The organism is Bombilactobacillus sp. ESL1187 (assembly GCF_058107155.1).
This window is the reverse complement of record NZ_JBYLTZ010000001.1, coordinates 1,268,770-1,499,455: the sequence shown is the minus strand read 5'-3', so window position 1 is coordinate 1,499,455 and position 230,686 is coordinate 1,268,770. Positions and strand designations below refer to the sequence as shown.

General features: G+C 37.3%; 213 protein-coding genes, 12 tRNA genes, 3 rRNA genes, 2 CRISPR repeat arrays, 1 riboswitch and 1 other annotated feature (2 of these 232 running past the window's edge). Of the genes, 35 read left to right on the top strand and 193 right to left on the bottom strand.

The window, feature by feature from the left end:
• The 8 genes from AC3B5B_RS07025 to AC3B5B_RS06990 all read right to left on the bottom strand — a co-directional run.
• A protein-coding gene (locus AC3B5B_RS07025; protein ID WP_489757853.1) for a YlbG family protein crosses the window boundary here: on the bottom strand, window positions 1-62 show its 5' end (the start). 247 nt of this gene lie to the left of the window's left edge; 62 of the gene's 309 nt are visible here — the first part of the coding sequence; it begins with the start codon at window positions 60-62; its stop codon lies beyond the left edge, outside the window.
• A gap of 7 nt (window positions 63-69) precedes the next feature.
• On the bottom strand, window positions 70-1,242 hold the full coding sequence (locus AC3B5B_RS07020; protein WP_489769713.1) for an FtsW/RodA/SpoVE family cell cycle protein: 1,173 nt from the start codon (window positions 1,240-1,242) through the stop codon (window positions 70-72).
• A 186-nt stretch (window positions 1,243-1,428) separates the two neighbouring features.
• Window positions 1,429-3,270: a translational GTPase TypA gene (gene typA, locus AC3B5B_RS07015; RefSeq protein ID WP_489757851.1), complete on the bottom strand. Its 1,842-nt coding sequence runs from the start codon at window positions 3,268-3,270 to the stop codon at window positions 1,429-1,431.
• 69 nt (window positions 3,271-3,339) lie between these two features.
• Window positions 3,340-4,101, bottom strand: a complete 762-nt coding sequence (locus AC3B5B_RS07010) for an inositol monophosphatase family protein (protein ID WP_489769712.1) — start codon at window positions 4,099-4,101, stop codon at window positions 3,340-3,342.
• Between the two features lie 117 nt (window positions 4,102-4,218).
• Window positions 4,219-5,640, bottom strand: coding sequence for a dihydrolipoyl dehydrogenase (lpdA, locus tag AC3B5B_RS07005; protein ID WP_489757849.1), 1,422 nt, complete (start codon window positions 5,638-5,640; stop codon window positions 4,219-4,221).
• Between the two features lie 7 nt (window positions 5,641-5,647).
• Window positions 5,648-6,919: a 2-oxo acid dehydrogenase subunit E2 gene (locus AC3B5B_RS07000; protein WP_489757848.1), complete on the bottom strand. Its 1,272-nt coding sequence runs from the start codon at window positions 6,917-6,919 to the stop codon at window positions 5,648-5,650.
• 26 nt (window positions 6,920-6,945) lie between these two features.
• The gene (locus AC3B5B_RS06995) at window positions 6,946-7,923 is read right to left on the bottom strand and encodes an alpha-ketoacid dehydrogenase subunit beta (protein WP_489757847.1); all 978 of its coding nucleotides are present in this window, start codon (window positions 7,921-7,923) and stop codon (window positions 6,946-6,948) included.
• Between the two features lies 1 nt (window position 7,924).
• On the bottom strand, window positions 7,925-9,025 hold the full coding sequence (locus AC3B5B_RS06990) for a thiamine pyrophosphate-dependent enzyme (RefSeq protein ID WP_489757846.1): 1,101 nt from the start codon (window positions 9,023-9,025) through the stop codon (window positions 7,925-7,927).
• A gap of 197 nt (window positions 9,026-9,222) precedes the next feature.
• Here AC3B5B_RS06990 and def point away from each other — a divergent pair, with 197 nt between their 5' ends.
• The 4 genes from def (at window position 9,223) to AC3B5B_RS06970 (ending at window position 12,885) form a co-directional block, all read left to right on the top strand.
• On the top strand, window positions 9,223-9,789 hold the full coding sequence (gene def, locus AC3B5B_RS06985) for a peptide deformylase (protein WP_489769711.1): 567 nt from the start codon (window positions 9,223-9,225) through the stop codon (window positions 9,787-9,789).
• A gap of 141 nt (window positions 9,790-9,930) precedes the next feature.
• Window positions 9,931-10,152, top strand: a complete 222-nt coding sequence (locus AC3B5B_RS06980; RefSeq protein WP_489757844.1) for a DNA-directed RNA polymerase subunit epsilon — start codon at window positions 9,931-9,933, stop codon at window positions 10,150-10,152.
• 3 nt (window positions 10,153-10,155) lie between these two features.
• Window positions 10,156-11,844 (top strand): ribonuclease J1, encoded by a 1,689-nt coding sequence (gene rnjA / locus AC3B5B_RS06975; protein WP_489769710.1) that lies wholly within the window; start codon window positions 10,156-10,158, stop codon window positions 11,842-11,844.
• 102 nt (window positions 11,845-11,946) lie between these two features.
• A complete protein-coding gene (locus tag AC3B5B_RS06970) occupies window positions 11,947-12,885 on the top strand; it encodes a diacylglycerol/lipid kinase family protein (protein WP_489769709.1) in 939 nt (312 codons plus the stop codon).
• A gap of 14 nt (window positions 12,886-12,899) precedes the next feature.
• On the opposite strand, the gene recD2 is transcribed toward AC3B5B_RS06970, so the two are convergent.
• The 9 genes from recD2 to AC3B5B_RS06925 all read right to left on the bottom strand — a co-directional run bounded on the left by recD2 (window position 12,900) and on the right by AC3B5B_RS06925 (window position 21,005).
• Complete coding sequence (gene recD2 / locus AC3B5B_RS06965; protein ID WP_489769708.1) at window positions 12,900-15,281, bottom strand: SF1B family DNA helicase RecD2; 2,382 nt, start codon at window positions 15,279-15,281, stop codon at window positions 12,900-12,902.
• Complete coding sequence (locus AC3B5B_RS06960; RefSeq protein WP_489769707.1) at window positions 15,278-15,949, bottom strand: tetratricopeptide repeat protein; 672 nt, start codon at window positions 15,947-15,949, stop codon at window positions 15,278-15,280. Before AC3B5B_RS06960 ends, recD2 begins: the two co-directional genes overlap by 4 nt.
• A 16-nt stretch (window positions 15,950-15,965) precedes the next feature.
• Window positions 15,966-16,628 carry a histidine phosphatase family protein gene (locus AC3B5B_RS06955; RefSeq protein ID WP_489757839.1) on the bottom strand — a complete coding sequence of 221 codons (663 nt, stop codon included), beginning with the start codon at window positions 16,626-16,628 and terminating at the stop codon, window positions 15,966-15,968.
• A gap of 303 nt (window positions 16,629-16,931) precedes the next feature.
• Window positions 16,932-18,041, bottom strand: a complete 1,110-nt coding sequence (gene mnmA, locus AC3B5B_RS06950; protein ID WP_489757838.1) for a tRNA 2-thiouridine(34) synthase MnmA — start codon at window positions 18,039-18,041, stop codon at window positions 16,932-16,934.
• A 14-nt stretch (window positions 18,042-18,055) separates the two neighbouring features.
• A complete protein-coding gene (locus AC3B5B_RS06945; RefSeq protein ID WP_489757837.1) occupies window positions 18,056-18,400 on the bottom strand; it encodes a cysteine desulfurase in 345 nt (114 codons plus the stop codon).
• A gap of 11 nt (window positions 18,401-18,411) precedes the next feature.
• Entirely contained in the window at window positions 18,412-19,557 is a 1,146-nt protein-coding gene (locus AC3B5B_RS06940) for a cysteine desulfurase family protein (protein WP_489769706.1), read from the bottom strand.
• A 16-nt stretch (window positions 19,558-19,573) separates the two neighbouring features.
• Window positions 19,574-20,263: a 5'-methylthioadenosine/adenosylhomocysteine nucleosidase gene (locus AC3B5B_RS06935; protein ID WP_489757835.1), complete on the bottom strand. Its 690-nt coding sequence runs from the start codon at window positions 20,261-20,263 to the stop codon at window positions 19,574-19,576.
• Window positions 20,264-20,283: 20 nt separating this feature from the next.
• Window positions 20,284-20,457 carry a hypothetical protein gene (locus AC3B5B_RS06930; RefSeq protein WP_489757834.1) on the bottom strand — a complete coding sequence of 58 codons (174 nt, stop codon included), beginning with the start codon at window positions 20,455-20,457 and terminating at the stop codon, window positions 20,284-20,286.
• A 5-nt stretch (window positions 20,458-20,462) separates the two neighbouring features.
• Window positions 20,463-21,005: an NUDIX hydrolase gene (locus AC3B5B_RS06925; RefSeq protein WP_489769705.1), complete on the bottom strand. Its 543-nt coding sequence runs from the start codon at window positions 21,003-21,005 to the stop codon at window positions 20,463-20,465.
• A gap of 87 nt (window positions 21,006-21,092) precedes the next feature.
• Between AC3B5B_RS06925 and AC3B5B_RS06920 the strand changes: the two genes are divergently transcribed.
• Both AC3B5B_RS06920 and AC3B5B_RS06915 read left to right on the top strand, forming a co-directional pair.
• Window positions 21,093-21,542 carry a DUF3290 family protein gene (locus AC3B5B_RS06920; RefSeq protein WP_489757832.1) on the top strand — a complete coding sequence of 150 codons (450 nt, stop codon included), beginning with the start codon at window positions 21,093-21,095 and terminating at the stop codon, window positions 21,540-21,542.
• Window positions 21,543-21,552: 10 nt separating this feature from the next.
• A complete protein-coding gene (locus AC3B5B_RS06915) occupies window positions 21,553-22,191 on the top strand; it encodes a DUF421 domain-containing protein (RefSeq protein WP_489757831.1) in 639 nt (212 codons plus the stop codon).
• Window positions 22,192-22,368: 177 nt separating this feature from the next.
• Here AC3B5B_RS06915 and AC3B5B_RS06910 read toward each other — a convergent pair whose 3' ends face one another.
• The 15 genes from AC3B5B_RS06910 to rsmH all read right to left on the bottom strand — a co-directional run bounded on the left by AC3B5B_RS06910 (window position 22,369) and on the right by rsmH (window position 38,092).
• Window positions 22,369-22,587 carry a cold-shock protein gene (locus AC3B5B_RS06910; protein WP_489757830.1) on the bottom strand — a complete coding sequence of 73 codons (219 nt, stop codon included), beginning with the start codon at window positions 22,585-22,587 and terminating at the stop codon, window positions 22,369-22,371.
• Complete coding sequence (gene ileS, locus AC3B5B_RS06905; RefSeq protein ID WP_489757829.1) at window positions 22,584-25,364, bottom strand: isoleucine--tRNA ligase; 2,781 nt, start codon at window positions 25,362-25,364, stop codon at window positions 22,584-22,586. Before ileS ends, AC3B5B_RS06910 begins: the two co-directional genes overlap by 4 nt.
• 201 nt (window positions 25,365-25,565) lie before the next feature.
• Window positions 25,566-26,231, bottom strand: a complete 666-nt coding sequence (locus tag AC3B5B_RS06900) for a DivIVA domain-containing protein (RefSeq protein ID WP_489757828.1) — start codon at window positions 26,229-26,231, stop codon at window positions 25,566-25,568.
• A gap of 29 nt (window positions 26,232-26,260) precedes the next feature.
• A complete protein-coding gene (locus AC3B5B_RS06895; RefSeq protein WP_489769704.1) occupies window positions 26,261-27,022 on the bottom strand; it encodes a YlmH family RNA-binding protein in 762 nt (253 codons plus the stop codon).
• On the bottom strand, window positions 27,022-27,285 hold the full coding sequence (locus AC3B5B_RS06890; RefSeq protein WP_489757826.1) for a YggT family protein: 264 nt from the start codon (window positions 27,283-27,285) through the stop codon (window positions 27,022-27,024). Before AC3B5B_RS06890 ends, AC3B5B_RS06895 begins: the two co-directional genes overlap by 1 nt.
• Before the next feature lie 17 nt (window positions 27,286-27,302).
• Complete coding sequence (locus AC3B5B_RS06885) at window positions 27,303-27,689, bottom strand: cell division protein SepF (protein ID WP_489769703.1); 387 nt, start codon at window positions 27,687-27,689, stop codon at window positions 27,303-27,305.
• A 14-nt stretch (window positions 27,690-27,703) separates the two neighbouring features.
• Complete coding sequence (gene ftsZ, locus AC3B5B_RS06880; RefSeq protein WP_489769702.1) at window positions 27,704-28,903, bottom strand: cell division protein FtsZ; 1,200 nt, start codon at window positions 28,901-28,903, stop codon at window positions 27,704-27,706.
• 35 nt (window positions 28,904-28,938) lie between these two features.
• Window positions 28,939-30,246: a cell division protein FtsA gene (gene ftsA / locus AC3B5B_RS06875; protein WP_489757823.1), complete on the bottom strand. Its 1,308-nt coding sequence runs from the start codon at window positions 30,244-30,246 to the stop codon at window positions 28,939-28,941.
• Between the two features lie 77 nt (window positions 30,247-30,323).
• Window positions 30,324-31,127 carry a cell division protein FtsQ/DivIB gene (locus AC3B5B_RS06870; protein ID WP_489769701.1) on the bottom strand — a complete coding sequence of 268 codons (804 nt, stop codon included), beginning with the start codon at window positions 31,125-31,127 and terminating at the stop codon, window positions 30,324-30,326.
• A 4-nt stretch (window positions 31,128-31,131) separates the two neighbouring features.
• The gene (gene murG, locus AC3B5B_RS06865; RefSeq protein ID WP_489769700.1) at window positions 31,132-32,232 is read right to left on the bottom strand and encodes an undecaprenyldiphospho-muramoylpentapeptide beta-N-acetylglucosaminyltransferase; all 1,101 of its coding nucleotides are present in this window, start codon (window positions 32,230-32,232) and stop codon (window positions 31,132-31,134) included.
• A gap of 11 nt (window positions 32,233-32,243) precedes the next feature.
• A complete protein-coding gene (gene murD / locus AC3B5B_RS06860; RefSeq protein ID WP_489769699.1) occupies window positions 32,244-33,593 on the bottom strand; it encodes a UDP-N-acetylmuramoyl-L-alanine--D-glutamate ligase in 1,350 nt (449 codons plus the stop codon).
• 10 nt (window positions 33,594-33,603) lie between these two features.
• Window positions 33,604-34,569, bottom strand: a complete 966-nt coding sequence (mraY, locus tag AC3B5B_RS06855) for a phospho-N-acetylmuramoyl-pentapeptide-transferase (protein WP_489757819.1) — start codon at window positions 34,567-34,569, stop codon at window positions 33,604-33,606.
• A gap of 15 nt (window positions 34,570-34,584) precedes the next feature.
• Window positions 34,585-36,753 (bottom strand): penicillin-binding transpeptidase domain-containing protein, encoded by a 2,169-nt coding sequence (locus AC3B5B_RS06850; RefSeq protein WP_489769698.1) that lies wholly within the window; start codon window positions 36,751-36,753, stop codon window positions 34,585-34,587.
• Window positions 36,750-37,118, bottom strand: a complete 369-nt coding sequence (ftsL, locus tag AC3B5B_RS06845; RefSeq protein WP_489757817.1) for a cell division protein FtsL — start codon at window positions 37,116-37,118, stop codon at window positions 36,750-36,752. The genes AC3B5B_RS06850 and ftsL overlap by 4 nt, the downstream gene beginning before the upstream one ends.
• 26 nt (window positions 37,119-37,144) lie before the next feature.
• Complete coding sequence (gene rsmH, locus AC3B5B_RS06840) at window positions 37,145-38,092, bottom strand: 16S rRNA (cytosine(1402)-N(4))-methyltransferase RsmH (protein ID WP_489758053.1); 948 nt, start codon at window positions 38,090-38,092, stop codon at window positions 37,145-37,147.
• Between the two features lie 336 nt (window positions 38,093-38,428).
• Between rsmH and AC3B5B_RS06835 the strand changes: the two genes are divergently transcribed.
• Window positions 38,429-38,542 (top strand): DUF4044 domain-containing protein, encoded by a 114-nt coding sequence (locus tag AC3B5B_RS06835; RefSeq protein ID WP_489757816.1) that lies wholly within the window; start codon window positions 38,429-38,431, stop codon window positions 38,540-38,542.
• 61 nt (window positions 38,543-38,603) lie between these two features.
• Here AC3B5B_RS06835 and AC3B5B_RS06830 read toward each other — a convergent pair whose 3' ends face one another.
• The 14 genes from AC3B5B_RS06830 to AC3B5B_RS06765 all read right to left on the bottom strand — a co-directional run bounded on the left by AC3B5B_RS06830 (window position 38,604) and on the right by AC3B5B_RS06765 (window position 54,144).
• The gene (locus AC3B5B_RS06830; RefSeq protein WP_489757815.1) at window positions 38,604-39,398 is read right to left on the bottom strand and encodes an amino acid ABC transporter substrate-binding protein; all 795 of its coding nucleotides are present in this window, start codon (window positions 39,396-39,398) and stop codon (window positions 38,604-38,606) included.
• Window positions 39,395-40,039: an amino acid ABC transporter ATP-binding protein gene (locus tag AC3B5B_RS06825; RefSeq protein ID WP_489757814.1), complete on the bottom strand. Its 645-nt coding sequence runs from the start codon at window positions 40,037-40,039 to the stop codon at window positions 39,395-39,397. Before AC3B5B_RS06825 ends, AC3B5B_RS06830 begins: the two co-directional genes overlap by 4 nt.
• Window positions 40,032-40,673 (bottom strand): amino acid ABC transporter permease, encoded by a 642-nt coding sequence (locus AC3B5B_RS06820; protein ID WP_489757813.1) that lies wholly within the window; start codon window positions 40,671-40,673, stop codon window positions 40,032-40,034. Before AC3B5B_RS06820 ends, AC3B5B_RS06825 begins: the two co-directional genes overlap by 8 nt.
• A 271-nt stretch (window positions 40,674-40,944) precedes the next feature.
• Window positions 40,945-41,769, bottom strand: coding sequence for a septum site-determining protein MinD (gene minD / locus AC3B5B_RS06815; RefSeq protein WP_489757812.1), 825 nt, complete (start codon window positions 41,767-41,769; stop codon window positions 40,945-40,947).
• A gap of 10 nt (window positions 41,770-41,779) precedes the next feature.
• Entirely contained in the window at window positions 41,780-42,442 is a 663-nt protein-coding gene (locus tag AC3B5B_RS06810) for a septum site-determining protein MinC (RefSeq protein WP_489757811.1), read from the bottom strand.
• A 19-nt stretch (window positions 42,443-42,461) separates the two neighbouring features.
• Window positions 42,462-42,998: a rod shape-determining protein MreD gene (gene mreD, locus AC3B5B_RS06805; RefSeq protein WP_489769697.1), complete on the bottom strand. Its 537-nt coding sequence runs from the start codon at window positions 42,996-42,998 to the stop codon at window positions 42,462-42,464.
• A complete protein-coding gene (gene mreC, locus AC3B5B_RS06800; protein ID WP_489757809.1) occupies window positions 42,991-43,842 on the bottom strand; it encodes a rod shape-determining protein MreC in 852 nt (283 codons plus the stop codon). The genes mreD and mreC overlap by 8 nt, the downstream gene beginning before the upstream one ends.
• Before the next feature lie 42 nt (window positions 43,843-43,884).
• Window positions 43,885-44,877 (bottom strand): rod shape-determining protein, encoded by a 993-nt coding sequence (locus tag AC3B5B_RS06795; RefSeq protein WP_489758052.1) that lies wholly within the window; start codon window positions 44,875-44,877, stop codon window positions 43,885-43,887.
• Window positions 44,878-44,975: 98 nt separating this feature from the next.
• On the bottom strand, window positions 44,976-45,623 hold the full coding sequence (locus tag AC3B5B_RS06790) for a JAB domain-containing protein (protein ID WP_489757808.1): 648 nt from the start codon (window positions 45,621-45,623) through the stop codon (window positions 44,976-44,978).
• A gap of 30 nt (window positions 45,624-45,653) precedes the next feature.
• Complete coding sequence (locus AC3B5B_RS06785) at window positions 45,654-46,937, bottom strand: bifunctional folylpolyglutamate synthase/dihydrofolate synthase (RefSeq protein ID WP_489757807.1); 1,284 nt, start codon at window positions 46,935-46,937, stop codon at window positions 45,654-45,656.
• Between the two features lie 168 nt (window positions 46,938-47,105).
• The gene (locus AC3B5B_RS06780; protein ID WP_489757806.1) at window positions 47,106-49,751 is read right to left on the bottom strand and encodes a valine--tRNA ligase; all 2,646 of its coding nucleotides are present in this window, start codon (window positions 49,749-49,751) and stop codon (window positions 47,106-47,108) included.
• 274 nt (window positions 49,752-50,025) lie between these two features.
• Entirely contained in the window at window positions 50,026-51,243 is a 1,218-nt protein-coding gene (gene thiI, locus AC3B5B_RS06775) for a tRNA uracil 4-sulfurtransferase ThiI (RefSeq protein ID WP_489769696.1), read from the bottom strand.
• 15 nt (window positions 51,244-51,258) lie between these two features.
• Complete coding sequence (locus tag AC3B5B_RS06770) at window positions 51,259-52,404, bottom strand: cysteine desulfurase family protein (RefSeq protein WP_489769695.1); 1,146 nt, start codon at window positions 52,402-52,404, stop codon at window positions 51,259-51,261.
• Between the two features lie 48 nt (window positions 52,405-52,452).
• Entirely contained in the window at window positions 52,453-54,144 is a 1,692-nt protein-coding gene (locus AC3B5B_RS06765) for a septation ring formation regulator EzrA (protein WP_489769694.1), read from the bottom strand.
• Between the two features lie 339 nt (window positions 54,145-54,483).
• Here AC3B5B_RS06765 and rpsD point away from each other — a divergent pair, with 339 nt between their 5' ends.
• From rpsD to AC3B5B_RS06745, 4 genes are all read left to right on the top strand, one after another.
• The gene (rpsD, locus tag AC3B5B_RS06760) at window positions 54,484-55,092 is read left to right on the top strand and encodes a 30S ribosomal protein S4 (RefSeq protein WP_489757802.1); all 609 of its coding nucleotides are present in this window, start codon (window positions 54,484-54,486) and stop codon (window positions 55,090-55,092) included.
• A gap of 66 nt (window positions 55,093-55,158) precedes the next feature.
• Window positions 55,159-56,454, top strand: a complete 1,296-nt coding sequence (locus AC3B5B_RS06755; protein WP_489769693.1) for a replication-associated recombination protein A — start codon at window positions 55,159-55,161, stop codon at window positions 56,452-56,454.
• Window positions 56,451-56,729 carry a hypothetical protein gene (locus AC3B5B_RS06750; RefSeq protein ID WP_489769692.1) on the top strand — a complete coding sequence of 93 codons (279 nt, stop codon included), beginning with the start codon at window positions 56,451-56,453 and terminating at the stop codon, window positions 56,727-56,729. The genes AC3B5B_RS06755 and AC3B5B_RS06750 overlap by 4 nt, the downstream gene beginning before the upstream one ends.
• Window positions 56,730-56,803: 74 nt before the next feature.
• Window positions 56,804-57,289 (top strand): universal stress protein, encoded by a 486-nt coding sequence (locus AC3B5B_RS06745; protein WP_489757799.1) that lies wholly within the window; start codon window positions 56,804-56,806, stop codon window positions 57,287-57,289.
• A 119-nt stretch (window positions 57,290-57,408) separates the two neighbouring features.
• Here the strand turns inward: AC3B5B_RS06745 and AC3B5B_RS06740 are convergent, their stop codons facing one another.
• The 19 genes from AC3B5B_RS06740 to AC3B5B_RS06650 all read right to left on the bottom strand — a co-directional run bounded on the left by AC3B5B_RS06740 (window position 57,409) and on the right by AC3B5B_RS06650 (window position 71,517).
• The gene (locus tag AC3B5B_RS06740) at window positions 57,409-58,617 is read right to left on the bottom strand and encodes an FtsW/RodA/SpoVE family cell cycle protein (RefSeq protein WP_489769691.1); all 1,209 of its coding nucleotides are present in this window, start codon (window positions 58,615-58,617) and stop codon (window positions 57,409-57,411) included.
• A gap of 10 nt (window positions 58,618-58,627) precedes the next feature.
• Window positions 58,628-58,864 (bottom strand): DUF2969 family protein, encoded by a 237-nt coding sequence (locus AC3B5B_RS06735; protein ID WP_489757797.1) that lies wholly within the window; start codon window positions 58,862-58,864, stop codon window positions 58,628-58,630.
• 11 nt (window positions 58,865-58,875) lie between these two features.
• Window positions 58,876-59,157 carry a membrane protein insertion efficiency factor YidD gene (yidD, locus tag AC3B5B_RS06730; RefSeq protein ID WP_489757796.1) on the bottom strand — a complete coding sequence of 94 codons (282 nt, stop codon included), beginning with the start codon at window positions 59,155-59,157 and terminating at the stop codon, window positions 58,876-58,878.
• Between the two features lie 5 nt (window positions 59,158-59,162).
• The gene (locus AC3B5B_RS06725; RefSeq protein WP_489769690.1) at window positions 59,163-59,333 is read right to left on the bottom strand and encodes a DNA-directed RNA polymerase subunit beta; all 171 of its coding nucleotides are present in this window, start codon (window positions 59,331-59,333) and stop codon (window positions 59,163-59,165) included.
• Between the two features lie 8 nt (window positions 59,334-59,341).
• Window positions 59,342-60,331, bottom strand: coding sequence for a rod shape-determining protein (locus tag AC3B5B_RS06720; RefSeq protein ID WP_489757794.1), 990 nt, complete (start codon window positions 60,329-60,331; stop codon window positions 59,342-59,344).
• A gap of 88 nt (window positions 60,332-60,419) precedes the next feature.
• Window positions 60,420-60,650 (bottom strand): DUF1146 family protein, encoded by a 231-nt coding sequence (locus tag AC3B5B_RS06715; protein WP_489769689.1) that lies wholly within the window; start codon window positions 60,648-60,650, stop codon window positions 60,420-60,422.
• Between the two features lie 128 nt (window positions 60,651-60,778).
• Entirely contained in the window at window positions 60,779-61,207 is a 429-nt protein-coding gene (locus tag AC3B5B_RS06710; protein ID WP_489757792.1) for a F0F1 ATP synthase subunit epsilon, read from the bottom strand.
• 18 nt (window positions 61,208-61,225) lie between these two features.
• The gene (gene atpD, locus AC3B5B_RS06705) at window positions 61,226-62,680 is read right to left on the bottom strand and encodes a F0F1 ATP synthase subunit beta (RefSeq protein WP_489757791.1); all 1,455 of its coding nucleotides are present in this window, start codon (window positions 62,678-62,680) and stop codon (window positions 61,226-61,228) included.
• A 17-nt stretch (window positions 62,681-62,697) separates the two neighbouring features.
• Window positions 62,698-63,621 (bottom strand): F0F1 ATP synthase subunit gamma, encoded by a 924-nt coding sequence (locus AC3B5B_RS06700; protein WP_489757790.1) that lies wholly within the window; start codon window positions 63,619-63,621, stop codon window positions 62,698-62,700.
• Window positions 63,622-63,639: 18 nt separating this feature from the next.
• On the bottom strand, window positions 63,640-65,166 hold the full coding sequence (gene atpA, locus AC3B5B_RS06695; protein ID WP_489757789.1) for a F0F1 ATP synthase subunit alpha: 1,527 nt from the start codon (window positions 65,164-65,166) through the stop codon (window positions 63,640-63,642).
• A 22-nt stretch (window positions 65,167-65,188) separates the two neighbouring features.
• Window positions 65,189-65,734: an ATP synthase F1 subunit delta gene (gene atpH, locus AC3B5B_RS06690; protein ID WP_489757788.1), complete on the bottom strand. Its 546-nt coding sequence runs from the start codon at window positions 65,732-65,734 to the stop codon at window positions 65,189-65,191.
• Window positions 65,721-66,251, bottom strand: a complete 531-nt coding sequence (gene atpF / locus AC3B5B_RS06685; protein ID WP_489757787.1) for a F0F1 ATP synthase subunit B — start codon at window positions 66,249-66,251, stop codon at window positions 65,721-65,723. Before atpF ends, atpH begins: the two co-directional genes overlap by 14 nt.
• A gap of 27 nt (window positions 66,252-66,278) precedes the next feature.
• The gene (atpE, locus tag AC3B5B_RS06680; protein ID WP_489757786.1) at window positions 66,279-66,488 is read right to left on the bottom strand and encodes a F0F1 ATP synthase subunit C; all 210 of its coding nucleotides are present in this window, start codon (window positions 66,486-66,488) and stop codon (window positions 66,279-66,281) included.
• A gap of 14 nt (window positions 66,489-66,502) precedes the next feature.
• Entirely contained in the window at window positions 66,503-67,219 is a 717-nt protein-coding gene (atpB, locus tag AC3B5B_RS06675; protein ID WP_489757785.1) for a F0F1 ATP synthase subunit A, read from the bottom strand.
• Between the two features lie 118 nt (window positions 67,220-67,337).
• Window positions 67,338-67,967, bottom strand: coding sequence for a uracil phosphoribosyltransferase (gene upp / locus AC3B5B_RS06670; protein ID WP_489757784.1), 630 nt, complete (start codon window positions 67,965-67,967; stop codon window positions 67,338-67,340).
• A 12-nt stretch (window positions 67,968-67,979) separates the two neighbouring features.
• Window positions 67,980-68,999: an L-threonylcarbamoyladenylate synthase gene (locus AC3B5B_RS06665; RefSeq protein ID WP_489769688.1), complete on the bottom strand. Its 1,020-nt coding sequence runs from the start codon at window positions 68,997-68,999 to the stop codon at window positions 67,980-67,982.
• A 3-nt stretch (window positions 69,000-69,002) separates the two neighbouring features.
• The gene (prmC, locus tag AC3B5B_RS06660; protein ID WP_489769687.1) at window positions 69,003-69,848 is read right to left on the bottom strand and encodes a peptide chain release factor N(5)-glutamine methyltransferase; all 846 of its coding nucleotides are present in this window, start codon (window positions 69,846-69,848) and stop codon (window positions 69,003-69,005) included.
• Complete coding sequence (prfA, locus tag AC3B5B_RS06655) at window positions 69,826-70,923, bottom strand: peptide chain release factor 1 (protein WP_489769686.1); 1,098 nt, start codon at window positions 70,921-70,923, stop codon at window positions 69,826-69,828. The genes prmC and prfA overlap by 23 nt, the downstream gene beginning before the upstream one ends.
• Window positions 70,924-71,517, bottom strand: coding sequence for a thymidine kinase (locus AC3B5B_RS06650; protein WP_489757780.1), 594 nt, complete (start codon window positions 71,515-71,517; stop codon window positions 70,924-70,926).
• Between the two features lie 141 nt (window positions 71,518-71,658).
• On the opposite strand from AC3B5B_RS06650, the gene AC3B5B_RS06645 reads away from it, so the two are divergent.
• Window positions 71,659-73,014, top strand: coding sequence for a MurT ligase domain-containing protein (locus AC3B5B_RS06645; RefSeq protein ID WP_489757779.1), 1,356 nt, complete (start codon window positions 71,659-71,661; stop codon window positions 73,012-73,014).
• 83 nt (window positions 73,015-73,097) lie between these two features.
• Here the strand turns inward: AC3B5B_RS06645 and AC3B5B_RS06640 are convergent, their stop codons facing one another.
• From AC3B5B_RS06640 to AC3B5B_RS06625, 4 genes are all read right to left on the bottom strand, one after another.
• Window positions 73,098-74,240 (bottom strand): ABC transporter permease, encoded by a 1,143-nt coding sequence (locus tag AC3B5B_RS06640; protein WP_489769685.1) that lies wholly within the window; start codon window positions 74,238-74,240, stop codon window positions 73,098-73,100.
• A complete protein-coding gene (locus AC3B5B_RS06635) occupies window positions 74,227-75,354 on the bottom strand; it encodes an ABC transporter permease (RefSeq protein WP_489769684.1) in 1,128 nt (375 codons plus the stop codon). Before AC3B5B_RS06635 ends, AC3B5B_RS06640 begins: the two co-directional genes overlap by 14 nt.
• Before the next feature lie 10 nt (window positions 75,355-75,364).
• A complete protein-coding gene (locus AC3B5B_RS06630) occupies window positions 75,365-76,297 on the bottom strand; it encodes an ABC transporter ATP-binding protein (protein ID WP_489757776.1) in 933 nt (310 codons plus the stop codon).
• A 215-nt stretch (window positions 76,298-76,512) separates the two neighbouring features.
• The gene (locus AC3B5B_RS06625; protein WP_489757775.1) at window positions 76,513-76,704 is read right to left on the bottom strand and encodes a hypothetical protein; all 192 of its coding nucleotides are present in this window, start codon (window positions 76,702-76,704) and stop codon (window positions 76,513-76,515) included.
• A 46-nt stretch (window positions 76,705-76,750) separates the two neighbouring features.
• Here AC3B5B_RS06625 and AC3B5B_RS06620 point away from each other — a divergent pair, with 46 nt between their 5' ends.
• On the top strand, window positions 76,751-77,509 hold the full coding sequence (locus AC3B5B_RS06620; protein ID WP_489769683.1) for a sensor histidine kinase: 759 nt from the start codon (window positions 76,751-76,753) through the stop codon (window positions 77,507-77,509).
• A complete protein-coding gene (locus tag AC3B5B_RS06615; RefSeq protein WP_489769682.1) occupies window positions 77,487-78,113 on the top strand; it encodes a response regulator in 627 nt (208 codons plus the stop codon). Before AC3B5B_RS06620 ends, AC3B5B_RS06615 begins: the two co-directional genes overlap by 23 nt.
• Before the next feature lie 58 nt (window positions 78,114-78,171).
• Here the strand turns inward: AC3B5B_RS06615 and AC3B5B_RS06610 are convergent, their stop codons facing one another.
• The 3 genes from AC3B5B_RS06610 to AC3B5B_RS06600 are packed head-to-tail and all read right to left on the bottom strand — an operon-like array spanning window position 78,172 to window position 82,734.
• Window positions 78,172-79,170, bottom strand: a complete 999-nt coding sequence (locus tag AC3B5B_RS06610; protein WP_489769681.1) for a serine hydrolase domain-containing protein — start codon at window positions 79,168-79,170, stop codon at window positions 78,172-78,174.
• Window positions 79,170-81,011: an ABC transporter ATP-binding protein gene (locus AC3B5B_RS06605; RefSeq protein WP_489757771.1), complete on the bottom strand. Its 1,842-nt coding sequence runs from the start codon at window positions 81,009-81,011 to the stop codon at window positions 79,170-79,172. The genes AC3B5B_RS06610 and AC3B5B_RS06605 overlap by 1 nt, the downstream gene beginning before the upstream one ends.
• On the bottom strand, window positions 81,004-82,734 hold the full coding sequence (locus AC3B5B_RS06600) for an ABC transporter ATP-binding protein (RefSeq protein ID WP_489757770.1): 1,731 nt from the start codon (window positions 82,732-82,734) through the stop codon (window positions 81,004-81,006). Before AC3B5B_RS06600 ends, AC3B5B_RS06605 begins: the two co-directional genes overlap by 8 nt.
• Before the next feature lie 39 nt (window positions 82,735-82,773).
• Here AC3B5B_RS06600 and AC3B5B_RS06595 point away from each other — a divergent pair, with 39 nt between their 5' ends.
• Complete coding sequence (locus tag AC3B5B_RS06595) at window positions 82,774-83,424, top strand: CPBP family intramembrane glutamic endopeptidase (RefSeq protein ID WP_489757769.1); 651 nt, start codon at window positions 82,774-82,776, stop codon at window positions 83,422-83,424.
• 51 nt (window positions 83,425-83,475) lie between these two features.
• A tRNA-Glu gene (locus AC3B5B_RS06590) sits at window positions 83,476-83,547 on the top strand.
• Window positions 83,548-83,620: 73 nt separating this feature from the next.
• On the opposite strand, the gene AC3B5B_RS06585 is transcribed toward AC3B5B_RS06590, so the two are convergent.
• From AC3B5B_RS06585 to AC3B5B_RS06530, 12 genes are all read right to left on the bottom strand, one after another.
• Window positions 83,621-84,586, bottom strand: a complete 966-nt coding sequence (locus AC3B5B_RS06585) for an alpha/beta hydrolase (protein ID WP_489769680.1) — start codon at window positions 84,584-84,586, stop codon at window positions 83,621-83,623.
• A 323-nt stretch (window positions 84,587-84,909) separates the two neighbouring features.
• Window positions 84,910-88,494 (bottom strand): BspA family leucine-rich repeat surface protein, encoded by a 3,585-nt coding sequence (locus tag AC3B5B_RS06580; RefSeq protein WP_489769679.1) that lies wholly within the window; start codon window positions 88,492-88,494, stop codon window positions 84,910-84,912.
• A 552-nt stretch (window positions 88,495-89,046) separates the two neighbouring features.
• Window positions 89,047-90,993: a threonine--tRNA ligase gene (gene thrS / locus AC3B5B_RS06575; RefSeq protein WP_489757766.1), complete on the bottom strand. Its 1,947-nt coding sequence runs from the start codon at window positions 90,991-90,993 to the stop codon at window positions 89,047-89,049.
• Window positions 90,994-91,256: 263 nt separating this feature from the next.
• Window positions 91,257-92,168 carry a primosomal protein DnaI gene (gene dnaI / locus AC3B5B_RS06570; protein ID WP_489769678.1) on the bottom strand — a complete coding sequence of 304 codons (912 nt, stop codon included), beginning with the start codon at window positions 92,166-92,168 and terminating at the stop codon, window positions 91,257-91,259.
• Between the two features lie 9 nt (window positions 92,169-92,177).
• Window positions 92,178-93,473, bottom strand: coding sequence for a DnaD domain protein (locus AC3B5B_RS06565; RefSeq protein ID WP_489757764.1), 1,296 nt, complete (start codon window positions 93,471-93,473; stop codon window positions 92,178-92,180).
• Window positions 93,454-93,957 carry a transcriptional regulator NrdR gene (gene nrdR / locus AC3B5B_RS06560; protein ID WP_489757763.1) on the bottom strand — a complete coding sequence of 168 codons (504 nt, stop codon included), beginning with the start codon at window positions 93,955-93,957 and terminating at the stop codon, window positions 93,454-93,456. Before nrdR ends, AC3B5B_RS06565 begins: the two co-directional genes overlap by 20 nt.
• Before the next feature lie 3 nt (window positions 93,958-93,960).
• Window positions 93,961-94,584: a dephospho-CoA kinase gene (gene coaE, locus AC3B5B_RS06555; RefSeq protein ID WP_489769677.1), complete on the bottom strand. Its 624-nt coding sequence runs from the start codon at window positions 94,582-94,584 to the stop codon at window positions 93,961-93,963.
• Window positions 94,557-95,384, bottom strand: coding sequence for a DNA-formamidopyrimidine glycosylase (gene mutM, locus AC3B5B_RS06550; protein ID WP_489769676.1), 828 nt, complete (start codon window positions 95,382-95,384; stop codon window positions 94,557-94,559). The genes coaE and mutM overlap by 28 nt, the downstream gene beginning before the upstream one ends.
• Before the next feature lie 4 nt (window positions 95,385-95,388).
• Window positions 95,389-98,049 (bottom strand): DNA polymerase I, encoded by a 2,661-nt coding sequence (gene polA / locus AC3B5B_RS06545; RefSeq protein WP_489769675.1) that lies wholly within the window; start codon window positions 98,047-98,049, stop codon window positions 95,389-95,391.
• Window positions 98,050-98,233: 184 nt separating this feature from the next.
• Window positions 98,234-99,553, bottom strand: coding sequence for a UDP-N-acetylmuramate--L-alanine ligase (gene murC / locus AC3B5B_RS06540; RefSeq protein ID WP_489757759.1), 1,320 nt, complete (start codon window positions 99,551-99,553; stop codon window positions 98,234-98,236).
• A gap of 26 nt (window positions 99,554-99,579) precedes the next feature.
• Entirely contained in the window at window positions 99,580-100,230 is a 651-nt protein-coding gene (ytpR, locus tag AC3B5B_RS06535; RefSeq protein ID WP_489757758.1) for a YtpR family tRNA-binding protein, read from the bottom strand.
• An 18-nt stretch (window positions 100,231-100,248) separates the two neighbouring features.
• Complete coding sequence (locus AC3B5B_RS06530) at window positions 100,249-100,572, bottom strand: thioredoxin family protein (protein ID WP_489769674.1); 324 nt, start codon at window positions 100,570-100,572, stop codon at window positions 100,249-100,251.
• Window positions 100,573-100,691: 119 nt separating this feature from the next.
• Between AC3B5B_RS06530 and AC3B5B_RS06525 the strand changes: the two genes are divergently transcribed.
• Window positions 100,692-101,006 carry a hypothetical protein gene (locus AC3B5B_RS06525; RefSeq protein WP_489757756.1) on the top strand — a complete coding sequence of 105 codons (315 nt, stop codon included), beginning with the start codon at window positions 100,692-100,694 and terminating at the stop codon, window positions 101,004-101,006.
• A gap of 141 nt (window positions 101,007-101,147) precedes the next feature.
• Here AC3B5B_RS06525 and trmB read toward each other — a convergent pair whose 3' ends face one another.
• The 3 genes from trmB to AC3B5B_RS06510 are packed head-to-tail and all read right to left on the bottom strand — an operon-like array spanning window position 101,148 to window position 103,755.
• A complete protein-coding gene (gene trmB, locus AC3B5B_RS06520) occupies window positions 101,148-101,798 on the bottom strand; it encodes a tRNA (guanosine(46)-N7)-methyltransferase TrmB (RefSeq protein WP_489769673.1) in 651 nt (216 codons plus the stop codon).
• 13 nt (window positions 101,799-101,811) lie between these two features.
• Window positions 101,812-103,020 carry an ABC transporter permease gene (locus tag AC3B5B_RS06515; RefSeq protein WP_489769672.1) on the bottom strand — a complete coding sequence of 403 codons (1,209 nt, stop codon included), beginning with the start codon at window positions 103,018-103,020 and terminating at the stop codon, window positions 101,812-101,814.
• A 6-nt stretch (window positions 103,021-103,026) separates the two neighbouring features.
• A complete protein-coding gene (locus tag AC3B5B_RS06510; RefSeq protein ID WP_489757753.1) occupies window positions 103,027-103,755 on the bottom strand; it encodes an ABC transporter ATP-binding protein in 729 nt (242 codons plus the stop codon).
• Window positions 103,756-103,846: 91 nt separating this feature from the next.
• On the opposite strand from AC3B5B_RS06510, the gene AC3B5B_RS06505 reads away from it, so the two are divergent.
• The 3 genes from AC3B5B_RS06505 to AC3B5B_RS06495 all read left to right on the top strand — a co-directional run bounded on the left by AC3B5B_RS06505 (window position 103,847) and on the right by AC3B5B_RS06495 (window position 105,596).
• Entirely contained in the window at window positions 103,847-104,293 is a 447-nt protein-coding gene (locus tag AC3B5B_RS06505; RefSeq protein WP_489769671.1) for an HIT family protein, read from the top strand.
• On the top strand, window positions 104,290-104,562 hold the full coding sequence (locus AC3B5B_RS06500; RefSeq protein ID WP_489757751.1) for a hypothetical protein: 273 nt from the start codon (window positions 104,290-104,292) through the stop codon (window positions 104,560-104,562). The genes AC3B5B_RS06505 and AC3B5B_RS06500 overlap by 4 nt, the downstream gene beginning before the upstream one ends.
• A 110-nt stretch (window positions 104,563-104,672) precedes the next feature.
• Window positions 104,673-105,596: a peptidylprolyl isomerase gene (locus tag AC3B5B_RS06495; RefSeq protein WP_489757750.1), complete on the top strand. Its 924-nt coding sequence runs from the start codon at window positions 104,673-104,675 to the stop codon at window positions 105,594-105,596.
• 141 nt (window positions 105,597-105,737) lie between these two features.
• Here AC3B5B_RS06495 and AC3B5B_RS06490 read toward each other — a convergent pair whose 3' ends face one another.
• The 3 genes from AC3B5B_RS06490 to AC3B5B_RS06480 form a co-directional block, all read right to left on the bottom strand.
• Window positions 105,738-106,694, bottom strand: coding sequence for a 3'-5' exoribonuclease YhaM family protein (locus tag AC3B5B_RS06490; protein ID WP_489769670.1), 957 nt, complete (start codon window positions 106,692-106,694; stop codon window positions 105,738-105,740).
• A gap of 169 nt (window positions 106,695-106,863) precedes the next feature.
• Window positions 106,864-107,205 (bottom strand): YlbF family regulator, encoded by a 342-nt coding sequence (locus AC3B5B_RS06485; protein ID WP_489757748.1) that lies wholly within the window; start codon window positions 107,203-107,205, stop codon window positions 106,864-106,866.
• Window positions 107,206-107,220: 15 nt separating this feature from the next.
• On the bottom strand, window positions 107,221-109,329 hold the full coding sequence (locus AC3B5B_RS06480) for a transglycosylase domain-containing protein (RefSeq protein ID WP_489757747.1): 2,109 nt from the start codon (window positions 109,327-109,329) through the stop codon (window positions 107,221-107,223).
• Window positions 109,330-109,372: 43 nt separating this feature from the next.
• Here AC3B5B_RS06480 and AC3B5B_RS06475 point away from each other — a divergent pair, with 43 nt between their 5' ends.
• A complete protein-coding gene (locus AC3B5B_RS06475) occupies window positions 109,373-110,239 on the top strand; it encodes an RluA family pseudouridine synthase (protein WP_489757746.1) in 867 nt (288 codons plus the stop codon).
• Between the two features lie 216 nt (window positions 110,240-110,455).
• Here the strand turns inward: AC3B5B_RS06475 and argS are convergent, their stop codons facing one another.
• From argS to AC3B5B_RS06430, 9 genes are all read right to left on the bottom strand, one after another.
• Complete coding sequence (gene argS / locus AC3B5B_RS06470) at window positions 110,456-112,159, bottom strand: arginine--tRNA ligase (RefSeq protein WP_489769669.1); 1,704 nt, start codon at window positions 112,157-112,159, stop codon at window positions 110,456-110,458.
• A gap of 284 nt (window positions 112,160-112,443) precedes the next feature.
• Entirely contained in the window at window positions 112,444-112,566 is a 123-nt protein-coding gene (locus tag AC3B5B_RS06465; protein WP_489757744.1) for a hypothetical protein, read from the bottom strand.
• 79 nt (window positions 112,567-112,645) lie between these two features.
• Window positions 112,646-113,944 (bottom strand): hypothetical protein, encoded by a 1,299-nt coding sequence (locus AC3B5B_RS06460; RefSeq protein ID WP_489769668.1) that lies wholly within the window; start codon window positions 113,942-113,944, stop codon window positions 112,646-112,648.
• A gap of 70 nt (window positions 113,945-114,014) precedes the next feature.
• Window positions 114,015-114,275 carry a SemiSWEET family transporter gene (locus AC3B5B_RS06455; RefSeq protein WP_489769667.1) on the bottom strand — a complete coding sequence of 87 codons (261 nt, stop codon included), beginning with the start codon at window positions 114,273-114,275 and terminating at the stop codon, window positions 114,015-114,017.
• A gap of 169 nt (window positions 114,276-114,444) precedes the next feature.
• Window positions 114,445-115,668: a CRISPR direct-repeat array (repeat unit 36 nt; unit sequence GTTTTTCTATTGCTAAATCTTTAAGGGTACAAAAAC).
• Window positions 115,669-115,684: 16 nt separating this feature from the next.
• Window positions 115,685-116,710, bottom strand: coding sequence for a P-loop NTPase family protein (locus AC3B5B_RS06450; RefSeq protein WP_489769666.1), 1,026 nt, complete (start codon window positions 116,708-116,710; stop codon window positions 115,685-115,687).
• Window positions 116,707-117,015 (bottom strand): CRISPR-associated endonuclease Cas2, encoded by a 309-nt coding sequence (cas2, locus tag AC3B5B_RS06445; protein ID WP_489769858.1) that lies wholly within the window; start codon window positions 117,013-117,015, stop codon window positions 116,707-116,709. Before cas2 ends, AC3B5B_RS06450 begins: the two co-directional genes overlap by 4 nt.
• Window positions 117,016-117,074: 59 nt before the next feature.
• Window positions 117,075-117,989: a type II CRISPR-associated endonuclease Cas1 gene (gene cas1 / locus AC3B5B_RS06440; protein ID WP_489769665.1), complete on the bottom strand. Its 915-nt coding sequence runs from the start codon at window positions 117,987-117,989 to the stop codon at window positions 117,075-117,077.
• 268 nt (window positions 117,990-118,257) lie between these two features.
• On the bottom strand, window positions 118,258-121,641 hold the full coding sequence (gene cas9 / locus AC3B5B_RS06435) for a type II CRISPR RNA-guided endonuclease Cas9 (protein ID WP_489769664.1): 3,384 nt from the start codon (window positions 121,639-121,641) through the stop codon (window positions 118,258-118,260).
• A gap of 277 nt (window positions 121,642-121,918) precedes the next feature.
• Window positions 121,919-122,764: a YitT family protein gene (locus AC3B5B_RS06430; protein ID WP_489769663.1), complete on the bottom strand. Its 846-nt coding sequence runs from the start codon at window positions 122,762-122,764 to the stop codon at window positions 121,919-121,921.
• Between the two features lie 83 nt (window positions 122,765-122,847).
• Between AC3B5B_RS06430 and AC3B5B_RS06425 the strand changes: the two genes are divergently transcribed.
• Window positions 122,848-122,918 (top strand) — tRNA-Gly (locus tag AC3B5B_RS06425).
• A 95-nt stretch (window positions 122,919-123,013) separates the two neighbouring features.
• Here the strand turns inward: AC3B5B_RS06425 and AC3B5B_RS06420 are convergent.
• Window positions 123,014-123,856: an NAD(P)H-hydrate dehydratase gene (locus AC3B5B_RS06420; RefSeq protein ID WP_489769662.1), complete on the bottom strand. Its 843-nt coding sequence runs from the start codon at window positions 123,854-123,856 to the stop codon at window positions 123,014-123,016.
• A gap of 58 nt (window positions 123,857-123,914) precedes the next feature.
• Between AC3B5B_RS06420 and AC3B5B_RS06415 the strand changes: the two genes are divergently transcribed.
• Window positions 123,915-123,998, top strand: a tRNA-Leu gene (locus AC3B5B_RS06415).
• 151 nt (window positions 123,999-124,149) lie between these two features.
• On the opposite strand, the gene AC3B5B_RS06410 is transcribed toward AC3B5B_RS06415, so the two are convergent.
• The 10 genes from AC3B5B_RS06410 to AC3B5B_RS06365 form a co-directional block, all read right to left on the bottom strand.
• Complete coding sequence (locus tag AC3B5B_RS06410; protein ID WP_489769661.1) at window positions 124,150-125,151, bottom strand: SIS domain-containing protein; 1,002 nt, start codon at window positions 125,149-125,151, stop codon at window positions 124,150-124,152.
• 21 nt (window positions 125,152-125,172) lie between these two features.
• Window positions 125,173-126,000 carry a PTS system mannose/fructose/sorbose family transporter subunit IID gene (locus tag AC3B5B_RS06405; RefSeq protein WP_489769660.1) on the bottom strand — a complete coding sequence of 276 codons (828 nt, stop codon included), beginning with the start codon at window positions 125,998-126,000 and terminating at the stop codon, window positions 125,173-125,175.
• The gene (locus AC3B5B_RS06400) at window positions 125,990-126,775 is read right to left on the bottom strand and encodes a PTS mannose/fructose/sorbose/N-acetylgalactosamine transporter subunit IIC (RefSeq protein WP_489757733.1); all 786 of its coding nucleotides are present in this window, start codon (window positions 126,773-126,775) and stop codon (window positions 125,990-125,992) included. The genes AC3B5B_RS06405 and AC3B5B_RS06400 overlap by 11 nt, the downstream gene beginning before the upstream one ends.
• Window positions 126,776-126,786: 11 nt before the next feature.
• Complete coding sequence (locus AC3B5B_RS06395; protein WP_489769659.1) at window positions 126,787-127,260, bottom strand: PTS sugar transporter subunit IIB; 474 nt, start codon at window positions 127,258-127,260, stop codon at window positions 126,787-126,789.
• A gap of 14 nt (window positions 127,261-127,274) precedes the next feature.
• Window positions 127,275-127,703: a PTS sugar transporter subunit IIA gene (locus AC3B5B_RS06390; RefSeq protein WP_489769658.1), complete on the bottom strand. Its 429-nt coding sequence runs from the start codon at window positions 127,701-127,703 to the stop codon at window positions 127,275-127,277.
• A gap of 124 nt (window positions 127,704-127,827) precedes the next feature.
• Window positions 127,828-128,550, bottom strand: a complete 723-nt coding sequence (locus AC3B5B_RS06385) for a GntR family transcriptional regulator (protein WP_489769657.1) — start codon at window positions 128,548-128,550, stop codon at window positions 127,828-127,830.
• A complete protein-coding gene (locus tag AC3B5B_RS06380) occupies window positions 128,547-129,041 on the bottom strand; it encodes a hypothetical protein (protein ID WP_489769656.1) in 495 nt (164 codons plus the stop codon). The genes AC3B5B_RS06385 and AC3B5B_RS06380 overlap by 4 nt, the downstream gene beginning before the upstream one ends.
• A gap of 219 nt (window positions 129,042-129,260) precedes the next feature.
• Window positions 129,261-130,925 (bottom strand): putative polysaccharide biosynthesis protein, encoded by a 1,665-nt coding sequence (locus AC3B5B_RS06375; RefSeq protein ID WP_489769655.1) that lies wholly within the window; start codon window positions 130,923-130,925, stop codon window positions 129,261-129,263.
• A 31-nt stretch (window positions 130,926-130,956) separates the two neighbouring features.
• Window positions 130,957-133,377 (bottom strand): leucine--tRNA ligase, encoded by a 2,421-nt coding sequence (leuS, locus tag AC3B5B_RS06370; protein ID WP_489769654.1) that lies wholly within the window; start codon window positions 133,375-133,377, stop codon window positions 130,957-130,959.
• Window positions 133,378-133,413: 36 nt separating this feature from the next.
• Window positions 133,414-133,621, bottom strand: a binding site (T-box leader).
• A 42-nt stretch (window positions 133,622-133,663) separates the two neighbouring features.
• Window positions 133,664-134,770, bottom strand: coding sequence for a glucosaminidase domain-containing protein (locus AC3B5B_RS06365; protein WP_489769653.1), 1,107 nt, complete (start codon window positions 134,768-134,770; stop codon window positions 133,664-133,666).
• 177 nt (window positions 134,771-134,947) lie between these two features.
• On the opposite strand from AC3B5B_RS06365, the gene AC3B5B_RS06360 reads away from it, so the two are divergent.
• Window positions 134,948-135,574 (top strand): phosphatase PAP2 family protein, encoded by a 627-nt coding sequence (locus AC3B5B_RS06360; RefSeq protein ID WP_489769652.1) that lies wholly within the window; start codon window positions 134,948-134,950, stop codon window positions 135,572-135,574.
• Here AC3B5B_RS06360 and AC3B5B_RS06355 read toward each other — a convergent pair.
• The 26 genes from AC3B5B_RS06355 to murB all read right to left on the bottom strand — a co-directional run bounded on the left by AC3B5B_RS06355 (window position 135,504) and on the right by murB (window position 158,084).
• On the bottom strand, window positions 135,504-137,012 hold the full coding sequence (locus tag AC3B5B_RS06355; protein WP_489769651.1) for an MDR family MFS transporter: 1,509 nt from the start codon (window positions 137,010-137,012) through the stop codon (window positions 135,504-135,506). The two genes, AC3B5B_RS06360 and AC3B5B_RS06355, sit on opposite strands and share 71 nt — an antisense overlap.
• A gap of 7 nt (window positions 137,013-137,019) precedes the next feature.
• Window positions 137,020-138,219 (bottom strand): methionine adenosyltransferase, encoded by a 1,200-nt coding sequence (gene metK / locus AC3B5B_RS06350; protein ID WP_489769650.1) that lies wholly within the window; start codon window positions 138,217-138,219, stop codon window positions 137,020-137,022.
• 107 nt (window positions 138,220-138,326) lie between these two features.
• Window positions 138,327-139,502, bottom strand: coding sequence for a class I SAM-dependent methyltransferase (locus tag AC3B5B_RS06345; protein ID WP_489757722.1), 1,176 nt, complete (start codon window positions 139,500-139,502; stop codon window positions 138,327-138,329).
• A 991-nt stretch (window positions 139,503-140,493) separates the two neighbouring features.
• The gene (locus tag AC3B5B_RS06340) at window positions 140,494-140,685 is read right to left on the bottom strand and encodes a helix-turn-helix transcriptional regulator (RefSeq protein ID WP_489769649.1); all 192 of its coding nucleotides are present in this window, start codon (window positions 140,683-140,685) and stop codon (window positions 140,494-140,496) included.
• 93 nt (window positions 140,686-140,778) lie between these two features.
• Window positions 140,779-140,851 (bottom strand) — tRNA-Val (locus tag AC3B5B_RS06335).
• A gap of 5 nt (window positions 140,852-140,856) precedes the next feature.
• Window positions 140,857-140,928: transfer RNA gene (locus AC3B5B_RS06330), tRNA-Glu, on the bottom strand.
• 28 nt (window positions 140,929-140,956) lie between these two features.
• Window positions 140,957-141,029, bottom strand: a tRNA-Val gene (locus tag AC3B5B_RS06325).
• 5 nt (window positions 141,030-141,034) lie between these two features.
• A tRNA-Glu gene (locus AC3B5B_RS06320) sits at window positions 141,035-141,106 on the bottom strand.
• Window positions 141,107-141,119: 13 nt separating this feature from the next.
• Window positions 141,120-141,210, bottom strand: a tRNA-Ser gene (locus AC3B5B_RS06315).
• A gap of 9 nt (window positions 141,211-141,219) precedes the next feature.
• Window positions 141,220-141,292, bottom strand: a tRNA-Asn gene (locus AC3B5B_RS06310).
• Between the two features lie 9 nt (window positions 141,293-141,301).
• Window positions 141,302-141,418, bottom strand: a 5S ribosomal RNA gene (gene rrf / locus AC3B5B_RS06305).
• A 73-nt stretch (window positions 141,419-141,491) separates the two neighbouring features.
• Window positions 141,492-144,408, bottom strand: a 23S ribosomal RNA gene (locus tag AC3B5B_RS06300).
• Between the two features lie 108 nt (window positions 144,409-144,516).
• Window positions 144,517-144,589, bottom strand: a tRNA-Ala gene (locus AC3B5B_RS06295).
• An 11-nt stretch (window positions 144,590-144,600) separates the two neighbouring features.
• Window positions 144,601-144,674 (bottom strand) — tRNA-Ile (locus AC3B5B_RS06290).
• Between the two features lie 96 nt (window positions 144,675-144,770).
• Window positions 144,771-146,337: ribosomal RNA gene (locus AC3B5B_RS06285) — 16S ribosomal RNA — on the bottom strand.
• Together the 16S, 23S and 5S rRNA genes with 8 tRNA genes alongside form the textbook arrangement of a ribosomal RNA operon.
• 273 nt (window positions 146,338-146,610) lie before the next feature.
• Window positions 146,611-147,066, bottom strand: a complete 456-nt coding sequence (locus AC3B5B_RS06280; RefSeq protein WP_489758315.1) for a Fur family transcriptional regulator — start codon at window positions 147,064-147,066, stop codon at window positions 146,611-146,613.
• Window positions 147,067-147,083: 17 nt separating this feature from the next.
• On the bottom strand, window positions 147,084-149,150 hold the full coding sequence (locus AC3B5B_RS06275) for an LTA synthase family protein (RefSeq protein ID WP_489758314.1): 2,067 nt from the start codon (window positions 149,148-149,150) through the stop codon (window positions 147,084-147,086).
• Window positions 149,147-150,196, bottom strand: a complete 1,050-nt coding sequence (locus AC3B5B_RS06270; protein WP_489769648.1) for a lysylphosphatidylglycerol synthase transmembrane domain-containing protein — start codon at window positions 150,194-150,196, stop codon at window positions 149,147-149,149. Before AC3B5B_RS06270 ends, AC3B5B_RS06275 begins: the two co-directional genes overlap by 4 nt.
• Entirely contained in the window at window positions 150,196-151,230 is a 1,035-nt protein-coding gene (locus AC3B5B_RS06265; RefSeq protein ID WP_489769647.1) for a glycosyltransferase family 4 protein, read from the bottom strand. The genes AC3B5B_RS06270 and AC3B5B_RS06265 overlap by 1 nt, the downstream gene beginning before the upstream one ends.
• On the bottom strand, window positions 151,223-152,422 hold the full coding sequence (locus AC3B5B_RS06260) for a glycosyltransferase family 4 protein (protein WP_489769646.1): 1,200 nt from the start codon (window positions 152,420-152,422) through the stop codon (window positions 151,223-151,225). The genes AC3B5B_RS06265 and AC3B5B_RS06260 overlap by 8 nt, the downstream gene beginning before the upstream one ends.
• Window positions 152,423-152,521: 99 nt before the next feature.
• Window positions 152,522-153,013, bottom strand: a complete 492-nt coding sequence (locus tag AC3B5B_RS06255; protein ID WP_489758310.1) for a QueT transporter family protein — start codon at window positions 153,011-153,013, stop codon at window positions 152,522-152,524.
• A gap of 69 nt (window positions 153,014-153,082) precedes the next feature.
• On the bottom strand, window positions 153,083-153,724 hold the full coding sequence (locus tag AC3B5B_RS06250) for a deoxynucleoside kinase (RefSeq protein WP_489758320.1): 642 nt from the start codon (window positions 153,722-153,724) through the stop codon (window positions 153,083-153,085).
• A 198-nt stretch (window positions 153,725-153,922) separates the two neighbouring features.
• Window positions 153,923-155,284, bottom strand: coding sequence for a phosphoglucosamine mutase (gene glmM, locus AC3B5B_RS06245; RefSeq protein ID WP_489769645.1), 1,362 nt, complete (start codon window positions 155,282-155,284; stop codon window positions 153,923-153,925).
• 15 nt (window positions 155,285-155,299) lie between these two features.
• Complete coding sequence (locus AC3B5B_RS06240) at window positions 155,300-156,301, bottom strand: CdaR family protein (protein WP_489758308.1); 1,002 nt, start codon at window positions 156,299-156,301, stop codon at window positions 155,300-155,302.
• Window positions 156,301-157,137 (bottom strand): diadenylate cyclase CdaA, encoded by an 837-nt coding sequence (cdaA, locus tag AC3B5B_RS06235; RefSeq protein WP_489758307.1) that lies wholly within the window; start codon window positions 157,135-157,137, stop codon window positions 156,301-156,303. The genes AC3B5B_RS06240 and cdaA overlap by 1 nt, the downstream gene beginning before the upstream one ends.
• Before the next feature lie 8 nt (window positions 157,138-157,145).
• Window positions 157,146-158,084 carry a UDP-N-acetylmuramate dehydrogenase gene (gene murB / locus AC3B5B_RS06230; protein ID WP_489769644.1) on the bottom strand — a complete coding sequence of 313 codons (939 nt, stop codon included), beginning with the start codon at window positions 158,082-158,084 and terminating at the stop codon, window positions 157,146-157,148.
• A gap of 91 nt (window positions 158,085-158,175) precedes the next feature.
• Between murB and AC3B5B_RS06225 the strand changes: the two genes are divergently transcribed.
• Complete coding sequence (locus tag AC3B5B_RS06225; protein WP_489758305.1) at window positions 158,176-158,712, top strand: 3'-5' exonuclease; 537 nt, start codon at window positions 158,176-158,178, stop codon at window positions 158,710-158,712.
• 45 nt (window positions 158,713-158,757) lie between these two features.
• Here AC3B5B_RS06225 and tsaE read toward each other — a convergent pair whose 3' ends face one another.
• The 3 genes from tsaE to AC3B5B_RS06210 are packed head-to-tail and all read right to left on the bottom strand — an operon-like array spanning window position 158,758 to window position 160,891.
• Entirely contained in the window at window positions 158,758-159,216 is a 459-nt protein-coding gene (gene tsaE, locus AC3B5B_RS06220) for a tRNA (adenosine(37)-N6)-threonylcarbamoyltransferase complex ATPase subunit type 1 TsaE (RefSeq protein ID WP_489769643.1), read from the bottom strand.
• Between the two features lie 7 nt (window positions 159,217-159,223).
• Window positions 159,224-160,192: a phosphate acetyltransferase gene (pta, locus tag AC3B5B_RS06215; RefSeq protein ID WP_489769642.1), complete on the bottom strand. Its 969-nt coding sequence runs from the start codon at window positions 160,190-160,192 to the stop codon at window positions 159,224-159,226.
• Between the two features lie 12 nt (window positions 160,193-160,204).
• Window positions 160,205-160,891 carry a uracil-DNA glycosylase gene (locus tag AC3B5B_RS06210; RefSeq protein ID WP_489758302.1) on the bottom strand — a complete coding sequence of 229 codons (687 nt, stop codon included), beginning with the start codon at window positions 160,889-160,891 and terminating at the stop codon, window positions 160,205-160,207.
• Between the two features lie 51 nt (window positions 160,892-160,942).
• On the opposite strand from AC3B5B_RS06210, the gene AC3B5B_RS06205 reads away from it, so the two are divergent.
• Both AC3B5B_RS06205 and AC3B5B_RS06200 read left to right on the top strand, forming a co-directional pair.
• Window positions 160,943-161,836 carry a Cof-type HAD-IIB family hydrolase gene (locus tag AC3B5B_RS06205; RefSeq protein WP_489769641.1) on the top strand — a complete coding sequence of 298 codons (894 nt, stop codon included), beginning with the start codon at window positions 160,943-160,945 and terminating at the stop codon, window positions 161,834-161,836.
• The gene (locus tag AC3B5B_RS06200) at window positions 161,833-162,390 is read left to right on the top strand and encodes a hypothetical protein (RefSeq protein WP_489758300.1); all 558 of its coding nucleotides are present in this window, start codon (window positions 161,833-161,835) and stop codon (window positions 162,388-162,390) included. The genes AC3B5B_RS06205 and AC3B5B_RS06200 overlap by 4 nt, the downstream gene beginning before the upstream one ends.
• Here AC3B5B_RS06200 and pepT read toward each other — a convergent pair.
• The 16 genes from pepT to AC3B5B_RS06120 form a co-directional block, all read right to left on the bottom strand.
• A complete protein-coding gene (pepT, locus tag AC3B5B_RS06195) occupies window positions 162,350-163,612 on the bottom strand; it encodes a peptidase T (protein ID WP_489769640.1) in 1,263 nt (420 codons plus the stop codon). The genes AC3B5B_RS06200 and pepT overlap by 41 nt on opposite strands.
• A gap of 3 nt (window positions 163,613-163,615) precedes the next feature.
• Window positions 163,616-165,247, bottom strand: coding sequence for a peptide ABC transporter substrate-binding protein (locus AC3B5B_RS06190; protein ID WP_489769639.1), 1,632 nt, complete (start codon window positions 165,245-165,247; stop codon window positions 163,616-163,618).
• A gap of 677 nt (window positions 165,248-165,924) precedes the next feature.
• Window positions 165,925-166,473: a TetR/AcrR family transcriptional regulator gene (locus AC3B5B_RS06185; protein WP_489758297.1), complete on the bottom strand. Its 549-nt coding sequence runs from the start codon at window positions 166,471-166,473 to the stop codon at window positions 165,925-165,927.
• 38 nt (window positions 166,474-166,511) lie between these two features.
• The gene (gene smpB / locus AC3B5B_RS06180; RefSeq protein WP_489758296.1) at window positions 166,512-166,985 is read right to left on the bottom strand and encodes an SsrA-binding protein SmpB; all 474 of its coding nucleotides are present in this window, start codon (window positions 166,983-166,985) and stop codon (window positions 166,512-166,514) included.
• A gap of 14 nt (window positions 166,986-166,999) precedes the next feature.
• Window positions 167,000-169,324 carry a ribonuclease R gene (gene rnr / locus AC3B5B_RS06175; RefSeq protein ID WP_489769638.1) on the bottom strand — a complete coding sequence of 775 codons (2,325 nt, stop codon included), beginning with the start codon at window positions 169,322-169,324 and terminating at the stop codon, window positions 167,000-167,002.
• 13 nt (window positions 169,325-169,337) lie between these two features.
• On the bottom strand, window positions 169,338-170,081 hold the full coding sequence (locus AC3B5B_RS06170; RefSeq protein WP_489758294.1) for an alpha/beta hydrolase: 744 nt from the start codon (window positions 170,079-170,081) through the stop codon (window positions 169,338-169,340).
• A gap of 58 nt (window positions 170,082-170,139) precedes the next feature.
• Window positions 170,140-170,376, bottom strand: a complete 237-nt coding sequence (gene secG, locus AC3B5B_RS06165) for a preprotein translocase subunit SecG (RefSeq protein WP_489758293.1) — start codon at window positions 170,374-170,376, stop codon at window positions 170,140-170,142.
• 290 nt (window positions 170,377-170,666) lie between these two features.
• Window positions 170,667-171,311: a thiamine phosphate synthase gene (gene thiE / locus AC3B5B_RS06160; RefSeq protein WP_489769637.1), complete on the bottom strand. Its 645-nt coding sequence runs from the start codon at window positions 171,309-171,311 to the stop codon at window positions 170,667-170,669.
• Window positions 171,304-172,128: a bifunctional hydroxymethylpyrimidine kinase/phosphomethylpyrimidine kinase gene (thiD, locus tag AC3B5B_RS06155; protein WP_489758291.1), complete on the bottom strand. Its 825-nt coding sequence runs from the start codon at window positions 172,126-172,128 to the stop codon at window positions 171,304-171,306. Before thiD ends, thiE begins: the two co-directional genes overlap by 8 nt.
• Window position 172,129: 1 nt before the next feature.
• Window positions 172,130-172,924 carry a hydroxyethylthiazole kinase gene (gene thiM, locus AC3B5B_RS06150; protein ID WP_489769636.1) on the bottom strand — a complete coding sequence of 265 codons (795 nt, stop codon included), beginning with the start codon at window positions 172,922-172,924 and terminating at the stop codon, window positions 172,130-172,132.
• Between the two features lie 103 nt (window positions 172,925-173,027).
• Window positions 173,028-173,128: riboswitch (TPP riboswitch) on the bottom strand.
• Window positions 173,129-173,251: 123 nt separating this feature from the next.
• Window positions 173,252-173,881: a CRISPR direct-repeat array (repeat unit 36 nt; unit sequence GTTTTTGTACCCTTAAAGATTTAGCAATAGAAAAAC).
• A gap of 111 nt (window positions 173,882-173,992) precedes the next feature.
• The gene (eno, locus tag AC3B5B_RS06145) at window positions 173,993-175,288 is read right to left on the bottom strand and encodes a phosphopyruvate hydratase (protein ID WP_489769635.1); all 1,296 of its coding nucleotides are present in this window, start codon (window positions 175,286-175,288) and stop codon (window positions 173,993-173,995) included.
• Between the two features lie 70 nt (window positions 175,289-175,358).
• Entirely contained in the window at window positions 175,359-176,114 is a 756-nt protein-coding gene (tpiA, locus tag AC3B5B_RS06140) for a triose-phosphate isomerase (protein WP_489758288.1), read from the bottom strand.
• A 25-nt stretch (window positions 176,115-176,139) separates the two neighbouring features.
• Complete coding sequence (locus tag AC3B5B_RS06135) at window positions 176,140-177,354, bottom strand: phosphoglycerate kinase (protein ID WP_489769634.1); 1,215 nt, start codon at window positions 177,352-177,354, stop codon at window positions 176,140-176,142.
• Between the two features lie 172 nt (window positions 177,355-177,526).
• The gene (gene gap, locus AC3B5B_RS06130) at window positions 177,527-178,546 is read right to left on the bottom strand and encodes a type I glyceraldehyde-3-phosphate dehydrogenase (RefSeq protein WP_489758286.1); all 1,020 of its coding nucleotides are present in this window, start codon (window positions 178,544-178,546) and stop codon (window positions 177,527-177,529) included.
• A 39-nt stretch (window positions 178,547-178,585) separates the two neighbouring features.
• Entirely contained in the window at window positions 178,586-179,668 is a 1,083-nt protein-coding gene (locus tag AC3B5B_RS06125) for a sugar-binding transcriptional regulator (RefSeq protein ID WP_489769633.1), read from the bottom strand.
• Window positions 179,669-179,819: 151 nt separating this feature from the next.
• Window positions 179,820-179,891, bottom strand: a tRNA-Arg gene (locus tag AC3B5B_RS06120).
• A 332-nt stretch (window positions 179,892-180,223) separates the two neighbouring features.
• Here AC3B5B_RS06120 and AC3B5B_RS06115 point away from each other — a divergent pair.
• Window positions 180,224-180,778 (top strand): NADPH-dependent FMN reductase, encoded by a 555-nt coding sequence (locus AC3B5B_RS06115; protein WP_489769632.1) that lies wholly within the window; start codon window positions 180,224-180,226, stop codon window positions 180,776-180,778.
• Between the two features lie 183 nt (window positions 180,779-180,961).
• Window positions 180,962-181,549 (top strand): ATP-dependent Clp endopeptidase proteolytic subunit ClpP, encoded by a 588-nt coding sequence (gene clpP / locus AC3B5B_RS06110; protein WP_489758283.1) that lies wholly within the window; start codon window positions 180,962-180,964, stop codon window positions 181,547-181,549.
• Window positions 181,550-181,598: 49 nt separating this feature from the next.
• On the opposite strand, the gene AC3B5B_RS06105 is transcribed toward clpP, so the two are convergent.
• The 27 genes from AC3B5B_RS06105 to AC3B5B_RS05975 form a co-directional block, all read right to left on the bottom strand.
• Window positions 181,599-182,180 carry a 5-formyltetrahydrofolate cyclo-ligase gene (locus tag AC3B5B_RS06105; RefSeq protein ID WP_489769631.1) on the bottom strand — a complete coding sequence of 194 codons (582 nt, stop codon included), beginning with the start codon at window positions 182,178-182,180 and terminating at the stop codon, window positions 181,599-181,601.
• A 2-nt stretch (window positions 182,181-182,182) separates the two neighbouring features.
• Window positions 182,183-182,485 carry a DUF4176 domain-containing protein gene (locus AC3B5B_RS06100; protein ID WP_489769630.1) on the bottom strand — a complete coding sequence of 101 codons (303 nt, stop codon included), beginning with the start codon at window positions 182,483-182,485 and terminating at the stop codon, window positions 182,183-182,185.
• A 10-nt stretch (window positions 182,486-182,495) separates the two neighbouring features.
• On the bottom strand, window positions 182,496-183,152 hold the full coding sequence (locus AC3B5B_RS06095; protein WP_489769629.1) for a CPBP family intramembrane glutamic endopeptidase: 657 nt from the start codon (window positions 183,150-183,152) through the stop codon (window positions 182,496-182,498).
• A 19-nt stretch (window positions 183,153-183,171) separates the two neighbouring features.
• Window positions 183,172-183,525, bottom strand: coding sequence for a YisL family protein (locus tag AC3B5B_RS06090; RefSeq protein ID WP_489758279.1), 354 nt, complete (start codon window positions 183,523-183,525; stop codon window positions 183,172-183,174).
• 133 nt (window positions 183,526-183,658) lie between these two features.
• Window positions 183,659-184,402 carry a response regulator transcription factor gene (locus tag AC3B5B_RS06085; RefSeq protein WP_489769628.1) on the bottom strand — a complete coding sequence of 248 codons (744 nt, stop codon included), beginning with the start codon at window positions 184,400-184,402 and terminating at the stop codon, window positions 183,659-183,661.
• 2 nt (window positions 184,403-184,404) lie between these two features.
• On the bottom strand, window positions 184,405-185,247 hold the full coding sequence (locus AC3B5B_RS06080) for a sensor histidine kinase (RefSeq protein WP_489769627.1): 843 nt from the start codon (window positions 185,245-185,247) through the stop codon (window positions 184,405-184,407).
• Between the two features lie 474 nt (window positions 185,248-185,721).
• Window positions 185,722-185,856, bottom strand: a complete 135-nt coding sequence (locus tag AC3B5B_RS06075) for a bacteriocin (RefSeq protein ID WP_489769626.1) — start codon at window positions 185,854-185,856, stop codon at window positions 185,722-185,724.
• A 160-nt stretch (window positions 185,857-186,016) separates the two neighbouring features.
• Window positions 186,017-187,033, bottom strand: a complete 1,017-nt coding sequence (locus AC3B5B_RS06070) for a hypothetical protein (RefSeq protein WP_489769625.1) — start codon at window positions 187,031-187,033, stop codon at window positions 186,017-186,019.
• Window positions 187,034-187,312: 279 nt separating this feature from the next.
• Window positions 187,313-187,993: an SDR family oxidoreductase gene (locus tag AC3B5B_RS06065; RefSeq protein ID WP_489769624.1), complete on the bottom strand. Its 681-nt coding sequence runs from the start codon at window positions 187,991-187,993 to the stop codon at window positions 187,313-187,315.
• Window positions 187,994-188,005: 12 nt separating this feature from the next.
• Window positions 188,006-188,956 carry a DNA-binding protein WhiA gene (gene whiA, locus AC3B5B_RS06060; protein WP_489758273.1) on the bottom strand — a complete coding sequence of 317 codons (951 nt, stop codon included), beginning with the start codon at window positions 188,954-188,956 and terminating at the stop codon, window positions 188,006-188,008.
• Between the two features lie 36 nt (window positions 188,957-188,992).
• Entirely contained in the window at window positions 188,993-190,021 is a 1,029-nt protein-coding gene (locus tag AC3B5B_RS06055; RefSeq protein ID WP_489769623.1) for a gluconeogenesis factor YvcK family protein, read from the bottom strand.
• Complete coding sequence (rapZ, locus tag AC3B5B_RS06050) at window positions 190,018-190,914, bottom strand: RNase adapter RapZ (protein ID WP_489769622.1); 897 nt, start codon at window positions 190,912-190,914, stop codon at window positions 190,018-190,020. Before rapZ ends, AC3B5B_RS06055 begins: the two co-directional genes overlap by 4 nt.
• A 197-nt stretch (window positions 190,915-191,111) precedes the next feature.
• The gene (uvrA, locus tag AC3B5B_RS06045) at window positions 191,112-193,958 is read right to left on the bottom strand and encodes an excinuclease ABC subunit UvrA (RefSeq protein WP_489769621.1); all 2,847 of its coding nucleotides are present in this window, start codon (window positions 193,956-193,958) and stop codon (window positions 191,112-191,114) included.
• A complete protein-coding gene (uvrB, locus tag AC3B5B_RS06040) occupies window positions 193,958-195,970 on the bottom strand; it encodes an excinuclease ABC subunit UvrB (RefSeq protein WP_489758269.1) in 2,013 nt (670 codons plus the stop codon). Before uvrB ends, uvrA begins: the two co-directional genes overlap by 1 nt.
• 223 nt (window positions 195,971-196,193) lie before the next feature.
• The gene (locus tag AC3B5B_RS06035; protein ID WP_489769620.1) at window positions 196,194-197,915 is read right to left on the bottom strand and encodes a phospho-sugar mutase; all 1,722 of its coding nucleotides are present in this window, start codon (window positions 197,913-197,915) and stop codon (window positions 196,194-196,196) included.
• Between the two features lie 226 nt (window positions 197,916-198,141).
• Window positions 198,142-199,311 (bottom strand): alpha/beta fold hydrolase, encoded by a 1,170-nt coding sequence (locus AC3B5B_RS06030; RefSeq protein ID WP_489769619.1) that lies wholly within the window; start codon window positions 199,309-199,311, stop codon window positions 198,142-198,144.
• A 172-nt stretch (window positions 199,312-199,483) separates the two neighbouring features.
• The gene (gene trxB, locus AC3B5B_RS06025; RefSeq protein WP_489758266.1) at window positions 199,484-200,422 is read right to left on the bottom strand and encodes a thioredoxin-disulfide reductase; all 939 of its coding nucleotides are present in this window, start codon (window positions 200,420-200,422) and stop codon (window positions 199,484-199,486) included.
• Window positions 200,423-200,491: 69 nt separating this feature from the next.
• Window positions 200,492-201,325 carry a prolipoprotein diacylglyceryl transferase gene (lgt, locus tag AC3B5B_RS06020; protein WP_489758265.1) on the bottom strand — a complete coding sequence of 278 codons (834 nt, stop codon included), beginning with the start codon at window positions 201,323-201,325 and terminating at the stop codon, window positions 200,492-200,494.
• Window positions 201,322-202,257, bottom strand: a complete 936-nt coding sequence (hprK, locus tag AC3B5B_RS06015; RefSeq protein ID WP_489769618.1) for an HPr(Ser) kinase/phosphatase — start codon at window positions 202,255-202,257, stop codon at window positions 201,322-201,324. Before hprK ends, lgt begins: the two co-directional genes overlap by 4 nt.
• A 21-nt stretch (window positions 202,258-202,278) precedes the next feature.
• Complete coding sequence (locus AC3B5B_RS06010) at window positions 202,279-202,623, bottom strand: phage holin family protein (RefSeq protein ID WP_489758263.1); 345 nt, start codon at window positions 202,621-202,623, stop codon at window positions 202,279-202,281.
• Window positions 202,624-202,848: 225 nt separating this feature from the next.
• Window positions 202,849-203,913: a 2,3-butanediol dehydrogenase gene (locus AC3B5B_RS06005; protein ID WP_489758262.1), complete on the bottom strand. Its 1,065-nt coding sequence runs from the start codon at window positions 203,911-203,913 to the stop codon at window positions 202,849-202,851.
• Between the two features lie 275 nt (window positions 203,914-204,188).
• Window positions 204,189-204,842, bottom strand: a complete 654-nt coding sequence (gene phoU, locus AC3B5B_RS06000) for a phosphate signaling complex protein PhoU (protein ID WP_489758261.1) — start codon at window positions 204,840-204,842, stop codon at window positions 204,189-204,191.
• A gap of 12 nt (window positions 204,843-204,854) precedes the next feature.
• On the bottom strand, window positions 204,855-205,613 hold the full coding sequence (gene pstB / locus AC3B5B_RS05995; RefSeq protein ID WP_489769617.1) for a phosphate ABC transporter ATP-binding protein PstB: 759 nt from the start codon (window positions 205,611-205,613) through the stop codon (window positions 204,855-204,857).
• An 11-nt stretch (window positions 205,614-205,624) separates the two neighbouring features.
• Window positions 205,625-206,422 carry a phosphate ABC transporter ATP-binding protein PstB gene (pstB, locus tag AC3B5B_RS05990; protein ID WP_489769616.1) on the bottom strand — a complete coding sequence of 266 codons (798 nt, stop codon included), beginning with the start codon at window positions 206,420-206,422 and terminating at the stop codon, window positions 205,625-205,627.
• A 4-nt stretch (window positions 206,423-206,426) separates the two neighbouring features.
• Entirely contained in the window at window positions 206,427-207,311 is an 885-nt protein-coding gene (gene pstA / locus AC3B5B_RS05985; protein ID WP_489758258.1) for a phosphate ABC transporter permease PstA, read from the bottom strand.
• Window positions 207,308-208,231, bottom strand: coding sequence for a phosphate ABC transporter permease subunit PstC (pstC, locus tag AC3B5B_RS05980; RefSeq protein ID WP_489769615.1), 924 nt, complete (start codon window positions 208,229-208,231; stop codon window positions 207,308-207,310). Before pstC ends, pstA begins: the two co-directional genes overlap by 4 nt.
• A 1-nt stretch (window position 208,232) precedes the next feature.
• Window positions 208,233-209,096, bottom strand: coding sequence for a phosphate ABC transporter substrate-binding protein PstS family protein (locus AC3B5B_RS05975; RefSeq protein WP_489758256.1), 864 nt, complete (start codon window positions 209,094-209,096; stop codon window positions 208,233-208,235).
• A gap of 195 nt (window positions 209,097-209,291) precedes the next feature.
• Between AC3B5B_RS05975 and AC3B5B_RS05970 the strand changes: the two genes are divergently transcribed.
• Both AC3B5B_RS05970 and AC3B5B_RS05965 read left to right on the top strand, forming a co-directional pair.
• A complete protein-coding gene (locus AC3B5B_RS05970; RefSeq protein WP_489769614.1) occupies window positions 209,292-210,182 on the top strand; it encodes a LysR family transcriptional regulator in 891 nt (296 codons plus the stop codon).
• Between the two features lie 155 nt (window positions 210,183-210,337).
• The gene (locus AC3B5B_RS05965; RefSeq protein WP_489769613.1) at window positions 210,338-211,279 is read left to right on the top strand and encodes an NAD(P)H-binding protein; all 942 of its coding nucleotides are present in this window, start codon (window positions 210,338-210,340) and stop codon (window positions 211,277-211,279) included.
• 227 nt (window positions 211,280-211,506) lie between these two features.
• Here the strand turns inward: AC3B5B_RS05965 and AC3B5B_RS05960 are convergent, their stop codons facing one another.
• The 7 genes from AC3B5B_RS05960 to AC3B5B_RS05930 form a co-directional block, all read right to left on the bottom strand.
• The gene (locus AC3B5B_RS05960) at window positions 211,507-213,606 is read right to left on the bottom strand and encodes a BglG family transcription antiterminator (RefSeq protein ID WP_489769612.1); all 2,100 of its coding nucleotides are present in this window, start codon (window positions 213,604-213,606) and stop codon (window positions 211,507-211,509) included.
• A gap of 33 nt (window positions 213,607-213,639) precedes the next feature.
• A complete protein-coding gene (locus AC3B5B_RS05955; RefSeq protein WP_489758252.1) occupies window positions 213,640-213,936 on the bottom strand; it encodes a PTS sugar transporter subunit IIB in 297 nt (98 codons plus the stop codon).
• 24 nt (window positions 213,937-213,960) lie between these two features.
• Entirely contained in the window at window positions 213,961-215,361 is a 1,401-nt protein-coding gene (locus tag AC3B5B_RS05950; RefSeq protein ID WP_489769611.1) for a PTS galactitol transporter subunit IIC, read from the bottom strand.
• Window positions 215,362-215,382: 21 nt separating this feature from the next.
• Window positions 215,383-215,835, bottom strand: a complete 453-nt coding sequence (locus tag AC3B5B_RS05945) for a PTS sugar transporter subunit IIA (protein WP_489769610.1) — start codon at window positions 215,833-215,835, stop codon at window positions 215,383-215,385.
• Window positions 215,836-216,032: 197 nt separating this feature from the next.
• The gene (locus tag AC3B5B_RS05940; protein WP_489769609.1) at window positions 216,033-216,500 is read right to left on the bottom strand and encodes a YhcH/YjgK/YiaL family protein; all 468 of its coding nucleotides are present in this window, start codon (window positions 216,498-216,500) and stop codon (window positions 216,033-216,035) included.
• A 14-nt stretch (window positions 216,501-216,514) separates the two neighbouring features.
• Entirely contained in the window at window positions 216,515-217,747 is a 1,233-nt protein-coding gene (locus AC3B5B_RS05935) for an MFS transporter (RefSeq protein ID WP_489769608.1), read from the bottom strand.
• Window positions 217,748-217,749: 2 nt separating this feature from the next.
• Window positions 217,750-218,208, bottom strand: a complete 459-nt coding sequence (locus tag AC3B5B_RS05930) for a NanQ anomerase/TabA/YiaL family protein (RefSeq protein ID WP_489769607.1) — start codon at window positions 218,206-218,208, stop codon at window positions 217,750-217,752.
• Between the two features lie 353 nt (window positions 218,209-218,561).
• Between AC3B5B_RS05930 and AC3B5B_RS05925 the strand changes: the two genes are divergently transcribed.
• On the top strand, window positions 218,562-219,398 hold the full coding sequence (locus AC3B5B_RS05925) for a hypothetical protein (RefSeq protein WP_489769606.1): 837 nt from the start codon (window positions 218,562-218,564) through the stop codon (window positions 219,396-219,398).
• 30 nt (window positions 219,399-219,428) lie between these two features.
• On the opposite strand, the gene AC3B5B_RS05920 is transcribed toward AC3B5B_RS05925, so the two are convergent.
• From AC3B5B_RS05920 to AC3B5B_RS05905, 4 genes are all read right to left on the bottom strand, one after another.
• On the bottom strand, window positions 219,429-221,195 hold the full coding sequence (locus AC3B5B_RS05920; protein WP_489769605.1) for an ATP-dependent nuclease: 1,767 nt from the start codon (window positions 221,193-221,195) through the stop codon (window positions 219,429-219,431).
• Window positions 221,196-221,275: 80 nt separating this feature from the next.
• Entirely contained in the window at window positions 221,276-222,121 is an 846-nt protein-coding gene (locus AC3B5B_RS05915) for a GIY-YIG nuclease family protein (protein WP_489769604.1), read from the bottom strand.
• A gap of 14 nt (window positions 222,122-222,135) precedes the next feature.
• Entirely contained in the window at window positions 222,136-222,834 is a 699-nt protein-coding gene (locus AC3B5B_RS05910) for a DNA methyltransferase family protein (RefSeq protein WP_489769603.1), read from the bottom strand.
• Between the two features lie 14 nt (window positions 222,835-222,848).
• Window positions 222,849-227,234 (bottom strand): Eco57I restriction-modification methylase domain-containing protein, encoded by a 4,386-nt coding sequence (locus AC3B5B_RS05905; protein WP_489769602.1) that lies wholly within the window; start codon window positions 227,232-227,234, stop codon window positions 222,849-222,851.
• Between the two features lie 1,179 nt (window positions 227,235-228,413).
• On the opposite strand from AC3B5B_RS05905, the gene AC3B5B_RS05900 reads away from it, so the two are divergent.
• The 3 genes in view from AC3B5B_RS05900 to AC3B5B_RS05890 are tightly spaced (each overlapping or abutting the next) and all read left to right on the top strand, a layout consistent with a single transcriptional unit that may run on beyond the window.
• Window positions 228,414-229,256: a MurR/RpiR family transcriptional regulator gene (locus AC3B5B_RS05900; RefSeq protein WP_489769601.1), complete on the top strand. Its 843-nt coding sequence runs from the start codon at window positions 228,414-228,416 to the stop codon at window positions 229,254-229,256.
• The gene (locus AC3B5B_RS05895) at window positions 229,256-230,665 is read left to right on the top strand and encodes a 6-phospho-beta-glucosidase (protein WP_489769857.1); all 1,410 of its coding nucleotides are present in this window, start codon (window positions 229,256-229,258) and stop codon (window positions 230,663-230,665) included. The genes AC3B5B_RS05900 and AC3B5B_RS05895 overlap by 1 nt, the downstream gene beginning before the upstream one ends.
• Window positions 230,662-230,686, top strand: partial view of a PTS sugar transporter subunit IIC gene (locus tag AC3B5B_RS05890; protein ID WP_489769600.1) — the 5' portion only. 1,265 nt of this gene lie beyond the right edge of the window; the window shows 25 of its 1,290 coding nt (coding positions 1-25); the start codon lies at window positions 230,662-230,664; its stop codon lies off the right edge, out of view. The genes AC3B5B_RS05895 and AC3B5B_RS05890 overlap by 4 nt, the downstream gene beginning before the upstream one ends.

Below are 230,686 nucleotides of genomic sequence, written 5' to 3'. Positions count from 1 at the left end.
CTCTTACTAGGATGACTATTAGACATCCAGACAATAATTTCCTGTCGTGGTGTTAATTTCATTAATTCATCAACCTACTTTCTCTAGCTTAGCGGTTCTTTTAAGATTTAAAGAAACATTTAAACAAATTCCAATACAAATTGACAACACTAATTGGCTAGAACCACCATAACTAATGAACGGTAGCGTCACACCTGTAATGGGCAATAAACCTACAACGCCACCAACATTAAACGAAGTTTGTACAAACAACAAGGTAGCAATGCCATAACATAACAATGTCCAATAAGCATTGGTGGAATGCAATCCTAAATAAACAATACGGGCAATTAAAATAAAGAGTAATCCTAAAACTAAAATCACACCAACCACACCCAGTTCCTCACTAATAATTGCAAGAATAAAATCGGTATATGGTTCAGGTAGATAACCCAACTTTTGAATACTATTACCCAGGCCGCGACCAAACAGGCCACCATTATTAATCGCATAATAAGAATTAACCAATTGAATCCCGCCTGTTTTTTCTAACTCAAATGGATGGAAAAAAGCCATTAACCGTTTCAACTTATAAGACGAGTTAGCGCCAACGACTAATTGATGCTTAAACCAAAAATAAGCAATCACAAATAACGCCACTAATATCAAGATTACGGACACAACATATTTCATATCAACGCCTGAACTAAATGTCAGTAAAAAAACAATGGATGCTAAAATAGCCGCGCCCCCAAGATCTGGTTGTAAGAGCGTCAGTAAAATAATCAAGCCCGATAACAAAATGGGAGGAAATAATTCTTGCAACATTGGAACTAAATTTTGTTGGCGAATTCTTAAAGTGCGAGCACTCAAAACTTTAGCCAAGTACAAAATCAAAGCTAATTTAGCCAATTCCAACGGTTGCAAATTAATCGGTCCGATTTTAATCCAAGCTGACGCACCATTAATCATCGAAGTTGGTCGAAAATGTTTTCGTAGTAATAAATAAATTAACAGTACTGTGACACCAATTAAAAAAATTTGTACAAAAAACCGACTTTTTAACAAATCAATTTTAAATAAATAAAATAATAAACATAAACAGAATCCGATTATTACATAAATTAATTGCCGCTTTAAATAAACTAAGTTGGTCATTCCTTGCAAAACCGCTGCATTAGAACTAGCTGAATAGACCATGATTACCCCTAAAGCCGAAAGAACAATAAAAGGAATTACAATCCAATAATCCAAATTTTTCAATTTAACCTTCAATAATCTACTGTCACTCTTTTCTTAGTTTTTTTTATTATATCATTTTTAAAACGATTTATTCTGATATATAAAAAGCAATCTTTCAATCAAATTGGATCGAAAGATTGCCTGAATTACAAATAAAAAATAATCAATTAATTACTTGTTGATGTTCAGCTCATAGCAGTTAAAGTTTTAGTCTTTAACAACTTTCCGCTTTTTATCAGCTTTTTTACGTTCATTAGTATTTAAAATCTTTTTCCGCAAGCGAATACTTTGTGGAGTAACTTCACAATATTCATCTTCATTCAAAAATTCGATGGACTGTTCCAAAGACATCTTCTTTGGTGTTTTAATAGCAGCAGCATGATCCTTACCAGATGCCCGCGTATTCGTCAAATTTTTACCCTTAGTAACATTAACCGCAATATCTTGATCCCGACTACTTTGACCAACAATCATTCCTTCGTAGACATCAACACCAGCACCAATAAATAACTGGCCCCGATCTTCCACAGATTGTAAACTATAAGTCGTTGATGGACCTTGATTAATGGAAACTAAAGCGCCACTGCGCCGGCCTGGTTCCCAGTTTTTAATAACTGGAAGATATGAATCAAAAGCGTGGTTCATAATACCGTAGCCACCCGTTTGAGATAAAAATTCAGAAGAGTAACCAATTAAACCACGTGAAGGTGTTAAGAAAGTTAACCGTGTTTGACCATTACCGGTACTTTCCATATTTTTCATTTCACCTTTACGTTGAGCCATTGAATCAATAATTGTTCCAACATATTCATCTGGAGTATCAATTTGCACTAATTCAAACGGTTCACAAACTTTGCCATCAACTTCTTCATAAATAACTTCCGGTCGAGATAACTGCAGTTCAAAGCCTTCACGCCGCATTTCTTCAACTAAAATGGACAAATGTAGTTCTCCACGGCCCGAAACAATCCAAGCACCTGCAGTACCAGCATCTTCAACCTTTAAAGAAACGTCGGTTTGCAATTGTTGTTCCAAACGGTCTTGAATTTTCCGAGCAGTTACCAAATCACCTTCACGGCCAGCAAATGGTGAATCATTCGCCAAGAAGGTCATTCTCAAGGTTGGTGGATCAATCCGTAAAATTGGTAAAGCATCAGGATGATCTACTGGCGTAACCGTTTCACCAACAAAGATATCTTCCATACCCGATAGGCCAATTAAATCACCGGCTTGCGCTTCTTGGATTTCAACGCGTTTTAACCCAAAGAAACCAAAAATTTTCGTTACCCGAAAGTTTTGTTTTGAACCATCAAGCTTCAAAACAGAAACTTGATCACCAATTTTAATCTTACCACGAAAGACACGACCAATGCCGACACGACCAACATAATCATTATAGTCTAACATTGCAACTTGAAATTGTAAGGGTTCATCACTGTTATCAACAGGAGCGGGAATTGTCTTTAAAATAGTATCAAAAACTGGCTTCATTGTATGCTCTTGTGCTTCAGGATCAGAGTCATAACTAGAAGTTCCATTAACAGCTGAAGCATAGACTACTGGAAATTCCAATTGATCTTCATCAGCACCCAAATCAATAAACAATGATAAAACTTCGTCCACTACTTCTTCCGGACGGGCACCAGGACGGTCAATCTTATTGATCACAACAATGGGTGTTAAATGTTGATCTAAAGCTTTTTTCAACACAAAGCGAGTTTGTGGCATGGTACCTTCATAAGCATCAACAACCAACAAAACACCATCAACCATTTTCATAATCCGTTCGACTTCGCCACCAAAATCGGCGTGTCCCGGAGTATCCAAAATATTAATTTGCGTTCCTTGATATTTAACAGCAGTATTCTTAGATAAAATTGTAATTCCACGTTCTTTTTCAATGGCATTGGAATCCATTGCTCGATCGCCTAATTCCATATGTTCAGGCAATGTATCTGATTGTTTTAAAAGTTCATTAACTAATGTTGTTTTTCCATGATCGACGTGAGCAATAATAGCAATATTGCGAATATCTTCTCTTGTTTTCAAAACTTAGCTTCCTTCCATTGGATCTCAGTGTATAAAAAAGCTGTGATACATACGATCACAGCTCATCAACTAAGATAATAGTTTCTTAGCTTCTTTTGTTGCGCGTTCTGTTCCGATAATTACAGTTTGTGATTGTAACATATTTATTGGGGTGTCGTCAATGGTTTGCACTTGGAGCCCAAGCGAGCAACCAATGGCCCACCCAGCCGCTAAGTCCCAAGGTTGCAGTTGTGAGATATACAGAATTTCTTGTTGATTAATCAAATGTAAAAAACTAATGCCAGCACTGCCATAAATACGTAAACCACAACTTGTTTGTCTTATTTTTTGATAATTAGTCTGATCTAAAAAGCGATTACTAATCATAACTAAGCCTTCTTTTAGATGGCTATTAGCTAATGTTGTTAGGGTTTGACCATTCATAAAACTCCCAATTTTAGGACCACCGTAATATAATTTGTCTGCCATCACATTCGCTATAGCTCCAAATACTGGGTTACCGTTAAAATAAACGCCAATCATTGACACAAATTGATCATGTAACTTAACGAAATTCATCGTTCCATCAATTGGATCTACATAAAAAATCAGTCCACGCACATCATGAATTTGATCTCCAAATCCTTCTTCACTCACAAAACGTGCTTGTGGAAATTGCTGTTTCAAGTTTTGAATGATCAACTGTTCAATATTAATATCTCTTTCAGTTACTAGATCTGTTCGGCCCGATTTTTCTTGTACTTGCTTAAAAGTACGATTACTTCTCAATTGTTTTTGAACCTGTGTCAATATATATAAAACTTGCTTTTGTATCCTCAATAAGTCAATCATATATAGAAAATCCTTTGTCATATGTCATAAAATAATAACCATTTCAACCCAATTTTATGGCAAAACAACAAAAAAATCGACGCATAACGCCGATTTTTTCAGAATTAATCAATAAAATTAAATATTGGTTGGGTAACCCATTAACACATCTGCTGCTTCTTGAATTGGTTCACCTAAAGTTGGATGTGGATGAATAGTTAGAGCAACATCTTCCTCATTCAATTGACAATTTACCAAAACACTTAATTCGGAAACTAAAGTACTTGCACTTGGTCCAACTACTTGTCCACCAAGAATCGTACCGGTCTTCTTATCAGCAACTAATTTAACAAAGCCATCAGCACTATCTAATGATACAGCGCGCGCATTACCAGCAAATGGGAACTTAGCAGTCTTAACTTCTTTGCCTTGTTCTTTAGCGTCAGCTTCAGTTAAACCAACACTAGCCATTTCAGGATCAGTAAAGCAAACTGCTGGAACACTTAAGAAATCATTGGCTGTCTTTTCACCAGAGATAGCACCTGCAGCCGTCTTACCTTCAAAGAAGGCTTTGTGTGCTAACGCAGGACCAGCTACAATATCACCAATAGCATAAATATTTGGTACATTAGTACGACCCTGTTCATCAACTTTGACCAAACCACGATCAGTTAATTCAACACTTGTCATTTCCAAACCAAAATTATCAGTATTTGGTTTACGTCCAACAGAAACCATTACATAATCAGCTTTAATTGTTGAAGCTTTACCGTCAACTTCATAAGTGACAGCAACATCATTTTTAGAAGATTTAGCCTCTTTAGCCATGGCACTTGTAACGATATCAATACCCTTAGCTTTCAAATTCTTTTCAACAATTTTAACCATGTCGCGTTCAAAATTAGGAATAATCTTATCCGTACCTTCAAGAATAGTAACGTGTGACCCTAAATCAGCAAAGGCACCAGCTAATTCAGTTCCAATATAGCCACCGCCAACAATGACTAATTCCTTTGGAACTTCTTTAACATTTAATAAACCAGTTGAATCAAGCACACGATCGCCAAACTTAAAGCCTTTAATTTCAATTGGACGACTACCAGTGGCAATAATCAAATTCTTAAATTGAATAGTTTGACCGCCACCATTATCCATAAATTGTTTAGGTCCAGTAGACATAACCCGTAATTGATGATCATTGTCTAAGAAAGCTTCGCCTTCGACCATTTCAACTTTATGCTTTTTCAACAACATTTTAACGCCATTAGTCATACGTTTAACAACTTTATCATCTTTCCAAGCTTGAGTCTTGGAAAAATCAAGTTTTACATTACTAGTGGCAATCCCATAAGTTGAGCCATCTTGAGCTTCATGTAAACGATGACCTGCTTGAATCAAAGATTTAGAAGGAACACAACCAACATTTAAACAAACGCCACCATAATATTCTTTTTCAATAATAGTAACTTTTTGTCCTAATTCAGCTGCTCGAATAGCTGCAACATAGCCGCCAGGTCCAGCACCGATAATGACAGTATCTTTTTGTTCTACATCAGACATACTTTGATTAACCCTCCATCAATAACATTTCTGGATCGTGTAACAAACTCTTCATCATGTTCAAAGCTTGTTGTGCCAAAGCACCATCAATCAAACGATGATCATAACTCAAGGAGAGTTTCAACATATTACCAACTTTAATAGAACCATCTTCAGCAACGTAAGGCTCTTTAGCAATCTTACCCATACCTAAAATAGCAACTTCAGGTTGGTTAATAACTGGTGTAAACCAACCACCACCAATAGAACCTACATTACTAATAGTAATTGAACCACCACTCATGGCTTTAGCACTTAACTTATTATCATAAGCTGCTTGGGTATTTTCAGTAATTTCTTTAGCAATTTCGAACATACCCTTAGAATCAGCATTCTTAATGTTTGGTACATATAAACCATGATCTGTATTAGTAGCGATTCCAATGTTGTAATAATGCTTATAGACAATTTCATTAGTTGAACTGTCAATGGAAGCATTAAATTCAGGGAATTCCTTCAAAACAGCAACTACTGCTTTAACTAAATAAGGCAAGAATGTTAACTTAATACCTTTATCAGCAGCAATTTGTTTATATTTCTTACGATTAGCCATTAAAGCTGAAACTTCAACATCGTCAAAGCTTGTAACATGTGGCGTAATCTTTTTACTTTCAGACATTGCTTTAGCAATTGTCTTCCGTGTCATACTCATCTTTTCACGAGTTTCAAGTTCAGGTTCATCAGATTGATATGGCTTAATTGGTGTAGCTTCAACTTCGGCAGTTGCAGCTGCTGGAGCAGGTTGAGCAGAACCGTTAAAGTTATCTACATCAGCTTTTGTAATTTGACCATGTTTTCCTGAAGGAGTAACTTGTGCCAAATCAACACCCTTATCACGAGCATATTGCCGAACAGATGGCATTGCTAAATAATCTTGATTTGCTTGTCCTGTTGGTGCAGCTGCTGGAGCTGGTTGCGCTGCACTTTTATCATCAGCAGCAGGTTTCTCAGCAGCATCAGCTGTATCATCTTTAGAAACATCATCATCAGGTGTGTCAGGTGAACCGTCATCAATAATAACTAACGGATCACCAATTTCAACTGTGTCACCTTCTTGGGCAACAATTTGTTTAACTTTACCTGCAACAGGTGAAGGTAATTCAGAAACTGATTTATCATTTTGGATTTCGACTAAAGAATCGTCTTCTTTAACGTCGTCGCCTTCTTTAACTAACCAGTTAGCGACTTCACCTTCAGCCATTCCCTCGCCTAATTCCGGAAGTGTAAATTTAAATGCCATGAATTAATCCTACCTTTCAATTCCGATTAGTAATTTAGAATTTCTTTTGCTTTAGCAACAATTGCATCTTTACGAGGAATCCAGACTTCTTCACCCAAAGCAAATGGGTAAACTGAATTAGGTGCAGCAACCCGACCAATTGGTGCATCCAAAGACATAATAGCATCTTCAGCAATCGCAGAGGCAACTTGTGCACCAACACCAGCCATTTTTTGAGCTTCCTGGATTACAACTACATGATGAGTCTTTTCAACTGATTTGAAAATGGTTGCTGTATCAATTGGAGAAACAGTCCGTAAGTCAATAACTTCTGCAGAAACGTTATCCTTAGCTAATTCTTCAGCAGCTTTTTGAGCTTCTTGAACTTGAGCACCATAAGCAACTAATGTAATGTCATTACCTTCTTGAACAACATTAGCTTGATCTAGCGGTACAGAGTACTTTTCATCAGGAATATCATCTTTCATTGAACGATATAATTTCAAGTTTTCCAAATAAAGTACGGGGTCATTATTTTCAATAGAAGAAATTAATAAGCCTTTAGCATCATATGGATTACTTGGCATTACAACTCTCAATCCAGGTACGCCGACAAAGAAGTTTTCAAAGTTATCTGAATGCATTTCAGCTGTATGTGTACCACCACCATATGGTGAACGAATAGTAATTGGGCTTGTCTTCTTACCATTAAAGTGATAACGCATCCGGGCCATTTGACCAGCAATAGAGTCAACACCTTCTAAGGTAAAGCCAGAAAATTGGATTTCTGGTAATGGCCGCCAGCCAGTTAAACCTAAACCAATTGACAGACCCAAAATACCAGATTCAGCTAATGGGGTATCAAATACTCGGTCCTCACCATATTTTTCTTGAAGACCTTGAGTAGTTCTAAATACACCACCATTTTTACCAACATCTTCGCCGAAAATCAAAGTCTTAGGATCATCTTTTAATTCAATATCTAAGGCATCTGTAATAGCTTGAATATATGATTTTTTAGTCATGTTATTTGGACTCCTTTTCTTCAAATTCAGCAATTTCAGCTTGCATTTCTGGAGTAGGAACTTCGAAAGTCCGCTTCAACATATCAGAAACTTTGTCTGGTTCGACTGCATCAGCTTCTTTTAATGCATCTTTAAATGAATCTTTATATTGTTTAGTTAATTCTTCTTCATGTTCATCAGTCCATAATCCCTTATCAGTCAAAATCTTGCGCATTCTGATTAATGGATCGCGGTCTAACCATGGCTGTTGTGCTTCTTTAGAACGATAACGACTTGGATCATCACCAGCAGAAGAGTGAGCACCATAACGGTCTGTCAAAGTTTCAATCATAACAGGACCATTACCAGCTAAAATATACTCACGAGCAGCTTTAGCAACACTATAGCAAGCCAAGATATCCATTCCGTCAACTTGAACAGCAGGAATACCAGCAGCAGCAGCCTTTAAGGTTAAAGCCTTGGCAGCAGTTTGTTTTTCTCTTGGAACAGAAATAGCATAGTTGTTGTTTTGAACGATAAACAAAGCAGGAGCTTGGAACGCACCAGCAAAGTTCATACCTTCATAGGAGTCACCCTGAGAAGTACCACCATCACCAGTATAACTAAAGGCAATTGCATCTTCGCCATTTTTCTTTAAACCTAAAGCTACACCAGCTGTTTCTAGATAAGCCGCACCAATGATGATTTGTGGCATCAAAGCACGAGCTTCAAATTCGTTACCCTTAACATGACCACGTGACCATAAGAATCCTTCGGTTACTGTAGCACCATGTTGAATTAATTGAGGAATATCACGGTAAGCAGGCAGAAGGAAATCTTGCTTCTTCATTGCCATAACTGTTCCCATTTCAGTGGCTTCTTCACCAGCTGTCGGAGCATAAAAACCCATCCGACCTTGGCGAGAGAAATTCATCGTCTGTTCATGTAGTGCACGTTCCCAGACCATTTTTTCCATAAATTCCACTAATTGTTCATCACTAAAACTGTCAAATACAGTCTTATTAACAACCTTTGCCTTTTCATCGACAACTTGAATTGGATCAGGAAATTCTGAAAGATCTTGCTTAATTTTGGAAAAATCAACAATAGACTTATTTGCCATATTTTACCATTCCTTTCGCAACCTTCAATTTTATTTGTAAGGGTTTCCAGAAAGTATTTTAACATTTTTTAGAATTAAATCCAAGGGATAATTCCAACTAATTTTGGTAAATTTTTTTTAGTATTGGCACTCTATAAATTGAGTATGCTATTATTATTCATAATAATATTATGCTAACAAAAGAGGTTTAATTTTTTATGTATATGATGAAAGATATTACCCGTGATGGTAATCCTGTTTTAAGACAATTAGCCCAACCTGTCCAATTTCCTTTAAGTCAAAAAGATCAACAACTCGCACATGATATGATGGAATACTTAATCAACAGTCAAAATCCTGAATTTGCACAAAAGCATCATTTACGTGCTGGTGTGGGTCTAGCTGCTCCACAAGTAGGTGTTTCAGAGCAAATGGCTGCCGTTTTAGTTCCTAATGAAGATAATGACTCAGACAAAGATTATGCACTAAAGATCACTTTAATTAATCCAGTGATTATTTCCAATTCTGTCCAAAAAACCCAATTAGCTGAAGGCGAAGGCTGCCTATCAGTTGACAAAGATATTCCGGGCTACGTGCCACGAAGTGCACGGATTACCATTCGTTACCAAGACTTTGATGGTCAAACCCAAACTATGCGTGTTAAAAATTATCCAGCAATTGTTTGCCAGCACGAGATTGATCATTTAAATGGACATTTATTTTACGACCATATTAATATGTCCGCCCCATTTGCTGCTGAAGAAAATACGATTATCATTTCTTAATTAGTCTTTTCAATGCTCTGATTTTGAAGGTAGTTGTTTATATACAAGCAACTCTAGATGTGATACCATTTATTTAACTGTTGATTTAATCAACCACTGACAACGTTTAATTATTTAATTAAGAATTAAAGGAGAATTCCATTGATCTACAAAGTTTTATATCAAGCTAATAATGTTCAAAATCCGCGTCGAGAAACTACCGAGACTCTTTACACAGAGGCTGAATCTGCCATTGATGTTCGCTCTGCAATTGAAGAACAAACTGATTACAATATCGAGTCAATTGAAGAATTAACTGGTAATTATTTGGAGTACGAACAAAAAAGTCCTAATTTTCAATTGACTAAACTCTCGGAGCTTTAGTATATGAATTTGAATATTAAGCAAAATGAAGTTGCAGTTTTTGCCATTGGTGGTCTCGGCGAAATTGGCAAAAATATGTACGTTATTCAGTATCAAGATGAGATTGTTGTCGTAGATGCTGGTATTAAATTTCCTGAAGATGAACTTTTAGGAATTGATTATGTTATCTCTGATTATCAATATTTAATTGACAATCGTGCAAAAATCAAGGGTTTATTTATTACTCATGGTCATGAAGATCATATTGGTGGTATTCCTTACTTTTTACAAAAAGTTCCAAATGTTCCTATTTATGCGGGTCCGCTCGCTACGGCTTTAATTAAAGGGAAGCTAGAAGAACATGGCTTACTAAATTCTACTGAAATGCATGTTCTTCAAGAAGATGATGTTGTTTCCTTTGATCAATTGAGTGTCGAATTTTTTAGAACCACGCACTCAATTCCAGACACGTTAGGTATTGCTGTTCATACACCGCAAGGAACTATTGTCCAAACGGGAGATTACAAATTTGATTTGACACCCGTAGGTAACCAACCAGCTCCTAATTTACAAAAAATGGCTACGTTAGGATCTGAAGGTGTTTTACTACTACTATCTGATAGTACTAATGCGGAAATTCCTACTTTTTCTAAATCTGAACGCTTTGTAGGTAATACGATTCACCAAATTGTTGAACGCATTGATGGTCGAATTATTTTCGCCACTTTTGCTTCCAACCTGTATCGAGTTTCTCAAGCAGTCGATGCTGCCATGCAAAATGGACGGAAAGTCGCAGTTTTTGGACGTAGTATGGAACAAGCCATTGTTAATGGACGAGAGTTAGGCTATTTAGATATCCCGGATAGTGAATTATTAGACTCCGCAGAAATTAGTAAATTACCAGCTAATAAAGTCATGTTATTATGCACAGGCTCTCAAGGTGAACCCATGGCTGCTTTGAGTCGAATTGCAAATGGCACTCATCGCCAAATTTCGATTCAGCCCAATGACACAGTGATCTTTTCGTCCAATCCCATTCCGGGTAATACAATTAGTGTAAACCATCTAATCAACGAATTAGAAGAAGCTGGCGCCAATGTTATTCATGGCAAAGTTAATAACATTCACGCTTCTGGTCACGGTGGTCAAGAAGAACAAAAATTAATGTTGCGCTTAATCAAGCCGAAATATTTTATGCCCATTCATGGTGAATACCGCATGCTCAAGATTCACACTGAATTAGCACAATTATGTGACGTCCCCAAAGAAAATACTTTTATTTTTGAAAATGGTGATGTCTTGGCGTTAACCAAAGACTCAGCACGTAAAGCTGATCATGTTCCTGCTGGCGACGTTTATATTGATGGAAATGGAATTGGTAATATTAGTAATAAAATTATCCAAGACCGACAAATATTGTCCGAGGAAGGCTTGGTAATTGTGGTAGCTACTATTGATTATCAAAAAGGGCTCGTTTTATCAGGACCCGACATTCTCTCGCGCGGATTTGTTTATATGCGCGAATCTGGTACTTTAATCAATCAAGCACAAAAGCATGTTTTCCACACAATTAAAACTCACTTAGATAACAAGCAAAATCTTTCCGAAGCAACTTTAAAGCAGGATATTATTGATAATTTACAAGAATTTTTGTATCGTCGAACCGAAAGACATCCAGTCATTTTACCGATGATTGTTTCCGTCGAAGTTTAAAAAAATTCAAAAATCATAAAAAAAGCTGAGAAGTTTTTTCTTCTCAGCTTTTTGTCTGCTAAAATAAGACTATCACTTATTAAACTAGAAAGGGAGTTGCTTATGGACAACAGCCGTGTAAACTTTTTTATAGTGGTTAATCTACACGCTGCTAGCAATCACGCTAAATATTGTCTAAAAAGATCGACCAAATACTTAAACCAATTGCGTCAAAGCTATCAAATTTTCACCACACCTCCACAAGGAGCACAGACATTAGTTAAAAATTTAATCAATCGGCGCTTACAATCACACCAAAAAATTATTATTATTGGCGGTGATGGAACTTTAAATCAAGCTATTAATGGTGTCAAGCAGTCTAATAAGCCCAACACACCGCTCGCCTATTTACCTGCTGGTTCAGGTAATGATTTTGCGCGCGCGTTGAATTACAAACCGCATCATGAAAAACAAATTTTACAAAATCTTTGCCACCAGCCCACCAGCAAAGCATTAAATTTAGGTCAGGTTACTTATCACCAGCAAAAACTATTCTTTATTAATAACTTTGGCATTGGTTTTGATGCCAATATTATTCAACTGACCTTAACTTCACCTTGGAAAAAACGATTTAATCAGCTCCACTTAAGTAAATTAATCTATGTTTCCCAAATTTTCAAGGCTTTCAAACGTCCTACTTTTTCGGTTAAATTAACATTTAACAATCAATCTATCACTTTAAACAATATTTTTTTGTGCGTGTTAGCTAATCAACCTTATTTTGGCGGCGGTGTTCCCCTAATCCCCCCTGCAAATCTGCAAGAAAAAAAATTAAGTTTAGCCACGGCACAGGCGCATTCCTGGAAAGCGCTCTTTAAACTAGTTAAACAAGTTTTTCTAACAGGGGATCACTTACAAAACCCAGCTGTGCACCACTTTATTCTTCAAAAAGCACACCTGCAAATAAATTCTCAGCAATTCATCCAAGTGGATGGTGAATTAGTCAAAGAGCATATCTTAGACTTAGACATCAATTGTGCTGAACAAAACTTTTGGTTATAATCATTTCGTGTTACTTAATTTTTTAAAAAATCTGTCGGTTTTAATCCATTTAGCCCAATTAATGGGTCAATTTGTTGTTCTAAAATCATTTTTAAAGTTAACGTTTGTGTTTTTGGATCAGTAACTTCTGACGTAGTAGTTACTGGTTTTTTTAATGCAAAAACTTCCTGCAAACGCGCTGCTAAACAAGTTTGCCGTTGACTGGACTGATCAGCAATGGCTTGCCGATAAGCACTTTGATTGCCCAGCAAAATTAACTTGGACTTAGCCCGTGTAACTGCTGTGTATAATAAGTTTCTTTTCAACATGCGCGATTGCTGTTGTACTAAAACCACAATCACCAAATCAAATTCACTACCTTGAGCTTTATGAATTGAGGTACAATACGCCAAAGTAATATTATTAAGATCAGCCCGTGCATAAGAAATTTCACGACCATCAAAATTTAAATGAATTAAATCGCCCTGTTTTTTATTAGGATTATCTTTGGCCAAAGTAATTCCCGTTACCAATCCTGTTTCGCCATTAAAAACATTTTTTTCAACATTATTAACTAATTGAACTACCTTATCGCCAATCCGGTATTCAATTTTGCCAAAGTGAATAACTTTACTGTCTGGCGTTAACGGATTCAATGTTTCTTGCATCACCTGATTTAAATGATCGATTCCCGCTGCTCCGCGATACATAGGTGCTAAAATCTGAATATTACTCAAGTCAAAGCCTTTTTGCTGACTCCTTAAAACGATTTGCTGTAAAACATGCGCCACCTGATACGCGTCACAATTAATAAAACTACGATCAGCAAAATTTTGAAATAATTGTTCAGTAACTTGTCCTTGATTAATTTGATGTGCTAATTCAATAATCGTTGAATCTTGATTTTGGCGATAAATTTTGGTTAAACAAACTGTTGCAAAAGCTTGACTAGCAATTAAATCCGAAAACACTTGTCCTGGTCCAACCGACGGTAATTGATCACGATCACCAACTAAGACCACTTGCATTCCCGCGGGCACCGCTTGAATTAGTAAGTCAAATAACTCCGTATCTACCATCGAAACTTCATCAATAATTAGCAATTGACCTTGAATTTCATTAACTGTAATTTCTGTCGGATCTTCTTGACCAGTCAAACCTAGTAAACGATGGATCGTTCCAGCTGGCAAACCCGTATTTTGCATCAGATGTTTGGCTGCGCGACCAGTCGGCGCCGCTAACACAATGGGAAAAGGCTTGTCTTGATAATCATCGGGATCTAACGAACAATGATGAACTTGAGCAAAAGCATTGACTAAGCCATTAATAATCGTAGTTTTTCCAGTACCGGGGCCCCCCGTTAATAGGACAACAGCATTCGTTAGTCCTTGATATATTGCTTGTTTTTGATTGTCATCATAACTAATATGCAACTGTTGTTCAATTTGCTGTAACACTGCCGCTAATTTTTTAGCAGACAAATTCTCCGGGACAAACTGTGACTGTAATAACTTTAATTGCTGAGCAATCGACCATTCTTGTTCGTATAAAGATTTTAAAAAGTACCGCTCTGGCGCTTCAACACAAATACGCCCTTGCTGAATTAAAGCTTTCAAAGCCGTTATGATGGACGATTGTGTAACTGGAGTCAAATTAGCAATATTAATTAATTGTAACGTCCCATTAATTAACTCTGTTTGTAAACAATAAGTATTGCCCGTCGTATTAACATTTGTTTGCAGCGTTTGAATGACCGCCGCTTGAATACGTTTCGGATCATCAGCTGCCAGACCAAAAGTCCGTGCTAACTGATCAGCGCGACGAAAACCAACGCCTTTAATATCATCAATTAACCGGTACGGATTTTGATGCAAAATATCCAAGGTTTCCTCTTGATAACGATGATAAATTTTAAATGATAATTTATTACCAAACCCCAGCTGATTTAATTGTAAAATAATTTCTTCCGTTTGATAAGATTCCTGCAAAACATCAAGCAAGAGCTTTTTTTTAGCCGCACTTAACGGCAACTGTTGTACTACTTCTGGATTATTAATAATGACTTGAATAGCTTGATCACCTAGTAAATCAACAATTTTTTCAGCTGTTTTTTTACCAATCCCTGGAAATTGTTCACCAGAAAAATATTCAATTAATGCTTTCGAACCATTAGGTGTTTCCTTTTGATAGCGTTCACACTTTAACTGTTGCCCATATTTAGGATGGGTTACTAATTGTCCAAAGAAGCGATAATTTTGCTCCGCTGTCAATTCTGCAAAGGTACCTGTTACAACAATTTCACTGTCGGACCAAGCAAAAGAAGTTTCTTGAACTTTGATGAGCATAATTTTAAAAAAGTCTTCAGGTTTTTCAAAAAAAACCGCTTGAACAGCGCCAACTACATAGTCTTCACTCATTTATCTTGATCATCTTTCTGCTGTGCTTGTACGTAACGTTCAATCTCCGCTAATTGCTGCTGATGCTGCTTTACATAGGCAGGATCTAATTGTTGTGCTTGTTGAAAATGTTGTGAAAAATGACGATCACCATTGACCATTTCACACAACGCCAATTTAAAATAACTCTCCGCTTGTGGCTTCAATTGTAATGCTTGTTGATAATAAGTTTGCGCCTGTTGAAATTGTTGTAATTGTATTAATAAGTCCCCCACCAACAAAAAATTAGCAACCACCTGCTTATTGTGATCTAACGCTGTTAAAGCATAGACTAAAGCCTGCTGTAATTGATTATTCTTTTGTGCTGTTTGAGCTAATAAATAATACGCATCACTTAACAAATCAGGTTGCTTAATTGTCATTAATAAAGCTTTGGCGCGGTCTAATTTGCCCGCTTGGTAATAAATCACAGCCAAATTATAATCAATTTCTTGGGCATTGGGAAATAATTGTTTAGCTTTTAATAACAGCTCTTCCGCTTCAGCTAAATCACAACCCGCTACTAAATAACTTGCTAACTGTAAGAACCAAGTTAAATGTGTCCAGTCAGTTTGCAATGCTTTAGCTAACAATTCAACTGCTGCCTGCTTGTGACCTGCTTGAAATAATTTAGCTGCTCGTTGGTTCATTTCGTCAACTCCATTTTTAAATAGTATCTGTCTGATCTAAGTTACGATGTAAATAACTCGTATCATTCCACTTAATTAAATCAAAGGTTTGTCCATAATCTTGCGTTGCTAAGGTGGTTAAACCGGTATTAGACATGCCGCCTTCTTTGCGCATATCTTTTAATGATACACCTAACAAAGCTTTAATCATTGCTACTAAGGCTGCTCCATGACTGACTAACAAATAAGTTTGATCACCTTGAACATCTTGTTGGGCTAAATCTTTAATAAATTGATCGGCTCGGGCAATAACTTGCGTAAAAGTCTCACCGTTGATTAGGCGCGGATCATATTGACTGGGATCGTTGCGAAAAGCCCAAATTAATTGCGGATATTTTTGTTCTGCTGAACTAAATTTTTGTCCTTCTAACAGACCCAAATCAAACTCTTTCAAAGCCGCCGTCGTTGTCACCGGAATACTCCCACCCAAATCTTGAGCCAAAGTAGTGGCTGTTATGTATGCTCTTTTAATCGGACTTGAATAAATATGATCAATCTTTTGGTCGGATAAGTGTTGTGCTAATAAACTGATATCGCGATAACTTGATTCTAGTAAAGGTGAATCACCCTTTGCTCCTTGATAACGCCCCTCAGAATTCCATTGTGTCTTACCATGTCTCACAAAATAAAATTTAGTCATAATCTCAAACTCCCTAATCCCAAATTACCTTACTAATGCTTAATATTATCGTTGATTCAACTAAATTATTCAAGTTCAAATGATTTTCATGGTAAATAAAAAGAGATTGGAACCATCAGATTTACGATCGTTGTTCATCAGCGCAACGAACATTAGTCTGACAAAAGTCCTTCATTAACATTTCACGGCATTAAATTTTCAAAGTCTCAGTCCAGACTTTCAAATTTAAACCGCTTTGCTAACGGCCAGACACTTTGGTTCCAATCTCAATTAAATTCTAAATTTTAGCAAGTAAATCTGAACTTAAACATACTGCAATTGTTGTTGCTTACTATAAGCCCGATTAATCGTCGCACCACCTAAGCATTCTGCTCCGTCATAAAAAACTACTTCTTGACCAGGAGTAATGGCCCGCACAGGTTGTGCAAAATCAACTGTTAGACCCGTCGCTGTTTTGGTGACCACGACATCAGTATCAGCCTGACGATAACGGAACTTAGCACTACAATGCAATGGTTGTGTCAGATCTACTGGTCGAATAAAAGATGCATCAGTTGCTTCTAAACTATCCGCATACAATAAAGGATTATCATAACCTTGATCTACATACAAAATATTCTGCTGTAAATCTTTGCCCACAACAAACCACGGCTCATTAGACTGACCATTACCGCCCAAACCTAAACCTGAGCGCTGACCAATTGTATAATACATCAGGCCAGAATGTGTCCCAACTTCTTGACCATCAGGAGTCAACATACGGCCACTTTGAGCTGGTAAAAACTCACTTAAAAATTGCTTAAAATTACGCTCACCAATAAAGCAAACACCAGTAGAATCTTTCTTTTTAGCAGTTGCTAAGCCAGCTTCTTCGGCAATTTGCCGAACTTGCGATTTTTGTAAATGACCAATCGGGAATAAGGCATTTTGTAATTGATCCTGAGCCACTGTACTTAAAAAATAAGTCTGATCTTTATTAGGATCAGCTCCCCGCAACATATGAATTAATCCGGATTCATCACGTTGTAATTGAGCATAGTGCCCCATTGCAATGTAATCAGCATCCAACTGCAGCGCATAATCCAAAAATGCTTTAAATTTAATTTCTTTATTACACATTACATCAGGATTTGGTGTCCGACCGAGTTTATATTCAGCCAAAAAATATTCAAAAACCCGATCCCAATATTCTTTTTCAAAGTTCACAGAATAATACGGAATCCCAATTTGATTAGCTACCTTAGCCACGTCTTCATAATCTTCGGTCGCTGTACAAACTCCGGAATCATCACTTTCATCCCAGTTTTTCATAAACACTCCGACGACATCATAACCTTGTTGCTTTAACAATAAAGCTGAGACGGAAGAATCAACTCCACCACTCATACCTACAACTACACGCTTTTTTGCCAATCAATTCACCTTTTCTAACTATTATTTACTTTTTGTATAATCTGTCGTTGAAGCAAATTATCTAACGCATAATGATACTGCTCCAGCAATTCTTCATTATCTTTCAATTTAAAAATATTAATTTTTTGCAAACCACTACTATCCGTCACTGCCAGATTCAAAGTTTTTAAATCCCGTTTAATTTTAACTTTTAACACATAAGCAGCCTGGTATGGCGACAGCGCACTCAGTGGTTGTTCCCATGAAAAATTTCCTTGGCTTGATTTAGTAAAGCCAATATCTTGCAGAGCATACACTTTAATCTGAGGATGAACTTGATACTGATCTGAATCACCAGTTACTTGAGCTAACATTGGCATTTAACCACCTCCTAAATTTTTTCACGAACAATTTGAATTAAATTATCAGTAAGTTTGAGTATATCACTTTTAGTTGTAAAAGTGTCAAAACTAATCCTAATCGATTCATTAACACGGTCACTAGTTGGGCCAAACATTGCAGTTAACACATGCGACGGTTCCAAACTCCCCGCCGTACAAGCAGAGCCACCCGAAATAACGACCCCTGCTAGGTCCAATTTAATTTGTAAAACCGAAGTTGCCCAGCCTTTCAACCATAAATTCAAAATATTGGGCGCACTCGCCGTTATTTTGGGGCCATTTACTGCAAAATCAACGTTGTGCGCTGTTAATTGATCAATGATTAACTGTTTATAGCACGTAAAACGCTCTCGATCCTGCTGAATTTGTTGACTATCGTGAAATTGCACAGCAGTTTGTAAACCAGCAATTGCAGGGATATTTTCCGTACCAGCCCGCTTTTTGTTTTCTTGATCACCACCATGAATCAAAGATGGTATATTGACACCAGTTCGTTCATACAGAAAGCCCAACATTTTAGGTCCATTCAATTTATGGGCCGAAGTAGTTAATAAATCGACATTTAATTGTTGTACATCCAAAGTTTGATGACCGTAAGCTTGTACCGCATCTGTATGAAACAAGGCTTGGTGTGATTTGAGAATTTGACCAATTTCTGCAATTGGGTTTTGTGTCCCCACTTCATTATTAACGGTCATAATAGACACCAAAATCGTGTCAGGGCGTAAGGCTTGCCGAAAATCAGTTAAACTAATCCGGCCAAATTCGTCGACTGGTAAATAAGTAACTTCAAAACCTTTTTGCTCTAAATAAGCCATAGATTTTAAAACGGCTTCATGCTCAATTGCTGTCGTAATAATATGCTTACCCAACTGTTGCTGGCTCAACGCAGCCATAATAATCGCAGTATTGTCACCTTCGGAACCACCACTATTAAACGTAATTTCACTCGGTTGCGCATTAATACTTTGAGCAATTACCGTTCGGGTATCATCCAAAACTGCTCGTGCTTGGCGGCCGTAAAAATTAGGTGTAGAGGCATTACCAAAATTATTAGCTAATTGTTGTTCCATAGTAGTCACAACTGCCGGCGCCAACCGCGTCGTCGCGGCGTTATCTAAATAAACATGCTCCATGATTATTATTACCTTCTTAATTATGATCCATAAAGTTTAATAACATCTGTACTGAACGTTGACCCGCATCTTGGACAAATTCATCAAAGGAAACATTGGCTTGATCATCACCAACATCACTCATTGCTCGAATGATGACAAATGGAATTTTAAATTGTGTAGCCACTTGTCCGACGGCTGCACCTTCCATTTCTACAGTTAAAGCATCCGGAAAATCTTGTAAAATTTGATCCTTTTGCTGCTGACTACCAATAAATTGATCACCTGAAACAATCAAGCCCACACGGCTAGTTTGCCCAACCATTTGTCCGGCGTCCACTACTTGCTGAACCAATTTAGAATCAGCTTGGAAATAAAGCGGTTGTTGTGGCAGCTGTCCCTTCGGATAATCAGAGGCCGTTACATCCACATCATGATAAGCAACCTGCTTAGAAACCACAACATCACCCACACTTAAGCCTGAACCAATTCCGCCAGCTGAACCAGTATTAATTAGCACATCTGGTTGGTAATTATTACATAAGATGGTCGTAACCATCCCCGCTTGTACTTTGCCAATACCACTTTGTGCCACCACTACTTGGTGTTTTTGGTAACAGCCAACTATTAACTCGATTCCGGCAATTTTTTCCACCGTTTTATTAGACAAAGAATTAGTTAAAACACCCATTTCTTCAGCCATTGCTACAATAACACCAATTTTCATACTTCATTCCTCCTATTAAGTTAAACAAAAAATAAAATTAAATAAACTAACACAATTAACAAGCCAACTATTATAATGCACCGATTCAACCATTGTTTTAACCGACTAGACTTAGCTTGCGGATCAAAGCGGCTCCAAGTTGGAACGGTCTCAGATGTTGTATCTTGTTGATCTAAATCTGTAGTTTCTTTCATCTCAATTAAGCTCCCATTAATTGTTGCCAAAACATGATGGCTAATATCGTTTTAGCATCACAAATTAACCCTTGTTGAATTTGATTTTGGGCTTGAGTTAACGTCAATAATTCAATTGATAAAAATTCATCCGGATCTAGCGGTCGCTTGTGCGCTACTGGTTGGACCGCTGGCGCATAATATAAAGTTATATATTCGTCACTAAAGCCCGGCGTAGAATAAAAACCCGTCAAAAATTGTAACTTTGAACAAGTATAGCCAGTTTCCTCGTTCAATTCTCGTAAAGCTTCACTTTTGAGATCAACACAATCAGGTTCCACTTTACCGGCTGGAATTTCTAAAGTCAATTGTCGGAGTGGTTCCCGCCATTGCTTCACCAATAAAATTTGTTGATCAATCACCGTTAAAATCCCAACAGCTCCGTGATGATGAACAATTTCTCGCGTCGCTTGTTTCTGATTAGGTAACAGCACGGTCTCTACAGCGACATCAATCACCCGTCCTGAAAAAATTTGCTTAGTACTTAATTTCTTTTCCGTGAAGTCCAATTTAGCCCTCCGTTTAAAATAATGCGTTAATCCCTATTAATTCGAATTTTCTTGCTATAATCAGCGTTAGAGAATGGGGGGTCTAGTTTGTCTAACTTTTATACTTATCATTACCTAACGCAACAACCTAGCCACGTCAACAATATTATCTTATTGATTAATGTTATTTTACTGACTATTGTCATCATATCATTATTACTTTTTTTGAGCCATCGCGATGATGGCAAGTACCGTGAATTGACTATTATCACGATTTTAGCTCTGCTACTAACATTAACTATCCAATATGATAATTGGCAACAAAACCGCAACTCTGCCAATGGTAATAGTCAAGTTGCCAGCTTGATCAAACAAGTTAGTCTCAATCAACATATTCCAGTCAAGCACATTTATTCTAATTCAACAATTCTAACTAACGGTATGTTAATCAAAATTAATTCTAAAATTATGAAAGTCAATTTAAATAATGACAATTCCAGTTTTGAATTAGTTCGCGTCCACTTAACTAATCCGAAAATTCACATTATTAACCACTAGGAGGTAACAAATGACTTTTTATTGGCAAACTTTTATTAAACTCATTATGGGATTTTTTGCCATGATTATTCAAATTAATCTATTAGGTAAATCCAATTTAGCTCCTAGTAACGTGATTGATCAAATGCAAAATTTTGTCTTAGGCGGAATTATTGGTGGCGTTTTATATAACTCTGAAATTACGTTATTACAATTTTTCATTGTTTTGCTAATCTGGACCTTGGTGGTCTTTACGATGAAATTTTTAACCAATCATAATCACTTAATTAAACATTTTGTAGACGGCGAACCCACAATTATTATTTCGAATGGCAAAATTTTATCTGAAAGAACTGCCAAAGCGGGGCTATCCGCGCATGACTTAGCTTTCAAGTTACGTCAAGCTGGTATCAATGATTTGAACGATATTGATAAAGCCGTTTGGGAACAAAATGGTCAAATTAGTTTTACCGTTAAAAAAGATCTCAAGTATCAATTTCCGGTCATTATGGATGGACAACTTGATCAACTCGGTTTGGAATACACTAATCACACTGAACAATGGGTCACCGACCAGTTAAACCAACAAGGCTATCAAATTTCCGACATTTATATCGCCATGGTGGACCACGAAGGACTGCGCATCTTTCCTTACGGTATTCAACATTAAGTTCTGCTAAACATAACTTTTGATTAATTGTTTATTTTTTTGAAAATTAGTCAAATAACATTACCATTATACTGTAAGATTTTCTTTTTAGTTAGTAATTAACTCACCATGCTGACTGATCATCTCTAAAAATGCTCTATAGCAGCTAAAACTGCCATAGAGCATTTTTATTTGTATTTAATCTGTGACTGACGGTTGCACGTGGACATTAACCGCTTGTGGACCTTTAAATCCTTGCGCCATTTCAAAATAAACTTTTTGGCCTGCGGTTAAGGTTTTAAACCCCGTACCACTGATAGCTGTAAAATATACAAATACCCTTTGCTGCGTTTTCGCAGTAATAATCTCGCCAATCCCCTTTTTATCATCAAACCAATCTACTGTTCCGGTAATCATTTTTCCAATCCTTCTACTACAGCTTCTGGATAATCTTGACGGACAATTTGTGCACAACGGGCACATAACATTGCTAACTGTTTGTCTTGACCAACATCTTCCTTAGTCATGCGACACCGTTCACAAACTTGACCACTAGCAGGAGTAACTTTAACCTGCACATCATCATATTCATCAGCTTGAGTTAACGGTTGGTCAGAAATATTAAATTGCGAAACAATCAATAATTGTCCAACATTAACCTTTAATTTGGTCAAAAGTTGTCTTAAATGATCATTAGGATAGATAGTTACTGCGGCTTCCATCGATTTACCAATCAATTTTTGATCACGTAAATTTTCTAATGACTTCAAAACATCGGTGCGAAAGTCCATAAATTCTTGCCAATCAGTCAAAATCTGTTCAGCATTGTCATAGTTTTCAACCGTGGGCATCTGTGTTAATTGGGCATAATCTTCAGGTTCTTTTAATTGTAGCCAAACTTGTTCCATTGTGTGTGGCAAAATAGGTGTCAATAATTTAGTTAACTTAACTGTCGCTTCGTAAATAACCGTCTGCATCTGTCGCCGGGCTAACGAATTCTTGGATTCAATATAAACCACATCTTTAGCAAAATCTAAATAAAATGCAGACATATCATTAATCAAAAATTCATTAACTTGTTTAATAATATCGACAAAATCATAATGATCATAGTTGGCCAAAACCTTAGCAACTAAGCGATCTAATTTAACAAGAATATATTGATCAACTGAACTTAATTTAGCATATTCCACTGTATCTACTTGAGGGTCAAAATCACTGGTATTGGCCAACATAAAACGTAGTGTATTGCGAATCTTCCGGTACGCATCTGACGTTTGTTTAAAGGCATCCATAGAAACAGGAACATCTGAACTGGTATCAACTGAAGCTACCCACAAGCGAATGATTTCCGCACCGAACTGCCGTTCAACATCACTAGGAACAATGACATTGCCCAATGACTTACTCATCTTACGTCCCTTAGCATCTAAGGTGAAACCTTGCGATAAAATCTTTTTATATGGTGCTTGACCCGTAACTGCCACCGAAGTAATTAAACTAGAATTAAACCAACCCCGATATTGATCAGAACCTTCCAAATACAAGTCTGATGGAAAATGTAGGTCCGGGCGTGTTTTCAAAACTGCTTGATTACTGGACCCAGAATCAAACCAAACATCCATAATATCTGTTTCTTTAGTAAATTGGCCATTCGGACTCCCCGGGTAACTAAAACCTTCTGGTAACAATTCTTTGGCAGATCTTTCAAACCAAACATTGGAACCATATTGTTCAAACAATTGCGCTACATGTTCAATTGTTTCGGGAGTCATGATTGCATCACCATTTTCAGCATAGAAAATTGGTAAAGGTACGCCCCAGATCCGCTGTCTAGAAATGACCCAATCACCACGATCTTTAATCATATTATAAAGTCTAGTTTTACCCCAACTTGGCTGAAAATCTAGTTGATCAATTTGATCTAAAATCTCATCCCGCATCTTGTCAATGGAAGCAAACCATTGCGGCGTAGACCGGAAAATCACTGGCTTTTTGGTTCGCCAATCATGCGGATAACTATGCGTAAAGAAGTCTAATTTAACTAATGTCTGCTTTTCTTGCAACAGTTTTGTGACCATCTTATTAGCATCGTCATAAAAGACACCTTCAAAACCTGGTGCTTCATCAGTTAAGCGTCCTTGACCATCCACTGGTGATAATACGTCTAAATGGTATTTCATTCCGACGTTAAAGTCATCGCCACCAAGACCAGGAGCCGTATGCACTAAACCAGTTCCTTCATCTAAGGTAACATGATCACCCAAAATTAAGACTGAATCACGATCATAAAAAGGATGACTGGCCACTAAATATTCAAACTCGGAACCTTTATATTCACGAATTACTTGCCATTGATCCCACTCTAAAGTTTGTGCCAAGTATTCAATTCGGTCACTAGCTACCACATATTTTTTGCCTGTTGGTAATTTAATTAATGAGTATTCAAACCGTGGGTTAACGGCAATCGCCTCATTAGCTGGTAACGTCCAAGGTGTTGTGGTCCAAACTAAAAATTCCGCATCATCATCTACTACACCCTTACCATCTTTGACCGGAAAAGCCACATACAAAGACGGGGATTTAATATCATGATATTCCACTTCAGCTTCCGCTAAAGTTGACTCAGAAGATGGAGACCAGTAAACCGGCTTTTTACCACGATAAATCAGTCCGCGCTCCACCATTTTACCAAAAACCCGTACTTCTTCAGCTTCATACTTAGGTTGCAATGTAATATATGGATTATCCCAATCACCACTGACGCCTAAACGCTTAAAATCCGTACGTTGTTTTTCTATTTCTTTCATTGCAAAATCATAGCATAATTGGCGATATTGGGCCGAGGTCATTTCTTTACGATTTACACCTTGCTTTGTCAACTGTTGTTCAATTGGTAAGCCGTGTGTATCCCATCCAGGAACATAAGGTGCCCGAAAACCAGCCATTGATTTGTAACGCACAATAAAATCCTTAGTAATTTTATTCATGGCGTGGCCCATATGAATATTACCGTTGGCAAACGGTGGTCCATCATGTAACACAAAAGTTGGACAATCGGCATTTAACTTTTGCCGACGTTGGTAAATTTGATTTTCTTCCCAATCTGCTTGCCACTGGGGCTCCATTTTGGGTAAATTACCACGCATTGGAAAATCGGTTTTACCTAAATTTAGGGTTTCTTTAATTTTCATCGTTTAAAAACCTCCTTAAATAAAAAAATTCGTCCCTCAATTAGGACGAATCACTCGCTATACCACCCAAAAAGTAAGTATATAAATTACAGATGTGTAAAACAAAAGCTGATAAAGTAAACTTCGAGCGCTTGATTTGGCTTACACTATCCCAAATTCGCTGACAAGATCAGAAGTTACTTGAATCTTTTGTAATATTTATTATTGATTATCAACATTATTATTTGCTTTGTCAACTACTTTTGTCGAATCTTTCTTTGGAACCAAATCATCATAGTCGTCATTTTTAATCTCTGCCGCTACTTGATCCAATTTGTTTAAGTAATTCTGTACAGTTGTATGAATATTATCAACTAACGTTTGATTATCATCCGCAGTTAACAATCCTTGCCAAGACTGCGAACTTAATAAATGCTGTTGCTCATCTACAACTTGTTGTAAAGCTTGGTAACTTTCAGCCATTTGCTTTTGCAAAGTCTGCGTTTGTGTGACTAAATTTTGCGCCTGAGTCTGGGCGTCTTGAATAATTTGGCGGCTTTGTTGAATTGCTTGATCAACCATATTTTCAGTGTTAGTTCGCGCTTGGGCAATTACTGTTTGAGCTTGTTCATCAGCTTGTTTTTTAACCTGATCAGCAGCATTTTGGGCAATAATAATGGACTCATTAACTGTATTTTGTAAATCATTAAAATAAGCAATTTGAGCCTTGGAATCCTTGAGATCATACTCTAAACGATGATTGGTCTTAAGTTCCTCACTATAATCTTGGATAATCTGTTCCAGAAAATGATCAACCTCATTTTTATCATAACCACGCAACTGTGTTTTAAATTCCTGAGTTTGAATATCATGGGGAGTTAAAGTCATACTAAAGAGCCTCCTTGGTTTTAATTAACTTAATGCTGATAAAGCTGAACGTACAATTGCCAATAATCCTTATTTTGTCCCAGTAAATCAACAATACTCAATTGTCCCTTACCACGCACACTAATTGTATCACCAATTGTCAAAAGATAGTCACTGCGTTTTTCATGCTGCCAATTAATGGATACTAAACCACGCTGCACTAATTCTTTTGCCTTCTGACGACTCAGTTTAAAACCCGTACTGAGAATTTGATCTAAGCGCATGGAATGGACATTCAGAGTTAACATTGTATAGTCATTTTTAATTAATAATAGCTGTTGCCAAGATATTGGCTGCAACCTAACCGTATTTTTACCGATTTGGTGTACCTCATTGACTAATAAGTCAGTAAGATTTGTCTCAGAAACAAATTGCCAATTAGTCCCATCAGTAATGATATCGCCAAAATTGTTCCGGTCTAACCCCAGATTAAGCAGCTTACCTAAAATTTGGTGGTGCTGTAAATCAATAAATTTATGATTAAAATTAATTTGAAATAATTGTAACTGTAAATCCGTGGACTGAAAAGGAATATAAGGCGGTACTACCAGTAATCTTCTCCGTTGGGCTCTTTGAAAACCACCGGACCAATATGGAGTTAATTCTGTAAATTGCGTCAATAATTGATTTGCCAAGCGCTGCTCATAAGGATTCAAAAACGGACTCAATTGTGATTGATAGGTTGTCATGGCCGTTTGCATGAGCGATTGTAATTTAAATAAAATTGCCTTATTCTGCGAATTAAAATCCATTAAAACAACCGTACTATTAATTGCTTAACTAAACCAATGACTAAAAAAGCCCAAATTGGTGAAAAACTAAGGCCAAAGATCGGTGGAATAATCCGATCAAAAATACCTAAAAAAGGCTCCACTAATTTTCTCAGCCATAAGCCTAATTTTGATTGGGCAGCTCCGGGCAACCAAGTTAACAAAGCCCAAATCACAATCAACCATTCATAAAGATCTAACAAATTTACTAAAACAACTGGCAGACCAGACATTAAATTGGCCACGTTAACTTAACCTCAACTTAATCATTAAAATCCATCGTTATATTATCAATCTGAAAATTCAAAGGTGTATATAAAAATACCCGCTCATCAATCTGACGAATATCACCCTTTAAGGCATAAACCGCACCCGTTAAAAAATCAGCAATTCGCCGCATTTGCTCATCATTGACTTGTTGAAAATTAACAATAACGGCATTTTGATTTAACAATTCTTGCGTGATTTTTTTAGCATCCGGATAAGAAAGTGGCCGTGCAATTTGAATTTCACTTTGTTTGGCTACTTTGTGGGCATTTAACGCCACAATATTATTATTTTTAGACGATTGTTCTGCTGGTTCTTTTTGAGTTGGAATCTCAGCATCATCATCTAAACCAAAAAAACTAGCTAATTTTTCAAAGGCCATTTTAATATCTCTCCTTAGTTCTTAGGATTGTGTCTTAAAAAAGGAGGCATGGAATCATCGTCTTCATTATCCGTATCATTTAATACATTGGATTGTCGGAAAATATCAAAGTCATTCGTTCCAGACTTTGAACCGTGATTTTGATTAGAATTATCACTACCAACTCCCCAAGCATCCAATTGTTGATCTGCATTGTCTTCTGTTGCAGTCGTTGGCGTCGGCTTTTTAGTTACAGCTGCGTTTTTAGAACTTTGGTGTTCGTCATCAATTCCCGTTGCGATCACCGTAACCTTGACTTCATCGCCCAAACTGTCATTAATAGAAGTTCCAAAAATAATATTAACGTCTTCTGTAGCTGCTTCAGAAACAATACTTGCTGCTTCTTGCGCCTCAAATAATGATAAATCAGGACCACCAGTAATATTTAATAAAACTTGCTGTGCGCCATCAATCGATACTTCCAATAATGGTGAAGAAATAGCTTTTTTAGTAGCATCCACAATCCGGTTTTCACCATTGCCTGTACCGATACCCATTAAGGCTGAGCCTTGATTAGACATAACTGTTTTGACATCCGCAAAATCCAAGTTCACAAAACCGGGCGAAGTAATCAAATCTGAAATACCTTGAACACCTTGTCTTAAAACATCATCCGCAACATGTAATGCTTCATTCATCGGCGTCTTTTTATCAACTATCTCTAATAAACGATTATTAGCAATAATCACCAAGGTATCAACATGTTGCTTTAATTCCTCAATACCTTGATCAGCAAACTTCGCACGTTTGGGTCCTTCAAACATAAATGGTCTAGTAACAACACCAACCGTCAAAGCTCCAGAATCTTTGGCCACCCGGGCAATCACTGGGGCTGCCCCCGTACCAGTGCCGCCCCCCATACCAGCAGTAATAAAGATCATATCTGATTCTTTTAATAAATCAGAAATCACATCTTCACTTTCTTCTGCAGCTTTTTGACCAATATCTGGATCAGAACCTGCTCCTAATCCTCGTGTTAACTTAGGTCCTAATTGCAACCTAGTATTAGCTTGTGAAAGATCTAAAGCTTGCATGTCAGTATTAGCTGCAATAAAATCAACGCCCTTGATATTTTCTTCAACCATTCGATTAACAGCATTACCACCGGCACCACCAACACCAATGACTTTAATTACTGCCGAATTTTTTTCTTTCCTGTCCATTGAACTGTCCATTCTAACAAATTCCTCCTGATCTGCCTCACGCTTTTTTAATCAAAAAAACGACTCCAAAAGTTTTTAATTTTTTCACTAGTTGTTCTTGATTTATGCGATTTTTCTTTGACTGGCGTTGTTTTAATATTGTCTAAAGAATCAGGACGATTTGTATCTGCTTTAACTGCTGTCATACCTTTAGAAGTATGAACAACATTATAAGCAATCAAATCCAAATCATTTAACCCTTGTGCATATAATACCAAACCTAGCCCTTCAGTAAAAGCCGGATGCCGTAATCCCATTTGTTCCGGAATAAATGTTTTAGTTTTCATTTTTAAAATTTGCTGTGCTAAAGTATTGACTCCCGCCATTTCAGCCAAACCACCCGTCAAAATGACTCCACCTGGTAAATCTTGGGCGTGAATACTAGTTAATCCTTGCTGCAACCGTTGAAAAATTTGTTGCATCCGTGCAGCAATAATCGAAGCTAAGTACTGACTGGAGATGTTTTGCGGTTGATCTTGACCAACGACTTCCACGGGGATGGTTTCCTCCGCCATTTCTGCTCCCACATCAGCATTACCATAATAATGTTGTAACTTTTCAGCATTGTCCAACGTTGTATTTAAAACCACAGAAATATCGTGAGCTACCAAATTACCGCCTTCTGGATCAATCGCTGTAAATTTCAATTTATTATCATGAATAATGGAGGCCGAAGTTTGACCACCACCTAAATCAATAATTACTGCACCGAAGTTACGCTCACCTTTATCTAAAGCTACCTTACTCAAAGCCAAAGGCGCTAAAACTTCATAAATAATATTTAAACCTGCTTTTTGAATTGCACGCTGCATATTATGAATGATAGATTTCGGTAACGCATATAAAATGCCATTAAACTCTAAGCGACTACCAATCATGCCGCGCGGATCCTTAATATTTTTAAAACCATCTACACAAAAATTATCTGGTAACAGCGCCACAAATTCTAATTCAGGGGTCAAAGTTTGGACCATGGAAGCTGTAATTACTTTTTGCACATCAGCAGCAGTAATCTCTTTAGAGGGTTCATTTAAAGCAATCATGCTATGTGCTTTAAATATTTGTAAACCATTAGCAGGAAGACCAACCACTACATCGCTGATTTCAGTATTAGATTGCGAGGCAGCTTTTTTTACGGCTTCACCAATCGCTATTGCTGCTTGATCAATGTCCACTATCGTTCCGCGATTCATTCCTTGCGAATGGGCACTTCCCACGCCAATAATATTAGCTTGTGAGTTTGTAACATTGGCCACCACTACTTTCATTGACGTGGTTCCAATGTCTAAACTAACAATGATTCGTGAATCATCCATTCTATGATCCTCCTACAACATTTTCAGATTTACTAATGGATAAACCTATTAAATTAATGATACCAAAGTTTTTAGAACTATTCCACCTTCAGACCTGCTGTACCAAAAGGTTTTGAATAAGCCCCCACTTCCAAATTAATAACACCATTTTTAGACATAGTTTTCGAAATAGCAGGATAATATTTGAGTTTAGCAGCTAAAGTGCGAATATCCCCTACGACCAAATTACCATCATTCATATATAAGTTGACCCGATAGGGATGTTCCTTCGTATTTTTACTACCGTGAATTTCTGAAATATCACTCCGTAAACTGGGCGAGCAAGACAGGTATAATTTAACCACTTGCTTTAACGTAACTTTAGTATTCAAGTTTTGGTAAACAGGAAAATTACCAATGGGTTGCTTCAACTTTTGATTAACTAATTGCTGGTTCTCCAAAACACGATAATAGCCTTGCTTTTTTGTAATAAAACCGACGGTTTGATATTCCTGAACTGTAAAAGTTAATTGATTAAATTGTTGATAATGATAACTGATTTTTTTAATTAAAGGCACTTTGGTTCTAATCTGCTTTTCAATTTTGGAACGTTCAACTAATGTCTGCAGCACTAACGTATTTTTATCAATTCTGGAGGCATCAATTACTTGTTGCGCACCTAAATAGTTAACTCCCACAACTGAAATTTTTTGGACATGACCCAACGGCGAAAATAAATAGCCAATCATTAAGATTAAGCTAACTAAGCCTAGCATAATTAAACTGCCGGGTAATATTTTGCGCAACCGCTGCTGATAAGTCTGCGACTTGGTGGCTTCTGATTGTGAGCGATGATATTGATTTTTAAATTGTAATAATTCATTGGACTTATTTTTTTTCATCAATCTACTTCTCAGTAGTAATCAAGTCTAATAAGACTTGAATTAACCGATCACTAGCATCAGCTACCCCCAATTGGCGGGCATGCATGGACATTTGGTGTAATAGTTGGGAATCATTTACTGTTTTAGTCAACAATTGTTCCAAACTAGCAGCGGTCAATTCTGATTCAGGTAACAACAAAGCAGCATGCTCTTTGACCAATGATTGGGCATTCTTAGTTTGGTGATCGTTAGTGACATAAGGACTAGGAATAAAAATCGCTGGAATTCCTAAAGCTGTTAATTCAGCAATGGAGGTCGCACCACTGCGCCCAACGATCAACGCTAAATCAGGTAAAATAGCTGGCATATCATCAATATAAGCAACTACTTGCACATTGGCGGCCAGTTGCTGTGGCAACTGCGAACGTACCTTATCATAATGTACTTGACCAGTTACAAATAAAACTTGAAATGCTGCTTGACTGAAATAATCCCAGCTAGCAACTACTGCTTCATTGATTGGACGAGCCCCACGACTACCACCAAAAATCATAACAGTAGGTTGTTTTGGATCCAAACCAAATTCTTGTAAGCGTTGATTAGGTTGCAACTTAGCTACTTCTTGTGCCCGAGGATTACCCGTAAATACTAATTTAGATTTTTCCTTAAATTGTCCTACCACATCCTTAAAAGCATACGCAATCCGATCCACAAAATGCCCCAAAAATTTATTAGTTAGACCAGCCACTGAATTTTGTTCATGGATGACCGTCGGAATTTTTTTTAAGTGGGCGGCTAACACAATTGCACTAGAAACGTAGCCCCCAGTCCCTACTACAATATCTGGTTGAAAATCAGTAACAATTTTTTTAGCTTGCTGAATACTTTTAGCAAATAGCCATAAAGTTTGAACATTCTGCCAGGACAATTTACGCTTGAAACCTTGCAGACGCAAAGTTTGAAACGGAATGTTTTCTTGCGTAATAATTTTTTGCTCTAAGCCTGCCTCAGTGCCGACGTACAAAACTTCGCTCACTAAATGTCGTTCTTTCAATCGCTTAATTAAAGCTAAAGCTGGATAAATATGTCCACCAGTTCCGCCACCAGATACAATTATTCTCATAATTAACCATCCTAATTCAGTTTTTCAACATCACTGATAAATTGATCGCCACGTTGTTCAAAAGTTGCAAATTGATCCCAACTAGCAGCTGCCGGTGATAATAACAAAACATCCCCTGGTGCCGTTAATTGATAAGCTAAAGGTACCGCTTCATCTAAATTATCAACTAGTTTAATAGTTGCGACTCCCGCCTTTTGTGCGGCCTTTTGCATTAAATATTTCGTCTGACCGTATAACACAATGGCTTTGACATGACGTAATTGTTCAACTAAGTCATCAAATTCAAAACCGCGATCTAATCCACCGGCAATTAAAACTAATGGTTGCTTAAAAGCTTGCAATGCCACAATGGTTGCTTCAATATTAGTTGCTTTAGAATCATTATAAATTTTACGACCATGTAATTGTTTAACAAACTGAATCCGATGCTTAACCCCTTGAAAAGTAGTTAAAACTTGTTTAATAGCTTGATTCGATTTACCCATTAACTTAGCCACAGCAATCGCTGCTAAACAATTTTCAATGTTATGTTGTCCGGGTAGAACAATTTGATCAACATCAATGATTGCTTCTTGTCGGAAATAGAGTGTCTGCCCTTTTTGATAAGCTCCTTGTTCACTAACGTCCAACCGTGAAAAAGGCACTACCTGTGCTTGGGTTTGCTGGCTTAAAGTTCGCCATTCTTCTTGATCAAAATTCACCACAAAGTAATCGTCTGCAGTTTGATTTTGTGTAATTTTCATTTTGGCCCGCACATAATTCTCTCGCGTTTTATGGTAATCCAAATGTGCTTCATAAATATTGTTCAGTACCGCAATCTTCGGACGTAACTTGGTAGTGCCTAATAATTGAAAACTGGACAATTCAACTACAATATCGTCAACAGGAGTTGCTTGTTGCACAACCTGCGAAACAGGGATGCCAATATTACCTGCTTTATAAGCGTGTCCCGCTGCCCGTTCTTGGTCTAAAATTAACTGAATTAAAGTCGTCGTTGTGGTTTTACCATTAGTTCCAGTTACTCCCACAAAAGGTGCTGACGAGACTTCGTAAGCCAGTTCCGGTTCTGTAATAATAGGAATATTGCGTTCCATTGCCGCCTTGACTAAAGGTAATTCATACGAAATACCCGGATTTTTAACAATCAAATCAAAATCCTGCTCAAGTAATGAAACTGGATTACTACCCGTAAGCACTTTCAGTCCTCGATCCCGTAATTGTTGGGCTTCCGAACTGTCTTGTTGATCATTAATAGTTAAAGTTGCACCTAATTTGTTTAGTAATAATGCTGCATTAAAACCACTTTTGGCCAAACCCAAAATTAGCACTTTTTGACCTTGATAATCATTAATCTCTTTCATTAAGTCCTCCTTAACTCACAAATATGATTATATAACTTAATGCTGCCAATAGACCAACTGCCCAAAAAACTAACACAACTTTCCATTCTGACCAGCCTAACATTTCAAAATGATGATGAATTGGCGACATCTTAAACACTCGATGCCCTGTTGTTTTAAACACAGCTACTTGGATCATCACACTCGCCGTTTCCACAACAAATACAATTCCAATCCACAATAACGACCACGGTATTCCTAACACCAAAGAAACAGCTGCTAAGCCAGCACCTAAAGCTAAGGAACCAACATCGCCCATAAAAATTTTAGCCGGTTTATGGTTAAAAATCATAAAGCCAATCATTGCGCCAACAACACTTAAACAAGCTACAACAACATCAAAGTTAGTTTGTTTGTATGCAATATAAGCATAAGTCAAATAAGCAATGATCGTTAATCCAGTTACTAAGCCATCCAAACCGTCCGTTAAATTAACTGCATTAGAAAAGCCAACCAACCAAACTAGCATAAAAATTACATAAATAATCAGAGAATGAAAAATATAACCAAAAAATTGTAAATCTGTTGGTAATTGATAGTAAAGATAGAGTCCGCAAAAAACTATTGCAAATAACAGCTGTAATAAGGATTTTTGCCAAGCCAATAAACCTAAATTACGATGATTTTTTAATTTAATAAAATCATCTAAAAAACCAATTAAGCCAAACAGTAGGAGCATTAAACTAATCAGCATCAAGGAATTAGTAAATAATTCCAACCATGTTCCAACCCAAATATTAGTCAGCACCATCGCCAATAAAAAGATCACGCCTCCCATTGTCGGGGTACCGGCTTTATATTCTTGCCAACTAGGACCTTCTTCACGGATTTGTTGACCTTCACGATTAGACAACATCACCTTGATAAATAGTGGCATAAAAATTACTACCAAAATTAAACTGCTAATTAATGGGATTATCATTTTACCCAAATTCATTTCTCAATCCTCGCTTTATTTTTGTTTCAGATGAATAACTACTTCCTTCACACTATTCAACACTGCCTGCGGTGGCACACTTTGCCGCACCGCATAACCTTGACCTTTAATCACGATCTTTTTACCAGTAATATCGGCTAATTTTAATAAATCGTTTTTCGACCAACCATGAACATCAGGCATAGTCATTGCGCCATTGGTTAACAAAATGACACGTTGATCAGGTGTCACAGCTGCTTTAGCACTCGGCAACTGTTGTACTACCTTGGAACCGGTGCCGACAATACCAACCTTTAACTGTTGCTTTTGTAGCGCTTGTTGCACCGTAGTTAAATTTTGATTGGATAATTCAGGCATCGTAATTGCAGTATTATCCGATTGTACATTTTCTATTTTACCGGTTCCTAACAATCGTTGCATCATCGGATTAAAGACTTCAGACAACATTTGTTCAGGAGCCTTAGTCATCACACTCGGTTTCTCCATCGTAATATAAACTAAATACTTAGGTGATTTGGCCGGTGCTAAGCCAGCCACCGAATATAGATAATCATTACTGCCAGTTAAATAGCCGTTAGTCCCCGAAATTTGTGCTGTCCCCGTTTTAACTGCAACATCTTGACCAGGAATTTTATAAACTGTGCCCGTGCCGTAACTATCTTGGACCACTTCGCGCATTGCAGCTAGAACCTGTTTAGTCGTTTGGTCCGTCACTGGCTGTCCAACTTGTTTGGGTTTAATCGTTTGAACAGAACCGTTATTGGGATTTTCAATGCGACTAACTAGTTGGGGCTGCATCATTTTGCCATGATTACCAATTGCGCCCAAAGCTTGCACCATTTGCATGCCGGTCACCGAAACACTTTGACCAAAAGCAGTAATGGCTTGATCAGAAGCATGCTGAAAATTAATTTGACCAGCTACTTCACCAGGCAAATTAACATGCGTTAACTGGCCAATTTTAAATTTATGCATATATTTTAGCCAAGTTTTCGCACCCATTTGTTGCTCCAAAGCAACCATTCCGACATTACTCGAACGTGGAAAAGCTTGATTAAAAGGGATCTCGCCCCACCCACTGGTATTCCAATCATGGATAGTTCGTCCGCCAATAGTGATTGCCCCGGAACGATAATATTGATTAGGATTGTAATGATGTGAGTTAATAGAAGCTGCCAAAGTCAAAACTTTAAAAACTGATCCTGGCTCATAGCTATCTTGTAAATTAATATTTCGCCAAGAATGCATCAGATTATTCTGAGTTTGGGGATCAAAAGTCGGTCGCTGTGAAATAGCTAAAATATGTCCTGTTTTAGGATCGGTCACAATAGCCTGCATGGATTGAGGCCGATATTCTTGATAAACCTTGGTCAGTAACTGTTCTAAATAGTGTTGATAATTAACATCAATCGTCGTATAGACGTTATCCCCTTGCACTGGCAGCACTGTTTTCTTATGCGTTTGTGGCAGTGTATAACCTTCAGGATCAGTATAACGAACCTCATAGCCATTTTTACCTTGTAAAATCTTATCATAAAAACTTTCTAATCCCATTAGGCCTTGATCTTTGGCGCGCTGAGCGTGACGACCAACTTGTGCTAAACCAATCGTATTAGACGCAAAAGTGCCGTTAGGATATGATCTATCCGGTACTGCATCAAAATAAACCCCCGGGAGATGGTGTTTCTCAATTGCTTTTTTAACACTCAAACTAATCTTTTGACCCGCTAAACCAAATTCCACTTGAAACACATGCCGGTTTTGGGGGTGCAAGATTTGTAAGATTTTTTTCTGACTCAGTGGAATATACTGACTCAAAACCTGAGCCGTATGTTTTTTGTTTTGAACATATAGAGGTTTACCACCAGCTCCTTTATATGTATGATCCAAAACAACAAATAATTCGTACGATTGATCACTATAAGCAATCTTAGAACCATCATCCGCATAAATATTGCCCCGCTTAGATGATAGAACTCTTTTATGGCGGTATTTTTGCTCTGTGCGCCGTGTTAAGTCAACACTACCGACATGCCCACTCAGTGCGATGTAACTAAACCGCACCAAGCAAACTATAAAAAATAAGGCAATGACAAGAAGGAAGAATCGGCCGATAATTCTTCGATCACGTCTTGCCTTGCTGATATTGATTTTGTCATTATTAGAATTAAACTTTTGACTCATTTAGAAATATTCCTAATATTATCAGAATGTAACTGTAAATTGTGTTTTTGAGCAATCTTTAACAGTCGACCTGAATTACTTAACTCAATAATTTCTTGATGTAAATCTGTGTTCGAATTTAATACTTTTTGGGTTTGTTCAGCCAGGTCCTGGGCATGATGCTGCTGAACAATTGTCTGTGTTCGTAAATGAACCAAACCATACATCATGATAATTACGATTAAGCCAATTAAACAAACCAAACTTTTTTCAAACCCGGAAAAAGGCACACTTTTAGTGTTTAATTCTACAGCTGTTTGTACTTTATTAGTTTGAGTTTTAGTTTCAGTTAAAGAGTCTAATTGACGTACAGTATTGGGTTCCATTCAACTATCTCGATTCCTAATCTTGTTTATTTAATCTTTTGAGCTACTCGTAAATGCGCACTATGAGCACGGTGGTTTTGTTCAATTTCAGTTGAACTAGGTAAAATCGGCTTTCTGGTAATAACTTTCAATTCTGGTTGCATTTCTGGAGGAATAACCGGTAAATCGCGTGGAACATTAACTTCACTGTGACGCCGAAAAACCTGTTTCACAATTTTGTCCTCTAATGATTGAAAAGTAATGACACTCAGAAAACCGTTTAATTTTAACAAATCAATCGCCGCTTCTAAAGATTGATCTAACGATGCTAACTCATCATTAACCGCAATTCGTAAAGCCTGAAAAACTTTTTTAGCAGGATGCTTCTTCATTTTTCGACGTGCTGGCGCTGGCAAACAAGCTTCGATTAAATCAACTAATTCAAAGGTCGTTGTGATTGGTTGGTTTAAACGCTGCCGAGTAATTGCCTGGGCAATGCGCTTAGCAAAACGTTCATCACCGTAACGTTGAAAAATGTTTGCTAGCTGAGCAGCTGAATAAGTATTAACAATTTGATAAGCATCTAATTCTTGGCTTTGATCCATCCGCATATCTAATCGCGCATCGTAGCGATAACTAAAGCCACGTTGAGGATCGTCAAACTGTGGTGAAGAGACCCCCAAATCATATAAGATCCCATCGACCGTCGTAATACCTAACGCTGCTAGCTGCTCTTTTAAATCCGCAAAATTAGCCATCACTAATTCTAAATGATTATCAGTTTCTTCATTGGTTGTTTGACGTAAAGCTTGACCTGCTAAAATGGCTTCTTGATCACGATCAAAAGCAATCACTGTTAAATGATGACCCTGACTTAATAAATAACGTGTGTGACCGCCACGACCAAAAGTGGCATCAATATAAACACCACCATCATGAACTTGTAAAGCATCGACAGTCGGATTTAAGAGCACTGTTTTATGTTGGAACATAATACCACCTAAAAATAATTATTAATATAAAAGTAAGATTCTACATTAAAGATAAACCGAACAATCATTTAATTAAAAATAATTTTGTCACAAATTATCTGTAAAAAAAAATAACTCACTACTATTAAAAGTAGGTATATTGGTCCCACTTCTCTGTATGAATGTTACCACAATCTCACTTTTAGCACCACTAATCAGTAAAAAATATTCTAATTTAGTCTTTTTTGTCAAAAAACTATCGCTAATAGTCCGAACATATGTTCATGATTAGTGATAGTTGCTTTTTTCTGAAGATTCAAGTAAGATAATTCCAATATGAAAGATTTCAGGTGAAGTTTTTTGAAGAAAAAAAAGAAAAGTGTTTTTACTATAATTACGCAGATTTTTGTTTGGGCCATGATTATTGTAACCATCGCTGGTGTAGTAATTCCTGCTGTCATGGGTGGTTTCTAAACTGACCAGAAGAAAAGGATGAGGTCGTATAAACTTCATCCTTTTTTATATTACTACAAGTTTACTCAGAAATATCTTGTTGAAACCATTTCTCGCTCAATTTTTTCAATTGACCATTGGTTTTTAATTTCCGCAAAGTTGAATTAATCAAATGCTGCGTCTGCGTATCTTGTTTGCGCATCCCAACTGCAAAACTTTCAGTGGGAAACGGCGTATCCAAAATTTGAAATTGCTGTGCATTTTTAGTATGGGCTAAATAGTATTCAGCAAACACCCGATCAAATAAAAAGCCCTGAATTCGTCCTGCTTTTAAATCCAAAAAACCATTTTCGATATTATCATACAAAACCGGCGTTTGATTTTTAATTTTATTCTTCAATAAACGCGGTTGCTGCATTAAATCGGAATAACCCACTGAGCCAGATTGGGTTCCTAAAGTTTTTCCCGTTAATTGCTTAATTTGGTGAACCCCTGAAGCCTTTTTGACAACGATAACTTGTTCATCTTTTAAATACGGCCGTGAAAAGGCAACTTTCTTAGCACGTTGCGGCGTTTTAGTATAACCATTCCAGATTAAATCAATCGTTCCGTTGCGTAATTCCGTTTCTTTCATGGACCAGTCAATCGGTTGAAAAATAATTTTTCGATGAATGGTTTTGCCAACTAATTTGGCCAGATCAACGTCAAAGCCAGTTAATTGGCCCGACTTTTTCACAAATCCCATAGGTACATAAGAATCATCCAAGCCCACAATTAATGTATTATTACTACTACCAATCCGGTGCGTGTTTTGCTGACACCCGCCAACAAATACTAACAAGCTTAATAAAATTAAATATTTACAAATTTTTTTCATTTGCTTGTCCTCAACTCAAATGTTTGATCAGAAACTTGCTGAGCAAAATCTAAATCGTGCGTCACAACTAGTTGCGTCATTTGGTCGGCCTGAAATTTGCGTAATAAGTTAGTGACTTGTTGCCGATTCTGTGCGTCCAGTGCGCTCGTCGGTTCATCGTAACATAAAATTTTGGGTTCTAAAATTAAAGCCCGGGCAATTGCTACTCGTTGTTTCTGACCTCCGGACAATTGAAACGGATAAAGCTTAGCTTGCGGTGCAATTTGTAATAAATCCAACAGCTCTTGAGCTTTTTGCAGAGCTTGTTGTTTCGAGCGTTTTTGAACTTGAATGGGGGCCAGTAGTAAATTATCTAAAACACTTAAATTAGGAAATAGTCGATAATCTTGAAAGACAACCCCCACGTTATTTTGACTATGATCTTGCGGTGTAAACGGCTGTCCGTCCAAGAAGAACTCGCCGTGATCTACACTTTCCAATCCCAGAATAGTTCTTAATAACGTGGTTTTACCAACCCCACTGGGACCGACAATTGATAGTATTTGTCCGGGCAATACTTGTAAGTTAATATTGTCTAAAACTAATTTATCGCCAAAAGTTTTAGTAATTTGTTTAAGTTGTAATTTCGGTTGTTTATTCATAGTATGAAAATCTCCGTTCAATCCAATTTTGTATTAATGTCAAAACCCCTGTCATAATTAGATAAATAATACCAACTAAAATTAAGGGGACCAACGTGACGTCACGCGCTGTGGCCACATTACCTGCCCGTAATAAATCACCAATTCCTAATACATAAACTAATGACGAATCTTTGATCAAGTTAATAACTTCATTACCCATGGATGGTAAGACGATTTTGACTACTTGTGGCAAGATCACAAAGCGAAAACTTTGCCATGACGATAATCCTAATAAGGCTGTTGCTTCACGCTGATCTTGACTAACCGCCTGCAACCCCCCACGAAAAATTTCAGCAAAATAAGCTGTATAATTTAAAATAAAAGCTACGAAAGCGGCTGTCATCCGTTCAAAAACAATGCCAATCGTTGGTAATCCATAAAAAATAAAGATTAATTGGAGCAATAATGGCGTGCCCCGCATCAGCCAAACGTAAGCATCTAAAATCCAACGTAATAAATGCCAACGACTTCGTAACCCTAAAGCGACAATAATTCCGAGAATAATCGAACAGATTAAAGTCCCAATGAATAACTCCACGGTTACTTTGGTGCCACTCAATAATGATGGTAAAATTTCTCCAATATATTTCATAATTTCTCCTTCAACTAAAAAATCCCCTTGAGTTAAAAAACTCAAGAGGACGAAATTTTCCGCGGTGCCACCCCATTTTTTGCCAAACTCACATTTGACAACTTAGGCAGTTATAAACTGCACAAAATAACGGATGCTAAACCGAACGGGCTTTAAACCTTTTGACTCACAAGTGTGTTCTATGCTGTCACTAATAACTGTTTGCACCAACCACAGCTTCTCTAAATTAGCGCACATATCTATCTTGTTCATTGTCGCATAATTAAATATTTTATTTTTCATTATGATGAAATACTCGTCGCCAAAAACCGTCTTTTTTAGCAGTTGCTTGTTCTTGATTAAGACTAATCTCATTTAATGGAATTTGATCACCGAGAATCCGGTGAGCCAAATTCTGATAACCAACGGCCGCTGGATTATCAAGCTTCTCCTGCAATATTGATTGACCTTGATTAGAAGTAGCGATTACTTCATCATCGTCGATGATAACACCAATTAAAGGAATTGACAAGCGGTTTACGATACTTTGAATATCCATAGACTTACCATTTTTAATCATCTGTAAGCGAATTCGATTAATAACTAAATGCAGTCCGTAAGTTAAATTAGATTGCTCCAATAAACCGACCACCCGATCAGCATCACTAACCGCTGCCACCTCCGGGGTCGTGACCAAAATTGCACTATCAGCTACCGCCACCGCAGCTTTAAAACCCGTTTCAATTCCTGCAGGACAATCCAAGATAACAAAATCAAAATTTTGTTTTAATTCAGTAATAATAGTTTTAATTTTGGAGATATTTAAACTAGACTGTCCAACATTTTGTGAAGCAGCCAGTAACGAAAAATCTTGAGGATGATCGGGATGTTGAACCAACGCCTGCATCAAGTTAACGCGATCATTCAACACGTCATCCAAATCATAAATAATCCGATTACTTAATCCTAAAATAGCATCAAGATTACGCAAACCAACATCCAAATCTACCGCGCAAACTCGCTTACCGGCTTGTACTAAAGCTAAACTTAAGTTAGCACTAGTTGTAGTTTTACCGACACCGCCCTTACCGGAAGTGACAACAATTGACGTTCCCATCAAACTCCCCCTAATTTAAAATAATTTCCATTTGTGGTCTAATCTTCAATAATTGATCAAGTGAAGCTGTTGTTAACGAATGCAAATCGTTGACATAGAAAAAAGACTTCGCATCAAACTTCGCATCATCAATATCCGACACAATTTGAATCAAATCACAAATTCGAACTTGACTAGCATGCGTCATATCACCCACGACCACAGCTGTATCATTATTTGGATAACCCGCACACACAATTCCTTCAATAGAACCGATTGCAAAAACACTACCAGCAGCGCGAATTTGTGCGCCTGCATGGACGTCACCTAATAACAACACATTTCCCGGGTAATTCATAATTTGTCCAGAACGGATAATCCGCGTTTCTAATTTCAATTGTCCTTGAAGCAAATGTTGTTGTACAACACTTTTAGGAATCACCTGACTGATAATTTGCTGTAACTTAAATACTGGAAACTGCGCAATCACCGCTTTTAAATCTTTTTTTTGTTGTAAATTTAACCACCGAGTTTGAGTATCGACCGTTAGATCTAGCGATTGTTGCGTGGGAGTCTGCGTTTGAATTTGCTTTAATAACTCCTGTACCTGGATTAAAGCTTCTGAAAAATCACTACCGTCAATAATTTCTAAGAAATAAGTTTGACCTTTTCCCTTCAAAACTGCACTCTTCATACTAATCTCCCCACTTATTTTACATCAACCAGTCTAAAACTTTGGTCAAAGGATAATACAAAATGACAAAGAAGATGGAATTAACTAACAATGTTGGACCTAACCAATCAGTGACAAAATGCGCAATATCTACTGTAATTAAACTTAAAAAATTACCAATCAAAAATAAATAAATTAAAGAAACCGTCAAACTGATAAAATAAATACACCATTCAAAAACAAGCGTTTTCGGCACAAATTTCCGAATCTTATTAGTCAACCAGCCCACTAGTGGTAACACAATAGTGTACAAACCAAAAATATGTGAATAATAAGAATCATAAACAATCCCTAAAATTAGGGTATACCAAAACAAGTGGCTATCCACTTGTTGATCGCGTAAAATCATCATAACAATAATGATGAGTAAGATCTGCACTGAAACTTGAAAAGACGGTAAATTAAAGACTGCAAAAAATTGCTTTAACAAGCCGTCCAAAAAAAAGCCGACTAATAATAACAGTACTTGCAAAATGTATTTAGTAGTCTTATTTCTCAAATCAATCTGTTTAAACATCTCGACTAATAACCGTCACAATCGTAAAGTTATTTAAATCTGTTGCTGGTTTCACATAAACTGAAGAGACTAATCCATAATCATCCTTTTTCATGGCAACTACCTTACCAACAAACAAACCACGAGGGGTCAAACCACCCAAACCGGAAGTAACCACTTGTTGACCGGTTTTAATGCCTTTAGTAGAAGTGACATTGGTCATAACTAGCAAATTATTGTCCTTATCGTAACGCCCAATAATTCCGCTCGCATCATTACCATGTGGTTTGACAATTTCGACCGCAAATTTATTACTTAATGATTTGTCAGTGGAAATTAAACTAACCTTGGAGTTAGTCCGATTAACTTCAATAATTCGCCCAACCAAGCCAGATCCGGACATCACCGGCATATTTTTTTTCAAACCAGCAATCGAACCTTTATTAATAATTAAATAGTTTTGCCATTCATTAGGTGATCTTGCTGTCACAGCAGCCGATATCTGATGGTAATCAGTTAACGTCTTATTCAATTTAACTTGCTTTTTTAAATCTTGATTTTCTTTTTTTAAAACACTATTTTGTGCTTTCGTTTGTGCTAAATCATCAATTTGTTTTTTCAAATGCCGATTTTCTTGATACGTCTTTGTTAAATCACTGATTTCGCTTCCCCAACTCCGTACCGTATTAGCAGGATAAGCTATCACGTTACCAACAACACCAATTGTATCATTTCCTAACTGATGGATGACTGATGGTTGTGACTTACGATCACTAAAAGTCACTGAAGCAGCAATCATGCCGAAGGTGGCAATGACTACTAACATGATGATAATCAACTTTTTATTAGAAAAAAAGTTTCGCATTGCAAACCTCCAGATAATTAAAAAAGTGGGCTACCCCACCTATTATTTATTACGCTTCATTACTTCCAGATTTTTCAGTGATTCACCAGTTCCAATGGCCACACAATCCAAAGGATCCTGTGCCACAAAAACGGGAACTTTCGTCGAATCCGAAATAACATCCGCCAAATTCTTTAATAAAGCGCCGCCACCGGTTAAAACAATGCCATGGTCAATAATATCTGCGGCAATTTCTGGAGAAGTAGCTTCCAAAGTTTCTTTAATAGCTGTCACAATTTCTTCAATGTCTTCATGAATCGCGGTCGCCACATCAATTGCTGACAAGTCAACGGTCTTCGGCAAACCACTGACTAAATCACGTCCCCGAATGCTCGTGTCTCCCAATTGTTCTGCACTTTGTAATGAAGCTGAACCAATTTCAATCTTGAGTTGTTCAGCAGTCCGTTCGCCAATTAACAAACTGAATTGTTTACGAACATATGCAATGATGGACTCATCAAATTTATCACCAGCCATTCGAATAGAACGACTCGACACAATGCCACCTAAAGAAATAGTTGCCACATCAGTGGTTCCACCACCAATATCGACCACCATGCTACCGGTTGGATCCATAACTGGTAAACCAGCACCAATGGCTGCAGCAAACGGTTCTTCAATTAGATAAGCTTCCTGAGCACCAGCATTTTGTGTAGCTTCAATAACTGCTCGTTTTTCTACTTCAGTGACGCCGCTAGGGACACAAACCATCACATCAGGTTTGGTATTGCCTACTGCTTTATCCAAAAAGTACTTCATCATGGCTGCAGTTGTATCATAATCTGCAATAACCCCATCTTTCATCGGCCGAATGGCTTTAATACTTCCGGGAGTTCTGCCAATCATTGCTCTAGCTTCAGCACCTACAGCAACGATTTCACCAGTTGCCGTCTTCTTGGCAACTACTGAGGGCTCACGCAAAACAATTCCTTGCCCATCAACATAAACAATTGTATTCGCAGTTCCTAAATCTATACCTACTTTTCGTGACCGCATTCCAAACAAAACACTATCTCCTTAAATAACAGTACTTAGTCTATCTATTAAAGTATATCATACAAAAATTTAATTCAAAAATATTTATTGCATTATCTTTACAATAATTCTAGTCGTTGAAAACTGCTAAATTGATCGTCGCCAATAATCAAATGATCCAGCAATTTAATTCCCAGCAAGTTACTACAATTTTGTAATCTTTGTGTAAAAATAATGTCCGCGGTAGATGGCTGGAGATTACCACTCGGATGTTTATGCGCAATTAACAATTGACTGCAAGGTAGTTGTAAAGCAAATCGTAAAATTTCGCGCGGTTGCGCAGCTGCTTGTTGTAATGAACCTCTAAAAATAATTTTTTCTAATAACAACTGACTTTGATTATTAAAAAAATAGCCGATTAACTCTTCATGTTGTAATTGACGCCATTTCGTTAATAAATGCTGCGCTAATTGTGCGATCGTTATTTTTTCTCCCACAACTAACTGCTGCTGGGCTACCAAACGTTGGGCTGTTTCCCAAAGAATTTGAAATTGAATAATTAAATTCGAATCAAATTGGCGCCATTTAAAATCAGTAAAATTATCTAATACTGCGAGATTTTTAAAATCATTACTTTCAAAAGCCACCATTTGCACAAAATGTTGCACTGTTTGTTGGTTAGTGTCACCAGCTAACAGCCTGACCAATAATTGTGATAAGGTTAAGTTTTGACCACCGCATTGCGCGAGTCGTTGCTCTAAGTTCATTTTCTTCACCTCAAAATAAACTATGCAAAATCAAAACTTTTCTTTGTAATAACGCAACACCTCTCCGGCAAAATGTAGTGAGCCACAAATTAATAAGATCTCAGAATTTTGTAAATCATGAAGTGCTTGTACTAACGATGTTTGCCATGATTCAATAAAAGTTGCGCTGGCCGGTAAACAATAATCTTGAGCAGTCGCTGCCCGGGCTTCTGGCATACTAGTCACCACAATTTTTGTAGCTACCGTGGCCAATTGCTGTAAAATTTTTTGATGCTGTTTATCATTCATCGCAGCATACAAAATTTTTAACGAACGGTTTTTCCTAATAGGCTGTAAATCATTGATTAACTGTTGAATGGCTGCTAAATTATGTGCACCATCAACAATTACTAAAGGCTTACTTTGTAAAACTTGCATCCGTGCTAACAAACCGGGCACTTTTAAACTAGCCCGAATGACTGCCGGCTGCGGATTAGAAATTAACAAATGATACGCTTGTAATGCTAAAGCAACGTCAATAATTTGTGATTGCGCACAAGTTTTTAATTGCAAATCTTTATAAACAAACTGTTTATTGGACCAAGTAAAATTAGTCTTTTGCACAGCTTGAACGTGAATATCAGTTGCTTGAAAATCCTTTCGCCAACTATAAACTGGGGCCTTTAATTGGTGCGCCCGCTGTAGAAAAACTTGTTGCACAGCAGGAGTTAAAGCCCCCAAAATCACTGGCGTCTGGGGTTTAATAATTCCGGCTTTTTCTTGAGCAATATCCAATAGTGTCGGACCAATCAAAGCAGAATGATCCATGGCTACATTTGTCACAATCGATAGCTCAGGTGTAATCACGTTGGTTTTATCATGTTGTGCCCCAATTCCGACTTCAATAACACCATAATCTACTCTTTCTTGGACACATAATAAGAACATCATCACTACTAAAAATTCAAATTCAACTAAATAAAACTGCTCATCTAATTTCTGTAAATCACTCACTGCTTGTTTGACTTGATTAGTCAAGGCAATAATTTTTTGAGGAGTGATCGGCTGACCATTAATTAAGAAGCGCTCGGTAAAGTCTACTACATATGGTGAAGCAAAAGTGGCGACTTTTTGATGACTCTTCACTAATAATTGTGTTAAATAATAACAAGTAGTCCCTTTACCGTTAGTTCCTGTGACATGGACAGTTTTGATTTGATTCTGGGGATTATCAAAGTAGGCTAAAGCCCGCTTAACAAACATTAACGTATTTTGTTGATGCAGGTGGGGCAAGCTGTGAATGTAATCTAATGCCGCTTGATAATTAGTAATCAATGTCATTACTCCTTTTTTACTACACAAAAAAGAGGCGAGACCAGCGTGCCTTTCCACCGCTATGCTTATAATCACAATCGTTCGCCAGAAGCCTTTTGTGCACTTTGACTACAATTAGTGACTAAGACCTTGGTCTCAACCTCTTATCGTTATCTTTTCCAATAAAAACTAATTATTTTTCAATTCTTGAATGCGCGCTTGAATTTTAGCATAGCGTTCTTGATTATCTTGCAACTTATTTCGTTGTTGTTCAACCACTGCTTGGGGTGCGTGATCAACGAATCCTTGATTACTTAACTTTTTATTTAAGAAATCAATATCGACTTGAATCTTAGCCAATTGCTTTTCTTGGCGCGCAATTTCATCTTGCACGTTGACTAATTCCGTTAATGGTACATAAACCTCTGCTCCATCAACAACGGCACTGAACGCTAATTTGGGAGCCGTTAAATCAACGGCAATTTGTAAATCTTTAGGATGGCCTAAGCGTTCAATATAGTCTTGGCTAGCTTGAATCAAAGCTAACTTCGTTGTATCTTGCGGCTTAATTAAGATGTCAATCGGGTTCGCTAAGGGAGCATTGGCCTCAGAACGGATCTGGCGAATGGCTTTAATAATCGCAATCACAATTTGCATTTGTTCCACTGCTTGGGGCCGTGCCAATTCTTGATGAACTTGTGGATATTTTGCAACGACCAAAGATTGACCCTCATGTGGCATCGTTAACCAAATTTTCTCAGTGACAAATGGCATAATAGGATGCAATAAACGCAAAATTTGATCTAAAACATAAGCTAACACATAGCGTTTATTTTGTTTCTTAGTCTCATCAGTTCCGTTGAGCGTGGCCTTACTAAATTCGATGAACCAATCACAAAATTCATTCCAAACAAAGTTATACAGTGCGCGACCGACTTCACCAAATTCGTACTTATCAGACAATCGGAGAACATTTTCTACGGTGGAATTTAATTCTGACAAAATCCATTGGTCAGCTAAATCTAGTTGTTGTGCTTGAGGCATAGTATTTGGTGCCGGAGTATCGGCTAAATTCATAATTACAAACCGACTAGCGTTCCAAATTTTATTAATAAAGTTCCAAGCAGCGCCCACTTTTTCGTAACTAAATCGCGTATCCTGCCCAGGCGCAGAACCAGTAATTAAGAACCACCGGAGTGCATCAACACCATACTGATCAATGACATCCATTGGGTCAATCCCATTACCTAAAGACTTACTCATCTTACGGCCTTTTTCATCACGCATTAAGCCGTGAATCAAAACATCTTTAAAGGGCCGTTCGCCAGTAAACTCTAACCCTTGAAAGACCATCCGTGCTACCCAGAAGAAAATAATATCATATCCAGTAACTAAGGCATTGGTTGGGAAATACCGCTGAAAATCAGCACTTTGTTCATCTGGCCAACCTAAAGTGGAAAACGGCCACAATGCACTAGAGAACCACGTATCCAACACATCTGGATCTTGTTCCCAATTTTCGGCATCTTTGGGTTCAGTTTCGCCTACGTACATTTCACCAGTAGTTTTATTATACCAAGCGGGAATGCGATGTCCCCACCATAATTGCCGAGAAATTACCCAATCATGGACATTTTCCATCCATTGCTCAAAGGTATGTTCAAAACGCTCAGGCACAAAGTGGACTTTGCCGTCAGTTTGTTGATTTTTTAACACCATCTCAGCTAAGGGTTTCATCTTCACAAACCATTGAGTGGATAAACGGGGTTCAACTTGCACTCCAGAACGTTCTGAATGCCCAACACTATGAGTAATTGGTTCTTCGCTAAGAAGATAGCCCTGATCCTTTAAATCTTGAACCATTGCCTTACGCGCCTCAAAACGATCCATTCCCGCATATTTACCGGCTTGCTCATTCATTGTTCCATCAGCGTTCATGACATTAATCCGCTCTAGATTATGACGATTACCGACTTTAAAGTCATTAGGATCATGTGCGGGCGTAATTTTAACCATCCCAGTTCCAAATTCAGGATCAACATAATGATCTTCAATAATTGGTAACTTGCGACCAAATAATGGTAGAATCACTTCCTTACCCACGATATCTTGGTAGCGTTCATCTCCCGGATACACTGCAATTGCCACATCTCCCGGCATCGTTTCGGGACGCGTTGTCGCAATTTCAATAAAACCGGAACCATCAGCAAACGGATACTTAACATGATAAAAAGCTCCAGCATCGTCTTGATGCTCAACTTCAATATCTGACAAAGCTGTTTGTAATTGGGGATCCCAATTAATAATATACTCACCACGGTAAATCAAACCTTTGTTATAAAGGTCAACAAACACCTTGCGCACCGCTTTTGATAATCCTTCATCTAAGGTAAACCGTTCGCGGGAATAGTCTAAGGACAAGCCCATCTTAGCCCATTGTGAACGGATAATTTGAGCATATTCTTCTTTCCACTTCCACACTTCATCAACAAAGGCCTCACGCCCTAAGTCAAACCGAGTCTTACCTTCTGCACGCAGTTTAGCCTCGACTTTGGCCTGGGTCGCAATTCCGGCATGATCCATTCCCGGTAAATATAATGTATCAAAACCTTGCATTCGTTTTTGACGAATCAAAATATCCTGTAAGGTTGTATCCCAAGCATGTCCCAAGTGTAACTTACCAGTGACATTTGGTGGTGGAATAACAATCGAATAAGGCTTGGCTTTTTTATCACCGCTGGGCTTAAACAAACCGTCATCCACCCATTGTTGATAACGTCCCGCTTCAACTTCATTATGATCATATTTAGCGGACATTGTAAATTCTTCAGACATATTTTCAACTCCTAAAATAAAAAAATCGTCCTAATTACTTAGGACGAATGTGGGCATACGCGGTACCACCTAATTTAAAGTCAATGACTTTATCTTAATTTGATAACGGATTCCCGGTCATTCAGACAAGCTCACAAGTTACTACTTTGATTAGTTCACCGACTAACTCTCACTATGATAGTCTCGCTGTAAATCAACTGCTCAAAGCCTCTTGCTCATTGCTTTTTAATATTTATTTAATAATAAGAAAAAAAAGTTAACACGTCAAGTTTTATTACAGCAAAGATTCGATTTCTTCATCCTTTTGTTGTAAAAAACTATCAAATGGTGTGATGTTAGTTACTTCAATTCCAGCCAAGGCCCGTTTAATTAGCCCATCAACATCTAACAACGCTTCATATTGCCGGGCTTTTTGTAAATTAGGCTTAGTTTTTGGACGTGGTGGTGCAAAAATAGTACAGCAATCTTCAAATGGTTGAATTGACAAGTCAAAAGTATCAATCTCTTCAGCAATTTTAATGATTTCAGTTTTATCCATCGTAGCAACCGGACGGACAATTGGTGTCGTTGTCACATCATTGATCGCTGCCATACTCTCTAACGTTTGAGAAGCTACCTGCCCCACCGACTCACCATTAAAAATGGCCAAGCCTTGACGTTGTTGGCGAATCAAGTCTGTCAAACGTAACATAAAACGCCGTTGAACAGTCATCAAGTATCCCTCAGGAACTTGCTGCTTAATCGTTTCCTGAATTTCCGTAAAAGGTACTTGAATAAACTGAATATGACCAGCATATTTGGCTAACTTCACAGTTAGATCTTTTGCCTTTTGTAAAGCATGTTCACTCGTATAAGGCGGACTATAAAAATGCACCATCTCAATATCAACACCGCGTTTTAGCGCCAAATAACCAGCAACTGGTGAATCAATTCCCCCTGATAACATTAGCTGCGCTTTACCGGCGGTTCCTACTGGTAAGCCGCCCGCGCCTTGATAGGTCTGACTGGATAAATAAGCTCCGTCTACCCGAATCTCAATCCGAATTTTAATATCGGGCTGGCGCATCTCTGCTTGAATATCTGGTAAATTTTCACTGACAAAATCGCCTACAGCCAAATTAATCTGATTCGTATCATACTCAAACGTATGATCGGCCCGTTTAGTAGTAATTTTAAAAGTTTGCGTTCCGCTATATTGCTCTTGAACCATCGCTAAAGCTAGTTGTTTAATGGCCGTTAAGTCCTTAGCAATCCGGACACTGGGTGAAAAATTTTGAATGCCAAATACCGATTTTAACTGCTGCATAACGCCTTGAGCATCAGCACCATTTAGGGCAATATGCATGCGATCTCGTTTGGGATGAATTCGTACTTGCGGATACGGATGTAAAACTTTTTCGACATTGCCATGTAAACGGTCAATAAAACTCCGGCGGTTTTTGCCTTTAGTCGATAATTCTCCGTAGCGTACCATAATTTCTGTATATTCCATAAATTTGTGGCTCTCCTAATTTAAAACTTGAAAATGTTGATAAATTTTATCTAGTGCTTCAATAAACTGCTGCATTTCTGCAACTGTATTCATTTCATCCAAACTCACTCGTACCGCACTAGTCGCAATCTGATCTGGAACGTGCATTGCTTTTAAAGTAATCGATTCTTCACCGTTTCGTGACGAACATGCACTAGTTGTGGATAAATAAATATCATACTCTTCAAAAGCATGCACAATCGTTTCACCACGCACACCCTTGAGCGCAAAACACAAAATATGCGGTGCAAAACTATCATCCATTTGTGAAAAAATAACAGCATTTGGTAATGTCTGTAAATGATCAAATAACATCTGTCGCAACTGTTGTTGTTTTTTAGCTTTAGCTGCTTGATCAGTTGTGGCTAAACGCCAAGCTCTGGCCATAGCGGCAATCGCGGGTGTATTTTCTGTTCCACCACGCCAATTCTGTTCTTGACCGCCACCATTAATTAGCGGCGCAATTTTCCGTTGCTTTTTGGCATAAATAAAACCAATGCCGCGCGGAGCATGAAACTTATGACCTGAAAAAGTAGCAAAATCAATCCGAGAATGCATTAATTGTGAACGTAAATTTTTACCAACTGTTTGTACAGCATCCACATGAAAATGAACATTAGGATAAGCTTTCAGTAAATCACCAATCGCCTTAATCGGTTGAATTGCGCCCACTTCATTATTCACGGCCATAATCGTTACCAAGATCGTGTCTTTACGCAATGCTTGTTGAACATCAGCGACCTGAACATGACCGCTTTTATCGACTGGCAAGTAAGTGACCTCAAAGCCTAACTTTTCTAATTGATGCAAAGTATTAGTCACCGCGGGATGTTCAATTTGTGAGGAAATAATATGTTTTCCAAAAACCTGCTTTTCTAAAGCAGTCCCCTTAATAATCCAATTGTCACCCTCAGAACCACCGCTAGTAAAATATATTTCATCACTATCACAACCCAAACTAGTGGCAATTTGGTGACGCGCTGCCTCTAAAATTTGGGTCGACTTATCTCCTAGATGATGCAAACTCGAAGGATTGCCCCAAAAATCATGACTCACCTGTTGATATGTTTTTAAAACTGATGGTTCAACTAAGGTGGTGGCACTATTATCAAAATAAATCATAAAGCTTCAACACTCCCAATTCCAAGAAAAAAATCCTAACTACGAAGCTTAGGACTTTTGAGGATAATCTGAATAATACAAATCTTCAATTCGTTGCACTGCTCCTGGCTCAACTTTCTCTAAAGCTGTAGCAATCGTTTGTACGGCCTGATGATAATCAAATTCTTGATCATACTGCATCTGGGCCTTTTGAGCAGCAGTTTTTACTTCGGGCACCGTTGCAACATATCTATTAGCATATTGTAACAGGCGCCCAGTAATTTGTACATCAGCAAGTAATTGCTGGGTTAACTGTTCAAAATTATTTAAATCTTCTTGTGTCACAAATAATTGCTTGGTCAATTCTTCAACATCTATCGGCAATTGTTTTAACATTTTCCCGACTTTATTGACTTCCTTTGTAACCATGGCAGAATATTTTTGATAGTCTTTCGATGTTCCAGGCAAGTGCAAAACAGCTACTTGGCGTTGTAAATGATCTAACTTAATCGTAAATTCTTGATAAGAATTAGTTGCCACAGATCTGCCATCTACTAAACCATCTAAATTTTGCTCAATCTTAATTTGTTGTTGCTCGATATCTTGTAATTGTTGATTTAATTGTTGTAACTGTTGCCAAACCTGGGAAAAAATAGCCTGTTCATCCCGAATCAATTTCAATTGCTTTTGATATTCAGTCTTAATCTGGGCAATTTTTTGTGAATAGGAATTGGCTAGCTGCCGCTCACCTTCATTCACAACGTACTCGTCTAATAACTGATTAATTTTTTGTTTGAGTAACCGATTTTGACGTTCAGCATGCCGGATAAAATCGCCAACTACTGGTTGATTACGCTGAACTTTGCGTTTATCTCGCCATTCCTGTGTAATTCGATGATATAAATAGTCAATTTTATCCTGGACTTGCTGATTAAGCTGATCAAATTCGTCAAAATTTAATTTCACCAGTAACAAATGCATTTGTTGCAGTAATTGCTTAATGTCTTTTAATTCCGTACTAATCTGCGGATCAGTCATTTTGATACTGGTAAATTGCATCTTCTTCTCCGCTGCTTGTAACTCTTTTAATTGTTCGGAATAATCAATCTTTAAACGCTGTTGCACTTGCTGTAATTGTTGCTGATAATTGGCTAAAGCAGCTTTAATTTGTTGTAGATCTTGTTGGGCCGCCAAAGCGTCACCTTGATTAATTTTATCTTCAATGAGTGCAAATTGCGTCATGATTTGTATTAACTGTTCACTTAAAGGGACGACCAAATCAGCTAATTCTTCACGATCATTTAACAACTGTTGTTGTTGTTGAACTTTGGTCTGCAAATCTTTTAATGTCGTTTGGTTTTGTTGAATACTTTGAAATAATTGTTTTAAACCCTTATTAGCAGTTAGTAATTTTTGCTTCTGCTCCGTGAGGATTTGTGTCAAGTGCTTCAATTGATGCCAAGCCGTAAACACCCGAAAACTCGCATTCTTTTCTGAAATACTAATCAACTGTGTTTGTAAATCTATAATTTGGCCTTTGCTAGCTTGATAAGCTGAACGATCTTTTTGAAAATGATCTAAACTAGCGCCAGTTAATTTTAAATCGGCTATTTGATCCAAAATAGTATCTAGGTTGTCTTCTTTGAGCTGATCAAATTGTGCCGTTAACTGATTAATAGTTTTTAAATTTTTCTGATAAAAGTAAATGATACCAATGATCATCACAACGATTAAAATAATGACTAAAATAAAAAATATCAAATTTAAGCCTCTCATATGAACATTAATTAGCAATTTATTTTTATTATAACAAATAAAGCTATCATTAATCCTTAAAAAAGTCTTAAAATCTATTCTACTATTATTGTAGCCATTAATCGTGTTGCTTAAAAGCTTGACTTTTTCTATTAAAGTAACTAAAATCAACTGCGTGTAAAATAATTGCAGCACTGAGTGACAAGCTCGTCAACAGTTAATAGCTCGAATGTTCAATTGTGTAACCTCCAGCTGCAAAAGGTGAAGATTGTAATATTAACTGCACGAATGTTGAACTCAAACGTTCATTATTTTACTCCAATCAAAATTTTGGAGGAATTTTTTATGCGTTATACAGGCCCTACTTGGAAAAAGTCACGTCGGTTAGGAATTTCTTTATCTGGCTCTGGTAAAGAATTAGCTCGTCGTCCTTATGCTCCGGGACAACATGGTCCCAAGAATCGGAACAAGTTATCAGAATATGGTACTCAATTACAAGAAAAACAAAAATTACGTTTAATGTATGGTTTAAATGAACGTCAATTTAGAAATGTCTTCTTACGTGCCGGTAAAATTCGCCAAGGTAAACATGGTGAAAACTTTATGATTTTATTGGAAACTCGTTTAGACAGCATTGTTTATCGTTTAGGTTTAGCAACTACACGGGCACAAGCACGTCAGTTGGTTAACCATGGTCATATTACTGTTGACGGCAAACGCGTTGACATTCCTTCTTATGAAGTTCAACCAGGACAAGAAATTTCTTTACGTGATCGTTCCAAAAACTTACAAGTTGTCAAGGATGCCTTGGAAGCTAACGTAGCACGTTTACCATTTGTAGAATTTGACGAAGATAAAATGACTGGTAAGTTAATTCGTTTACCACAACGTGATGAATTAGCTCCAGAAATTGATGAATCCTTAGTCGTTGAATTTTACAACCAAATTTTGTAATTTACTTTTGTTCCACAAAAAAAAGCAATCTTCGGGTTGCTTTTTTTTGTGAGAAAGGATCATAATTTGAGTCAACCTCTTGCTTATCGTATGCGTCCTAAAACCTTATCTGAAGTAGTGGGACAACAACATTTAGTCGGCCCTGGTAAAATCATCTGGCGTATGGTGCAAGCTAAACTTTTATCATCCATGATCTTATATGGTCCACCCGGGACCGGCAAAACCAGCATTGCTAGTGCCATTGCTGGCAGCAGTCAATATGCTTTTCGCCAACTTAATGCGGCCACGGACTCTAAAAAACAATTACAAATTGTAGCCGAGGAAGCCAAGATGAGTGGCACGGTTGTTTTGCTACTGGATGAAATTCACCGTTTAGATAAAACCAAACAAGACTTTTTATTACCTTTGTTAGAAAGTGGGCAAATTATTTTAATTGGGGCCACCACCGAAAATCCTTATATTGCTATCAATCCCGCAATTCGCAGTCGAACCCAAATTTTTGAAGTTAAACCGCTCAGCGCTTCTGATATTAAACAAGCTATTCAGCGTGCTTTAAGCGATCAAGCTCAAGGACTAGGTCAATATCCTGTGCAAATCACCGATTCTGCTATGGAAATTTTAACTACTGCTACCGGAGGCGATTTACGGATCTCATTAAATGGATTAGAATTGGCAGTCAAATCGACTCCGAAAAATGAGCAAGAACAAATTGTTATTACCGCCGAAATCATTAGTGAATCCCTGCAGCGTAAAACATTAACTGCTGATAAAAACGGTGATGGTCACTATGACGTCATTTCAGCTTTTCAAAAATCGATTCGTGGTAGCGATACAGATGCGGCATTACATTATTTGGCTCGTTTACTGGCAGCTGGTGAATTAAAAACAGTCATTCGTCGTTTAATGATCTGTGCGTATGAAGACATCGGACTAGCTAATCCTCCAGTTTGCCAACGAACAGTAGTTGCTTGTCAAGCAGCCGAGCAAGTTGGACTGCCAGAAGCTCGAATTCCCTTGGCTGATAGTGTCATCGAACTCTGTTTAAGTCCCAAATCAAATTCGGGCATTAATGCAATTGATGCGGCATTAGCCGACGTTCAAGCCGGTAAAATTGGCACTATTCCTGATGATCTCAAAGATACTCATTATCAAGGTGCTCAGCTCTTGCAGCATGGTTTAGGTTATCAATACCCACATGATTTTAAAAATGATTGGGTGGCTCAACAATATTTACCCACTAAATTAAAAGGAACGCAATATTATCACGCCAAAAATAATAGTCAATATGAAACTAATTTACAAAAGACTTACCAGCATTTAAAAATATTACAAAATAAATCCAACAAGGCGGACCAGTCATGATTAAACTCTTAATTGCTATTTTTATTATTATTATGCTAATTTTGGCAGTATTATTAATTACTACTAAAGATCACCCTTTCATTGCTGTTAAACAAGAAAATTTACCACAATTAAAAAAAGTGGCTCTCATTACGGCCACTTTCCTATTTCTAGTCAGTTTACTAGGAATCATTCTATTAATTTGGGCACCACTTGATTGGAATTTAGCGACTTTAGTCATTGGTAGTTTAATTGTCGGTGGTTTTTCTTTAATAGTTGTCCAACTAGATAAGTAACTCACATGTGCATTTTTGTTATAAATCAATTAAAATAGCTATTGTATCGCAGATAAGTTATTAGGGGGGATTTGATGTTACAAAATTACCAATCCATTTTAGTACCAGTTGATGGTTCTTTTGAAGCAGAAATGGCATTTAACAAAGCAGTCGAGGTTGCTAAGCGCAACCAGGCCGCATTAACAATTTTACATGTTGTGGATACAAGAGCTTTTCAGGATGTTTCTAGTTTTGATTCCTCAATGGTGGAACAAGTTTCTCAAACCGCTCAACAAACCATTGATGAATATGAACAATTAGCTTTAAAAAAAGGCGTTACTTCCGTCAAAACTTCAATTCAGTATGGTGCACCCAAAACCAAAATTGCCCGCACTATTCCGAAAGATTTAAATATTGACCTAATCGTCATTGGCGCTACTGGTCTAAATGCTGTCGAACGTTTATTAATTGGTTCCGTCACAGAATTTGTCACTCGCAATGCTCCTTGCGATGTCATGGTCGTGAGAACCGACTTACAAAATCAGACTATTAAAGAACAGCCCGGCACTGAATCAAAGTAAAAATTTAACAACTAAAAAACACTTTAGTTAATATCTGCATCAATCATCTTAGATATTACCCTAAAGTGTTTTTTTAATTGTTACATCATTATAAAATAAATTCATTTCAATTCGTCTGCTTACTTAAAATCGTTATTACTAAACATGTAGCTCTTATAATGATAACGCATCGACATAATGATTCCAATTCCAATCATATTACCTAATAGTGCAGAACCACCCTGTGAAATAAATGGTAATGGAATACCCGTCATTGGTAATAAACCAATACTCATACCAATATTTTCAAAGACATGAAATAAAATCATCATAATGATCCCCGTGGAGACATACGCATAAAATTCATTTTTAGTATCGAAGGTCACTTTTACCATTTGTGAAATTAACATAAAATAGATCAAAATTAAGCAACAGGAGCCAATAAAACCAAAATTTTCACCCATAACTGAAAAAATCATGTCCGACTCTCTAACAGGGACATAGACATTAGAATGGTTAAAACCCTTACCCCATAATTTACCAGAACCAATTGCTTTTAAGTTTTGCCACAATTGATAACTAGAATTCGAAGTATCTCCCGACGGGTTTAACCAAGAATCAATTCTTTCAAACTGATAAGCATGAAAACCTAAATGACTCAAAAACTGCCGTCCATCACCAGTCGACACTAAATAAATGGCGCCACCACCTAAAACTCCTACAATGGCCACCAACGTTAGCAAAATGCGCCAATCAATACCGGAGACTAACATGACACCTGCAATAATGGCTAAGAAAACTAACATCGTCCCAAAATCTTTTTGTAAGAGCATCAATAAAATAACTGGTAAGGACCATAACAGAATTCGTCCAATTAAAATTAAATCACTGTGTAAATCATGTTTAGGATAAGCGTGATTATGAATCGTCACCACGCGCCCTAACATGATAATAAAAGCTGGTTTCATTAACTCCGATGGTTGAAAGGAAAATGGACCCAAAGCAAACCAACTTTTAGCGCCAGTCTTCACCGCATATTCACGACTATAAAAAAACAATACTGCAATTAATAAACCGATACCAATCCAGTAAGCATACGGAGCAATACTCCATAATTGTTCTGCATCAAGGTGCATGATAATAAATACACCGATAGCCCCAATCAAATACCAAACCAATTGCGAAAGAACCATATGCCACGGGCCACCACTTCTTAAATCGTGCGAAGCAGCTACATAAATTGAAACCAAACCAATCAAAGCCAAGAGCATTACCGAAAAAATAACCCCGTAATCAATGCGAGAATTATCTTCATCAAGATTACTTTTAGATTTACTTCCTAATCCCATAACGAATCCTCTAGTGTAAATGTAGATTAAATTGCATTAAGGCAATATTTAACGCTTCATTTAAATCCGACGCAACTAATTTAGTCGAATTGCTATCATCAATCAGTGTCACTTCAAAATGCTTGGAATCACTTTGATTGATTCGAGCAATGGTTTGGTCTTGACGTCCTTTAGCTAAAGTCACTTTCCAACTGTTGGTACCCGCTTCAACTAAGTTAACATTAAATTTACGTTCTTTTGTTCTCATAAATTCCTCTTTCATTTTTTAGGATGAAACCGCTGCGCGATAATTTCATCTTCATACTGTTCAGGATGGCGATTTTTCAATAACGTAAAATGATCTGGAACTGGATCAAATCCACCTTTAACAAAAGGGTGACATCTTAAAATCCGCGCACATCCCATAATAAATCCAAGCAAGCTACCTTCTTTTTTGATAGCTTCAATCATATAGGCCGAACAAGTCGGATAATATCGACAACTAGGTGGCAGTAAAGGAGAGAGATACTTTTGATATAACTTAATTAACCTAATTAACATGGTAATTAATTAGAAAACTTAAAGATATGAATCCAAGTGCTTGGCAACAACGGCGTTAAAGGATTACCGCCGCCAATAACAGCTCCAATCATCATGCCTAATATGAATAAAATAATAAAAGCTAAAATAATTTTTAAAATAACTCTAACTAAATGATTTCCAAATGATCCGTTCATAATTCAACCTAACGCTTTTTATTATTAGCTAATCGTTCTAATAAGATGCCAGTACCCTTAGCTACTGTATCTAATGGATCTTCAGCTACAATCACTGGAACTTGTAATTCCTGTGCAAACAATTTATCAATGCCTTTTACTAAGGAACCACCACCAGTGAGCATAATTCCCCGATCAATAATATCAGCTGCTAATTCCGGAGCTGCCTGTTCTAAAACTGTCTTAACCCCTGCAATAATCGAATTTAAAATATCCGCTAAAGCTGCCTGAGTTTCTACTTCAGAAATAGTTACTCCCACTGGTAAGCCAGTAGCAACATCCCGACCGCGAATCGTAATTTGCTTATTAGGATCGGGTTCAAACGCTGAACCAATCTGTTTTTTGATATCTTCGGCTGTGCGTTCACCGATAATAATATTATTGTGTAATTTGACATAGTTTTGGATGGCAGTATTCATCTCATCACCAGCCAACCGCATTGATTTGCTGACTGCAATATCGCCCATGGATAAAATAGCAATATCGCTGGTTCCACCACCAATATCAATGACCATGTTACCTTGTGGTTTAAAGATATCCATACCAGCGCCCACAGCTGCTACCTTTGGTTCCAATTCTAAGTAAACATCTTTACTACCTGTTTGTTCAGCCGCTTCAATAATTGATCGCTGTTCAATAGAAGTAATATTTGTTGGACAGCAAATCATAATCGTGGGATGAGAGAAACGGGAATTAACATTTATTTCATCAATAAAGTATTGTAACATTTTTTCCGTAATATCAAAATCAGCAATTACGCCATCTTTCAGAGGCCGAATAGCCTTAATATTGCCCGGTGTTCGACCAACCATTTGATAAGCCTTCGTACCTACTGCTAAAACATGATTATCATCCGTATTAATTGCCACTACAGAGGGTTCATTTACAACGATACCTTCACCTTGAACATTAATTAAGACATTAGCTGTTCCTAAATCAATTCCAATCGATTTTGCCATTTTAAGCCTCCAAAAAAAGTCTTCACAAGATAGGATTATAACATAACTGGCTGCGCTAAATGGATATTAGCGATAAATTACAATGACTTTAAAACATAAAAATCAAATTTTGAAAAGTTTGAATTAAACTAATAAAAAAAGAACTCACAGTATATCCTAAAGCAATCGCCAAAAAGGTAATTAAAATTTTCCCTAAATTATTAGTATGATTGTGTAATAACTTATCCCAGTTTAACGTTTGAATTGCTAAAAACGCGATCCAAATAAAAAAAACGTGACTACACAAAGTTAATAAACTTTGAATTCCGACTTGTTTCACAGAAAAATCTCCTTTTAATCCAAAACTGTTTGAGAGCTAGTTGTCAAACAACTCTACTAAACTTCTATCATTGATTTTATCATACCAATCGCTAGAAAAGAAAAAATCCTCTTATCAATAAGAGGATTTTAACGATGATTATAAACATTGATCCGATTAATTGCCCGGGCCAAGGCTACCTGCGCTCGTTTAACTTCATCAATGTCTTGAATAGTCTCTGCGTGCTTGATTTGTTCTTCCGCTCGCTGCTTAGCATAACGTGCCCTGCGCAAATCAATATTACGTGCCCGTTCAGCACTATCAGCAATAATATTTAATACATTATCTTTAAATTCTAAATAGCCACCATTGACCGCAATCGCATCTTCTTGATGTTCATTGTTTGCTCGCAATACGCGTACTTCAGCAATTTTCAAAGTAGCGATAATTGGTAAGTGATTCGGCAAAATTCCCAAATCACCATCGCTAGCTCGAGCTACTACACGTTTGGAATGATGAGAATAAACTTGACCAGCGGGAGTAATAATATTGACAGTTAAGACAGAATCGTCTTCCATAACCTTAACCTCCTATCATTAACTAGCTGCTACATCATCAGTTTTAGTGGTAGAAGCTGCTTCATCAGCTGGTTGATAACCCATTTGCTTAGCTTTTTGCAAAACTTCATCAATAGTTCCAACGCTTCTGAAGGCATCTTCAGGTACATCATCATATTTACCAGCCAAAATTTCTTTAAAGCCTTTAACGGTATCTTCAATAGAAACATAAGAACCTGGCTGACCGGTAAACTGTTCCGCAACATGGAAATTCTGTGATAAGAAGAACTGCATGCGCCGTGCACGAGCAACAATTTGCTTTTCTTCATCAGATAATTCATCCATACCTAAAATCGAAATAATATCTTGCAATTCATGGTAACGTTGTAAAACATGCTGTACTTCGGTTGCCACTTCATAATGTTCTTGACCCACAATTTCTGGATCCAAAGCACTAGAAGTTGAAGCTAACGGATCAACAGCTGGATAAATTCCTTGTTGGGTTAAACTTCTTTCCAAGTTGGTAGTGGCATCCAAATGGGCAAATTCTGTTGCTGGAGCAGGATCAGTATAATCATCCGCCGGCACATAAACCGCCTGAATAGAAGTAATGGATCCCTTTTTAGTTGAAGTGATTCGCTCCTGCAACTGCCCCATTTCGGTCGCCAAAGTTGGCTGATAACCAACCGCTGAAGGCATACGCCCTAACAAAGCCGAAACTTCTGAACCAGCCTGTGTAAAGCGGAAGATATTGTCAATGAATAGTAACACATCTTGACCTTCCACATCACGAAAGTACTCAGCCATCGTAACACCAGTTAAAGCCACCCGCATCCGCACACCGGGAGATTCATTCATTTGACCAAAGACCATCGCAGTTTTAGCCAGCACACCAGATTCTTTCATTTCATAGTACAAGTCATTACCTTCACGGGTTCTTTCACCCACACCGGTAAAGACAGAAATACCATTATGTTCTTGAGCAATATTATGAATTAATTCCTGGATTAACACAGTTTTACCAACACCGGCACCACCGAACAAGCCGACTTTACCACCGCGCAAGTAAGGTTCCAGTAAATCAATCACTTTAATACCAGTTTCCAAAACTTCAGAAGTCGTATTTAAATCTTCGTATTTAGGAGCTTCTTTATGGATACTTTCCCGTTGAACATCCGCTTCAAGGGGCTCACCATTATCAATTGGTTCGCCTAAAACATTAAAGACTCGTCCTAAAGTCACATCACCAACTGGAACGCTAATCGGATGACCAGTATCTTCAACAGCCGTTCCCCGTTGTAAACCATCGGTTCCGGCCATCGCGATCGTCCGCATTACTCCATCACCTAATTCCAAAGAAACTTCCAAAGTAATTTCATTTCCTTGATTAGTCTTAACAAGTAAAGCATTGTTAATATCTGGTAAGGAGCCATCCAGTGGAAATGATACATCAACAACAGGTCCGATAACCTGAACTACTTTTCCTTGACTCATTCAAATAACTCCTTTCCTTATTCCAAAGCCGCCGCGCCACTAATAATTTCGGTAATTTCGGTCGTAATTTGTGCCTGCCGCGCACGATTATACTGTAATGACAAACTATCAATCAGATCATCAGCATTATCAGTAGCCGTTCTCATTGCAGTCATTGAAGCAGCATGTTCGGCTGTTTTGGCATCCATAATTGAACCAAAAACTACTGATTCAATATATTGTGGCACAATTTTTTCTAAGACGCTTTCCACACCAGGATCAACGATATACTCTTGGAGTAATTTGGGATGCTGTAAATCTTTTTTGTTTGCAACATCGCGTGAAATAGGTAATAATTCATCGGTCACAAATTGTGAAGTTAATGAATTAACATGATGATTATGACATAAAATTAAACGGTCAAATACGCCATCATCAAATAACTCAACGCACGCTTTTACCAAATTAGAAATAGTCAAAAAAGTTGGAACATCTTCCACACCACGATATTCATAGGCAACATCGTAGCCTCGTTTTTTAAAAAAGTCTGCTCCGGTGCCACCAACAGCAATAATTGTAAATTGGCTTTTATCATTGTGGTGATTCTTTTCTAATAATTCCATTGTTGCCTTTAAAATAGTTGAATTGTAACTGCCAACTAAACCACGATCAGAAGTAACTACCATATAAGCAGTTTTTTTCACCGGCCGCACTTTTAACAAGTGATCCAGCGATAAAACCCCTTTTTGGGGGTCTTCACTTTCGTAATTATTAACTATTTTACTAGCAACTAAATGCCCCATCGTTTCTTTAATTTTTTGTTCGTATAACTGATATGCAATAGATTTCTTCTCAATTTGCGTTAATTTTGATCCCGAAACCATTTGCATCGCATGCGTAATTTGACCAGTTTTTTTAGTCGAAGAAATGCGGCGTTTAATATCCATTAAGGATTCTACCATATGCCTTTTTCCTCCTTATTACTGCGCTTGCTGTTCAGTTGAATTAGCTTGATAACCTTCAGTAAAATCATGAACGGCACTATCTAGCTTCTTAGTGTCCGGCAGATTACCAGTGGTCTTAATCTCTTTTAACAAATCAGCATGATTACCAGCAAAATAATCACACAATTGTGTTTGATAATCAGCAACCTGATCCTCATTCAAGTTATCCATATAGCCCTTGGTTAAGGCATAAAAGATAATAACTTGTTTTTCGACCGGAATTGGATCATGTAATGGTTGTTTGAGCACTTGCATCGTCACACGACCACGATTTAATTTTGCTTGTGTAGCTTCATCTAAATCAGAACCAAATTGGGCAAAGGACTCTAATTCATTGTAGGAAGCAATATCTAACCGCAAAGTACCAACAACTTTTTTCATAGCTTTAATCTGGGCATCGCCCCCGACCCGAGAGACTGAAGTTCCCGCATCAACAGCTGGTCGATTGCCGGCATAGAACATATCACTTTGTAAGAAAATCTGTCCATCAGTAATCGAAATAACATTCGTAGGAATATAAGCAGAGATATCGCCGGCTTGCGTTTCAATAATCGGTAACGCGGTCATGGACCCGCCACCTAATTTGTCATTTAACTTCGCAGCCCGCTCCAATAAACGAGAATGCAAATAGAAAACATCACCTGGATAAGCTTCACGCCCTGGTGGCCGCCGTAACAATAGCGAAATTTCACGATAAGCCGCAGCTTGCTTGCTTAAATCATCGTAAACAATCAACACGTGTTGACCGTTATACATGAATTCTTCACCCATCGCAGCCCCAGAATAAGGTGCAATATAAAGTAGCGGTGCTGGTTCACTAGGACCAGCTTCCACAACGATTGTATAATCCATGGCTCCCATCTTCCGCAACGTTTCAACTTGCGCACGAATGGTGGATTCCTTTTGACCTATAGCTACATAAATACAAATCATATTTTGATCTTTTTGATTCAAAATAGTATCAATCGCTACTGACGTTTTACCAGTTTTCCGATCACCGATAATTAATTCCCGCTGACCACGACCAATTGGAACTAACGAATCGATCGCTTTTAAGCCGGTTTGCAAAGGTTCAGAAACTGATTGGCGATCCATAACACCTGGAGCCGGCGTTTCAATAGGACGAGTCTTATCAGTGTCAATCTTGCCTAAACCATCTACTGGTTGACCTAATGGATTCACTACCCGACCAATTAACTCTTTACCAACAGGCACTTGCATAATCCGTTTAGTTCGCTTAACTTTATCGCCTTCACGAATATCATCAAATTTACCTAAAATAATAATGCCGACATCTGTCGATTCCAAATTTTGGGCAATTCCAAATGAACCATTAGTAAATTCTAGTAATTCATTGGACATGACATTATCTAATCCATGAGCACGAGCAATTCCGTCACCAACATAGGTTACAGTACCGATTTCTTCAACTTCAAGATCATCTTGATAATTTTTTAACTGCTCTTTAATTAAAGAACTGATCTCTTCAGCTTTGATGCTCATCAAATTCACCTCTATACTTTAATTAACTATTCAGCAATAATTGGCTCATTCGCTTCAAGCGCGAATTAACACTTCCATCAATAATTTGATCACCAACTTGTACAATCAAACCACCAATAATTTGCGGATCCAAATGAATCGTTAAAATTACCTTTTTTGCAGCAAACTGGCGACCAATTGCATTTTTTAAAGCGGTTTGTTGACGATCACTTAATTCAATAGCCGTGGTTACCGTTGCTTGATAAACACCCGTTGCTTGATTATACAAGTCCTGATAAAATCGTCTAATTTCGGTAAAAGCATCTAGGCGATGATATTCAAACAATAACTGCAAAAAATTTTGCATTAACGTACTAGCATTTTGCTTAATTACAACTAATAGTTTCTGTTTTTTCAAAGAAGATAAACGCGTATCAGTTAAAATATCGCCTAAATCAGGAATTTGTTCATAAACTGCTTGAATAGCATCTAACTCTTCAAGAATTTCAACTTGTTGATCTTGCTCTGTAGCTAATTCAAACAAAGCTCTTCCATAACGGCGACCAATTTCATCCTTATTTAGTTTCATGGCTTGGATTCAACTCCTTAATGTATGAGTCAATCAAGTCTTGTTGATCCGAAACTGACAACTCACGACCAATAATCTGTGTCGCGATATCTACTGATAATTGAGCCACGTCATGTTGGACTGACTTCATCGCATCCGCTTTCGCCTGTTGGGCATCTGCTTGAGCACGTTGATGAATATCTTGTGCTTCTGAGTGTGCCTGATCAACAATTGAAGTTCGTTGATCTTCACCAGACTTTTTGGCATCAGCAACAATTTGGACAGCTTCAGCTTTAGAATTTTGTAAAGCTGCAACACGCTTTTGCTTCAATTCATCGGCTTGTTTACGCTCTTTATCTGCATAATCAAGATCACCAGTAATCTTATCTACCCGTTTATCCATCATTTTGGTAATCGGACCCCAGGCAAAATGCTTAACTAAAAGCACTAAGACAATAAAGGATACTAAGACGAATAGTGAATCACCAGTTGAGGATGATTGTGCTGCCAATAATAATCCTGGTTGCACGACCGTCATTCCTTTCTAAAGAAGTTTTTCTCGTAATTAAAAGACTAATAAGAAAGCAATAACTATAGCTAAAATAGGAACAGCTTCAATTAAACCAACACCAATAAACATTGTTGATTGTAATTTACTAGACATTTCTGGTTGACGAGCCATACTTTCAATTGTTTTGGAAATAACGTGTCCATTACCATAAGAAGCCGCCAAAGCTGCTAAACCCGCTGCGACACCTGCACCTAAAAATTTCATTTAAAATACCTCCATTATTCACTAACTACTTTTTCAGAAATATAAACCGTTGATAAAACTACAAAAACATAAGCCTGAATAGCGCCGATAAAGACAGAAAAACCTTGCCAAATCATACTTAATGGAAATGAAGCAATATAAGTCCATACTCCGTATGATGGTGCCAGACGTTTCGTTATCAAACTTAACAAAACTTCACCAGCAAAGATATTTCCATAAAGCCGTAAAGATAGTGTTAAAAAGTTTGTAAACTCTTCCAAAAGGTTAATTGGTGATAAAAAAGCAATCGGTTGTAGATATGTTTTTAAATAACCACCAAAGCCGTGCTTTTTGACGCCAAAATAATGCGATAAAACCAAAGTAATAATGCCTAAACTCATTGTTACAATCGGATCCGATGTTGGCGATTTAACATACGTTTTACCACCAACAATGATTTCAAACATTAAGCCTAATTGGTTGGAAATAAAGATAAACGCAAACATTACAAATGCATACAGCATAAATGGTTGAGCTTCACTCTTCTGGGGAAACGATGACTTAACAATATTATTCGTAAAATCAACTAACCATTCCAGCATATTTTGGGCTTTTCCTGGACGCATTTTAATTTTGCGTGACATAAAAAAGAAGGCCAAAAAAACAATCACGGCAGCTATTAATGTTGACAAGCAGTTGGCAACATTAAAAGTTAACCCACCAATTGAAAGAAATTGATATGAATCATCCAACCAGCACAACTCCTCCCTTTCATTATTTTTCATTGCCTTTTAATAAAAAGTAAGGCACATGGCTAGATTACCACCAAAAGTTATAAAATCAAAGACATTTTCTCATAAAATTCAAAATTTATTTAGTTCCAAATAAGCGATCGCCGGCGTCACCCAATCCTGGGAAAATATAGCCACTTTCAGTAATTTTTTCATCCAAAGATGCTGCATAGATATCAACGTCAGGATGCGCTTCCTGTACGGCCCGTACACCTTCGGGCGCTGCTACCAAAACGACTAAACGCATATTTTGCGCACCGCGTTTTTTCAAGGCTTCAATGGCCATATTAGCAGAACCTCCAGTAGCTAACATTGGATCTACAATCAACAAATCACGTTGATCAATATCAGGTGGTAATTTAACAAAATATTCATGTGGCTTTAACGTTTCTTCATCACGATACATGCCAATATGCCCAACTTTGGCAGCTGGAATCAATCGTAAAACACCGTCAACCATGCCTAAACCAGCCCGTAAAATCGGAATAACGGCTAATTTTTTACCAGCTAATTGTTTTTGTGTACTTTTACCCATTGGAGTAATTACTTCGGTATCTTCTAATGGTAAATCGCGGGTAATTTCATAAACCATTAATTCGGCAATTTCATTAGCGACCTCCCGAAAGACGCGAGTACCCGTATCTTTATTACGGATAATGGTTAATTTATGTTGAATTAAGGGATGATTTAATACTGTAAATTTAGACATCCTAAATTCCTCCTATGCTTTAAAATGCTGGTTACCAGCTGCTTTATTTAATCGATTCATATAAGCGATTCCTAAGTCTTGATCAGAACTGCCTTGCGCCAAAATATATTCAATTTGATCATTTAAATCAAATTGTCTTAAGGCAGCAAACAGTAAATGACTGGCTGAATTTAAAGAATCTCCCAATGAAAAAGTATCTGTTGCTTGTCGTAAATCTAACGACTGTAAAACTGAAGTAGTGGCCATAACGGCAAAAGCTTTCTTTTGTTGTTGCACCCAAGTTAATGCTGCAGCAAAATCTTGGGGCTGATCCACAACAATTACCTGGGCTTTAGGAGCATAATGCTTATACTTCATCCCCGGAGCTTTCGGAATTTCACCAGCCTGAACCTTATGATGACTAGTTTGAACTGTACCAATAACTTTGGACAATTGTTGCTCAGTTAAAGCACCCGGACGTAAGATTGTGGGCACCTCACTAGTTAAATCTAAAACAGTGGATTCAAGCCCGACGCGTGTGGCACCATCAGCTAAAATCCCCGCGATTTTACCATGTAAATCATGGTAAACATGTTCCGGTAAAGTTGGGCTCGGTTTGCCTGAAGTATTAGCTGAAGGCCCAACTAAAGGACGTTGTACCTCACTAATTAAATCCAAAGTCAATTGATTATCAGGCATCCGAAAAGCCGCCGTCTTTAAGCCGCCGGTAACAGTTTTAGAGAGCTTATGATCGGCAACTGGTAGGATGATGGTTAACGGTCCCGGCCAAAAAGCCTTCATTAAAGGCTCAGCTAAGGATTTAAATTGCACATCAGCGTATTGCCACACCATCTCGGGACAATTAACATGAACAATTAACGGATTATCACTCGGACGCCCCTTAGCTACATAAACCGCTGCTGCGGCTTGGGCATTAGTTGCATCAGCACCTAAGCCATAAACCGTTTCGGTTGGAAAAGCAACTAATTGACCAGCTTTTAGTAGTTGGGCTGCTTGTGGTAAATCAGCACGAGTAAACATTTTCGTTTCCATTATTTAATTCACCTCTTTTCGTTGAATTCGCAAAAAACGCGGTTGATTTGACAAATCACGGAAAAATTGAATTTGGTAGCCCGTGACCTGCTCTTGAAACATTTTACTAAGTTTTTCTTGTTGTTGAAAGCCAAATTCTAAATAAAGTTGGCCATTTGGTGCTAAAAATTGACTAAATTGGGCAAAAATGCGCCGATAATAACTTAAACCCTGTTCTGTGGCAAATAATGCTTGCTGCGGTTCAAACTCTAAAACTGATTGATCCATATACTTACGTTCCTCTTCACCGATATATGGTGGATTAAAAACAATTACATCAAATAATTGCTCGACCACGGGTGCAAATAAGTCACCTTGACGAAAGTCAATTGTCAGCTGATATTGTTGGGCATTAGCCTTAGCCACTTGTAAAGCCGCTGAGGAAATATCGGTCGCAGTGACGGCTTGATATTGACCTTCCATAGCCAAGGTTTCTACCAATGCTCCTGAACCGGTACCCAGTTCTAACAAGCGGCCGTGGGGGTGCTCTTGCAAGATCTGTGCGATCATCATTTCACTATCTTGCCGTGGAATTAAAGTAGCGGCATTAACTTGAAACTGGCGGCCATAAAACCACGCTTGACCCAAAATATATTGGGGCGGTTCTCCCGTCTGAGCTTGACGAATAACAGCTTGATATCTTTGCCAAAGTTCTGACGGAACAACATCTTTTTGATGAAACTGTAACTGACTCGGCGTCCAATTAGTTAATTCCAGTAATAAATATTGGGCAATTTCTGGACCTTGCGGCAGATTTTGAAGTATTAAAAAAGCCCATTGTTGGGCATCAATATAACTTGGTGGAACCATTTTGAATTTGCTCCAATTTTTGAGTTTGGTCTGACAAAATTAACGCATCAATAATATCATCTAATTGACCACCAATAATTTTATCTAGTTTGTTTAACGACAAACCAATCCGGTGATCAGTCACCCGATTTTGCGGATAATTATAAGTCCGAATCCGTTCAGAACGATCACCAGTTCCTACTGCTGATTTCCGTTCTGCGTCGTAATCACTTTGGTTTTGGGATTCATAATAATCATAAACGCGCGAACGCAAAATTTGCATGGCTTTTTCCCGATTTTGCTGCTGTGAACGTTGATCTTGCATTGCCACTACAATACCGGTCGGTAAATGGGTCATACGGACTGCTGAAGAAGTTTTATTAATATGTTGCCCACCAGCACCGGAAGAACGGTAAACATCAACTCGAATATCTTTCGGATCAATTTCTAAATCTACTTCATCATATTCGGGCATCACTGCTACCGTAGCCGTTGAAGTATGCACCCGCCCAGCAGATTCTGTGGAAGGAACTCGCTGTACCCGATGAGCGCCATTTTCAAATTTTAATTTGGAATAAACATTTTTACCCGTAATCATCATGGCTACTTCTTTATAGCCACCAACTTCGGTTTTATTTTCATCAATAATTTCAAAATGCCAACCCTGATTTTCAGCATAGTGTTCGTACATATTTAACAAATCACCGGCAAATAAACTGGCTTCATCACCGCCAGCAGCCCCCCGAATTTCCATAATAATGTTTTTATCATCATTGGGATCTTTCGGAAGCATCAGTAATTTAATTTTTTCTTCAGTTGCTTGTAGCTGCGGTTCCATTTCTGCCAAATCTTCCTTAGCTAAAGCTTCCAAATCAACATCATGGCTTTCGTTTAAAACTTCCTTGCTTTCTGTAATATCTGATTTTAATTGTTGATATTTTTTAAATTGATCAACAACTTCTTGCATATCAGCTGCTTCTTTAGAAATTTTCAAATAACGAGGTGTATCACTAATCACTTCTGGATCACTCATCATTTCTTGCAGTTCTTCAAAACGTTCAACTAAGCCCTGCAATTGATCAAAAATTTTGTCCATTTATTTCTCACCTTCTGTTTTAATTGCTGGATGCCAATAATGCCGCCGGCAAACAGGATAATATGATTCGTTACCTCCAATATGCACTTGTTGACCACCGTAATCGGGCTGACCATTAGTTACACGGAGATTCATGATAGCTTTTTTTTCACAAAACCAACAGATTGTTTTCATTTCTTCAATCTTATCAGCATAAATTAATAAGGCCTCTGAGCCAGAAAATAAGTGATTTAATGAATCATTCTTTAAACCAAACGCCATCACTGGAATACTCAAATCATCAACTACTCGAGCCGCTTGTTTGACTTGCTCAGCTGTTAAAAACTGGGCTTCATCAATTAAAACACAAGAAATTGTTTGAGTTAAAGTTTGCGTCTGAACTAGTTCAAATAAATTATCTTGAGTCATCAATGCTAATGCGTCACGCGTTAGACCAATCCGACTAGCAATCTTACCCACACCATTACGGTTATCTAAACCACTGGTCAATAAAAGAACATGCTTACCTTGTTCTTCATAATTATGAGCTACTTTTAAAACTTCAATTGATTTACCAGCATTCATTGCCCCGTAGCGAAAGAATAATTGTGCCACAACTTGGAACTCCTTTATTTAGATTCACCGCTTTTTATTATACGCAATTCTGAACAAACTTCTATAGATAAATACTAATCAACTATACCTTAGCAGAATTTTTATGGTATGATTTTTTTATTAATTAAAAAGGGTGTTTACATGAGCTTAAAATCAAAACTAGCAGCCACTTGCGGCAAAGTAACTTATAAAATTTTGCATGATGTTTTTCATCGCGGCAGTTCCTTACCCGGGAAATTAGCTTACCGGATTGATCCCAACGTCTTAAAAGAACTCAGTCAAGATTATCAAGTGATTATTGTGACGGGGACTAATGGCAAAACTTTAACTACTTCCTTAATTACTAAAATCTTACAGCAAGAATACGATCATCTGTTAACCAACCCGACTGGTTCCAATATGATTCAAGGAATTACATCAGCTTTTTTAAGTGATCGGCGAGATGATGCTACTAAAAAAATTGCCATTTTAGAAGTTGATGAAGCTAATGTCGAACCAATTTGTCAAGCCATGACGCCCAGCGCTTTTATTTTGACTAATATTTTTCGAGACCAAATGGATCGCTACGGTGAAATCTATACTACCTGGGACAAAATTCGAGCGGGCATTAAATTAGCACCGCAAGCTAAATTAATTATCAATGCCGATGCCGCCATTTTTCAAGTTGATGACTTGCCCAATCCTAAAATTTATTACGGCTTTGGCAACGAGCAGCAATTAACCACTGATTTACGGGCCGATTTTAATGTTGATGGCGTTCTTTGCCCTAAGTGTCATCAGATTATGCATTATCATATGATTACTTATGCTAATTTAGGCGATTATTTCTGTCCTCATTGTCATTTCCACCGACCACAATTAGATTATCAAGTGACCAGTACTGAACAGTTAATGCCTAATCAATCTAGCTTTGCAATTGATCAAACTAACTTTACCATTAATATTGGGGGCATGTATAACATCTACAATGCTTTAGCTGCTTATGCTACTGGTAGTGAGTTTAACGTTTCGCCTAATCAAATTAAGCAAGCTTTCAGCTATAATGAACAAGTTTTTGGTCGCCAAGAAGTCATCACATTAGATGATAAGCAGCTAACCATTATTCTCGTTAAAAATCCCGTGGGCTTAAACCAAGTGATCAGTACCTTAAATTCCGACGATGATCCATATAGTCTCGGATTTTTATTAAATGCTAATTATGCTGACGGTATTGATACTAGTTGGATTTGGGATGGTAATTTTGAACAATTACCATTTACCAAGATTCCCCAAGTGATTACTGGCGGTGAACGTTGGCATGACATCCATTTTCGCTTTCAGGTCGCTGGCGTTAAAGCAGAACAATTACAACATGTTCCTGATTTAGATACCTTTTTAACTAAGTTGAAACAACAAGCACCCGAAAAGATTTATGTTTTAGCTACTTATACGGCAATGTTACAATTACGCAAAAAATTAGTCGATCAAGGCTACATTAAACAAAAGAATTTAGCTTAATGGTTAGTCAAACTAAAATAGACGCAGCAGGAATCGTAAGATGATTGATCTTATTGATTCTTGGCTGCGTCTTTTTATAATTATTATTCATTAAACACCAATTGTTGGTTTTGTAAGCGTTGATACAGGGCCTGTAAAACAAGAAAAACTAAGCCAAACAAAATTAAAATGAGTTCAAATTTCCAAAATTGACCTGAAAGCATTTGATCGTTCGCAATCAAATCATTGACCTTCACAAACCAATAAGTCGGTGTTAAAGCTGCAACTTGATGCACTATCTTCGGCAAAAACTCTTGACTAATAAAAACTCCGCCTAAAAAGCATGATCCTAAAACGTAGATGGTCGAAAAACTATTCATGGTAGCTGCATTTTTAGCAATACTAGCAACCAATGAAGCTAAAGCTGTAGTTGTTAATGCAAATAAGAAAGAATTGAGCCAATAAAAACCGATTACTTTCCAAGAACTTTGTGCAAATACTTCGATTAAAATCATAAACAAGACAAAAATAATTGCTAAATAGCTCAACAAACCATTGTTAATTTGAGTACGAATTTTTTTGAGAGAATTGGGTGAACAAAAATTACGTTGATAGATTTCAAATTTATTAAATTTTAAACTTACGGTTTGAAAACCACTAAAAATGGTCATTGCTAAGCCATAAGCTAAAGCACCATAAAAAGCGGCTGCGATCGTATTTTGTCGTTGTCTGTAGTAATCATGATCATAATCAATTTGACCTTTAATCTTTAAGTTAGTTTTTGTTTTACTTAAAATTTGGGACCAGGACAATTGAGCATTATTTCTTTGATAATTAACTAGTGTATTAAAATAGCGATTAATCAATTTTCCTGCTAGTTGAGAACTAGCATTAGGAGCTAGTTGGACCTTCAGCTTAAACTTTTGGTGTGCTTGTAATCGCTGCTGCAAATTAGCCGGCAATTTAACCACGGCGTCAATTTCTTGGTAGTATAAAGCATCACTTAATTTATTAGTCAGAAATTTTCCAACTGCCTGGTAAGCTTTTTGATCTTTTAAATAAGCCTTAAAAGCCTTCACTGTCTTATTTTCATTTGAACTTAAGACAACAATTTTTGGTTGACTTAAAGAAGTGGTCTGGGTTTGGAAACTAATAAAAATCACCATCGCCATTGTCACAATTAAGCTAATTAATAAAGTGCTATAATTCTTTCGCAAAATTTTCCACACAGTTTTATAAATAGTCATAGCTCTTCCTTCTTTGTAAGACAAGATTAATCACAAATAAGATTACTAATAAAATTATCAACCACCATAAGTTTTGATAATATGCTTGCGGTTTGCGATAGGAGAATAATTGATAAAAACAATTAGTCAGTAAATTATTAGGATTTAATTGTCCCAATATCGGTAAATGAACATCAATCCAAAATTTAAAATCAGTATCACCCATCATTCCGCTCAAAAATGAATTGGTTAAAACTAGTACCAACCCTAAACTCAGTTGTTGATTTAGATTCTTTTTTGCAAGTAATTTTCCCCATAATTGACCACCAGTAATGGCTAATAAACAGCCTAATGCAATCGTTACCAATAACCAACCTATGTGGGAACCAAAGCTGACTCGTAGTACCCAATGAAAGAAGCTGACAGCTATTAACATAATGATATAAAAAATGACCCAAGCAGCCACTAAATCACTGAACCAAATTTTCAAATAATTAAGCGGACTGATTTGTAGACGTATTCCACGGGCTGATTGTTGCGGTTGTTCATCATAATTCAATGTCAATCCAATCGTAAAGCCATCCATAATTGACAATGCCAATAGCGCAAAGAAATAAAAACTCAAAATACTAAAATTTCGGGGACGCGCTTGATTACTCAACCACTGGCGATTTGTCGGTAAGTTAATACTTTGTTTTTTGGCAATTTGTTGTTGAATAATTTGGTAATTTTGTAAGTAAGTCGTCAAAAAATCTTGTAAAATCCGTTGTTTGTCATCCGAATTGATAATATTTAGCCGCCATTGTCCTTGTTTAAATTCAAAATAACCGGCTATTTGGTTCGAATGTAGTCGTTGTTGAGCCGTACTTTGTGACAATTGATGCACTTTAAACAATTTTTGATGTTGCATTCTAGATTGTGTTAAAGCCTGCTTTAATAAGTGCGTATCTGTCTGTTTATGGTCAACAACTGCCACTGAAATTTGGTCTAAGTTAAACGTGGTAGCATCTTGGTCTAATTGACTAAAAGCTAATTTCATTAAGATTCCCATAACTAATGGAAATATTGCCATCCAAAACAAGAACCAACGCTGTTTAATCAATATCTTTAAACGATATTTAATTAATAGTCTCATCATCTGCTCCTTAATCGCGTAATTTACGTCCCGTGATCGTTAAAAAAACATCATTCAAATCAGGTTGTTGCATTTTTAAATTGGCATATAAAATTTGATTTTGGGTAAAATACTCCAAAATCGTTACTAAATTTTGATTCAAATTTTGATTACATAAAACTAACTGTCGAGATTGATATTCCACACGCACCATTCCTGGAAGCTTGGTTAACTGCTGCAATTGTTCAGGTGTAATTTGTGGGACTTCCATCATTAACTTAGAATCAGTTTGAATCATTGCAATTAATTGGTCTTTAGTCCCTCGAGCAATAATTTCGCCTCGATCCAAGATTACGATAGGATCACATAAATATTCAGCTTCTTCCATATAGTGCGTGGTATAAATAATGGTAGCGCCGTTTTGGTTTAACTGTTTGATGCTTTCCAAAATTTTATTTCGGCTTTGTGGATCTACGGCAACCGTAGGTTCATCAAAGAAAATCAATTCTGGTTGATGAGCAATCCCGCAAGCAATATTTAACCGTCGTTTAAAGCCACCACTTAATTGTTTGGGATAATATTTCCTAAAGTCCTGAAGTTCCACCAATTCTAAAGCTTGATTAACTAAAGTCCGACGTTTTTGCTTGTCTTGCACGTACAAACCACAAAAATAATCAACATTTTCTTGTACGGTCAATTCAGCAAACAATGCTAATTCTTGCGGAACTAAACCGATCCTTTGTTTCACTGCGTAATTAGTCGGAGTCATGATTTGATCAAAAACTTTAATTTCACCCCGATCATATTTTAATAGGCCTAAAATGCAATTAATTAAAGTTGATTTGCCACTGCCATTGGGGCCTAACAAACCCAAAATATCACCTGGCTTAACTTGCAGATTCAAATGATTTAAAACTTTTTGCTTATCATAACGTTTAACCAAATTGTGCACATCAATTATCAAAATAAGAAGCCCCCTGTTTTTGAACTTTAAATTTAATATAATAGAAGTGTTCCATATTAGATAGTTACATTTATTCAAACAACTAATGACATTTGTCATAAAGGAGTCAAAATGCTGCATTCACCAACTAAATACAATCAATGGTCACTACTAATTATTACAGTCATTTGTGGACTATTATTTTATCATCAGCAAACAACAACTACTGCAGTTATTTACCCTCTAACCAGTATCTTATGTTTAGGTAGCTTATTATTACCAGTTTCCTTTAATCCCGGCTGGATTCCACTAATCACAACTAGTTGTTTAAGCATCTGGCAACCAAATTTTTGCTTTTTTCTGCCAATGGTTTGTTTATTCACTCTACAATGGACTAAATTTCCCTGGAAATATTGTTTATTAATCATTAGTATTCCTCTTATCTGGCATTTTAACTGGACCAGTAGTTTGCTTTTGGGATTAATTTTCATAACGTTCATCTTGAATTATTGCAATCAGTTGATTCGACAACTTTATCAAGCCAATTTAAAGTTACAAGATGATAGTTTTGAACAACAAAAAAGATTGAAGCAACAAAATGTTGCTTTAAAAAGTGCTAATCAAACACAATTACAATTACAAATTGCCAATGAACGTAACAAAATTGCCCGTGACATTCACGATAACGTCGGTCACTTATTATCTAGCAGTCTCTTGCAAGTAGCCGCGTTACAAACGATCAATCAAAATGAACAATTAAAACCATTACTCATTAATTTAGAACAAACCATGAACCAAGCGTTAGATAGTATTCGTTTAAACGTTCACCAATTACAGCATAAATCCTTATCATTCTCACAAGAATTCGAACTTTTATGTAATAATTTTCAGTTTTGCTCACTAAAGTGCCACGGACAAATTTTTGTTCTTAATTCCCGGCAACAAACCAATGTTATCTTGGTTATTAAAGAAGCTTTAACTAATATTATGAAACACTCTCATGCAACTTTAGTTCAATTTAATTTTCAAGAATTACCGGCTTTTAATCGTTTACAAATCATTAATAATGGTGCGCCCACCAACTATCAGCCAGGAATGGGATTAATGGACATGACGCAACGTGCTCAAGAATTAAATGGACAAATTCACTTTCACACCAAAGCAGACCAATTTTTCGTAACTTTAATTATTCCTAAAGGAGGACTAACTAATGCTCAAGGTAATCGTAATTGATGACGATCATTTGGTTACACAAGCTCTAACCACTATTATTGAAGCTGATTCACAGTTAACAGTTAGTGCTTGTGGCTATAATTCACAAGCCGCTATACATCTATACGAACAAATTCAACCTGATGTCTTATTGTTAGATATTCGCCTACCAGATCAGTTAGGCTTAAAAGCGGCACAAACTATCTTACAAAAGTATCCACGAGCAAAAATTTTATTGCTGACAACTTTTAGTGATAATGAATATATTAGTCAAGCACTGGCCATTGGTGTTAAAGGTTATTTAATCAAACAAAAGTTCACAAGTATCGTGCCCGCTATTCACGCCGTTGCCAATAATCAATACATTTATGGCGATGAAATTGTTTCTAAAATCCAACATCAATGGCCCAACATTCCGTCTAAATTAAATGCTACCCATGAGTCTTTGACTCAACGGCAACAAGAAATCCTCCAATTAGTGGCCACTGGACAAAACAACAAGGAAATTGCTCAAACTTTGTTTTTAAGTGAGGGCACGATTCGCAATCAAATCAGTCAATTATTAACCAAACTTCAGTTGCGCGATCGCACTCAATTAGCTATTTATTACTATCAAAACTACTAAAAAAGACAGTTTAGATGGGATTCTAACTTGATCCTCAATAAACTGTCTTTATTTTTCATTATTGTAAAAATAAATTCACAATTGCGTCTCTTTGACTTAAGAAAAGTTGATTGTTATTAAACGGGTGTACCCGATTACTCAACACAATTAACGCTCGCTGACGGAAGCGATCAATCAACCAAAAGTTCCCTGTATAGCCGGTATGATACAACACCCATTGTTGTTGCGCATTTTTGCGGAGATCCCAACCAAATGAACGTCCTAAATGATGCTGGGTAAAATCTTGAAATAAACCGGTCACCATATCCTGTTGAATTGGCGGTTGAGAAATTGATAATTGTCCCAGCATAAATTGCGTAAATCGGATTAAATCCGTCATAGAAGCAAATAAACCGGCCGAAGCACAATGCTGACCTAATTGATAAGCCTTAGGATCATGAACTTCTCCCTGTAACCAATGACCAGCCCGTTGATTAGTTACGACGCATTTTGCTGCCTCCGGATGAAACGTTGCTGTCGTTAACCCTAAGGGTTGTAAAACTTCTTGTTCAATGAACGTTTGTACTGGTTGTTGATAAATTTGTTCAATGATTAAGCCTGCTAAAATTGGCCTCGTATCGGTATACCGCACTACTTGCTCAAACTCAGTTGTGATCGGTAATTCTTGTAGGGCAACTAACAATTGCGATGCCGATAATTGATCACGATTAGGAATGTAACCCCGAATGCCAGAAGTGTGCGTCATTAGATGCGTCAAAGTCACACGTTGATCAGTAAATAATGGCAAATAAGTCGCTACTTTACTATCCCAGGATAATATTCCCTGTTCAATCAACTTTAGTAAAACAGTCGTCGTACCTAAAACTTTGGTTAACGAAGCTAAGTCATATAAACTGTTTTGGTGCAGTTGCGTAACTTGCGGCTGCCAAGCATTACACCCCCAACAATTTTGATAGCAATTGTCCGGTGTAATCAAAGCACAACTGACTCCAGGAACTACTTGCTCTACCACTAGTTGGTGAATTTTAGCCAGTAGATAATCTGTCCTTACTGCCATTAAAGCGCCACACTACCACTAAACTGAGAATTATATAAATCAGCATAGAAGCCGTTTTGGGCTAATAACTCGTCATGCGTGCCTGTTTCAATAATTGATCCTTGATTCATGACAATAATCTGGTCAGCATCTTGAATGGTTGATAAACGGTGCGCCACCACAAAGCTCGTCCGGCCTTTTAATAAACGCTCCATAGCATGTTGAATATGAATCTCAGTGCGCGTATCAACCGAGGAAGTCGCCTCATCTAAGATTAAAATTTCCGGATCTGCTACAAAGGCGCGCGCAATGGTTAACAACTGGCGTTGTCCTTGAGAGATATTAGAAGCTTCTTCATTTAAAATTGTGTCATAGCCTTGTGGTAATTGTTGCACAAATTCATCGACGTGCGCCGCTTTAGCAGCCGCCATAATTTCTTCTTGAGTTGCATCTTCACGGCCATATTTTAAATTGTCGTAAATACTGCCGGTAAATAACCATGTATCTTGCAGCACCATCGCAAAGTGACTCCGCAAATCTTCACGCTTTAAGTTACGCGTATCCTGACCAGCTAGTTTAATCGAACCACCACTAATATCATAAAAGCGTTCCAACAAGTTAATAATCGTTGTTTTACCGGCGCCAGTTGGTCCCACAATTGCCACCATTTCACCCGGTTTAACTTGTAGCGAATAGTCTTTTAAAAGCAGTGGTTGTCCCTGATAGCCGAATTGCACATGATCCAATTCAATCAAATTAGCAGTTTCTTCGTCAGCAATATCGACATGTGTATGTGGCATTTCCGGCTCATCCATGATAGCGAAAATCCGCTCTGCTGAAGCAACTGTTGCTTGAATCGTATTGGATAAATTAGCTAATTGATTAATCGGTTGTGAAAACTGTTGCGTATATTGCAAGAAAGCTTGAATATCACCAATTGGCAAACGGCCATGAGCTACTTGAATGCCTCCGTAGATAGCGACGCCCACATAACCTAAATTGTTCACAAAAGTCATTAACGGCATCATTAACCCGGACCAGAGTTGTGCTTTCCAAGCAGAATGGTATAAGCGATTATTCTCTTCTTCAAATTCTGCTAAAGCTTCTGGTTCATGATTAAAGGCTTTAACTACTAAATGCGCACCATAATTTTCTTCAATTTGATTATTCAACAATCCCAAAGAAGCTTGTTGAGCAGAAAAAGCTTTTTGCGATTTGGGCGCAATCAAGCCAATCACAATGATACTAACCGGAACGGTGATTAAGGCAATTAAAGTCAATTTCCAACTAATCGAGAACATCATCCATAATGTTCCGACCAAAGTGACAATGCTGGTAACTAATTGCGTAATACTTTGTTGTAACGTACTAGCAATATTATCCATATCATTAATCGCCCGCGACATAATATCGCCATTATCATGGGTATCATAATAATTAATCGGCAAAAACTTCATTTTTAATTTTAAATCCCGCCGCAATTTGTAAACCGTTTGCTGGGAAGCACGCGTCATCAAAATTTGTTGTAAGAAATTAAAAACGGCCGAACCCAAATACATTAAAGCAACAATTGCTAAAATTTGTTCAATTTTGCCAAAATTAACTGGGAATTGCGTAATATTAAAACCCGCCTTTTGTTTGGCTAAACCGGTCATGACACCCTTAAAGATTTCCGTTGTCGCTTCACCTAAAATCTTCGGTGTTTTAATTTGAAAAATCGTGGCTGTGACAGCCAAAATTAGTACCAAAATAATTGAGAACCAAAAATCGGATAAATACCGGCATAAACGCCAAGTGGTCTTCCAAAAGTTTTGGGGTTTACGTTGACCAAAATTTCGACGATCAGAATGATTTTTAGGCATTCATTGTATCTCCTTTCAATTGAGATTTAATAATTTCTTGATAAGTTGTATTAGATTGTTTCAACTCTTGATGTGTTCCTAAACCAACCATCTGACCTTGATCTAAGACAACAATAACATCGGAATCAGAAATTGTTGAAATTCGTTGGCCGACAATGACGACGACTTTATCTTGCATCGCTGGATCAGTTTTTAAGGCTTTTCTTAATTGGGAATCAGTTTTAAAATCCAACGCGGAAAAAGAGTCGTCAAAAATATAAATATCAGCTGGCTTCACTAAAGCGCGCGCAATCGCCAAGCGTTGTTTTTGACCACCAGAGAAATTATCACCATTTTGTTCCACCAAGGTATCTAAGCCCTTTTCAGCGGCAATAAAATCATCGGCCTGCGCAATTTTGAGTGCATGCCACAACTCGGCATCGGTTGCCTGTTGGTTACCATACTGTAGGTTTTGGCGTAACGTACCCTTAAATAAAATTGATTTTTGTGGTACCAAAGAAATAGCATGCCGCAAATCTTGTTGCTTAACTTGCCGGACATCATGACCATCAACCAAAACTTGTCCGGTCTGCGGATCATATAACCGACATAACAGGTTGATTAAGGTTGTCTTGCCAGAACCAGTTCCCCCAATAATTCCGACAGTTTGCCCGGCTTGCGCCTGAAAATCAATCTTTTGCAAGGCCGGTTGCTGCGCATTTTGATAGCTAAAAGTAACCTGTTGCATCGCTACCGCTGCACTAGCTTGTTGCAATTCTTGTGGTTGTTTTGGATCCACGATCTGGTTTTGTAATTGTAAAACTTCGTTAATCCGCACCCCGGAAGCTTGAGCTCTGGGCACGACCACAAAAATCATGGATAACATCATAACGCTCATTAAGATTTGTGAAGCATACGTCATAAAGGCTAACAAATTACCAATGGGCATCACTTGCATGGAAATATACTTCGCACCTAGCCATGTAATAGCAATATTAGTAGCACTCATGATTAAAGTCGTTAGTGGATACATCACGGCTACAATGGAAAAGACTTTTTGGGCATTGTGCGTATAATCTTGATTGGCGGCCGCAAACCGCTTTTGCTCCCAGTCGTCCTGGCGAAAAGCTCGAATCACGCGCACGCCAGTTAAACCTTCACGAAAAACTAAGTTCAACCGATCAGTCTTTTCCTGCATTTTACGAAACAAGGGATCCGCAAAATATAAAATCACGCCGACTACCACGATAAGAATTGGTAAGACAATAATGAAAATCTTAGTCAGCTGCTGATCTTTTTGATAAGCCATAAAACTAGCGCCTAACATCATAATTGGTGCCATAATCATCATTCGTAACATCATCATTGTGACATTTTGCATTTGCACCACATCATTGGTCGTTCTGGTAATCAATGAAGAAGTTCCCACTTGATCAAATTCATCATTCGACAAATACAAAACTTTACGATAAATGTCACTCCGTAAATTTTTCCCTAACTTTTGTGACGCTTGTGAAGCTAAAGAAACATTGACCGTTGCGGCAATAATAACCAGTAACGACACTCCGATCATTTTGATTCCCGCCATTATGATATAATGAGTATCACCTTTAGTGATCCCATTATTAACAATATCTGAAGTAATATTAGGCAAATACAAATTGCCCATTACTTGTAAAACCATAAAGAGAATTGCCCCTAATACACTCCATAGAGGAATTCGATTTTTCATAATTCGAAACATGCGCTTTAATCCACTCCCTTAATTAGAAAGGTTAATTTTATGAAACTTAAGCATCAAAATAACCACTATCTTACCACAATTTTTTTAATTATAGGACTATGTTTTTTTTATTTATTACAACAATTACCTTTAATTATTTTGCAACTAACTGCTAAAGAACACCTAGCTCCTTTCCAAATTACGTTAAGCTTTGGTCTTAGTATTTTAATAGTCATCACAATTATGTGGTGGGGACTGCAACACAGCCAAACTTTCCCTACACACAAGCTATCTAAGCCCACTTATACATTGATTGGTATTGCGTTTATCTTAGTAATCGTTATCAATTTAGTATTGCTACCATTGATGAAAACGACTGACAATACCAACGTGAATAGTTTACTCCACTTAGCCCAAGCATCTCCAGTTTTATTTGTGATCTATGCCATTTTCATTGCCCCAATTACTGAAGAGATTCTTTTTCGCGGCCTAATCATTAACTGGTTTTTTGCTGATCACTTATATCTCGGAGCTTTTATCAGCGCCGTTTTATTCGGATTAGTCCATCTCTCGAAAGACCCTATCTATTTTTTATCTAAATTCCTCATCGGTTTGTTACTCGGATTACTCTATGTGCGTACCCAAAATATTAAAAGTGATATTTGCTTACATCTATTAAACAATCTTGCAGCTATCCTGATGGCTTTGTAAAACAATGCTTGACGAACAATCGATTTTTCAGTATGATAGTTATTGTTTGATTGCCCGTTGGTCAAATGGTTAAGACGCCACCCTCTCAAGGTGGAGTTACGGGTCCGATTCCCGTACGGGTGATATTATGATTGATTAGTTTATGTATGAGCTCCCCGATATGGGAGCTTTTTTTGTATTAAAAAATCAATACTAGCTAAGCTTTTTGATTGTCAGCTAACATTTGTTCAAAAGCACTCAACTTGGGTAACGGTAACGCAAAACGTTTTTGTAACCAAGTAGCACACAAATCAAACCACAGAGCAACATCGTTTACAATTTGACTTTGCGAAGCAGCAGTCGCCTGCGTGGCCAAGCTCAAACCGTGCGCACCATGTTCAAACAAATGTAACTCAAACGGAATATTCTGTTCTTTTAAGGCTGTTGCAAATTTCAACGAATGTAATGATGAAACCAATGGATCATCCGCAGTCGCCCAAATAAAAGTAGCAGGCGTATTTTGGTCAACTTGTAAAACCGGGCTAGTTTGTTGTAATTGGTCTAATGAAGGTTCTTCTTGACCTAATAGAGCGACCATCGACGCCTTCATAAACTGCTGATCCATTCCTTGCATAACTTCTTTAATTTGTTGATTCAACATAACATAATCTGTTAAAGCATAACCTAAAATGCAAGCCGCTGGTTGTAATAAATTCTTATCGGCTCCAAAATGCTTGGTAAACCAAGCACGATGCCAATTGGTTGCGTATAAAGCGGCATTATGTCCACCAGCGGAAAAGCCACAAACGGCCACTTTTTGTGGATCCACGTGCCATTTTTCTGCGTTTTTCTTGACCAAAACCATCGCCTGGCCTAATTCTAATAACTGTTGTGGAAATAATCGCTCTTTTTTCGGTGGTAAATCAACTAAATCCGGTAAATCTGCGGAACCATCATTATAAGTACTATATCGTAAAACAAAGGCGTGATAACCTAATGCATTAAATTTTAAAGCAATGGGTTCTGCCTCGCGATCTGAACAATTAAAATAGCCACCACCCGGACAAATAATAATGGCAGGCCGATTACCACCATTAATAGTTTCGCTTGAATCATCTAGTAAATACGTTGTCAACGTCACTGCTGGATTATCAGCTTTTAACGAAAAAGTCTGAATCTTCATTCAAACAACCTCCAATGATCTTCTTAATACTGAAATTAAAACTCTTATCTCTAGGATTAAACCTTGTATCATTGAGTAATCAATACAAAGTTGTCCCTGTCATTTATAATAAGCGCTATCATTTTAATAATCTAGCCAGAAATAATAGTTAAATACTGTTCATATATTAGAAGTAAAAAACTAACTAGGTAAATTTCCAACCTAGTTAGTTCAAAATTAATTATCAACACTACTTTGAACCTTTTATTTACATAGAATAATTAGGTCTTATTTCAACACATTCAGGTTGAAAACAATTGCGCTCACAAGACTAACATCTTGTTTTATTGTAGTGAATTGACTAACGCCCATTTTGCTGTAGCATGATAATCTGCTTTATAGACTGGAACTTGTAATTGCCGTAAATCAAGCTTGGGGCCAGCAATCTGGTGATGACTAGTATCCCACCAACCTGTTGAAATATCGGTAACTGCCTTACCAGAACCATCAACAAGCGTATGATGCTTGTTATACTGATCAATTAGCGCCGGCGTTTGCGAAATAACAGTTGGCGTACTACTATCAGCAGGTAAATATTGGAAAATGTCTGTTAATGGCGTTGTCGTTTGATCACTAGTGAAATCTGCAATCGCTAAACTGAGTTGCCAACTCGGTGCTCCCGTGGTGTCCGTTACTTTTAATGCTGTTCGTGTGGCATCATATGGTAAATCGTACGCTTGCTTAGCCGTTTGTACAATCTTGGTGCCAAAGTCTAGCGTATCTGGCACGCTCAAGCTCATCGTTCCCGAATTATATTTCAAATCCAGTTGATAAGGTGTTAATGGTAACAAGGGATCTGTAGTAATAGCTGGGAAAACTTGTGGTATTTCTAAAGCGTTAGTTAAGGTATAACGATAATGCTTTGTCTTAATCGCAGTTGGAAAATTAGCTTGATCTGTCGGATCTATCGGCTTGCCAACCACACCGACAACCGTCTTAGCAGGCTTGGTTCCATTTTCATCGGTATTAAAAATTGGTTGGTTCGTATTATTATCCAAATAATTAAGCTGAACAATACTATTCTCTGCTACATTAACTGTAGCTGCTGTTGAAGCCTGCGGATTTTCACTAGTAAACTGGCCCCCACTATCAACTGCATAGATCTTAATTTGATGACCGCCAGCCTTGGGAGTGGCTAAAGTCTTTAAATCAGTCTGATCAATAATATTTGCTGTCCAAGATTGCGCCAATGACGGATCTTGAATAGTCAAAGGTGTGGGCTGTAATTTTTGATAGCTTTCAATCTCAGCTAAAGTTGGCGTCGTATCTACCGGATCAATGGCATAATAAAACTGTACTCGAGAACTATCGTTATCAATCACGCTTCCGCTTAGTTGTATAGCGGGCAAACTCTTATCTTGATAATCATGGCAATATTCTAGGTCCATATTTGTAGTGCCCAATGTCCCAAACCTTACTTGCGGTGTTTGATTCTTTAACTGATGCTGCCAGACTAAAGTTTGCGTAGGATTTCCCTTACTGGCGTCCGAATCTTGATCTTGACTCGGACGATTAGCATTACGTAAAAAATCATCATCCAATGAATCTCGGGTCGGATAAATGGTCCCCGTTGGGTGATGGTCCGTTCCTGCACCCACGGCTTGCCAAGCGCCGGTCTTTTGCCCAGCCTGACCTAAAACTTTATATTGATAAGCGCCATCTTGAAAAGTCAAACCTAATTGTGGCATGTCTACATAATCATTATACCAATCGTACTTACTACTAGAGCTATAATGATAGGCATTAGGAAAGAGCACCTTAGAACTTACTTTAATTTTCCACAAATTATGATCACCTTGCGTAAAATATAAAATAGATTCTTTGTACTGAACTTTAGTGGTATCGAATTTACTTAAATCTAAACTCGTTAAATTGCTACAACCAGAGAACATACTTTCCATATCAACAACCTTACTGGTGTTAAAGTTGCTGACGTCTAAATGGGTCAAACTGCTACAGTTATAGAACATATAAAACATTCTAATAACTTGACTGGTGTCAAAACTACTTAAATCTAAACTTGGTAAGCTTCTACAATTATAGAACATATCAGACATATCAGTAACTTGACTAGTGTCAAAACTACTTAAATCTAAATTGGTTAAATTTTCACATGCATAAAAAATGTGAGACATATCAGTGACTTTTCTGGTGTCAAAATTACTTAAATCTAAACTTGGTAAACTGCTACAGCCACTAAACATAGAAGATATATCCTTAACATTGCTAGTATCAAATTTACTTACGTCTAAACTTGGTAAACTGCTACAGCCACTAAACATAGAAGATATATCCTTAACATTGCTAGTATCAAATTTACTTACGTCTAAACTTGATAAACTGCTACAGCCATAAAACATAGAAGACATATCAGTAACATTGCTAGTATCAAAATCACTCACATCTAAACTTGGTAAACTGCTACAGCCATAAAACATATAAGACATGGACGTAACATTACTTGTTTCAAAATCACTCACATCCAAACTTGGTAAACTGCTACATCCATAAAACATAGAAGGCATGGATGTAACATTACTTGTTTCAAAACCGCTGACATCTAACCTTAATAAACTGCTACAACCGTAAAACATGAAAGACATAACAGTTACGTTACTGGTATTAAACCATTTCTTATTCCATGTAATAGATTGCAAATCAGAACAATCTTTAAACCAACTTTTCATACTAATCACGTTCTCTGTTCGCCATGTAGTCAGATTTAAATTGATCAACTTGGAACAACCTAAAAACAAACTCGAACCATCGAGGTCACTATTGGTGATTACAGGTTGACTACTGCTAAATGTTCCAAATTTGCCACCGACATTTAATTTCGTCAATTGTTGGCATTCGTCAAACATTGCTGCCAAATTATAGACCTGACTGGTATCCCAATTACTCAAATCTAGTTTTTGAAATTCCGAATTTCTAAACATATAACTCATATCAGTAACTTTACTTGTATCAAATCCTTTTAAATCAGCAGCACTAATTTGCGAATAACCAAACATGTTTGACATTGTAGTAACATTAGAAGTATCCAAAGATCTCAGATCCAATGTTCCAGTACACGTAACGCTATTAAACATATAATCCATACTAGTGACGTTAGAAGTGTCAATATTTTGAAAATTAAAATCAGTCAAATCATCTCCAATAAACATGCCAGAAGTATTTTTTAATTGACTGGTCTTCCAGCCACTTAAATTAACATTTAATATATTGCCCGTAGCCACATAATCGAACATATAACTCATATCAGTAACGTGACTGACATCAAAGTTACTCAAGTCTAGTTCACTAAGCTTGGAGCACCTATAAAACATACTGGCCATATTAGTAACCTGACTCGTATCCAACTTGTCTAAGCCATCAATTTCAGTACAATATATTAAATTAGCAAAAACATAGGCACAGTTAGTTGGGAGTTGAACTCCTGGTTGCAGAACTACTTTTTTGATATTACTGTTATGCTCCAACCAACTTTCACCTTCGTAAGTAAAATTAGTATTAACATCTCTATAATAACCGTAAGTATCTAACGTACCCGCGCCCACCGTTAGTGTACCATCAACATCAAGGTTCCACGGACAAGTACCTGCTACTCCACTGACCGGCGCTGTTAAAGCTGTAAAGTTACTAATTGCTGGCTTAGTTTTTAAGAGATCGCGACTTTGCCTAGCACTGCTCGACGTTAGTGAACTGAAGTTCTGTGGACTGGTCAAGAGATCATTAGCTGTATGTATTGTTTGACTAAAGTCAGTGTGTGGCTTCAAAGTCTTAGCTTGCAAATTGGAACTTTGAAGCAATAAAAATCCAAATAATAAGACAAATAAGGTCACGATTTTAGAATATTTATTATTCATCGAAAAGTCCTCCGTTTTAATCATCTGTAATTTAACCAAGCACTCATTTGCTAATTAAAAATTACTCATTGACCTCACACAAGCATATTAAGTCCTAACTTTGTAATCTCTTCTTCAATTTCTTTTTTTGACTTTATATTAGTTAAAGATTAACTATTGATACGTTTTTAAAGTTATTATAATACACCAATTGACTAATGATTAGATTAATTCTATCTAGTCAAATTCCACGTTCAAATAAATTAAAAATATTTTTTCTTTACTAATCTAAGTCTTTGATTAAGATCAACAATTATTGTATTATGATAATTTTGTACAAGTTAATTCTGCTTTGTTACTTAAACTTTTTGGCACACAAAAAGAGACTGGGGCAACAAGATTAATGCTCCTACGTTTTCTAAAACGCTGCGAACATTAATTATTGCGTTCCAAAAGTCAACAGTTTGTGCTCAACTGCTAAACCTTTTGGCCCAGTCTCAATCTTTATGATAAAAGTAATGGATTTGTGCCTAAATCTTTAGTCTGAGGCAAAATAAATCTTTTACCAGATTATTATTCATTACCTGTCCGTGAATAGTTCTTAACATCAGCAATCACGCTATCCACAAACATATTAATATCTTCTTCAACGCTGTCTTGCTCACCGTACTTCCGCACAGAAACTTTGGCATTCTGGACTTCTTGATCACCAACAACCACCGTATAAGGAACCTTTTGCGTTTGCGCTTCACGAATCTTGTAATTCATCTTTTCGTTACGGGCATCAACATTAACTCGCAAACCTTGTTGGCGCATCTTCGTCTGTAAGTCTTTGGCATAATCTAAATGATATTTATTATTAACAGGGATAATTTCAACTTGAATTGGTGACAACCAAGTTGGAAAGGCGCCTTTATACATTTCAATCAGATAAGCAATGAAACGTTCCATGGTAGAAATCACGCCCCGGTGAATCATCACTGGTCGGTGTTCTTGACCATCTTCACCTACATAACTCAAATTGAATTTTTCAGGTTGCATAAAGTCTAATTGAATCGTCGAGAGGGTTTCTTCATTACCCAAAGCCGTCTTAGTTTGCACATCTAACTTTGGACCATAAAAGGCTGCTTCACCTTCAGCTTCATAATAATCCAAGCCCAAATCATCCATGGCTGCTTTAAGCATGCCTTGCGAACGATCCCACATTTCATCATCATCAAAATATTTTTCCGTATTGGCCGGATCACGATAACTCAAACGGAAAGTATAATTTTCAATGTTGAAATCTTGATAAACATCCATCATTAATTGCAAAACTTTTTTAAATTCATCTTGAATTTGATCTAAAGCAACAAAGGTATGACCATCATTCAAGGTCATTTCCCGCACCCGTTGTAAACCAGATAAAGCACCTGATTTTTCATAACGGTGCATCATGCCTAATTCAGCAATCCGAATCGGCAATTCCCGATACGAACGGATATGATGCTTATAAATTTGAATATGTGAAGGGCAGTTCATTGGCCGCAATTCCAACATTTCGCCATCGCCCATATCCATTGGTGGGAACATGTCTTCGCGATAATGATCCCAGTGACCAGAAGTCTTATACGTATCTAAATTCATTAACACAGGCGTATAAACATGTTCATAACCCGCAGCAATTTCTTTATCAATGATATAACGTTCAATGGTCCGCCGAATGGTCGCACCTTTTGGCATCCAATAAGCTAAGCCGGCACCAACCTTAGGATCAACGAAGAATAAATCTAAATCGCGACCAATCGTCCGGTGATCACGTTCTTTAATTTCGGCCCGCCGTTTTAAATCAGCTTGCAAATCTTCATCATTTAAGAACGCTGTACCGTAAATTCGTTGCAACATCGGATTACTGGATTTCCCTTGCCAATAAGCTCCGGCAACGGATAATAATTGATAATGTTTTAAATCACTCGCTTTCGGGAAAAGTGCGGTCTCACCAAAGCTCACAAAGTCGCCCATTTTAAAGACGGGAATCTGCACACTATCAATGGATTTTAAAATCTCTGTTTGGTAAGGATCAGCTTGGAATTGCTCCACCAAAGCACTCTTATCCATTAATTGGCGTTCAATTGGTTGATTAGCTTTAATGAAATGTGCCATCTGTTCCTGTAAAGCACTCAATTCATCAGCACTGACTTGACTGCCGGCTTTATCAGTATCCACAAAAAAGCCGTCATCATTCACTGCTTGTTCACCTAAATGTAAATCCGGATACTTTTGCTTGAGCGCTGCTTCTAACAAGAAGATGGCGGTATTGCGCGCCACTTCAGCAGCTGCTGCATCTTTATTGGTCACAATTTCAATCTTAGCAGATTGTGTAATTGGACGTTTAATATCCACTAAAGTACCGTTAATTTTGGCCGCTACGGCTTGCTTTTTCAAACTGTTACTAATAGAACCAGCAACCTCTAATGGTGTGATTGCTTGTTCAAAATCACGTTTTGAGCCATCAGGAAATTCTAAAGAAATTTGGGACATTTTTATCCTCCTACAAATAAAAAAGTCCCTTAGACAAATTGTCTAAGGGACGTCATTGACGCGGTTCCACCCACATTAAAGTAACCAAACTTTATCTCACAGTCTTTAATGCGACCAACCACGTACTTATTAACATCAATGTAATGGTTCAGCTTTTAATGAGTTGCTTTCAGTCTCTGGCTAACTCTCCCTGCAGTCCAAGCTTTATGACTATGTCCATATTAAACCACGCGCTTTTCAATTTTGCAAGTTACAATCCATAATTATTTCTGAAAGCGCCGGTTGGGTCCTGATAAAACCACCTCTCGTGCTAAAAAGCGAATGCGCTCCATAATCCGTGCTGCTTTCACCGGTTCTTGATCACCACGTTGGTTGACTGCCAAGTGCTTTTGTAAATCATTCATGGCAAAATTAGAGGAGAAAAAGGTCGGTAATTTCTCTTGCATCCGGTATTGTAAGATGACTCCTAAAACTTCATCTCGCACCCACGAACTCAATGAGTCAGCGCCAATATCATCCAACATCAAAATCGGTACCGCTTTGATTTCGTCAATCCGCGTTAAGACAGAATTATCAGAAATGGCATTCTTCATTTGCACCGCGAAAGTTGGAAAATGCATTAATAAAACTGCCACCTGTTGATTAACCAACTCTTTGGCAATCGCTCCCAATAAATAAGTTTTACCAACACCAAAATCTCCTGATAAATACAAGCCTGGTGTAAATTCATTTTTGGAATAATTCAAGACAAACTTCAAAGCAGCCATCAACGCCGTTTGCCGCCCACTAGCGCCCGTGCCAAAGTCAGTTAAATCCGCTTGCCGGATATCACTTGCCATATCAATGGTCATAAAGTTTCGTTCAAAGCGTTGCTGCTTTTTTTGTGCTACCAATTGCGCATCAGGAGCATAGGTAACTTGAATCATTTGATTCTTAAAAATCAGCCGCGGCTGATAACCCGCAGCAAATTCTTGCATATGGCTTTTAGCTTGCACAAATTCATAAATAGCATCCAAGCCTTTTTGTAAAATTGGCTGGGTGATTTGGTCTTTGTGTGCCGTTAAAAAGTGTTGCACATCCTCATCGCTTAACGCTTTTCTTAATAAATCTTGATAATGATTTTGCCATTGGTGGCCTTTAATGATTTTGGCTAATGATTGCGATAACTTTTCCATTATCTAACCTCACTCAGAATGATCTTGTAACTGTCGCAATTGCCGTTGCATCTGCGCTAATTGTTCGGAATTAACCTGTTGACTTGGGGTTTTGGACCAATCAGTTCCGGACTCTTTTTTATTTGTAGTTGAACGTTTTTTCTTGGTTTGCTTTTGCGGAAAGTCCTGTAAATATTTAATGGCCTGCGGTGCGGTCTTAATTCCGTGCTGCACCCAATCATTAGCAATTTTTTCCACAAAACCTTGCGTTAAAGTGGGCGAATTATCCAAAACATAGTTTACCAAAATGTTCACTACTTCCGCTGGTAAAACCATGCGTGCCTGTAACTTCCGCAAAATACTAGTTTCAGAACTACCCACAAAACCATTTTTTTGGTGCTTTTTATTAGCTAAAAACTCTGCCGGCGCTTGGTTCTGCGCGGCCTTGATTAATTTTTTTTGACTAGTGGATAAATTAGTCACCGGTGGCCTTTTAGCTGCGCTAGGCAAAGCTGCAGTCTTCAAGTTCACCCGTTGTTCATATTGCTTTTGGATCAAGGACTTTAAACGGCGCAAATCAATTTGATCAGTTTGCACGTTTAGCGTTTGCCCAATTGCCTGCGCTAATTCAACTTCGGATAAGCCATAGAAAGTATGCAAATTAAATAACTCTGACTGATTTTGATCAATTTGCTGGGGCGCAACGTGGTATGAACGCACAGTAATCTTTAAGAAATCCCAATCAAAAGTCGCTAATTCCGTCGGTCGATAATTGGGCTGATTAACAGTAGAAAGTTGAGCATCAGACTCAACTTTGGCATCTACTACTTTGTGAGACAGGTGAAATACTTCCAAAAAACTTTTCGTAATTTCTTTGGCTTGGTCTAAATTGCGGAGTTGAGGATGATACTTTTTAAATAATTGTTGAAAATCGGGTTGACCAATTTTTTCTTGTAAATAAGTGGTTAAAATACTATCTTGAAAAAAATTAGCTCCTGCTAGTGGCCTCTGCAATTGGTAGATTAAATAATCACCCCAACTATCTTTACTTTGAAAAGTCTGCAGTAAAGCGACGGCTTCTAATTTAATCCGCGCTTGATAAAAATGCTGGCTATCAAGATCCAATAAATTTAAAAGTTGAGAATGAGCTTTGCGCTGGGAAACTAAGGGGACTTGATGCTGCCACAATAACTGATACAAGCTCAAAGCATCACTCCCAATAATGGGTTGATATAAGTCAATTAAAACCTGATAATCCAATTGTGTGAGCGTACTACTACCAATTACCCAATAGCCCCACAGTGGATCAATCATCGCTTGCGTCATCGTCAGTTGTCTCGCTTTCTGCCTGGTTTTTTTGAGCTAACATCATTTCTTGTACTTCCTGCATCAGACCGTTAATATCCTTAAACTGACGATAAACGCTGGCAAAGCGGATATAAGCAATATCATCGACACCGGCTAATTCTTGCATCACAAATTCACCAATTTGGCGCGAATTGATTTCACTTTCACCCGTTGCTTGGATCTTAGCTTCGACTTTACTAACTAATTGATTCATCGCCTCTAAAGTCACTGGTCTTTTTTCAGCGGCACGCACAATGCCCCGTAAAATTTTTTCACGACTAAATTCTTCACGATTACCATTCTTTTTGATGACCAAAACGGGAGTATGCTCAATCCGCTCAAAAGTTGTAAACCGATATCCACAATTTTCACATTCACGGCGCCGACGAATCACCCGGCCTTCGTCACTCGGGCGACTATCAATAACCCGAGAAGAATTTTTTTGACACTGAGGACAAATCATAATTTACTCCTTAATTACTTGTTGTAAAAACTGGTCAACTTGTTGCTGTAAGTGCTGCCAATCACCAGTATTATCAAGAACAAAATCGGCTAATTGACATTTTTGTTGAAGTGGTAATTGGCTTTTTATTCTACTACATGCTTGTTGAACTGTTAAATGATTTCTTTCTTGTAAACGTTGTAATTGAACTTGCTGGGTTACATAAACCACTAAAACTTGATCCACAATTTGCTCATAATGCTGTTCGAATAAAAGTGGAATTTCAAAAAAAACAGTTTGTGAAGTTGCTTGTGCTTGTTGAATTTGTCGCACCAATTCTTGACGAATTGCTGGTTGCACAATTTGATTTAAACAATCCAATTGTTTCGCATCGGCAAAGACGATTTGCCCCAAAGCAGAGCGATTCAACTGCCCATCGGCAGTTAAAACCTGAGTTCCAAACTGTTGGATCACTTTTTTAAAAGCTGGCGTTTTGGTATCCAAGATTTGGTGAGCAATGTGGTCAGCATCAATTACTAAAAAGCCCGCTTGATTAAGTAATTGACGGACACTTGTTTTACCGCTTGCGATACCGCCGGTAATTCCAATCGCACGCCCCATTAGTTCAACCGTTGACAATGCGGGCAATAATGTGTCCCTCGGCCCGCCACGCGAATTTTTTCAATTACCGTGCCACAACGTTGGCAGGGTTGGCCTTCTTGATCATAGACTTTTAATTGTAATTGAAATTGGCCCTTTTGACCGGTGGCATCAACATAACTGCGAATCGTGGTTCCGCCAGCGGCAATGGCGGTTTTTATTTCATCCGCAATGGCCGGATATAATGCCTGTAATTGTTCGTCAGTTAATTGATTGGCTGGTTGCTCAGGATGAATTTTAGCCATCCATAAAACTTCATCGACATAAATATTACCTAAGCCTGAAACTACTTGCTGATCCAGTAACACAGCTTTAATATTTTTCTTTTTACGCTGTAAACCGCTAACCAATGAATCATAGGTATACTGCGGCGTTAAGGGTTCCGGACCTAGTTTAGCAATTCCTTTAGTGGTTAACTCATCAGTCCGGGGCACAACTTCCATGCGCCCAAATTTGCGAACATCACGATAACCTAAATACTGGCCATTGGCTAGTTCAAAAATAATATGCACATGCTTATCAAAATCACTTTTTTGATCCCGAACTTGATATTTACCTTCCATTCGTAAATGACTAATCATTGTCAAATCATTATCAAAATGAAATAGTAAATACTTAGCACGGCGCCCCACATCGGTAATCGTCGCACCAATCAAATCTTTCTTAAATTCTGGTAAGGGATTGACGATAATCTTCGGATACAGCACCTCAATATTAACAATCTTTTGTCCTTTAACTAATTGATTTAAGCCTCGACGGACTGTTTCTACTTCTGGTAATTCTGGCATTATTTTATCCTTTCGCGTCAAACCATGTTTGACCAGCTGCTGATTCTACTTTCAAAGGTACATCCAACTTCACAGCGGTATCCATCACGTGTGGCACCAATTCTTGCAAAATGGGAATTTCCGTACTAGGAGCTTCAAAAATCAATTCATCATGCACTTGTAGTAACATTCGTGCCTGTAAATGTTGTTGTTGCAACTGCCGTTGCATATTAATCATGGCAATCTTAATAATATCAGCAGCGCTACCTTGAATCGGGGTATTCATGGCTGTCCGTTCCGCAAAAGATCGTAAGTGAAAATTCTTTGCATGAATATCTGGCAGATAGCGCCGGCGGTGCATAATTGTTTCGACATAACCATCTTCGCGGGCTTTTTGCACCATTTGATCCATGTATTGTTTCACTTTGGGATACTGTTCAAAATAGGCTTGAATAAATTCCGCCGCTTCACGGCGGGAAATGCCAATATTTTTGGCTAAGCCATAATCACTAATCCCGTAAACAATCCCAAAATTAGTTGCTTTGGCCTTCCGGCGCATATTCGCAGTCACATCATCAATACTATCCAAATTAAAAATTTTCATGGCCGTGTGCGCATGAATGTCATAATCAGCTTGAAAGGCTTGTTGCATATGCTCATCACCTGATAAATGAGCCAAAACCCGTAATTCAATTTGGGAATAGTCGCTGGAAAATAATTGCCAAGATGACTCTTTGGGTACAAATGCTTTACGAATAGCACGTCCTTCATCACGCGCAGGAATATTTTGTAAATTGGGATCAATTGACGAAAGCCGTCCCGTTTGCGTCAGTGTTTGTAAATAGCGAGTATGAACTCGGCCATCAGGGGCAATCGCACTTAATAAACCAAGCACATACGTTGATTGAATTTTGGCGACCTGGCGATATTCCAAAATATCCGCAATAATTGGTGCTTGATCTTTTAATTTTTCCAAAACATCTACAGAAGTGGAATAGCCCGTTTTAGTCTTTTTGATGGGCTTTAAGCCCATCTCTTCAAATAAAATTTTGCTTAATTGTTGCGAAGAATTAATGTTAAATTTTTGACCAGCTTTATCATAAATAGCTGCTTCTAAATTTGTTAACCGCTCATCTAATTGCACTTTCATCTGCTGTAAGGTGGTCGCGTCAACTTTAATTCCCGCAATTTCCATCTTCCCTAGCACTCGGGCTAGAGGTAATTCGATTTCATCAAACAATTGGTCTTGATCATGCTGTTGTAATTGCTGCGGCAATTGTGTTTGGAGATAATTCAAAGCCGCTACTTTATTGGCTAAATGATCGCATAATTTCTTAGCTTCTGGAACAGCGCGCTTGGCACCTTTGCCGTATACCTCAACATCGGGTAATAAATCATTATAACCATAAGATTGGGCAATTTCACCTAAATCATTAGCGTTGTCATTCACATCAATCAAATAAGACGCTAGTAACCCATCAAAACTAACACCAGCCAACTGAACTTGATAACGATTTAATGCTACTAAGTCTCTTTTATAATCAAAAACATATTTTTCCTGTTGCGGATCTTGGAGCCAGTCTTTCAATAGAGAATTTTGTAAAACTGTTATTTGATCAGTTACTAAAATTGTATCTTGATTGCCCAATGCAATGCCGATGACTGGTGCTTCATGATAATTATCATCTAACATTTCAATAATAATGCTAGCTGGTTGGTGATCCTGCATAAAACTAGCTAATGTTGCAGACGTCAATTCTTGATAAGCAGCTTGTTTTTTAGCTTCTTGGGCAATGGGATTTAGTGGAACATCCATTTTGTTCAAAAATGATTGAAAATTCAATTTACGATAAAATTCAATTAACATTTCCGTTTGATCACCGTCATAACTTAATTGATCAACAGAGATCGTCACTGGTGCTTGACAATCAATCGTTGCTAACTTTTTAGATAAAAAGGCCATTTCACGATCTTCTTGTAAATGTTCCTTGAGCTTACTGGTCTTCATAGTATCTAAGTTAGCGTATAAGTTTTCCATCGAACCATATTGCTTTAATAATTTCAGTCCAGTTTTTTCACCAACTTTATTAACCCCAGGATAATGGTCTGAAGTATCGCCCATCAAACCTTTTAAATCAATTAATTGTGTAGGAGTAATTCCTAATTTTTCTTGAAAATGCTCAGGTGTATAAAATTCTAAATCAGAAACACCCTTAATAGTTACCGCAACTGTAATTTGCTCCGTCACTAGTTGTGTCAAATCATGATCGCCGGTCACGACTAGCACCTCATAGCCCAAAGCTTGCGCTTGTTTGGCCACAGTACCAATAATATCATCAGCTTCATAATTAGCTAACTCATAAGTTTTAATGCCCCGGGCCACTAACAACTGCTTAATAAAAGGCAATTGTTCGCGAAACTCCGGTGGCGTACTGGGACGATTTCCCTTATATTCCGAATACATTTTGGTGCGAAAAGTCGTTTTTCCTGCATCAAACGCAACCAACATTTCATCCGGCTGACTTTTAGTAAGAATCAAATCTAACATATTATTAAACGCGTAAATGGCATTAGTATGCAATCCATCTGGTGTGACAAATTTATCTAGGACATTATGCATCGCAAAAAAAGCTCGAAAAGCAATGCTATTACCGTCTACTAAAACTAATTTTGTTGGTTTCATCATCGTACCTCATCTTCTAATACTTTAATTTTAACAAACTATTCGTTAAATAGATTTGAAAATACAAAAGAACTTGAAGATTTCTTTTTCAAAATAATAAAAAAAGATTGAAGCGAAAGCTAATCAACAGTTTTAATCCATTAACTTGAACTGTCTCAATGCTCGTTTCAATCTTCATTTTCAAATTTTAGCGTTGCGCTAATTGTTGCTCATAACTAACTTCATACTTTTGAATGTCACCTGCACCCATAAAGATGACCACAGCATCATGGTAGTCTAATAAAGGTTGCATCTGATCTTGGGTAATTACTTGCCCACCATGCTGTAATTGTGCTCCTAAATCTGCACTAGAAATTTGGCCTTGATTTTCCCGAATCGAACCAAAAATTTCCGTTAAAAAGACTTGATCTGCTAAATCCAAACTTTGCACAAATCCAGGTAATAATGCCAGCAAGCGACTATAGGTATGTGGTTGAAATACAACCAAAATTTGTTTATCTGGATACTGCTGGCGCGCTGCATCAATCGTGGCTTTGATTTCGGAAGGGTGATGAGCATAATCATCAATTACCACCATATCTGCCACTTTCTTTTCACTATAGCGCCGCTTGACACCGTGAAAACTTTGTAACTCTCGTTGAATCTCTGCCGGCGCAATCTTTTCTAAATAGCTGACACCAATTACCGCCAACGCATTTAAAATATTATGTTGACCAAATAATGGAATTTGAAATTGCCCCAAATTTTGCCCATGATACAGCACTTCAAAGCTGGAACCATGCGTCGTTTTTTGGATCTTAATTGCCTGAAAATCATCGCGATCATTCAAACCATAATAAAATAACTGTGTACCTTTAGGTGCTTGAATTTTCTGTAATAAAGGATCGTCACCCCAAGCAAAAATCGCCTTTTTGACTTGATTGGCTTCTTGTTGAAATGCTGAAAAGACATCATCAATGTCGGCAAAATAATCTGGGTGATCAAAATCAATATTCGTCATAATCAAATAATCCGGTGCATAATCCAAAAAGTGGCGCCGATATTCGTCAGCTTCAAAGACGAAAAATTGGCTTTGCCGGTCACCTTTCCCCGTACCATCACCAATTAAATAACTAGTAGGAGCTATTCCTTGTAAAACATGAGCTAATAGGCCCGTTGTACTAGTTTTACCATGAGCACCAGCTACCCCAATCGACGTATATTCATTCACCAACTTGCCCACCATTTGTGGATAAGTAAAGATTGGTAAATCTAATTTTTGGGCTTGCGCGACTTCCGGATTGTCATCACCAAAGGCATTTCCTAAAATAATCGTCAAACCGGGATGAATATTAGTTGCTGCAAAATCGGTAATCTGAATGCCCGCTTGTTGCAAACCAGTTTGCGTAAAAGTTTGTTTACTAATATCAGAACCTTCAACTTCATATCCTAAATCATGCAAGATTAACGCCAAGGCACTCATACCGGTTCCTTTAATACCGATAAAATGATAAATTGGTTGTTCCATTTGTTTACCTCTGCTGTAAAATTTACTTATTTCACAAAAATTTGGTTCAATTGGTCAAAGTCTAACGCTGAACCCGTAGGTACTTGGTCGTCTAAAACTAAAATGCCACGTTTTTGTGGGGCATTAGCTAAGGCTAGTTCACGAGGTGAACAAACCATTCCATTACTTTTGACACCTCGAAGAACACCTGGATAAATAATCTGGCCCGCGGGCATCATGGCTCCCACTTTGGCTACTGCAACTTTTTGATTAACGGCAATATTGGGCGCACCACAAACAATCTGCTCAACTTGACCTTGATCTAATTCAATTTGGCAAACATGCAAATGATCAGAATCAGGATGAGGGGTCATTTCTTTGACCAAACCTGCCACAAAATACTCAGTCGTATCTACTTCCAATTGCTCAGCAAAACCTGCGGCTTGTAACTGTTGATTTAACACTTGAATTTGTGGTGCAGTCAAATGAAACTGGCCCGCTGCTTGTGTACTTAAATTCAACTTGGCCAACACATCAAAGAAGTTATAGCCAATTACTTCATTTTGATCATTTAAAATTTGTACAATGTTACCCTTTTGTACTGTACTTTGCTCCGCAGTGTTGGCTCCTAAAATTATCAAAACTACGTCACCAAAAACTGCTGGATTGTAAACACTAATCTGCAATCGTTTCACCATATCTTTCCCAATTAAATTTTATTTATTTAAAGAATCCATAAAACTCTCTACTTGCGCCTTAGTTTTGCGCTCCTTGTTAACTAAACGTCCAATTTCTTGGCCATTAGAAAAAGCAACAAAGCTAGGAATACCCATAATTCCTAAGTCTTTGGCTAAGTCTAAGAATTGATCTCGATCAACTTGGATAAATTCATATTCTGGATAATCTTGTTCAATTGCTGGCATCTCGGGTTCAATAAATTTGCAATCGGGGCACCAATCGGCTTCAAAAAATAAAATAAATTTACCATCTTTCGTTAATTGTTCAATATTTGTTGTTACTTGATCTTCTAGCTTTTTCATTGTCTTCAATTCCTTTCTGACCTATAAACTATATTACAAACTAAAAAAAAGTTGTCAATTACCAACGTTATTTATAATATAATGATAAAATAGATATATAAACTGAGGAGGTTAGATCTATGAGTTTAAAGGGATTAGTTAAATCAACCCTCGTTGCTTCAACAACAGCAGCTGTTGTCGGAGCTGGTGCTTTATACTTAATACATCAAATTGATAGTAAACAAGTAATTGAGCGAATTAAAAATAATTTAGGTTCTGATACCAACATTATTACTACTTGGGTTGAACCAATGTTCCAAAAAGTTAATGTTGAAGGCTCTGATACCTGGGCTTTAGTTGGTGGCGTTACTGCTGTGCAAGATGATGAAGAAGCACAATATCATTTTATTGCATCAGCTTTAACAGGACAACTATTAGACATTCAACGCGTTTAACTATTAAAAAAACACCACTGGAAAATTTCCGGATTGGTGTTTTTTTATTACATAATCTGAATTTTATAACTACCAGTACACAAAAACTACCAACTCTTCCTATCAACTTGCAATTAATTGACTTTGACTAAAAACTGACCGTTAATTAGGAAAATGTGCAACTAAATAATAAATGGGCTGGCCTTTTTGCGAAAATTTAGCTTCATATTCTGTCATAATATTATGTTCAGCCCACGGACTCTGATGGAGATTTAAGCTAATTTTATCAAATTGCATTCCATAATGATTAAAACTGCCTAAGGAGTATTCAAATAAACCTTGATTATCCGTTTTAAATTCTATAACACCGTGTGCCGGTAAAACCGATTGGTACAATTTCAAAAAATTGGGTGCCGTTAACCGACGTTTTTCATGGCGTGTCTTGGGCCACGGATCCGAAAAGTTTAAATATAATTTACTAATTTCTCCAGTAGCGAATAATTCTGGCAACTGCCGCCCATTAGCTACTAAAATTTGTAAATTAGGCAATTGTGCCTGCAACTGTTTCTTCAGAATCATCGCTGCAGCAACTGGTTGTAATTCCATTGCAATAAAATTTCGCTCTGGATTTTGTTGTGCCTTTGCAATAATAAATTGGCCTTTGCCTGAACCTAATTCTAATTCAATCGGCTGGTTCTTTGTAAACCGCTGTTGCCACTGTCCTTGAATACTTTGGGGCTCAGGTTCATTTAAAATCCATTCAGGATGTTCGGCAATCAAGCCTCGCACCCAAGGTTTGTTTCGTAAACGCATAACTACATAATTCCTATCTTTCCAAATTTTTTAATTGGTGTGGTAAATAAACTTTAAGCAAAAATATTACCATAATTAATCCGACTAAACCAGCAATGAGCGTTACTTGTTGCAGATGATAGACAATAACTAAAACTACTAATCCTAACAACCATTGGCTCATTAAAATTACACTGAGTAATGTTTGAAAATTATGCTGCTTTTGGTGTGTGCTCAACGGATAAATTTGAAATAAAACATTCGTATCATAACTTTTATATAGTGGCACCAATTGAAATTCGACTAAATATAAAAACAATGAACTCATGATGCTAATCAGCCAGACATTCTTCAAACAGGCAATTAATACCAAATCAACAATGGTTAAACGTAAAAATAAGCCACTATAGTCAGTATTACGTACAAAGCCGCGACTAAAAAGATAGATACCACTCTGCGCCTGTTGCAATTTAATAGGACGATAAAGGCCATCTAACCAACGATAACGTCGTGATTTGCCCTTCATTCCTGGCACGTCGGTAAACAAATTATAAAATCTTTTCAGCTGGTAACTACGTTGCTGTTCTTGCTGCACTAAATAAGTCCACTGCAATGGCCGTTGATTTAAGAGTTGATGTAATTGATAAAAACTGAGCGCCGTTACGATTAAAGCTAAAAGAACACCGACTAACGGCAGCCAATACAAGGCCACAATCAAAACCACCACAAAACTAATGCAACTTTCCCACCACAGTTTAGCAGGTTGTTCCACATAATTACTAGCTAAGCGATTGTTAATCACGCCAACTTCCAAAATTAAAGTTGCCAATGCAATCAATACCACAGTGGTTGGCTTAAAACCTGCGCCCTTAGCCCAAAAAGGCGTTAAGAAAAAATTGACCAAAATTAAAGTCAAGCACGGTAACCACCAACTATAATTACGGGCCTTGACCAAATATTCGCGCAAAGCCACTTCTTTAGGTAATAAAAAAGTTGTATCCGCGGATTGCATTAACGTCGCCACTTTAAAAAATAATCCACAAACCGTTAAGATAATAATACCTAAGGGTTTGACCCACCACGAATTTAACGTCAAATGAGTCAAAGCTTGTGAATACCAATAGCCAAAAGCGCCAATCATAAAGATAATGGCAATAATAAAATATTCATTAAAGACCAATTTTAAAAACTTGGCTTGTTCTTTTAAATGCTGTGTCAGGCGTTGTTGCCATAGAGATTTCATGCTAACTTAGCCCTCCTCAGCCAAACGTAAATACAAGTCACTTAAATTATCATCCTGCGCCCCAAATTGGGCTTTAATTTCAGCCAAGGTGCCCTGAGCTTTGACTTGACCATGATTTAACAAAAGGAAACGATCGGCACTTTGTTCAGCATTCGCCAAAATATGTGTGGACATTAAAATTCCCGCACCCGCTTGTTTTTTGGCTTGTACCAACTTCAATAAATCGTTCACAGCTAACGGATCTAAGCCTGTAAAGGGCTCATCAATAATAAATAGCTTCGCTTGAGTCATGAAAGCACAAACAATCATCACTTTTTGCTTCATTCCCTTAGAAAAATTGATCGGAAACCAATCTAACTTATCAGCTAAACGAAAAGTTTTGAGTAATTGGTTTGCATCTTGCCAAGCAGCTTCATGATTTAGATCATAAGCCATCATCGTTAACTCCAAATGTTCTTTCAGAGTTAACTCAGGATATAAGACTGGTAATTCTGGGACATACGCAATTTGGCTGCGGTAAGCGGTAATGTCTTGGTCTAATTGAGTGTCATTTAAACTAATCGTCCCTTTTTGTGGCTTTAACAAACCAATGACATGTTTAATTGTTGTTGATTTGCCGGCACCATTTAAACCTATTAACCCTACCGTCTCTCCAGATCGCACTGTAAAACTTTCATCTTTGATCACCGGGATACGTCCATAGCCCCCAGTTAAATGCTCTACTACTAAAGCCATAAAATTTTACCTACCCTCTGTTATTGCTTTGTATTTATGATAGCATGAAATTAACCCGATATAATTTTTTATTCTTAAGGAGGAATAAATCATGACCAACCTAGATCCAAATTGTGTTTTTTGTAAAATTATTGCTGGGGATATTCCCAGTCACACCGTTTATGAAGATGATGTCGTTAAAGCTTTCTTAGACTTATCACAAGTCACCCCAGGCCATGTTTTAGTTGTTCCCAAGCAACATATTAAAGATATTTTTGATTATGATAGCCAACAGGCCAGTTTGGTCTTTAGCCGAATTCCCAAAATTGCCCGCGCGATTAAACAACTTGATCCGAAAATTCAGGGCATGAATATTTGTATTAACAACGGCAAGATTGCTTATCAATCAGTCTTTCACTCCCACATTCATCTAATTCCGCGTTATAATGAAGAAGACGGCTTTTCTATGAAATGGGCAGACAATACTGATCAGTATGATGCTGCTAAGTTAGATCAGATCGCCACAACTATTCAAACGAATTTTGGAGATGAAGCATGAAAAGTTTTAACCTCGGTTTATTAACAGGCATTGGTTTATTCGCTGGAGCCAACAGAATTATGCAACAACAACGTCCGCGCATCGCTGCTTGGAAGAATTTAAATTTGGAACTCAAAAAATTGAAGCAACAATTAACTGACGAATCATTACCGATCCTCAAAGATTTACAAACCACTTTAATGCAGGGCAAAGAACCCATTGTTGCCGATTTGCAACAATTACAACAACAATTGAAACAGTTACAGCAAGATTTTCCGACTAAATTGTGATTTTTTAATGAATTTATAATTTAACTTGTAGGAAAAAGATAATAAATGTGTTATCTTTGTATTTGTTATCTTAATTCAAGATAAAATAAGATTGGATGTGTAAGTAGATTATGTCAAAAAAGTTTAGTAAATGGATCTTGACTTTAGTTGCCTTATTCTCCGTTACCTTAGTTGCTGGTTGTTCCGGCAATAAGGCTGTGGTAACTATGAAGGGTGGTAAAATCACTCAAGAACAGCTTTACCAAAAAATGAAAAAATCTCAAGCTGGACAACAGCAATTGCAACAAATGGTGATTGCTCAGGCTTTGAAGTCACAATATGGTAAACAAGTTAGCGATAAAGAAGTTAACAAAGAATTTAACCAATATAAGAATAAATATGGTTCTCAATTCAATACATTGTTACAACAAAATGGTATGGATGCGAGTGATTTCAAAGATACCATTCGGACCCAACTGTTAACCAAAGTGGCCATTCGCAAGGAAACCAACATTTCTAATGCGCAATTAAAGAAACAATGGGCAAAATATACACCAAAAGTTACAGTACAACATATCTTGGTTAAAGATGATGCAACAGCCAAAGAAGTAATCTCTAAATTAGATGCTGGTCAAAGCTTTGATAAATTAGCTAAGAAGTACTCCACAGATACTGGTACTAAGAATAAAGGTGGTAAATTACCAGCCTTCAATAACAATGACACTTCTTTAGATGCTAACTTTAAGAAAGCTGCTTTAAAATTAAAGCAAGGTCAATATACTAAAGAACCTGTCAAATCATCTTACGGTTACCATGTCATTAAGATGGTTAAGCGTCCAGCTAAAGGTACTATGAAGCAACATGAACAAACTTTGAAGAATCAAATTTATGCTTCTCGGATGAATGATTCAGCAACTATGCAAAAAGTGATCACGAAAGTCTTGAAGCGTTCTGATATTTCTATCAAAGATAACGACTTAAAGAACGTCTTGTCTGGATTCTTATCTAACAATAACAAGAAAGATAATGCTAAATCCACTAGTGGTTCTAAATAAGAGTTCTAAATATTAATTACAAAAAAACGCATTTCAGTGAACAAACTGCGATGCGTTTTTTTGTACGATAAAATCATTTAATTATAGCTTACCAGCTTCTTCAAAAAACATTGGGGGCAAAGTCTCAATTCAATGCCCTTTTTAATCCTTAGTGGTATGCTCAAGCGGACGATAGAAGCGCCGATTATCCAAGCCAAAAATCCGTTCACTAAATTCTCCGGGTTGAATTTTACGTTCAGCCTTGGTAACCATCGTAATCGTCGCATCCAATTCGTCCAGCGCATGTAAAATTTCCGCCTCTAATATTTGGGGACGCTTAGCTGAACCATATTCTAGCAAGCCATGATGCGCAATGACCATATGTCTTAATAAGACAATATCCTCTGCTTCGGTATCCAATTTTAATTGCTGACAAGCCGCCACAATTTCCGCATCCATAATCACTAGATGTCCTAACAAATTACCTTCAAGCGTGTATTGGGTATTAACAGCACCGCTTAATTCTCGAGTTTTACCCAAATCATGTAAAATGGTTCCCGCAATTAACAATGAACGATTAACTTGCGGATATTGCTGACAAACATTGTTAGCCAATCGCGCGATACTAACAGTATGAAAAGCCAAACCACCTGCATAATCATGATGATTGCTTTTAGCTGCAGGATATTCAAAAAAACTATCTTGGTGCTGATTAATTAAGTACCGGACAATGCGATTCCAATGGGGTTGGGTAATTTCTAAAATTAATTCGTTAATTTGATCTTGTAACTCTTGTTTGCTTAATGGTGCATGCTGCATAAATTGCGAAACGGAATAGCTATCAGGTGGTGTCAACTTTAAACTTTCGATTTTGATTTGTAACATATTACGATAAGTTTCACACTGCCCCTTTAACTGGACAATTTGTCCCGCTACAAAATTCTGGGCATCTTCTGCACTAGCTTGCCAATATTTACCTGAAATTTTACCAGAAGTATCCGCAAATACTAAATCTAAAAATTGTTTACCATTCTTGGCAGTACGCACGTGCATTTGTTCAATTAAAACCGGAGCATCTATTGTATCGCCAGTGCGTAAAGCAGCTAATTTATCAGTCACTATGTTTCATCCTCTTTCTAATCTAAAATACAACAAAGAACACCCTAGCTTTTTGATTAAGCTTAGTTTAATAAACGTCACCATTAAATGCAATCGTCTAATCAGGTGACTAAACTATAAACTCAAGATAACAAAAAAACGATACCCACCAAGGTATCGTTTTTTGGGATTAACTATTATAAATATCAGCAATCGGTTTAGAGATGATTTTATTTAATTCTTCCATCATCGCATTAATTTTACGTTCTTGGTCCATCAATTTTTGTACAGAATCAAATTTAGCTAATTGACCAGACAGAGTTTGCAGTTGTTTAATTTCATCATCCGTAATTTCTTGGTTATTAACTTGCTTTTGCTGTAATTTATCCTGCATTGTTTGCATTTGTTGAAACATTTGGTAAGCCATCGGATCAGCTTTCATTTGATTAAAAGCAGCCTGTAATCCTAAAACTTCTTCTGATTGACGCAAATCTTTTTCTAATTGATTAGCAGTATCATACACATTAACCATACTAAATTCTCCTTATTATTCTTGGCCCCAGCGACCTTTTATCTGATTATACCATTGACTGACACTTTGTTTGGCATTATTAAAATTATTTATCGTATCTTGGACTTTGTGCTTCAAATTATCACCAAATCCTTGGGTCCAATTACCAGTTGCGTGATGTTTTTGCTGCTGCACCATTTGAGCAGCATCTTTGACTTCAAAACTAGTATTTTTAGTAGTCGGCAAAATATTCGTCATTTCATTCTTAAACAAGGGCCCAATTCCTTGCTCACTACCCTCTTGTAAAAAGTGTTGACGATCAGTTCGGTCAAATCCGACCCAAGTAGCCACAACAATATCCGGTGTATAACCCACCATCCATTGATCCTTCGTACCATTACCATAATCTTGTGGTACTTCTGTGGAACCAGTTTTGCCCGCTAATTGATAACCTGCTGGTTTAGCGACGGCGCCGGTTCCTTGATCATAGACATTCAGCAGCAAACTAGTCATTGTTTGCGCAGTCTTTTTACTCATAATCGGTTTAGACGCGGTTTGCTCATCTTGGCCAACCACGGCTCCCGTAGCATCCACAATTTTCGTAATAAAATGCGTACTAGCTAACTTACCATTATTCGCAAAGGCTGTATAAGCCCGCGCTATCTGATAAGGTGTCACTCCGGTCTGTAGTCCGCCTAAGGCTAAGGCTAAATTTTGATCACTTTTAGCCACTTTAATCCCAAAATTTTCCACTGAAGCGACGCCTTTTTTCACACCAATTTTATCCAGCAAAGCTACTGCTGGCACGTTTTCACTGTTACTGAGTGCTTGATATAATGGTAATTCAGTAGTATAAGAACCATCAGCGTTCGTCGGCGTATAGTGATTTTTACCGAAACTCGTCACTTGATTAGGCAATGGTGAATCAATCTTATAACCACTTTCAATGGCGGGGGTATAAACCGCTAATGGTTTAATTGTTGAACCCGGCTGCCGTTTCATTTGTGTAGCTCGATTAAGTTCACGAAAGACATGCGGACCACGTCCCCCAACAACTGCACTAACACCACCTGTTTGCGGGTTTAATGCAATAGAGGCACCTTGTGATAAAGTATTATCACTAGCGCTTTGCGGGAAGAGATAATCATTATCAAAACTAGCTTGCATCTTTTGTTGCACGGTTTGATCTAAGCTAGTATAAATCGTATAACCCTTATTTAAAATCTGATTTTCACTTAAGTGATAACGACTTTCTGCTTCAGAAATGACCGCATCAAAATAAGAAGGATAGCGATAACCACTTTGTTTATGATAACCATCATCTAAACTTAAGGCCGTTTGTTGATTAATCTGGGCTTGTTGCTTCGACAAAGTCTTGTTAGTCACCATTAAATTCAGAATTAAATTGCGGCGAGCTTTAGAATTATCTGGATGGCGATACGGATCATAAAAACTGGGATTACGTAACATAGCCGCTAAAGTGGCTGCTTGTGCTGGCGATAATTCACTGGCCGATTCAGCAAAATATTTTTTGGAAGCATCTTCGACTCCCCACACCCCATTACCAAAATAAGCATTGTTTAAATACATGGAAAGGATGTCTTGTTTACTATAAACACGATTTATTTCAACGGCTAAGAAAAATTCTTCTGCTTTCCGAGTTAAAGTTTGTTTTTGCGTTAATAAAGCATTTTTCGCTAATTGTTGTGTCAAAGTACTACCACCACCCACAATTTGATGGTGAAGTAATAAGCCAATCGCCGAACGAGCATAACCTTTCAGACTAAAACCATGATTGGTCCAAAAAGTGCGGTCTTCAGTAGCAATTACCGCATTTTGCATATTTTTTGAAATATGCCGCAAACCAACATACGTTCCTTTTTGTGAATACAACGAACCAGCTTTATGATTGTCGACGTCCATAATAGTGGTTGTCGTTTGTAAAGAAGCTTTTAAATGACTCACGTTAGCAGTTTTCGCCTTAAAAGTTAAAATTGCACTAAAAACCAAAAAAATGGTCATCGTAATTAACAATAACCACCGTAACAAGTGGAATCGTTTCGTTATATAATGGAGTCCGTGACCAATTTGTGCCAATAAATACTTGATTCCGGCAGACCAGTCAAATTTTTCACTGTGTTTCATCGTATCCCTCAAACCTAATTTTTTCAAAAAATGGAGTAACTCATTGATATTAGAACGTCATTTAATTCTACAACATGCACCGCAAGTTTTCACTATTCGTCAATTGTTAAACAATTGGTATTTACCACGTAAGTGGCAGCACGAACTACGAACACAGCGTTCAATTTTTGTGAATCATCATTATCGTTATTTCAATCAATTAGTTCATAATGGCGAACAAATTGATTTGGCCTTTAATACCAACCTCACGCCGCAACATTATTCAGCCCAATTGACAACCAATTGTCCAATTATTTTTCAAAATTCAGATTTAGTTATTGTTGATAAACCTGCCGGTATTAAAACACATCCCAATCAACCCTTAGAAACTCATACTTTATTTAACCATTTAGCCGCTATTTTGCCAAGCCCACCACTTATGTTACACCGGCTAGATATGTTGACTAGTGGGTTAATCATGGTTGGGCAGGATCCTTTAATCGTCCCTATTATTGAGCGTCAATTAGCCTTGAAACAACTCCAACGCACTTATGTGGCCGTGATTCCTTATCGTTCCACTTTACCCTCAACTCAAACTATTACTGCTCCCATTGGCCGTGATCCTTTAGATCCTCGCAAACGACGCATTGATCCCAAAGGCCAATTTGCTAGCACACATTATCAAATCTTACAACATAATAAAAACTGGGCTTTAGTGCAACTACAATTAACAACGGGGCGAACCCATCAAATTCGCGTTCACTTACAAGCTGTAGGAGTGGGAATTCTAGGTGATCCCTTGTACAGTCCACTGAAAGCTTCCAGAATGTATTTACATGCTTACCAATTACAATACCAAAAACCCTTTGATTGGCAAACACAGACAGTTACCACCAAAATTCCGCCAGATTTTTTAGACTTAACTAGTTAATTAGATAAAATGCGGTTAGGACCAAAGTCATAGAGCAATCAACTACCAACTGCAATAAATTTTAAAAAAGAATTTTATTTTGTAGTTTAGCATTTTTAACAACAAAAATTTGAATTTTGAAGTATTTAAAAAAACTAGTCTTAATTGTAGACTAGTTTTTTATCCCAATCACCCTTAATTTTACATTATATTTTGCTGCTTAGATAAAGTTTTTAATTACATTTCATCAGGTGCTTTAACCCCTAATAAGTCTAAGGCAGCTTCCAAAACCCAAGCTAGTGCTTGCACCAAGTTTAAGCGTGCTTGCAATTGGTCATCATCCACTAAAACTTTGTTATGAGCATAATAATGGTTAAACGACTTAGCCAACTTTAATGCATACTTGGCAATGACTGAAGGTTCTTTTTGTTGAGCAGCTTGTTGAATCGTTTTAGGAAAATTGGCTAAGGTTAAGACGATGTCCCAAGCTTCATCATTTAAAGTGGCGGCTGTTATTTCTGTAGTTTGGGCTTGATAATCTGCCTTACGTAAAATACTCATTGCTCGTGCATGAGTATATTGAACGTAAGGGCCAGTCTCACCTTCAAAACGCACGACTTCATCTAATTGAAAATCAAAATTATCGGTCCGATTATTTTTTAAATCATGAAAAATTACAGCACCGACACCAACTTCTTGAGCGACCTGCTCTGGATTAGCTAAGTTAGGATTTTTTTCGGCAATTTGTTTTTGGGCCAATTGCACCGAATCATGCAACACGTCTTCTAATAAGATCACCCGGCCTGCTCGTGTAGATAATTTTTTACCACCCGAAGTGATTAAACCAAACTTAATATGTTCAATATCTTTTGCCCAATCAAAGCCCATTTTAGCTAATACTGCTTTTAATTGTTCAAAGTGCACACTCTGTTCACTACCAACAACATAAAAAGCTTTATCAAAATCGTAAGTTCGCTTACGGTATAAAGCCGCTGCTAAATCACGTGTAATATACAAAGTAGCCCCATCAGACTTTTTAATCATCGCTGGTGGTAATTGTTCACCTAAATCAACAATCTCGGCCCCTTGGCTTTCTTGCAATAGACCTTTTTGTTCCAATAAATCAACAATTTCGTCCATTTTATCATTATAAAAGGCTTCACCCTTATAAGAGTCAAAGCTAATTCCCAATTCGTCATAAACTTTGGTAAAAGCTTTGAGTGATTCTTCGCGGAACCACTGCCACAAATGCGTAGCCTCAGCATCACCATTTTCCAATTTTTTAAACCATTCTCGCGCTTCATCATCTAATTCAGGGTGTTCTTGATCTAATTGATGAAACTTAACATAATATTTTTGTAAATTGGTAATCGGATCAGCTTTAACTTCTGCTTCAGAACCCCATTTTTTGTAAGCCACCATTAGTTTACCAAATTGCGTGCCCCAATCACCCAAGTGGTTAATCTTAATCGGTTGATAACCTAACTTGGCTAAAATTTTGGCCAAAGAATTACCAATTACAGTGGAACGTAAATGGCCCATCGACATCGGTTTTGCAATATTAGGTGATGACATATCAATCACCATCTTTTGTTGGTTGCCCTGTTTCGTTGCACCATAATTCAATTGTTCATTAAGAATTTGTTGCAGAGTCGTTTGTGCTACGGCTGGACGCTGTAAAAAGAAGTTGACATAAGGTCCTTTAGCCTCCACCTTAGCAAAGACATTTGGATCAATTTGTTTGACTAAATCTTGCGCAATGACCACTGGTGATTGATGTAACTGTTTGGCTAATTGAAAAGTTGGAAAAGCAAAATCACCCATTTGCGTATTTTTCGGCACTTCAATCAAATTCAAAATTTGGTCAGCAGTCAAATCACTGTTCGTTAAATTTGGTTGCAAGGCTTCTTGGATGCTTACTTTGGCTTGTTGTAAATCCATAATTATCTGATCCTCCATAACATAAAAAAAGCTCTTTCATATTAAATATGAAAGAGACGAGTTAACCCGCGGTACCACTCTAATTGATTAGTAATCCACTTTAATTTAAACATATTTTAAAAAACACAAAGACACGACGGTACTTGACTGTAGCCTTTTCACACTCACAAGACCTCACTAAAACAACCAAATGTACCTTAACTCTCTGCAAAACTCATTTTAAAGGATTCAAGTTAAATTTTCAAGCAACGGTAAAAATTAGTAACCTTTAAAATAGTTTTTAATTAATGTTTTAAATGCATAATAGCTTCTTGAATTGTCTTGCCTTGTCCACTGACATTTCTGCTGGGATCAACGGCAATGAACGTTTGTGAAGCTGTATCAAGTTGAATGCGTAATTTTTTCATGCTCATTACCTCCTAGATATAATTCTGCTTATTCTACTCAGAACATATTAGGATGTCAAGCAAAAACATTTGAACTATTTTATTGAACTTGTACAGCAACTTTTGCTAAAGCTTCCAAACTATCAGCAACGTCTTGCCAATTATCCTCGAAAGGCCCATAAGCTGTCTGAATCAAAGTATTGGTCGGCAAAGCGGGACACTCATTTTCACCGTTAGTACCCCAATTCTGCCAACCGGAATTAGGACGTTGAACAATTTGAAAAGCACCGGCTGCTTGCGCAGTTTGCCAAATCATTGCTTGATGCGTTTGCGTATTAATTTCGGCTGATTTAGTTGCTGGTCCCGCAAAGATAGTTTGATCAGCTACCTGGCTAACATCGACTGGTTGCTGTGAATAAGTCCATGGTCGGTCGTTAGTTTCGGCTTCTACAAATGCTTGAGCTCGAATATCTGCCAATTGCGCTTCATCTTCCGAGCGCTCCAAAGCATTTTCCCAGACTGAAAACAACCGCCAATATAAATCCCAATGTGCTGATGCCATATCGCCAGTCAACAAAGACCGAAACTTTTCAAAAGCTGTTCCTCGCGTTTGACCATCATTAACTAACGTTTGAACCTTATCAGCCAAATCATTGGCATACGGATCACCGGCACGATACCAAACGCCACTATCGGTAATAAAGCGATCAAACACTTGATGACCGATTCCACTTTCAAATTCATCACCGACGGTAATCTTATCAGTAATGGAACGATGATTAACTGTTGTTTGAAAATGATCCACATGGTAAACACGTGAAAAGAACGGAACATTATAATAAAAAGACCAATCCAAACTAAAATGCTTACCATATAGTTCCGGTTTTAACCCGTCAGGAATTCTGCCAGATAGACGATATTTTTTAAAAATTGGGCCGTCTTCCAAAGCCTGAATATCTACAATCAAGTGTTCCGCAGGATTGATTAAACCATTATCAGGGGTGAAGAATGGACCATAAAATCCGCCCATCGCATTATTACCTGATGGCAATAAATCTTTGTCTTCCTGAACTGATTTAAAATGACGTAAACCCCATTTGGAGGAACCCTCTCCTTGAGCATTACCACGGCACAATTCCAAATCAAAAACACCTGTATTTAAATGAACATAAGTATCTGTCTCTTGAGTTGATGTGATCTCCTGAATACCATCTACTTCACTAGGCTCCAAGACATGATCTAATTGCAGTTGAACATCACCTTGTGCAAAAGACACTATTGCTATAAATTTATCGTCTTCTTTTTGTAAACGTTGACAAATAATTTCATGATTTTCTTGATCATGAGCTAACCACAAATCGCCTGAGAGATCTTCTGTAACTGAAAAAACAACTGGCACATTAATTTTGATTTTTTTAGAGGTATCACTATTTTAATAGTTTTCATAACTAATCCTTTCTAAATTATTTTTATAAAGCTGTTAAGAAAGTAATCAAACCAAAAATTACTCCCGCACCATTACACAGCGCTAGTGGAATATCACGATCTTTTTTACATAATGCATATATCACCCACAACAATGTGTTAAAAGCTGTTGCCAACGGTTGAATCGGACTTCCTTTCACACCGTGTAAATTGTTCATAATTTGTGGAATATACGCTACGTACATAATAATGGCAGTTATAGAAGCAATCCATCCTAAAACAGTAATGACTTTCTCAAATTTCAAATAAACATCTCCCGTGATAGATCTTTTTGGTAGCGCTTTTATTTTAAGCGTAATTTTATCATAGTGCATATTGTTTAAATTAGCAAATACGCAATACTTTGATTTCACAATTGCACTTAGAGAATAAAATTTGTTTTATTTTTACAATCAATGAGCTTTAATAAAAATAGTTGTTTTATTGCTAAATCTTTAAGGGTACAAAAACTCTGCTAGCCTATGGAATTTTGACTCTGAGGTTTTTCTATTGCTAAATCTTTAAGGGTACAAAAACTGTAGTCATCAAACAGACCATCAGCTTTTAGTTTTTCTATTGCTAAATCTTTAAGGGTACAAAAACAATACTTCAATTGCTGATTGGACCAATCAAGTTTTTCTATTGCTAAATCTTTAAGGGTACAAAAACCAGTCGAATCGTAAGGGTAACTAGCAATCCGTTTTTCTATTGCTAAATCTTTAAGGGTACAAAAACTAAGCCCAAACCAATTTTCACCATTTTCTCGTTTTTCTATTGCTAAATCTTTAAGGGTACAAAAACAACACTATCTCTATATTTTTTTTACTTTTAGTTTTTCTATTGCTAAATCTTTAAGGGTACAAAAACAAGTCGCTAATAAAGATCGGACGTTGCATTGTTTTTCTATTGCTAAATCTTTAAGGGTACAAAAACAATGTACGGTTTTCGCATGTAGGCTTTTTAGTTTTTCTATTGCTAAATCTTTAAGGGTACAAAAACATAGGGTGGTAAGCTAGAACATCAGAATATGTTTTTCTATTGCTAAATCTTTAAGGGTACAAAAACTGTCCTTTAAGAACCAAGCAGCAGCACCAGGTTTTTCTATTGCTAAATCTTTAAGGGTACAAAAACTTACAAGTCGGCCAAGGCTTGGGTTACATTGTTTTTCTATTGCTAAATCTTTAAGGGTACAAAAACAAGCTGCGTACAAATCCCAATACAGGTCCAGTTTTTCTATTGCTAAATCTTTAAGGGTACAAAAACAAAATAACTAAAAATTTGAAACTGGATTTAGTTTTTCTATTGCTAAATCTTTAAGGGTACAAAAACCTTGACACTATACCTTATAAGGTATAGTATGTTTTTCTATTGCTAAATCTTTAAGGGTACAAAAACAACATAGCGTACTAATTCATCAACTGAAGTGTTTTTCTATTGCTAAATCTTTAAGGGTACAAAAACCGACTGTAGGTTGACGTTGGCCAACATTTTGTTTTTCTATTGCTAAATCTTTAAGGGTACAAAAACTAATGATTTTGATTTTAGATTTTTTGTATTGTTTTTCTATTGCTAAATCTTTAAGGGTACAAAAACACTACATCCTTTAATGAAATTAATTGATTAGTTTTTCTATTGCTAAATCTTTAAGGGTACAAAAACCTCAAATTGAAAATAATCATTGATTTTTCAAAAAAGAGATTTCTGCATCAGTTAATAAATAATCTTCTAAATTAAATGACGTCTCATAATCCAGCAAATCATTTATTATTTTTAATAATACCAAATCTTTTGATGATAATGCAACCTCTCGCTTACTACCTATCAAGGGTAGTAACTGGGATAAAGATTTTAAGATTTGCTGATTGGACAAATTCATCATATTGGGATAATGATTTTTTAGACTTTTAATAACAACATCAAATGGTGGTAATTGTTCAATATGAGGACCAACCAAAATTATTTTATGAATATCAGCACTATCTAATCTGACGCCCCGAAAATCATTCGCTATATAAATAACTTGTAAATTAGTTTGAAGCATAATTTGTTTTAACTTAGTTACTAATTCTTCAATTTTATCAGTTGATAAATAACTCGTAGGGTTATACATAATTAACCACATTTTATCAGCCGTTCGTTGGGCAACAGCCGTAATTAGATTGAGATACTCATCCACTAATTCATCAGTACTCATCAATTCAATTGGTGTCATGATTTGATTTTCTTGATAACCGACTACCAAATCATTTTTTAACAACTCTAAATAATTTAGATCCCTTAAATCCACTTGCAGACTATCTGCAAAATTATCAACATAATCCTGTAGTAAAAAAGATAGTTGATATAATTCATTGTTAATATGCTCTAAATGTTGAGTAACAGCTACTTCGTTTTCCTTTTGATTCAGATAATCAAAGAGCAAAGATGGTTTATGATAGATAACTTGCTGATAAATCGCTTGACGACTATTAATAAAATAAAAGTGATTATGTTTTAAATCAATTAAATGATCATCAATCAGTAACTCAATACCATTTTCACCATAAATATTTGCCTCAGAAATATCCAACTTTTGACGATAAAAATAAAAACTACGAAATATTTTCCACAGCATATCATGATTAGGACCCACGAAATAAAGAATTTGGTCTAAGTCAGCTTCCACAAATTGCTGATCTTGATACTCAATCTGTAAATTCATATTTGCACCAGCTTTTTACTACCTACCAAGGCTTCCTGATTACTGCGACTACCAACTAAAATTTTCATATCATCAAATTGTTTCTCACTAACTGCTAATAAGCGAACTTCACCATGATTAGGCAAAAAAGCCTGAATATTATGTTCATATTTTTTACCAGCCGCACGATTGGGTAAAGTCCGATAATAAACTGAATATTGTAGCATGGTAAAACCATTGCGAATTAACTCTTTGCGAAAAATTCGATATTGTCGTTGTTCGTTAATTGTTTCCATGGGTAAATCAAACATACAAAGTAAGCGCATATTCTGATATTTCACCTGATCCTCCTATAAATTAACGATGCTAATTCCACAAAAAAACTTTACTTAATACTATTTGTCTGAATAAAATCTTGCAAGCTAATCGTCAACAAAGCTTGTGGATCATCTGTACTCATGGCGGTCACAAACGATTGTACAAATTCCTGAATCACATGATCCATCGTCATTTTCTTATTGTTAATCAGCATTTCTTGATTCATAAAATTAATTAAGCTCATCCGCGCCTCATAACTCAAATAATCAGTTGTTGATAAAACTTGTTGATCAATCCAATAATCCATCAATGGCCGAAAGGGTTCCATTAAATCATCAGCCAAATTAAAACTGTTAAATTCATTTCGGTGAAAAATGCCTAACATTGAACTTAAGCCATCGGCTACCACACACCGTGCCACGCACGAGCGGATAATTGCATAACCAAAGTTCATTGCATAATTAACTAACACCTCAGCATCTCTAGTAAATGAATTGCCAAACAACGAATCAAAATAAACTTTAGCTACCTGACCCTCACGATTAGTTAAATCACCGTCAGTTAATTCCATGACCAATTGTTCCATCATTTCTAAGCGTTCTAATTCCACTCCCTTGTAACGGGCAAATGCAATTTGATTTAGCATTTTTTGTGCAATGACCTGTTTCCACATTCTAGCTTTCTGTTGACTAGTCCAATTAGCTTGAGCAATTACTCTTTGAGCCGAATGATGGTATTGACCATATGGCAGATACATTCCTACTGGCAAATATTTATCATCACAAATAATTAAGCCAATATTATTATGACTTAAACCCACCAACAGTTTGGTTGTAATCGTGGTGCGATTGCCTTCCAAAATAATGGTATTAATATCAGATAACGGAATATAGACTGTTTTAGATAATTTGACAATTTCTACATTATCTAATTTAAGTCGCAATAATTCTCCTTCTTTAATATGTACGATCCGCCAACCCAAAATAAACGCCTCTTTTTAGTGTTATCGCTTTCATAATAAGACTTATTTTATTCTTTGACAATCTTTTTTTGTCAAAAATTAAGAAAACTTCTACATTGGAAAATTTGATGTAAAAAAAAATGACTGCCAAAGGCAGTCAATAAATTCGGGATGAACCCTTATTTTTGTAGATCCTTAAAGATTTAGCAATAGAAAAACTTTAAGTCGCTTGAACATTCAAACATATAAGGCGTCCCTTACGGGATTAAGTATAACACCTTTATTAGAATCAATCAAGAATATTTTGTGGCTGTTTTTCTTCTTGCTCTAGGTAGTATGGATTACCTAAAATGTCAGTATTGACTTTCCAAAGTTTACAGTCCTTGGGTACTAGCGGCTTAATAATTTGCTTACCTTCTTTAGCGTTACCGTATAGTGGAATCTTAGTCAAATAATTATCATACGAATCTAATAACTTTAATTCTGCATAATTCTTATGGCTGATATTTCGTGACCAAAATAGTAATTCCATTTGCTCTTTTGTTTTTAGATTTTGCACTTTAATCCGATTTTTCCGGTACAGCGAAAATAAAAACTTCGCATCAGAATGAACCCCTTCTCGTGCCTTGATTTCGAGATAATCAGCCCTTTTAATTCCGAAAGTACCATGAACACAACTCAAATCAGAATGATTAATCCCCATGATTTGATATTCGCCAGTAGCTTCGTCTAAATAAACGTCAGTGCGCCATGGTTTCAAAGACTGCAAAATAACTTGCTTGTTGCGCGCATTTTGAGGCGTTACACAAATTTTCGAACCCATCTTTTTATCATAATACTTCAATTGTTTAATAATCGGACCATTATTATGCTTCGAATATTTGTGTAAAAAGCCATGATCGCGTCGATATAGTTCAAACGGACTAACATTTTTAGTTTTCACCTTGCCTGCTTGATCAATTTCTTCTATTTGATCAGGGTACTGTTGTAATACTTGTTCTAATAAGGCAAAACTTTGTGGATCTAATTTAGCCATCAAAAACTTAGATGGATCTTTATCATACACTTTTTTGAATTTGACATAATCCGTAGCATCATAAATATTTTTAATTTTAGCAATGATATAATCTGCTGGCTGCTTATCCTTAGCTAATTGACCATTACGGACTGAATAAATAGTGTCATTACTAATCTTACGATTCATCTTTTTATCAATTTGGTGCGAAAATTGCACTCGTGGTTCTATTTCTTGTAATTCTGTCACCAAATGACTATCAGGCAAATTCAGTAGTTGCTGATCATATTCTTTATCATCTAAAATAGCACCTGTTTTGATATCAATCGTATGTTCCGACACTTTCACTGGAAAAATCGTACCACCTGATTTTTTCCATAACTTCAAAAACGGTGTCGCGGCAATAATCGTCGCATCGATTGCATGATGATGATAAGTTTCTCGAGACTTCGGTAAATGCCAATGTTTACGCATATTAGACGTGAATTTACCCCGAATGACGGCTACTTTCGTCTTTTGGTTTTTCTCTCGATAAAACTCTTGCAAACTATTCAAGACCACGCGTGAAGAGTAGCGTGTATCCACTAAGTTACGACTAATAAAGCGCTGCCGCACTTCTAAATCGCTTAAATCCTCATCACATAAATAATTATCGCGTTTGGCTTTAGAAAAATTGGTATTGTTTAACACTTGAGCTTCAAATTTTTTCCAACCTTGACCATGGTTCATATTAAAAAACGCATATGGTGTCTGTTTTTCTTTTTGTTGATTCATTTCTGCATAACACAACGTTTTATTATTTAAACTATCATCGAAGGATACTGATTGGGGAATAATATGATCGATTTCAAAATTTTCTGGATAATGTAATAAATCATATGCATCAATAGTTTGGCCACTATACAAACACTTATGTTGTTGTTCATACCACAGGCGAATTTTGGTATATAATTTACCACCCTGTTTACGTAAACCATCATCAACGTCTTGTTTACTGCCAACCGATGTTATAAATTCTTGCATGGCTTGATCTTTAAGCTTGCGATTATTCTTTTTTAATTGATCCAGATACTTTTTCATATCCTTTTCGTTTTTGTCACGCGGCATTTCCACAACAATATAATCTGGTTGACCATATTTTTTTGTTACAGCATTCACAATTTTTAACGCTTCCCGCACGGATTTAGCGGCAACCGGATTATAAATATCCGCTGTAATCTTGCGGTAGGGCAAATACTCGTCATCTTGAAAACGATGTTGATCGCGCAAAGACCAACCTTTTTCCTGAAGCAAGGTCATTTGTTCCACTGGACGCTTTTGCATTTCAGGAATTAATTCGCGCATTGTTTTAATTGAAAAGCGGTGCCATTTATTGTTACTTTTTATTTCAAACGCTGCTTTATTATCAATAATAGCCTGAATTAAACTATCGTCCAAGAAATCATATTGGGGTTGCAGCCGTTGATGCAGTTGTTTTCTAATCTCACCATCTTCAGTATTAAGCGTCATAATAAAACTTAAATCATCAAGAAAAGCCGTACTCCAAGTATTAATCTCAATATCTTGTTTTAAAAAAGCTTTGCGCATTTTCCGATAAATAGCTAAGGAATGCAGTTCTGGTTTATCGTTTTCATCCACCCGATAACCGCGAATATCTTGCTCTTCACAATGACTAATTTTTTTAATCAATTTCATCATTGACGGATTACCCTTAGCTTGCCGTAGCTGCTCAATTAACTGCAATTTATCAGCTGGCGGCATCTTACCATCTTCATAAGTGGTAATCGTTAAATTATTTAAATCACTTAATAAATTGAATTCTTGCGCGGTATAAGAAGCGGCCGAAGCCCGCAGTTCTTCAGGATGTATTCTGTCACGCCCAATCAACTCTTCAAATAAATTATCCAAGGTCCGACCATCTGTTTTATAAATGCCATAATCCGTCCGTGATTTCTCACTGCCAGGTCCTTGATAATAGCCCCGCTTACGCCGTAAAATCTTGCAAAATTGTTCTTCAAATTCGGCAGTCAAAATGGTGGGATAAAATTGCCGCTGGGTAGCAATAATTTGCCGCGCTTCTTTGACAAAAGCGGCAGTGGGAAAAACATTTAGTAAAACTTGATTATTCTCAGTATTTTCAATTTTTGCACGTACTTGATTATATTTTTGCAATCGTTGCAACTGAATTTGCGCCGGCGTCTGCGTTTGTAAGTCAGTCTCATTAATTTCTAAGCTCTGACTATAGTCACTACTGCTCTTTAGATCATCCAAGGTAAAGCTAATTCCTCGGTGCTTAACGATGTTGTATAAAGCGCTTACTAATTCCGATTTAGTCAGCTGCTGCGTTAACCCTTTAACTCGTAAAGCATACGGATTCACATTTTGCGGCAAATTAATATAATACGGATCGGTTTTGGAACGTGTAGGAAGTAACTTGGAACGTTCAAATAAATTAACCGTATCAATTCGGCGTTGTTTTTTCCGTCTTAACAACCGCCGACTTCCACGCCGATCACGCCGCGTCTCATTTTCTTCCGAAATGCTTGCGTTAAACAACCTGGAGCCCAGTTCTAGAACATGCCCTTTTTGATAATCCAGGACACTAAAACCAACTGATGATACCCCAATATCTAAGCCTAGACTGATTGATTGTGCCATAACCTTACTCCGTTTCCTTTTAATAATTTTATTTTAACAAATAAATTAAAGAATCAATCAAAAATATTAAAAAGAAGTTGAGTATTAACTGCATCCAACATTAAAGTACGAACTTTTACTTTAGTGCTGCGCGCAATTAAACACCAACTTCTGGCTTTTGAAACGTTATCTAAACTAAATTAACGAGAAATTCTGGTTGCCCTTAACTCTGAACTTTTGCCAATCATGCATCAGCTCTAATTTAAAAGTTAACGCCTCGCAAATTTTTAATTAGGGATTAGAAACTGCCATTATGCACTTCAGCAATGCTATCCGCCAAAACAAACGCACCAGCATCAACATCAAAAATCAAATCTAAAATACTCCGATAATTTTGCGTATCGGTCACAATCATCAACATTTCTTTCGGTTCGTTAGAACGACCACCACGAACGTCAAACACCGTACTTCCTAGTTGTAGTTCTTGCTCCAAAATATTCTGAATAGCATCCTGGTGTTGCTCACTCATAACATAAACAACTAATTTTTTATCTAAACCAGTTTGAATATAATTCATCACCATTGTGGAAATACCAACTGATAAAATAGCTAAGAAGAAATATTCAAATCCCGAAACCCAAATATTCCCCAAACAGACAATACCGTCAATAACAAACAAGCTATTGGCATTGCGGATGCGAAAATACTTATTAAAAATCATGGGTGGAACCGTGGTACCACCTGCTGAATAACCTGATCGATAAATAATTGACAAACCCAATCCAAAAACAATACTACCAATGATGTCCGATAACAGCGGATTTTGAATAATCATTAAATCCGGCGTGATCGCTAAAAAGAGTGGCAATACCAAACTGCCAAACGTGATTTTAGCTGCAGCAACCTTATCAAGAAAGATCAAAGTTAAAATCCACATAAATACATTGAAGATTAAAAGTGTCATGGATAGCGGCACCTGCCACAATTGCTTAACTAAAATAGCAATTCCTGTGGCCCCACCAGCAGCAATTTTATGAGGATCGAAGAACATTGAAACACTAACTGCAATTAATTCCAGGCCCACTAACACGCCCAAAATTCGCGATATTTTTTTGATGTATTTGTTTTTTCTAATTGTTATCATAACTATATTATGCCTGAAATTGAAAAAAATATCAAAAAAAATATCTATTTTGTTTAAATAGGTGTATAATAATTTTATATTTTGCGGATGTAGTTTAATGGTAAAACTTCAGCTTCCCAAGCTGGCGTCGCGAGTTCGATTCTCGTCATCCGCTTCGTAATTTTACTGACCAATGAGCCTGAAGGGCTCTTTTTTTTTATTGCGCTGAAAAAAAGACACTTGACTTTGCCACGAACCAGTTTAAAACAATTATTGCCACAATTTCATAAACTGAGGTAACGCTTGAATTAAATGTGTTGGCAATACTACATACTGCTTTTGGGCTAATTGCTCTGCCAAATAACTATGTGCAAAAGTAGCCGCCAACACAGTTGTTGGACTCCAATCAAATTGGGCTACAAAGCCGGCCATTATCCCAGTTAAGGTATCACCCATGCCACCGGTAGCCATCGCAGGAGTTCCAGCAGTATTTTCAAAAATTTGTTGACTACCACTAAAATAAATATGGCTAGGGGCGCCTTTCAAGATTAAAGCCGTTTGGGATAATGTTAATTGATCAAGCGTCGCCTGATTGCGTTCAAATTGTTGTTGTGATGGTAATAGATGGCTGAGCTTTTTCCATTCCATCACATGTGGTGTCAAAATCAAATGCGCCTGAATTTTTTTTAAATTCAGTTTAGTTTGCGCAACCACTCCAAAAGCACTAGCATCTAAAATCAGTGTTTGTTTGGACGTCAACAAGGTCGCCATTTGAATTAACAAATCGCCCATTGGTGCTGTGATTTGTAATCCCGGACCAAACGCTACGACATCAACAGTTTGGACCATTGTTAAAATGGCTCTTGTATCATTCAAGTCTAAGCCCATCGCTTCTGGATATGTGGTTCTTAAACTAGTGAGATTCTCTGGATCAGTAGCTAAAGTCACTAATCCGGTTCCGGTATAAAGTGCCGCACCAGTCGCCATTAAAGCCGCGCCACCAAATTGTTGACTGCCTGCAATGATCAAACATTTGCCAAAAGTACCTTTATACGAGTCAACTGGCCGCGGTTGAATGACCGTTTGTAAAATTTTTGTTGATAATTTTTCCATTTTTATCAAATCCTTAGTTACTTTCTAACACAAATTTGTTATAATAGTTGTTTGTAAAGCCGTTGTGGCGGAATTGGCAGACGCGCAGCGTTCAGGTCGCTGTATGGGTTACCATGTGCAGGTTCGACTCCTGTCAACGGCATAAAATCGCTTGATCTATCAACGTTTCGCAAGCATTAGTTCACCATATGTCCGCTAAAACTATGAATTAATTTTTTTCAACACCAGTTTAACATATATTATATGAGTAAGGCCTATGTATTAGCTCCCAATGCGGGAGCTTTTTTGTTGAATTAATAATTTAATAAACGATAATATCTACGAGTTTTGGCGGAACGCCCCGTCTTAACTGAATACATATTAAACAAAGTATCAAAGTAGTGATTTAACGCGTATGGTTCAATAAAATCGCGCAAAGATTGGTCTAATTGATCCAATTCAAAGGCTTGCATATCAACTACCAACAAATCATTCGTAAATTGCTTGGCAAAGTTCACTACTCTCAGATCATTCTGCCGATTGCCACCACTGTTAACTACAATATTGACATTTTGCTTGCGATCGACGATTTCCATTGGCCCATGGAAAAATTCTCCAGAATGAACCGCTTGCGCTTTGATTCGTTGAATCTCCTCTAATAAGTAATTAGCAAAGCAGCAAACTTCACCCCACATTAAACCTGAACCGACCCACAACTGATGTGCTTTTAAATCAGTATTATTAACTTTATCTAAAGCTTGGGGCATTAAGGTTTCCATTCCCCGAACTAAATTAGTATCTAAAGTAGATAATTGTTTTTGGATGGTGGTTACCTGAACATTAGCCAGATTGCCTGATAAGTTTAAAATTAACCAACCTAATTCAATTAAATTAGCGTCAGTGTCGATAGACTTTAAGCGTTCATCTAACAAATCAGCCTGTTCCAAAGGACTATTGTCATCACCAATAAATCCAATCATCAGACATTTCTTCTGCGCTCTAATAGTTGTTAATGCTTGGATTAATTCATGAGTGGCACCAGTTTTGCTGCCAGCAATAATCAAAGTTTGTTCATCAATCACTGAAAAATATTCTGAAATTAATTCTTCGGGACTAACGATTAAAAACGGCATTTTTAACTGTTTGAACATCATGGGCCGCAAATCTACAAATTTCGTATAGGTGCCACCACACCCTGTAAAAATAATTTTACTAATTGACTTTGCTTGTAATTGCTCAGCCACAGTACTGACATGTTCTAATTCATTGACAGCTGCTTCATAATTGGTGATAAAAACTTGCTTATCAAAATACATTGATTTATTCTCCTCATTTAACTAAGGCTTCAAGAAGCCAAAGAATGCACCGACAACACTAATGACTAGAATTGTTAATAAAATCCAAATCATTTTAATATGCTTTTTCTTTAACAGCCAGGCAATAAAGAAGGTAACCAGCAATGGCATTAAGTCCGGCATAATTGAATTTAAAACCGATTGAATTGTTTCAGGATGCTTACCTGCACTAATTGCTACCGGAATTTTAATGACCACCATGGAAGCCACCATGGCCCCAATCACCGTATTACCTAAAATATTAATGGCGTAAGTAATCATATTCATGAGACCATTGGCCATTTTATCCACAAAAGCACTGCCTAATTGATAGCCCCACATCGTTCCATAGTAGCGAACTAATAAATTGGGAATATTATAAATTAGAATAAATAATATGGGTCCCAAAACACTGCCTTTTTGCGCTAAAGAAATGCCAATTCCACTAGCGATAATTTTCAAGCTACCCCAGAAAACAGAATCACCAATGCCAGATAAAGGACCCATTAATCCAGTTTTCATAGCGTTAATAGCACTCGGATCAAACTCAGGATCATTGGCATTTTTTTCTTCCATCGATGCCAAGACACCAGCAATAAACGGCGAAGTTGCTGAAGTACAGTTAAAAAATTCTAGGTGCCGTTTTAAGGCAGCAGTTTTATCTTCAACACGATCATATAACTTATCAATAATTCCAGACATCGTATAAGCAAAGCCCATACTCATCATCCGCTCATAGTTAAACGACGCTTCCATGGGCATACTGCGCCAAAAAATGCCACGTAAATCTTTTTTAGTTAACTTTTTTTGCTCTTGAGACTTAGAAGTCATCCTCTTGTACCTCCGTCTGCGTATTCGCACTAGTCGTTGAATTTTTATGAATTTCATTCATTATTAAGTACATTATTCCGGCAAAAATAGCCCCGATAATCGATGCAGCAACCATATCTAATTTTAGATACGCGGAACAGACAAAACCTAAGAAAAAGAAGGGCGCAACACTTTTGGAAAATGACATATTGATAAGCATTGCAAAACCTACTGCTGGTAGAATTTCAGTTGTAATCGTGATTCCGTCGATTAAAGCTTTCGGAATGATTTGTACGAATGCTTTAACTAAACCACTACCCAAAGCAAAAGAAATCGTTGTCACTAAAGTCATAACTAAAATTCTGGTCAAGGCAGCCCAGAGATGCATGTTACCTGCAGCCTTGATTTTACCTTCATCACTTAAATGATCAGCTTTGTGCGTCATGGCTGGAAAGACGACAACGTACAACAAGTTCTTAACTAATAAACCCAAAGTGGCAATTGGTAAAACCAATGTCAAGGCAACACTCACGCCATAACCATTTTTTAAAGCCAGGGCTGTTGCCAGAATTCCTCCAATAATTTCATCTGGCGGGACAGTTGCTCCAACTCCCATTAAGCCCATAAAAGCTAACTCTAAAGTAGCTCCCATCAATAGTCCTTGCTTAATATCACCAAACAAAACGCCTACCAAAAAACCGGTTACAATTGGCCGTCCAATAAAAGATGATCCCAAAAAATCTTGCATATTAGCAATTAAGGAAATAATGAAAATGCCGATAACTTGTAATATCATTACCTTCTCCTTTACTTAATTAAAGCTGAAAATTCAGTGTCCGGATCATTAGGTGCCTGCTTCACTACCACTTTAACCCCGTTATTTTCTAAATCCGTTAACTGTCTCACATCAGCTGCCGTTACATAGACTGATTTAGCGATATTTTGACTATTTTCTGTTTTATTAGCTAAACCTAAATCAATTAATTTGATATCTGGTGTTAACTTAGCTAAGCGATAAGCGTCATTAATTGTCTCCACGATAATAAACACTCGATATTTATCCGTCACACCACTCTTAATTGCTTTGGCAGAATCTGCAATTGATTTAAAAATCAATTTGGCACTAGCTGGTTTGGCTAATTGTAAAGTTTTTTTGCGAAAAGTATCTTGTGCTACTGCATCATTAGCAATCAAAATCGCATTCGCAGACAAATTATTGGTCCAAGCAAAAGCCACCTGGCCGTGTAACAAACGATAATCAATTCTAGTCATTACAATCATATTCTCGTTTCTCCTTAAAAATCTTCATCCTCGACGGAATCTGCGACATCCATAACGACCTGTAAACCATCCTTGCCCATGGCAACTAATTTCTGTAATTTTTGCATTAATGTGACCGCATCAACTTGACTAGTTACATTAACGTAATTGATCAGTTCCAAGACCAAGGGCAAGTTCATTCCGGTAATCAAAAAGTAGTTATCTTCTCCTTGCACAAATTGAACTAACTCATTATTCACAGATCCTCCTAACACATCAGTTAAGAAAATAATTTGTTCATTCTTTATGGGCGTGATGATTTTCAATAATTGCTCCTGAAAACTCAGATTGTCATCAACATAAGCTGTAATATAATGTAATTTCGGCTGTTGCCCCATAATTAATGACACCGTTTGATACATTCCTAACGCCAAAGTTGAATGACTTGCCAGTACTATTTCCACAGTTTTCACCTTCTTTATAGCCATATCTTCATTTATTAAATCTAGAGCTATTTTCAAATTCAGGCAATAAAAAAAAGACCATTTCTTAAAATGACCTCATTTTTAAAACCAATTTAGGGACCAATCATCTCTGAATTGTATTTTTATAATTAATAAAATTAGGATTATACCATGACTGTGTATATTCAACTAATTTTTTTCTTTTAGTAAAACCTTGATATTCAAAATAAAGCAAATAACGCTCTTCGGCTAACTTCAACTGCTCCGCAACAAAGGGCGCTTTTTCAACAGATTGGGCCTGAAAAATCGTATGAAACATAATTGGCTTTTTATTTCTAAAAGCCATATAATCATACAACGACAATTTTCCAAAATCATAGCGATGGGCATCTTCAAATTCTCTAAACGGAATATAAGATTTTTGAAAGGCGATTACTTGTTGTGACACCATTCTAGTCCGAATTAACTCGTAAAAATCTTCATATTTATTATCAAAAATCAATTGCAATTTTGGAGAATGATAAATGGCTTTAAATGACCAAACACGACTAGTAGTATTTCTTTTATTAATACGCATAATTTGTGTAAACGAATTGGGCGCATCATCACCAATTTTCACCAAATTGTTAGTGCCCACTTCCACTAAATACGTCCCATCACCGCGCCTTTTTTCTAAAATATTATCAGCCACTAATGAATTTATCGCATTTTTAATAGTTGTACGACTGTAACCTAATTGACTAACTAAAGTTCGTTCATTCCAAATCCGTTCATTAAATTTAAAAGTCCCACTAGTAATTAAATTGAGAATTTTTTCCTTAGCTTCAATATACAAATAGGTCTTCAATCTCCTTCTCCTTTTTGAAAAATAAATTGGTCCGGCAACAGCACTGTTTCTTCCGAGCGAATAATCGTTCCTTGATTGTTACGAAAAATTGCTTTTTCTACCAAAACTTGTAAGCGGTCAACTTCTTGTTTGAACAATTTACGTTCCTGTTCATTAGCCCATGTCAACATCACATTTTGAGTGATTTGATTAACCTGACATTGATAATCTACTAGATTTTCCAAATCCATTAAATCACTTTGATCCAATTGTGGTAAAAAGCGGTTGGGAATTAAGGAAGTGATAATGGCAGTTGGTTGCTGTTGTTCTAACAAAACGAAGACGCGCTTTCTTAAGCGGCCTATTTTTTGTGCAAACATTGTATTATAAAAACCTGATTCTGCGACTTCTTGTACGTTAATCAACTTTGGATGCTGCTTAACTTTTTGAAGAGGAGTCGTATATTTTTTTAAATCAATTACTTCCATATTATTTTCAGACCATTCTATCAATAGCGTTCCATGCTTGGTAAATTGCTTATTACTAACATATTATATACCACCGTTTAATCGCTAATTATTCAGACTTTCAGCCACTGTTTCTGATTCTAATCAACTTGTAATAGCAAAAAAATAAGGTTGGAACAATAAGATTAATGATCGTATTCTATCTAGAAGTAAACGAACATTAATTCATTATTGCGTTCCAACCTTATTGTTTTTTAAAACAGATTAATTGATATGCAATTTTTGCCGTAAATTAGCAACTTTGGAGCCTAAAATCTTCTCCGCTAAGTGCGATTTTAAAATTAAATAACCATAGATCCCAACACCTAATACAACTTCCAGGCATAATAACACAATAGCCCACGGGCGACCTTGATTATTCACCAAATGATATGCAACAAAATCCAAGATTAAAATGGCTACTAACATCACAACTGTTAACATAAAAATGCCACAAGTACGGTTAATGGTCGGCTGTAATTTAAACTCAAATTTCACACACAATAATCGCAACATCAGCCAACACGTGACCGCCATGCCAATAGCAGTCGCCATTAAGGGCCCAAAACTACTAAAAATTAAAATACATGGATATTGTACAAGCATTTTAACAATAAAACCAATCACAAAATATTTAATCGCCATTTTATTTTGATATAGTCCTTGTAAAATAGCTGACAAAACCGTAAATAGCCCCAACAAGATAGCTACTACACAACTAAATTGTAACAAGTAAATCCCCAACTGATCATATCGATAAAACAAAATATACAAAGGCTTAGCTACTGCATACATGCCTAAAGCTGCCGGTAACATAACTAAGAAAAACAATTGTAAGATATTACCAATTTGATCTTGAATTTCTTTTTGGTTATGACGCGAATAAGCTGCTGACAATAAGGGGATCGCAGTAACAGCCATCGCTGTTGATAAAGAAACCACAATCATAATTAATTTATTTGCATTAAAGGCAAATAGAGCATACATGGCATTCAATGTGTCTTTACTAAAATGTTGAAACGACGACATCATTGAATTAAACGTCGACTGATCAAATAATTGGAATAAGATAATGCCAGAATCCAGAATAATAAAAGGAACTGCTTGGCGAATAATTTCTCCAAAAAAATTCTGATGACGTGTATCAATTTCAAATTTACTTTGTCGTGATAGACGGCGAATTTGCGGTAATTGCTTTAAAAAGTAAATTACCAACACTCCTAAACCAAAGACCGCACCAATGAAAGCTGCAAAGGTCGATTGCGTTACGGCACTAACATAACTGCCCTTTTGCACCTTCATAATTAAATACGTTGCCGCTAACATATAAATTACGCGCGCCACTTGCTCAATTAATTGAGAAACCGCTGAAGGTGCCATTTGTGAATAGCCTTGAAAATAGCCCCGCATGAGACTCATCAACGGAATGATTAATAATGCAATCGCCAAGGCCCTTAAAACTGGAATGGCATTGGCATTGCCATCAGCAAACCAATCACTCAAAAGCGGTGCGCCAAAATACATCAGCGCTGCACTAATTATGCCCATCCAAGCCATGATTTTGATGCCTTGTTTAAATAACTGGTTTCCCGCCGCATACTCGTTTAAAGCATTGTAATGCGCAATTTGTTTGGAAATTGCCCCGGGAATACCCGCCGTCGAAATTATCAAAAACAGACTATAGATATTATAGCCCTTAGCAAATAGGGCATTGGCCAAGGTAGCCGTTAAAACGGAACCAAACCACATATTCCACGGAATGATATAAATAGCACCCAAGACTCGCGAAAAAATACTTCCCGCCGTCATCCAAGCTGAACCCTTAATTAAATCATTTTTGCCACCAGTTACCGCAGTTGTCACTGTATTCTCTTCGACATCTTGATCCATCAAATTGATCCTCTCTAAAATTGATGAATTATTATTTTACCACAAAATTCACAATTTTTTGCGGAACCACAATGGTTTTTACAATCTTTTTATCAGCAATAAATGATTGTGTCTTTTCATCAGCTAATGCTCTTTGTTCTAAATCAGCTTTGGAAATATCAACTGGCACCGTAATCTTATTTCTTAACTTACCATTAACTTGCAAAATAACTTCGACTTCAGCACTAACTAGATCTTCTTCATTGTAAGTTGGCCATTGAGCATAAGTGATGGATTCATCATGACCTAATTTTTGCCAAATTTCTTCAGCAATATGCGGTACGATTGGAGCTAACATTTTAATTAAACCTTCAGCGTAATCCTTTGGAAACTGATCTTGCTTTTGCACAGCGTTGACAAAAGTCATCATTTGCGAAATTGCCGTATTAAATTGTAATTTTTCATAATGCTCACTAACTTGTTTCACAGTTTCACTATAAATCTTTTTCAAATCAGCATTCGGCTGCTCGGTAATAAAATCAGTCCGCAAAGTGTTGTCATCATCTGCATTAATATATAAGCGCCAAACCCGCTCTAAGAAACGATAAGAACCAGCTAAGCCATCTTCACTCCAAGAAATGGAAGCATCTAACGGTCCCATAAACATTTCGTAAAGACGTAACGTATCAGCACCATATTCATCGACAACATCATCAGGATTAATAACGTTGCCTTTGGACTTCGACATTTTTTCGTGATTATTGCCCAAAATCATTCCTTGATTAAATAATTTTTGGAACGGTTCTGGTGTCGGTACAACACCTAAATCGTATAAGAACTTATGCCAAAATCTTGCATACAGTAAATGCAGCACAGCATGTTCGGCTCCACCGACGTATAAATCAACGGGCATCCACTGTTTTAATTTTTCATAATCAGCGATTGCTTCATCATTATGTGGATCTACATAACGCAAGAAATACCAAGAACTACCAGCCCATTGTGGCATTGTATTGGTTTCCCGCCGACCTTTGCGGCCATTTTTATCAACCACATTGACCCAGTCAGTCAAGTTAGCCAACGGACTTTCAATCGTTCCTGAAGGTTTAATATCATGTTCTGCTGGCAAACGTAATGGTAATTCATCTTCAGGAACTAAACTCGTGGTTCCATCTTCCCAATGAATAATTGGAATGGGTTCACCCCAATAACGTTGCCGTGAAAAGACCCAATCTCGCAAGCGGTAATTAACTTTCTTTTGGCCAACCTGATGATCTTCTAACCACGCCAAAACCTTATCAATTGCCTGCTGTTTATTTAAACCATTTAAAAATTCCGAATTGATATGTTCACCATCACCTGTATAAGCATGATCACTGACATCACCACCCGCAATGACTGCTTTAATTGGTAAATCAAACATTTTAGCAAATTCGAAATCCCGGTCATCATGTGCTGGAACAGCCATGATAGCACCCGTCCCGTAGCTAGCCAAGACATAATCAGAAATCCAAATTGGTAACCGATCGCCATTAATCGGATTAATAGCGTAAGCGCCTGTGAAAGCACCTGTTTTTTCAGTATTTAAATCGGTCCGATCCAGATCACTCTTTTTAGCAGTTGCTTCCTGATATTGTTGAACTTGTGCTTTTTGTTGTGGGGTAGTAATTTGATCCACTAGTTCATGCTCTGGAGCCATGACTACATAAGTAGCACCAAATAACGTATCTGGCCGTGTCGTAAAGACATTAAACGTTAAATCATGATCGGCAATCTCAAACTTAACTTCAGCACCGACTGACCGGCCAATCCAGTTGCGCTGCATTTCCTTAATATTTTCGGGCCAATCGATCAAATCTAAATCATCCAATAAACGATCCGCATAAGCCGTAATTTTGAGCATCCATTGTCGCATTGGCTTACGGTAAACTGGAAAACCACCACGTTCAGTTTTACCGTTGACAATCTCCTCATTAGCGACTACTGTACCTAAATCTGGACTCCAATTAACAGGAACTTTGGCTTCATAAGCTAACCCCTGTTTATACAATTGTTCAAAGATCCACTGTGTCCATTTATAATAATTGGGATCAGTAGTATTAATTTCGCGCTCCCAATCGTAAGAAAAACCTAGCGAATTAATTTGTCGCTTAAATGTATCAATATTTTGTTGCGTAAAATCAATGGGATTATGTCCAGTTTTCAGCGCATATTGTTCAGCGGGTAAGCCAAACGCATCCCACCCCATGGGATGTAAGACATTGTAGCCTTGCATCCGCTTCATCCGGGCAATAATATCGGTCGCGGTATACCCTTCTGGATGACCAACATGCAAACCTTTACCAGACGGATAAGGAAACATATCTAACGCGTAAAAGTTTTTCTTATTTGGATCTTCTGTTGTTTTAAACGTCTTATGTTCGGCCCAATAGGCTTGCCATTTTTTTTCAATAACGTTGTGATTATAACCCATAATTACCCTCCTACAAAAAAAGTCCCATTGCTATTGCAATAGGACGAAATTTACCCGCGGTACCACCTAAGTTTTATATATTAACTATATAACTCTCAAGTATTTAACGATACCCCGTGACTACTTACTATTAGTTCAGTAATCAAACTCCAAAGATGAGTTCATTAAAAAATATCTGTGAAATCACACTAACCTTCCACTCTCTGATAATCAATTTTTCAATTACTATTCCTTTGGTAAAAACTAATCTGACGCATATTATAAATAAAAATCACGCTAATTGCAACTAGTCTGACGAATTTTCAGTTGCAGCTTCCTGTGGCGAAACTTGAATTGAATTATCAGTAGCTGGGGTTGACTTAGTATTAGAAACTGCTTTAGCCTGCACAACTGGTGCTTTTTTAATAACAGCAGCTGGATCAGCATGATCTCCACTAGGAATTGTCCGTGAAAAATCAGTTTCATTTTTTGCATCCTTAGGCCGATTGCTTGGTTTAGTACTAGGGGCTTGCAATATTTCCTTGTTGGTATTAATTAATTCATTCAGGGAATTATTAACAATAACCGGTAAAGCCGGCGTTTGTGTTTCATTAGTAGCTGAAGCATCAGCTGCTGGATTTTGAAATTTATTTCTCACAATTACCGGGGCTTGTTGATTTTGATAAGTATTCCTTGTAGAATTATGGTTCACATTATTTGTGACTAAACTAACATTATTGACTACAATGTCATTGACACTTGGTTTAGTAGCATCAACTGGTTGATCAAAACGCGTTAGATTATACTTTTCAATCAAACTGTTCAATTTATCGGCATATGATGTATCCGTGGCATAACGCCCCGTTAAAAAGCTAGTAGCATCTTTATAGGAACTAGTTTTACTACGCCAAGCTCCAGAATACATGCCATTATCGCGCAGTAAACGAACGTAGTCTTCTAAGGACTCACGATAGGAGGGATACTTGCGAAAATTAGCTTGAATACCGTACAAATTACCACTGCCATCATCTTCTTGCGTGGCCATATTAACCGCTGATCCTTGAAAACTGCCTTTAACACCAAACAAGTTATAATTAGGCGCCTGGGCTAAAGTACTTGTCCCCCAACCGCTTTCTAAGAGTGCTTGGGCTAACATAACTGAAGCATAAAGATCATTATTATTGGCTAACTTTTGCGCCGATAAACCCAAATAATTTAAAAATGTTTGATCCCCATATCCGGACGATGTGACCACATTTTCCAAGTTATCAGCATCATTGACGTTAATTGTCACTTGATCAAAACTATCAGCATAACTCGTCACACTACTATGCTTTAAAGCATTTAATGCAGTTAAACAACTTAAGCAACTAATTGCAACTAGTTTAACTGATCTTTTTAAATGTTTTTTCATCAGACAGACCCCCTTTATTTGCGACTGAGATAAAAATATACTATGGTCTTCGTCCCAATCTCATTTATTAGTTAAACTTCCCACTACTTCAAGCTAATTATAGTCACCAATGAACTTAATCAATGCCCTTTCCGGTAAGATTTACCAAAAAATTAATTATTTTTTAGGAGATTATTAATGAAATTATCAAAACTATTACTTTTTCTTAGCATTTTCTTTATCTCTTGTTTTTTAATTTTGACAATGATGTTATTTCATCATCAACCAGCATTACGGCACTGTGATTTCTGGTTTTTTCAACACTTAGCTTTTTTAAGTGAACATAATCGAACCTTCTTCAAATACGTTACCACTATTGGTGCGCCCAAAGTCGTCTTTGGCCTAACTATCCTTATTAGCTTCATTTTAAGGAATCAACGCCAACGAATTTTTCTGCTTAGTAACGTAATAAGTAATTTATTATTAAATCAAGTTTTAAAAGCGCTCATTCGCAGACCTCGTCCCGACTTAAATCATCTCGTTCAAGCAACCGGCTTTAGTTTTCCTAGCGGTCATGCTATGGCTACCACTGCTTTAATTGGGAGTTTAATTCTCATCTATTACCAAACTACGAAAAAAAAGCAATTACCATTTTTCTTAATGGTAATTGCCTTCATCATTATTATCAGTCGTCCCATTTTACACGTTCATTATTTTTCTGATGTTTTAGCAGGTACCTGTTTAGCTAGTGGAATTACTCTGCTGATTTACCTTGGCTTTTTTGAAAATCCTTTAACAAATAATCACTATGGTCAAAGAAATTGAGAATAACTGCCACAATTAAAATGATAATTCCCACTACAAAAATCCAGTGCAAGCCTTCATAAACAATTTGTCTAGCTGGTGCTAAATATTGTTTCGCTAACAAATGCGCGGTCGAAGAATTAATCATTTGATCCAACATTTTAAAAGTTAAACCTGAATGTTGTTGTACTCCTTGTGCCATTTTTAGGTTCATCACAATTCCAAAGACGGAAACCATCAATGTTTGCCCCAAATTACGAGCTAACGTATTGAAACTGGTGGCTGTTCCCACTTCATCTGCTGTGACTACACTTTGCGAAGTAACCGTGGAAGTTGTAATCGACAAACCAAAACCAAAACCAACCACCGCAGAGATAATTAGAAAAATGCCAAAGGCCGTTTTTAACGGTAACAACAGATAACACCCACAGCCAACTACTAGAAAGCTAAGTGCAAATAACGTAATTTTATGCGGTGGATATTTGGCAATCATTTTACCGGAAATATAAGAACCAAATAACCAAACTACCGAACTAGGTGTAACCACAAAGCCCCCCATCGACGGCTTCAGTCCTAAAACGCTCTGCATCCAAATTGGCAAATAAGCGTCAAAACCAATCAAGAAACCAGAAATTAATAGAATCGACACATTTTGTACAACAAAAGTACGATTTTTAAATAATTTTAACGGCAAAATTGGATCTGCTTTTTGCCGTTCGACCTTCACAAATACAAAAGCACCTAATACGGCTGCTACTAACAAAATTAAACTAATTAGCCAAGCATGGGCATTATTTAAGTTCTGTAGTCCGAGCATTAAACAAACTAAGACGAACGTTAATAAGATAATACCTGGGAAATCAACCGGCTCACGCACGGCTTGACTGCGCTTAGGTTCATGCAAAAATAATTGAATCAAGAGAATTGTAATTAAACCAATGGGAATATTAATGGCAAAGACCCAATGCCAAGATAGTTGTTCAACAATAAAACCACCTAACAAAGGCGCCACAATTGAGGCAATTCCCCAGGCAGAACCATTTAAGCCAATCATATTGGCCCTTTTTTCTAACGGATAAATATCAGCTAAAACGGTATACGTCAACGGCTGAATTGCCCCAGCACCTAGTCCTTGTAAAACCCGTGACAAAATTAGTTGCAACATAGAATGCGAAATACAACATAAAAAAGAACCCAAGACAAAAATTAATAAACCAATATTTAATAAAATTTTACGACCATAGCGATCAGATAATTTACCATAAATCGGCGTCGTGACCGCGCTCATTAATAAATAGATTGAAAAGACCCAATTCATTAATTTCAAGCCATGTAAATCACTAATAATTGTCGGCATCGCCGTCGAAACAATCGTGCCTTCGACGGCTGTCATGAAAGTTGCTACAAAGACTGCAACCGTGACCCACTTAACGTTTGTTTTTTTTACTATTGAATTCACAATATCCCTACTTTTGAATAGCTTGCTGAATCGCTGTAACTTTGTCTAATTGTTCCCATGGTAATTGCACATCAGTGCGCCCAAAATGGCCATAAGCAGCCGTTTGCTTATAAATTGGCCGCTTTAGATCTAACATTTCAATAATTCCGGCTGGTCTTAAATCAAAGACTTCCCGAATAGCTTGCACAATTTGCGAATCACTATAATCACTTGTATTAAAGGTATTAACATTAATAGAAACTGGACGTGCTACCCCGATCGCATAAGCTAATTGAATTTCAATTTGATCAGCGACCCCAGCAGCAACTAAATTTTTAGCCACATAACGTGCCGCATAACTAGCTGAACGATCAACCTTAGTCGCATCTTTACCGGAGAAAGCTCCACCACCATGATGAGCAAAACCACCATAGGTATCGACAATAATTTTACGACCAGTTAATCCAGTATCACTACTTGGACCACCTAAAACGAAGCGTCCAGTTGGATTAATAAAGAATTTAGTTTCAGCATCCAATAATTCAGCTGGAATAACTTGTTTAATCACTTTTTCAATCACATCTTGCCGTAAATCAGCTAACTTGACATCCGGATCATGCTGCGTACTTAAAACAACTGTATCAACCCGTAAAGCTTTCCAGTTATCATCATATTCGACAGTAACTTGCGCCTTTGAATCTGGGCGTAAATAAGTCAATTCATGTTGTTTGCGGACCTGAGTCACCTTATAAACCAACTTGTGAGCCAAGATAATCGGCAAAGGCATAAACTCTGGTGTTTCATTGGTAGCATAACCAAACATCAAGCCTTGATCGCCAGCACCAATTTGATCTAGCGGATCAGTATCATTGTCTGAATCTCTTTTTTCTAAGGCGTCATCCACCCCTTGCGCAATATCAGGCGATTGTTGATCAACCGCAATAATCACGGCACAAGTATCAGCATCAAAACCGTAAGCCGAATCCGTATAGCCAATTTCACGAATCGTTTGACGTACAATAGCTTGCATATCAACGTAAGCGGTCGTTGATATTTCGCCAGCAACCAAAACTAATCCAGTGGTCACTGTAGTCTCACAAGCAACCCGTGCTTGCGGATCCTTAGCTAAAATAGCATCCAAAATAGCATCACTAATTTGATCAGCTATTTTATCTGGATGTCCTTCTGAAACAGATTCCGATGTAAAGAAATGACGTTCTTTTTCCATAAAAATACTTCCCCCTTGAATTTAGGTTACAGGTAAGCTAAATAGCCCCATCGGGAATTTAGTTAACTAAAATATGTTATCACATATTTAAAAACATTAATACTTAATTATTTATAAACATAATCACGAGTCATTGGCAAGCCAGTTCCAGAAGGACCCTTAGTTAACAGATATTGCACAACATCAATATGTCCGGAGGCAAAGGAAGCAGCACAAGCTTGTAAATACAAATCCCACATGCGACTAAAACGTTCGTCCATCATCTCAATGACTTCTGGTAATTTAGCTTGGAAATTATGATCCCAAATTTCAAGGGTTTTTTGATAATGTCTACGTAACATTTCAGTATCAGCAATTTGCAATCCGGAACCAATAATATTTTGGATATTTTCTGTTAAGCCGGGAATGTACCCACCTGGGAAAATCCACTTATCAATCCAGCCATTGGAACCACCATGTTGTGTTTGCATCGTAATTCCGTGAATCAACGCTTTACCATTGTCAACTAAGAAATCACTAACATCTTGGAAATAACCTGGCAAGTTTTCCTCACCTACATGTTCAAACATGCCCACAGAAACAATGTAATCCCACTGACGGCCCTTCAGTTCACGGTAGTCCGTCAATAAGATTTCTGCGCGATCTTGCAGACCTAATTTTTCAATCTGTGCAGTCACATATTTATACTGTTCTTCACTTAAAGTAATGCCCGTAACCTTTAAATCATATTTTTGTGCAGCAGTCAGCATTAAAGTACCCCAGCCACAACCAATATCTAATAACGTTTTGCCTGGTTGAGGATCTAACTTTTTCAAAATATGATTAACTTTATTCAACTGTGCAGTTTTTAAATCATCATCTTCATGTTCAAAATACGCACAAGAATAAGTTAGCGTCTCATCTAACCAAAGTTTATAAAAGTCATTACCAATATCGTAATGATCTTGAACATATTCTTGATTTTTACTCTCTGAATGTTGACGGTTGGAAACAAATTGTTTAAATTTTTTATTGTATAAAAAGCTATCTTTACTTTGATAAGCGGCTAAAATTAAATCTTCGATACTGCCATCGATCTCAATTTTCTTATCCATATACGCTTCACCTAAAGCAATTGAAGCGTTAGCTGCAATCTCTTTAATTGGAATAGCTTCATGAATAGTAATATGAATTTGGGGATCGCCAGTACCATAAGTTTCAGTCTTACCATCCCAATAGGTTACCTTAAGAGGAATATTAAACGAATTTTTTAATAACTCTTTATAAAAAGTTTTTTCTAACATAGATTATTGACCTCATTTCTCAATCCAATAGTCCTACATTACACCATTAGCTAATAATCTTCAAATTTAGTAAAATTAAACTAGTCTTCATAAAGGAGTTCAGCAATGAAACTAATCAATTCCGCAACTAATCTCATAAGTTTGTTAATTTATCCGATGATTTTAACTTTAAAATACCCCACCAACTATGATCACAATAGTATGGTGTCGTTAATCTTAACAATTCTGATTGTTGTTTATAGTAATATTTTCCACCCCTTAAAAGCCAATAAATATTTCAATCTTATTTATTTCGTATTCAGTCTGGCAATTGCTTATTTGTTAAAATTGCAATCGTACCCTCACTACCTCTTTATTCTTTGGTTATGCGAATTACTAATTTGCTTATTTATTGCTAATAATTCTGTTTCAACTTTTATCTGGAATTTTTTTCTGCCGATTTTTAGTAGTATTGTCATTGTTTTTCCAATACTTCATTTTTTATCCGCCCAAATTATTTTAAATATTATTTTAATTAATTTTTTTACTTTACTGACTACACTAACTAACAACTCGCACCAGATTTTTATCGGTGGGTTTTGCATTGGAGTAGTTTTATTGGGATTATACCTACTACATTATTTAACCAACTTAGCAGTTGTGAGCTATTTAGGTTGCTTTTTAATAATTTTAATAGTTAAATATTTACTCCATTTAAAACTAAACGATTACCAATTAGATATTGTGCGAGGAATTTTTAGTTTTTTAAATTACTTCATTTAAATTTTAATGCTAAAATATTTGCGAAAGTAAAAGTACAGTCTGGCTGGTAATCCAGATCTAATTTTAATAATTAGCAGTAACTAAACCACTCGCAAACAAGAAGCTAACGCTAAAGGAAAAATTCCCTTATAAAAGCAAAGATAACAAAATAGTCTAGCTTATCAACATAAACCTGAATTAAAAATGACACTTCTAATTAGGAAGTGCCATTTTTGATTGTATACATTTTTTAATGGTCCAAGTGACAATATGCAAAAACATATGACCACTCCCAAACCAACAACAACGGATCATACTTATTATTTTCAATAGCATTAACAGTTTGCCGTATAACATTAGCTAATTCAGCTAACTGCGCCTGTGAATAACGCTGTTTTTTTAAAATTGGCAATCTTATTTTCCATATTGTATTCCACTTCATAATGTCAAATAACTTTAACACTTTTAGTCAAACCTAGTATAAACACAAAAAAAGCATTAATTAATTATCAATGCTTTACCAAGATATTAAAAATGGAAGATACAGGGCTCGAACCTGTGACCCTCTGCTTGTAAGGCAGACGCTCTCCCAACTGAGCTAATCTTCCAAAAATGACCCGTACGGGATTTGAACCCATGTTACCGCCGTGAAAGGGCGGTGTCTTAACCACTTGACCAACGGGTCAGAACAAATATTTATTTATAAAATAAAATGGAAGATACAGGGCTCGAACCTGTGACCCTCTGCTTGTAAGGCAGACGCTCTCCCAACTGAGCTAATCTTCCAAAAATGACCCGTACGGGATTTGAACCCATGTTACCGCCGTGAAAGGGCGGTGTCTTAACCACTTGACCAACGGGTCAGCTAAAAGCTAACGGAGAGTAAGGGATTTGAACCCTTGATACAGGTAAAAGCCCGTATACATGATTTCCAATCATGCTCCTTCAGCCACTCGGACAACTCTCCAAATAAAAACTCCGGTTGTCAGACTCGAACTGACGACACCCTGATTAACAGTCAGATGCTCTACCAACTGAGCTAAACCGGAATAAGAGCAGCATGGCAACGACCTATCCTCGCAGGTAGTTTCCCACCAACTACTTTCGGCGCTGAGAAGCTTAACTTCTGTGTTCGGCATGATTCCAGGTGTTTCCTCCTCGCTATCGCCACCACACTTGCTCTCTTCTTACCTTCTGAAAGAACCTTAGTCCTCTCAAAACTGAATATTATGTTCTTACTCGACACCCTTGGTTAAGCCCTCGACCGATTAGTATTGCTCAGCTCCATGTATCACTACACTTCCACTCGCAACCTATCTACCTCATCTTCTTTGAGGGGTCTTACTTCATTACTGAATGGGAAATCTCATCTTGAGGTGGGTTTCACACTTAGATGCTTTCAGCGTTTATCCCTTCCATACTTAGCTACCCAGCTATGCCTTTGGCAAGACAACTGGTACACCAGTGGTATGTCCATCCCGGTCCTCTCGTACTAAGGACAGATCCTCTCAAATTTCCTACGCCCGCGACGGATAGGGACCGAACTGTCTCACGACGTTCTGAACCCAGCTCGCGTACCGCTTTAATGGGCGAACAGCCCAACCCTTGGGACCGACTACAGCCCCAGGATGCGATGAGCCGACATCGAGGTGCCAAACCTCCCCGTCGATGTGAACTCTTGGGGGAGATAAGCCTGTTATCCCCAGGGTAGCTTTTGTCCGTTGAGCGATGGCCCTTCCATACGGTGCCACCGGATCATTAAGCCCGACTTTCGTCCCTGCTCGACTTGTCTGTCTCGCAGTCAAGCTCCCTTCTACCTTTACACTCTACGAATGATTTCCAACCATTCTGAGGGAACCTTTGGGCGCCTCCGTTACTGTTTAGGAGGCGACCGCCCCAGTCAAACTGCCCACCTGACACTGTCTCCCGCCGTGCTTCAACGGCGCGGGTTAGAGCTTTCATATAACAAGGGTAGTATCCCACCAGCGCCTCCTTCGATACTAGCGTACCGATCTCTACGGCTCCTACCTATCCTGTACATGTTACACAAAAACTCAATATCAAGCTACAGTAAAGCTCCATGGGGTCTTTCCGTCCTGTCGCGGGTAACCTGCATCTTCACGGGTATTATAATTTCACCGAGTCTATCGTTGAGACAGTGCCCAAATCATTACGCCTTTCGTGCGGGTCGGAACTTACCCGACAAGGAATTTCGCTACCTTAGGACCGTTATAGTTACGGCCGCCGTTTACTGGGGCTTCAATTCTGGGCTTCGACCGAAGTCTAACTCATCCTCTTAACCTTCCAGCACCGGGCAGGCGTCAGCCCCTATACGTCATCTTACGATTTTGCAGAGACCTGTGTTTTTGATAAACAGTTGTTTGGGCCTTTTCACTGCGGCTGGCTCTTACACCAGCACCCCTTCTTCCAAAGTTACGGGGCTATTTTGCCGAGTTCCTTAACGATAGTTCTCTCGCTCACCTTAGGATTCTCTCCTTGACTACCTGTGTCGGTTTGCGGTACGGGTATTCAGTGTCTCACTAGAAGCTTTTCTCGGCAGTGTGACTATTGTGCTTCGCTACTTTAATTTCGCTCCCTATCACAACTCATCCTTCGCGGTTATAAGCATTTGACTCATATCCAGACTCGCTGCTTAGACATGCTTTTCCAGCTGCATGCTCACAATTCATCTCCTGCGTCCCTCCATCGTTCAAACAACACTGAACAGTACAGGAATCTCAACCTGTTTTCCATCGATTACGCCTCTCGGCCTCATCTTAGGTCCCGACTAACCCTGGGCGGACGAGCCTTCCCCAGGAAACCTTAGTCATCCGGTGGACCAGATTCTCACTGGTCTTTCGCTACTCATACCGGCATTCTCACTTCTAAGCTCTCCACCAGTCCTCTCGATCTGGCTTCTTCGTGCTTACAACGCTCTCCTACCACGTACATCTTTCGATGCACATCCACAGTTTCGGTACCATACTTAGCCCCGGTACATTTTCGGCGCAGAACCACTCGACTAGTGAGCTATTACGCACTCTTTAAATGAGTTGCTGCTTCTAAGCCAACATCCTAGTTGTCTGTGCAGTTCCACTTCCTTTTCCACTTAGTATGGATTTTGGGACCTTAACTGGTGATCTGGGCTGTTCCCCTTTCGACGATGGATCTTATCACTCACCGTCTGACTCCCGGAGAAAGATCTTTGGCATTCGGAGTTTATCTGAATTCAGTAACCCATGTTGGGCCCCTAGTCCAAACAGTGCTCTACCTCCAAGATCCTCTTCTCCGAGGCTAGCCCTAAAGCTATTTCGGAGAGAACCAGCTATCTCCAAGTTCGTTTGGAATTTCACCGCTACCCACACCTCATCCCCGCAATTTTCAACTTACGTGGGTTCGGTCCTCCAGTGCGTTTTACCGCACCTTCAACCTGGACATGGGTAGGTCACTTGGTTTCGGGTCTACGACTACGTACTCTCTTTCGCCCTATTCAGACTCGCTTTCGCTGCGGCTCCGTCTTCTCAACTTAACCTCGCACGCAATCGTAACTCGCCGGTTCATTCTACAAAAGGCACGCCATCACTCTTTAACGAGCTCTGACTACTTGTAGGCACACGGTTTCAGGATCTATTTCACTCCCCTTCCGGGGTGCTTTTCACCTTTCCCTCACGGTACTTGTTCTCTATCGGTCACTAGGGAGTATTTAGCCTTGGGAGATGGTCCTCCCTGCTTCCGACGGGGTTTCACGTGCCCCGCCGTACTCAGGATACTGGTAGAGTGTCTCTGATTTCGCCTACTAGACTATCACTATCTCTGGTTCAGCTTCCCAACTGATTCAGCTATCTTCGACTATCTCACGTCCCAGTCCTACAACCCCAAAGAGCATGCTCTCTGGTTTGGGCTCTTTCCGTTTCGCTCGCCGCTACTCAGGAAATCGATTTTTCTTTCTCTTCCTATGGCTACTTAGATGTTTCAGTTCACCACGTCTTCCTCACTTACAACTTTCGTCGCAGTGTGACTAAGTTTTACCTTAGCCGGGTTCCCCCATTCGGATATCTCCGGATCTTCGTTTACTTACAACTCCCCGGAGCATTTCGCTGTTCGTTGCGTCCTTCTTCGGCTCCTAGTACCTAGGCATCCACCGTGCGCCCTTATTATCTTAACCTTAATTACTACTGTTTCTTACTTTCTTCGAATCTCTCGATTCTCGGTGTCTTTCTTCTCATAATATTCAGTTTTCAAAGTACTAATGTCCTTGACAGTTTCCTGTCAATGGAGGTTAACGGGATCGAACCGATGACCTCCTGCTTGCAAAGCAGGTGCTCTCCCAGCTGAGCTAAACCCCCGTACTATTCTATGGGCCTAAATGGACTTGAACCATCGACCTCACGCTTATCAGGCGTGCGCTCTAACCAGCTGAGCTATAGGCCCGATTTCTTTCGCGCTTGTCTCTTGGTGCCCTGAGAGTAGACCTCTCAAAACTAAACAAAGTTTCTTGCCAACTGCTTTCCGTTTATTTTTCCTTAGAAAGGAGGTGATCCAGCCGCAGGTTCTCCTACGGCTACCTTGTTACGACTTCACCCTAATCATTTGTCCTACCTTAGACGGCTAGCTCCCCGAAGGGTTACCCCACCGGCTTTGGGTATTACAAACTCTCATGGTGTGACGGGCGGTGTGTACAAGGCCCGAGAACGTATTCACCGTGGCATGCTGATCCACGATTACTAGCGATTCCAACTTCATACAGGCGAGTTGCAGCCTGCAATCCGAACTGAGAATGGTTTTTAGAGTTCTGCTTGCCCTCACGAGTTCGCTTCTCGTTGTACCATCCATTGTAGCACGTGTGTAGCCCAGGTCATAAGGGGCATGATGATTTGACGTCGTCCCCACCTTCCTCCGGTTTGTCACCGGCAGTCTCACTAGAGTGCCCAACTTAATGCTGGCAACTAGTAACAAGGGTTGCGCTCGTTGCGGGACTTAACCCAACATCTCACGACACGAGCTGACGACAACCATGCACCACCTGTCTTCCTGTCCCCGAAGGGAACCCTGTATCTCTACAGCTTTCAGGAGATGTCAAGACCTGGTAAGGTTCTTCGCGTTGCTTCGAATTAAACCACATGCTCCACCGCTTGTGCGGGCCCCCGTCAATTCCTTTGAGTTTCAACCTTGCGGTCGTACTCCCCAGGCGGAGTGCTTAATGCGTTAGCTGCAGCACTGAGAGGCGGAAACCTCCCAACACTTAGCACTCATCGTTTACGGCATGGACTACCAGGGTATCTAATCCTGTTCGCTACCCATGCTTTCGAGCCTCAGCGTCAGTTACAGACCAGAGAGCCGCCTTCGCCACTGGTGTTCTTCCATATATCTACGCATTTCACCGCTACACATGGAGTTCCACTCTCCTCTTCTGCACTCAAGTTTGACAGTTTCCGATGCACTTCCTCAGTTAAGCTGAGGGCTTTCACATTCAGACTTTTCAAACCGCCTGCGCTCCCTTTACGCCCAATAAATCCGGACAACGCTTGCCACCTACGTATTACCGCGGCTGCTGGCACGTAGTTAGCCGTGACTTTCTGGTTGAATACCGTCACTACTTGAGCAGTTACTCTCAAGCACGTTCTTCTTCAACAACAGGATTTTACGATCCGAAAACCTTCTTCATCCACGCGGCGTTGCTCCATCAGACTTTCGTCCATTGTGGAAGATTCCCTACTGCTGCCTCCCGTAGGAGTTTGGGCCGTGTCTCAGTCCCAATGTGGCCGATTACCCTCTCAGGTCGGCTACGTATCATCGCCTTGGTGGGCCTTTACCTCACCAACTAGCTAATACGCCGCAGGTCCATCCTTTAGTGACAGCCGAAACCGTCTTTCATTCCTTAATCATGTGATTAAGCACTTTATGCGGTATTAGCAACTGTTTCCAATTGTTATCCCCCGCTAAAGGGCAGGTTACCTACGTGTTACTCACCCATCCGCCGCTCGCGTCCATATCTTCCTACCCGAAGGTATTCCGTTACTTCTGCTCGCTCGACTTGCATGTATTAGGCACGCCGCCAGCGTTCGTCCTGAGCCAGGATCAAACTCTCATTTTTTGTTAGTTTGTTGACTCAGACTTAGAACTCTAACGTTCTTTGTCTTCTTTATTACTTTTAAATTGACAGGTTCTTTTTCAAGAACCCAGCACTTGGCTTTTAAAGAAACTTTGTTCAGTTTTCAAAGATCTACTTAACTTTTTGTTGATTACCACTTGATTAAGCGGCTTATTTAGTTTATCATCTTATCATGAGCTTGTCAACTGTTTTTTTTATTTGCTTAACAGTGACGCGCATGACTCATTGACAACAGAAAATATATTATCAACTTTTTTACCCTTTTGCAACCCCTTTTTGACATTTTTTGCAAATTCCTTGGATATTTAATTCGATTTTTTCTATTTCAAACCCTGAATCCTTGATTAACCGCCGTTTTAAAGATTCATAATCATGATAATTAATATCGTAAACTTGCCCACAAATTCGGCAAATTGCATGAAAATGTTCTTGGTGATAATAATCAAAATGAATTGACCTATCATCATAGGTCAATTCATTAATTGGAGTTATTTTAGACAAAAACTTGAGATTATTATAGACAGTAGCAATACTAACATTGGAAGTGACCTCATCTTTGAGATCGTTATAAACCATTTCCGCTGTAGGATGATTTTGATGGGTCATCATATATTTCAAAATAAGCAATCTCTGTTCAGTCATCCTTACTTTGTGTTGCCTTAGGTCTTGAACTTGTTCCTGAAATTCTTCTTCAAATTGATCAGTATCCAAACTTAGCCACTCCTTTCTTAATTAGCTAGCTCTGGAGCGTCTGTGTGATAGAGATTCATTAATGATTTATTATTATTCTTATATTCCAAGCTAGACTTATCTTTTTTATTCTGAGCCTTTAATTTCTTTAAGGATTTCTTTTTAGAATAATTAAAATCTTTTTTATTTACTTTGTCAAACCCCTTTGGTGTGTAGAACCTCAGCAGATCACCAGTAATAATCTTATCCGACAATGATAATTCAGTTGCTACTTTATTAGACATAGCATCAACACGACTTTTTTGTTCTGGGGTCAAGTCTTTTGCCGCTTTACCATTCTTAGTATAGTAGTAAGCACCGTTGACCTTCGTAAATTCTGGGGATACAAAGTCTCCGTTCCGAAAGGCAACTAATTGTGGATGTTTATTCGACAATAAATCAGAACCAAATTGAATATTATTACGATTATTAACACCCAATAAATTCAAAATTGTTGGTAATGCATCGATTTCACCACCGTACGTGTGATTAACTCCACCTTGCAAACCATTCATATGAATCATAAATGGTACCCGTTGAAATTGGGCATTATCAAAATCGTTAAATTTGTCCTTACCTAATAACTTAGCAACAGCCTTCTTATGATTACCTGAAATACCGTAGTGATCCCCATAAAAGACTACCATACTGTTTTTATCTAAGCCTGTAGCTTTCAACCAATTCATAAATTCACCAATTGATTGATCTAAATAATGTGCTGTTTGTACATAACCATCAACAGTTTTATCACCGGTATTAGTTTTAGAAATGGTCTGATTCTTTTTATCTAACAAATACGGATAGTGGTTCGTAACGGTAATCACTTTAGCATAAAAAGGTTGCGGCAACTGTTGGATATAACTAGCAGTATCCTTCATAAAGATCTTATCTTTCATACCATAACCAACATTATAATTTTTCTTTTGCTTATAGTAATTGGAGCTAAAGAAATAGTTATACCCCCAGGATTTATAAGTGTTATCGCGATTCCAAAAACTAGGTACATCGCCATGAAAAGATGCGGTTGTATAACCATGCTGATCTAAAATAGCTGGCGCAGCTTGAAAGGTATTCGATGTACCGTCAGTTACCATCGCTGCCCCTTCAGGCAAGCCAAATAAAGAATTTTCCATCATCATTTCGGCATCTGCAGTCTTACCTTGTCCTACTTGATTAAAGAAGTTATCAAAACTCAAAGTATTACTTTCATGATAAATCTTATTCAAATTGGGAGTAACTTCTTGATTATCCCATTTAAAATCTAATAAAAATTGTTGGAAACTTTCCAAATGAATCACAAAAACATTTTTACCCTTAGCTACTCCGGTATATTGCACATTCGGAGCAACATAATTGTTACTCATATAGTTCTTAACTGTCTTCATGTCAGAACTATCAGCACTAGCTTTGACTGCGCTAGTTTTCGCAGCTTTGACCGTATCATAAACCGAATAAGCATTTAAGCCTAAATATTTCACAATATAATTATTATCAAACGTCCGGGTTAATAAGCCTGAACGATCCTGTTGTGCCAAAGTTAAGTTAATTCCAAAGCTAACAATGGCAATACCTGTAATTGTCAAAGGGATTTTCGTAGTTAACTTTTGAATATCTATTTTCACAACTTTAAAAGCTAACAAAATAATTAATACTAAAACATCTGCAAAAGCTAAAAAGTCAGTTGGTCTAATAATTCCTACAATACTGGTACCCAGATTATTTGAAACAGAACTAGAACCTTTAATTAACGTCAAAGTTAAAAAATCCGAAAATTCTCGATAATATAAAATATTAGCAAAGAGCCAAGTTGACGTAATTAGATCAATAATCATCATGTAAATGTATGATTTACGCCCCTTCAAATAAAGCGCAATTCCTAATAATAAAATGGTTGTTGGAATAGGATTTAAGAATAACAAAAACGCCTGCATGCTCGTCTTGATTCCTAAATTAAACTTATTCAAACAAATCAAATAAGTTTTAATCCAACACAAAACTACCGCTAAAGTAAAAAAGCCTAGCTTAGTGTTGAAAGTTTTTGCTAATTTTTTTCCGAAGTTCTTCATTCTGAAATCTTTCCTCCACGTACCGAATACTGAGTACGTTCATTAATTGGTTTAAATGCAATGGCAATAATTCCTAAAAACATGCCTAGATAATAAGTTATAAAGCGCCAAATAAACATGCCTAAAACCAGTTGACTTGGCAAGCTAATGTACTGTGAGAATAAAGTGCGAAAACTATATTCAGCGCCACCTGTACCACCCGGAATAGGAAAAATGGATGTGATCATGACAATCATTACTTGTGTAATTAAAACGTTAATGATATTAACATGTTGAACGTGTAAAGCCAACAAAGTGAAATAAACCACTAAATAATAAAAAATTAATTGAATAAAAGTCAAAACAGCTGCTTTACAAACTTTTCGCCGTTCTTTTTTTAAAATTAAACTTTCTTGGTAAAAATTGTCAATTTTATTAAGCACCTTAGTTGTCCAATGCTGTACTTTGGTTGTATTAACAAACAAACCGACAAATTTCATGATTAATAATGTTACTTGGCGCGTAAAACGATAATAAAACATAATCATTAATAATACACCAATTGTCACAACGTGTAACAAAAAACCACAAACAATCAAGATAGCTAATCCGGCAAAATGGTGCGCAATTTGGTCAAATTGAAAAAGCATTGCAATGATAAAGTTAATTAAAACAATCGTTTGATATATAACAAATTTCATTAATAGAACTGAACTACCACGGCCTACCTCGACCCCTGATTGAACTAAAGAAACGATTTGTGCGGGTTGTCCACCCGAAGAAAAAGGTGTAATCGCGTTAAATAAAGCTTGGATCCAAGGAATTCTTAAAATATTCCACCAATGATGTAACTCATCATCACGATTCTGCAACAAAACTTTTAAAACTAAAGCCTCAAAAAAGAACGAACAAAACATTGATCCAAAAGCGATCAGTAGCCACCACCAATTGATAGTGGTTGCTTGATGCAACAATGATTGCAAGTTAGTTTTATGAATTTCAAAAGCAAAGATTCCCCCGCCAATCGCGAGCATTACTAACATTGCTCCAAAATTTTTACGATTCATTAATCGTTCCTCATCTGTTGAAATTGGTTTAAATAAAAATCATGCCAAATTCGGCTCAAATGTTCTTGTGAATAATAATGAGCAGCACTAATCGCTTTTTGTGCTAAAGCCGCTAATTGTTCTGGATCATGTTGCAATTCTCGTAAAGCTTGATTCATGGCTGCATAGTCCTGAGCTGGACGATATTTATCAGCAATAATTGCTTGGTAAAGTTCCAAATCACGCAACATTACTGGTGTGCCTGTATTAAAGGCTTCTAGCACCGACATTGGGAACAATTCATCATACGAAGGTAATAAAAATAAATCAGCCGCATTTAAATATTCGTTTAATTGCGTACGCGGAATAATATCTGTAAAAGTTAAATTTTTCGGTGCTTGGCGAATCATCTGTTTATAACGGTCATAGCCGTCAGTAATTGCACCAAACGAAAAACCACCGGCCCAAATAAATTGAACATCAGGATTTTCCACCGCTAAGCGATAAAAATCATCAATACCTTTACGTTTTTGCACTTGACCATCGCCAAAAACCATGAAATCAGTTGGAGCCAAACCCAATTGAGCCCGAACTTGATTCCGTTTTTTGTCAGAAAACCGGTAAAATTCCATGTTCGAGACAAAATTTGGAATATACGTCACTTTTTGTGGGTCAATCCCATGTTGTGCTAACTTAGGAATAAAACTCGGATTAACCACAATCAAATGATCCATGCGTTGATAAAATGAAATAATATATTTGCTAACTAGCCCTTGCGCCATTTTAGGAATTCGCAAACTGCCTTGTAGTGTTTCTGGCAAAAAATGAACATAACCAATTTTTCGGCCACGATTTTTCATAAAAGTAGAAGCATAAAACTGCGGATCAACGGTATGATAGTGACTAATATCGCTGGTGTGGACAAAATCATTGACATTTATTTGAAAATCTTGACTTAAAGAAGTATTTAATAATTGCATCAACTCAGTATAAGCACTGCCAACTCCTTGACCTGCTACTTTTTGTGATGACGAAAACATCGTGATTTTAATCATCGTAATATTGACCGTCCTTTAATGGCTCATTAGCTAATTTTTTACGTAAAAAATATTTATAAGCATCTTGATAAAAGTTTAAGACTTGATCACCAAATAAATCGGCTGAAATTTCATGTAATTTTTTCTTTCGTGGTTCCGGATCATCAAAAGCTCTTGGATGATCCAAATATTGTAACACTAAATTAGCGAACTGTTTGGGATCTTCATAAGTGACTCCAAGTGCTGGATCATCAAGTAAATTATCAGTGTAAGGACTCGAACGCACCACACACTTTAAACCAGAAGCTAATGCCTCAATAAATGTTAAGCCCTGTGATTCCGTATCACTAGCGGAAACAAACAAATCTGCCATTTGATAATATGGCGCCACGTGATCATGATCAACTTCACCAGTAAATAAAACGTGTTGTTGTAAACTTAACTGTTGAACCTGTTGGACTAAATCAGATTTATCGGGGCCACCACCAACAATGACTAAAATTAGTTCGGGATAATATTTAATTAATTGTGGTAACTGTTGAATTAATAATTCAATCTTTTTTTCATTGGCAATACGACTGAGCGTCAATAAAATAGGATGCCGATCAGTTAGTTGCCAACGTTGTAACAACGGTTGTGGGTCAAGTTGCTGGGTAAAAGCCGACAAATCAACTCCGGTTGGAATAATTTGCATCGGTGTTTTAATACCGTAACCGCGTAAAGTATCATAAACTCGTTGACTAGGCGCAATCACACCAGACATTCCGGAAATAAATAACTTGGACATTTGCTTAACGTGTGCTGGCTTTAATAAATGACCATTCAAAACATAGTGCAAGTAATCTTCATACATCGTGTGATACGTGTGCACACACGGAATTTTTAAGCTATGCGCAACAAACTTACCAATCAGTCCCAGTGAAAATTCCGTTTGCGTATGCACAATATCTAAATCTAATTCTTTTGCCAATTTTAATGCATGAAACATTCCACGATACGCAATACGCCGATCGGTAAACGAAATAAACGGAATACTGCCTAAACGAAAAATATTAGGTTCCACAGTATTTTTAGCAACATGCGGATCAGAGGTTGTAAAAATATAAACTGTATCTCCCTTACGTTCTAAGTCATTCTTTAAAGTTTGAATAGACGTTGCTACACCACTAACTTGGGGGAAATAAGTATCCGTAAATATCCCAATATTCATTATTTCATACTCCCTTAAATCAGGTTGATATGCCTAATTATAACAAAATAAGTCGCCAAAACATATTATCGTAATAAAAAAAGCAGTTTTTCAACTGCTTTAGGAAAGCAACTTTTTAAATTGCCGATTTTTCCACAAAATGGAAAACAAAATATATCCAATCAATACTGCAATAAACTCACCAATAAAAATATATACTATCGTTAAAAATAATGGTGCCTTCGTCATAATGTTGAGTTCCAACCCCACAATCACACCGTTAACAATGCCAGCAATCACGGGGACCCAATAGCCTTTGTGAAGATGAATTATTAATAAGAAAGTTAGTAACGACGCAAAAGTTCCGACAAAAATATCCACCGCCGCCGTCGGGCTAAATAAATTAGTAATAAAACAGCCTAAGGTTAAGCCGGGAATAAACTTTTTATTGTAAAAAGGTAACATGACTAAAACTTCTGAGATGCGTAGTTGAATATTGCCGTAGGCTAAAGAATTTAAAGGTGGGGTAATGGTCAATACCACATAGATTGCTGCCATTAGCGCATTTAAAATCCAATCATGAGTTGAAAACTCTGCAAAATATTTTTTCAAAATAAATCCTCCATCATCTTTGTTTAAAGACAGGTTTTCCTGGAGTTCTCCAAACTGTCTCAAATTTTTTTATAACAAATCACGCTCTTGTAACTTATTATCAATTAACTGTAAAACTTTTTTGCGATCCTCTTCATTTTCAACAAAGTCATATTGATCACAACTAATCTTCATTTTAGGACTATAATGATAATCCTCGTACCACCGATCATAGCGTCCTAACAAATTATGATAATAATCAATTAGTGAAGGGTCATTTTCAGGTTGTTCATAAGAGCGCCCCCGTTTTTTAATATGCTCCAACATTTTCTCATAAGAAACATCCAAATGTACTAATAAATCAGGCGCTTTTTTATGAGCAGCATATGGCAACTCTTCCATCATATTATCTAATAATTCATCATAAACTTGCACTTCTTGTTTAGTAGCTCGTCCCATATCGGCATTGATATGGAAGAATAAAGAGTCTTCATAAATTGAACGGTCTAAAACATTGTTATCATCAGACAAAGCTCGCTTAATAGAAGCAAAACGCTTGTTTAAAAAATAAATTTGTAATAAAAATGCATACTTTTTAGGATCATCATAAAACAAGGGTAAGACGGGATTATCATCAACTTGTTCATAAAAAGCTTGTGTTCCTAAATGCTCTGAAACAAGCGTTGCTAGGCTACTTTTACCTGCCCCAATCATACCACTTAAAACTATCATCATGTTTGCCCTCCTTAAAAAATCCTTATCTATAATAGCACATACCCCACACATATTGTAGCTCAACTTTGGGTTACTACTAAATCTAGTAGTTGTCAACAATTAACTAATCTCTATGAGAGCAATAAAAAAGCTAGACTCCGTAAATTACTATTTTAGTTTTCACGGAGTCTAGCCTGTTTAATCAATCAAAATAATTTAAGCATCCAATCCCATTTCTTTTTGAACAACACTCGCAATTTGGTTGCCAAAACGTTGGGCATCTTCTCTAGTAGCAGCTTCAATCATTACCCGGAGTAAAGCTTCAGTTCCACTAGGGCGAACTAAAACTCGACCATCACCATTCATTTCCTTTTCAACTGTATCAATGGCCTCTTGAATGGCAGGATAATTTTGCCAATCATTTTTATTTTGCACTTTCACATTAATTAATACTTGTGGATAAGTTTTTACTGGCGCTGCTAGTTGCGACAATTGTTGACCAGTTTGTTTAACAACGTTTAACAACTGAATGCCGGTTAACATCCCATCACCTGTGTTATGCAAATCAAAAATAATCACATGACCTGATTGTTCGCCACCTAAGTTATAGCCATTCTGAACCATTTCAGCAGCCACATGGCGATCACCAACATCCGTTTGAACGGACTTCATACCGTTCGCTTCAATAGCTTTGTATAAGCCCAAATTACTCATCACTGTAGTAACAATAGTATCCTTTTTCAAACGACCGTGGGCTTTAAAATAGTTGCCCAGAATAAACATAATTTTATCGCCGTCAACAATATTCCCCTTTTCATCAACAGCAATACAGCGGTCACCATCACCATCAAAGGCTAATCCGACTTGCGCCCCCTGCTTAACCACTTCTCGCGCTAATTTTTCTGGATGCGTAGAACCAACACCATTATTAATATTAACCCCATCAGGATTAGTAGCAATCGTAGTAAAATCAACGTTCAAATCTGCAAATAACTTGCTGACTAATTGACTAGTTGAACCGTTAGCACCATCTAACACCACTTTTACTCCTGATAAATCATCAGAAATACTCTGCCGTAAGAACTCTAAGTATTTCAAAGAGCCTTCCTTATAGTCCTCCAAAGTACCAATGCCTTCAGCTGAAGGCCGCGGCAAAGAATCTTCTGGTTGATCCAAGAAGTGTTCAATTTCTTCTTCAGTAGCATCCTTGAGCTTATAACCATCTGGACCAAAAAATTTGATACCATTATCGCTGGCTGGGTTATGTGACGCCGAGATCATAATGCCGGCATCAGCTCCTTGGACTTTAACTAAGTAAGCCACTGCTGGAGTCGTAATCACTCCTAAATTTAAAACTTCAATCCCGACTGATAATAATCCGGAAATTAATGCTGTTTCTAACATTTGTCCCGATTTACGAGTATCACGTGCCACCAAAACTACTGCTCGATCTTCGTCACTATCTTTTTGTTGGGACAATACAAAACCACCAGCACGTCCCAAGCAAAAAGCTAGCTCCGGTGTTAATTCTTTATTCGCAATACCGCGGACACCATCAGTACCAAAATATTTAACCATTTTTATCCTCTTATTCTAATTATTTATTGAAGCTGGATTAACTGTTGAAGATTGATCATCACCAGTTTTTAAATAGACCTTAATAGTTCGTGGACTCGAATCTATAATATCAGATTTTACTTGATTAATTGTAATAACTTTTGATTTTTTAGTTCCCATCTTAGAAACGTCGATTGGAATTTCTAATTCATTAAGATTATCCAATACCGTTTTCTTAGCATAAACGCGTACTGCAGCGACATCCGAAGTGATATGATAATTTTTATTTTCGGGTAGATTTTTTGGTACAAATTTTAAGTTTACTTTTTTACTCGGTAAACTGACGGGAACTTTAACCCGGGTAGTCTGTGGAGTTAACAGGACTGATAACGTGCGCCCTTGAGCATCTAACGCTTGCAATAAAACTTCTTGATGAAAATCGGTTGATGTACCATGAGGTAACTTAGCATGGGCCACCACTTGACTAATTCGCTGAACTTCACTGCGCGCACCAACGACTTGAACCACCTGCGGATCCACACTAGCATCGCCACCGATATAACCCGGAGCAATTTGCTTCGCATTATATTTAGCTTGAATCGGAAATACTTGTTGAGCCTTCGGCTCAATATCAACTTCGACATAATGCGGCTTGATAGAGTATTTTAGATCGCGATTTAAACCACTTTGATGAATTAAAACACGATGATGACCTACACTTAAATTGTGCAGATTAATATACACCGTAAAATTATGTGTGTTCTTGGTCGCCGTAACTAGGGCTGAGGGGCCCTCCAATTTGACGCGTACTTGTTTAGGATAACCAGTAATAAAATAATTTTCCGCATCGGAATTTACCTGTAATTTCATATTAAAGGTAACAGTTTTGTTAGCATTAACCACATTGCCAGCAGTTACCCCATTTCGGGTACTGCCAATACTAGGTAAGGAGACGCTCCAGTACAGCCATAAGGCTACCAAAAAGGATAATAACAAATAAAAATATTTAGAATCAATGAATTTGCGCCACTTTTTCATTAGTTATTTCCTTTCTGGAAATGTGCCAAAAATTTCTTAAAAATTGAATTGGATTGTGGCGTTGTGGGAGCTAATTGGGCCCGTAAATAATTCAAGTAATCATCCCGGCTAAGATCTAACATCATATGGTTTTTATGCGTAATCATCACCCCACCAGTTTCCTCCGAAACCACAATCGTCAAAGCATCAGTTACTTCACTAATCCCCACGGCCGCTCGGTGCCTAGTGCCTAATTTTTTCGGAATGGCATTACTTTCCGACAACGGCAAATATGCTGCAGCAACTTCAATTTTATTTTGATTGATGATAACTGCACCGTCATGTAAAGGCGTATTAGGAATAAAAATATTAATTAATAACTCGCCGGTCACATCAGCGTCCAGCTTAATTCCAGTCTCTACATATTCTTCTAAGCCGGTATTCATTTTTAACGTAATTAAAGCCCCAATTCGGCGTTTGGACATATACTGAATTGCTTTATCCAAGGCATCAATTAAATTATTACTTAAATCTTTTTGTTCGTCACGCATGGAAAAAAACAATGGCGAACGGCCCAATTTTTCTAAGCCGCGACGAATCTCTGGAGTAAAAATAATGATAACTGCTATGACTGACCAATTAAAAATTTGATCTGTCAAATAGGCAATCGTCCGTAAATTAAAGAACCAACTGACTAGTTTAATGATCAAAATGATAAATAGTCCCTTTAATAGCTGAATGGCCTTAGTGCCCCGAATCATCATTAATAATTTATAAACTAAAAACCACACAAATAAAATATCAATAACATTTGTTAAAGAATTTAACGTAAAAAGATGGCTTAACCAATTTTGCACGCTTACTTTCACCTCTGATCTTCACCGATAATCCGCACTTCAGTTTCTAAAGCAACACCAAATTTTTCTTGCACAGTGGCTTGAATTAATTTAATTAACGCCAAATAATCACTGGCAGTCGCTGTTCCCAAATTAATAATAAAGCCCGCATGTTTCTGTGAAATCTGCGCACCACCAATAATCTTCCCTTGTAAACCCGCCTTAATAATTAAAGGACCGGTAAAGTAACCCTCTGGACGTTTAAAAACACTCCCACAAGACGGATATTCTAGTGGCTGCTTAGCCCGCCTTAAAGCATTTAATTCGTCCATTTTAGCTTGAATTTTATGTGCATCGCCAGGTACTAACGTAAACGTCACAGCCGTCACAATGCCGTGATTTTCCTGCACCACACTATGGCGATAAGCAAAATTTAAATCTTGTTTTTTAATAGTTACTAATTGACCCGTAGGTAAAATTTCTTGAATCTGTGTAATTACTGTACTAACTTCACCACCATAAGCTCCGGCGTTCATAAAAGCGGCTCCGCCGACACTGCCCGGAATACCCGCAGCAAATTCTAAACCACTTAACCCCGCTCGACTCGCAGCTTTAGTTACTTCAATTAAACTGGCTCCCGCTTGAGCGGTGATTTGCTGCTCGTGCACTACAATTTGGTTTAATTTAGTTAAGATAATGACTAAACCTTTAATACCACCATCTTTAATAATTAAATTACTGGAATTACCTAAAGCCGTTATCGGCAATTGTTTTTCTCGCGCAAAGTCAGTCAATAATTGTAATTCCGCCAAAGTTTGTGGAAAAGCAACATAATCGCCCGGACCACCGGTTTTAGTAAATGTATAGTTACTCAGGGAATCAGCAACTTTAATTTCCACTGGTAATGCTAATAATTGTTTTTTTAATTGTAGATCATCTAAAAATTGATTTCTTACTTTGTCTTGCATGATCAATCTCCTAACTAACTGTTTTCCCTAATAACACCATTATAGTATATAATGAATTTTAAAAATAAGTTTGTAATTGTGAGGTTTTTCCATGGATTTTGTGGCAATGGATTTTGAAACGGCCAATAATCAAGCTGATAGTGCTTGTTCTTTAGCGCTCGCTTTAATTGAAAACAATCAAATTATCGATACTTTTTATACATTGATCAATCCCCAGGCACCCTTTAATCGGCGTAATATTGCGATTCATCACATTCGTCCACAAGATGTCCAAACAGCACCGACCTTTGAGCAAGTCTGGTCGCACATTAAAGTATTATTTAATCAGCAGCATTTAATCACGGCGCATAATGCTGCCTTTGATACCCGCGTTTTAAAAAACTGCTTACAAAAGTATCAAATCACTCCGCCATGTTATCACGTAATTGATACCCTCAAAACTTCTCGTAAATTTTTTCCCGATTTACCAAATCATCGTTTAAATACCGTTTGTGAAGCCTTAGGAATTGATTTAGAACATCACCATCATGCCTTAGATGATACATTAGCTTGTGCTGAGATTTTATTACAAACACAAGCACAATTTGGAGCTGACGCATTACAAGATTTAATTCAATTAAAAGATTAATAAAAAATCTCTGTCAAATATTTTTATTCAACAGAGATTTTTTAGTTAATTAATTGTCGCAAGTTTTTGTAGCAGCGTTTGGTAACGCGTACCTTGTGGTTGAAATTGCAATTTTCTGGTTACTTCATCCATCCGCTCAATATTAATCCGCAAATAATTCGGTGGCAATTGTTCTTTGATGAACTGTGACCACTCTACAATTACGATTCCCGAACCATCAAAGTACTCCTGCAAACCTAAATCATCAGCCGAGGCATTTTCCAAGCGGTACATATCCATATGATACAACGGATATTTAGCTTGCGGATACTCGCGAATCAACGTAAAAGTCGGACTTTTAACTGGGCGCTTAATCCCTAGCCCTTGGGCAATTCCTTGTGTAAAAGTCGTTTTGCCAGCTCCCAGATCGCCATCTAAGAGCAATAAATCACCAGGTAATAAAAGTTGCGCTAATTGACAACCATACTGGATCGTTTCGGATGCACTATAAGTTATTTTTTCCATTATTTGATTATAATGCTTGGGCGGCCGTAATGATAGCTAATTTATATACGTCTTCAACATTGGCTCCCCGAGATAAGTCAGAAATCGGTTTATTTAAACCTTGCAAAATCGGTCCAATAGCTTCAAAGCCACCAAAACGTTGGGCAATTTTGTAACCAATGTTACCTGATTGTAGTTCTGGAAAGACAAAGACGTTTGCCTGACCAGCAACTTTAGAACCAGGAGCTTTTTGCGCAGCAACTGAAGGCACAATAGCTGCATCTAACTGCAATTCACCATCAATAGGAACATCGGGTGCTTGTGCTTGAGCCAATTTAGTTGCTTGAGCAACCTTAGTTACTTCATCACTCTTCGCTGAACCTTTAGTTGAAAAACTCAATAACGCAACTTTAGGATCAATATCAAATAATTTAGCAGTTTTAGCTGAAGTAACCGCAATTTCGGCTAACTCTTCTGCACTTGGATTGATGTTAATTGCACAGTCAGCAAACAAATAACGTTGTTGCTCTTTTTGAACAATAAAGGCCCCACTAGTCCGCGTTAAACCTGGTTTAACTTTAATAATCTGCAAAGCTGGGCGTACCGTATCACCAGTTGGATGAATTGCTCCAGAGACCATGCCATCTACTTGATCTAAGTAAACTAACATAGTACCAAAATAATTAGGATCGCGTAACATTTGTTGTGCTTGTTCAGCAGTATTCTTACCTTTACGCCGATCGACAAAAGCTGTGACCATTTCATCAAATTGGTCATAATCTTGCGGATTTAAAATCTTAATTCCTGAAATATCTAAGGCTAATTCGTTCGCCTTAGCTTGAACTTGAGTAGGGTCACCTAAAAAAACCGGTTCTAATAATTGATCTTGTCGTAATTGCACAGCAGCTTTTAAAATTCGTTCATCAGTAGCTTCTGGAAAAACAATCTTCTTATTTTGACCACTAATCTTTTGCTTCAACGATTCAAATAATTCCATGATTCAATCCTCCTAATTTTCTGTGACTGTTTGTGGTAATTGCCAATTAATTGGCGTTTCACCATACTTTTTTAAAGCTTCATTGGTTCTAGAAAATGGTCGCGAGCCAAAAAAACCATAATTAGCGGAAAAAGGGCTGGGATGAGTTGAACTAATAATGGTATTTTTATTAGTATCAATTAAATTCATCTTTGATTTAGCAGCCTTTCCCCATAAAATAAAGACGACACCACCTTTTTGCGAGAGCGCTTTTATTGCCTGGTCAGTTAATTGTTCCCATCCCTTACCTTGATGGGAATAAGCCTGGCCACGGCGAACCGTCAAAACAGAATTCAACAACAAAACGCCCTGATCAGCCCATGATTTTAAATAACCATGTTGCACTGGTGGATAACCTAAATCAGCTTGCAATTCCTTATAAATATTTTGTAAAGATGGCGGTACTTTGTTTCCCGGCAAAACCGAAAAACTCAATCCGTGAGCTTGATTTGGCTCATGATAGGGATCTTGACCTAAAATAACCACTTTAGTTTGTTTAAATGAGGTCCAATCAAAAGCTTGAAAAATATTATACATATCTGGATACACAGTTTGCTCTTGATACTCACGTTTTAAAAATTGGTGTAAGCGGCGATAGTAATCTTTTTCAAACTCCGGTTCTAGAATTTGTTGCCAATCATTTTTTATTAATTGCTTCAACTTCACACCACCTATTATGGTAAAATTTGATTATTGATATAGGAGGAACTTATGACAATTAAACTAATTGCTTCAGATATGGATGGAACGTTATTAAATAGTGAATCAATTGTCTCTAAAGAAAATATTACCGCAATTCAAGCTGCAAACCAAGCAGGAATTCAATTTGTTGTCGCCACTGGTCGTGGTTTAAGTGAAGCGGCTCCATTGGTCAGCCATTTAACGGTCAAACCGGACTTTATCACTTTAAATGGAGCCTTAGTTTATAATCAAGACCGTGAACCTGTCGTCAAAATCCCCATTGATCGTTCTAATTTAAAACAATGTTTAACGCATATTAAAACTAGTAAACTCTATTTTGAAATCATTACCGATCAAGGAATTTATTCCAATAGTCGCATTCAGCGTATTCAACATACAGCTAATTTATTGGTCAAATTAAACCCCAATCTCTTATATAAAATGGCCGTAGCACGTGCTACTTCACGGGCCGAATTGATGAACATCAATTATGTGAAAAGTTTTGACGCACTTCTGCATGATCCTCAAATCAATGTGATGAAACTGTTAGTCTTTAGTGACCGTCATCCGCAAAAATTGCAACAATTAAGAGCACAATTACAACAAAATTCCGAAATTGTCATTACTTCCTCATCACCCAATAATATTGAAATCAATAATGTTAAGGCCCAAAAAGGCCGAGCACTAACCACTTTTGCTCATAAGCTAGGTTTACAGATGAGTGAGGTCATGGCGATTGGTGACAATTTAAATGACGAATCAATGATCCAAGCGGCAGGAATTGGCGTCGCCATGGCCAATGCAATTGCACCAATTAAGAAACTAGCACAATACCAAACCAGCAGTAATAGTCAAAATGGCGTTGCGCAAGCTATTTACCATGCGATTGCTTTAAATAAACAGCAAGCAGCCAATTTAAAATGATTTATTATCTCCAATTTAATGCCGCTAATTTACCAGGAGTCATTCAAGTTACTAATCAACAACAAGAGCTGTGCTACTATCTTATTCGCACAGCTCCTCGTTGGAAAATTAATTATGAATTATTAACACCGCGCCAAACTAAGTTGGGTGATATCATTCAAACTAGCACGCATCCATGGGCTAATTACCAAATTAAATTAGCCGATATTTTAATCACTAAATTAATTCATATCACTAATCATCGCCGCCAGTTAATGATTGCTCCTAGTTTACATTGGTTAGTTTCCGGTAATTTATTAACCAATAATTACTTGGTCCATGATTTTCACCATCATTTAATCATGTCTGTTGATAACATTTATTTAAAAAATGGTCATGAAGGCTACCTACTCCAAATCAGTCCCCAAGTGGATGCGCAAATTGGACTTTTATTAGCTGCCGTTTTAAACCAAACCAGCCGATTATCCAAAAATCAACGTTCAATCAAAAATTGGCCACTGCATCGGTTGCAGACTAATTTGTCACATGCTTATGATCTTGAGCGTAGAGATTAGCTATTTCAATAATTGTCTGAGCTAATTGGGCCATGGCCTCTACTGTTACAAATTCATACGGGCCATGAAAATTTTCGCCACCATTAAACAAATTGGGCGTCGGCATACCTAAATAGGTAATCTTAGAACCGTCTGTCCCACCACGAAAAGGTTTCACATGTGGCTCTATTTGTAAATTCTTTAAAGCCCCTTGTGCCAAGGTCACTGGATAACGATCTTGGTTAATAATATCTGCCATATTGTAATATTGATCCGTCAGTGTTAACTGAATCCGCGGTTGAGCAAATTGGGCATTTAATTGGGCAACAATATTTTGCAGGTCTTGTTTGCGCTGTTCAAAAGCACTTCGCGAAAAATCACGAATAATATAAACCAAATGGGCATGGGAAACGTCACCCTGAAATTGATTTAATAAATAAAAACCATCATAGCCTTGAACTAATTCTGGCCGTTCTTTTTGGGGCAATCGTTGATCAATTTGTTCAGCCAAACTAATCGCATTAACCATTTGACCGTAGGCTTGTCCAGGATGAACACTAACTCCGGAAATATCAATTACGGCTTGTGCAGCATTAAATGTTTCATATTCAATATCTCCGACTAAACCATTGTCCAACGTATAGGCGAAATCAGCCGCAAAATCCGGTACATCAAAGCGATCTGCACCGCGCCCAATTTCTTCATCTGGACCAAAAGCCACTTTAATCGGTCCGTGTAACAACTGAGGATTGTTAACCAAATACCGCAAAGCTGCGATTAATCCCGCAATCCCACCTTTATCATCAACTCCCAAGAGCGTTGTTCCATCAGCAGTAATCAAAGTTTGACCGATATAATTCTGCAAATTAGGAAACTGCTGTGGATCTAACTTTAATCCGTTAGCCCACTCAATTACCTGTCCTTGATAATTGGCATGAACCTGCGGTTGCACATGAGCTCCAGAATAGTCAGCCGCAGTATCCAAGTGTGCAATAAAACCAATAGCGGGCATGGCCAGCGTATTTCCTGGTAATAAAGCTGTCACAAAACTATTTTGCGGATTTAATTTAATTTTGTGCAAACCTAAGTCCTGCAGTTGCTGCATTAATAAGTGTGCTAACTGCGTTTGACCGGCAGTGGTCGGCACTTGATCTAAGGCTTGCGAAGCATCAGATTGCGTATTTATTTTTACATAAGTTAAGAAATCATCTAGTAATTGTTGTTGATTAATTGCGTACTTCATTCACTAATCCTTCTTTGAACTGAAATAAGTGGTCTTAAAGTCATAAGGAACACCAGAACCATTGTAAACTAAACCTTTAACTTTGGTATTCAACAATTGCGCTTTGACACCTTGATATAACGGCACTGTTCCTTGTAATTTCATTAAACGCTTTTCAGCTTTGACTTGATATTGCCAACGTTGGGCTTTATTTTGAGAAAACTTGTTTTCCGACAAATCCAAATCATGATCAAACTGAGCATCATGGAATTTAGAAGTATTATAAGATGAATCACTTTCCCAAATATCCAAAAAGTTAATAGGATCCGAAAATACTGATTGCCAACTAGTAATCACTAAATCATAGTCACCTTGATGTTCCCGAGCTAAACGCTGCACCTTGGGCAAAGTCTTCAATGTGATTTTGACATGGGGTAACTTATTTAATGAGCCTTGAATAAATTCACCCGTTTGCTTAGAAGTAGTCGTATCATCAATCAATAAACTTAAGTTCAATTGCTTGGTATTAGTTTGCTTCAATCCTTGACGCAATAAACTTTTAGCTTGTTTTAAGTTAGAGCTCGTCGAATTAGGAACTTGACTAACTTGTGCAAAATCTTTGTTTTGATAAGATCCTAATCCTTGTGGTACAAAACCTTTGGGCGCTAAAGAACCATCTTCTAAAACACCTTTAACCAATTGATGCCGATTAATTGCTAAAGAAAAGGCCCGCCGTACTTTTTGATTCTTAAAGGCTGGTACTTTGTTTTGATTCAAATTCATATCAGTCATATTAGACGATTTGCGCACTAAGAAATCTTTTTGGCCTTTTAAGTTAGGAACTTGCGTGCCTGAAAGAATTGTTTCATCCACTTTATTAGATTGATACAAATTTAACCCGGTTTGTGGATCCTTAACGACATCCTCCTTAACTTGTTGTAGACGAACATGTTTTTTATCCCAATAATGCGGATTTTTAACTAAACGCCAATTATCACTACTACCATTCCAGCCTTTTAAGATAAATGGTCCGTCCGCAACTGTTTTAGCAGAAGTGGTGCCATAATCTTTCCCCCAACGATTAACTGCTGCTTGGTTTTGAGGGAAGAACAACGGCCATGCTAACAATTTCTTGAAGTATGGTACCGGCTGAGTTAATTTCACCCGTAATTTATGCTTACTTAAAGCCTGTATTCCCAATTTATCAACTGGTAGTTTATTGGCATTAATCTGCTTCGCATTTTGTACTTGATTTAAATAAAACGCATCACTAGAACCCGTTTTGGGATCTACCGTCCGCCGCCACGAAGCCACAAAATCTTGAGCGGTAACGGGCGTATTATCGGACCACTTGACATTTGGTCGAAGATTAAACGTATAGGTTAATCCGTCAGCTGAAACTTTGGTTTTAGTAGCCAAAGCTGGTTGCGCCTTGCCATGAGCATCCAAACGATACAAACCTTCTTGCGTATTCAACAAAACGTCAAAGCTTAAGGTGTCAGAAGCTTGCGAAATATCTGCAGTAGCCAATTCAGAACTTTCTGTCCAATTCAACGTGTTTTTGGTTTTAGCTTGCGCTATCTGTAAATTAGCCTGTGTTCCCAAAGCCAAAGTACAGAGCAAGATTCCCCAAAAACTTTTCCATTGATGAGTCATTAATTTTTCCTCCAAACTAAAAAACTGCAAGTCAATTATTGACTTGCAGGACGACAAAGACGTGGTACCACCTGGTTTTCGATCTTAAAAATAAAACCGCTTATGAATAACAATAACCTTGGTCTGTACACAACCTCGAAACGATTAGGCTATTATTCTTCATTATGTGCTAATGGCCATCACCATAATTACCTTATTCCTTGAACTCGGCAATTAATCTTAATCAAAGACCATATTCAACTAGATTACCTAACATTTCACACCTGCCAATGTCTCTCTATAAGAATAATCTAATTTACTCATCTTTTAGATTAAAAAATATTAACATATAGTGAAATTATAAATCCTAAAAATTAAATGTCAAGTACCTAATTCCAAAAAAATAGAGTTTGGACCAATAAGTAGGCTTTCTCCAAAACTTTACCACAAGCTGGTGTCTGCCTCTTATTGTTGTTAGAAATTCCGGCTAGAAAAAATTCCCATCTTCCTCTCAGAGGTTATTCGTTTTTTCTAATTGACCGAAACTTTCGTCCAAACTCTATTTTAAATTGAATTCTTTAAAAATCCATTCCTCCTGATTTTTTTATTTATATCATGATATAAATATAATATACAAAAGAATAAATGATAAAAAAAGAAACAATTTACCCTAAACGCCTTACTTTGATACATTTAGATCACATTGCTTCATTAATGGCTTGACATGTTAACAGATAGCCGACCACATCTAACCTTTTTAACACCATAGTTACTTCAATTTGAAAATCTGTTTCCAACCAGCTATTTAATTGGTGAAAAATTGCGCTAGTTATTAACTCCAATTCATCCCAATTATTTTGTAAAACTTCCAAAATAGCTAAATTATCCGTCGAATACGTATTTAAAAAATTTAAAATTTCATGATAAAACCAATTTAATAAATTTTGCTGGCACAGCACCCGATAAATTAAACGACAACTTGTTTGATGATTATTTAAATAAAATACGCAGTAACTCACTAGTTGATGCCAATCACTAAAAGTTCGCTGCTGTAATTTTGCCAAGTGCTCTTGAATCAGCGATTGGTAAATAGAAGCAGTTCCATTCGGAAAATAACGATAAAAAGTACTGCGACTAATCGACAAATTATTAGTTAAGTCACTAACGGTCAAAACATTAGTCGCTTTTGCTTTGAGCAATTCTTCCAAATGCTGGATTAAATAATGAATGGTTACTGCACGTTTCATCATTAACTCCTCGAATAAATTTATTTATATATCATCTTTTATCGTAAAACATTTTTTAAATTGCGCCGCATTTCTCGATCTTGATCACGACGTTTAATAGTTTCTCGTTTATCGTATTGTTTTTTACCTTCAGCCACACCAATTAAAACTTTAGCAAAACCGTGTTTGAGATACATTTTTAGTGGAACTACTGTAATTCCCTTTTTAGACAATTCACCACTAATTTTTTTAATTTCTTTTTTGTGTAGTAATAATTTACGATCGCGTAAGGGATCATGATTAAACTGGTTACCTTGGTCATAAGTACTGATATGAACATTAGCTAACCACAATTCTCCTCGTCGAAATTGCACAAATCCATCCCGTAAATTAACCCGACTAGCGCGCACTGACTTAATTTCGGTACCTGTTAGAGCAATCCCAGCTTCATACGTGGATAAAATATTATAATCATGACGCGCTTTTTTGTTGTTAGCAACTTCATTCGCTGCTTTTTGATGATGCTTCTTCATAACTATCAATCCCCCTAATGACGGGACTTTTGATTATTTCGTTCGTATTTGCCCGAGCGCTGTTTAGTATTTTTTTGAGAACGTCGTCCTGAATTTTTATGCCGTTGCAAGAATTTTTGATGTTCCTGTTCACGGCGTTTTTTTTCTGCATCGGCCCGTTCTTGTTCCTCTGGACTTAGCACTGGCTCAAAGTCCACTTGGCGTTGCTGAGCATCTGCACGAATCAATTTTACCTTGATACTATCACCCATTGTGTACACTTTATGGGTGCGTTTGCCAATCATGGATAAGGCTTTTTCATTATATTCATAATAATCATCTAGCATATTAGAAATATGAATCAAACCTTCTACCGTATTTTCTAAGCTAACAAACATGCCAAAACTGGTAACACCACTAATGACACCTTCAAATTCTTGTCCCACTTTATCAGCCATAAACTCAGCTTTTTTCAAATCATCAACTGCTCGTTCTACATCAATCGATTTTCGCTCACAAGCTGAGGTGTGAACACCAACTTCTGGTAATTGTTCTGCCCATTGGTTTTGAATATCTTCGCTGGTACCCTCATCAGCATAACTATGAATCATCCGGTGTACCATTAGATCAGGATAACGTCTAATTGGGGACGTAAAATGCGTATAATAAGTGGCCGCTAAGCCAAAGTGGCCTAATGGATCCGGAGAATACTTAGCTTGTTGTAAACTCCGTAATAACATCGTGGTAATTACTGCTTCTTGGGGTTTACCAGCTACTTTTTCTAAAACAGTTTGAAACATCTTGGGGGTAACATGCTTAGCATCACCCGGAACTGATAAACCAAACGAACTAGCAATTTCAAAGAAATTCTTTACCTTTTCCGGATCCGGTTGTTCATGCACCCGATACAAAAACGGGACGTGTAACTTATTAAAATGTTCTGCAACTGTTTCGTTGGCTGCCAGCATAAAGGATTCAATCATTTTTTCCGCTGTACCACGTTCCAGTAATTTAATATCTGTAGGATGTCCCTGATCATCAACGATGATTTTGGCTTCTGTTTCTTCAAAATCAATTGCCCCACGCTGATGTCGCATAGCAAATAAAATCTCATGTAATTGCGCCATTTCTTCCAGCATTGGTACCAAATCGGCATATTGGGCGCGGATTTGAGCATCCCCATTTAAAATTTTATTCACATTATTGTACGTCAAACGCGCATGTGAGCGAATAACACTAGGATAAATTTTATGATTGATAATTTCTCCCTGCGGATTAATCTCCATATCACAGGTCAAAACACAACGATCTTCACCCGGATTTAAAGAGCAAATACCATTTGATAAACGAAATGGCAGCATTGGAATAACCCGATCGACGAGATACGTACTCGTCCCACGTTCGTAAGCTTCTTGATCTAAAGGACTGCCGGGCTTAACATAATGGGTTACATCAGCAATGTGTACTCCTAAATGAAAATTGCCATTTTCCAATTTCCATAAAGTGACGGCATCGTCAAAGTCTTTCGAATCATCGCCATCAATCGTTACGGTTACTTGTTCAGTATTATCTACTCGACCTTGCCAATCCGCTTCGGTTAGGTGATCTGGAACTTGTTGAGCAGCTGCCAAAACTGCTTCTGGAAATTCATCTTTCACATCATTTTGATAAACAATGGACAATTCATCGACACCGGGATCATTTTTATTACCCAAAGTTTTCAGTGCAATGCCTGCCATACTGCGTGGAAAGTCGGCACTTGGATAATTAGTAATCTCTACTTGTACCATGTCGCCCATTTGGGGCGTGATTCCCGTTTGTTTGATGAAAACCGGATTATTGGCCATCTTTTTTTCATGACTCTTGACATAACCGACTAACCCGGTCTTTTTAACTTGCACATCGCTATAAGGCATAAATTCACCAACGATTTGTTTCAGGCCGTGATCTAAAATCTGAGTAATCTTGCCTTCAGCCCCATTATCTCCCCAAGGATTAGCAGGTTTTAAAATCTGGACTTCAACTTCGTCATCATTGATCGCATTCAAAGTATTGGTTCGCGCAATAAAGATGTCTGGTTCTTCATCGTCATACCGAACAAAACCAAAGCCGCGGTCATTAGCCCGAAAAGTCCCACTAACTTTTTGATCAATGGGTGTCATCTTAAATTGGTTACGATCATGAGCAGTGATCTTATCTTCACCCTCTAACACAGCTAACGCTTTTAAAACGTGATTATAAGATTCAGAACCGTGTAATCTCAATAAATCTACTATATCTTGAGCAGTATATTTACGATCCGGATAATTGCGAAACACTTCTAAAACATCTGAAATTAATTTATTTTTTTCTAAAGCCATTCAATTTTTACTCCTAATTTACCAATAAAAAGTTTTCTAAATCTTGTTCTAACTGGGGCCGTGCTTGATTAACTGTAATGACATGGCCGGCGTTTTGATAAAAGTGTGTCACTACTTGTTTTGGTGGCAAAACAGCTGCTAAACGTTTGGCTGACTGAATATCAACCATTTGGTCCTTTTGACCATGACCAATAAATAAAGGCTGCTTAATTTTGTCTAATTGTTGGCGGACTGTCAAAGCAGTTTGCTTAATTCCTGCCAACGCCTGCGGTAGTAATTGTTCCACTTGGCGTTTGCGCATGGCTCTTTGGCCAACGCTTAATTCTTGTTGTTGTTCTAAATAGGTTTCATATTGATAAAATCCAGCTGAGACATTAGTTAAATCATTATTAAAAATCGGACAACCTAACACCGCACCACTTTTTAAATCTGGCATCGTTGCTAACGCCTTCAGGGCAAACAAACTCCCCAATGATAACCCAACAATACTAATAGGACCTCGCTTTGTTTGACGGACAAAATCAATGGCAGCTTTAGTATCCGCCCACCAAGCTGTTGGATTACCTTGTTGTAAAATATCGACCGCATTTAAAGTTCCATGACCTGTAAATAGCGGTAAGTAAGAACTGATATTTTGTTTGGCTAAAACCCGAGTCAATGACAAAAAATCATTGGGACTACCTGTATATGAATGTAAAAAAATAACCGTTCGTTCACCTTGATCAACAAACAACGTTTTGGGAGGAACTCGCTTCATATTTACACCTCGCAAACTCAATAAAAAAATCCCACTGTAAAAACAGGAGGATTTAAGTTTATTTTGATGACATAAAAGCCAATGCAAGCGCACAAACAAAGAAAATAATTGCTAAGATTGTCGTAACTTTTTCCATAAATGCTTCAAAGCCACGTTTCTTCTGCGTGTTAAACAAATCACCTGCTCCGCCAGATAAAGCATTCAACGCGTCTTGCTGTTTTTGTGGTTGCATCATAACGGCAATAACAATCAAAATAGAATCAATAACTAAAATATTTGTTAGTAAACTGTACACGTTTATAACCTCCGTTATGGCACTACTGATAGCATAACATAAAGATTTAGCATTTACTAGTTGCAACCTAACTAGCCTAATTCATTCGTCAATTATTTTTAAATAATTACCAAATAAAAAAGCAAATACCTATCCAATGATTAATTGGAAACAAGCATTTGCTTTGGCATAATCAACTTTTAGTCAATTTCTTCCAGATTCTCAAAAAATCTTTTTCATTACTGTCCCTTACATAATTGATTGGTTGTTATCCGTCAAATTATCAGTAATTACTATGGTTGATTTTTACGCTAATTTGCCTTTAATAATTGCACACTTGCTGCAATATCTTGACTTTGAGCAATCATTGAAATAACAGAGCTACCTGCCACTCCAGTTTGAGCTACTTCCCGTACATTATCTGCCGCAATGCCGCCAATGGCGACAATCGGTCGTTGCGCCAGTTGATTCAATTGAATTAAGCCTTTTATTCCGATCACGGGTGAAGCATCAGCCTTAGAGTTTGTAGCAAATACTGGACCACAGCCGTAGTAATCAATTCCCTGAATTTGATTAGCCAATGTTATTTCTTGTTCATTCGAACAAGATAGTCCCACAATCATCTGACCACCAACTTCTTTGATAACCTTTTGAATTCTTTCATCACTTTGACCGACATGAATACCGTCAGCTTGAACTTCTTGTGCCAATTCAACATCATCGTCAACGATGAAGGGGACTTGATATTGACTACATAGTTGACGCAATTGTTGAGCCATTAACAAACGTTGTTGCTTATCACTAATAGCTTGCGGACCTTTATCGCGAAATTGATATGCAGTAATGCCAGATTTTAAAGCTTGTTCGACTACTTCAGGTAAAGTTTTAGTAGGCAAAAGATCTTGCGTTCCACAAATAAAATATGCTTTTAAAATACTTGCTTGAAAATTAGTCATTTTGTTTTTCCTCCTGATACGCCCAGTGATTCAGCGGACCATGTCCATGACCGACTTGAATAGTATTCTTAATTGCAGTTTGCGTAAAGTCTTTAGCAATTTTTGCTGCTTGTTTGAGCGGTCTTTGTTTTGCTAACTCGGCACATAAACATGATGATAAAGTATCACCGGTTCCGTGAGTTCGCTTGGTTGCAATACGGGGGGCACTTAACCACAAATCCGTTCCATCTTGAAATAACCAATAATCCCGCACTGCATCACCTTGAGCATGACCGCCTTTAATCAGCACATTTTTGGTGCCCATAGCCTGAATTTCTAAAGCGGCCTGTTGAAAATCAGCTGAAGTTTTGATTTCATGTCCAACTAGCCGTTGCGCTTCCAGCAAATTAGGTGTAGCTACTGTTGCTAACGGTAATAACTGTTGCTTAACAACCTCAATCGCATCATCAGTCAATAAGGCAGCTCCACCTTTAGCAATCATGACCGGATCAACAATCAACGGCCCAAAATCATATTTTTTTAAATTATTCACAACATATTCTACATGGTTAGCGTCACCTAACATCCCTGTTTTACAAGCACGAATTTGAAAATCCGCGGCCAACGAAGCAAACTGGGCATTGACCATTTCTTCAGGCAACATAAACGATTGTTGTACGCCTAAAGTATTTTGAGCTGTGACAGCCACTACGACACCTGTGGCAAAAACATGGCATGCTTGCATCGTTTTAAAATCAGCCATCATCCCAGCACCACCACCAGAATCTGTTCCAGCAATCGTTAATGTTTGTGGAAAAGAATTAATTTTTTCAATCATATTATAATTCCTCATATTGAGCGATTGAATTAATTTGATCAGTTGTCGCCCAAGCTAATTGATCTAATAAATTTACAGTAAAGCTACCGGGACCAACTTTTTGATTACCGACTGCTAATTCACCAATTGCTGCAAAAACTAATGCCGCCGTTTGTGCTGCTTCAAAATAATTATCTGAACTAATTGCACAAAAAGCGCCAACGATACTAGTCAACATATCTCCCGAGCCAACATGGGCCGCAAATAGTGGCGTACCATTGTGTACAGCCACTACCTGCTGACCATCGGTAATATAGTCCGTTGCACCACTCATCAAAACAACACAATGAAACTTTTGTGCAGCAGTTTTGGCAATTTCAATCACATCGCCAGTTCCAGCACCTGCATCAATCCCTTTAGCTTGCCAATCAAAATCTGCCAAGGCTGCAATCTCCCCAGCATTACCTCGAATAACCGATACCTGAAAATCTTGTAACAACTTTAGCGCGACTTGCTTACGATAATTAATAGCTCCGACTGCCACTGGATCCAAAACAACGGGCTTTTGAGCAGCGTTAGCCGCTTGGCCCATCGTCTTTAAGTGTTCAATTTGTTCTTGAGTAAAAGCACCTAAATTCAAAGAAACAGCATTGCTGATTCCCACCATTTCTTTGGTTTCTGCAATTTCCTCTGACATAATTGGTGATGCTCCCAATGCATTCAAACCATTGGCCACATCTTGAACAGTCACGAAATTAGAAATGTTCAATACAACCGGATTCTGTTTACGTAAATCATCTAACAATGATAACTTCATCTAAAATTCCTCCTAATATGCACAGAACTTCTAAATTAATTGCTCTCGTAAAAATGCAATTAAAAAAAGACGCCTCAATTGAGACGCCTATTAATAAATAGTCTTAATTTTAATAGCACATCCCTACGCAAGTTCTAACTTACAGGTTCAAAGAGTTCAGATTAAAGATCTGTCTCAGCCAAGTTGGCACCCCTTGCTTATATTTTTTAACGCTTTCATTATAATCAAAATAATAATTTTTCGCAAGATAAAATTGTATTAAAGATCTTTTACTTGCTATGTTATAATTCAAATACAGGGTATCTAAAATCTCAGAGTAAATTTGAGGTTTTTGTACCCTTAAAGATTTAGCAATAGAAAAACAAAGCTATTTGATAGCTTGAGTCCGTCACTGTTTTTGTACCCTTAAAGATTTAGCAATAGAAAAACCAACTTTTAGATATTATGCTATGCCCGGTCGTTTTTGTACCCTTAAAGATTTAGCAATAGAAAAACTATCCACATATTTCTCGGTACATTGTTTGAGTTTTTGTACCCTTAAAGATTTAGCAATAGAAAAACTAAAAATCTATATGCGCCGGCAAGACTATTGTTTTTGTACCCTTAAAGATTTAGCAATAGAAAAACCTTAGCTGGAGCGATTGAAACAGGGATAGTGTTTTTGTACCCTTAAAGATTTAGCAATAGAAAAACTGGCATTAAATAATGGCGACAGTTAATGCCGTTTTTGTACCCTTAAAGATTTAGCAATAGAAAAACTAAATGATGGTGGCTGCAAGACAACTTTAAGTTTTTGTACCCTTAAAGATTTAGCAATAGAAAAATACTGGAAACTCCCTACGGCTGGGTTAAATCGTTTTTGTACCCTTAAAGATTTAGCAATAGAAAAACATGGCCGTGTTTACGCCGATGCAATCATAGGTTTTTGTACCCTTAAAGATTTAGCAATATAAAAATTGTATGATTATGTAGCTTAATTTTCGATAGTAAATTGAAAATTAAGTTTTTTTATACAAAAAAACAGTGCCGGTACGTGAACGCACCAACACTGCTTTTATTTTTTACTGATTATTTGTTGATGCTGTAGAAACTCTTAGCACCTTTATATTCAGCAGCGGAACCTAATTGTTCTTCAATCCGCATTAATTGATTGTATTTAGCAATCCGATCTGTCCGGCTCATAGAACCAGTCTTGATTTGACCCGCATTTGTAGCAACAACTAAGTCAGCAATCGTGGTATCTTCAGTTTCACCAGAACGGTGAGAAACAATCGCTGTGTAGCCAGCTTCTTTAGCCATTTCGATTGCTTCAAAGGTTTCGGTCAAAGTACCAATTTGGTTAACCTTGATTAAGATAGAGTTAGCAACACCCATATCAATACCCTTCTTCAAGTAATCGGTATTGGTTACAAATAAGTCATCACCAACGATTTGGACTTTGTCGCCTAACTTCTTGGTCAACATTTGCCAATCTTCCCAGTTGTTTTCATCCAAAGGATCTTCAATGGAAACGATTGGGTACTTGTCAACTAAGTCTGATAACAAGTCAGCAATTTCTTCAGCCGTGTAAGACTTGCCGTCACCTTTCATATCATACTTACCAGTTTCAGTATTGTAGTATTCAGATGAAGCACAGTCAAAAGCAATGGCAATATCTTCACCAGGCTTGTAACCAGCACGTTCAATAGCTTCAACTAAAACTTGGAATGGTTCCTCATTGTTCTTCATGTTGTTTGGTGCAAAACCACCTTCATCACCAACAGCTGTAGAGTCGCCACGTTCCTTTAAAATAGAAGCTAAGTTATGGAAAGTTTCAGAACCCATCCGAATAGCTTCATGGATGCTCTTAGCACCAACAGGCATAATCATGAATTCTTGGAAGTCAACATTGTTGTTAGCATGCTTACCACCATTAATAACATTCATCATTGGTGTTGGCAAAACATGGCTATTTGGTCCACCTAAATATTCGTACAAAGGTAAACCTAATTCATCAGCAGCAGCATGAGCAGCAGCTAAAGAAACACCTAAAATAGCATTAGCACCTAACTTACCCTTGTTTGGAGTACCATCTAATTCAATCATTTTTTGATCAATAGCGCGTTGATCAGTAACGTCCATACCAATAACTTCTTTGGCAATTACGTCGTTAACATTTTTAACAGCTTTCAAAACGCCCTTGCCCATAAAACGGGACTTGTCGCCATCACGTAATTCAACAGCTTCGTGTTCACCGGTAGAAGCACCAGAAGGAACACTAGCGCGACCAAAGCCACCTAATTCAGTATACATTTCAACTTCAACAGTTGGGTTGCCACGTGAATCTAAAATTTCACGAGCTAAAACATCAGTAATAACAGACATTTAATATTCTCCTTTTGTTAAATGATCAACACACTTAATTTTAACATTTAAACTAAATTAATTAAACTGCTTAATCTTGATAATTAACTAATTGTAAATAAGATTCTGGATCTAAGCTGGCGCCACCAACTAAACCACCATCAATATCAGGTTTAGCCATTAATTCTTTCACGTTAGCAGGTTTTACTGAACCACCATATTGAATCCGGACGTTTTCAGCTGTTGTTTCATCATATAAATCAGCAACAGTTTGGCGAATAACGTGACAAATTTCTTGAGCTTGATCAGAAGTAGCCGTCTTACCCGTGCCAATCGCCCAGATTGGTTCATAAGCAATCACTAATTGGGATACTTGTTGTGCTGATAAATCTTTCAACGCAGCTGTAACCTGGTTTTTAACCCATTCTTCTGCTTGACCAGCTTCACGAGTTTCTAAAGTTTCACCACAGCAAATGATTGGTAACATCTTGTTAGCAAAGATTGCGTGTGCTTTTTTATTAATTTCTGCATCAGTTTCATGGAAATAATCCCGGCGTTCAGAATGACCAATAATAACATAATCAATGCCCATTTCAGCCAAAACTTGAGGACTAGTTTCACCGGTGAAAGCACCGGAATTTTCAAAGTAACAATTTTCAGCAGCAGTCTTTAAATTACTACCTTTAGCAGCTGCTAATAAAGCTGGTAAATCAACAGCAGGAGCAGCAATGACTGATTCAACTTTACTAGAATCAGGTAATTGATCCTTAACTGCATTAACAAACTTCGTGGTATCTGCTGGAGCATTATTCATTTTCCAGTTACCCGCGATAATTGGTGTCCGCATAACTAAATTCTCCCTTAATTTTAAATTATTTATCAGAAATAGCAGCAATACCTGGTAATTCTTTACCTTCCAAGTATTCCAAGGAAGCACCACCACCAGTAGAAATATGGCTTAACTTATCAGCAATTCCTAATTGTTGGGCAGCAGCAGTTGAATCGCCCCCACCAACGATTGTCGTAGCATCTTGCAAGTCGCCTAAAGCTCGACCAATTTGCAAAGTACCATTAGCAAAGTTACTCATTTCAAAAGCACCCATTGGTCCATTCCAAACCACAGTCTTAGCACCTTTTAAAGTATCTTCAAATAACTTAATAGTCTTCGGACCAATATCCAAAGCCATCATATCATCGGGAATATCGACACCTTCAGTAACTTCATGCGGTGCCTCATTAGAAAATTCAGTAGCCACAACATGGTCAACTGGCAAGACAATCTTATCGCCAGCTTTAGCTAATAATTCTTTAGCCATTGGCACACGGTCTTCTTCAAATAATGACTTACCAATTTTATGACCTTGAGCAGCTAAGAAAGTATAAGCCATGCCACCGCCAATAATAATATGGTCGGATTTTGGAATTAAATTTTCGATCACAGCAATTTTATCAGAAACCTTAGCACCACCCAAAATTGTCACAAATGGATGAACTGGATTTTCTACGGCATTACCTAAGAACTTAATTTCCTTTTCCATCAAGAAACCAGCAGCAACCGGTTTGTTGGCTGCTTTCATAGCAGTAGCAATCCCGACGTTAGAAGCATGCGAACGGTGAGCTGTACCAAAAGCGTCGTTAACAAATACATCGCCCAAAGAAGCCCAATATTCACCTAACTTAGGATCATTCTTGCTTTCACGCTTGCCAAAATCATTATCAATGTCTTGGAAACGTGTGTTTTCTAGCAAGATTACATCGCCATCTTGCATTGCAGCAATAGCATCTTCAACAGCTTGACCTTCGTTTTCAGGAACAAACTTGACATCTTTCTTTAATAATTCGCTTAAACGTTCGGCAACTGGACGTAAGCTTAATTCTTTTTTATCAGCGTCACTCTTAATACGACCTAAGTGAGACAATAGAATCAACTTACCACCATTGTCTAAGATATACTTGATTGTTGGCAAAGCTGCCACAATCCGGTTATCATTAGTAATTTTACCGTCTTTTAACGGAACATTAAAATCTGCCCGCATTAAGACCTTTTTGTCTTTGACATCAACATCAGAAACAATTAATTTTGCCATAATTGGCCTCCTAATTTACTTAGAAAAATTCTCTCTTCAACAATTCAAACTATTAAGGATTTTATCTCAAATTATATTTTTAATTACGATTGCATCATTTCAATCAAAAAAGGCAGAAGGAGAAATCCTCCCTCCGCCTTCTTCAGTAATTCATCTACTATGAGCTAAGGTATTACAACATACTTGCAAATTTTTGCAAAGTACGGATCATTTGAGCTGTAAAGCCTGATTCATTATCGTACCAAGCAACAGTCTTAACGATTTGTTCGCCGTTTGAACCTTCAACAACTTGTGTTTGAGTTGGGTCAAAGACAGAACCAAATTCTGTACCAATGATATCGGAAGAAACAATTTCGTCACCATTGTAACCAAATGATTCGTTACCATCAGTAGCTTTCTTCATAGCATCATTAATTTCATCAGCTGTAACTTTCTTATCCAAGATAGCAACTAATTCAGTTAAAGAACCTGTAATAACTGGCACACGTTGTGCATGGCCATCAAGCTTACCCTTTAATTCAGGAATAACTAAACCAATAGCTTTAGCAGCACCTGTTGAGTGAGTAATGATGTTTTGAGCAGCAGCACGGGCATTACGCTTGTTACCACCACGATCAGGACCATCTTGTAACTTTTGAGTAGCTGTGTAAGCATGGATTGTTGTCATTGTACCAGTTTGGATACCAAAAGCATCGTTCATTGCTTTAGCAAGTGGTGCCAAGCAGTTTGTAGTACATGAAGCAGCAGAAATAATTTGATCATCTTTAGTGATTGTGTCGTCATTTACACCATAAACAACAGTCTTTAAATCACCAGCAGGAGCAGAAATCAAAACTTTCTTAGCACCGGCATCAATATGAGCTTGTGACTTTTCTTTTGATGTGTAGAAACCAGTACTTTCAAGTACTAATTCAACACCGTCATTCTTAACCCAAGGAATGTTGCGGGCATCTGATTCTGCGTAAACAGGAATCTTCTTACCATCGATTACGATTGCATCATCAGTAGCTGAAACTTCATGTTTGAAGTTACCATGAGCTGTATCATACTTTAATAAATGAGCCAACATATCTGGTGATGTTAAGTCGTTAATTGCAACAACTTCCAAGTCATCATTTGCAACTTCATAAATACGACGTAAAGCTAAACGTCCAATGCGTCCGAAACCATTAATACCTACTTTTGTAGTCATGTAAGATTTCCTCCTTCAGGAAAAATAAAATATTTTATTTTAAAGGTTTTTATCCCTTAAAATCGCTTCTGAGGCTGCCTCATCAGTAATTAAAACCGTCTGCTGAGGAGCAATTTTCATATATGAGCAAATTGCGGCAGCTTTACTAGCACCACCAGCAATTGCTAGCACATGTGAAACATTAATTAGATCCGAAACCTGTAAACCAATTTTCGGTATCTTATAAACGACGTTACCTTGAGCATCCAGAAAAACACCAAAAGCTTCTGAAACAGCTTGTTTGTTTTCCAATAACTCAATTTCTTTCGACGACATATTGCGCCGATTAGCCATAGTTTTGGCACGACCAATACTGTGAATTACCACGTCGCTCTGGTTAATCAAATCCAAAACCGACTTAACTACAGGTTCTTCCAGTAAAGGGGCCACACTTTTAGCACTGATATCTTCAGGAACATAGAGTGCACGATAATGTCCCTTAGCATGATGTGCCATTTCAGCACAGACCGTGTTGGCCTGAATTGAAACTCCTTCGCCCAAACCACCACGGGCAGGTACAAACAATAAATTCCGTTCCTGTGACAACTTAGGAGTCAATGCCTGCGCCACAGCAGCCATTGTTGTACCACCCATTACCGCGATGGTTGAACGTCCGCTAGGCAAAAAATGATCCATCATCTGATTTAACTCTTGACCCATTAGTTCCAAGACCCGTCGATGATGTTCACTATCACCCGGTATGATTATAACTTGTTCAATTCCTAAAAAGGAAGCTAAACGCGTTGCAATAACGGAAGTATCATTTAACTTACCAATAACCACATCGAGGTGAGCAACAATCTCTTCGCCTTTTTCGGTTAACATCATCCCTGATTTAGAGGAGCTAATTAAGCCACTAGTTTTAAACAAATCTGTTTCCCGCCGCAAAACTCGTTCTGAAAGATCCAACTCACTTGCCAAGATCCGCCGACCAATTGGTTGCATCCAGCGAATTTCCTGCAAAATTCGATAACGCTTTCGCAGGGTACTTAAAAAATCTGGTGCAATGGCTTCGATCCAACCAAGTTCATCGTTGACTGACGATGCATTTGCCGTGGGACTAATTTTGTCCCTGTGTGGCATATTAAGACCCATCCAATCAAAAAATATATGTGAGTATCGTTTCCAACTCACAACAAGATTATAACAACTTAATTTTTAATTTGCAATAAACAAAACCACTTTTTTACAGAAAAAAATGGTTCATCACAAAATTGTAATGAACCACCAACTATGCGCCACCTGGGAGTCGAACCCAGATCCCAAGAACCGGAATCTTGTGTGCTATCCATTACACTAGCGGCGCAACACATGAAATATATTACACGACGAAAGAACATTTGGCAATACCTAAATAGATTTTTTATTAATTAGTTTCAACATTTTAACTGCAGATCTTACCTCATAGTAAAATGATAAGTTTCATTTTGGGTGCTTACTACTTAAATCTATTGATTAGTTTCAAATGATTTTGGAAAATAAATTTCAAGCACTAAAAATGGTGGACAAATCCATTAATAACGGCATTTTTAGCTTTGCAATGGTATCTAATCGTTCTTTTTCTTGAAGCAAAAAACTTTCTTTTCCAATAATGTTATGTATACTATGTTCTTGTAATAAAATTTGGGAGGAAAAATTATGACTAAAAAAATTGGAGTTATCGTCGGTAGTTTACGTAAGCAATCTTTTTCCAAGGCAATCGCTAATGCAATGAAAGAAATGTTTCCTGAAGGCTACGATGCACAATTAATCGATATCAGTGATTTGCCAATCTTCAACCAAGATTTTGAAGATGGTGAATTAGAAGAGCCAGCTAGTTACAGCCGTTTCCGTAATGATGTTAAAGACATGGATGCTATTTTATTCGTTACCCCAGAATATAACCGCAGCACGCCTGCTGTTTTAAAGAACGCCCTTGATGTCGGTTCTCGTCCTTATGGACAAAGCGTTTGGGATAGGAAACCTGCTGCAGTTGTTAGTGTTTCACCTGGTGCTCCTGGTGCTTTTGGTGCTAATCACCACTTACGCCAATCATTAGTCTTCTTAAACATGCCAACTTTGCAACAGCCTGAAGCTTACCTAGGCAATGTGATGAATTACCTAGATGACAATGGTCAAGTTAATAATGACAATACAAAGCAATTCTTACAATCCATTGTTGATGCATTTGTTGAATTGATCAATCGGTATTAAGATATACAATCGGAACTTTTTTCAAGTTCGCACATGAAGGACTCTTAGAGTCCTTTTTTTAATAATTAATTTATTACTATTAAGCAATCTGGAAATGAAGTCATGAGAGTTGACTTTTTTTAAATATATGATAAATTAGCAGAGTAATGTATAGAGTGCTAATAAGCAATAGGAGGCTTTTTTATGTTAGTTCCTACAGTTATTGAACAAAATTCACGTGGTGAACGTGCCTACGATATTTATTCTCGTTTATTAAAAGACCGCATCATTATGTTATCGGGCGAAGTTACTGATGATTTAGCTAATACGGTCATTGCCCAACTGTTATTCTTGGATGCTCAAGATTCTGAAAAAGATATTTATATGTACATCAACTCTCCTGGTGGTTCTGTAACTGCCGGTTTAGCAATTATGGATACTATGAATTTTGTCAAAGCCGATGTGCAAACCATTGCTATGGGAATGGCTGCTTCAATGGCTAGTGTCTTATTATCTTCTGGTGCTAAGGGCAAACGCTTTGCTTTACCAAACTCCACGGTCTTAATTCACCAACCTTCTGGCGGCGCTCAAGGTCAACAAACCGAAATTGAAATTGTGGCTGAAGAGATTTTAAAAACCCGCAAACGTTTAAATAAAATTTTAGCAGATAATTCTGGCCAAGATATCGAAACCATTGAACGCGATACTGAACGTGATAACTATTTAACCGCTCAAGAAGCTAAAGATTATGGCTTAATTGATGATATTATGACTAACAATTCAAATAAATAATTGGGCAAATTAATAATTACAAAAAACACGACCTGATGGCCGTGTTTTTTTATTCAATCACTTTACTAACACCTTGTTCAGTAATCACAAAATCAACAGGATAATCTAGCGACGTTACTGGTACTTGTGCGCTTTGCAACTGAGCAAAGCATAATGCCACTGTCATTGCTGTTAACGACTGTTGTTGTAAATAACGATCATAATAACCGCCACCATAACCCAAACGTTTGCCCACTAAGGAGCAAGTTAAACACGGTACAATCACTAAATCTAATTCTGCTGGAGCAATAATAGGCGCTGTGATTGGTGGCTCTAAAACTCCTAAAGAACTTTTTTGTAGTGCTCGTTGTCCTTGAAACAGTTGCGCTTGCATCCGATGTTGTGCATAAACTCGCGGTAAGGCTATCACCTTCTGCTCACTTTGCGCCACCTTAACCAAAGGCTGCGTCGCCAATTCTGAACCCACGGACCAATAAGTAAAAATCGTGTGACTCATTTGAAACTGTGGCAAATTAATTAACAAGTTCGTGATAACTTTGGTTGCTTGTTTACGATAGCTCGGTGATAGCTGCGCCCGCCGTTTTAAAAGTTCTTGACGTAACTGCGCCTTCTGCTGCTCAATTGCCGTCATAACTATAACGTACTCTTTAACTTAGGATAGCCACTTTGCGCCACCAATTGATCGTATTGCTGAGCAAATTCTTGTTCTTCTTGGTTACGATACCCTTCAAAAAGTACCTCTTTGATATCTTCTTGATTAAAAAAACAAAAATCTTCGGTTTCATCGACACCATTGGGATACAAAACACCCGAATAATCAAAATAACCAATTTGATTTTTCTTTTCTTCAAACAGTGCTGCACGGTTCACGATCATTAAGGGCGTTTCCTGATCACCCTTTAAGGTTACTACTGAGCCAATTGGTAAAATTTTCATATGATTCTCCTTACAATGATGCAATTAAATTATTCAAAAAATGTAAAGCAATGTTATAGCGCATATCGCCTTGATACAAAACATACGTGGTTGCTAACAAACAACCAGCTAAAATATAGGGAATGACTACTAAACTAAAAGCCGGAGCATGCATCAATCCAAAAATTGCACCTGACAAAACAATTGCTAAGACCGTTTGTCCATTATTTTTTAACTTTGGAAAAAAATATTTAAAAAATAATCCACGAAAAATGAATTCTTCGATAATGGGACCAAAAATAATCGTAAACAAGTTCAACATAATTGGCGATTTTTTAGCCAATAAATCCAGTTCTTGTTGATTAGCAGAGGTCGGAAACAAATTACTTAAAAGACCAATCAAGAACATTATAATAAATAAGCCGACAAAAGTAAGCCCCGCATGTTTGACAGGTGGCCAAGTTGTTCGCAAAGCTGGTAAGTGGCGGTATTTATTCCACAATGCAGCAATCAATGCTCCCATCAAGATGAACAATAAGACAAGCAGTAGGATCAATTCTAAGCTTGACACTTGTCGTTGCAATAAGGGGATAGCAATAGGCGTTTGCGCCAACGAATACAATAAAAAATAACCAACTAAAACTGCAATGTGCCGTACATTTCGTTGGCTACTTCTAGTTACTTTCATACAAAATAATCCTCACTTTTTAAAATAATGGAAAACCACTAGTGAGCCAAAAGCCTAAGGTAATGACAATGACAGCTCCCAATAGCATCAGCCATAACCAGTTACTAGTTAATTTATGTTGCTGCTTTTTCGCAAAAGCCATTTCAATAATTCCGATTAAGACCAACGCTGCCAAAAGTTTGATAATTGTTAATAATGGATGTTCATGCCACGGATAAGGTAACATGACTACTCCACTGATTAACAATACTAAATAACCTAGCCGCGCAATCATTGCCCATAATTTGGGATGTTGCCCATTTTTTCGTAAACCACTAATGACTGCAATTATTAAAATTAGTACGACAATTAAATGTAACCAAGGCCAGAACATCTAACTTCACCCTTTCCAATTTAATAACTTTTATTTTAGTAGATCATTGTAATTAAGCAATAATTACACAAAAAATGTTCGCAAATCTTAACAGATTACACGAACATTTTTTATTACTGCAATTCTTCACTAATTAACGCAAATATTTAATCAATTCTCGCGCCCGACGCAAAGAAACATATGCGCTACTACCATCTTGAAACCTTAATTGTTTAGTTTTGTTATCATACTTACAAGGTTGTTGCAAATTGACTAAATAACTCTTATCACTCCGAAACAGCTCTTGATAACGATGTGCCAAATTATTCAAACTACCTAAAAATTCAGTTTCCCGCGTTTTGGTATGCAACAAGACATGACCAGCAGCAACTTCTGCCGTCGTCAGATATAATACCTGATCTAACGGAACCGTGAAATAACGACTACCAATTCGGTAAGAAAACATTCGCTGTTGTGGTTGTTCTATCGCTTGATAGTCCACAATGGCTAAATGTAAATCTTCACGTATTTTGGTTTCAACGCTATCCAAGCCATGATCTTTATCAATAAAATCTAATGGTGCTACTCGCCGTTCAATAGTCATCACGGCTAATTCATCATGGATAGAAATAAAAACAATCTTAGCTTGTGGTAATAAGTGACGAATTTCTACCGCCAATTGCAGACCAGCATGCGTATTGTTATTAATTTCCATATCTAAGAAAAACAAGCCGTAATTGCTATCGCTTTCTTGAGCCATTGATAATAATTCCAGTGGCGATAGTGTCTGACAAATCAACTCCATGTCCATATGATTATCACTAATTGCACTACGAATAATCTTAGCGTACTGTATTTGCTGTTCTTGATTATCTTCAAGCAAATATACTGGGAGCATCACTATCCCTCCTCTGTAATTATTAATGTAATACATAAGTGGTTCTCACCTAGTTGCGTATCTAACCAAAGTTGTTCATCATCTCTAATTAACTGCCGGACATTAGTTAATCCCACACCTTGATGAGCAGCTTTCGTTGTATACCCGGATTCAAATAATTGATGCACATTTTTAATATTCGATGCTGCATTATCAACCACAATCTCGACTTGACCAGTAGATGCCACAAACGAACAGCCAACAACTTGATCTTTTTCTTTTTGTGCTTGTTCAATCGCATTATCTAACAAAATTCCCAGAACTCTAACAACTGTCAAAATATTAACTTGTTGTAATCGAATTTCTTGAGTTAATTCAAGCCGTAATTGAACGCCGGCATGTTGAGCTGTTAAAAACTTTTGGATAACCAAGCCACGAATTGGATCATTTTTTAAATAATCAATATTCGCAATGGTCATCTGCTTCAAATCTTGCTTAATCGGTTGTTGCTTTAGTAGCTCTTGATAATAATCAGTTAATTGTTGATTATTACCATTTTTGACAAAACCTTCTAAACCCAATAACATATTTTGGTAGTCATGCTTAAATTTGCGTAACTCTGAATATTGCTGTTCAATACTAGATAAATCTGCACGCAGTTGGCGATCTTCTCTAACCCTTTGCTCGGCCTGTTGCCGCGCTACATAAGCCTTAAAAAATAGCCAAGCGTAAACTATTGTCCATGTCGCAAAGACCACAAATAATAACAAAATTAATGATAATGCAGTATAAGTGGATTTAACTTTATCACTAGTAACTAAAATAGCTTCTACAATAAGAAACAGCGTAAAAATAAAAATAAACAAGTACTTAGATAAATCCATAGTTTTAAAATAAAATAAAAAATTTGTTATTTTAAATTTATAAAAAGCATCTATGCTTATAAAGCAAACTATTAAAATTAAGGTAATAAAGTTAGCCCAAAATACCACCCCAACATTATTATAAAGATTGTAAACATTAGATATTCTAAATATAAATTGTACAAAAATACTGATAAAAATTAAAAGGACAATAGATACAGTCTTAATAGTATAGCTAAAATAATCCAACTTTTTATATTTAATAAATGAAAAAGATATAGAAGAAATTAGCCATAATAAAAAATACAAATTACCTACTTCACTACCAATACACCCCCAAAAGAATGCTACTAATAGATCCGTAAGAATAAAGTACAAATGATATTTACGATTAAAGTAATGAATAAGATTTAACACCAAATATAAGATAAAAAAATTATCAAAAATATCAACCCATAAATTAACAAAAATCATCTATTATCCATGTTTGTGAATTAAGTGCCATATCCATTCATGAAGTGGTTCATTTGGTGCAACTACCGTTGCCATTGTAGAAGCTTGTGCACCACCGGTAACTTTTTGTAATTCTGTATCTGATAAATTCTTCAACATAATAAATACCTCCCTTATAACTGATATTATAGTCCAAGAATTAAATTAGTCAGCAATATTTTATTAACGCTTACTTTTCGCCCATAATCAAAATCATTTTAATCTATTTATAATCATTTGATTAGATTTTAATTATTTCAAACCAAAAAATATCTCAACTTTATTTATTCAGCTGCTTTTTCATCAATGATAATCGGGTGGCTAAGGGCGTTCCGGTTAAATCTTTGGTATAAGTCGTCACTTTCTGATATTCTTTACAAATTTGCCGCACAGTTTTTAATTCAGTGGAACTAAGATTCTTATTAAAGACCACAATTAAATCTGCATCCTGAATTTGTTCTGCTAAAACTTGCGGTGCTTCCTGACCAGTTAAGGAGCGATAATCGCCAGCTCTTAAAGTAATTGTATCTTTCGTTTCCGCCAATTTACTACCAATAGTTAAAATCTTTAATCCCTTAAAAAGGGGCTTAAACTTGCGCCGTTTATGTTTAGCAGTGGTCGCTTCGAGCACGGGCCTAGTGATATTTTCAGTATTTGAATATTTCCAAATGATTTTGCCAGATGCTGGATTATTAATTTCGTGGGCATAATCAACCACATCTCCTGCTGCCAATTGAAAAGGTTCAATATCTTCATCAGTTAATAAAATAATCTTTTGCGTTCCAGAATCATCATTAAATTCAATATACAATTGATCAGAATCAGATTGCTGTTGCACTAATAATTGCGACTTAACTTCTCGCACAGCCAACTCGACTTCACGACTACGATCCAAAACTTCAAACTGATATGGTGATTCTAAAGTGTTTTGCACATTAACAGTTTCTGATGTCAAAGTGGCGCGGACAAGATCTCCTGAACGTAAATTTAATTGCCGGACAACTGCTTCCGGAACTGGAACAGGTTGAGTTAGATCAAGCATTCCTCCGCGTAATAATTGTTTAAAATATCCCGTAACCTCCTGTGCTTTAGGACCGTTAGCTGATAATTCTGCTGGCAAATCCCGTGCCGATAGAGGCACGTCAGCATCCAAAAAAGTAGCTTTATCAATGGCTGATAAAATATTTAATTGTTCCTGCATCCGCACCACAATAGTTGATAGATTATTTTCATTGATACTTTGGTTAAGGCTACTGATTTCTGCTTGAATTAAATAAATTAATTTGTCTTTTTTCAAAAATTATCCCTTCAATTCATTAATTAAAAAATACACAAAAACTTTATTTTAGTTTAATAATAACATATGTGAACAAATTCAAAAACGAAAGTATTGTTTAAAATGCAAAATATTTTTAATTGAACCATAAAATAAACTGACACTTAATCAATTTCAAACCTTTTTGCAATATTTTTTGGCACAATTACTGGCTTAAATTACTAAAAAAGCTAGGACCTCTAGTGTCTAATGGTTAGACAACTTTGATCCTAGCTGTAATTTTTCAATTAATAATTTTGCTTAAAAACTGGCGATTGCTTGCTCAATTGGTTGTTCCCCACTACTGAGGTCAAATGCTTGCTTAATCGTGAGCGGATTTTTTAAACAAGCCACAATGGTTGCCGCTACATCAGCGCGGGCAATAGAGCGCAAGCCCGCATCAGTTTGTAAACTCAACCGTGGTGCTAGTTGGATACGTCCTTGCCCAACAGCATTAGTTAAAACTGCCGGGCGAATAATCGTATAATTCAAACCGCTGTGCAGTAGCCATTGATCAGCATAATATTTAGCAGCGTAATAATAATTTCCCGTTGATAACTCCTGCCGTTGATAAGACCATAATCCACGATTGTCAGCTTGGAGAGCACTAACCATCACGAAACGTTGGGCCTGCGCTAACTGAGCAGCTTGAATCATTTTAATCGCCCCATCTAAGTCAATCATCATGGTTTGATCCGCCCCAGTTTTGCCACCAGAACCCGCGGCAAACACCACTGCATCAATATTGTGGGTTGCTTGCACCAGTTGATTTAACTCACCGGCCAAATCAATGAATTGCGTAGCCACACCTTGAGCCTGATAAGCAGCGATTTGCGCAGACTGTCTTAAACCTGCCACAACCTGAATTTGTGGTTCTGACTGTAATTGTTGAACTACTAATCGTCCAATTTGACCATGAGCTCCTACCACTAAAACACGCATTAATTTATCTCCTTAAACTTCTAATCCAGCAGTTCTTTTACTTTTAATCAAATCATTAAGTTTGCGTAAGCGGTGATTAATTCCGGACTTAGAAATTGAGCCACTGGGTACTAGCTGTCCTAATTCGGTTAGAGACATCTCTGGGTTAGCTAAACGTAATTCCGCAATTTCCTTAAGCTTCGGGGGTAACGTTTCTAAACCAAAATTATCTTGCCAAAATTTAATATTTTCAACTTGCTGACTCGCCGCCTTAATCGTCTTATTAATATTGGCATTTTCACAGTTGACTAAACGATTAACTGAGTTCCGCATATCGCGCACAATGCGAATATCTTCAAACTTTAACATTGCTGACGTGGCGCCAATCACCCGTAAAAAGTCCGAAATTTTTTCAGCTTCTTTCAGGTAAACAATATAACCACTGCGCCGAGCCGTCGCCCGCGCATGCAAGTTAAATTGATTCATCAATTGCAAAATTCCCTGATTCTGATCTTCATATAAGGAATAAATTTCTAAATGATAACTAGAAGTTTCCGGATTATTGACACTTCCCCCCGCTAAAAAGGCCCCCCGCAAATAAGACCGCGCGCGTTGTTTGGAATTCAGCACATCTGCTGGGATATCAGTCCGAATTTGAAAGCCATTAACTTCTACAATACGTAAATCGGCTAAAATAGGCTGCACCTGCCGGCGCAAGCGTACAATATACTGATTATTCTTTTTCAATTTCATTTTGCGACGAACCACTAGATCCGCCTCCACGGTATACAACTGTTGCAATAACGCGTAAATCCGCCGCGCAATCGCGGGATTTTCTGTTTGAACATCCAAAATAAAATGATGATCAACTAACGATAAACTGCCATTCATTCGAATTAAAGCCGATAATTCGGCCCGCGCATGCTCTGGATGAACTTCTAGACTAGTTAATTCTTTTTTGACAGTGCTGGCATAAGAAGCCATCAGACATACCACCTTTTTTACATACAAAACTCATTTTTATTGTTTTCTAGTGCCCGCTTGAAAAGCCAAGTTTAACAATTCTCGCGCCACTTTATCACCATCATGAAAGGCACCGCCATCATGCAACGATAAATAATCATCCGTAATGACACGACAGCCTTGTTGCCGTAAGCCTGCAAAATCCGACTTAACTTGCGCCAAATATTCATTGTATTTTTCATGATCCATATAATCACTCGGAACTGGCTTACCATTAACTAACACGGTGTTAATATAGTGCCCGCCCAAATGACGATTCAACACCCGCACATGATCTGCATCTGTAAAATTAACAGTTTCGCCAATCTGCGTCATAATATTACAAATATAAACCACTTCTGCTGAAGTTTGTTGCAAAGCCTGCTGCACATTACTAATCATTAAATTCGGTAAAATACTCGTAAATAAACTTCCCGGTCCTAACACAATCACATCGGCCTGCATAATAGCTGCTAAGACCGGCAAAACTGCCGCGGGCTTTTGCTGGGGATTATTGGTATCACTCACCCAGACGCGTTGAATATTTTTACCTGCGTAAGTAATTTCGTGTTCACCAGCTAATTGCGTGCCATCTGTAAATTCAGCATGCAAAGTCAGTGGTGAATTAGATACTGGAAAGACGTGTCCTTCCACCTCCATCATTTTGGCCAACTGTTGCACTGCATCAAAAATATCATTTTGATACATTTCTGATAAAGCCGCAATCACCAAATTGCCAATCGCATGCCCCGCCAAAAAAGAATCATCACTATTAAAGCGATATTGAAAAACGTCTAACGGTAATTGCTCCCAATTAGACAAAGAAACTAACACATTACGAATATCTCCTGGGGGAACCACATTAATATAATTACGAATAGCTCCGGAGGAACCACCATTATCTGCTACAGTCACTACAGCTGTAATATCAGCATTTAATTGCTGTAAACTGTGTAAGATAACAGGTAAGCCTGTTCCGCCACCAATTACCGTGATTTTAGGCTTCCGCCCTTTAATAACCTTGATAGTCTTCGTAGTATCTCTCATGAACGATTCACCGACTCCTTATGTCGATTGATATCTCGATGATCAATTTTGACATCATAATTTAATTGTTGTAAATCTTCTCCTAATCGTTGAGCGATGGCGACCGAACGGTGCTGGCCGCCAGTACAACCAATGGCAATTGTCAACATTGTTTTGCCTTCTTGTTGATATTGCGGAATGATCGTTTTCATTAAAGTAAAATATTGTTGATAAAATTGCTGTGCTGCGGTTTGGCTAAAAACATAAGCCGCAACATTTTTTTGAAGCCCCGTTTGTTGCCGCATCACTGGGTCATAATACGGATTGGGTAAAAAGCGCACATCCATCATATCATCTGCATCAATAGGCACACCATACTTAAAACCAAAGGACATGACCACAATATGAAACGGCGTTACTTGTTGTTGATCAAATTGATGAAAAATTTCGGCGCGTAATTGGCGCGGCGTTAAATTAGTGGTATCAACGATTAAGGCCGCTCGTTGGTATAGTGGCTTTAATAAACGGCGTTCTTTGACAATGCCATTAATCAAGCGTCCTTCCATGGCCAATGGATGTGAGCGTCGAGTTTCTTTGTAACGTGCCACTAACTCTTCATTAGTCGCATCTAAAAATAAAATTTTTGTTTGAATCGTTGAGTAATCTTCTAGTCCCGTTAAACTACTCAAAAGCTGATCATAAAAAACCTGTGACCGTAAATCAATGACTACAGCAATTTTGTTCATATTACCTGCTTCTTGAACTAGCTGAATAAATTTACCTAATAAAGCTGGTGGTAAATTATCAATGCAAAAATAACCCATATCTTCAAAAGCCTGAACCGCTACTGTCTTACCAGCACCGCTCATTCCGGAAATAATTACTAAATCCGTCTTTTTTTGTTGCTTAGTCACTCAGTCATCCGCTCCTTTACTCGCCACTAAGTTGCAGTATCATATCCTGACAGCAAAATTTTTGCCGACAGGTCCTAGCAAATTTAAACTTCAACTACTCTTACTGAAATTAACAAACTTATTATAGAGATTATTTTATCAATTAACAATTCTTATCGATTAAATAATTAGCCCGTAGTATTAAAAAAACTTGGATATTAATCCAAGTCTTTTGCCCGTGGTGTTTGTTCTAACACAGGTTGCAAATAATGCCCGGTATATGAATGCGGATTAGCAGCTACTTCTTCTGGGGTTCCTGTGGCCACAACTTGACCACCCAAGTCACCGCCTTCAGGTCCTAAATCAATTAACCAATCTGCCGATTTGATGACATCCAGATTATGTTCAATCACTAAAACGGTATTTCCTTGATCCACCAAGCGTTGTAAAACCGCCAAAAGACGTTTGACGTCATCAACGTGTAACCCAGTTGTCGGCTCATCTAAGATATAAAAGTTTTGCCCATCAACTTTCTTGTATAGTTCAGAAGCTAGTTTCATCCGTTGAGCTTCACCACCAGACAAAGTTGTTGCTGATTGGCCCAATTGGACATAGCCTAGCCCCACATCAACAATCGTTTGTAACTTCCGTTTAATCTTTGGTAAATGATCAAAGAATTCTAAAGCTTGCATTACCGTCATTTTCAACACGTCGGCAATCGTCTTGCCTTTATAAGTTACCTCCAAGGTTTCTGAATTATAACGAGTTCCATGGCAAACTTCACAAGGAACATAAACATCTGGTAGGAAATTCATTTCAATCTTAATAATGCCATCACCTTTGCAGGCTTCACACCGACCACCTTTGACATTGAAAGAAAACCGGCCCTTTGTATAACCCCGAACTTTGGCTTCGTTAGTTTGCGCAAACAAGCCCCGAATATCATCAAAGACCCCTGTGTACGTTGCAGGATTACTCCGGGGAGTGCGACCAATCGGGCTTTGATCAATATTAATTAAAGATTTTAGATGTTGATAACCCGTAATACTTTGATATTGACCGGCGCGTTGCGAATTATGATTGATTTTTTGAGCTAAAGCGCGTTGTAAAATCGTATTAACTAATGATGACTTGCCGGAACCCGAAACACCAGTCACCGCAATAAATTTGCCTAGCGGAAATTGTACATCAATCTTTTTTAAATTATTTTCCGCCGCACCAGTTACTTCAATATATTGCCCATTACCTGCGCGCCGTTGTGCTGGTAAGGCAATATATTTTTTACCAGCTAAATACTGTCCTGTCAACGACTGCGGGTTCGCCTGAACCTCTGCCGGCGTCCCTGCTGCCACAATCTGGCCCCCAGCAGCACCAGCGCCTGGACCGACATCAATCAAATAATCAGCTTGCCGCATCGTATCTTCATCGTGTTCCACCACAATGAGCGTATTGCCTAAATCACGCATCTTTTTTAAGGAGCGAATTAAACGTTCGTTATCCCGTTGATGTAAACCAATGGAGGGTTCATCTAAAATATACAAAACCCCGGAGAGGTTGGAACCAATTTGCGTGGCTAAACGAATCCGCTGAGCTTCACCACCAGACAAAGTTCCCGCTGCTCGTGATAAAGTTAAATAGTCCAAACCGACATTTTGTAAGAAGGATAAACGATCAATAACTTCTTTTAAAATTGGTTGCGCAATCACCTGATTTTGTGGCGACAGCTTAACACTTTGAAAGAACGGCAAAGCTTGTTTGATGGCTAAATCGGACACAGCGGCAATATTTTGACCATTGACTTGAACGCACAGGGCTTTTTGGTTTAACCGTTGCCCATGACAAAGCGGACATTGTAGCTCTGTAAAATATTTCCGCATCACTTCCCGCATAAAAGCACTGGAAGGTTTTTCATACCGGTGTTTAATATTAGGAATGACCCCCTCAAAATAGGTATCAACATCACGGACACTGCCAAAATCATTATCAAAGTGTAAATGAATTTCTTGTTGATCATTACCATATAAAACGGTCTGTTGTTGTGCAGGTGATAATTTGGCAAAAGCCACATCTTGAGGAATTTGCAACTGCTCACAAACTTGTTCCAATACCTGTGGATAATATTGAGAATGCTCTGGACTCCAAGGAACAATTGCCCCTTGTGCAATCGTCAAATCAGGATCAGGAACCACCAATTGGGGATCAACTTCTAGTTTCATCCCCAAACCATCACATTCCGGACAAGCACCAAACGGAGCGTTAAATGAGAATAAGCGCGGTTCCAACTCGCCAACGCCAAAACCACATAAAGGACAGGCATAGTGCTCTGAAAACACTAACGCCTTTTGACCAATCACATCGGCGGTCATATAACCATCGGATAACCGTAAGGCCGATTCAATCGAATCAAACAGCCGCGAACGAATCTGTTCTTTGATAACTACCCGATCCACCACAACAGAAATATCGTGTTTTTGATTTTTGTTGAGCTCTAGCTGTTCATTAACTTCATGCTGCTCGCCGTCAATTAAGACACGGACATAACCTTGCTTAGCAATTTTGGCCAAAACTTTTTTATGCTGGCCTTTTTTGGCACGAATAACTGGCGCCAAAATTTGCACCTTGGTACGTTCGGGTAATTGTAATAACCGATCAACCATTTGTTCCACTGATTGACTCGTAATCGGTGTTCCATCATTCGGACAAATCGGAGTCCCGACACGCGCCCATAATAATCGTAAATAATCGTTAATTTCAGTGACAGTGCCGACGGTGGAACGCGGATTTTTGGATGTTGTTTTTTGATCAATAGAAATAGCGGGACTTAAGCCATCAATTGAATCCACATCTGGTTTATCCATTTGTCCTAAAAATTGGCGGGCATAAGAAGATAAACTTTGTACATACCGTCTTTGACCTTCAGCATACAAAGTATCAAAGGCTAAAGAACTTTTACCAGAACCGGATAAACCGGTCATGACCACTAATTTATTGCGTGGAATTGTGACATCGACATTTTTTAAATTGTGCGAACGGGCACCGTGAATGACAATATTTTCGTTTACCATTAATCAATCTCTGCTTTCAATTCTAAAATTGTATCGCGTAAATTGGCTGCTTGTTCAAAGTCTAATTTTTTGGCAGCTTGGTTCATTTGATCAGTCAATTGCGTCAACAGTTCTGTCTGATCCTTTTTGGTCATATTATTAAAATCAAACGGATCTTGCGTAATTGCTTGTTCTTGACTGCTACTATTATCAACAGTCTTTAAGGCCGTAATCGCTGCGCGAATTGGCTTTTGAATTGTTTGTGGTTGAATATGATGGACTTCATTGAAATGTTGCTGAATTTGCCGCCGCCGTTTAGTTTCTTCAATCGCTACTTTCATTGAATCGGTGATATGATCAGCGTACATAATGACATGACCATGAACGTTCCGCGCAGCCCGTCCAATCGTTTGAATTAACGGCCGTTCAGAGCGTAAGAAACCTTCTTTATCGGCATCCAAAATTGCAATTAAGGACACTTCTGGTACATCAATGCCTTCACGTAATAAATTAATGCCAATCAATACATCGTATTTGCCTAACCGCAGATCCCGAATAATTTCCGTGCGTTCCAAAGTTTTAATATCACTGTGCAAATAGGCCACTTTAATGCCCAAATCTTTTAAATAATCGGTTAAATCTTCAGCCATTTTTTTAGTTAAAGTCGTCACCAACGTCCGTTCGTGTTGCTCAATACGCTGATTAATTTCCCCTACTAAATCATCAATTTGGCCCATAATCGACCGTACTTCTATTTCAGGATCTAACAAACCAGTCGGACGAATTACTTGTTCCACCACTTCGTTAGTTTGTTCCATTTCGTAAGGCCCCGGCGTTGCAGAAACGTACAAAATCTGATTAACATGCTGTTCAAATTCCGCTAAAGTTAACGGGCGGTTATCCAAAGCACTTGGCAAGCGAAAGCCATAATCAACCAGCATCTGCTTACGGGCGCGATCACCATTATACATACCACGAATTTGCGGCATCGTCACATGAGATTCATCAATCATAATGTTAAAATCATCGGGAAAAAAGTCAAGTAATGTAAACGGCGGTTCGCCTTCGCTACGCCCTTCCATGTGTCGCGAATAATTTTCAATGCCTGACGTATATCCCATTTCTCGCATCATTTCAATATCATAATTAGTGCGCTGCTCCAAGCGTTGGGCTTCCAGCAATTTACCAGCCTGTTTTAATTCTTTTAAACGCTGGTCCAATTCCAAAGAAATGCGTTCTAAAGCGGCCTGCATTTGTGTTTCATTAGTCATAAAATGCGTTGCTGGAAAGATCGAAACCTGCGGACGTTCGCCAATTAATTCCCCAGTTAACGGATCCATTTCTAAAATCCGGTCAATTTCATCGCCAAAAAATTCAATGCGTAAAGAATGATCATCCCGTGACGCTGGAAAAATATCGACCACATCACCGCGTACCCGAAAACGGCCCCGCTGAAAGTCAATATCATTACGTTCAAATTGATTATTAATTAAGTTCTTGAGTAATTCATCGCGACTAATCTCTTGCCCCGACCGCAAGGAAATGACACTTTGTTGATATTCCCGCGGATCACCTAAACCAAAGATACACGAAACGGAAGCAACCACAATCACATCATTACGTTCTAGTAATGCCGAAGTCGCCGCATGACGTAATTTATCAATTTCATCATTAATACTGGAGTCTTTTTCAATATAGGTATCACTAGAAGGCACATAAGCTTCTGGCTGATAATAGTCATAATAACTCACAAAGTATTCCACCGCATTATGAGGAAAGAATTCCTTAAACTCACCATACAACTGACCAGCCAGCGTTTTATTATGGGAAATCACGAGCGTCGGTTTGTTCAATTTTTGAATAACATTGGCCATGGTAAAAGTTTTTCCAGTTCCGGTAGCTCCTTTTAACACCTGCGTACGATTACCCTTTTGAAAATCTGTTACTAATTGATCAATAGCTTGTTGTTGATCACCTGCCGGCTGATACTTAGAAACTAATTCAAATTGATTATCTGTTATCCGATCAATCACTCTGAGTCCTCCTTAACATCAATACGAGCATTCTTTTCGTCTCAAGTGCGACTCACTTTAAATCTTTAAAGTCAAAAAAGCCAAATTCTAAAGGATAAACTTACTTTAGTAATTTGACTCTTCATAAAGTTTTTAACCTAGTGGTTCATATCATACCACTCCGAACATATTTTCGCCATTAACATATAACCTTAAACTAATCCGCAGTCAAAAAGTTTTAAACTTAGTCATACCACGCATTAACCACTTGAGCGTAAGCAGCTAATTTAGCATCAGCCGTGGCCTGGTTATCGGCACAAACTCCCACATAATTTTTAATCTTGGGTTCTGTACCCGATGGCCGCACCGCAATCCAAGTTTCATCTGCTAAGATAAATTTCAAGACGTTGGACTGGGGCAGATTTAATGTTGCTTGGGTTCCATCAGAATTTATTTGTTGACCACTTTGAAAATCTTGGACACTAACAACAGCGGTCCCATTAATGGTTTGGGGCACTTGCTGACGAAATTGTTGCATCAAAGTCTGCATTTGCTGTACACCGTCGACACCAGCAAACGTCTTCGCAATCGTTTGTTCTTTAAAGTAACCGTATTGTTGGTAGATTTGTTGTAGGCCATCATACAAAGTCAAATTCTGACTCTTATAATACGCGGCCACTTCAGCTAATAATAAACTAGCTTGAATCGCATCTTTATCCCGGACAAACGGTTGAATCAAATAACCATAACTTTCTTCAAACCCAAATAAAAATTGATGTTCCCCCGTTTGTTCAAATTGTTGAATTTGCTCCGCAATAAACTTAAAACCAGTCAAAACGTTAATCATTTGGACTTGATAATGATTGGCAATTTTCGTTGCTAATTCGGTAGAGACAATTGATTTAACCACTGCCGCATTCTTAGGTAATTGATGCAAGCGTTGCTTAGTCTTTAAAATATATTCCAACAAAACACAAGCAATTTGATTGCCCGTCATTAATTGGTAATTGCCATCTGGTTGCAAGACAGCTGCTCCTAGGCGGTCGGCATCGGGATCTGTTGCGATTAAAACATCAGCCGCACTCTTTTGACCATCGCGAATCGCTAGATTAAATGTTTCCGCGAATTCCGGATTTGGAAATTGAACCGTGGCAAATTCGGGATCTAAAATCGCCTGTTCACTCACTAACTGCATATTTTTCAGTCCAGCTTGTTCAAAAACGCGACCCGCCAACATTTTACCCGTTCCATGCAATGGCGTATAAACAAATTTCATTTGCGAATAATCAGCCAGTAACTGGCGGTCAATTGAAACTGCTTGAATAGCTTTGAGATAAGCTTGATCTACATCTTCGCCAATCATTGTTAATAAATGTTGCTGCCGTAATTCATGTAAGTCCGCCACAGCAATTTGAAATAAATCGGCTGCTTGGCGCACATATTTGGTAATCAAATCTGATTCTTTCGGTGGCATTTGCCCACCATCAGGACCATAAATTTTAAAGCCATTATAAGGGGCCGGATTATGGCTGGCCGTTATCATAATGCCTGCATAAGTTTGCAAATGCCGGACGGCAAATGACAATTCCGGTGTCGGTCGCAAACTGTCAAATAGGTAAACTGGGATTTGATGTTGACCTAAAACCCGCGCCGATTCTTGTGCAAACAAAAGAGAATTGTACCGAGAGTCAAAACTAATGACCACGCCTTTGTTTTTTTCTTGTGGTGTCAAAGTATCCATCAATTTGGCCAAACCTTCTGCTGCTTGGCGAACAGTATATAAATTCATCCGATGAATGCCTGGGCCCATTAACCCCCGCATGCCAGCCGTTCCAAATTCTAATGGTTCATAAAAAGCGGCTTCCAATTGTTTCGTATCTGTTGCTAATTTCGTTAATTGTTGTTGTAAAGTCGGATCCAAATGCGGATATTGTGCCCATACTTGATAATTATCTTGCCAACTCATGGTTCAGCCTCCACCTTGTTAGTTATTTAAAGCTTCCTAATTCATTATACCGTTCAACTAAGAAAAGTGGTTACGACAACTTAATTATTCTAAATGAAAAAACGCGACCGTTCCAAATATTTAAGAAATAATTTAACTGCTGGGAGTTTTGTTAAAACAATGATGCTGAATTTTTATCTCGGTGCCCTTTACTTTTCGAGTGGCTAACTTAAGAAATTAATTCAACTCAATTTTTATTCGTCATTAAATTATTCGAACTTAAAAATTCAGTTAATATTTGAAAAGCCAATTTCTTATCTCCAACTTGGCAATGTCTAGCACCGCCACTAGCCTCCGTTAAAATTTTCACCGTCAGAGATCTGGCATTAACTAGACCTGCTGCTTCTTTTAAAGTAACAGCTGCAGGAACGTATAAATCTTTAGTCCCGCCTATTAATAATACATCTGCTATTACTTCATCTAATACTCCCTTCAAGGTATAATTTAAAGCCTCTTTTACAAAATCAACAGGCTGCTTAGTTAACGTAATATCCATGCCTTTTTGCATTTTAAAAGCTAAATCAACATTATTATTGGATAATTTAACCAAAAAGTCATTAAAACTAGTCGCAATTTTCGGATCATCTAAATGGTCTAAATATTGGCTAGCTTGGGGCAACTTCATTACCAATGCATCACTTAAATTCAACATTGCATCATAGGCAATCACGCGCCGAATTCGATGATCTTTAGCAGCGGCTCGCACGGATAAATATCCGCCCAAAGACATTCCCAATAAATCAGCTGAGTCTAATTGATAATAATCAAGCAAATACCCAACGGGTTCTTCCCACTTAGAAGTTAAAGCTAACCCTGAACGTAAAGCTCGTCCTTGACCAGGACCTTCAAACAAAACAAAATTATAATTTGGTAATTGATCATCTAAACCGTATTGAAAGACTAAACGAAGCATTTCTTCCAAATAAGAATCGAAACCACCATGAAATAGTAAAGTTCTTTGCGCATGCGGATGATTGATTCGAACTACTGGCAAAATACCTTTTTGATAAGGAACATCTTCAGAAATCAAGTTAGTGGTGTCAATACTGTGGTAAAAATTATCAACATATCCTCGATAAGTTGCTTGCTTGCGTTCATCTTGCTCAGTCAAAAAGAAATCTGCCAACTGGTAATAAGTCGAAGCTAAGCCATAATCTTTCATTTGCTGAGTTGCTGTGGCTTTTTGTGCCGTCTTCATTGCTAGCTGATTCCAAGTTTCATACCAATCTTGACGACTTTTAATCTGCAAAGCTGTTCGTGCAATAACCTTTTGTACTGCTACGTCCTTTTCATACGGTTCTAAAAAACGATTAATTTGAAAATTAAATTGCTCATTGTCCATATACTTTTGATACATTGTCGCCACTCCTTTCTAACACAAATGAATCGTATCAGTAATAGTTTTTAAATGCAAGTACTTGCTCTCAAAAAAGCTACAAATACTAATTGATACCAAAAAAGCCGCGTACAAAAGTTAAAAACTTTTCCACGCGACTTGCTCTTGTAATTCAAATAATTAACTAAACTAGCTATTTTTCATCAGCCAAAGTTTGTAAATAATTAAAGACATTTTGACCTGCTAAGCCACCATCACCAACTGCTGTGGTAATTTGCCGCAAAGTCTTTTTGCGCACATCACCCACCGCAAAAATTCCTGGGACTGGGGTTTGCATTTGATCATCCGTAATAATCCAACCAGCTTCATCAGTAATCTTTAAGTCACTGAATTGCTGTGTATTAGGTTGGATACCAACATAAATGAACACACCACTAGCTGGTAGCACTTGCTCGGCACCAGAGATTTTATCACGGTATTTCACACCAGTGACTTTTGCTTGGTCGCCCTGAATCTCCTCCACGTCGGCATTCCAAATAAACTTAATTTTGTCATTCGCAAAGGCCCGCTTTTGTAAAATTGGTTGGGCCCGTAGTTGGTCTCTCCGGTGTATGATGGTGACTGATTTAGCTAGTTGAGTTAGATAAATTCCCTCTTCAACAGCAGAATCACCACCACCAATGACCGCTAAATCTTCATTTTTAAAGAAAGCCCCATCACAGACAGCACAATAAGAGACACCTTTACCGGAATAATCTTCTTCGCCAGGAACCCCGATTTTTTTATACTCTGAGCCAGTAGCAATCACTAAAGCTCCCGTCTTAAAAGTTTCATCGCTGGTTTTAACGATTTTATAAGATTGATGATCCTCAACATCCGTCACCATTCCGTATTGATACTTGGCACCAAATTGAATAGTTGAATGATACATTTTTTCACTTAAATCCGGTCCCATAATGGAATCAAACCCGGGATAATTTTCCACCTCGGCAGTATTGTTCATTTGCCCGCCGTAAATGCCCCGATCTAAAATTAAGACTTTCAAGTTAGCCCGTGAAGCATACAAAGCGGCCGTTAAGCCGGCAGGTCCCGCGCCAATTACAATTACATCATATTCTTGCATTTGAGCCACACTTTCTACTTTTTATCACATAATAATCATAAGAGTTAAATTGACCAAAAGCTAGTATTGTGCTTTCCACTAACGTTGATAGGGAAATTTTAAGCCACTTCCGGCCAAATAATCTGGTGGTTGCACTTTTTTACGCCGATAATATATTAGGACACCAGCGCCAATAAACAAAACTAACGACAAAACTTGAGAAACTCTTAAAATGTTCAATAAGTATAAACTATCAGTCCGCATTCCTTCAATAAAAAAGCGGCCAAAAGAATACCATAATACATAACTTAAAAAGACTTCACCTTGCTTAAACAAATGCGGTCGGTGACGCAAACTCAATAGTAAAATCACACCGACTAAGTTCCACAATGATTCATATAAAAACGTTGGTTGGCGATAAGCCCCAGCAATATACATTTGGTGAATAATAAATGGTGGTAGATGTAAAGCATGCAAAAAATGTGCTGAAGTCACTGCACCATAAGCTTCTTGATTCATAAAATTGCCCCAGCGCCCAATCAGTTGTCCCACTAATAAACTCGGCGCAGCAATATCTAAGATTAGCCAAAACGGCAGTTGTCGAACATAAGTAAAGATAATTGCCACAATAAAAGCTGCAATCAAGCCACCATAAATGGCAATGCCGCCATGCCAAATCTTAATAATTTCACTCGGATATTTCGAATAAAAAGACCATTGAAACACCACGTAATAAATACGTGCACCAATGAGTGCAAACGGAATTCCCCAGAGCACTAGATCAATTAAGTCATCCTTCATAATTTGCCGTTTAGGAGCTTCGTTTAAAGCTAACAAAACTCCTAAAATCGCACCACAAGCAATAATGACCCCATACCAATGGATCTCAAAGGGGCCAAATTGCACAAAAATTGGATTTAAAGCTAAACTCATACTGACTCACTTTCTGAATGTTCTTTGATTAAATTATTTAATTGTTTTTCAAAGCGGGCGGCAGCATCATATCCTAATTTTTTAGCCCGATAATTCATAGCGGCCACTTCAATAATATTAGAGATATTTCGCCCGACTTTGACTGGGATCACCATTGAAGGTACATCAACATCAAAAATCCGTTCCGTTTGATTGTCTGTCCCAATCCGATCATAATTCTGATCTTCTGACCAAGCACTTAGATTAACAATTAATTGCACTTCCATAGAGGTTCTGACCGCACTTGCACCAAACAAATTCATCACATCAATAATGCCAATTCCGCGTACTTCCATTAAATTTTTTAAAATTTGGGGAGCTTCACCAACTATCGTATGCTCATTTTGTTGGTAAACATCGACGCGATCGTCCGCTACTAGACGATGACCATTTTTAATTAATTCTAAGGCTGTTTCACTTTTGCCAATCCCGGAATCACCTTTAATCAAGATTCCTAAGCCATAAACATCAATCAAGACGCCGTGAATACTTTTCCGGGGCGCCAAAACCTTTTCTAAATATTGCGTAATAATGTTGGAAACTCGAGTGGTCGTTAAAGGTGAAGTCAAAATAGGAATACGATGTTCTTTCGCGGCACGCTGCATCTCCGTTGATGGCTGAATGCCTCTAGAAAAAACAAACGCTGGTGTTTGATCAGTCGCCATTTCTCGTAAAATATGGTAACGATTCTTGGAAGTCATTGATTGCGCATAAGAGGTCTCCGTCTGACCAAATAATTGAACCCGTTCCGCCGGATAATAATCAAAATAACCAGTTAGTTCCAATCCTGGTCGAGAAATTTCACTTTCTGTAATATTGCGTTCACTTAAAAATTCTGCTCCACTGTAAACTTGAATATTCGTATGATCGATTAAATCTTGAACTGTTACCATCAATTAAATCCTCTCTCAACTTTATCTTTGAAAAACATGATAACCAACAAATGAATTTGCAAATGACATTAGAACAGCCGTCAACATTGCGGCTAAAAAATTATGAAATACAAAACCTGGAACTAAGGTGGCAATGATCTCTAAAGTTAAGGCATTAATGACAATCGAAAACAAGCCAAAGGTCAGTAGCGTAATTGGAAAAGAAATAATCTTCAGTAATGGCTTAATTGTTAAATTCAACAAAACTAGAACAAAACCAGCGATTAAAGCAGTAATCCAATCACTCAGATAAAACAGTGTTGGCAGGACTTTGGCAATGGCCATAAATAGCAAAGTATTAATCACGGTCTGATAAATTAATTTCAAAGCTCGGCTCTCCTTAACATTATTTTTTCATTATAGCATATCCCGCATACATCACCGTGGTTCTGTTTGAACAACGTTCGAATCATTTTTGCTCCAATTGAAAAGCAATCATTTTTTCAATGGCAATAATAAAAAAAAGCTGATCTCAACTTGTATCAACTGCGCCTAATAGACATCAGGCAATAGTATGAAACAAATCAAAATCAGCTAGTCAAAAACTATTTTTTAAAGTTCGGGAGAAATCATTACTTTCACTTGTGATTTATCAGTCATCAATGACTTAATACCTTCTTCAGCATCATCCAAACTAATCTTCTTAGTTACTAATTGTTTGAAGACGTCGCGGTGTTGGTTAATAATTCCAATGGAAGGTGGGAAAGCATTGGCATAACCCATAATCGTATGCACATCAGCACCCTTGTTCTGTAAAGTGGTAATGTCGAATTTATAATCGCCATTAAATAAAGCCACAATCTCTAAAACACCAGCTGGAGCAACTAATTGCACCGCCTGGTCTAAAGTTGGTTGCGCACCAGCACATTCGAAGACTACGTCCACTCCTTGTGGTAATTCTTCATAAACATGTTTAACTAGGTCCACTTCGCCAGAATTAATAACGTCACTAAAGCCTAATTCCTTAGCTTTAGCCAAACGTTCAGGTGATAAATCAGCAATATAAACTTTAGTTGCACCAGCATATTTAGCTACCAAAGCTGTTAACAAGCCAATTGGGCCTGCACCGATAACAGCAACTGTTTGGCCAGCAATCAAACCACTATCACGCACTGCTTCATAAGTGACAGCTGTCGGTTCTACTAAGGCACCCAATTCATAGTCCATGCCTTCAGGCAACTTGAACGTATAAATATCTTTCACATTTACATATTCAGCCATGGCACCATCATCGGAAAAACCAATAAATTGCAAACTACCATCAGGACCCACACCACGTGTACAGTAGTTGTACAAGCCTTTACGGCAAAATTCGCATTTGCCACAGGCAATAATAGGTTCAACACAAACATGATCACCAACTTGAACATTCGTTACGTCGGAGCCGACTTTCACAACCTCACCAGAGAATTCATGTCCTTCAGTAATTGGTACAGTTTTACCGGTTAACGGATGCTTCTTATATGGGATACCAGTGCCTTCTTGGTACATATGAATATCACTGCCACAAATACCAATATCTTTCACCTTGATTTGAACTTGGTCAGATTTTGGCTCATCTAATTCAACATCTTCGATTCGTAAATCTTGTTTACCATAGATTCTTGCTGCTTTCATGATTTTGCCTCCCAATTATTCAATAACTAAATGTCAGATATCGCTGCATAATTTATTTATTTGCTTTTTAATGCAACCGTATTCAACATGTAAATAATATCACTTTGCTCAAAATAATTCTAGATGAAATAAGTTAATTCTTTAACAAAATTTATCTTTCTGCTAAAAAACAAAAACAGGTTAGAACAAAGTCTGTAAAAACACCACCAGCTAGTCTAAAACTTTCTAATGACATTTTTTAACTATTGTTCTAACCCGCCTACAGCAACTTTTGGTTAACCTAAATCGCAGATTTTTCCTTCTTGAAGATAGACGACCCACTCACATAAATTAGTGACATAATCGCCAATGCGTTTCAAATGGGTCGCCACTAATAAATAAGAAGTTCCATCATCAATACTTTGCGCATTAGCTTTCATTTCTGCCACACAAAGATGATCAATTTCATGAGCCAGTTGATTAATTTGTTCGTCTTGCTGAGCAACAACTATCGCCTTTTGCGCATCATTGGTTAAATACGCATCTAATGCCTGATTAAACATAACTTCAACTTGTTGGGCTAGTTGTTCTAACTGTAGTTTCACTTGGCCAACTGCATTTTTATTTTTAAGTTTCAAGGTCGTGCGAGCAATGCGAACCGCATGATCTCCCATCCGCTCTAAATCTGAACTAGCCTTTAAAATAGTTACAATCATCCGCAAATCAGACGTCACAGGTTGCTGCAAAGCAATCATTTCAAATGACTTTTGTTCTAAGTTGACTTCACGATTATTAATATATTGATCATTATCAATTACTGCTTGTGCCATGGTTAAATCATTCTGCATAAAAGCGGTCATCGCTTTTTTGAGAGCTTCATTCACCATCATTGCCATCTCCGCAAAGCGAACATGTAAATTATTTAATTCTGTTGTAAAATCACTCCGCATAAAAACCTCTTTCTAGCCAAACCGTCCACTAATATAGTCTTCGGTTGTTTGCTGTTGTGGATTCAGAAATATTTTTTTAGTTTGATCCATTTCAATTAACTCACCTTGATAAAAAAACGCCGTTTGATCAGAAATTCGAGACGCTTGATGCATACTGTGGGTCACAATTACCATGGTGTAATTCTGGCGTAGTTCCAATAACATATTCTCAATCTTAGTGGCTGAAATGGGATCTAAAGCACTAGTTGGTTCATCTAATAAGATGACTTCGGGCTTAACTGCTAGAACCCGTGCAATACAAACTCGCTGTTGTTGACCACCTGATAAGGCCAGGGCACTTTGATGTAGTTTGTCTTTAACATCGTCCCAAACAGCCGCGGCTTTTAAACTAGTCTCGACAGCTTCATCTAAAACTTGACGCTCACGAATCCCCGCCAATTTTAATCCGTAAATCACATTATCATAAATCGAAAATGGAAACGGGTTGGGTTGCTGGAAGACCATGCCAACTTGTTTTCGCAGTTGAACAGTATTCATAGTAGGCGCATAAATATCTTGTCCTTTTAATTCGATTTGTCCCTGAATATTAACATCTGCAATTAAGTCATTCATCCGATTTAAACAGCGCAAAAAAGTTGATTTGCCACACCCGGAAGGACCAATCATAGCAGTAATTTCGTGCTGTTTAATGGCTAAATTAATTCCTTTCAACGCTTCATTCGTACCATAAAACACATGTACATTTTGCGCCGTTAAAATATCTGCTGTCATATACTCCTCCTTTAACCAAAATGCCCCGATACATAGTCTTCAGTTAATTGCACTTTCGGCCGCGTAAAAATTTTACGCGTTTGGTCAAACTCAACCATCTTTCCCAAATGAAAAAAGGCTGTATAATCACTCACTCGCGCCGCTTGTTGCATGTTATGAGTCACAATGATAATGGTATAGTTTTGCTTTAGTTGCTGCATCGTATTCTCCAATTTTGCCGTTGAAATCGGATCCAAGGCACTAGCTGGTTCATCCATCAACAAAATATCTGGCTGCAAAGCTAAGGCTCGAGCGATACACAAGCGTTGTTGTTGCCCACCGGACAATGATAAAGCACTCTGATGCAGATTATCTTTGACTTGTTCCCATAAAGACGCTTGCTTTAATGAAGTTTCTACAATTTCAGACAACTTTTGTGGATCAGTCACCCCCCGCCGTTTTAAAGCAAAAGTAATATTATCTTGAATTGATTTTGCAAACGGGTTCGGACGCTGAAAAACCATGCCAATTTGTTCACGAACCGTGTAAACATCGACTTTAGGAGCATTAATATCAACTCCGCGATACATAATTTCCCCCTGAACTTGCGCACTAAAAACCGTATCATTCATTCGATTGAGCGCGCGTAAAAACGTCGATTTGCCCGAACCAGAAGCCCCAATTAACGATGTGATTTTATAACGCTCGAATTGTAAAGATACTTCGTGTAAAGCTTCTTTCGCACCGTAACTGACGCACAAATTCTTGGTCGCTAACGCTACTTCTGCTTGGTCAGCTAAGGCAGCCGTGTAAGTTAATAATTCTGCCATCAAATTATTCTCCTGTTAAATGCTGGTATAGTTTTTTGCTTAAATAGCGCGCCAAAAGATTAAAGCTTAAAACCACTAATACTAAAATTAACGATGCCCCCGAGGAAACTGCCTGTGCATCCGGAATTAAGCCTTCGGAATTCACTTTCCAAATGTGAACGGCTAAAGTTTCCGCAGGCCGTAGCGGATTAAGTGGTGACGTTAAGCTCAGGATATTCCAATTACTAAAGTTTAACGGTGGCGCACTTTGCCCCGCAGTATAAATTAAAGCCGCTGCTTCGCCAAAAACTCGTCCCGCTGCTAAAATTACGCCAGTTACAATCGTGGGCAAACACTCCGGAATAACAACATGCAGCACTGTCTCCCAGCGCGACAAGCCCAACGCTAAGCCGGCTTCACGTTGGCTTAGACTAACTGTTTGCAAAGCGTCTTCCATATTCCGAATTAATAAGGGCAAATTAAACACCATTAACGTTAAGGCACCGGATAAAATTGAGAATTGTAAATGTAAATTGATTACAAAAACTAAAAAGCCAAATAGACCGACCACAATTGATGGTAAAGAACTGAGCACTTCAATTGCTGAACGGATCAAATTCGTTAAACGGAGATTTTGTGCATATTCAGACAAATAGATGGCCACTCCTAGAGCGAAGGGCAACGAAATCCCCATTGATAAGACCAATAAATATAGTGAATTAAATAATTGCACCCCAATTCCCCCACCAGCTTGAAAACTTTTAGCTGGACTAGTTAAAAAGTGCCAATTAATTACACTAATTCCCTTGATAAAAATATATAGTAATAACGCCAACAAAATTAAAATGATCAGCCCCGACAGGCAATAAATTATCACTGTCATAATTTTATTAACTTTTTGTGGATTCATTTCAACGCACCTCGTTTGCTCAAATATTTGACAAGCATATTGAACAACAAAGACATCAATAACAATAACAAGGCTAAGGACCACAAAGCATTGTTAGCTGTTGTTTTCATAATTGTATTCCCCATATTCATCGTTAAGACACTCGTTAACGTCGTAGCAGGCGCTACCAAACTAGTAGGCATTAAAATAGCATTCCCAATCACCATTTGTACAGCTAAGGCTTCACCGAAAGCCCGCGACATCCCAAAAATAATGGCCGTCATAATGTTCGGTGCTGCTGCTCTTAACACTACTTTGGCAATGGTTTGCCACTGGGTCGCTCCTAAGGCCAGTGACGCTTCGCGGTAATAACGCGGTACTGCAGTTAAAGCGTCAACCGTCATTGAGGTAATTGTTGGTAAAATCATGACAAATAACACAATGGCTCCTGCCAAGATTCCAAAGCCACTACCGCCAGCAATTTTTTGTACCATGGGTACGACGATTTCTAAACCAATAAAGCCATAAACAACCGACGGAATCCCCACTAACAGTTCAATCACTGGCTGCAAAATTTGCTTACCTTTATGCGGTGCAATTTCAGTCATAAAAATGGCCGCTGCAATGGCAAACGGCGTAGCCACCAAAACTGCCAGTAAGGTCACCGCAAAAGAACCGACAATCATCGGTAATGCCCCAATCAACGGTTCATGATGTCCATTAGTTTGTTCGGGACTCCAAGTTTTCCCTGTTAAAAAATCCACCAAGCTACCATGATCCTGAAAAAAAACGGCTACCCCTTTGGTGGCAATAAAACCTAAAATGACCAAAACCAATAAAACGACCAAAACAGTTAAACATTGTGTTATTAACTTGCCCCGCTGTTCTAATTTGGCAGATACGGAAGGTCGATTTAACTTTTTCGTAATGGAATCTGACATTTTACTTTCCCCTAACTTTCGTGACTTTGCCGTGAGCATCTTGTTGATATTGCATGGACTGGATTGGAATATAGTGCATTTGCTTAACTTCACGCTCTTGAAAAGCAGTACTTAATAGATAATCAATAAATTTTCTAGTTAATACATTAGGATTTTTAGTGGTATACATATGCTCATATGACCAAATTTTCCAACGATTAGTTTGCACGTTTTTGGCGGAGACCGCGATATTGTCAATTTTCAAAGTTCGTAAATCATGCGTCAAATACGGTAAAGCTACATAGCTAATCGCTCCCGGCGTATTTTTCACAATTTGACGGACCATCCCGCTAGAATCTTGTTCGGGCGCTTTGACGCTAGTTAGTCCTTGCATAACCTGTTGTTCAAAAACCATGCGAGTGCCACTTCCTGGTGCCCGATTAACGATTGAAATTTTCAAATTAGGGCCACCCAAAGTTTGCCAATTGGTAATTTTACCTGCAAAAATCTCTTGTAGTTGCTGCAAAGTAACATTTTTGATCGTTACCTGAGAATTAACGACGGGCACGACCGCTACCACGCAAATACGATGATCAATTAACTTGTGAGCCTTAATCCCGGTCTTTTGTTCTGCAAAAACATCTGAATTGCCAATTGCCACTGCTCGTTGTTGAATCTGCGATAATCCGGTGCCGCTCCCACCGCCTTGAACTGTAATAAAAGAATTAGGATGAGACCGATTATATTGATCACCAGCTGCTTCCACTAAAGGTTGTAACGCTGACGAACCCACTGCTGTAATGCTCTGTTCCTGATGGTTACGCCGACAGCCAGTTAATAGCAGACCAGCCATGATCAATAGCAATCCCCAATTTAATTTTTTCATTGGTTCAACCTCCGGGAGCAGTATAGCAAACCAATGTAAAACTTTATTATTAATTGTGTAAATTATATGTAAATTTCTGAAAAATTAAGGCTGCTTGTAGTTAAATTAATTATTGATTAAACTAAAACCAATTTCAGTCAATTTATCACTAAGACAATATTGAGACCTAAGTCCAAGGTTGTGAGAGGTTTTTACATGAATTTAGACAAATTGCAATATTTTATTGATCTAGTAAATACTGGCAGTTTTACGAAAACTGGACAAAAAAATCATATTGCACAAACAAGTGTTAGTCAGCAAATTCGTTCATTGGAAAATCATTTCAATGTTCAATTAATTGATCGCAGTGTACAACCAATTGTTCCTACGGCTGCAGGACAGTTGTTCTACTCGAAAGCTGTCTTAATTTGTCAACAGTATCAAAAATTAGAGCAGGACATGGCCGATTTTTGTACTGACAAGCAACGTATTCGCCTAGAATATACTTCACTTATTGATTTAAATTTTTTAATCAAAATCACGCAAACTTTAAAGCAGCAATCACACTTAATTTTGGAATTAGAAAAAGAGCAACTTAAAGACGTGGCTCATAACTTAAATAATGGTCAATACGACTTAGCCATCAGTTTTGATTCAGAATTTCACAATGAGACCTCATTGCAAACCATTACCTTATATCAAGGCAAATACTGTGCACTCATTGATAGCGAGCATCCTTTATATCACTGCCAAGCAATCACTTTGAAACAGTTATATCACTATCCACTCGTCATGCTTGCTCCACAGACAATTGGTAAATCTTATCAACTAATGTTAAAACATGCCCAGCAAGATGGCTTTACACCTCAAATAAAAGCAACAGTACAGGATTTAGAAACAGAACTTTTTTTGATTCAAACACAACATTTGATCGGCTTTTTTCCGGACAACTACCCGCTGCCCAACCAAACTTCCAACTTAAAATTATTGCCTATTAACCAAACCCATCATCATTTTAAAATTGTCTTAGCTTATCGGAAAGATTTTGATCATGCTAAATTAGCACAAATTATTCACCAAGCTCATTCAATCTCAGCAGAGGTTTAACCTCTAACCTAGTTATTTTTTATATTGGCAATTGCTCAAATAATCACATATGATTAAGCTAATTAAAAGTTGAAAGCAAGTATAGTGACGCCGCTTGATATTTAATCCGGTTAGTTACCAAGCTTGTTTCCATTTTATCTAGAAAGGAAAAATTCATGAAAAAGTTAATCTTAACAGGTGTCGATGGTAATTTGGGTAGTCAAGCTGCGCAAGAACTAATCCAATTAGCCAATAAACAACAACTCATCTTTTGTGGTTATGATCCTAACGTGCTCGCCAACTATGCACAGCAAGGAATTGATGTTCGCCAAACTGATTTTAATTCTAAGGCTGGTTTAGTGGAAAAGTTTACTGGCGGTGACGTCCTCGCTTTGATTTCCATGCCTTTTGTGGGTGCTAAACGCCAGCAAGCTCATAAAAATGTCATTGATGCTGCTCAACAAGCCGGTGTAACTAAAATTGTCTATACTTCACTAGTCAATGCCGGCGACCCTAGTAATCCTAGTATCGAAAAAATTGACCATGCTTATACCGAAGACTATTTAAAAAAGAGTGGACTTGATTATCTGTTCTTACGTAATTCACAATATGCTGAAGCTATGATCACCAACTACTTTACCTTTGTTAAACAAGGACAAGATTTAGCCAATAGCCAAGGGGACGGTCAAATGGCCTATATTTCACGTAAAGACTGTGCCAAAGCCGTTGCGTATGCCTTATTAGCTGATAATTTGCACCACCAAATTTTAAACATCAATGGTAAAGATTTACTAACCATCAGCGATTTTATCAATATTGCTAATGACGTCACAGGCAATTCTATTCAATATCACGCCATTAGTGATGAAGAAAATTACCAAATCTTTGATGCCATGGGTGTACCTCGAACCACTGATGGCCAATTTAAAAAAGATTCTGAAGCACCCTTCTCATCTGATGGCATGGTCACTTTTTCCAAGGCCATTCGTGAAGGTAAAATGAATACCTATACCGATGATTTTTACAAATTAACAGGTAGTCAACCGATATCTGTGCGCTACATGTTTGAACACCAAGCAGAATTTCAAATTGGTGAACGCCATTCAAAAGACAATTAGTATTTGAAACTTAAAAATGAGACTAGAACAGAATTAATTGGATGAATAAGTTATTCAAACAGCCAACAATTCAATTCTAGCCTTATTTATTTGGAACATATTCTAAATAAATCTTGGGAAGACACTTCAAATAATTATCAAAAAAATTGGTACCAATATAAATGCGGAACGAAATTTATATCGGTACCAATTTTATTAATTAAGCTCAAAATTAATCCATTCAATAACTAAATCAAAATATTTCTGACCTCTTGCTTTGTTTGAGCATTGACTAAGTTCTCAACACAATGCTGATTTTTCACAACATCAATTAATTCAGTTAGCGCTTTTTCATGTTCATGATTTGTCCCTGGTGATAAAACAAATAAACAATTAATAGCAACTGTTTGGTGTTGAGCACAAATCTCTATTGGTTGATCTAGTACCACCAATGCCAAACCGACTGTTTGACTATGAGAACTGGGTGCTGCATGGGCTAAAAAAACATGATCTGCAATCAACATATACGGTCCGTATTTATTGATCAAATTGGTAATATCAGAAAAATAAAAGCTATTGATAATTTGATCGCGTTCTAATAACTGGCAGCCTAATTGTAATACCGCTTGCCACTGCATATTGCACGAATGATGCAACAGCTTAATATGTTGCACAGGTAAAAGACTAGCTAAAGAAGGTAAAGTATCCGTCAAAGCTAAATCATTAGCTGGTAATATAAATTTATCTAGACTTGAACGTAAACCCATCTCATCTTTTACATCCGCGTATTCTTTAATAATAGTCAGCAGTTGATTCACAGCATTACTATTGTGCTCAATTTTTTGTGGCACTTGCGTGCGTAAATAATTTTCAATTTGACCATAATCATGCTCTGTTAAGATTGCTTTAACAGTTAAAACGGGGACTGGGTAAGAACTTTGCCCTAATGGGGCCGCACTAATAATTAACTTAGCCTGATAATTAGCCTGAAAAATATTGTTTAGATCTGCTATTTTGAGTGGTGGCGAAAATTTAATCAGCGGATAAGCTTGCATTAATTCATGATAAAGCATTACAGAAGTCCCAATACCGCTGGAACACACAACTAACACCTCAGCCAAGGCGGCCAGTTGATATTTATCCGTTTTGTTTACCGACCAGTCTTGGTAAACGACATCACTTTGAGGTCCAAAATATAAACAAATCAATGCTATTTCATTAACAGGCAGTTCCTGTTTTAAATATTGTTCTAACGGGGCACAGGCAATTGTAGTTAATTTGAGTAACTGCGGATAATTTCTTTTGATATCTGCAATTTCATCCGAAACAAATGGAATCCTAAACATTACTCGAAAATAAGTCGCATATAAGTGGTTACACAATACTTCGACAAAATGTCGATCAGAAATCGGATTTCCGGTTAATTGTTTATACCGAAAAATTATTTCCCGGGCAATTTGGGTTAATTTATCATATAATCTGGGACTAACACACCAAACCGCGGTTGCTTGCGCGCACAGCATGATTTTGCTTAAAAAGACTACTTCATTATTAATTACAGTTTCTTGGCAGATAGTTTCCAATAGTTTCTGACAAGCCGGCAAAATCCCGGTAGTATTTTTAGATAACCACGCTTGTCCGGGCTCAGTGGCTAACTTTTTTCCTTGTTGATAACGCCATTTGGTAAACATTAATAAATAAATTAATTGTTGCAACGCATTTTCCGAAAAACTAATTTTTAAAGCTGTCTGACAAATAGTTAATTGTTTCTCAAATTGTGAAAATGAGTAGTTTAATTGCTGAATACACTGAAAAAGTGTGGAATCATTATTTTGTAGTAATTCATAAACAACTAAGCGCACTGCTCGTTCATTACCATGAATTTGGTGACCTTGATGGGTACTGACAATTTCTAATTTTGGAAAACGCGTTCTCAAGACTTTAAAGTCGTTAATGATCGTATTGCGCGAACAAGCAAAGCGCTGTGTTAACTGGTTAATAGACACTCCTTTAGAATCATCCAACAATGTCCAAATAATTAATGTCTGGCGTTGCCTGGAACTAAAGTGAATCCCCCGCTCATCCAACTTAACACTAGGTTGCTGCTTTAAAACTTGCTTGGTATGATCAGTTAATTGGTATCCATAGCGAGGAACATTAACAATTTCTTCAAGGTGTTGGCTTTGCAATTGCTGATTCAAGATTGCCAACCAATTAAAGGCTGTTCTGCGCGAGACATTAAACATTGTCATAATTTCTGTTAAGCTAACGTAACCTGAAGATACCAGCAAATAATTCAATAATTTATGATAACCTGTCGCTGTGGCTGCAACCTCTCCAGTAATCACATCCATCATCCTTTAAAAGTTTTACTTCGATTGTTATTTTCCTAAATCTAATTTAGCAATAATATCATCAATGACGCTATCCACACCGATATTGGTTAATAATGGCAAACCGTTAATTACTGGAATTTTAACAGCATCATTATCATATTGCGTAGTCGTAATTGCTAAATCATAGTCGCTAGCCATGGACTCTACTTGGGCCACAGAAGCTTGACCTAAAGTATAATCATCCTTGGAAATACCACGATTAGCCAATTCTTCTTCTAACTTATTCATGGCTGCCGTACTTGTAACCACGCCAGCACCGCAAGCTACTAAAATTTTCTTCATAATAAAGACACTCCTTCAACTAAATTATTTGGTAGGTGTTTCTGTTTGATCAAGTGCTTTTTCTTCAGCAATGATTTTCGAACGATTCCACCAACACAAACCAACAATAAGAATAATTCCGATGACATAAGCAATGAACTTGAAAGGTGCAATTTGAACAAATAACCATGGAAATGGATTAGAACCATAATCAATACTGGAGATTAATGACGAACCCTTGGGAATAGCAAAGTGCGCCGCCCGAGCACATTTCGTAATCAAGGGGGCTAAATTCGTCCCAATCCATAAACCAATCACGACGTTAATTGCACCAATAATAAAGGACCGGAAGAAATCACCGTGCGTAATCGAAACAATCAACGGGAACATAAAGACAAAGCCAACTAAGCCAATGGTTGGTAAGAACTGATTACCTGGCAAGATAAAAGCAAACAATAACGCTACTGGAATCATTAAAGTCGCACAGGCCAAAACAACCGGACTACCAATGCCCACTGCCGTGTCCATTCCAATATAGATTTTGCGTTTACCGGAAAATTTTTTCTGCGTAAAAGACTGAATCGCATTAGAAACAGGCACGACGCCTTGTAATAATAGCGCTGCCATTTTAGGTGTAATGATCATGACGGCGGAAAGCGTAACCCCCATTAACATAATTTTGCCTAACTTAGTAGCCAGCGTCATGCCCGGAATAAAGCCATAAGCCAAAATACCAATCACCAGTCCAATAATAAAGCCCAATAATGTTGGTTCACCCCAAGAGCCAAACTTTTTGTTAAAGTCTTTCGCATCTAGATGTATCTTATTAATTCCCGGAATTTTATCTAAAATCCAATTAAAAACAATGGCAATTGGAACAAAGGAACCGGCATAACCATGTGGAATAGAAATTCCCGGTAACCCTAAATATTTTTCAGATAACGGAGCGGTACGATCAGCAATGACCATAATGACAATCATATTGACGCTCGCCAAGAACAAGCTCAAAACAATATCTTTAGTTAAAGCGTAAACCAAAGAACCACTAAAAGCAAAATGCCAAAAATCCCAAATATCGACATCAATAGTTGAAGTGGTTTTCGTAACTAACATTATCAAATTGATCGCAATTCCGAGGGGAATCATACTGACTCCGACTGCTGTTCCGTAAGCAATCGCTGAAGCAGATGGCCACCCAACATCAATGACCTGTAAATTTAAATGCATCACGGCAATCATATGTTTAATGGCGGGATTCATGACACTGGTCAAAATCGACACCGTGGCATTTAAGCCAATAAAACCAATACCAACCATTAAGCCACCACGTAAAGCTTTAGTAAAAGGTACCCGCACGCACAAACCAAAAATCAACATAATAATGGGAATCAAAACCGTTGGCCCAAGTCCAACAATATACATAATGAAATTAATTATCGGTTTCATACCTATCTCCTCAATTATTAACTAAAAATTTGCCACAAGCTGTTGAAACAAAAGTTGCTGGTCTTGAATTTGAACTAGTTGTTCTAATAAAACTTGATTTTGAAACAAAGTCATCAGCTTTTGTAACATCTGTACCTGACTATGCGGGTTTTTCAAGGCCAGCATCACCACAATTTGCACATTCAGCAGTTGTTCAGTGACGGCCATATTATGAAACTTGACAGGCCGCCTTAAGGTCGCAAAAGCTAACGCCGGTTGCTTGACGTATTCAACGTCTGTATGTGGGATAGCAACCGCAATTTTACCGCTAGGTAACCCCGTCGGTTGCTTAAACTCTCGGTCTTGAACTGCCTGAGAAAAATTTGGTTGTACTTTGCCAGCTGTTTGCAGTTGTTGTGCCAAATATTGAATGATTTCAGATGAAGTTCTTGCTTCAACTTGCGCAAATACTAACTGAGAACTCAAAAGATTCAACTTTTACTTCCCCCCTTTCTCTTTGAATGCTATTTCTGTTCACGTTTTATTTAACCATTCATAAAAGCGCTTTAATAGTGCAAATCATCCGAAATCTTGGTGCAAGTACTGCACCATCGCGCAAAAAAGCATTATTAGATTATTGTAATCCAATAATGCTTCATTTATTTTGTGGTTAAGCGATTAACTAAAAATGCTTAATTAATAGCAATTTTGACACACAATTTATGATTATGTCCTACTTTGTTAGCAACCATCCCATGAGCAGCATGCAAATCCGACGGATAAAAGATTGCATAATGTCGTTCAGTCAATAAAGCTTTACCATGCGTCTTAGGATGTCTAAAAAATTGAATCTCTTCTTTAGGATCATAAGGACTGACTGGTTTAGCAGTTCCCGCATCACTAAAACGCACCCATTCAGCACCCGTAATCATGTAGTGAATATCAATATGTTCCCGATGGGTTTCGTAGTTCATCGTCTGATAGTCTCGGGTGTCATATTCTTGAAATCGTAATTCGACGCCCGGTGCAATTTGCTTTTTACCCAACGGTTCAGCTAACAATTCCTTGGTTGAACGAGCATCTAGCCAATCTAAAGCTGTTTGAATCCGTTTTTGAACGGTCGTATTAAATTGATGTTGTTTACTTGCTCCAAATTCCATAATTATTCTCTCCTCTATTCTTTTTCTTCGCGTACAAATAAAAGTGCTACTACCGCAACTAACGGAAACGCGGCAATGATTAAATACGAAGTCACATAGCTGCCTGTAACCGCCAAAATTTGGCCTAAGATTACGGGCGCAATAAAAGAACCAACTTGATTAAAGACGTTGATGAAGCCTGAAACCGTCCCACGTTGATCGGCGGGAGCCACTTCCACGGACAGATTATTGGTGATCGTGCTAAACATAAATGCTCCGACACCCATTGCACCCGTCCAAAAGTACAACAAGGCTAAGTTGCCGTGTGGCATTAAAGCAAAACCAATAATTGTGGGTGTGAAAATTGCCATAAAAATTGCTGCCCAAAGATGGCGCGATAGTTTGGAATGATCAGAAATCCATCCCGCTACGACCATTGAAATTACCGAAGTAATCCCAAAGATGGACATGGCGGTACCGGCTTTCACCAAACTAAACTTCAAGCTTTTCACAATAAATAAATTAGCCCAATTAGTCACGCCCCACTTGGCGCCTGTGGCAAATAAGCCGGTCAACGCTAATAACCAAACGCTGCGATTATTAATGGCGTGTTTCAAACGCATCAAAGCTGATTCTTCTTTCACTTGACCAGTTTTAGTTTTCACCTTAAATTGTTGCGGAAATGGTGGCGTCCCTTTTAAAGTAAAGTAGGAAAAAATTAATGCTGCTAACGGAAACAATGCTGTGACTGCTAGAGCTGCCCGCCAACCATAATGAACTAAAACAGTGGGCGCATATAGATTGATGACGGTTAAACCAAACGAGGTGCAAGTATTGAAAATTCCAGTGGCCGTGGCACGTTTCTTACCATCAAACCATTCTGTAATAATGCCTAAACACGCTGATAAATCAGGACCACTAACTAAACCTAAGACAAAACGTAAAATCAGCCCGTCCCAATAACCGCGCATAAAGACCATGGCAAACATAACTACCAAATTGCCAGCCACCGCAGTCAATAACAATTTACGATAACCAAACTTATCAGCCAGCATCCCTCCTGGCAAAACCGTAATTGCATAGCCAATATAAAAGGCCGTAACGTATGAATTACCTTGTTGCACTGTAAAATGTAACGAATCAATCACCGCCGGCATAATTGTTGACCACGATAGCCGCGTAATAAAACTAATTAAAAAAGCGAACCAGATACCTGCTAGAATTAAAATCTGCTTGGCATTCCATTTACCAGTTGCAGACTCAGACATTTTTATTCCTCCTCACTGCCAAGTTTCAAAACAATTTTGCGTACGTGTGTTGGTTCATGAACTAAACCGTTGGTGCGGTGTGGTTCATGCATCCCAATTAAAACTAAATCACCAGCATGTAAAATTATTTTTTGATAATTTGTCGGTGGCTGAACATATTGCAAATCCCGTTGCGCATTATAAGCACCTAATAACCGCACATTGGTATCCGTTGCAATGTCAATCTCTTCAGTACCTTCGACTAAATAATGCAGATCCAAGCGCTGCTGATGAATTTCAAAATCAAAATCAGTAATTTTTTGAGTCGTATATTCCAATGTTTGACAATAAAAGCTCTCCCCTTGTTGGTGGCTTTTTCCTAACGGCGTCTTTGTCAAATCTGTTGCTTGTAAAAACTGAATGGCCCTAGCTAATTTTTGATAGTCGCAGGCTTGATAATCGCTGAGTTTTGTTAATAACACGACAACACTTACCTCCTTTTAATTGAACTAAAGTTAAGCGCTTAACTTATTTAATGTAAAGCAAATTAAGCTACCGGTTTGTCTTAATTCTTTTTAGTTAATCGTTTAATATTAATTAAATTCACTTCTTTGTGCAGCAAGTCAATAAATAGCAACTAATAAATAATTATTAATTATTCTTTTTTTACTAAAACGGTTAACTAGCTTTACACAGAAATTGTAATCGCTTTGGTTTTAAAAAGCAATACTTTATTGTGAAAAAATTATCAATTATTCAGATTCTGCAGAGCACTGCTAATTTCATTTGAAATTAATTACACAAAGTGCTATTTATAATTTAAGGAGGATTTAAGATGAAGAAAAAAACAATTTATATGTTACTTAGTGCTACCGTATTAAGTATTGGCGGCAGCCAATTGCATAAACAACCACTAACAGCCGCCAAACTGACTACAACTGCTAAAACGACAACCCTCTATGCTACCAATGGTCACAAGGTACTAGGAAAATTGTTAGCTGCAGGTAGTCAATGGCAAATCATAACAACCAAGAACATTCACGGACAGAAATTAGCCAAAATTGCTGCAAATTTATGGACGACTAATCCTAATCCTGAACAACCTCAAGTGACAACTGCACAAAATGAACAAACGTCAACTGCCAAAACGCAATCCCAACCAGCTACGAGTGACAGTGAATTTAAAAAAGTCGATTTTCCAGCAAGTATGCAGGGCACTTGGTACGGTTATGATGAAGAATCTGATGCTGTTAAATCCATTACTTTTATGGGCAATAAGATTAGTGTCGATGGTCAGGATAGTTATGCTTACGATGGCAGCGTGCGCCCTGCTGACGACCAAGCAATTTTAAATACGGGCACAAGTTCTTTAAATGCAGAGCAACAAAATCGCATGCAAAATTGGGTCGCTTTATCTACTATCGATCCACAAACCGCAAATTTTGATACTGCACCACTTTCGCCAATTGTTGACTTACGTGGCTGGTACCAAAGTGCTGGTGATGGAACATATTACTACATGATGAATGAAAACATTGATGGCCAGCAAACGCCCGTCTTATTTGCAGCTAGTGGTGCAGGAATGTGGACGGATATGCATTATTATCGTTCTAACCAATTAGCTCAACAACAGCAAGATGAAGGTTTTGCGGATGATCGGGGAAGAGAATAAAAGTTAGATTATTATTTATAGATTATACAGTCAATTATTGTCACTTTTAACAAATCTCTCAATTTTATTAATTATTTTTTGAACATTTTCTTTTCCGTATTCAGACAAAACGTTCACTGGATCATTATTAATATCCAATTCATTGGATAACCTTTTTTTTATAATAGAAATTTCAGATTTTACTAATTCCTTAGGTACATCATGATTTATTTTATGAAGAATGGAATTTACCCTATTGGACCATTTTTTTGTGTGATCTTCATTTTGAAAAAGAACCAATAATTCTTCACAAGATATACCAAATTCCAAATTAATGATTTTAGCCACAAATTCATCTGAATACAAGTCTTCTAATTCAGTTTGTTTGTTATTTTGCTCCCATGCAATTAAATATACCTGACTATTAGATATAACATTTTGATCTATCAATTCTTGGCACTTTTTTTTACCTGCGCTATCATTGTCTAAGATAACAAGTACTTTTACCATAGATTCTTGAAAAAATTCTATCCAATGTTTCAGTTGGTTGGTTCCTTTAACAGGAAACAAAACTGTAGTCCCTAATTTTACTTTATTTTTCAAAAAAAATGACCCTATTCTTTCAATAAAAGTAAGAAAAAAATGTTGGTCACAAGTTCCTTCCACAAGGACAATTTCATTTGCTTCTACTAAATTATCACCTAATTGAACACCTAAAATATTTCTTATCGTTCTTATATTTTTTGCCATATATGCATGATTTTTTTCTACTATTATGTTTCTCTTTTCTATATTACGATCAACAAAAACAGAATTATGTGTAGCCAAAACAAATTGTATTCCTTTGTTCTCTATATTATAAAAATAATTTTTTAATTCATGTATAGCTTCTGGATGTAAGTGTGCTTCTGGCTCATCAATTGCTAATACTAAGTTTCTATTAGAATCGCACAAAAGCATAAGTAAAAATAAACTTTTTATTCCGTCACCATTATTAGTTAATGCAGTATATTGTCCATTACCATATATTGACAAATTTTTAATTTTGCTTAACGGCAATCCTCTGTTTAAAAAATCATTTAAATATATTTTTATACCGTCATTTTTTGAATCCAACATCCATTTTTTAAAGTTATTAAATATTACACTTTCAATTTGTGAAACAGTATTCTTCTCCATCTTTTTCAAAGATTTAACAAAAGATTGATAATTTTTTTGTTTTACTATGTGATTGTGTAATAGACTATCAATTCTTTCGTTAATGATTTCAAATATAATTTTTTCTGTTCTTATCGCAGGTACATAAATATAATCAATTCTTTCGATAATGAATTCTACTACTTTTTTTATTATGTCATCCCAATTAACTTTGTTATGCTTATACACATTTATATAAAATTGATTTTCATAAAAAGATTTATGATATTTACTTTTCTGATAAATTAATTCTAAAACTAAATTGTTAGGAATTTTCTTATTAAATTGATGATAAAAATCCATTTTATCTTTTTTAGAAAACAAAAAAGATAGCCTTATTGTTGTATTAACTTTTTCATTGTCTTTATCACTAAATTGTGTAAAGTCATCCTCATAATTATAATTCGTATTTTTAAATATAGGCTTTCCATCGCTTCGATAGCTTGATCTAGTATCATTTTTGATAATTTTCAAGTCATCCATAGCTATTTTTATGGCTTTTAAAATATTACTTTTTCCTACATTATTTTTTCCAAGTAACGTAGTAACCTGATTTAAATAAATTAAATCTGTCTCTTTAATACTACGAAAATTGTTTATCTGAAAGTATTCAATTCTCATATTTAATAACCTTCATTGTCAGAATTTAAATCAAAAAATGATTATATTTAAAATTTATTTATATAATTAATAAAAAATATTTACCGTAAATTTCCCAACTTAATACCATCTTTATTTTTCCACGTGTCATAACCATTAGCAGAGCGTCCTAAAACAAATCTTGCCGCGGTTGAACAACTAGAAAAAGTCACACTTTGTTGTAAAACAAAATTTTGTAAAAGATTCTTATTAATCAAATCATTTCTATACTGAATAACACTCCGTGGACAAGAAGATCCTGTAAAGTCTCTGATCTTAGAACCTTTCAAAACTTTAAAATTATTATCATGATCAAACAGACCATAAGCTGATACATCTAATCTGTCATTAGATATATAAAGCAAGTCATCTTTATTAAAGTTAGAGTTGTCTTGTATTTGTTGCTCATAAAATGGATCGTATCCAAAAATTGGCAACATTAATTTAATAATGTCAATTATTTGTTCCATAGAATCTTCATCATAATCAGCCAAATTAGATTTAGTGGGTTCAGTTTTGTTTAAAATCAAGTAATGTTTTGCCTCTTGCATCAAATTATAAATTCGATTTTCCAAATATTTGATTTTACTTTTATCTAATGAACTATCAGATACGACAAAAGCAATTGCCTCCTGCCAAACATAACCATCTTTATCTAAAGTATGTTGTGTCAGACGTTTTAAAACATTTTCAGATTCTCCAACATAGACAGATACTTCTTGTTTACTGGTAGCAAATAGAAAATAAACTCCTGGAGACTGAATATTATCCAGATCGGCACTCTCACTCACAAGATCATTGGGAATTTTATAGGCTTCTAAGCTCCAATTTGCTAGTTTTAATTTGGCCCTTCCAGCTTGATTACCATCTTTTAAATATAGTGTTAAGGTTTTACTATTTTTTGACATCATTATTTCTCCCGTTATTTGATTAACTGCTTATAAATCTCAGTCCAATGAACGGGCAAGTAACTATTAACTGTATCAGTGTCTAATATTTCATTATTATCGCCATAATCGGTAAATAGATCCAATTCTTCTGAATAGCCTTGAACAACAGCCAGTGGATCACCATCATTAACAAGAGATTCGAATGTATATTCTGTACGCTGAACCTTATTTTTAGACAAACCTTGCCATTCACTAAATATAATTGGTGTTCCAGCTGATGACATATAATCTAAAGTATTTCCTTGCTCAATGTTGGCTTGAATAATAATTCTGGAGCTTTTAATAATTTCGTTATCAGGAGCTGAATGATAGATTTCCTTCATATGCAAACAATAGTGGTAGTTAAAACACTCAGATAGATTCATTACTATCATTTCCACATTATCTTCTAGTAATTCAATTCCATAAATACTGGCTAATCCTCGCAAACAATTAATACCATATTCTTGGCTATTAGTACTAACTTTCGCAGCTAATTCTAGTTTGCGTCTTAAAATTTCAGCCAAAAATACTCCTTCACCAGCTGCTGGCTCTAAGAAAGTCGTTGTTAAAGATTGGAGTTTTTCCTGAATTTCCGGTTGATCTAGCATATAATCAACAATTCTTTGTGGCGTAAAAACTTCGCCATGATGCTTAACACGCTCTAAAGATTTAATTAACTGTTCATCCATAAATTTATCCTCTATTATTCCATTGCTTGAACCTTTTCTTCAATAAAGTCAATTTCTCGCTCAGATAAACTATATTTTTTATAAAGTTGCTGATCAATTTCAGCAACTGTTTTGGTCCAATCAATATCAGATGCCGAAGTAAAATCTTGTAATGGAACTTCATCCCACGTTGATCTTGGATTATGCTGTGTAGCTTTTTTTATTCCTAACATTGTTCTAGCAAATTTTGTTTTCACATACTTCAATACACATTCAGCTATAAATTGATTTTCAAATGGTCCAACACTAATAAAAGTATCAGTAGCTCCGATGAGCGGAGCTCCGATGAGCGGTGTACTTATCACTTCACCTAAAGCTCCACTACCATTAGCTTCTGGTATCATAACTTTATAAGAATTTAAATATTCATTATTTAAAACATATTCTCTTTTAATATAACGATAAACCCGTTGACCATCTAATCTACCTAAAATTTTATAGTACTGATTCTCATCGTCATTAATTGATTCCAAAAAAACATGAGGTAATTTTTCAAAAACATTGGAAACTATCATATTACCTGATCCTTTCCCCAATGCTTTAACATCATCCGGAAAATCCTTAAATAACCTATCAGCAAAGCGATAGTTACCACGAGATGAAACCAATGAACTAAATTTTTTCTCTGAAACTACTGAATCAACTTTTTTGGCAATATTATTAAGCTCAGCGTATGGGGTAAATATACCTATTTTTCCAAAATTAATATTTTCATCCCGTAAAGTTATAACCACTCCACCTTTTATATCAGTATGAGGAAAAATTTTATAACTGTTTTGCTCATACAGCACAACTTTAAGATGTTCATCATTCAACATCTTATCATTCCATTTCTTAGGGGTTTGACCTGCATCAAACAAAAAGCGTCCTGGAGTTATCAGCGTAACTAGATCTGATAGCTGGTAAGATAGTTCCATAAAATTATGATAAATTGGCTCTGCACGAGTGCTTTCACCATTGGCTTCGGCTTGATACGGTGGATTTCCTATTACAACATCAAATTTCATAATGTTAAATATTCTCCTTATTTTATCAGCTTCTTGTGAAACATTCTTTTTAGAATCTTCAACTATATTAGGTACATAACTAATGTTTAATTCTAAATTACGATAACCACTTAAAGTCCTTTTAGCAATCGCAGCAGCCATTGGCGTTTTAGCAATGACAAAAATGTTTTTTTTCAGTACATCTTTCCAAAGTTTTAATTCATCGTCAAAATCAAATTTACCAGCATGATCATTGTTCAATTTTTGATACTTTAGCCAATAAATAGACATAGCAGCATATAAAGGATATAAACCCGTCTTAGAATTAATTTCTAAAATATGACTTTTCGAATTAAAGATCATATCTGTATATTTTGTTTGGATCCAATGATTAGCTCGAATACCATTAATTGTAGTATATTGATATTCATCATCAAAAAATGACATACCGCCAATCGTCTTACCTAATTGCATGTTAACCACACGCCAAGGAGTCAGAACTGTTTCTTTATCAGGATTTCTAAAAGTATTAAAAATCAAGGCTAATTGTTCGACCCTTTCCATGACATCTAGCTTATCTAAATTCTTAACCCTTTGGCGAATAATTCTTCCAGCTTCGATGAAGACATCAGTATCATAATACTTATTGAATTTTTTAAATAATTCTTTAGAGACACCCTTAGGCATAAATTCTTGCCAAGATTCGTCATCTACCAAATTAGTAAAGTCTTTAATACCAACATCTTGATCTAAATTAATATCCATTCCATATATCATCATTGGAATTCTAATTGAGATAGATCTTAAAATAGAAATCATAGTTTTCTTTTGCTTACGTAAAGATTTCACCTTATCAATTGCGGCTTGCTCTTCAGGGGTTCTTTGTTTTTTAGCTTTCTTTCGTCCACGATTAGCTCGATCATATTCTTCCTTGTCTAAGCCTTGGTTATTAACATCAATCTTGACTTTTTTCTTCTCTGCTTTTGTTACGCCAACAATCGCTTTTAAATCATTAAAATCATTCAAATCGGCATCTTTTAAAAGTAAAAGTTCATCACTATATAAGGAATCATCATCAAAACCAGTTCGAACTGCTTTTTCAGCATAAACACGCTTAACCTTAGCTAACAAAGTATCAACTTGGTACGGTTGCATCCCTTGACCAGTTTCTCCCACTATCGGTAAAAAGTTAATCAAAGCAGCCATCTTAGCTTTTTGATCTGAACTAATGATCTTACCAACACCGGTATTTAATTGCGATGACTCTGCCATAATCGTCAATGCTCGATCTGGTGCAAAATCAAAAATATAACAATTAGTTTTTTTACCAAAGTTGGGATCTGAATAAGGCGTTTGAGCCCTGAATGCTGCCTGTAAATATTGCATAGCACTATTAGTGTTGGACAAGAATAAGACACCAGTCCAAGGTTTAATAGTTACACCCGTTGTTAATTTTCGAACAGTTAAAGTGATGGTTTTCGTTGAAGCAGGATCATCACCAATTGCTTGATTAACTAAATCAACATCATTTTCCGAAGCCATTCCCCCGTTATCACCATGACGAACAACATTGACGATCTGATACTCAAATCCAAATACTGGATGCTTCTTTAATAAATCCTCTAGTGCATTAGCTTCCTTAACTCCTGGTAAAATCCACAAAGTATGCCTTAATCGATCTCTAAATTCTTGTGTAGCAAAGGGGTAGTTAGTACTACTATCAGGAGAAGAAATATTATCTAAAAATTGATGAACCTTTTGTTCATAAACAAACTGACCACTATCATCTACTCTGAAAAATTCTTTAAAATTAAAAGACTGTTGTGTCGAATCAATAAAATTAGCATTGTTAAAGTGATTTTTCATTTCAAAAGTATACATAGATACTTTAGGCAATCCATCATAGGGATTAATAGTATCAGGATTATCTTTTTCCCAATCGGCTTTAGCTTGTTGTTCCATGACGTAATCCCAAGTAAATGTCGTATCTTCATCATATTGGTCCAAAATATTGAATGGCGTTCCAGATAGTTCTAACAATTTAGTATTATTTTGAACAACTAAGTCACTTACTCGTTTAGCTAGATCAGTTTGCGTTCCTTCATGCGCTTCATCAATAATGACTAAATCCCAATTAGTTCGAAAAATATCTTCATTTTTATCCCCCGCAGAACCACCGACTGCTCGGGAACCTCTTAAGTCCTGTAAACTAGCAAAATAGACAAATGACTTATCTTGATTTATCAATTGTTCAATTTGTAACCCCTTGTTTTTTGAACCATAAATATAACCAGCTTGTGGCATTTGCATTTTATTAAAATCATTAAACCATCCGTCATCGACAACGGGTCTATGAGTCATGATCAGAACATGGTGGTAATTCATATCCTTAATCAATTGTAAAGCAGAAATTGTTTTACCAAAACGCATCTTGGCATTCCATAACATCTTAGAGTGTTTTTTAAACGCTTTTTTGGTTTTATTTACAGCTTCTTGTTGTTCAGGACGCAAAACAATTTTGACTGGGGAAATAGTAGAAGTTTCATCATCAATTCTATCTTTGCCATCTTTAACAGCTTGAATGGCTTTCTTAGCAGTTTGTAAATCAGTTTTAAACCACTCTCGACTTTGACCAATTTTAATTTGTTCGACTTTGGATCTTAGTAATACTCGATGTACATCATAATCTCTAAACCAACTATGATCTGATTTTCGATATGCTAACTCCGCCCACTGTAACCGGTAAGGAACGCCAGCAGTTTGCATATAATTTTTAATGCGCCGATCAGCAGTTGCTCTCAAATCTGCACTATTTGGTCTACCGTCAATTTCAAAGCTATCAACTGAAGTATCTCCTATTTTTTCTAATCCCACATAAGCTGGGTAACTATCATCAGCATTATCAGCTGTCTGAACATATACCAACTTTTTTTCAGAAGTTTGGTATAAATTATCTTGCTTTGGTTCAAAAAATTCATCAGCTTGTTGCTCATCCATATAATTATTAACAAACCAAACTAGGATTTGATAAAGTTTATGTAATCCATCTAATCCTTCATCTTTAGTATATTCATTCAAATTATGCGCAGCACTGTTTCCCATTTTTTTCAAATCAAAAAACAATTGTAAAACTGAAGGAGCAATTAATTTTTCTTTATCAATCAACTTAAGACAATCATTAAAAGTACTATAATGGCTAATCTGAAGATAATTAAAATCTAAAACCATTCGTGCCACATTTTCAACTATTTTGCGAATAGATTCTAATTCATTGCTAAATTTTCCTATAGCATAAAGATCCTCACTATCCTTAGCTGTTTGATATAAAGACAATGTATCTGGATCTTTTTGTAAAAAATCAAAATTACTTTTCATTGAAGTTCTCCTTTATCCATCTGAGACTTTATAAAAATATTATTAAACATGGTAATAATCAATTTTTATAAAAGCATCTAACGAATATTGATTATTTTTTTACGTCATATATTCTGTAACTATTGATTAATTTTATTAATTTTTTTGAATTAATTCTTTTAATTATTACTTCAAACATAAAAAACATTTATGACAAAAATACCGTTTTAATAGTTCAACCATAATTTTAATATCATGCATGTTTACTGTATTAATAGTAAAAGTAACAATAATAACTAGATCATAAATTTCAAATCTGTGATAAAAACCATAATAACATCAATAAAAAACTTAATACGGGACTTTCCAATTAAAAACCCTTATATACTTAAAATATAAATCATCTATAATTTTCTATTCCAAAAATTTTTATTTATGCTTCATCGCCACCTTGCACATTATTCTATGTCTTTCAATCATATATTAGAATTATTACATTTAGTTGTCAAATTAATTTTCATATTTTATTTAATTATAGGTATCGTAGTATAACAACTAATAATTTGACGACAATATCTGTAGAAATATATCATGAAAATAATAGTAATTATAGGGGATCGTAGTAGTTTTTGTACCCTTAAAGATTTAGCAATAGAAGAAGTTTTGTTGTGAGTTCATACCATTTATTCGAGACGTCGAATAAATCTTGTATAAATCCACAAATTATTTTATTTAAAAAACCATATGTCTATAACTAGTCGCTAATCCAATTTGAAAGTAGTACTGAACATACTTAATTAGGATTGTAGTGACTAACCGAAAGCTAATCTTAATGACTAGCTTTTTTATTGTGTATGCTTTGGTGCAGTAATCCCTCCATTTTTAATCATTACTTTCTTATTAACCAGTCAATCAATTGATTTTTCAACATCAAAACCAACATTTTAGTTTAATTCTTTATTGCACAAAAGACTGAGGCCAAGAGATTAGGTTACATTCATCGACTAATCCTTTTGTGTCTCAGCCTTTTTTTGAAATTATCTTCCAATTTTAAAATAAAAATCGTACCTTTTTTGAAAACGATTACCAATATAACCAATAAGCATTGAATCGCTATTTTTACCCTCTTATAATACTTGTGAGGTTGTCTTAAAGCTGCAGCCTCTCTTCCATGTCGACTGGAAAGGAACTTGAAATTTTATGATCTTAGATGAGATGCAAGCAATTGTTAATTTAACAGCACAGGAACAAGTAGTCTTAGAGTATATTATCCACAATCCTACAAAAATTTTGGAATTAAACATCAATCAACTAGCCAAGGCTAGTTATACCAGTGCAGCAACCGTGGTTCGTTTATGTCAAAAGGCGGGGTTTAGTGGCTATTCTCAATTCAAGTATCATTTTGCTTCAGAACTGCCCAATATTATCAAATTACGGGAAGACTTAGATGTCAAACCACTGGATACTAGTGTATCTATCACGGACGTCTTTCAACGCGTGGAGCAAATTCATCAACGCGCCATTGAATATACCAACAGTTTATTAGACGCCCAAACTATCTTACGCGTCATTAAGCTGGTTCAACAAGCTGAACGTATTGAAATTTATGGCCAAGGTTTAAATTATGAATTAGCGCGGAGTTTTTGTTGGGAATTAGAAGAAGTTGGTTGCAATGCCAATGCCTATAATGCACCCAATCCGATGCACACTAATACGGCTCAAGCTAATCAAAAACCAATAGTCGCTTTTATTTTGACACACACGGGCAACAATGAGCAAATGTATCAAGTTGCTCAACAATTGCGCCAACAAAATTATCGCACCATAGTTGTTTGTGATAGCACACAACGCGCAATTTGCCAATTTTGTGATGAAACAATTGTCATTATGACTACCAAAGGAACACTGGATTTAAGTAACGTGGTCTACGTGGCCGCCTTACAGTATCTCTTTGATGTTCTGGTTTCTTTTAAAATGTTAGCCAATTATCAATCAGTCCAATGTATCTCACACCAAGTTGATCAGTCAAAGGAAGGAAAATAATTTTGCAAAGTAATTTTTTATGGGGTGGTGCCGTTGCTGCCAACCAATACGAAGGTGCTTGGAATGTAGCGGGCAAAGGTGTTAGTGTCACTGATGTCATGACTAAAGGCGACGTCAAGCATCCTCGTCAAATCACTGCTGGTGTCTTAGATAACGCAATCTATCCTAACCACCAAGCAATTGATTTTTACCATCATTATAAGGAAGATATTAAACTAATGGCCGAAATGGGATTTAAATGTTTTCGGCTAAGTATTGCTTGGTCACGCATTTTTCCGCAAGGCGATGAACAATATCCTAATGAAATGGGGCTAGAGTTTTACGACCACGTTTTTGACGAATGCCATAAATATGGTATTGAGCCAGTGGTTACCCTCTCGCATTTTGAAATGCCCTACCATTTAGCTAAAGAGTACGGCGGCTGGCGTAATCGTAAACTGATTCACTTTTTTGTCCACTACGCTACCACTTGTTTCAACCGTTACGCTAATAAAGTTCAATACTGGATGACATTTAACGAAATTAATAACCTGATTGATATTGATAATCCCTTCAACGCTTGGACTGGCGCCGGTGTCTTATATCAAGCTGATGAAAATGCCGAAGAAACCATGTATCAAATCAGTCATTATCAATTTGTTGCTAGTGCTTTAGCTGTTCAAGCCGCAAAAAAAATCAATCCAGATCTCAAGGTTGGATGTATGCTCCACTTTGGTCCCATTTACCCGTATTCTTGTCAGCCCCAAGATGTCATGGCCAGTGTCAAGGCGATGGACCGGCGCTTTTTCTTTAGTGACGTACAAGTTCGTGGTTCTTATCCTACTTACGTTACCAAATTATGGGAGCGTAAACATTTCAACTTAGATATTACAGAACAAGATTTAGCTGCAATTCAGCACGGAACCGTGGACTATGTTGGTTTTAGTTATTACAAATCAACTACTGCCAAATTTAACGCTACCAATGATTTTACCGAAGTTGCTAATCCCAATGTCCCCAAAAGTGATTGGGGATGGTCCATTGATCCGATTGGTTTACGCTATATCTTAAATGTGGTTTATGAACGTTATCAAAAGCCTTTATTCATCGTAGAAAATGGTTTTGGTGCTTATGATCAATTAGTTGACGGCCAAATTAATGATGACTATCGCATCAACTATTTACAACAACACATCACCCAAATGCTCAAAGCCATTGAACTGGACGGTGTTGCCGTGCTCGGTTACACCCCTTGGTCTGCGATTGATTTAATTAGTGCATCGACTGGAGAAATCGAAAAACGTTACGGCTTTATTTATGTCGATGCCCAAACTTTCAAGCGCTATAAAAAGCAATCATTTTATTGGTACAAAAATATCATTGCCACCAATGGTGCTTGTCTTGGAGTTAAAAATGAGGCGCACAAATGAAAAAATTTCTCAATGAAAAGT

Bases quoted from the DNA above. Each gene is read 5' to 3' on its own strand.
- AC3B5B_RS07010 (WP_489769712.1), bottom strand. From the start codon at position 4,101: ATGATTGACTTATTGAGGATACAAAAGCAAGTTTTATATATATTGACA.
- lpdA (WP_489757849.1), bottom strand. From the start codon at position 5,640: ATGTCTGATGTAGAACAAAAAGATACTGTCATTATCGGTGCTGGACCT.
- AC3B5B_RS07000 (WP_489757848.1), bottom strand. From the start codon at position 6,919: ATGGCATTTAAATTTACACTTCCGGAATTAGGCGAGGGAATGGCTGAA.
- AC3B5B_RS06995 (WP_489757847.1), bottom strand. From the start codon at position 7,923: ATGACTAAAAAATCATATATTCAAGCTATTACAGATGCCTTAGATATT.
- AC3B5B_RS06990 (WP_489757846.1), bottom strand. From the start codon at position 9,025: ATGGCAAATAAGTCTATTGTTGATTTTTCCAAAATTAAGCAAGATCTT.
- def (WP_489769711.1), top strand. From the start codon at position 9,223: ATGTATATGATGAAAGATATTACCCGTGATGGTAATCCTGTTTTAAGA.
- rnjA (WP_489769710.1), top strand. From the start codon at position 10,156: ATGAATTTGAATATTAAGCAAAATGAAGTTGCAGTTTTTGCCATTGGT.
- AC3B5B_RS06970 (WP_489769709.1), top strand. From the start codon at position 11,947: ATGGACAACAGCCGTGTAAACTTTTTTATAGTGGTTAATCTACACGCT.
- recD2 (WP_489769708.1), bottom strand. From the start codon at position 15,281: ATGAGTGAAGACTATGTAGTTGGCGCTGTTCAAGCGGTTTTTTTTGAA.
- AC3B5B_RS06960 (WP_489769707.1), bottom strand. From the start codon at position 15,949: ATGAACCAACGAGCAGCTAAATTATTTCAAGCAGGTCACAAGCAGGCA.
- AC3B5B_RS06955 (WP_489757839.1), bottom strand. From the start codon at position 16,628: ATGACTAAATTTTATTTTGTGAGACATGGTAAGACACAATGGAATTCT.
- AC3B5B_RS06945 (WP_489757837.1), bottom strand. From the start codon at position 18,400: ATGCCAATGTTAGCTCAAGTAACTGGTGATTCAGATCAGTATCAAGTT.
- AC3B5B_RS06940 (WP_489769706.1), bottom strand. From the start codon at position 19,557: ATGGAGCATGTTTATTTAGATAACGCCGCGACGACGCGGTTGGCGCCG.
- AC3B5B_RS06935 (WP_489757835.1), bottom strand. From the start codon at position 20,263: ATGAAAATTGGTGTTATTGTAGCAATGGCTGAAGAAATGGGTGTTTTA.
- AC3B5B_RS06930 (WP_489757834.1), bottom strand. From the start codon at position 20,457: ATGAAAGAAACTACAGATTTAGATCAACAAGATACAACATCTGAGACC.
- AC3B5B_RS06915 (WP_489757831.1), top strand. From the start codon at position 21,553: ATGACTTTTTATTGGCAAACTTTTATTAAACTCATTATGGGATTTTTT.
- AC3B5B_RS06910 (WP_489757830.1), bottom strand. From the start codon at position 22,587: ATGATTACCGGAACAGTAGATTGGTTTGATGATAAAAAGGGGATTGGC.
- ileS (WP_489757829.1), bottom strand. From the start codon at position 25,364: ATGAAAATTAAAGAAACCCTAAATTTAGGTAAAACCGATTTTCCAATG.
- AC3B5B_RS06900 (WP_489757828.1), bottom strand. From the start codon at position 26,231: ATGACTTTAACTCCCCATGATATTCAAACTCAGGAATTTAAAACACAG.
- AC3B5B_RS06895 (WP_489769704.1), bottom strand. From the start codon at position 27,022: ATGGATTTTAATTCGCAGAATAAGGCAATTTTATTTAAATTACAATCG.
- AC3B5B_RS06885 (WP_489769703.1), bottom strand. From the start codon at position 27,689: ATGGCCTTTGAAAAATTAGCTAGTTTTTTTGGTTTAGATGATGATGCT.
- ftsZ (WP_489769702.1), bottom strand. From the start codon at position 28,903: ATGGACAGTTCAATGGACAGGAAAGAAAAAAATTCGGCAGTAATTAAA.
- ftsA (WP_489757823.1), bottom strand. From the start codon at position 30,246: ATGGATGATTCACGAATCATTGTTAGTTTAGACATTGGAACCACGTCA.
- AC3B5B_RS06870 (WP_489769701.1), bottom strand. From the start codon at position 31,127: ATGAAAAAAAATAAGTCCAATGAATTATTACAATTTAAAAATCAATAT.
- murG (WP_489769700.1), bottom strand. From the start codon at position 32,232: ATGAGAATAATTGTATCTGGTGGCGGAACTGGTGGACATATTTATCCA.
- murD (WP_489769699.1), bottom strand. From the start codon at position 33,593: ATGAAAGAGATTAATGATTATCAAGGTCAAAAAGTGCTAATTTTGGGT.
- mraY (WP_489757819.1), bottom strand. From the start codon at position 34,569: ATGAATTTGGGTAAAATGATAATCCCATTAATTAGCAGTTTAATTTTG.
- AC3B5B_RS06850 (WP_489769698.1), bottom strand. From the start codon at position 36,753: ATGAGTCAAAAGTTTAATTCTAATAATGACAAAATCAATATCAGCAAG.
- ftsL (WP_489757817.1), bottom strand. From the start codon at position 37,118: ATGGAACCCAATACTGTACGTCAATTAGACTCTTTAACTGAAACTAAA.
- AC3B5B_RS06830 (WP_489757815.1), bottom strand. From the start codon at position 39,398: ATGAAAAAAATTTGTAAATATTTAATTTTATTAAGCTTGTTAGTATTT.
- AC3B5B_RS06825 (WP_489757814.1), bottom strand. From the start codon at position 40,039: ATGAATAAACAACCGAAATTACAACTTAAACAAATTACTAAAACTTTT.
- AC3B5B_RS06820 (WP_489757813.1), bottom strand. From the start codon at position 40,673: ATGAAATATATTGGAGAAATTTTACCATCATTATTGAGTGGCACCAAA.
- minD (WP_489757812.1), bottom strand. From the start codon at position 41,769: ATGGGAACGTCAATTGTTGTCACTTCCGGTAAGGGCGGTGTCGGTAAA.
- AC3B5B_RS06810 (WP_489757811.1), bottom strand. From the start codon at position 42,442: ATGAAGAGTGCAGTTTTGAAGGGAAAAGGTCAAACTTATTTCTTAGAA.
- mreD (WP_489769697.1), bottom strand. From the start codon at position 42,998: ATGTTTAAACAGATTGATTTGAGAAATAAGACTACTAAATACATTTTG.
- mreC (WP_489757809.1), bottom strand. From the start codon at position 43,842: ATGCGAAACTTTTTTTCTAATAAAAAGTTGATTATCATCATGTTAGTA.
- AC3B5B_RS06795 (WP_489758052.1), bottom strand. From the start codon at position 44,877: ATGCGGTCACGAAAAGTAGGTATAGATTTAGGAACTGCGAATACAATT.
- AC3B5B_RS06790 (WP_489757808.1), bottom strand. From the start codon at position 45,623: ATGAACTTAGAGCAACGACTCGCGCAATGCGGTGGTCAAAACTTAACC.
- AC3B5B_RS06780 (WP_489757806.1), bottom strand. From the start codon at position 49,751: ATGTCTGAAGAATTTACAATGTCCGCTAAATATGATCATAATGAAGTT.
- thiI (WP_489769696.1), bottom strand. From the start codon at position 51,243: ATGGAATATACAGAAATTATGGTACGCTACGGAGAATTATCGACTAAA.
- AC3B5B_RS06770 (WP_489769695.1), bottom strand. From the start codon at position 52,404: ATGATTTATTTTGATAATAGTGCCACCACCTTAGTTGAACCATCAGTT.
- rpsD (WP_489757802.1), top strand. From the start codon at position 54,484: ATGCGTTATACAGGCCCTACTTGGAAAAAGTCACGTCGGTTAGGAATT.
- AC3B5B_RS06750 (WP_489769692.1), top strand. From the start codon at position 56,451: ATGATTAAACTCTTAATTGCTATTTTTATTATTATTATGCTAATTTTG.
- AC3B5B_RS06745 (WP_489757799.1), top strand. From the start codon at position 56,804: ATGTTACAAAATTACCAATCCATTTTAGTACCAGTTGATGGTTCTTTT.
- AC3B5B_RS06740 (WP_489769691.1), bottom strand. From the start codon at position 58,617: ATGGGATTAGGAAGTAAATCTAAAAGTAATCTTGATGAAGATAATTCT.
- AC3B5B_RS06735 (WP_489757797.1), bottom strand. From the start codon at position 58,864: ATGAGAACAAAAGAACGTAAATTTAATGTTAACTTAGTTGAAGCGGGT.
- yidD (WP_489757796.1), bottom strand. From the start codon at position 59,157: ATGTTAATTAGGTTAATTAAGTTATATCAAAAGTATCTCTCTCCTTTA.
- AC3B5B_RS06725 (WP_489769690.1), bottom strand. From the start codon at position 59,333: ATGAACGGATCATTTGGAAATCATTTAGTTAGAGTTATTTTAAAAATT.
- AC3B5B_RS06720 (WP_489757794.1), bottom strand. From the start codon at position 60,331: ATGGCAAAATCGATTGGAATTGATTTAGGAACAGCTAATGTCTTAATT.
- AC3B5B_RS06710 (WP_489757792.1), bottom strand. From the start codon at position 61,207: ATGGAAGACGATTCTGTCTTAACTGTCAATATTATTACTCCCGCTGGT.
- atpD (WP_489757791.1), bottom strand. From the start codon at position 62,680: ATGAGTCAAGGAAAAGTAGTTCAGGTTATCGGACCTGTTGTTGATGTA.
- AC3B5B_RS06700 (WP_489757790.1), bottom strand. From the start codon at position 63,621: ATGGTAGAATCCTTAATGGATATTAAACGCCGCATTTCTTCGACTAAA.
- atpA (WP_489757789.1), bottom strand. From the start codon at position 65,166: ATGAGCATCAAAGCTGAAGAGATCAGTTCTTTAATTAAAGAGCAGTTA.
- atpH (WP_489757788.1), bottom strand. From the start codon at position 65,734: ATGAAACTAAATAAGGATGAAATTGGTCGCCGTTATGGAAGAGCTTTG.
- atpF (WP_489757787.1), bottom strand. From the start codon at position 66,251: ATGACGGTCGTGCAACCAGGATTATTATTGGCAGCACAATCATCCTCA.
- atpE (WP_489757786.1), bottom strand. From the start codon at position 66,488: ATGAAATTTTTAGGTGCAGGTGTCGCAGCGGGTTTAGCAGCTTTGGCG.
- upp (WP_489757784.1), bottom strand. From the start codon at position 67,967: ATGTCTAAATTTACAGTATTAAATCATCCCTTAATTCAACATAAATTA.
- AC3B5B_RS06665 (WP_489769688.1), bottom strand. From the start codon at position 68,999: ATGGAAACGAAAATGTTTACTCGTGCTGATTTACCACAAGCAGCCCAA.
- prmC (WP_489769687.1), bottom strand. From the start codon at position 69,848: ATGGTTCCACCAAGTTATATTGATGCCCAACAATGGGCTTTTTTAATA.
- prfA (WP_489769686.1), bottom strand. From the start codon at position 70,923: ATGGACAAAATTTTTGATCAATTGCAGGGCTTAGTTGAACGTTTTGAA.
- AC3B5B_RS06645 (WP_489757779.1), top strand. From the start codon at position 71,659: ATGAGCTTAAAATCAAAACTAGCAGCCACTTGCGGCAAAGTAACTTAT.
- AC3B5B_RS06640 (WP_489769685.1), bottom strand. From the start codon at position 74,240: ATGACTATTTATAAAACTGTGTGGAAAATTTTGCGAAAGAATTATAGC.
- AC3B5B_RS06635 (WP_489769684.1), bottom strand. From the start codon at position 75,354: ATGAGACTATTAATTAAATATCGTTTAAAGATATTGATTAAACAGCGT.
- AC3B5B_RS06625 (WP_489757775.1), bottom strand. From the start codon at position 76,704: ATGATTAATAAACAATATTTCCAGGGAAATTTAGTCCATTGTAGAGTG.
- AC3B5B_RS06615 (WP_489769682.1), top strand. From the start codon at position 77,487: ATGCTCAAGGTAATCGTAATTGATGACGATCATTTGGTTACACAAGCT.
- AC3B5B_RS06610 (WP_489769681.1), bottom strand. From the start codon at position 79,170: ATGGCAGTAAGGACAGATTATCTACTGGCTAAAATTCACCAACTAGTG.
- AC3B5B_RS06605 (WP_489757771.1), bottom strand. From the start codon at position 81,011: ATGCCTAAAAATCATTCTGATCGTCGAAATTTTGGTCAACGTAAACCC.
- AC3B5B_RS06600 (WP_489757770.1), bottom strand. From the start codon at position 82,734: ATGTTTCGAATTATGAAAAATCGAATTCCTCTATGGAGTGTATTAGGG.
- AC3B5B_RS06595 (WP_489757769.1), top strand. From the start codon at position 82,774: ATGAAACTTAAGCATCAAAATAACCACTATCTTACCACAATTTTTTTA.
- AC3B5B_RS06585 (WP_489769680.1), bottom strand. From the start codon at position 84,586: ATGAAGATTCAGACTTTTTCGTTAAAAGCTGATAATCCAGCAGTGACG.
- AC3B5B_RS06580 (WP_489769679.1), bottom strand. From the start codon at position 88,494: ATGAATAATAAATATTCTAAAATCGTGACCTTATTTGTCTTATTATTT.
- thrS (WP_489757766.1), bottom strand. From the start codon at position 90,993: ATGTCCCAAATTTCTTTAGAATTTCCTGATGGCTCAAAACGTGATTTT.
- dnaI (WP_489769678.1), bottom strand. From the start codon at position 92,168: ATGGAAAAGTTATCGCAATCATTAGCCAAAATCATTAAAGGCCACCAA.
- AC3B5B_RS06565 (WP_489757764.1), bottom strand. From the start codon at position 93,473: ATGACGCAAGCGATGATTGATCCACTGTGGGGCTATTGGGTAATTGGT.
- nrdR (WP_489757763.1), bottom strand. From the start codon at position 93,957: ATGATTTGTCCTCAGTGTCAAAAAAATTCTTCTCGGGTTATTGATAGT.
- mutM (WP_489769676.1), bottom strand. From the start codon at position 95,384: ATGCCAGAATTACCAGAAGTAGAAACAGTCCGTCGAGGCTTAAATCAA.
- polA (WP_489769675.1), bottom strand. From the start codon at position 98,049: ATGATGAAACCAACAAAATTAGTTTTAGTAGACGGTAATAGCATTGCT.
- murC (WP_489757759.1), bottom strand. From the start codon at position 99,553: ATGGAACAACCAATTTATCATTTTATCGGTATTAAAGGAACCGGTATG.
- ytpR (WP_489757758.1), bottom strand. From the start codon at position 100,230: ATGGTGAAACGATTGCAGATTAGTGTTTACAATCCAGCAGTTTTTGGT.
- AC3B5B_RS06530 (WP_489769674.1), bottom strand. From the start codon at position 100,572: ATGAAAAAGCTAGAAGATCAAGTAACAACAAATATTGAACAATTAACG.
- AC3B5B_RS06525 (WP_489757756.1), top strand. From the start codon at position 100,692: ATGAGTTTAAAGGGATTAGTTAAATCAACCCTCGTTGCTTCAACAACA.
- trmB (WP_489769673.1), bottom strand. From the start codon at position 101,798: ATGCGTTTACGAAACAAACCTTGGGTGCGAGGCTTGATTGCCGAACAT.
- AC3B5B_RS06515 (WP_489769672.1), bottom strand. From the start codon at position 103,020: ATGAAATCTCTATGGCAACAACGCCTGACACAGCATTTAAAAGAACAA.
- AC3B5B_RS06510 (WP_489757753.1), bottom strand. From the start codon at position 103,755: ATGGCTTTAGTAGTAGAGCATTTAACTGGGGGCTATGGACGTATCCCG.
- AC3B5B_RS06505 (WP_489769671.1), top strand. From the start codon at position 103,847: ATGACCAACCTAGATCCAAATTGTGTTTTTTGTAAAATTATTGCTGGG.
- AC3B5B_RS06500 (WP_489757751.1), top strand. From the start codon at position 104,290: ATGAAAAGTTTTAACCTCGGTTTATTAACAGGCATTGGTTTATTCGCT.
- AC3B5B_RS06495 (WP_489757750.1), top strand. From the start codon at position 104,673: ATGTCAAAAAAGTTTAGTAAATGGATCTTGACTTTAGTTGCCTTATTC.
- AC3B5B_RS06485 (WP_489757748.1), bottom strand. From the start codon at position 107,205: ATGGTTAATGTGTATGATACTGCTAATCAATTAGAAAAAGATTTGCGT.
- AC3B5B_RS06480 (WP_489757747.1), bottom strand. From the start codon at position 109,329: ATGAAACACAGTGAAAAATTTGACTGGTCTGCCGGAATCAAGTATTTA.
- argS (WP_489769669.1), bottom strand. From the start codon at position 112,159: ATGGATTTACAACAAGCCAAAGTAAGCATCCAAGAAGCCTTGCAACCA.
- AC3B5B_RS06465 (WP_489757744.1), bottom strand. From the start codon at position 112,566: ATGAAAAAATTACGCATTCAACTTGATACAGCTTCACAAACGTTCATT.
- AC3B5B_RS06450 (WP_489769666.1), bottom strand. From the start codon at position 116,710: ATGAATTTACAGATTGAGTATCAAGATCAGCAATTTGTGGAAGCTGAC.
- cas2 (WP_489769858.1), bottom strand. From the start codon at position 117,015: ATGCGCTTACTTTGTATGTTTGATTTACCCATGGAAACAATTAACGAA.
- cas9 (WP_489769664.1), bottom strand. From the start codon at position 121,641: ATGGCACAATCAATCAGTCTAGGCTTAGATATTGGGGTATCATCAGTT.
- AC3B5B_RS06430 (WP_489769663.1), bottom strand. From the start codon at position 122,764: ATGATAACAATTAGAAAAAACAAATACATCAAAAAAATATCGCGAATT.
- AC3B5B_RS06420 (WP_489769662.1), bottom strand. From the start codon at position 123,856: ATGGAAAAATTATCAACAAAAATTTTACAAACGGTCATTCAACCGCGG.
- AC3B5B_RS06410 (WP_489769661.1), bottom strand. From the start codon at position 125,151: ATGTATTTTGATAAGCAAGTTTTTATCACCAATTATGAAGCAGCTGTC.
- AC3B5B_RS06405 (WP_489769660.1), bottom strand. From the start codon at position 126,000: ATGACTTCTAAGTCTCAAGAGCAAAAAAAGTTAACTAAAAAAGATTTA.
- AC3B5B_RS06400 (WP_489757733.1), bottom strand. From the start codon at position 126,775: ATGATATTACAAGTTATCGGCATTTTCATTATTTCCTTAATTGCTAAT.
- AC3B5B_RS06395 (WP_489769659.1), bottom strand. From the start codon at position 127,260: ATGATTGTAATGACTAGAATTGATTATCGTTTGTTACACGGCCAGGTG.
- AC3B5B_RS06375 (WP_489769655.1), bottom strand. From the start codon at position 130,925: ATGGATCAAGATGTCGAAGAGAATACAGTGACAACTGCGGTAACTGGT.
- leuS (WP_489769654.1), bottom strand. From the start codon at position 133,377: ATGGGTTATAATCACAACGTTATTGAAAAAAAATGGCAAGCCTATTGG.
- AC3B5B_RS06365 (WP_489769653.1), bottom strand. From the start codon at position 134,770: ATGAAAAAACATTTAAAAAGATCAGTTAAACTAGTTGCAATTAGTTGC.
- AC3B5B_RS06360 (WP_489769652.1), top strand. From the start codon at position 134,948: ATGAAATTATCAAAACTATTACTTTTTCTTAGCATTTTCTTTATCTCT.
- metK (WP_489769650.1), bottom strand. From the start codon at position 138,219: ATGGAAAAAGAACGTCATTTCTTTACATCGGAATCTGTTTCAGAAGGA.
- AC3B5B_RS06345 (WP_489757722.1), bottom strand. From the start codon at position 139,502: ATGTTAGAAAAAACTTTTTATAAAGAGTTATTAAAAAATTCGTTTAAT.
- AC3B5B_RS06340 (WP_489769649.1), bottom strand. From the start codon at position 140,685: ATGAAGTGGAATACAATATGGAAAATAAGATTGCCAATTTTAAAAAAA.
- AC3B5B_RS06275 (WP_489758314.1), bottom strand. From the start codon at position 149,150: ATGAAGAACTTCGGAAAAAAATTAGCAAAAACTTTCAACACTAAGCTA.
- AC3B5B_RS06270 (WP_489769648.1), bottom strand. From the start codon at position 150,196: ATGAATCGTAAAAATTTTGGAGCAATGTTAGTAATGCTCGCGATTGGC.
- AC3B5B_RS06265 (WP_489769647.1), bottom strand. From the start codon at position 151,230: ATGATTAAAATCACGATGTTTTCGTCATCACAAAAAGTAGCAGGTCAA.
- AC3B5B_RS06260 (WP_489769646.1), bottom strand. From the start codon at position 152,422: ATGAATATTGGGATATTTACGGATACTTATTTCCCCCAAGTTAGTGGT.
- AC3B5B_RS06250 (WP_489758320.1), bottom strand. From the start codon at position 153,724: ATGATAGTTTTAAGTGGTATGATTGGGGCAGGTAAAAGTAGCCTAGCA.
- glmM (WP_489769645.1), bottom strand. From the start codon at position 155,284: ATGGTTAAATATTTTGGTACTGATGGTGTCCGCGGTATTGCGAATAAA.
- AC3B5B_RS06240 (WP_489758308.1), bottom strand. From the start codon at position 156,301: ATGAAAAAGTGGCGCAAATTCATTGATTCTAAATATTTTTATTTGTTA.
- murB (WP_489769644.1), bottom strand. From the start codon at position 158,084: ATGCAAGACAAAGTAAGAAATCAATTTTTAGATGATCTACAATTAAAA.
- AC3B5B_RS06225 (WP_489758305.1), top strand. From the start codon at position 158,176: ATGGATTTTGTGGCAATGGATTTTGAAACGGCCAATAATCAAGCTGAT.
- tsaE (WP_489769643.1), bottom strand. From the start codon at position 159,216: ATGGAAAAAATAACTTATAGTGCATCCGAAACGATCCAGTATGGTTGT.
- pta (WP_489769642.1), bottom strand. From the start codon at position 160,192: ATGGAATTATTTGAATCGTTGAAGCAAAAGATTAGTGGTCAAAATAAG.
- AC3B5B_RS06205 (WP_489769641.1), top strand. From the start codon at position 160,943: ATGACAATTAAACTAATTGCTTCAGATATGGATGGAACGTTATTAAAT.
- AC3B5B_RS06200 (WP_489758300.1), top strand. From the start codon at position 161,833: ATGATTTATTATCTCCAATTTAATGCCGCTAATTTACCAGGAGTCATT.
- pepT (WP_489769640.1), bottom strand. From the start codon at position 163,612: ATGAAGTACGCAATTAATCAACAACAATTACTAGATGATTTCTTAACT.
- AC3B5B_RS06190 (WP_489769639.1), bottom strand. From the start codon at position 165,247: ATGACTCATCAATGGAAAAGTTTTTGGGGAATCTTGCTCTGTACTTTG.
- AC3B5B_RS06185 (WP_489758297.1), bottom strand. From the start codon at position 166,473: ATGAAACGTGCAGTAACCATTCATTATTTAATCCAGCATTTGGAAGAA.
- smpB (WP_489758296.1), bottom strand. From the start codon at position 166,985: ATGAAGAAGCATCATCAAAAAGCAGCGAATGAAGTTGCTAACAACAAA.
- rnr (WP_489769638.1), bottom strand. From the start codon at position 169,324: ATGGCTTTAGAAAAAAATAAATTAATTTCAGATGTTTTAGAAGTGTTT.
- AC3B5B_RS06170 (WP_489758294.1), bottom strand. From the start codon at position 170,081: ATGAAGCGAGTTCCTCCCAAAACGTTGTTTGTTGATCAAGGTGAACGA.
- thiE (WP_489769637.1), bottom strand. From the start codon at position 171,311: ATGACTAATTTTCAAGCAAGTATTTTAAAAGCATATTTTATTTGTGGA.
- thiD (WP_489758291.1), bottom strand. From the start codon at position 172,128: ATGATTGAAAAAATTAATTCTTTTCCACAAACATTAACGATTGCTGGA.
- thiM (WP_489769636.1), bottom strand. From the start codon at position 172,924: ATGAAGTTATCATTGTTAGATGATTTACGTAAACAGAATCCGGTTGTA.
- eno (WP_489769635.1), bottom strand. From the start codon at position 175,288: ATGTCTGTTATTACTGATGTTTTAGCTCGTGAAATTTTAGATTCACGT.
- tpiA (WP_489758288.1), bottom strand. From the start codon at position 176,114: ATGCGGACACCAATTATCGCGGGTAACTGGAAAATGAATAATGCTCCA.
- AC3B5B_RS06135 (WP_489769634.1), bottom strand. From the start codon at position 177,354: ATGGCAAAATTAATTGTTTCTGATGTTGATGTCAAAGACAAAAAGGTC.
- gap (WP_489758286.1), bottom strand. From the start codon at position 178,546: ATGACTACAAAAGTAGGTATTAATGGTTTCGGACGCATTGGACGTTTA.
- AC3B5B_RS06125 (WP_489769633.1), bottom strand. From the start codon at position 179,668: ATGCCACACAGGGACAAAATTAGTCCCACGGCAAATGCATCGTCAGTC.
- AC3B5B_RS06115 (WP_489769632.1), top strand. From the start codon at position 180,224: ATGACTAAAAAAATTGGAGTTATCGTCGGTAGTTTACGTAAGCAATCT.
- clpP (WP_489758283.1), top strand. From the start codon at position 180,962: ATGTTAGTTCCTACAGTTATTGAACAAAATTCACGTGGTGAACGTGCC.
- AC3B5B_RS06105 (WP_489769631.1), bottom strand. From the start codon at position 182,180: ATGACGGCAATTGAGCAGCAGAAGGCGCAGTTACGTCAAGAACTTTTA.
- AC3B5B_RS06100 (WP_489769630.1), bottom strand. From the start codon at position 182,485: ATGAAAATTTTACCAATTGGCTCAGTAGTAACCTTAAAGGGTGATCAG.
- AC3B5B_RS06095 (WP_489769629.1), bottom strand. From the start codon at position 183,152: ATGAAAGTAACTAGAAGTAGCCAACGAAATGTACGGCACATTGCAGTT.
- AC3B5B_RS06090 (WP_489758279.1), bottom strand. From the start codon at position 183,525: ATGTTCTGGCCTTGGTTACATTTAATTGTCGTACTAATTTTAATAATT.
- AC3B5B_RS06085 (WP_489769628.1), bottom strand. From the start codon at position 184,402: ATGCTCCCAGTATATTTGCTTGAAGATAATCAAGAACAGCAAATACAG.
- AC3B5B_RS06075 (WP_489769626.1), bottom strand. From the start codon at position 185,856: ATGTTGAAGAATTTATCAGATACAGAATTACAAAAAGTTACCGGTGGT.
- AC3B5B_RS06065 (WP_489769624.1), bottom strand. From the start codon at position 187,993: ATGCGTGTTTTAGTGGTAGGAGCTCATGGTCAAATTGGACGATTAGTA.
- whiA (WP_489758273.1), bottom strand. From the start codon at position 188,956: ATGGCTTCTTATGCCAGCACTGTCAAAAAAGAATTAACTAGTCTAGAA.
- AC3B5B_RS06055 (WP_489769623.1), bottom strand. From the start codon at position 190,021: ATGAGAGATACTACGAAGACTATCAAGGTTATTAAAGGGCGGAAGCCT.
- uvrA (WP_489769621.1), bottom strand. From the start codon at position 193,958: ATGGTAAACGAAAATATTGTCATTCACGGTGCCCGTTCGCACAATTTA.
- AC3B5B_RS06035 (WP_489769620.1), bottom strand. From the start codon at position 197,915: ATGAGTTGGCAAGATAATTATCAAGTATGGGCACAATATCCGCATTTG.
- AC3B5B_RS06030 (WP_489769619.1), bottom strand. From the start codon at position 199,311: ATGTATCAAAAGTATATGGACAATGAGCAATTTAATTTTCAAATTAAT.
- lgt (WP_489758265.1), bottom strand. From the start codon at position 201,325: ATGAGTTTAGCTTTAAATCCAATTTTTGTGCAATTTGGCCCCTTTGAG.
- hprK (WP_489769618.1), bottom strand. From the start codon at position 202,257: ATGGTAACAGTTCAAGATTTAATCGATCATACGAATATTCAAGTTTAC.
- AC3B5B_RS06005 (WP_489758262.1), bottom strand. From the start codon at position 203,913: ATGAAAGCAGCAAGAATCTATGGTAAACAAGATTTACGAATCGAAGAT.
- phoU (WP_489758261.1), bottom strand. From the start codon at position 204,842: ATGCGGAGTGATTTTACAACAGAATTAAATAATTTACATGTTCGCTTT.
- pstB (WP_489769617.1), bottom strand. From the start codon at position 205,613: ATGACAGCAGATATTTTAACGGCGCAAAATGTACATGTGTTTTATGGT.
- pstB (WP_489769616.1), bottom strand. From the start codon at position 206,422: ATGGCAGAATTATTAACTTACACGGCTGCCTTAGCTGACCAAGCAGAA.
- pstA (WP_489758258.1), bottom strand. From the start codon at position 207,311: ATGAATCCACAAAAAGTTAATAAAATTATGACAGTGATAATTTATTGC.
- pstC (WP_489769615.1), bottom strand. From the start codon at position 208,231: ATGTCAGATTCCATTACGAAAAAGTTAAATCGACCTTCCGTATCTGCC.
- AC3B5B_RS05975 (WP_489758256.1), bottom strand. From the start codon at position 209,096: ATGAAAAAATTAAATTGGGGATTGCTATTGATCATGGCTGGTCTGCTA.
- AC3B5B_RS05970 (WP_489769614.1), top strand. From the start codon at position 209,292: ATGAATTTAGACAAATTGCAATATTTTATTGATCTAGTAAATACTGGC.
- AC3B5B_RS05965 (WP_489769613.1), top strand. From the start codon at position 210,338: ATGAAAAAGTTAATCTTAACAGGTGTCGATGGTAATTTGGGTAGTCAA.
- AC3B5B_RS05955 (WP_489758252.1), bottom strand. From the start codon at position 213,936: ATGAAGAAAATTTTAGTAGCTTGCGGTGCTGGCGTGGTTACAAGTACG.
- AC3B5B_RS05950 (WP_489769611.1), bottom strand. From the start codon at position 215,361: ATGAAACCGATAATTAATTTCATTATGTATATTGTTGGACTTGGGCCA.
- AC3B5B_RS05940 (WP_489769609.1), bottom strand. From the start codon at position 216,500: ATGGAATTTGGAGCAAGTAAACAACATCAATTTAATACGACCGTTCAA.
- AC3B5B_RS05935 (WP_489769608.1), bottom strand. From the start codon at position 217,747: ATGTCTGAGTCTGCAACTGGTAAATGGAATGCCAAGCAGATTTTAATT.
- AC3B5B_RS05925 (WP_489769606.1), top strand. From the start codon at position 218,562: ATGAAGAAAAAAACAATTTATATGTTACTTAGTGCTACCGTATTAAGT.
- AC3B5B_RS05920 (WP_489769605.1), bottom strand. From the start codon at position 221,195: ATGAGAATTGAATACTTTCAGATAAACAATTTTCGTAGTATTAAAGAG.
- AC3B5B_RS05915 (WP_489769604.1), bottom strand. From the start codon at position 222,121: ATGTCAAAAAATAGTAAAACCTTAACACTATATTTAAAAGATGGTAAT.
- AC3B5B_RS05910 (WP_489769603.1), bottom strand. From the start codon at position 222,834: ATGGATGAACAGTTAATTAAATCTTTAGAGCGTGTTAAGCATCATGGC.
- AC3B5B_RS05905 (WP_489769602.1), bottom strand. From the start codon at position 227,234: ATGAAAAGTAATTTTGATTTTTTACAAAAAGATCCAGATACATTGTCT.
- AC3B5B_RS05900 (WP_489769601.1), top strand. From the start codon at position 228,414: ATGATCTTAGATGAGATGCAAGCAATTGTTAATTTAACAGCACAGGAA.